Source organism: Bradyrhizobium elkanii USDA 76 (assembly GCF_023278185.1).
GTDB classification, from domain to species: domain Bacteria; phylum Pseudomonadota; class Alphaproteobacteria; order Rhizobiales; family Xanthobacteraceae; genus Bradyrhizobium; species Bradyrhizobium elkanii.
Genome location: NZ_CP066356.1, coordinates 1849210 through 2076729, shown reverse-complemented (window position 1 = coordinate 2076729; position 227520 = coordinate 1849210). Strand labels below are relative to the sequence as shown.

The 227520-nt window shown below is 62.3% G+C and carries 208 protein-coding genes and 14 pseudogenes (2 of these 222 cut by a window edge); 104 read left to right on the top strand and 118 right to left on the bottom strand.

Going from position 1 to position 227520, the window contains the following annotated elements; all coding sequences use genetic code 11:
- The 16 genes in view from JEY66_RS10045 to JEY66_RS09970 are tightly spaced (at most 51 nt apart) and all read left to right on the top strand, a layout consistent with a single transcriptional unit that may run on beyond the window.
- On the top strand, window positions 1-661 hold the 3' portion of the coding sequence (locus JEY66_RS10045; RefSeq protein ID WP_018273428.1) for an ABC transporter ATP-binding protein. The gene continues 122 nt to the left of window position 1, outside the view; 661 of the gene's 783 nt are visible here — the last part of the coding sequence; its start codon lies beyond the left edge, outside the window; the stop codon is at window positions 659-661.
- The gene (locus JEY66_RS10040) at window positions 654-2864 is read left to right on the top strand and encodes an ABC transporter permease (RefSeq protein ID WP_018273429.1); all 2211 of its coding nucleotides are present in this window, start codon (window positions 654-656) and stop codon (window positions 2862-2864) included. The genes JEY66_RS10045 and JEY66_RS10040 overlap by 8 nt, the downstream gene beginning before the upstream one ends.
- Window positions 2865-2867: 3 nt before the next feature.
- Window positions 2868-3701, top strand: coding sequence for a phosphoenolpyruvate hydrolase family protein (locus JEY66_RS10035; protein WP_016847811.1), 834 nt, complete (start codon window positions 2868-2870; stop codon window positions 3699-3701).
- Between the two features lie 24 nt (window positions 3702-3725).
- Window positions 3726-6620, top strand: coding sequence for a flotillin family protein (locus JEY66_RS10030; RefSeq protein ID WP_018273431.1), 2895 nt, complete (start codon window positions 3726-3728; stop codon window positions 6618-6620).
- Window positions 6621-6629: 9 nt separating this feature from the next.
- Window positions 6630-7067, top strand: a complete 438-nt coding sequence (locus JEY66_RS10025; protein WP_016847814.1) for an SRPBCC family protein — start codon at window positions 6630-6632, stop codon at window positions 7065-7067.
- A 3-nt stretch (window positions 7068-7070) separates the two neighbouring features.
- On the top strand, window positions 7071-7514 hold the full coding sequence (locus JEY66_RS10020; protein ID WP_016847815.1) for an SRPBCC family protein: 444 nt from the start codon (window positions 7071-7073) through the stop codon (window positions 7512-7514).
- A gap of 13 nt (window positions 7515-7527) precedes the next feature.
- Window positions 7528-8346, top strand: coding sequence for an FAD binding domain-containing protein (locus tag JEY66_RS10015; protein WP_018273432.1), 819 nt, complete (start codon window positions 7528-7530; stop codon window positions 8344-8346).
- Window positions 8347-8352: 6 nt separating this feature from the next.
- The gene (locus tag JEY66_RS10010; RefSeq protein WP_018273433.1) at window positions 8353-8832 is read left to right on the top strand and encodes a (2Fe-2S)-binding protein; all 480 of its coding nucleotides are present in this window, start codon (window positions 8353-8355) and stop codon (window positions 8830-8832) included.
- Between the two features lie 12 nt (window positions 8833-8844).
- On the top strand, window positions 8845-10437 hold the full coding sequence (locus JEY66_RS10005; protein ID WP_018273434.1) for a xanthine dehydrogenase family protein molybdopterin-binding subunit: 1593 nt from the start codon (window positions 8845-8847) through the stop codon (window positions 10435-10437).
- A 2-nt stretch (window positions 10438-10439) separates the two neighbouring features.
- Window positions 10440-11462 (top strand): xanthine dehydrogenase family protein molybdopterin-binding subunit, encoded by a 1023-nt coding sequence (locus JEY66_RS10000; RefSeq protein ID WP_018273435.1) that lies wholly within the window; start codon window positions 10440-10442, stop codon window positions 11460-11462.
- A gap of 9 nt (window positions 11463-11471) precedes the next feature.
- The gene (locus tag JEY66_RS09995) at window positions 11472-12353 is read left to right on the top strand and encodes an AAA family ATPase (RefSeq protein ID WP_016842571.1); all 882 of its coding nucleotides are present in this window, start codon (window positions 11472-11474) and stop codon (window positions 12351-12353) included.
- A complete protein-coding gene (locus JEY66_RS09990; RefSeq protein WP_018273436.1) occupies window positions 12350-13468 on the top strand; it encodes a vWA domain-containing protein in 1119 nt (372 codons plus the stop codon). Before JEY66_RS09995 ends, JEY66_RS09990 begins: the two co-directional genes overlap by 4 nt.
- Window positions 13465-14355, top strand: coding sequence for an amidohydrolase family protein (locus tag JEY66_RS09985; RefSeq protein WP_016842572.1), 891 nt, complete (start codon window positions 13465-13467; stop codon window positions 14353-14355). Before JEY66_RS09990 ends, JEY66_RS09985 begins: the two co-directional genes overlap by 4 nt.
- Before the next feature lie 51 nt (window positions 14356-14406).
- Window positions 14407-15255 carry an MBL fold metallo-hydrolase gene (locus JEY66_RS09980; RefSeq protein ID WP_026193286.1) on the top strand — a complete coding sequence of 283 codons (849 nt, stop codon included), beginning with the start codon at window positions 14407-14409 and terminating at the stop codon, window positions 15253-15255.
- 12 nt (window positions 15256-15267) lie between these two features.
- Window positions 15268-16839 carry an isochorismatase family protein gene (locus tag JEY66_RS09975; protein ID WP_018273437.1) on the top strand — a complete coding sequence of 524 codons (1572 nt, stop codon included), beginning with the start codon at window positions 15268-15270 and terminating at the stop codon, window positions 16837-16839.
- Between the two features lie 9 nt (window positions 16840-16848).
- Window positions 16849-17475, top strand: a complete 627-nt coding sequence (locus JEY66_RS09970; RefSeq protein WP_016842576.1) for an FMN-dependent NADH-azoreductase — start codon at window positions 16849-16851, stop codon at window positions 17473-17475.
- 179 nt (window positions 17476-17654) lie between these two features.
- Here the strand turns inward: JEY66_RS09970 and JEY66_RS09965 are convergent.
- The 4 genes and pseudogenes from JEY66_RS09965 to JEY66_RS09950 form a co-directional block, all read right to left on the bottom strand.
- A pseudogene (locus JEY66_RS09965) lies at window positions 17655-18590 on the bottom strand (sensor histidine kinase); the annotation flags it as partial.
- A 424-nt stretch (window positions 18591-19014) separates the two neighbouring features.
- The gene (locus JEY66_RS09960; RefSeq protein WP_016842578.1) at window positions 19015-19707 is read right to left on the bottom strand and encodes a response regulator transcription factor; all 693 of its coding nucleotides are present in this window, start codon (window positions 19705-19707) and stop codon (window positions 19015-19017) included.
- Between the two features lie 150 nt (window positions 19708-19857).
- Entirely contained in the window at window positions 19858-20370 is a 513-nt protein-coding gene (locus JEY66_RS09955; RefSeq protein WP_026193288.1) for a hypothetical protein, read from the bottom strand.
- A complete protein-coding gene (locus tag JEY66_RS09950) occupies window positions 20367-20612 on the bottom strand; it encodes a hypothetical protein (protein ID WP_157183482.1) in 246 nt (81 codons plus the stop codon). Before JEY66_RS09950 ends, JEY66_RS09955 begins: the two co-directional genes overlap by 4 nt.
- 192 nt (window positions 20613-20804) lie before the next feature.
- Here JEY66_RS09950 and JEY66_RS09945 point away from each other — a divergent pair, with 192 nt between their 5' ends.
- Window positions 20805-22268: a catalase gene (locus tag JEY66_RS09945; protein ID WP_026193289.1), complete on the top strand. Its 1464-nt coding sequence runs from the start codon at window positions 20805-20807 to the stop codon at window positions 22266-22268.
- A gap of 200 nt (window positions 22269-22468) precedes the next feature.
- The gene (locus JEY66_RS09940) at window positions 22469-23293 is read left to right on the top strand and encodes an IS5 family transposase (protein WP_026191947.1); all 825 of its coding nucleotides are present in this window, start codon (window positions 22469-22471) and stop codon (window positions 23291-23293) included.
- Between the two features lie 128 nt (window positions 23294-23421).
- On the opposite strand, the gene JEY66_RS09935 is transcribed toward JEY66_RS09940, so the two are convergent.
- The 3 genes from JEY66_RS09935 to JEY66_RS09925 all read right to left on the bottom strand — a co-directional run bounded on the left by JEY66_RS09935 (window position 23422) and on the right by JEY66_RS09925 (window position 27774).
- Complete coding sequence (locus JEY66_RS09935; protein ID WP_018273438.1) at window positions 23422-25761, bottom strand: Tex family protein; 2340 nt, start codon at window positions 25759-25761, stop codon at window positions 23422-23424.
- A gap of 115 nt (window positions 25762-25876) precedes the next feature.
- Window positions 25877-26731, bottom strand: a complete 855-nt coding sequence (locus JEY66_RS09930) for an amidohydrolase family protein (protein WP_016845180.1) — start codon at window positions 26729-26731, stop codon at window positions 25877-25879.
- Window positions 26728-27774 (bottom strand): aldo/keto reductase, encoded by a 1047-nt coding sequence (locus JEY66_RS09925; protein WP_016845181.1) that lies wholly within the window; start codon window positions 27772-27774, stop codon window positions 26728-26730. Before JEY66_RS09925 ends, JEY66_RS09930 begins: the two co-directional genes overlap by 4 nt.
- Before the next feature lie 352 nt (window positions 27775-28126).
- Between JEY66_RS09925 and JEY66_RS09920 the strand changes: the two genes are divergently transcribed.
- Window positions 28127-29257 carry a hypothetical protein gene (locus tag JEY66_RS09920; protein WP_018273439.1) on the top strand — a complete coding sequence of 377 codons (1131 nt, stop codon included), beginning with the start codon at window positions 28127-28129 and terminating at the stop codon, window positions 29255-29257.
- 27 nt (window positions 29258-29284) lie between these two features.
- Here the strand turns inward: JEY66_RS09920 and JEY66_RS09915 are convergent, their stop codons facing one another.
- The gene (locus tag JEY66_RS09915; RefSeq protein ID WP_016845184.1) at window positions 29285-29599 is read right to left on the bottom strand and encodes a hypothetical protein; all 315 of its coding nucleotides are present in this window, start codon (window positions 29597-29599) and stop codon (window positions 29285-29287) included.
- 80 nt (window positions 29600-29679) lie between these two features.
- Between JEY66_RS09915 and JEY66_RS09910 the strand changes: the two genes are divergently transcribed.
- A complete protein-coding gene (locus JEY66_RS09910) occupies window positions 29680-30258 on the top strand; it encodes a TetR/AcrR family transcriptional regulator (protein WP_018273440.1) in 579 nt (192 codons plus the stop codon).
- Window positions 30259-30308: 50 nt separating this feature from the next.
- Entirely contained in the window at window positions 30309-30713 is a 405-nt protein-coding gene (locus tag JEY66_RS09905) for a GFA family protein (RefSeq protein WP_016845186.1), read from the top strand.
- A gap of 154 nt (window positions 30714-30867) precedes the next feature.
- Here the strand turns inward: JEY66_RS09905 and JEY66_RS09900 are convergent, their stop codons facing one another.
- Together JEY66_RS09900 and JEY66_RS09895 are read right to left on the bottom strand one after the other, a co-directional pair.
- A complete protein-coding gene (locus tag JEY66_RS09900; RefSeq protein WP_016845188.1) occupies window positions 30868-31986 on the bottom strand; it encodes a branched-chain amino acid ABC transporter substrate-binding protein in 1119 nt (372 codons plus the stop codon).
- A gap of 356 nt (window positions 31987-32342) precedes the next feature.
- Window positions 32343-32525: a helix-turn-helix domain-containing protein gene (locus tag JEY66_RS09895; RefSeq protein WP_016845189.1), complete on the bottom strand. Its 183-nt coding sequence runs from the start codon at window positions 32523-32525 to the stop codon at window positions 32343-32345.
- Window positions 32526-32969: 444 nt separating this feature from the next.
- Here JEY66_RS09895 and paaG point away from each other — a divergent pair, with 444 nt between their 5' ends.
- Window positions 32970-33767 carry a 2-(1,2-epoxy-1,2-dihydrophenyl)acetyl-CoA isomerase PaaG gene (paaG, locus tag JEY66_RS09890; RefSeq protein ID WP_026193292.1) on the top strand — a complete coding sequence of 266 codons (798 nt, stop codon included), beginning with the start codon at window positions 32970-32972 and terminating at the stop codon, window positions 33765-33767.
- 117 nt (window positions 33768-33884) lie between these two features.
- Window positions 33885-35912 carry a phenylacetic acid degradation bifunctional protein PaaZ gene (gene paaZ, locus JEY66_RS09885; RefSeq protein ID WP_018273443.1) on the top strand — a complete coding sequence of 676 codons (2028 nt, stop codon included), beginning with the start codon at window positions 33885-33887 and terminating at the stop codon, window positions 35910-35912.
- Between the two features lie 8 nt (window positions 35913-35920).
- Here the strand turns inward: paaZ and JEY66_RS09880 are convergent, their stop codons facing one another.
- Entirely contained in the window at window positions 35921-36577 is a 657-nt protein-coding gene (locus JEY66_RS09880; protein ID WP_018273444.1) for a TetR/AcrR family transcriptional regulator, read from the bottom strand.
- A gap of 583 nt (window positions 36578-37160) precedes the next feature.
- On the opposite strand from JEY66_RS09880, the gene JEY66_RS09875 reads away from it, so the two are divergent.
- Window positions 37161-38549: an FAD/NAD(P)-binding protein gene (locus tag JEY66_RS09875; RefSeq protein ID WP_018273445.1), complete on the top strand. Its 1389-nt coding sequence runs from the start codon at window positions 37161-37163 to the stop codon at window positions 38547-38549.
- 96 nt (window positions 38550-38645) lie between these two features.
- Here the strand turns inward: JEY66_RS09875 and JEY66_RS09870 are convergent, their stop codons facing one another.
- Window positions 38646-39443, bottom strand: a complete 798-nt coding sequence (locus JEY66_RS09870) for a MetQ/NlpA family ABC transporter substrate-binding protein (protein WP_018273446.1) — start codon at window positions 39441-39443, stop codon at window positions 38646-38648.
- Between the two features lie 33 nt (window positions 39444-39476).
- Complete coding sequence (locus tag JEY66_RS09865) at window positions 39477-40802, bottom strand: O-acetylhomoserine aminocarboxypropyltransferase/cysteine synthase family protein (protein ID WP_016840102.1); 1326 nt, start codon at window positions 40800-40802, stop codon at window positions 39477-39479.
- 417 nt (window positions 40803-41219) lie between these two features.
- Between JEY66_RS09865 and JEY66_RS09860 the strand changes: the two genes are divergently transcribed.
- A complete protein-coding gene (locus JEY66_RS09860; protein WP_018273447.1) occupies window positions 41220-42620 on the top strand; it encodes an LLM class flavin-dependent oxidoreductase in 1401 nt (466 codons plus the stop codon).
- 41 nt (window positions 42621-42661) lie between these two features.
- On the opposite strand, the gene JEY66_RS09855 is transcribed toward JEY66_RS09860, so the two are convergent.
- On the bottom strand, window positions 42662-43438 hold the full coding sequence (locus JEY66_RS09855; protein WP_026193293.1) for a MetQ/NlpA family ABC transporter substrate-binding protein: 777 nt from the start codon (window positions 43436-43438) through the stop codon (window positions 42662-42664).
- Window positions 43439-43466: 28 nt separating this feature from the next.
- Window positions 43467-44249 carry a MetQ/NlpA family ABC transporter substrate-binding protein gene (locus tag JEY66_RS09850; protein ID WP_162136729.1) on the bottom strand — a complete coding sequence of 261 codons (783 nt, stop codon included), beginning with the start codon at window positions 44247-44249 and terminating at the stop codon, window positions 43467-43469.
- 327 nt (window positions 44250-44576) lie between these two features.
- Between JEY66_RS09850 and JEY66_RS09845 the strand changes: the two genes are divergently transcribed.
- On the top strand, window positions 44577-45584 hold the full coding sequence (locus tag JEY66_RS09845) for an aliphatic sulfonate ABC transporter substrate-binding protein (RefSeq protein WP_016840106.1): 1008 nt from the start codon (window positions 44577-44579) through the stop codon (window positions 45582-45584).
- Between the two features lie 13 nt (window positions 45585-45597).
- On the opposite strand, the gene JEY66_RS09840 is transcribed toward JEY66_RS09845, so the two are convergent.
- From JEY66_RS09840 to JEY66_RS09825, 4 genes are read right to left on the bottom strand one after another with little or no spacing between them, the layout of a single operon-like run.
- Complete coding sequence (locus tag JEY66_RS09840; protein WP_018273448.1) at window positions 45598-46263, bottom strand: methionine ABC transporter permease; 666 nt, start codon at window positions 46261-46263, stop codon at window positions 45598-45600.
- Complete coding sequence (locus JEY66_RS09835) at window positions 46253-47377, bottom strand: methionine ABC transporter ATP-binding protein (RefSeq protein ID WP_016840108.1); 1125 nt, start codon at window positions 47375-47377, stop codon at window positions 46253-46255. Before JEY66_RS09835 ends, JEY66_RS09840 begins: the two co-directional genes overlap by 11 nt.
- 50 nt (window positions 47378-47427) lie before the next feature.
- Entirely contained in the window at window positions 47428-47748 is a 321-nt protein-coding gene (locus JEY66_RS09830; protein WP_016840109.1) for a 4Fe-4S dicluster domain-containing protein, read from the bottom strand.
- Entirely contained in the window at window positions 47745-49373 is a 1629-nt protein-coding gene (locus tag JEY66_RS09825; protein WP_018273449.1) for an FAD-dependent oxidoreductase, read from the bottom strand. Before JEY66_RS09825 ends, JEY66_RS09830 begins: the two co-directional genes overlap by 4 nt.
- Here JEY66_RS09825 and JEY66_RS09820 point away from each other — a divergent pair.
- Together JEY66_RS09820 and JEY66_RS09815 are read left to right on the top strand one after the other, a co-directional pair.
- Window positions 49372-49659: a hypothetical protein gene (locus JEY66_RS09820; RefSeq protein WP_125459460.1), complete on the top strand. Its 288-nt coding sequence runs from the start codon at window positions 49372-49374 to the stop codon at window positions 49657-49659. The two genes, JEY66_RS09825 and JEY66_RS09820, sit on opposite strands and share 2 nt — an antisense overlap.
- 27 nt (window positions 49660-49686) lie before the next feature.
- On the top strand, window positions 49687-51027 hold the full coding sequence (locus JEY66_RS09815) for an LLM class flavin-dependent oxidoreductase (protein ID WP_018273450.1): 1341 nt from the start codon (window positions 49687-49689) through the stop codon (window positions 51025-51027).
- A 5-nt stretch (window positions 51028-51032) separates the two neighbouring features.
- Here the strand turns inward: JEY66_RS09815 and JEY66_RS09810 are convergent, their stop codons facing one another.
- The gene (locus tag JEY66_RS09810; protein WP_016840124.1) at window positions 51033-52124 is read right to left on the bottom strand and encodes an LLM class flavin-dependent oxidoreductase; all 1092 of its coding nucleotides are present in this window, start codon (window positions 52122-52124) and stop codon (window positions 51033-51035) included.
- A gap of 420 nt (window positions 52125-52544) precedes the next feature.
- Here JEY66_RS09810 and JEY66_RS09805 point away from each other — a divergent pair, with 420 nt between their 5' ends.
- From JEY66_RS09805 to epsC, 6 genes and pseudogenes are all read left to right on the top strand, one after another.
- On the top strand, window positions 52545-53300 hold the full coding sequence (locus JEY66_RS09805; protein WP_210291008.1) for an ABC transporter permease subunit: 756 nt from the start codon (window positions 52545-52547) through the stop codon (window positions 53298-53300).
- Window positions 53297-54022 (top strand): ABC transporter ATP-binding protein, encoded by a 726-nt coding sequence (locus JEY66_RS09800; protein WP_018273451.1) that lies wholly within the window; start codon window positions 53297-53299, stop codon window positions 54020-54022. Before JEY66_RS09805 ends, JEY66_RS09800 begins: the two co-directional genes overlap by 4 nt.
- Before the next feature lie 10 nt (window positions 54023-54032).
- Window positions 54033-55037 (top strand): NrtA/SsuA/CpmA family ABC transporter substrate-binding protein, encoded by a 1005-nt coding sequence (locus tag JEY66_RS09795; protein ID WP_016840136.1) that lies wholly within the window; start codon window positions 54033-54035, stop codon window positions 55035-55037.
- A 42-nt stretch (window positions 55038-55079) separates the two neighbouring features.
- Complete coding sequence (locus tag JEY66_RS09790; RefSeq protein ID WP_016840138.1) at window positions 55080-56309, top strand: acyl-CoA dehydrogenase family protein; 1230 nt, start codon at window positions 55080-55082, stop codon at window positions 56307-56309.
- A gap of 138 nt (window positions 56310-56447) precedes the next feature.
- On the top strand, window positions 56448-57020 hold the full coding sequence (locus JEY66_RS09785) for a flavin reductase family protein (RefSeq protein WP_016840141.1): 573 nt from the start codon (window positions 56448-56450) through the stop codon (window positions 57018-57020).
- A 19-nt stretch (window positions 57021-57039) separates the two neighbouring features.
- Window positions 57040-57992 (top strand): annotated as a pseudogene (epsC, locus tag JEY66_RS45405) (serine O-acetyltransferase EpsC).
- 9 nt (window positions 57993-58001) lie between these two features.
- On the opposite strand, the gene JEY66_RS09770 reads toward epsC, so the two are convergent.
- From JEY66_RS09770 to JEY66_RS09750, 5 genes are all read right to left on the bottom strand, one after another.
- Window positions 58002-58871, bottom strand: coding sequence for an ABC transporter permease (locus tag JEY66_RS09770; protein ID WP_174771011.1), 870 nt, complete (start codon window positions 58869-58871; stop codon window positions 58002-58004).
- Window positions 58864-59730: an ABC transporter ATP-binding protein gene (locus JEY66_RS09765; RefSeq protein WP_016840147.1), complete on the bottom strand. Its 867-nt coding sequence runs from the start codon at window positions 59728-59730 to the stop codon at window positions 58864-58866. Before JEY66_RS09765 ends, JEY66_RS09770 begins: the two co-directional genes overlap by 8 nt.
- Window positions 59727-60782 (bottom strand): ABC transporter substrate-binding protein, encoded by a 1056-nt coding sequence (locus JEY66_RS09760; RefSeq protein WP_016840149.1) that lies wholly within the window; start codon window positions 60780-60782, stop codon window positions 59727-59729. The genes JEY66_RS09765 and JEY66_RS09760 overlap by 4 nt, the downstream gene beginning before the upstream one ends.
- A 25-nt stretch (window positions 60783-60807) precedes the next feature.
- Entirely contained in the window at window positions 60808-61737 is a 930-nt protein-coding gene (locus JEY66_RS09755) for a TauD/TfdA dioxygenase family protein (RefSeq protein ID WP_026193298.1), read from the bottom strand.
- 96 nt (window positions 61738-61833) lie between these two features.
- On the bottom strand, window positions 61834-63270 hold the full coding sequence (locus JEY66_RS09750) for an FAD-dependent oxidoreductase (RefSeq protein WP_018273452.1): 1437 nt from the start codon (window positions 63268-63270) through the stop codon (window positions 61834-61836).
- A gap of 160 nt (window positions 63271-63430) precedes the next feature.
- Between JEY66_RS09750 and JEY66_RS09745 the strand changes: the two genes are divergently transcribed.
- From JEY66_RS09745 to JEY66_RS09735, 3 genes are all read left to right on the top strand, one after another.
- A complete protein-coding gene (locus tag JEY66_RS09745; RefSeq protein WP_244981031.1) occupies window positions 63431-64483 on the top strand; it encodes a class I SAM-dependent methyltransferase in 1053 nt (350 codons plus the stop codon).
- Window positions 64484-64510: 27 nt separating this feature from the next.
- On the top strand, window positions 64511-65851 hold the full coding sequence (locus JEY66_RS09740) for an LLM class flavin-dependent oxidoreductase (protein ID WP_016840160.1): 1341 nt from the start codon (window positions 64511-64513) through the stop codon (window positions 65849-65851).
- A gap of 70 nt (window positions 65852-65921) precedes the next feature.
- Window positions 65922-66743 (top strand): MetQ/NlpA family ABC transporter substrate-binding protein, encoded by an 822-nt coding sequence (locus tag JEY66_RS09735; RefSeq protein ID WP_016840162.1) that lies wholly within the window; start codon window positions 65922-65924, stop codon window positions 66741-66743.
- On the opposite strand, the gene JEY66_RS09730 is transcribed toward JEY66_RS09735, so the two are convergent.
- Both JEY66_RS09730 and JEY66_RS09725 read right to left on the bottom strand, forming a co-directional pair.
- Complete coding sequence (locus JEY66_RS09730; protein ID WP_016840164.1) at window positions 66740-67498, bottom strand: SDR family NAD(P)-dependent oxidoreductase; 759 nt, start codon at window positions 67496-67498, stop codon at window positions 66740-66742. The two genes, JEY66_RS09735 and JEY66_RS09730, sit on opposite strands and share 4 nt — an antisense overlap.
- Before the next feature lie 80 nt (window positions 67499-67578).
- A complete protein-coding gene (locus tag JEY66_RS09725) occupies window positions 67579-68844 on the bottom strand; it encodes an ROK family protein (RefSeq protein ID WP_018273454.1) in 1266 nt (421 codons plus the stop codon).
- 241 nt (window positions 68845-69085) lie between these two features.
- On the opposite strand from JEY66_RS09725, the gene JEY66_RS09720 reads away from it, so the two are divergent.
- From JEY66_RS09720 to JEY66_RS09705, 4 genes are all read left to right on the top strand, one after another.
- Entirely contained in the window at window positions 69086-70051 is a 966-nt protein-coding gene (locus tag JEY66_RS09720; protein WP_018273455.1) for a sugar-binding protein, read from the top strand.
- Window positions 70052-70115: 64 nt separating this feature from the next.
- Window positions 70116-71642: a sugar ABC transporter ATP-binding protein gene (locus JEY66_RS09715; protein ID WP_018273456.1), complete on the top strand. Its 1527-nt coding sequence runs from the start codon at window positions 70116-70118 to the stop codon at window positions 71640-71642.
- A complete protein-coding gene (locus JEY66_RS09710) occupies window positions 71639-72697 on the top strand; it encodes an ABC transporter permease (protein ID WP_018273457.1) in 1059 nt (352 codons plus the stop codon). The genes JEY66_RS09715 and JEY66_RS09710 overlap by 4 nt, the downstream gene beginning before the upstream one ends.
- 306 nt (window positions 72698-73003) lie before the next feature.
- On the top strand, window positions 73004-74356 hold the full coding sequence (locus tag JEY66_RS09705; RefSeq protein WP_026193300.1) for a carbohydrate porin: 1353 nt from the start codon (window positions 73004-73006) through the stop codon (window positions 74354-74356).
- A 60-nt stretch (window positions 74357-74416) separates the two neighbouring features.
- Here the strand turns inward: JEY66_RS09705 and JEY66_RS09700 are convergent, their stop codons facing one another.
- From JEY66_RS09700 to JEY66_RS09660, 9 genes are all read right to left on the bottom strand, one after another.
- Window positions 74417-74590 (bottom strand): hypothetical protein, encoded by a 174-nt coding sequence (locus JEY66_RS09700; RefSeq protein WP_016840181.1) that lies wholly within the window; start codon window positions 74588-74590, stop codon window positions 74417-74419.
- Between the two features lie 64 nt (window positions 74591-74654).
- Window positions 74655-75614, bottom strand: coding sequence for a carbamate kinase (arcC, locus tag JEY66_RS09695; RefSeq protein WP_016840183.1), 960 nt, complete (start codon window positions 75612-75614; stop codon window positions 74655-74657).
- The gene (fdrA, locus tag JEY66_RS09690) at window positions 75598-77139 is read right to left on the bottom strand and encodes an acyl-CoA synthetase FdrA (RefSeq protein WP_018273459.1); all 1542 of its coding nucleotides are present in this window, start codon (window positions 77137-77139) and stop codon (window positions 75598-75600) included. Before fdrA ends, arcC begins: the two co-directional genes overlap by 17 nt.
- Window positions 77136-78386 (bottom strand): YlbE family protein, encoded by a 1251-nt coding sequence (locus tag JEY66_RS09685; protein ID WP_018273460.1) that lies wholly within the window; start codon window positions 78384-78386, stop codon window positions 77136-77138. Before JEY66_RS09685 ends, fdrA begins: the two co-directional genes overlap by 4 nt.
- Before the next feature lie 10 nt (window positions 78387-78396).
- Complete coding sequence (locus tag JEY66_RS09680; protein WP_125459098.1) at window positions 78397-78585, bottom strand: hypothetical protein; 189 nt, start codon at window positions 78583-78585, stop codon at window positions 78397-78399.
- 107 nt (window positions 78586-78692) lie between these two features.
- The gene (locus tag JEY66_RS09675) at window positions 78693-79694 is read right to left on the bottom strand and encodes an oxamate carbamoyltransferase subunit AllH family protein (RefSeq protein WP_125459099.1); all 1002 of its coding nucleotides are present in this window, start codon (window positions 79692-79694) and stop codon (window positions 78693-78695) included.
- 31 nt (window positions 79695-79725) lie between these two features.
- Complete coding sequence (locus JEY66_RS09670; protein WP_018273463.1) at window positions 79726-82260, bottom strand: branched-chain amino acid ABC transporter ATP-binding protein/permease; 2535 nt, start codon at window positions 82258-82260, stop codon at window positions 79726-79728.
- Window positions 82257-83132: a branched-chain amino acid ABC transporter permease gene (locus JEY66_RS09665; protein WP_026193301.1), complete on the bottom strand. Its 876-nt coding sequence runs from the start codon at window positions 83130-83132 to the stop codon at window positions 82257-82259. The genes JEY66_RS09670 and JEY66_RS09665 overlap by 4 nt, the downstream gene beginning before the upstream one ends.
- Window positions 83133-83172: 40 nt before the next feature.
- Window positions 83173-84297: an ABC transporter substrate-binding protein gene (locus JEY66_RS09660; RefSeq protein WP_016840205.1), complete on the bottom strand. Its 1125-nt coding sequence runs from the start codon at window positions 84295-84297 to the stop codon at window positions 83173-83175.
- Between the two features lie 233 nt (window positions 84298-84530).
- Between JEY66_RS09660 and JEY66_RS09655 the strand changes: the two genes are divergently transcribed.
- The 3 genes from JEY66_RS09655 (at window position 84531) to JEY66_RS09645 (ending at window position 87693) form a co-directional block, all read left to right on the top strand.
- Complete coding sequence (locus JEY66_RS09655; RefSeq protein ID WP_240536869.1) at window positions 84531-85523, top strand: polysaccharide deacetylase family protein; 993 nt, start codon at window positions 84531-84533, stop codon at window positions 85521-85523.
- Between the two features lie 55 nt (window positions 85524-85578).
- Window positions 85579-86790 (top strand): amidohydrolase family protein, encoded by a 1212-nt coding sequence (locus JEY66_RS09650; RefSeq protein ID WP_018273465.1) that lies wholly within the window; start codon window positions 85579-85581, stop codon window positions 86788-86790.
- Between the two features lie 126 nt (window positions 86791-86916).
- Complete coding sequence (locus JEY66_RS09645; RefSeq protein ID WP_240536868.1) at window positions 86917-87693, top strand: TetR/AcrR family transcriptional regulator; 777 nt, start codon at window positions 86917-86919, stop codon at window positions 87691-87693.
- Window positions 87694-87747: 54 nt separating this feature from the next.
- Here the strand turns inward: JEY66_RS09645 and JEY66_RS09640 are convergent, their stop codons facing one another.
- Window positions 87748-89340, bottom strand: a complete 1593-nt coding sequence (locus JEY66_RS09640) for a gamma-glutamyltransferase family protein (protein ID WP_018273466.1) — start codon at window positions 89338-89340, stop codon at window positions 87748-87750.
- Between the two features lie 239 nt (window positions 89341-89579).
- On the opposite strand from JEY66_RS09640, the gene JEY66_RS09635 reads away from it, so the two are divergent.
- Complete coding sequence (locus JEY66_RS09635; protein WP_018273467.1) at window positions 89580-91145, top strand: winged helix-turn-helix domain-containing tetratricopeptide repeat protein; 1566 nt, start codon at window positions 89580-89582, stop codon at window positions 91143-91145.
- 691 nt (window positions 91146-91836) lie between these two features.
- On the opposite strand, the gene JEY66_RS09630 is transcribed toward JEY66_RS09635, so the two are convergent.
- Genes JEY66_RS09630 through wecB form a run of 4 tightly spaced genes read right to left on the bottom strand, consistent with a single transcriptional unit; the run spans window position 91837 to window position 97250 of the window.
- On the bottom strand, window positions 91837-92817 hold the full coding sequence (locus JEY66_RS09630; protein WP_016844251.1) for a WecB/TagA/CpsF family glycosyltransferase: 981 nt from the start codon (window positions 92815-92817) through the stop codon (window positions 91837-91839).
- A gap of 4 nt (window positions 92818-92821) precedes the next feature.
- Window positions 92822-93808, bottom strand: a complete 987-nt coding sequence (locus JEY66_RS09625) for a glycosyltransferase family A protein (protein WP_016844250.1) — start codon at window positions 93806-93808, stop codon at window positions 92822-92824.
- Window positions 93809-93812: 4 nt separating this feature from the next.
- A complete protein-coding gene (locus JEY66_RS09620) occupies window positions 93813-96020 on the bottom strand; it encodes a GumC family protein (protein ID WP_016844249.1) in 2208 nt (735 codons plus the stop codon).
- Window positions 96021-96032: 12 nt separating this feature from the next.
- Complete coding sequence (gene wecB / locus JEY66_RS09615; RefSeq protein WP_075968301.1) at window positions 96033-97250, bottom strand: non-hydrolyzing UDP-N-acetylglucosamine 2-epimerase; 1218 nt, start codon at window positions 97248-97250, stop codon at window positions 96033-96035.
- 589 nt (window positions 97251-97839) lie between these two features.
- Here wecB and JEY66_RS09610 point away from each other — a divergent pair.
- Both JEY66_RS09610 and JEY66_RS09605 read left to right on the top strand, forming a co-directional pair.
- On the top strand, window positions 97840-98973 hold the full coding sequence (locus JEY66_RS09610) for a glycosyltransferase family protein (protein ID WP_016844247.1): 1134 nt from the start codon (window positions 97840-97842) through the stop codon (window positions 98971-98973).
- A 109-nt stretch (window positions 98974-99082) separates the two neighbouring features.
- Entirely contained in the window at window positions 99083-100639 is a 1557-nt protein-coding gene (locus JEY66_RS09605; protein WP_125459100.1) for a hypothetical protein, read from the top strand.
- An 18-nt stretch (window positions 100640-100657) separates the two neighbouring features.
- On the opposite strand, the gene JEY66_RS09600 is transcribed toward JEY66_RS09605, so the two are convergent.
- The 3 genes from JEY66_RS09600 to JEY66_RS09590 are packed head-to-tail and all read right to left on the bottom strand — an operon-like array spanning window position 100658 to window position 103538.
- Window positions 100658-101146, bottom strand: coding sequence for a hypothetical protein (locus JEY66_RS09600; RefSeq protein ID WP_016844245.1), 489 nt, complete (start codon window positions 101144-101146; stop codon window positions 100658-100660).
- 15 nt (window positions 101147-101161) lie between these two features.
- Window positions 101162-102733: a lipopolysaccharide biosynthesis protein gene (locus JEY66_RS09595; RefSeq protein ID WP_210290998.1), complete on the bottom strand. Its 1572-nt coding sequence runs from the start codon at window positions 102731-102733 to the stop codon at window positions 101162-101164.
- Window positions 102696-103538 (bottom strand): hypothetical protein, encoded by an 843-nt coding sequence (locus tag JEY66_RS09590; RefSeq protein WP_129965242.1) that lies wholly within the window; start codon window positions 103536-103538, stop codon window positions 102696-102698. The genes JEY66_RS09595 and JEY66_RS09590 overlap by 38 nt, the downstream gene beginning before the upstream one ends.
- Here JEY66_RS09590 and JEY66_RS09585 point away from each other — a divergent pair.
- Window positions 103521-103733 (top strand): hypothetical protein, encoded by a 213-nt coding sequence (locus JEY66_RS09585; RefSeq protein WP_129965243.1) that lies wholly within the window; start codon window positions 103521-103523, stop codon window positions 103731-103733. The genes JEY66_RS09590 and JEY66_RS09585 overlap by 18 nt on opposite strands.
- Before the next feature lie 83 nt (window positions 103734-103816).
- Here JEY66_RS09585 and JEY66_RS09580 read toward each other — a convergent pair whose 3' ends face one another.
- Genes JEY66_RS09580 through JEY66_RS09570 form a run of 3 tightly spaced genes read right to left on the bottom strand, consistent with a single transcriptional unit; the run spans window position 103817 to window position 106556 of the window.
- Window positions 103817-104470 carry a PIG-L deacetylase family protein gene (locus tag JEY66_RS09580; protein WP_018273472.1) on the bottom strand — a complete coding sequence of 218 codons (654 nt, stop codon included), beginning with the start codon at window positions 104468-104470 and terminating at the stop codon, window positions 103817-103819.
- Between the two features lie 5 nt (window positions 104471-104475).
- The gene (locus tag JEY66_RS09575) at window positions 104476-105270 is read right to left on the bottom strand and encodes a glucose-1-phosphate cytidylyltransferase (RefSeq protein ID WP_018273473.1); all 795 of its coding nucleotides are present in this window, start codon (window positions 105268-105270) and stop codon (window positions 104476-104478) included.
- On the bottom strand, window positions 105267-106556 hold the full coding sequence (locus JEY66_RS09570) for a class I SAM-dependent methyltransferase (protein WP_050994202.1): 1290 nt from the start codon (window positions 106554-106556) through the stop codon (window positions 105267-105269). The genes JEY66_RS09575 and JEY66_RS09570 overlap by 4 nt, the downstream gene beginning before the upstream one ends.
- Window positions 106557-106764: 208 nt before the next feature.
- Here JEY66_RS09570 and rfbC point away from each other — a divergent pair, with 208 nt between their 5' ends.
- Window positions 106765-107295, top strand: coding sequence for a dTDP-4-dehydrorhamnose 3,5-epimerase (gene rfbC, locus JEY66_RS09565; protein WP_016844240.1), 531 nt, complete (start codon window positions 106765-106767; stop codon window positions 107293-107295).
- Window positions 107296-107299: 4 nt separating this feature from the next.
- Here the strand turns inward: rfbC and JEY66_RS09560 are convergent, their stop codons facing one another.
- The 5 genes from JEY66_RS09560 to JEY66_RS09540 all read right to left on the bottom strand — a co-directional run bounded on the left by JEY66_RS09560 (window position 107300) and on the right by JEY66_RS09540 (window position 114441).
- Window positions 107300-108619 (bottom strand): DUF4910 domain-containing protein, encoded by a 1320-nt coding sequence (locus JEY66_RS09560; RefSeq protein ID WP_016844239.1) that lies wholly within the window; start codon window positions 108617-108619, stop codon window positions 107300-107302.
- A gap of 17 nt (window positions 108620-108636) precedes the next feature.
- Window positions 108637-109707 (bottom strand): NAD-dependent epimerase/dehydratase family protein, encoded by a 1071-nt coding sequence (locus JEY66_RS09555; protein WP_016844238.1) that lies wholly within the window; start codon window positions 109705-109707, stop codon window positions 108637-108639.
- 121 nt (window positions 109708-109828) lie between these two features.
- On the bottom strand, window positions 109829-110812 hold the full coding sequence (locus JEY66_RS09550; RefSeq protein WP_244620865.1) for a GNAT family N-acetyltransferase: 984 nt from the start codon (window positions 110810-110812) through the stop codon (window positions 109829-109831).
- Window positions 110813-111058: 246 nt separating this feature from the next.
- Window positions 111059-113020 carry a pectate lyase family protein gene (locus tag JEY66_RS09545; protein WP_240536866.1) on the bottom strand — a complete coding sequence of 654 codons (1962 nt, stop codon included), beginning with the start codon at window positions 113018-113020 and terminating at the stop codon, window positions 111059-111061.
- A 44-nt stretch (window positions 113021-113064) separates the two neighbouring features.
- Window positions 113065-114441 (bottom strand): O-antigen ligase family protein, encoded by a 1377-nt coding sequence (locus JEY66_RS09540; RefSeq protein ID WP_063709272.1) that lies wholly within the window; start codon window positions 114439-114441, stop codon window positions 113065-113067.
- Between the two features lie 593 nt (window positions 114442-115034).
- Between JEY66_RS09540 and JEY66_RS09535 the strand changes: the two genes are divergently transcribed.
- Window positions 115035-116183: a polysaccharide biosynthesis/export family protein gene (locus tag JEY66_RS09535; protein ID WP_307724573.1), complete on the top strand. Its 1149-nt coding sequence runs from the start codon at window positions 115035-115037 to the stop codon at window positions 116181-116183.
- A complete protein-coding gene (locus JEY66_RS09530) occupies window positions 116180-117457 on the top strand; it encodes an acyltransferase family protein (protein WP_016844233.1) in 1278 nt (425 codons plus the stop codon). Before JEY66_RS09535 ends, JEY66_RS09530 begins: the two co-directional genes overlap by 4 nt.
- Here the strand turns inward: JEY66_RS09530 and JEY66_RS09525 are convergent.
- A complete protein-coding gene (locus JEY66_RS09525) occupies window positions 117393-118610 on the bottom strand; it encodes a glycosyltransferase family 4 protein (RefSeq protein WP_240536865.1) in 1218 nt (405 codons plus the stop codon). The genes JEY66_RS09530 and JEY66_RS09525 overlap by 65 nt on opposite strands.
- Before the next feature lie 342 nt (window positions 118611-118952).
- Between JEY66_RS09525 and asnB the strand changes: the two genes are divergently transcribed.
- A complete protein-coding gene (gene asnB, locus JEY66_RS09520; RefSeq protein WP_018273476.1) occupies window positions 118953-120893 on the top strand; it encodes an asparagine synthase (glutamine-hydrolyzing) in 1941 nt (646 codons plus the stop codon).
- A 13-nt stretch (window positions 120894-120906) separates the two neighbouring features.
- Here asnB and JEY66_RS09515 read toward each other — a convergent pair whose 3' ends face one another.
- Both JEY66_RS09515 and JEY66_RS09510 read right to left on the bottom strand, forming a co-directional pair.
- Complete coding sequence (locus JEY66_RS09515; RefSeq protein WP_016844231.1) at window positions 120907-121185, bottom strand: hypothetical protein; 279 nt, start codon at window positions 121183-121185, stop codon at window positions 120907-120909.
- A 2-nt stretch (window positions 121186-121187) separates the two neighbouring features.
- Window positions 121188-121400, bottom strand: coding sequence for a hypothetical protein (locus JEY66_RS09510; protein WP_016844230.1), 213 nt, complete (start codon window positions 121398-121400; stop codon window positions 121188-121190).
- A 293-nt stretch (window positions 121401-121693) separates the two neighbouring features.
- Between JEY66_RS09510 and JEY66_RS09505 the strand changes: the two genes are divergently transcribed.
- Window positions 121694-121948 carry a hypothetical protein gene (locus JEY66_RS09505; protein WP_016844229.1) on the top strand — a complete coding sequence of 85 codons (255 nt, stop codon included), beginning with the start codon at window positions 121694-121696 and terminating at the stop codon, window positions 121946-121948.
- 419 nt (window positions 121949-122367) lie between these two features.
- Window positions 122368-123036, top strand: coding sequence for an outer membrane protein (locus JEY66_RS09500; protein WP_026193306.1), 669 nt, complete (start codon window positions 122368-122370; stop codon window positions 123034-123036).
- A 446-nt stretch (window positions 123037-123482) separates the two neighbouring features.
- Here JEY66_RS09500 and JEY66_RS09495 read toward each other — a convergent pair whose 3' ends face one another.
- Entirely contained in the window at window positions 123483-123698 is a 216-nt protein-coding gene (locus tag JEY66_RS09495; RefSeq protein ID WP_016844227.1) for a hypothetical protein, read from the bottom strand.
- Between the two features lie 457 nt (window positions 123699-124155).
- Between JEY66_RS09495 and JEY66_RS09490 the strand changes: the two genes are divergently transcribed.
- Window positions 124156-124392, top strand: a complete 237-nt coding sequence (locus JEY66_RS09490) for a hypothetical protein (RefSeq protein ID WP_018273478.1) — start codon at window positions 124156-124158, stop codon at window positions 124390-124392.
- A 567-nt stretch (window positions 124393-124959) separates the two neighbouring features.
- Here JEY66_RS09490 and JEY66_RS09485 read toward each other — a convergent pair.
- From JEY66_RS09485 to JEY66_RS09465, 5 genes are all read right to left on the bottom strand, one after another.
- Window positions 124960-125223 (bottom strand): hypothetical protein, encoded by a 264-nt coding sequence (locus tag JEY66_RS09485; protein WP_125459102.1) that lies wholly within the window; start codon window positions 125221-125223, stop codon window positions 124960-124962.
- A 234-nt stretch (window positions 125224-125457) separates the two neighbouring features.
- The gene (locus tag JEY66_RS09480) at window positions 125458-127002 is read right to left on the bottom strand and encodes an ABC transporter permease/substrate-binding protein (protein WP_018273479.1); all 1545 of its coding nucleotides are present in this window, start codon (window positions 127000-127002) and stop codon (window positions 125458-125460) included.
- A 40-nt stretch (window positions 127003-127042) separates the two neighbouring features.
- Entirely contained in the window at window positions 127043-127870 is an 828-nt protein-coding gene (locus JEY66_RS09475) for an ATP-binding cassette domain-containing protein (protein ID WP_038375661.1), read from the bottom strand.
- Window positions 127871-127994: 124 nt separating this feature from the next.
- A complete protein-coding gene (locus JEY66_RS09470; protein WP_016844223.1) occupies window positions 127995-128933 on the bottom strand; it encodes a hypothetical protein in 939 nt (312 codons plus the stop codon).
- 774 nt (window positions 128934-129707) lie between these two features.
- Window positions 129708-130772, bottom strand: a complete 1065-nt coding sequence (locus JEY66_RS09465) for a transporter substrate-binding domain-containing protein (protein ID WP_018273480.1) — start codon at window positions 130770-130772, stop codon at window positions 129708-129710.
- 140 nt (window positions 130773-130912) lie between these two features.
- Here JEY66_RS09465 and JEY66_RS09460 point away from each other — a divergent pair, with 140 nt between their 5' ends.
- Entirely contained in the window at window positions 130913-131218 is a 306-nt protein-coding gene (locus tag JEY66_RS09460) for a hypothetical protein (protein WP_016844221.1), read from the top strand.
- 83 nt (window positions 131219-131301) lie between these two features.
- Here the strand turns inward: JEY66_RS09460 and JEY66_RS09455 are convergent, their stop codons facing one another.
- The 7 genes from JEY66_RS09455 to JEY66_RS09425 all read right to left on the bottom strand — a co-directional run bounded on the left by JEY66_RS09455 (window position 131302) and on the right by JEY66_RS09425 (window position 137808).
- A complete protein-coding gene (locus JEY66_RS09455; RefSeq protein WP_016844220.1) occupies window positions 131302-132444 on the bottom strand; it encodes an acyl-CoA dehydrogenase family protein in 1143 nt (380 codons plus the stop codon).
- Between the two features lie 35 nt (window positions 132445-132479).
- Window positions 132480-133238, bottom strand: coding sequence for an enoyl-CoA hydratase/isomerase family protein (locus JEY66_RS09450; RefSeq protein ID WP_018273481.1), 759 nt, complete (start codon window positions 133236-133238; stop codon window positions 132480-132482).
- Window positions 133239-133264: 26 nt separating this feature from the next.
- Window positions 133265-133969 (bottom strand): ABC transporter ATP-binding protein, encoded by a 705-nt coding sequence (locus tag JEY66_RS09445; protein WP_016844218.1) that lies wholly within the window; start codon window positions 133967-133969, stop codon window positions 133265-133267.
- Window positions 133962-134732: an ABC transporter ATP-binding protein gene (locus JEY66_RS09440; RefSeq protein ID WP_016844217.1), complete on the bottom strand. Its 771-nt coding sequence runs from the start codon at window positions 134730-134732 to the stop codon at window positions 133962-133964. Before JEY66_RS09440 ends, JEY66_RS09445 begins: the two co-directional genes overlap by 8 nt.
- The gene (locus JEY66_RS09435; RefSeq protein ID WP_016844216.1) at window positions 134722-135660 is read right to left on the bottom strand and encodes a branched-chain amino acid ABC transporter permease; all 939 of its coding nucleotides are present in this window, start codon (window positions 135658-135660) and stop codon (window positions 134722-134724) included. The genes JEY66_RS09440 and JEY66_RS09435 overlap by 11 nt, the downstream gene beginning before the upstream one ends.
- Window positions 135657-136517, bottom strand: a complete 861-nt coding sequence (locus JEY66_RS09430; protein WP_016844215.1) for a branched-chain amino acid ABC transporter permease — start codon at window positions 136515-136517, stop codon at window positions 135657-135659. Before JEY66_RS09430 ends, JEY66_RS09435 begins: the two co-directional genes overlap by 4 nt.
- A gap of 112 nt (window positions 136518-136629) precedes the next feature.
- Window positions 136630-137808: an ABC transporter substrate-binding protein gene (locus JEY66_RS09425; RefSeq protein WP_016844214.1), complete on the bottom strand. Its 1179-nt coding sequence runs from the start codon at window positions 137806-137808 to the stop codon at window positions 136630-136632.
- A gap of 238 nt (window positions 137809-138046) precedes the next feature.
- Here JEY66_RS09425 and JEY66_RS09420 point away from each other — a divergent pair, with 238 nt between their 5' ends.
- Window positions 138047-138730, top strand: a complete 684-nt coding sequence (locus JEY66_RS09420) for a GntR family transcriptional regulator (protein WP_016844213.1) — start codon at window positions 138047-138049, stop codon at window positions 138728-138730.
- Between the two features lie 36 nt (window positions 138731-138766).
- Here the strand turns inward: JEY66_RS09420 and JEY66_RS09415 are convergent, their stop codons facing one another.
- The 4 genes from JEY66_RS09415 to JEY66_RS09400 all read right to left on the bottom strand — a co-directional run bounded on the left by JEY66_RS09415 (window position 138767) and on the right by JEY66_RS09400 (window position 143361).
- On the bottom strand, window positions 138767-140368 hold the full coding sequence (locus JEY66_RS09415; protein ID WP_018273482.1) for an acyl CoA:acetate/3-ketoacid CoA transferase: 1602 nt from the start codon (window positions 140366-140368) through the stop codon (window positions 138767-138769).
- Window positions 140365-141108 (bottom strand): enoyl-CoA hydratase/isomerase family protein, encoded by a 744-nt coding sequence (locus JEY66_RS09410; RefSeq protein ID WP_016844211.1) that lies wholly within the window; start codon window positions 141106-141108, stop codon window positions 140365-140367. The genes JEY66_RS09415 and JEY66_RS09410 overlap by 4 nt, the downstream gene beginning before the upstream one ends.
- 15 nt (window positions 141109-141123) lie before the next feature.
- Window positions 141124-142413, bottom strand: coding sequence for an FAD-dependent oxidoreductase (locus tag JEY66_RS09405; protein ID WP_240536863.1), 1290 nt, complete (start codon window positions 142411-142413; stop codon window positions 141124-141126).
- 537 nt (window positions 142414-142950) lie between these two features.
- The gene (locus JEY66_RS09400) at window positions 142951-143361 is read right to left on the bottom strand and encodes a GntR family transcriptional regulator (RefSeq protein ID WP_240536862.1); all 411 of its coding nucleotides are present in this window, start codon (window positions 143359-143361) and stop codon (window positions 142951-142953) included.
- Between JEY66_RS09400 and JEY66_RS09395 the strand changes: the two are divergent.
- Window positions 143360-143659, top strand: a pseudogene (locus JEY66_RS09395) (malonyl-CoA synthase); the annotation flags it as partial. The gene JEY66_RS09400 and the pseudogene JEY66_RS09395 overlap by 2 nt on opposite strands.
- Window positions 143660-143796: 137 nt before the next feature.
- Here JEY66_RS09395 and JEY66_RS09390 read toward each other — a convergent pair.
- The 16 genes from JEY66_RS09390 to JEY66_RS09315 all read right to left on the bottom strand — a co-directional run bounded on the left by JEY66_RS09390 (window position 143797) and on the right by JEY66_RS09315 (window position 160310).
- Entirely contained in the window at window positions 143797-144993 is a 1197-nt protein-coding gene (locus JEY66_RS09390; protein ID WP_240536861.1) for an NADH:flavin oxidoreductase/NADH oxidase, read from the bottom strand.
- 55 nt (window positions 144994-145048) lie between these two features.
- On the bottom strand, window positions 145049-146056 hold the full coding sequence (locus JEY66_RS09385) for a LacI family DNA-binding transcriptional regulator (RefSeq protein ID WP_240536860.1): 1008 nt from the start codon (window positions 146054-146056) through the stop codon (window positions 145049-145051).
- 220 nt (window positions 146057-146276) lie between these two features.
- Entirely contained in the window at window positions 146277-147164 is an 888-nt protein-coding gene (locus JEY66_RS09380; RefSeq protein WP_018273484.1) for an MBL fold metallo-hydrolase, read from the bottom strand.
- Complete coding sequence (locus JEY66_RS09375) at window positions 147161-147973, bottom strand: aspartate/glutamate racemase family protein (RefSeq protein ID WP_125459103.1); 813 nt, start codon at window positions 147971-147973, stop codon at window positions 147161-147163. The genes JEY66_RS09380 and JEY66_RS09375 overlap by 4 nt, the downstream gene beginning before the upstream one ends.
- A gap of 8 nt (window positions 147974-147981) precedes the next feature.
- Window positions 147982-149355, bottom strand: a complete 1374-nt coding sequence (locus JEY66_RS09370; RefSeq protein WP_016844205.1) for an MmgE/PrpD family protein — start codon at window positions 149353-149355, stop codon at window positions 147982-147984.
- Window positions 149356-149366: 11 nt separating this feature from the next.
- Complete coding sequence (locus tag JEY66_RS09365; RefSeq protein WP_016844204.1) at window positions 149367-150569, bottom strand: acyl-CoA dehydrogenase family protein; 1203 nt, start codon at window positions 150567-150569, stop codon at window positions 149367-149369.
- An 11-nt stretch (window positions 150570-150580) separates the two neighbouring features.
- Window positions 150581-151516, bottom strand: a complete 936-nt coding sequence (locus JEY66_RS09360; RefSeq protein WP_016844203.1) for a hydroxymethylglutaryl-CoA lyase — start codon at window positions 151514-151516, stop codon at window positions 150581-150583.
- Window positions 151517-151529: 13 nt separating this feature from the next.
- Window positions 151530-152324 (bottom strand): enoyl-CoA hydratase/isomerase family protein, encoded by a 795-nt coding sequence (locus tag JEY66_RS09355; protein WP_016844202.1) that lies wholly within the window; start codon window positions 152322-152324, stop codon window positions 151530-151532.
- Complete coding sequence (locus JEY66_RS09350) at window positions 152314-153477, bottom strand: CaiB/BaiF CoA transferase family protein (protein WP_016844201.1); 1164 nt, start codon at window positions 153475-153477, stop codon at window positions 152314-152316. Before JEY66_RS09350 ends, JEY66_RS09355 begins: the two co-directional genes overlap by 11 nt.
- A gap of 79 nt (window positions 153478-153556) precedes the next feature.
- Complete coding sequence (locus JEY66_RS09345; protein ID WP_016844200.1) at window positions 153557-154366, bottom strand: SDR family NAD(P)-dependent oxidoreductase; 810 nt, start codon at window positions 154364-154366, stop codon at window positions 153557-153559.
- Entirely contained in the window at window positions 154363-155757 is a 1395-nt protein-coding gene (locus tag JEY66_RS09340; protein ID WP_016844199.1) for an MmgE/PrpD family protein, read from the bottom strand. Before JEY66_RS09340 ends, JEY66_RS09345 begins: the two co-directional genes overlap by 4 nt.
- A complete protein-coding gene (locus JEY66_RS09335; protein ID WP_016844198.1) occupies window positions 155757-156449 on the bottom strand; it encodes an ABC transporter ATP-binding protein in 693 nt (230 codons plus the stop codon). The genes JEY66_RS09340 and JEY66_RS09335 overlap by 1 nt, the downstream gene beginning before the upstream one ends.
- Window positions 156449-157207 carry an ABC transporter ATP-binding protein gene (locus JEY66_RS09330; protein ID WP_016844197.1) on the bottom strand — a complete coding sequence of 253 codons (759 nt, stop codon included), beginning with the start codon at window positions 157205-157207 and terminating at the stop codon, window positions 156449-156451. The genes JEY66_RS09335 and JEY66_RS09330 overlap by 1 nt, the downstream gene beginning before the upstream one ends.
- Window positions 157204-158241 carry a branched-chain amino acid ABC transporter permease gene (locus tag JEY66_RS09325; protein ID WP_016844196.1) on the bottom strand — a complete coding sequence of 346 codons (1038 nt, stop codon included), beginning with the start codon at window positions 158239-158241 and terminating at the stop codon, window positions 157204-157206. The genes JEY66_RS09330 and JEY66_RS09325 overlap by 4 nt, the downstream gene beginning before the upstream one ends.
- A 4-nt stretch (window positions 158242-158245) precedes the next feature.
- Window positions 158246-159112 (bottom strand): branched-chain amino acid ABC transporter permease, encoded by an 867-nt coding sequence (locus JEY66_RS09320; RefSeq protein WP_018273486.1) that lies wholly within the window; start codon window positions 159110-159112, stop codon window positions 158246-158248.
- Between the two features lie 10 nt (window positions 159113-159122).
- Window positions 159123-160310, bottom strand: a complete 1188-nt coding sequence (locus JEY66_RS09315; protein WP_085964861.1) for an ABC transporter substrate-binding protein — start codon at window positions 160308-160310, stop codon at window positions 159123-159125.
- Between the two features lie 378 nt (window positions 160311-160688).
- Between JEY66_RS09315 and dctP the strand changes: the two genes are divergently transcribed.
- The 4 genes from dctP (at window position 160689) to JEY66_RS09295 (ending at window position 165180) form a co-directional block, all read left to right on the top strand.
- Complete coding sequence (dctP, locus tag JEY66_RS09310; protein ID WP_018273487.1) at window positions 160689-161711, top strand: TRAP transporter substrate-binding protein DctP; 1023 nt, start codon at window positions 160689-160691, stop codon at window positions 161709-161711.
- Window positions 161712-161720: 9 nt separating this feature from the next.
- Window positions 161721-162224, top strand: coding sequence for a TRAP transporter small permease (locus JEY66_RS09305; RefSeq protein ID WP_016844192.1), 504 nt, complete (start codon window positions 161721-161723; stop codon window positions 162222-162224).
- 110 nt (window positions 162225-162334) lie between these two features.
- Complete coding sequence (locus tag JEY66_RS09300) at window positions 162335-163618, top strand: TRAP transporter large permease (RefSeq protein ID WP_016844191.1); 1284 nt, start codon at window positions 162335-162337, stop codon at window positions 163616-163618.
- Between the two features lie 32 nt (window positions 163619-163650).
- The gene (locus tag JEY66_RS09295) at window positions 163651-165180 is read left to right on the top strand and encodes a class I adenylate-forming enzyme family protein (RefSeq protein ID WP_240536857.1); all 1530 of its coding nucleotides are present in this window, start codon (window positions 163651-163653) and stop codon (window positions 165178-165180) included.
- 36 nt (window positions 165181-165216) lie between these two features.
- Here JEY66_RS09295 and JEY66_RS09290 read toward each other — a convergent pair whose 3' ends face one another.
- Entirely contained in the window at window positions 165217-165396 is a 180-nt protein-coding gene (locus tag JEY66_RS09290) for a hypothetical protein (RefSeq protein WP_125459265.1), read from the bottom strand.
- A 2202-nt stretch (window positions 165397-167598) separates the two neighbouring features.
- Here JEY66_RS09290 and JEY66_RS09285 point away from each other — a divergent pair.
- From JEY66_RS09285 to JEY66_RS09265, 5 genes and pseudogenes are all read left to right on the top strand, one after another.
- Window positions 167599-167970, top strand: coding sequence for a cupin domain-containing protein (locus JEY66_RS09285; protein ID WP_016844188.1), 372 nt, complete (start codon window positions 167599-167601; stop codon window positions 167968-167970).
- A 1498-nt stretch (window positions 167971-169468) separates the two neighbouring features.
- Window positions 169469-169663, top strand: coding sequence for a DUF3606 domain-containing protein (locus JEY66_RS09280; protein ID WP_016844186.1), 195 nt, complete (start codon window positions 169469-169471; stop codon window positions 169661-169663).
- A gap of 632 nt (window positions 169664-170295) precedes the next feature.
- Window positions 170296-170953 (top strand): annotated as a pseudogene (locus JEY66_RS45400) (adenylate/guanylate cyclase domain-containing protein); the annotation flags it as partial.
- A gap of 392 nt (window positions 170954-171345) precedes the next feature.
- Complete coding sequence (locus JEY66_RS09270) at window positions 171346-171873, top strand: hypothetical protein (protein WP_240536856.1); 528 nt, start codon at window positions 171346-171348, stop codon at window positions 171871-171873.
- A 732-nt stretch (window positions 171874-172605) separates the two neighbouring features.
- Window positions 172606-172962 carry a hypothetical protein gene (locus tag JEY66_RS09265; protein WP_125459264.1) on the top strand — a complete coding sequence of 119 codons (357 nt, stop codon included), beginning with the start codon at window positions 172606-172608 and terminating at the stop codon, window positions 172960-172962.
- A 1038-nt stretch (window positions 172963-174000) separates the two neighbouring features.
- On the opposite strand, the gene JEY66_RS09260 is transcribed toward JEY66_RS09265, so the two are convergent.
- Window positions 174001-175119 (bottom strand): thioesterase domain-containing protein, encoded by a 1119-nt coding sequence (locus JEY66_RS09260; RefSeq protein ID WP_245467232.1) that lies wholly within the window; start codon window positions 175117-175119, stop codon window positions 174001-174003.
- Between the two features lie 62 nt (window positions 175120-175181).
- Here JEY66_RS09260 and JEY66_RS09255 point away from each other — a divergent pair, with 62 nt between their 5' ends.
- From JEY66_RS09255 to JEY66_RS09225, 7 genes and pseudogenes are all read left to right on the top strand, one after another.
- Window positions 175182-175595, top strand: a complete 414-nt coding sequence (locus JEY66_RS09255) for a hypothetical protein (protein ID WP_016844180.1) — start codon at window positions 175182-175184, stop codon at window positions 175593-175595.
- A gap of 92 nt (window positions 175596-175687) precedes the next feature.
- Window positions 175688-175897, top strand: a complete 210-nt coding sequence (locus JEY66_RS09250; RefSeq protein ID WP_125459263.1) for a hypothetical protein — start codon at window positions 175688-175690, stop codon at window positions 175895-175897.
- A gap of 767 nt (window positions 175898-176664) precedes the next feature.
- A pseudogene (locus JEY66_RS09245) lies at window positions 176665-176898 on the top strand (DUF6894 family protein); the annotation flags it as partial.
- A 145-nt stretch (window positions 176899-177043) separates the two neighbouring features.
- Window positions 177044-177304: a hypothetical protein gene (locus JEY66_RS09240; RefSeq protein ID WP_018273491.1), complete on the top strand. Its 261-nt coding sequence runs from the start codon at window positions 177044-177046 to the stop codon at window positions 177302-177304.
- Window positions 177305-177700: 396 nt separating this feature from the next.
- Window positions 177701-178750 carry a sensor histidine kinase gene (locus JEY66_RS09235; RefSeq protein ID WP_018273492.1) on the top strand — a complete coding sequence of 350 codons (1050 nt, stop codon included), beginning with the start codon at window positions 177701-177703 and terminating at the stop codon, window positions 178748-178750.
- Window positions 178751-179000: 250 nt separating this feature from the next.
- Window positions 179001-179229: pseudogene (locus JEY66_RS09230) on the top strand (hypothetical protein); the annotation flags it as partial.
- A complete protein-coding gene (locus JEY66_RS09225) occupies window positions 179196-179840 on the top strand; it encodes a hypothetical protein (RefSeq protein WP_240536854.1) in 645 nt (214 codons plus the stop codon). The pseudogene JEY66_RS09230 and the gene JEY66_RS09225, both read left to right, overlap by 34 nt.
- Before the next feature lie 1363 nt (window positions 179841-181203).
- On the opposite strand, the gene JEY66_RS09220 is transcribed toward JEY66_RS09225, so the two are convergent.
- Window positions 181204-181344 carry a hypothetical protein gene (locus JEY66_RS09220; RefSeq protein WP_016843167.1) on the bottom strand — a complete coding sequence of 47 codons (141 nt, stop codon included), beginning with the start codon at window positions 181342-181344 and terminating at the stop codon, window positions 181204-181206.
- An 861-nt stretch (window positions 181345-182205) separates the two neighbouring features.
- Complete coding sequence (locus JEY66_RS45100; protein WP_018273493.1) at window positions 182206-182340, bottom strand: hypothetical protein; 135 nt, start codon at window positions 182338-182340, stop codon at window positions 182206-182208.
- 249 nt (window positions 182341-182589) lie between these two features.
- Here JEY66_RS45100 and JEY66_RS09215 point away from each other — a divergent pair, with 249 nt between their 5' ends.
- From JEY66_RS09215 to JEY66_RS09175, 9 genes and pseudogenes are all read left to right on the top strand, one after another.
- The gene (locus JEY66_RS09215; RefSeq protein WP_129965244.1) at window positions 182590-183090 is read left to right on the top strand and encodes a hypothetical protein; all 501 of its coding nucleotides are present in this window, start codon (window positions 182590-182592) and stop codon (window positions 183088-183090) included.
- 30 nt (window positions 183091-183120) lie between these two features.
- The gene (locus tag JEY66_RS09210; protein ID WP_334453303.1) at window positions 183121-183690 is read left to right on the top strand and encodes a formate dehydrogenase accessory sulfurtransferase FdhD; all 570 of its coding nucleotides are present in this window, start codon (window positions 183121-183123) and stop codon (window positions 183688-183690) included.
- Window positions 183691-183899: 209 nt separating this feature from the next.
- Window positions 183900-184127 (top strand): annotated as a pseudogene (locus tag JEY66_RS09205) (YciE/YciF ferroxidase family protein); the annotation flags it as partial.
- Window positions 184123-184434 (top strand): DUF4142 domain-containing protein, encoded by a 312-nt coding sequence (locus JEY66_RS09200; protein ID WP_016845450.1) that lies wholly within the window; start codon window positions 184123-184125, stop codon window positions 184432-184434. The pseudogene JEY66_RS09205 and the gene JEY66_RS09200, both read left to right, overlap by 5 nt.
- Before the next feature lie 5 nt (window positions 184435-184439).
- A pseudogene (locus JEY66_RS09195) lies at window positions 184440-185164 on the top strand (DUF72 domain-containing protein); the annotation flags it as partial.
- Window positions 185165-185937: 773 nt separating this feature from the next.
- Entirely contained in the window at window positions 185938-186360 is a 423-nt protein-coding gene (gene tnpA / locus JEY66_RS09190; RefSeq protein WP_080650387.1) for an IS66-like element accessory protein TnpA, read from the top strand.
- Window positions 186357-186704: an IS66 family insertion sequence element accessory protein TnpB gene (gene tnpB / locus JEY66_RS09185; protein ID WP_018272609.1), complete on the top strand. Its 348-nt coding sequence runs from the start codon at window positions 186357-186359 to the stop codon at window positions 186702-186704. Before tnpA ends, tnpB begins: the two co-directional genes overlap by 4 nt.
- A gap of 68 nt (window positions 186705-186772) precedes the next feature.
- A complete protein-coding gene (tnpC, locus tag JEY66_RS09180; protein ID WP_018272610.1) occupies window positions 186773-188425 on the top strand; it encodes an IS66 family transposase in 1653 nt (550 codons plus the stop codon).
- A complete protein-coding gene (locus JEY66_RS09175; protein WP_018272611.1) occupies window positions 188422-188661 on the top strand; it encodes a hypothetical protein in 240 nt (79 codons plus the stop codon). The genes tnpC and JEY66_RS09175 overlap by 4 nt, the downstream gene beginning before the upstream one ends.
- Before the next feature lie 1515 nt (window positions 188662-190176).
- On the opposite strand, the gene JEY66_RS09170 is transcribed toward JEY66_RS09175, so the two are convergent.
- Window positions 190177-190536 (bottom strand): PRC-barrel domain-containing protein, encoded by a 360-nt coding sequence (locus JEY66_RS09170; RefSeq protein ID WP_018273495.1) that lies wholly within the window; start codon window positions 190534-190536, stop codon window positions 190177-190179.
- Between the two features lie 153 nt (window positions 190537-190689).
- Between JEY66_RS09170 and JEY66_RS09165 the strand changes: the two genes are divergently transcribed.
- Window positions 190690-190899 (top strand): hypothetical protein, encoded by a 210-nt coding sequence (locus JEY66_RS09165; protein WP_155258695.1) that lies wholly within the window; start codon window positions 190690-190692, stop codon window positions 190897-190899.
- A gap of 301 nt (window positions 190900-191200) precedes the next feature.
- Here the strand turns inward: JEY66_RS09165 and JEY66_RS09160 are convergent, their stop codons facing one another.
- From JEY66_RS09160 to JEY66_RS09150, 3 genes are read right to left on the bottom strand one after another with little or no spacing between them, the layout of a single operon-like run.
- Window positions 191201-192058: a glucose 1-dehydrogenase gene (locus JEY66_RS09160; protein WP_026193309.1), complete on the bottom strand. Its 858-nt coding sequence runs from the start codon at window positions 192056-192058 to the stop codon at window positions 191201-191203.
- Window positions 192059-192069: 11 nt separating this feature from the next.
- Window positions 192070-192390, bottom strand: coding sequence for a hypothetical protein (locus tag JEY66_RS09155; RefSeq protein WP_240536853.1), 321 nt, complete (start codon window positions 192388-192390; stop codon window positions 192070-192072).
- A gap of 53 nt (window positions 192391-192443) precedes the next feature.
- Window positions 192444-194927: an excinuclease ABC subunit UvrA gene (locus tag JEY66_RS09150; RefSeq protein ID WP_100213818.1), complete on the bottom strand. Its 2484-nt coding sequence runs from the start codon at window positions 194925-194927 to the stop codon at window positions 192444-192446.
- A gap of 179 nt (window positions 194928-195106) precedes the next feature.
- Here JEY66_RS09150 and JEY66_RS09145 point away from each other — a divergent pair, with 179 nt between their 5' ends.
- Together JEY66_RS09145 and JEY66_RS09140 are read left to right on the top strand one after the other, a co-directional pair.
- Window positions 195107-195682: a cysteine hydrolase family protein gene (locus JEY66_RS09145; RefSeq protein WP_016845459.1), complete on the top strand. Its 576-nt coding sequence runs from the start codon at window positions 195107-195109 to the stop codon at window positions 195680-195682.
- A 188-nt stretch (window positions 195683-195870) separates the two neighbouring features.
- A complete protein-coding gene (locus JEY66_RS09140) occupies window positions 195871-196026 on the top strand; it encodes a PQ-loop domain-containing transporter (RefSeq protein ID WP_240536852.1) in 156 nt (51 codons plus the stop codon).
- Window positions 196027-196132: 106 nt separating this feature from the next.
- Here JEY66_RS09140 and JEY66_RS09135 read toward each other — a convergent pair whose 3' ends face one another.
- The 3 genes from JEY66_RS09135 to JEY66_RS09125 form a co-directional block, all read right to left on the bottom strand.
- The gene (locus JEY66_RS09135; RefSeq protein ID WP_026193311.1) at window positions 196133-197149 is read right to left on the bottom strand and encodes an ATP-dependent DNA ligase; all 1017 of its coding nucleotides are present in this window, start codon (window positions 197147-197149) and stop codon (window positions 196133-196135) included.
- Between the two features lie 630 nt (window positions 197150-197779).
- Window positions 197780-198898 (bottom strand): NAD(P)/FAD-dependent oxidoreductase, encoded by a 1119-nt coding sequence (locus JEY66_RS09130; protein ID WP_018273500.1) that lies wholly within the window; start codon window positions 198896-198898, stop codon window positions 197780-197782.
- Window positions 198899-199040: 142 nt separating this feature from the next.
- Window positions 199041-200546 carry an FAD-dependent oxidoreductase gene (locus JEY66_RS09125; RefSeq protein ID WP_026193313.1) on the bottom strand — a complete coding sequence of 502 codons (1506 nt, stop codon included), beginning with the start codon at window positions 200544-200546 and terminating at the stop codon, window positions 199041-199043.
- Window positions 200547-200712: 166 nt separating this feature from the next.
- Here JEY66_RS09125 and JEY66_RS09120 point away from each other — a divergent pair, with 166 nt between their 5' ends.
- The 4 genes and pseudogenes from JEY66_RS09120 (at window position 200713) to JEY66_RS09105 (ending at window position 203479) form a co-directional block, all read left to right on the top strand.
- Window positions 200713-201228 (top strand): YciE/YciF ferroxidase family protein, encoded by a 516-nt coding sequence (locus JEY66_RS09120; protein ID WP_016841005.1) that lies wholly within the window; start codon window positions 200713-200715, stop codon window positions 201226-201228.
- A 124-nt stretch (window positions 201229-201352) separates the two neighbouring features.
- On the top strand, window positions 201353-201814 hold the full coding sequence (locus tag JEY66_RS09115; RefSeq protein ID WP_229158072.1) for an inorganic diphosphatase: 462 nt from the start codon (window positions 201353-201355) through the stop codon (window positions 201812-201814).
- A gap of 457 nt (window positions 201815-202271) precedes the next feature.
- Window positions 202272-202469 (top strand): annotated as a pseudogene (locus JEY66_RS09110) (DUF6496 domain-containing protein); the annotation flags it as partial.
- A gap of 449 nt (window positions 202470-202918) precedes the next feature.
- Window positions 202919-203479 (top strand): DUF4142 domain-containing protein, encoded by a 561-nt coding sequence (locus JEY66_RS09105; RefSeq protein ID WP_026193314.1) that lies wholly within the window; start codon window positions 202919-202921, stop codon window positions 203477-203479.
- Between the two features lie 146 nt (window positions 203480-203625).
- Here the strand turns inward: JEY66_RS09105 and JEY66_RS45095 are convergent, their stop codons facing one another.
- The 9 genes and pseudogenes from JEY66_RS45095 to JEY66_RS09065 form a co-directional block, all read right to left on the bottom strand.
- A complete protein-coding gene (locus tag JEY66_RS45095; RefSeq protein WP_259171281.1) occupies window positions 203626-203751 on the bottom strand; it encodes a hypothetical protein in 126 nt (41 codons plus the stop codon).
- A 357-nt stretch (window positions 203752-204108) separates the two neighbouring features.
- A pseudogene (locus JEY66_RS45395) lies at window positions 204109-204346 on the bottom strand (DUF2269 family protein).
- 135 nt (window positions 204347-204481) lie between these two features.
- Window positions 204482-205036 carry a hypothetical protein gene (locus tag JEY66_RS09095; RefSeq protein WP_026193315.1) on the bottom strand — a complete coding sequence of 185 codons (555 nt, stop codon included), beginning with the start codon at window positions 205034-205036 and terminating at the stop codon, window positions 204482-204484.
- A 22-nt stretch (window positions 205037-205058) separates the two neighbouring features.
- Complete coding sequence (locus tag JEY66_RS09090) at window positions 205059-205220, bottom strand: DUF2934 domain-containing protein (protein WP_075968978.1); 162 nt, start codon at window positions 205218-205220, stop codon at window positions 205059-205061.
- A gap of 382 nt (window positions 205221-205602) precedes the next feature.
- A pseudogene (locus JEY66_RS09085) lies at window positions 205603-206190 on the bottom strand (ROK family protein); the annotation flags it as partial.
- A 124-nt stretch (window positions 206191-206314) separates the two neighbouring features.
- A complete protein-coding gene (locus JEY66_RS09080) occupies window positions 206315-206791 on the bottom strand; it encodes a DUF3147 family protein (RefSeq protein WP_016841013.1) in 477 nt (158 codons plus the stop codon).
- Complete coding sequence (locus JEY66_RS09075) at window positions 206788-207135, bottom strand: DUF3147 family protein (RefSeq protein ID WP_016841014.1); 348 nt, start codon at window positions 207133-207135, stop codon at window positions 206788-206790. Before JEY66_RS09075 ends, JEY66_RS09080 begins: the two co-directional genes overlap by 4 nt.
- Window positions 207132-207587, bottom strand: a complete 456-nt coding sequence (locus JEY66_RS09070; protein WP_307724571.1) for a cupin domain-containing protein — start codon at window positions 207585-207587, stop codon at window positions 207132-207134. The genes JEY66_RS09075 and JEY66_RS09070 overlap by 4 nt, the downstream gene beginning before the upstream one ends.
- Window positions 207588-207722: 135 nt before the next feature.
- Window positions 207723-208351, bottom strand: a pseudogene (locus JEY66_RS09065) (phosphatase PAP2 family protein).
- Window positions 208352-208533: 182 nt separating this feature from the next.
- Between JEY66_RS09065 and JEY66_RS09060 the strand changes: the two are divergent.
- On the top strand, window positions 208534-209802 hold the full coding sequence (locus JEY66_RS09060; protein WP_016841015.1) for a DUF892 family protein: 1269 nt from the start codon (window positions 208534-208536) through the stop codon (window positions 209800-209802).
- Between the two features lie 596 nt (window positions 209803-210398).
- Here JEY66_RS09060 and JEY66_RS09055 read toward each other — a convergent pair.
- The 3 genes from JEY66_RS09055 to JEY66_RS09045 form a co-directional block, all read right to left on the bottom strand.
- Window positions 210399-210539 (bottom strand): hypothetical protein, encoded by a 141-nt coding sequence (locus JEY66_RS09055; protein ID WP_016841017.1) that lies wholly within the window; start codon window positions 210537-210539, stop codon window positions 210399-210401.
- Between the two features lie 88 nt (window positions 210540-210627).
- Window positions 210628-210861 (bottom strand): hypothetical protein, encoded by a 234-nt coding sequence (locus tag JEY66_RS09050; protein ID WP_240536851.1) that lies wholly within the window; start codon window positions 210859-210861, stop codon window positions 210628-210630.
- Between the two features lie 499 nt (window positions 210862-211360).
- A complete protein-coding gene (locus tag JEY66_RS09045) occupies window positions 211361-211588 on the bottom strand; it encodes a hypothetical protein (protein ID WP_016841019.1) in 228 nt (75 codons plus the stop codon).
- A gap of 213 nt (window positions 211589-211801) precedes the next feature.
- On the opposite strand from JEY66_RS09045, the gene JEY66_RS09040 reads away from it, so the two are divergent.
- The 5 genes from JEY66_RS09040 (at window position 211802) to JEY66_RS09020 (ending at window position 217111) form a co-directional block, all read left to right on the top strand.
- Window positions 211802-213196 (top strand): carbohydrate porin, encoded by a 1395-nt coding sequence (locus JEY66_RS09040; protein ID WP_018273505.1) that lies wholly within the window; start codon window positions 211802-211804, stop codon window positions 213194-213196.
- A gap of 893 nt (window positions 213197-214089) precedes the next feature.
- Window positions 214090-214404 (top strand): hypothetical protein, encoded by a 315-nt coding sequence (locus tag JEY66_RS09035; RefSeq protein WP_157183483.1) that lies wholly within the window; start codon window positions 214090-214092, stop codon window positions 214402-214404.
- 523 nt (window positions 214405-214927) lie between these two features.
- Window positions 214928-215275: a DUF6894 family protein gene (locus tag JEY66_RS09030; RefSeq protein WP_307724570.1), complete on the top strand. Its 348-nt coding sequence runs from the start codon at window positions 214928-214930 to the stop codon at window positions 215273-215275.
- A 500-nt stretch (window positions 215276-215775) separates the two neighbouring features.
- Window positions 215776-216522 carry a Crp/Fnr family transcriptional regulator gene (locus JEY66_RS09025; protein WP_041482691.1) on the top strand — a complete coding sequence of 249 codons (747 nt, stop codon included), beginning with the start codon at window positions 215776-215778 and terminating at the stop codon, window positions 216520-216522.
- 397 nt (window positions 216523-216919) lie between these two features.
- Window positions 216920-217111: a hypothetical protein gene (locus JEY66_RS09020; protein WP_075969235.1), complete on the top strand. Its 192-nt coding sequence runs from the start codon at window positions 216920-216922 to the stop codon at window positions 217109-217111.
- Window positions 217112-217898: 787 nt separating this feature from the next.
- Here the strand turns inward: JEY66_RS09020 and JEY66_RS09015 are convergent.
- The 3 genes from JEY66_RS09015 to JEY66_RS09005 all read right to left on the bottom strand — a co-directional run bounded on the left by JEY66_RS09015 (window position 217899) and on the right by JEY66_RS09005 (window position 218906).
- Window positions 217899-218273: a hypothetical protein gene (locus JEY66_RS09015; RefSeq protein WP_016841029.1), complete on the bottom strand. Its 375-nt coding sequence runs from the start codon at window positions 218271-218273 to the stop codon at window positions 217899-217901.
- A gap of 181 nt (window positions 218274-218454) precedes the next feature.
- Window positions 218455-218667: a hypothetical protein gene (locus JEY66_RS09010; protein WP_016841030.1), complete on the bottom strand. Its 213-nt coding sequence runs from the start codon at window positions 218665-218667 to the stop codon at window positions 218455-218457.
- Window positions 218664-218906 carry a hypothetical protein gene (locus JEY66_RS09005; RefSeq protein ID WP_016841031.1) on the bottom strand — a complete coding sequence of 81 codons (243 nt, stop codon included), beginning with the start codon at window positions 218904-218906 and terminating at the stop codon, window positions 218664-218666. Before JEY66_RS09005 ends, JEY66_RS09010 begins: the two co-directional genes overlap by 4 nt.
- A gap of 487 nt (window positions 218907-219393) precedes the next feature.
- Between JEY66_RS09005 and JEY66_RS09000 the strand changes: the two are divergent.
- Together JEY66_RS09000 and JEY66_RS08995 are read left to right on the top strand one after the other, a co-directional pair.
- Window positions 219394-219672 (top strand): annotated as a pseudogene (locus tag JEY66_RS09000) (type II toxin-antitoxin system RelE/ParE family toxin).
- Between the two features lie 18 nt (window positions 219673-219690).
- Complete coding sequence (locus tag JEY66_RS08995) at window positions 219691-220047, top strand: HigA family addiction module antitoxin (RefSeq protein ID WP_018273509.1); 357 nt, start codon at window positions 219691-219693, stop codon at window positions 220045-220047.
- Between the two features lie 628 nt (window positions 220048-220675).
- Here JEY66_RS08995 and JEY66_RS45390 read toward each other — a convergent pair.
- Window positions 220676-221239, bottom strand: coding sequence for a DnaB-like helicase C-terminal domain-containing protein (locus tag JEY66_RS45390; protein ID WP_369527322.1), 564 nt, complete (start codon window positions 221237-221239; stop codon window positions 220676-220678).
- A 74-nt stretch (window positions 221240-221313) separates the two neighbouring features.
- Window positions 221314-221547 (bottom strand): DnaB-like helicase C-terminal domain-containing protein, encoded by a 234-nt coding sequence (locus JEY66_RS45085; RefSeq protein ID WP_075969237.1) that lies wholly within the window; start codon window positions 221545-221547, stop codon window positions 221314-221316.
- Window positions 221548-221567: 20 nt separating this feature from the next.
- Here JEY66_RS45085 and JEY66_RS08980 point away from each other — a divergent pair.
- The 6 genes and pseudogenes from JEY66_RS08980 to JEY66_RS08955 all read left to right on the top strand — a co-directional run.
- Window positions 221568-221732, top strand: a pseudogene (locus JEY66_RS08980) (transposase domain-containing protein); the annotation flags it as partial.
- 609 nt (window positions 221733-222341) lie between these two features.
- Window positions 222342-222563, top strand: coding sequence for a hypothetical protein (locus JEY66_RS08975; RefSeq protein ID WP_016841039.1), 222 nt, complete (start codon window positions 222342-222344; stop codon window positions 222561-222563).
- 38 nt (window positions 222564-222601) lie between these two features.
- On the top strand, window positions 222602-223237 hold the full coding sequence (locus JEY66_RS08970; protein WP_245376342.1) for a MarC family protein: 636 nt from the start codon (window positions 222602-222604) through the stop codon (window positions 223235-223237).
- A 473-nt stretch (window positions 223238-223710) separates the two neighbouring features.
- Entirely contained in the window at window positions 223711-224160 is a 450-nt protein-coding gene (locus tag JEY66_RS08965; protein WP_016841041.1) for an Hsp20 family protein, read from the top strand.
- Window positions 224161-224244: 84 nt separating this feature from the next.
- Window positions 224245-224742, top strand: a complete 498-nt coding sequence (locus JEY66_RS08960) for an Hsp20/alpha crystallin family protein (protein WP_026193316.1) — start codon at window positions 224245-224247, stop codon at window positions 224740-224742.
- A 19-nt stretch (window positions 224743-224761) separates the two neighbouring features.
- Window positions 224762-225370 carry a hypothetical protein gene (locus tag JEY66_RS08955; RefSeq protein WP_016841043.1) on the top strand — a complete coding sequence of 203 codons (609 nt, stop codon included), beginning with the start codon at window positions 224762-224764 and terminating at the stop codon, window positions 225368-225370.
- A gap of 1426 nt (window positions 225371-226796) precedes the next feature.
- Here the strand turns inward: JEY66_RS08955 and JEY66_RS08945 are convergent.
- Together JEY66_RS08945 and JEY66_RS08940 are read right to left on the bottom strand one after the other, a co-directional pair.
- Complete coding sequence (locus JEY66_RS08945) at window positions 226797-227045, bottom strand: hypothetical protein (protein WP_129965246.1); 249 nt, start codon at window positions 227043-227045, stop codon at window positions 226797-226799.
- 234 nt (window positions 227046-227279) lie between these two features.
- Window positions 227280-227520, bottom strand: the 3' portion of a protein-coding gene (locus tag JEY66_RS08940) for a hypothetical protein (protein WP_018273514.1). 41 nt of this gene lie beyond the right edge of the window; only the last 241 of its 282 coding nucleotides appear in the window; the start codon falls outside the window, past its right edge; it ends in the stop codon at window positions 227280-227282.

Below are 227520 nucleotides of genomic sequence, written 5' to 3'. Positions count from 1 at the left end.
CGGCGAAAGGCGCGCGGTGCTCGGCTCGAACGGCGCCGGCAAAACGACGCTGTTCAACTGCATTACCGGCGACTTTCCGCCCTCCTCCGGCACGATCCGCTTCTTCGGCGAGGACATCACCCAATTCCCTCCCTATGAGCGGATCCGCCGGGGCTTGCGCCGCACCTATCAGATCTCGGCACTGTTCCCCGGCCTGACCGTGCAGGACAATGTCTACCTCGCCTGCCGCGGCGTCTCGCGCGGCCGCTTCTCGTTCCTGCGCCCGGGGCAGAACGATGCGCTGATGCACGCGACCGAAACGCTGGTGCAGGCGGTGCACCTCAGCGGCGTGAAGGACCAGCGCGTCGCCGAGCTCGCACATGGCCAGCAGCGGCAGCTCGAGATCGCGCTGGCGCTCGCCGGCGCGCCGCGCTTCATCCTGTTCGACGAGCCGGCGGCGGGATTGTCGCGGACCGAACGGCGCGAGCTGATCGAGATCCTGACCTCGCTGCCGGCGCATATCGGCTACATCATCATCGAGCACGACATGGACGTCGCGCTGCGCGTCGTCGAGAGCGTGACGATGATGCACAACGGCCGCATCTTCAAGGAAGGCCTGCCGCGCGAGATCGAATCCGATCCCGAGGTGCAGGAGCTTTATCTCGGAGGCGGCCATGAATGACCGTCGCGCCGTGCCCGCACTCGAGGTGAAAGGCCTCGACGTCTATTACGGCCATTCGCACGCGTTGCAGGGCGTCGATCTCACGCTCGAGTCCGGCGTGTTCTCGGTGGTCGGCCGCAACGGCATGGGCAAAACCACGCTGTGCAAGGCGATCATGGGCCTCGTGCGTGCCAGCGGCGGCTCGATCCGGATCCGCGGCGAGGAGGTCACGCGGCTCAATCCGGCGCGGATCGCCCGGCTCGGCGTCGGCTATGTGCCGCAGGGCCGCCGCCTGTGGCGCTCGCTGACCGTCGACGAGCACCTTGCCCTCGCCGGCGGATTGCGCCGCGGCGCCTGGACCATCGAGCGGATCTACGACACCTTCCCGCGCCTCGCCGAGCGCAAGAGCAATGGCGGCAACCAGCTGTCCGGCGGCGAGCAGCAGATGCTCGCGATCGCGCGCGCGCTGCTGACCAATCCGCATCTCTTGATCATGGACGAGCCGACCGAAGGCCTCGCGCCCGTGATCGTCGCCCAGGTCGAGGACATGCTGCTGCGCCTCGGCGACGAAGGCGACATCTCCGTCCTGGTCATCGAGCAGAACATCGGCGTGGCGACGGCGGTGTCGCGCAACGTCGCCATCATGGTCAATGGCCGGATCAACCGCATCATCGATTCCGCGCGCCTTGCAAGCGACCGCGAGCTGCAGCAGCGGTTGCTGGGTGTCGGCACCCATGGCGCCGACGAGACCGACGCCGAGCCAGCGCCGGCGAAGGCTGAAGCGGCCGGTGCGCCGCAGCCCGAACGCAAGGGGCCGACACGCATCTACATCTCCAATCCGGTGCTGCCGACCCGCTGGTCGCAGCCGGTGCCGATCGCCCGCATCGAGGCCGCCGCGCGGACGCAGTCCGCCGGGGTCACGCGGCTCGAGGAGGCAACGCGGCAGCGACGCGAACCGACGACCTCCCGAACTTCCGGGCCTCCGGTCGTCCTCATCGTCGGCACGCTCGACACCAAGGGTGCCGAGCTGCGCTTCATCCGCGATATTATCGCCGGCAGCGGCCTGCGCACCCGACTGGTCGACGTCTCGACCAGCGGCAAGGCGGCGAGCTGCGATGTGACCGCGCAGGAGATCGCACTGAACCACGGCCGCGGCGGCTCCGGCGTGTTCGGCGCCGATCGCGGCGCCTCGGTGACGGCGATGGCGGACGCCTTCGAGCGATGGCTGCGCCGCCAGGGCAATATCGCCGGGATCATCTCCGCGGGCGGCTCCGGCGGCGCATCGCTGGTCGCGCCCGGTATGCGCGCGCTGCCCGTTGGCATGCCGAAGCTGATCATCTCCTCGGTCGCGTCCGGCGACGTCGGTCCCTATGTCGGTCCCGCCGACATCACCATGATGTATTCGGTGACCGACGTGCAGGGTCTCAACTCGATTTCGCGCACGGTGCTCGGCAACGGCGCGAATGCGCTGGTCGGTATGGTCAAGGCGCGGCTCGATGAGCAGGCCGGCAAGCAGCGCGATGCAGGCGCTCATCTTCCGGCGATCGGCATCACCATGTTCGGCGTCACCACGCCGGCCGTGCAGAGGATTGCGGCCGACCTGCGCGAGGATTTCGAGTGCCTCGTCTTCCACGCCACCGGCGTCGGCGGCCGCTCGATGGAGAAGCTGGTCGAGTCCGGGCAACTCGCCGGCGTGATCGACCTCACCACGACCGAGGTCTGCGACCTGCTGATGGGCGGCGTGTTCCCGGCGACCGAGGATCGCTTCGGCGCCATCATCCGCAGCCGCGTGCCCTATGTCGGCTCGGTCGGCGCGCTTGACATGGTGAACTTCGGCGCACCCGACACGATCCCGGAGCGCTATCGGCAACGCAAATTCCACGTCCACAATCCGCAGGTCACGTTGATGCGGACCACGCCGGAAGAGAACGAGCACATGGGCCGCTGGATCGGCGAACGGCTCAACCAGATGGACGGACCGGTGCGCTTCTTCCTGGCCGAGGGCGGCGTCTCCGCGCTCGATGCACCCGGCCAGCCGTTCTGGGACCCGGAGGCCGATGCGGCGTTGTTCCGCGCGCTGGAGCGCACCGTGCGCCAGACCGGCAACCGGCAGATCATCCGCATCAAGCGCAACATCAACGATCCCGAGTTCACCGCCGCCATCGTCAGCGCGTTCCGCCCCTTGCTCGGACGCGCCGGTGGTCGGCGGAGAGTCGCGAGGTGACCAATGGCCAGGTTTGAACGCACGGCGCTGTTGAAGAGGTTTCACGCCATGATCGCACGCGGCGAGCCGATCGTCGGGGGCGGTGCCGGCACGGGACTGTCGGCGAAATGCGAGGAGGCCGGCGGCGTCGACCTGATCGTGATCTACAATTCCGGCCGCTACCGCATGGCCGGCCGTGGCTCGCTCGCCGGCCTGATGCCCTATGGCGATGCCAACGCGATCGTCGTCGAGATGGCCGGCGAGGTGCTGCCGGTCGTGACCAAAACGCCGGTGCTCGCCGGCGTCAACGGCACCGATCCGTTCCGCGACATGGATGTGTTCCTCGACCAGCTCAAGGCGCTCGGCTTTGCTGGCGTGCAGAACTTCCCGACCGTCGGCCTGATCGACGGCACCTTCCGCGCCAATCTCGAAGAGACCGGAATGTCCTATGCGCTCGAGATCGACATGATCGCGAAGGCGCATGAGAAGAATATGCTGACCACGCCCTATGTGTTCAGCGAGCAGGAAGCCGCCGCGATGGCGATCGCCGGCGCCGACATCATCGTCTGCCACATGGGCCTGACCACCGGCGGCACGATCGGCGCGCAGACCGCGCCAAGACTTGCCGACTGCCCTGCCCGCATCGAGGCCTGGGCCGAGGCCGCCCTCAGCGTCAATTCGAACATTATCGTGCTCGCGCATGGCGGTCCGATCGCGGACCCCGCCGATGCCGATTTCATCATGAAGCAGACCCGCAACTGCCACGGCTTCTACGGCGCCTCCTCGATGGAGCGCCTGCCGGTCGAGCGGGCGCTGACGGATCAGGTTCGCAAATTCAAGGCGATCGGCGCACGCTAGCCGCCGTGACCAAGGGAGGAAGAGATGTCGGGGATGCTGGTCGGTGAATTGATCCTCTGGCTCATCGTCGCAATCGTCGCGATCGTCATCATCGTCTATGTCGTGAACTGGCTGTATCACCGGTCGTCGAAGGAGGTCTCCTTCGTCCGCACCGGTTTCCTCGGTGAGCGCGTGGTGATCAATGGCGGCGCCTTCGTGCTGCCGTTCATCCACGACTACACGCCGGTCAACATGAACGTGCTGCCGATGGGGATCGTGCGCTCACGGCAAGACGCGGTGATCACCCGCGACCGGATGCGCGTCGACATCGAGGCAGATTTCTACGTCCGGGTTGAGCCGACCCGCGAGGCGGTCTCGATCGCCGCCGCCACGCTCGGCCGCCGCACCATGGAGCCGCAGCAGCTGCACACCCTGCTCTCCGGCAAGTTCATCTCCGCGATCCGCTCGGTCGCCTCCGAGATGACCATGGAGCAGATGCACGAGCAGCGCGGCGACTATGTCGCGCGCGTCAAGGCCAATGCCGCCGAGGCGCTGGCGCAGAACGGCCTCGAGCTGGAGTCGGTCGCGATCACCGATCTCGACCAGACCGACCTCGAATATTTCAATCCCTCGAACCGCTTCGACGCCGAAGGCCTGACCCGCCTGATGGAGGACATCGAGGCCAAGCGCAAGCTGCGCAACGACATCGAGCAGGACTCGATGATCAAGATCCGCTCCCGCAATCTCGAGGCTGAGCGGCAGGCGCTGGAGATCGAGCGCGAGAGCGAAACCGCCCGTCTCGAGCAGGAACGCGATATCGAGATGCGCCGTGCCCTGCAGCGTACCGAAGTCGCCCGCGAGCGCGCCTTGCGCGAGACCGAGTCGGAGCAGGCCCAGATTGCGGCGCGCGAAGCCATCGAGAAGGCGCGCATCGCCAACGAGCAGGCGATCACCGAGGCCCGAATCGCCTCGGAGCGCGAGACCCGGCACAAGGAGATCGAGCGGACGCGGGCGGTCGAAGAGAAGGAGCTGCTGGCCCGCGAGGAGATCGAGAAGGTCCGGATCGCCAACCAGCGCTCGGTCGACACCACCCGCATCGCCTCCGAGCGCGAGGTGCGCCAGCGCGAGATCGAGCGGATGCGGACCGTCGAGGAGGCCGAGATCGCCGCCCGCGAGGCGATCGAGAAGGCCCGCATCCAGCAGGATCGCGTCGTCACCGATGCCCGCATCGCCAATGAGGAGGAGACCCGGCGCCGCGAGATCGAGCGCACCCGCGCGGTCGACGAGGCCGAGATCGCGGCCCGCGAGGCCACCGAGAAGGCGCGGATCGCCCAGACCATGACGGTCAATGTCGAGCGCATCTCCTCGGACGAGCGCACCCGCGCGCTGGAGATCCAGCAGGTCCGCACCATCCAGGAAGCCGAGATCGAAGCGCAGAAGGCGGTCGAGGCCGCCCGGATCGCCCGCGAGAAGATGCTGGCCGCCGAACGCATCGCCGCCGACCACACCACGCGCAAGCTCGAGATCGAGCGCAACCAGGCGGTCGAGATCGCCGGGATCAGTGCCCGCGAAGCCACCGAAGCGTCGCGGATCGCCCAGGAAGAGCACGTCCGGGCGCTCGAAATCGCGCGCACCCGTGCGATCGAGGAAGCCGATATCGCCTCCCGCGAGGCGATCGAGGCGGCGCGCATCTCGCAGGAGAAGTCGGTCGCCGCGCAGCGCATCCGCGCCGAGCGCGAGACCCGCGCGCTCGAGATCGAGCGCACCGGGGCGATCGAGGCCGCCGAGCTGAAGCGCCGCGACACGGTCGAGCGCCAGCGCATCGATGTCGAGCTGACGCTGGAGAGCGAGCGGATCGCCTCCTGCAGGACCCGCGAGGTGCTCAACATCGACCAGAAGAAGGCGATCGAGCTCGCCGACGAGGAGCGCGTGATCGCGCTCGCCGCCAAGCGCTCCGAGCGGATCGATGCCGACCGGCAGGTCCGGCAGGCCGAGATTGTGGCGCGCAAGGACATCGACACCACCGACGTCTCGCGCGAACAGGCGCTGGAGGCGGCCCGCATCGAGCGGCGCCGTGCGATCGAGCAGCTCGAGGTCGCCCGCAACCAGTCGCTGCAGGAGGCCGAGATCGTCGCCCGCGAGGAGGTCGAGCGCGCCCGCATCGCCTCCGACCGTGGCCTCGACGAGGCCCGGATCGGCCGGGAGCGCGAGCTGCGCAAGCTCGAGGTCAACCGCGAGAAGGATGTCGAGACCGCGCTGATGGAAAAGGCCATTGCGCTGCATCAGAAATCGCTGGAGGAATCCGCGGCGCGCGCCGCCGCCGAGGACGCCCGGATCCGCGCGACCGAAGCGGCCGAGCGCGTCGTCACCGCGCGCGAAAGCGAGATCGCCAAGCGGCGAAAGACGGTCGAGGTGCTGCTGGCCGAGAAGCAGGCCGAGGAGACACGGATCGCCGCGGAAGCCGAACGCGTTCGCGCCGCTGTCGAGGCCGAGGCCCAGCGCCTGCTCAACGAAGCCGAGAACGTGCTCACCGACCAGGCGCGCTACTCGCTGTTCCGCCGCAAGCTGCTCGACCGCATCGAAGGCATCGTGCGCGAGAGCGTCAAGCCGATGGAGAAGATCGAAGGCATCCGCATCCTCCAGGTCGACGGCCTCAACGGCAATGGCCATGGCAACGGCACCGGCCGCAGCGCCACCGACGAGGTGATCGACTCGGCGCTGCGCTACCGCGTGCAGGCGCCGCTGATCGACTCGATCCTGTCGGACATCGGCGTCGAGGGCGGCAGCCTCGCCAAGATGCCCGGCCTGATCCGCGAAGCCCGAGACATGCAAGGCATCAAGGACTCCGCGCGCAAGAGCGGCGGCGACGCCAAGCCGGCCGCGCCCGAGGGCGGCGGCGAGCCGGCGCGCCCTGAGCGCACGCCGCGCAAGAAGGACTGAGCTGACGCCATGGCACGGGTTTACGTCTCCACCGTCGTCAACGCCCGCAACGACCGGGTCTGGGCCCGCGTCCGCGATTTCAACGGGCTGCCGAACTGGCATCCCGCGATCGCGGAAAGCCGGATCGAGGGCGGCGAGCCCTCCGACAAGATCGGCTGCGTCAGGGATTTCCGGCTGCGCAACGGCGATCGCATCCGCGAGAAGCTGCTCGGGCTGTCCGACTACGACATGTTCTGCACCTATTCGATCCTGGAATCGCCGATGGGTGTCGAGAACTATGTCGCGACGTTGCGGCTCACGCCGGTCACCGACGGCGACCAGACCTTCCTGGAATGGACCGCCGAATTCGACTGCGCGCCGGAACGCGAGGCGGAGCTCGTCAACAATATCGGCGGCGGCGTGTTCCAGGGCGGCTTCGACGCGCTGAAGCGGGCGTTCGGGGGATAGGCCGTGCCGCATATCGTCAAAAGCACGATTCTGGATGCACCGACCGATGCGGTGTGGGCCGTGCTGCGCGATTTCAACGGTCATGACCGATGGCATCCTGCGGTCGCAACCAGCGGCATCGAGCGCGCACAGCCGTCCGACAAGATCGGCTGCGTCAGGCGCTTCAAGCTGAAGGACGGCGCCGAGCTGCGCGAGCAATTGCTGGCGCTGTCCGATCTTGAGCAATCGTTCAGCTACTGCCTGCTCGATACGCCGATCCCGATGTTCAACTACGTGGCGCATGTCCACCTGCTGCCGGTCACCGACGGCGACCGCACCTTCTGGCATTGGGAGTCGCGCTTCACGACGCGGACCGAAGATAGCAAGCGCATCACGCAGATGGTTTCGGAAGACATCTACCAGGCCGGCTTCGATGCCATCCGCCGGCATCTGAAGGAGGCCGCGTAAGCGGAAGGACATCATGCCAATCACGGTGAAGACCTTCACCAACACCCACGACGCCGCGGCGGCGCTGTCCTCGGATCGCAGCGCCCGCTATCTCGGCGGCGGCACGCTGGTGATGCGAGCGCTGAACGAGGGCGACATCTCGATCTCGACCGTCGTCCGCGCCAGCGACCATGCGATGACACGGATCGATGCCACGGGCTCGCGCATCACGCTGGGTGCCGGCGTCACCTTCGCGCGCGTCCTGGCCGACCGCGACCTCGCCTTCCTGCACGCGCCTGCTCGCTCGATCGGCGGACCGGCGGTGCGCAACATGGGTACCGTCGGCGGCAATCTGTTCGCGCCGGTGCCGTATGGCGACTTCACGGTCGCGATGCTCGCGCTTGACGCCACGGTGTCGGTGCAGGGCGGCCTCGGTGGGCGCGATATCCCGATCGAGGAGTTCCTGCAATCGCGCGACCGGCAGGCCGGATCGCTGGTGCTGGCGATCTCCTTTGCCAGGCCCGGCAGCACTGAGGCCTTCCGCTACCGCAAGATCGCGCGGATCAAGCCCAAGGGCGGCGCGGTGGTCACGCTCGCAGCGCACCTGCCGGTCAACGGCAGCCGCATCGTCGGCGCCCGCGTCGCGCTGGGCTCGATGGCGCCGACGCCGGTCCGCGCCCGCGCCGCCGAGCGCGCGCTGGAAGGCCGCGCGCTCGACGCCTCCACCATCAGCGCGGCCGCTGCGGCAGCGGTCGAAGGAACGTCGCCCGGCGACAATGCGCTCGCCAGCGCCTGGTATCGCCGCGAGATCGTCGGCGTGCATCTCCACCGCCTGTTGTCCGATCAGGAATAAATCGTGATGGCCAAGACTGCCCTTCAATTCCAGCATAACGGCCGTGACGTCGCGATCTTCGTTGACGGCGGCACCAACCTTCTGGTCGCGCTGCGCGAGCTGATCGGCGACATGACGCCCAAGTTCGGCTGCGGCCAGGGCGGCTGCGGTACCTGCAGCGTGCTGATCGACGGCGAATTGCACCTCTCCTGCCTGACGCTCGCCGAGACGGTTGCCGGTCGTTCGGTCGAGACGCTCGACGGCATCAAGGATGGTCCCAATCTGCACCCGCTGCAGCGCGCGTTCGCCGACAATTTTGCCGCGCAGTGCGGCTACTGCACGCCGGGCATGCTGATGGCCGCGAAAGCGCTGCTCGACCGCAATCCGCAGCCGAGCCGCGCCGAGGTCGTCGAGGCGATCTCCGGCAATATCTGCCGCTGCACCGGCTATGAGCCGATCATCAACGCCGTGCTGGCTGCCGCTTCCGGCGGCCGGGCGCGCGCGTAAGGAAACAGTGCCATGCTGGAACTGCGCAAGGACATCTTCGCCGACGAGCGCGACGACAATCTGAAGGAGATCGGCAAAGGCACGCAGCGCCAGGACATGCTCGGCCATGTCACCGGCACCTCACCCTATTTCGACGACCACAAGCTGCAGGGCATGCTGCATTTGAAGGTGGTGCGCAGCGCGCATCCCCATGCAAGACTCCGCCGCATCGACACCTCCGAGGCCGAGCGGTCGCCGGGGGTCCGGCGCGTGATCCGTGCCTCCGACGTGCCGCGCAACCTGAACACGCTGCTCAGCCTGATCAATTTCGGCAAGGACGACGAGCCGTCGCTCGCGGTCGACAAGGTGCGCTACAAGGGCGAGCCGATCGTCGCGATCGTCGCCGACAGCCCGCGCGAGGCCTTTGAGGCGATTGCCAAGGTCAAGATCGACTATGAGCCGCTGCCGGCGGTGTTCGATGTCGAGGAGGCGCTGAAGCCGGGTGCGCCCGTGGTCAACGAGGTCTATCCGAAGAACACCTTCACCTATCACGAGACCTATGACCACCAGCAGCTGCGCTTCGGCGATGCCGACCGCGCGCTTGCGACGGCCGACCATGTGCTGGAACAGCGCTACCAGATGTCGCCGATCGAGCACGCGCCGACCGAGACCAATGGCTCGATCGCAGCGCCCGATACCAACGGCCGCTACATCGTCTACACCTCGACGCAGGCGCTGTTCTTCTCGGTTGACACCTGCGCGAAGATCCTCGACGTGCCGTCCAACACCTTCCACTTCATCGGCGGCACCGTCGGTGGCGGGTTCGGCGGCAAGGTCGATACCCTGACCGAGCCGCTCTGCATCCTCGGCGCGATGCTGACCGGTCGCCCGGTGCGCTATTTGTTCGGGCGCGAGGAGGAAATGCAGTACGGCCCGCCGCGCGGCGCCGAGCGCATCTACATCAAGGACGGCGTGATGCGCGACGGCCGCATCGTTGCCCGCAAGGTGCGCGCCTATTTCGACAGCGGCGCCTATACGCGGCTGTCGAGCTATGCGGCGGTGAAATGCGCCGCCCATCTGCCCGGTCCCTACACGATCCCGAACGTCCATGGCGACGTTTATTGCGTCTTCACCAACCGCACGCCCGCGACCGCAATGCGCGGCTTCGGCGTCACGGCGATGGATTTCGCCATCGAATGCCAGATGGACAAGCTCGCCCATCTCGTCGGCATGGACCCGATGGAGTTCCGGATCCTCAATGCGTATCGCGACGGCGACATGAAAGCGCACCGCCGCGAGGCCAAGAACACGGCGCTGATCGAATGCGTGCAGGTCGCCGCGGAGAAAGCCAAGTGGCCGCTCCGCGAGGACTTCAAGCGGATGTCGTCGCGCAAGGATGGCGGCGGCGCCCGCGCCGCCGTGACGCCGACCCCGCGCGAGCCGCATGCGCGACCGGCCGCACCGTCCCAGCAACGCACGACCTATGACCGCGCGCCGGCCGCGACCCGCGAGCCGCCGCCACCGCCGCCCTCTTCGCCGCCACCGTCCTCTCCGCCGCCGCGGCCGGCCGCGCCGTCGCATGGCGCCACCCGCTTCTCTTCCGTCTTCGGCACCAGGAGGCGCTGACCATGACCCGGCATCGTGGGCGCGGCATCGCGTCGGTCAATTATCCCATCGGCATGAATCTTGGCGGCGATCCGAGCCAGGCGCTGGTGCATTCCAACCCCAGCGGCAAGTTCACCGTGGCGCTGTCGTCGATTGATCTCGGCCAGGGCATGAAGTCGGTGACGCGGCAGATCTGCGCCGAGACGCTCGGCGTGCCGGTCGAGGACGTCTATGTCGACACCGCGGATTCCGACACCGGCCCGCACTGCATGGGCTCGTTCGCCTCGCGCGGCACACATCGCGTCGGCAACGCCGTGATGGCGGCGGCGCGCGAGGCGCGCGGGGTGATGATGGAGGCGGCCGCCGAGGAGCTGGAGGTGAATGCCGCCGACCTCGAGACCGACGGCCGCGGCAACATCCACGTCAAGGGCGCGCCGCATCGCTCGATCTCGACCAAGGACGTCGCGATCGCCGCGCAGTTCAAGCAGGGCAAGACGATCTCCGGCCGCGGCATCTTCCTGGTGCCGCTGTCCGACGTCGATCCCGAGACCGGCGAGATGTCGCCGGCGACATGCTACGCGCATGCCTGCCTCGTCGCCGAGGTCGAGGTCGACGACGAGACCGGCGAGGTCGACATGGTCCGGATGGACTCCGCCTATGAGCTCGGCCGCGCGCTCAATCCGCGGCTGGTCGAGCAGCAGCTGGTCGGCGGCGCCTGGATGGGCGTCAGCCACGCGCTCTATGAGACGCCGGAGCCCTATTATCCGGAGCCGGTGCACGGTCCGCGCGACTTCGTCGAATATCTGATGCCGGGTCCGGGCGACATCTGCCCGCACGACATCGCGGTGCTGGAACGCCCGGCGCCCGACGGTCCGTTCGGCGCCAAGGGACCGGGCGAGATGTGCGCCAATCCGGTGCTGCCTGCGATCGCCAACGCGATCTTCAACGCGGTCGGGGTACGGATCGACGATCTGCCGATCACGCCGGAGAAGGTGCTGCGCGCGATCAAGGCGCAGGGCGGCGCGCGGCCGCAGCCGCGGCGCTGAGGTCTCGCCATGCCGATCCGCAGCAACATCGTCGGCATCGACAGCCCCGAAGCGCTCGAGAGGGCGCTGCGCGCGGCCTATTACCTCGCCGACGACGGCATCGCGACGGCCTCCTATCTCTCGCTGGCGCTCGGCAAGCCGCTGCTGCTCGAGGGCGCGCCGGGTGTCGGCAAGACCGAGGCCGCGAAAGCGATCGCCGCCGTGCTCGGCCGCAAGCTGATCCGCTTGCAATGCTATGAGGGCATCGACGCCGCCGCTGCGCTCTACGAATGGAACTACCCGCGCCAGATGCTGGCGATCCGGCAGGCCGGCGAAGAGAGCATCGACATCTATGGCGATGCCTTCCTGATCGAACGGCCGATGCTGGCCGCGCTGCGCGCGCCCGACGCGACCGTGCTGCTGATCGACGAAATCGACCGCGCCGATCAGGAGTTCGAGGCCTTCCTGCTCGAATTCCTCTCCGACTTCCAGATCTCTATCCCCGAGCGCGGCACGGTGCGCGCTGCCGAACATCCCGTCGTGGTGCTGACCTCGAACCGGACGCGCGATCTGCACGAGGCGCTGCGGCGGCGCTGCGTCTATCACTGGATCGATTATCCGAATGCCGAGCGCGAGGCTCGGATCGTGATGATGCGGGCGTCCAGTGTCGCCGAGGCCACCGCCCGCGCGGTGGTCGCCGCGGTCGGTCGGCTGCGCCGCGAGCCGCTGAGCAAGGCGCCCGGGATCGCCGAGGCGGTCGACTGGGCGGAGGCCGCGACCTTGCTCAACAAGGGCGGCGCGCGCTGGCCGGACGCGTTCAAGCGTTCGATCGGCGTCGCGCTGAAGGATGAGGAGGACCTGCATTTCATCTCACCCCGGCTCGATGCGATCATCGCGGAGGCGGCCGCGTGAGCGACGACCTGCAGCTGCCGCGCGCCGCGCGGATATTTGTCTCGTTCGTCGCTCTGCTGCGCGCCAACGGCTTCGCGGTCGCGCCGGAGCAGACGACGAGCTTCCTCGCGGCGATCGAGTTGCTCGGGCCGCGCAGCCTCGAGCACGTCCGCCTGGCCGGGCTAGCGACGCTGGCGCCACCGCCGGAACGCCGTGCGACGTATGACCGGCTGTTCGACATCCATTTTCGCGGCGCCGAGGCGATCGAACAGGCCGAAGGCGAGGACGAGGAGACCGTCCGCCTGCAGGAGGAAGGCCGCGGCGAGGACGAGCCGCCGCTCGCCGACGAGGCCAATGAGTCCGGCCTCGCCGCGGCGCGCGCCGAGGCATTGGTCGAGCGCCGCTTTGCACAGGCGGCGACCAGCGATCCGCTGCGAAAACTGTCGCGCGAGGCGGCACGGCGGCTGCCGCGACGGCGCGGCCACCGGCGCCGTCGCGCACGGAGTGGCCCGTTCGCCGATCTGCGCCGCACGCTACGCGACAGCGTGCGCAATGACGGCGAGGTGCTGCGGCTCGGGCGGATGCGCCGCCGCCAGCGTCCGCGCAAGATCCTGTTCCTGATCGACGTCTCCGGCTCGATGAAGGCGCGCACCGAGGAGAACATGAAGCTCGCGCATGTGCTGGTGCAGGCGGCCGGCAATGTCGAGGTCTTCACCTTCGGCACAAGGCTGACCCGCGTCACGCCGGCGCTGCGGCTGAAGCGGCGCGAGCAGGCGCTGAACGCGGCCTCCTTCCTGGTCAGCGACTGGGATGGCGGCACAAGGATCGGCGACGCGTTGCAGGCGTTCCTCGCGGTGCCGCGGTTCGGCGGGTATGCCCGCGGCGCCGCGGTCGTGATCGTCTCCGATGGCCTCGAGCGCGGCGACCCGGCGGCACTGCGCGATGCGGTCGCCAAGCTGTCGCGGCGGGCCTGGCGCGTCAGCTGGCTGACGCCGCTCGCAACCTCGCCCGGCTTCACGCCGCAAACCGAGGCGCTGATCGCGATCCAGCGCTTCGTCGACGATCTCGTGGACGGCGGATCCAGCGCGGCTGTTGTCGCGCATCTGCTGTCGCTTGGAACAAGGAGAGCTGCGTGACTGGTATTGTCGACGGACATCATCACATCTGGCGGCAGGCCGATCTCGCCTGGCTGTCCGGCCCGATGCAGCCGCGCATCTTCGGCCCCTACGAGCCGATCCGGCGCGACTATCCGATCGAGGAATATCTCGACGACCTCAAGGGCACCGGCGTCACCCGCTCGGTCTATGTCCAGACCAACTGGCCGAACGGCCAGTTCGAGGACGAGGCGGCCTGGGTGCAGCAGACCGCGGACGCGCACGGCTGGCCGCACGCTCTCGTCGCCTATGCCGATTTCTCGGTCGCCGACGTCCGGCCGCACCTCGATCGGTTGAAGCGCTATCCGCTGGTGCGCGGCGTGCGCATGCAGCTGCACTGGCACGAAAACCCGTTGTACCGCTTCGCCGCCCGTGCCGATCTCTGCACCGATCCCGTGATCCGGCGCAATGTCGGCCATCTCGCCGACTACAGCTGGAGTTTTGACCTGCAGGTGTTCGCGCCGCAGATGGCCGATGCGGCCGGCCTTGCGGAGGCCTGCCCTGACGTGACGTTCATCCTGCAGCATGCCGGCATGCTGGAGGATCTGTCGCCGCGGGGCCGCGCCGCCTGGCGCACCGGGATGACGCGGCTCGCGCGATGTCCGAATGTGGTGTCGAAGCTGTCCGGGCTCGGCACCTTCATCCATCGCAACGATGCCGCGCATATCGCCGGCGTGATGACCGATACCGTCGCGATCTTCGGCGCCGACCGCTGCCTGTTCGGCTCGAACTTTCCGATCGAGAAGCTGTGGACCAGCTATCGCGATCTCGTCGCCGCTTTCAAGACGGCAGCCGAACGGCTCAGCCCCGAACAGCGCGAGGCGATCTTCAGCACGACGGCGGCGCGGGTCTATCGGCTGGAGCCATAGCCGCACCGCGGGCACGAACATAACAACGAACACGAATCGGGAGGGAGAATGATGCCGTTGGAGATCAAGATTCTGGACTATGGCGATATCGAGCTGGAATCGAGCTTCCTCGTGCTCGGGCACAATTGCGGCCGCACCCGCCGCGTGCTGACGCTCGGCTTCCTGATCCTCGGCGGCCCCTACCCCGTGCTGGTCGACACCGGATATCGCTCCAACCAGATCATGGAGACGCTCGGCATGCGCGGGCTCCAGTTCCACGAGAACATGATCGAGAACCAACTCGCCCGCCACGGCGTGCGGATGGGCGACGTCCGTTTCGTCTGCCACACCCATCTGCACATCGATCATGCCGGCAAGGACGACCTGTTCCCGATGAACACCACGGTCGTGCTGAACCGCAAGGAGCTGGAATACTCCGTCTCCGGCCTGATGCACCCGCAGTATCCGGCGCCGGACATCAAGCATCTGATCGACCGCCTGCACACCAAGAGCGCGCTGCGCTTTCTCGACCTCGAAATCACCGGCCCGGTCGAGCTGATGCCGGGCGTCTATTGCGACGCCGCCAACGCCCACACCGAAGGCTCGATGAACATCCACGTCCACACCGCCGACGGCATCGCCACGATCTGCGGCGACGTGATCTATGATTTCAACGACCAGATCGTGAATCCCTTTAACGAGATCCACGACGCCGAGCCGCGCACCACGGGCAACCACGGCACCAGCAAGCGCGCCGAGAAGGCCGCGATCAAGAAGCTGCTCTCGAGCTCACGCTATCTGCTTCCGGTGCATGATCGCCCGGCCAAGATCGAGGGCGGCATGGTGGTCGGCCGGCTGCACGACCAGGTACCCGGGCCTGTCGTGCAGAGCCTACCGCAGCGCAATTGGTTCCCGGCGTAGAGGATCGAGGCGATGACGCATGTCACGCTGCGCAGCGAGTTCGAAGGCCTGATCGATCCCTACGCGCCGGTCGGCCAGGTCGGGACCGGCTTTGATTTCACGGAGGGACCGATCTGGCATCCGCTCGATCACTTCCTGCTGTTCTCCGACATGCCCGGCGACGTACGGCGGCGCTGGGATGCGCGGCGCGGCGTCGTCGAGGTCAAGCGGCCGTCGAACAAATGCAACGGCATGACCTATGACGCGGACCTCAATCTGATCGTCTGCGAGCACGCAACGTCGTCGCTGATCCGCGAGCGGCCCGACGGGCGGCGCGAGGTGCTGGTCTCGCATTACGAGAACCAGGAGCTCAACAGTCCGAACGACGTCTGCGTGCATTCCTCCGGCGCGATCTATTTCTCCGATCCATGGTACGGCCGGATGCCGGTCTATGGCGTCGAACGGCCGCGCCAGCTCGGCTTCCAGGGCGTCTACCGCGTGCCGCCCGGCGGCGGCGCGCCGAAACTGCTGGTCGACCGCTATCTGTTCGAGCAACCGAACGGGCTGTGCTTCTCGCCGGACGAGCGCATCCTCTATGTCAACGACACCGTGCAGGCGCTAATCCGCGCCTTCGACGTCAGCGCCGACGGCTCGCTTGCCAATCCGCGCGTGTTCGCCTCCGGCATCCGCTCCGAGCTCGAGCCCGGCCTGCCCGACGGCATGAAGTGCGACCAGCGCGGCAATGTCTGGGTCACTGCGCCCGGCGGCGTCTGGGTCTATTCACCCGGCGGCGACCTGCTCGGCAAGGTCCGCCTGCCGGAGCTCGTCGCCAACCTCGCCTGGGGCGGCGCCGACTTCCGCACGCTCTATCTGACCGCCACCCATTCGGTCTATGCGATCCCGACCAAGGTCGGTCCGCGCCATGAGCCCTATATGAGCGGCAAGCGCGGCGGCGCGAGTGCCACATCGTCCACGCCTGCGCCGAACCTGACCGCCGGCGAGATGCAGCTCGATCCGCAACGCTGCGCGATGATCATCCAGGACATGCAGAACGACGTCATCATGGACGGCGGCGCGTTCGCCGAGTCCGGTGCGCCCGCGCACGCCCGCCAGCAGCATGTCGTCGACAATGTCCGCCGCGTGGCGGAGGCTGCGCGAGCGCGCGGCGTCGCCATCATCCATGTCTGGTTCGTCGTCGAGCCAGGCGCGCCCGGCGTCACCTTGAACGCGCCGCTGTTCGAGGGGCTAGTCGACAGCAAGGCGATGGTGCGCGGCAGTTGGGGCGCGGCACCGGTTTCGGGACTCGAGCCGCGCCTGGGCGACTTCGTGGTCGAGAAGATGCGGATGAGCGCCTGGGAAGGCACGCGGCTCGAGACCATCCTGAAGGCGACCGGCCGCGACATGATCATCAACACCGGGGCCTGGACCAACATGTCGGTGGAGCACACAGCGCGCACCGGCGCCGACAAGGGCTATTTCATGATCGTGCCGGAGGATTGCTGCTCGACCATGAATGCCGACTGGCACAACGCCGCGATCAACTTCGCGCTCCAGAACGTCTCCGTCGTGACCAACGCCGACACCGTGATCAAGGCGCTCGGCTAGGGAGGCGCGGTGTCGAAGCTGCTGCATCTTAACTGCTCACCGCGCGCCGATTCGGAATCGGCGGCCGGCGCGCGTGTCTTTCTCGATCGCTTCCGTCAGGCGCGGCCGGACTGGGAGATCGACGGGATGAACCTCTGGCGCGAGCCGCTGCCGGAATTCGAGGGTTATCTGCTCGAGGCCAAATACGCCCGGATCGGCGGCAAGAGCTTCACCAATTCGCAGCACGACGCCTTCGCAATCGCCGAGCGCCTCGCGCTGCGGCTGTCGCTGGCCGATCGTGTGCTGATCTCAACGCCGATGTGGAACTTCGGCATTCCCTACAAGCTCAAGCAGTGGCTCGACGTCATCATCCAGCCCGGGCTGGCCTTCCGCTTCGACCCGGCGCAGGGCTATCTGCCGCTGCTCAAGGACCGCCCGACGATCGTGATCCTCGCAAGCGGCAGCGACTTCGTCACCGGCATGAACCGCGGCCGCATCGACATGGCAACACCCTATCTGCGCGAAGCGCTGCGCTTCATCGGCATCAGCGACGTGCGCTTCGTGCCGATCGGCCCGACCACCGGGCCCACCGAGCCGATCCGCGCCGCCCGCGAGGCGGCGCATCGCCGGCTTGCGGAGATAGCAGCGAAGTTTTGAGCCGCTCTCACCACGCCGTCGTCCTGGCAAAAGCCAGGACCCACACCACCGAATTTGATTGTGAACGGGATCGTGGCCCCAGCGCGGCATAACAATTGTCATTCGGGGCAATAGGTCCTGGCTTTCGCCAGGACGACGGCGAGTGTGCGGCGCGGCGAGTGGGAGCCCGAGCCGCGTGCCTACGTTTCCGCCGCGGGAAACACCAGCCTGCACAACAATCCCGGCGCGTTGTCGCGCAACTCGATCCGCGCGCCGTGCAGGCTCGCGACGGCCGCAACCAGGCTGAGGCCGAGGCCGTTGCCGGGCGTGTAGCGGCTCTGCTCGAGCCGGTAGAAGCGCTTGAAGACGCGGTCGTGCTGGTCGGCGGGAATGCCCGGGCCGTCATCGGCGATCGAAATCACCGCGCCTCGCTCGTCGTTGTCGCAAGTCACCGTCACCCGTCCGCCCGGGCGGCCGTGCTTGATGGCGTTGTCGACGAGATTGGCGATGGCGTCGAACAGCAGGTCGCGGTCGCCGGTGACCAGCACCGCGTGATCGCCGGCAAGATCGAGGCGCGTGGTCACCTGTTCGGCGGCGGCGTCGTAGAGTTCGACCACCTCGCCCGCAATCTCGACGAGATTGACGGTGCGGAACGCACCCTTGCGGGCTCGCGTCTCGATCTCGGAAATCCGCGTGATCGACGCGAACATCCCGAGCACCGCGTCGAGATCGGCGATGGTGTCGCCGATCAGCGCGGCATCGCCCTCCCCGCTCCGCGGGGCGTGATAAGCTTTCTCGAGCCGGCCGCGCATCCGGGTCAGTGGCGTGCGCAGGTCGTGGGCGATATTTTCGCTGACCTGCTTGACGTCCCCCATCAGGGTCTGGATCCGGTCCAGCATCAGATTGAGATTCTCGGCGACGCGGTCCCATTCGTCATGGCTGCCGCGAAGCGGGATGCGCTGGTCGAGGCCGGAGAGCATGATGGCGCGACTGGTCGCGTTGATCGACTCGATCCGGCCGACCGTTCGCCGCGTGACGCCGATGCTGGCAGCAGCCGCAAGCCCGATGATCAGCACGACGACGGCAATGCCGGCGGCCCTGATCTGCGCCATGAAGCCGTCGAGATCGCTGATATCACGGCCGACCAGCAGCCGATCGCCGTTTGACAGCGTTTCCGTCGCGCCGCGCAGCAGGGAGGTTCCCGAGGAAAGCTGTGGCAGGGAGGCACGAAATTCAGCCCATCCCTTCTCGGCGGCGCCCGCCGGCCACTGCCTGAGATTTCCCGCCAGCACGGTCGATCCGGGACCGACCAACAAATACACATGATCGGCAAAGCCCTTGTCCGCGACGCGTTGCGCGATCAACGCGGTCAGGCCATCGCGCCCGGACCGCGAATAGGCGTCAGCCAGGCTCGCCTGCTCGGTCATGATCGCGCGGTCGGACCTGTCGCGCACATAGGACAACGTCGACCAGTAGACATAGGCGAAGATCGCGGAGACGATCAGGCCGAAGGCCCCGATGGCGATCAACGCCAGGCGGAACGTCGACGACTTGAAGGTCTTAGCCAGGAGCACGGAGGCAGTATCCGATGCCGCGGATCGTGTGGATCAGCGGGTAGGCTTGCTGGTCGTCGACCTTGCGGCGCAAACGCCCGACATAGACGTCGATGATGTTGGTCGAGGGATCGAAGTGCAGGTCCCACACATGCCGCAGCAACATGGCGCGCGACACCACGCGGCCTTCGTTGCGCGCGAGGTATTCGAGCAGCTGGAATTCCTTCGGCAGCAGCGGAATCTTGCGACCGCGGCGGCTCGCCGTGCGCGAAATCAGATCGATCGCGAGATCGCCGACCCGCAGGATGGTCTCCTTGGCAACGGTCTCGCTGCGGCGGCCGAGCGCCTCCAGCCGCGCCAGCAGTTCGACGAAGGAGAACGGCTTGACCAGATAGTCGTCGCCGCCGGCGCGCAAGCCCCGCACCCGGTCGTCGATTTCGCCGAGCGCACTGATGATCAGGAACGGCACTGCGATGCCGCCGTCGCGCATCTGACGCATCACCGTGATGCCGTCGATATCGGGCAGCATGCGATCGATGGTGATCACGGCATAGTCGCGCGCCGCACCCTGGCTCAGCGCCTCGCGGCCGTTGGCTGCCAGATCCACATCATAACCGCTGGTGGTGAGCTCCTCGACGAGCTGACCTGCGGTTTCCGGATCGTCCTCGACGACGAGAATGCGGCGGTGAGCACCGGTCATATTCCTGAACTCTCCGAGCTGTGTCGAACTCTCCGAGTTCTCAAACTCTCCGAGCGGCCGCCCCGCGACGATCGCCGCCAGACTATCCCATTCCGGGGCAGGATGGAACGTCTGGCGACGACCGCGACAACGGTGCGGTTGGTTGGGCGATCACCAATAGTCCCCGCACACATTGACCCATTGCAGACCGTAAGCCGTCCATACCCTGCGGTAGCAGCCGTAGTCATAGCCGGCATAGACATAGGGCGCGCCGATGAACGCGAAGCGATGGAAGCGGTGATGGCGGAAGAAGCCGCCATGCTTGAAGAAGCGCGAACCGCGGAATCCGGCGCCGGCAAACCGCGGGCCGATTGCCGGTGCACCGACGAAGCGTGGACCACCAAAGCGCCCGCCAGCGAAATGGCCGCCGCCGCCCATGGCGGCGAACGCCGCGCCGCCACCACGCATCCCGCCGCCGAAACCACCGCCATGCATGCCGCCTCCAAAGCCACCACCATGCATGCCGCCACCCATGGCACCCATGGCACCACCGTGGCCGCCACCGAAGCCACCGCCGCCATGTCCGCCACCACCACCGCCGCCTCTGGCGAGGGCAGCGGGTGCAAGCGCAACGCTGACAGCGAGCGTCGCTGCCGTGAGACACGTGAGAAGCCTGTTCTTCATGAAACCCTCCCTGATTGGGACCGCGGCAAACTCGTATCGCCGCACGCGAGCATGATCAGAAGACGCAAGCCGATGCGCGACTTCAACTGACAAATGCGCCAGTTTCTGACACCGGATTTAGAATTGGCGTGCCGGCATGCCGAGCGGCAAATGCCTGGATCGGCGGCCACGATTGCGTTGGCCGGGATCGACGGACATTTGGCTGGAATCGGCGGATAGCGCTCGTTGAATCGATCGGCCACGGTTCTTAATCCTGCAGCTATCGGAGAACAACGACGACGTCGAGGGATCGCAAACCCGCTTCACAATTTGTCGATCACCGGGCTCTCCCCTCCTCGCCGGCCGTCATCCAATCCGCGACGCAATCGCCCTTCACCTGGCCTCCCTACGGGCGCCAGGACGGCAAAGTGCTGACCTTCAGCAAGGAGCTTTCGATGAACGACGAGACCAAAAGACCTTTTCTGACCCACGCCTCCGGCACCCCCGTTGCCGACAATGTGAACATCCTGACGGCAGGGCCGCGCGGGCCCGCACTGCTGCAGGATGTCTGGCTGATCGAGAAGCTGGCGCACTTTCACCGCGAGGTGATTCCGGAGCGGCGGATGCACGCCAAGGGCGCCGGCGCGCACGGCACCTTCACCGTCACCCGCGACGTCACGCGTTACACCAAGGCCAGCATCTTCTCTGAGATCGGCAAGCAGACGCCGATGTTCGCGCGGTTCTCGACGGTCGCCGGCGAGCGCGGCGCGGCGGACGCCGAGCGCGACATCCGCGGCTTCGCGCTGAAATTCTACACCGATGAAGGCAATTGGGACGTGGTCGGCAACAACACCCCGGTGTTCTTCTTCCGCGACCCCTTGCGCTTCATCGACCTCAACCACGCCATCAAGCGGCATCCGCGCACGGGGGTGCGCGACCCCGACATGAACTGGGATTTCTGGACGCTGCTGCCGGAAGCGCTGCACCAGGTCACCATCGTCATGAGCGAGCGCGGCATCCCGAAAAGCTTCCGTCACCAGCACGGCTTCGGCAGCCACACCTACAGCATGATCAATGCCGAGAACGAGCGCGTCTGGGTGAAATTCCATTTCCGCACCCGGCAGGGCGTCCAGAACCTGACCGATGCCGAGGCCGAGGCGCTGGTCGGCAAGGACCGCGAGAGCCACCAGCGCGATTTGTTCAACAGCATCGAGCGCGGCGACTTCCCGCGCTGGACGCTGTTCATCCAGGTGATGACGGATGCACAGGCCAAGGCATTCCCGTTCAATCCGTTCGATCTGACCAAGGTGTGGCCGAAGGCGGATTATCCGCTGATCGAGGTCGGCTATTTCGAGCTGAATCGCAATCCGGAGAACTTCTTCGCCGAGGTCGAGCAGGCGGCGTTCACGCCGGCGAATGTCGTGCCCGGCATCGGCTATTCGCCGGACAAGATGCTGCAAGCCCGCCTGTTCTCCTATGGCGACGCCCAGCGCTACCGGCTCGGCGTCAACCACCACCAGATCCCGGTCAACGCGCCGAAATGCCCGTTCCACAGCTATCATCGCGACGGCGCGATGCGCACCGACGGCAATCTGGGCGCCACGCTGACCTACTGGCCGAACAGCCATGGCGAGTGGACCGACCAGCCGCACCTGAACGAGCCGCCACTCGAATTGTCAGGCGCAGCCGCGCATTGGGATCATCGCCTGGATGACGACCACTGGCAGCAGCCGGGCGACCTGTTCCGCAAGATGAATGCCACCCAAAAGCAGGCCCTGTTCGACAACACCGCCCGTCAAGTCGGCCAGGCGTCGAAGCACATCCAGGAACGGCATGTTGCGAATTGCAGCAAGGCCGACCCGGCCTACGGCAAGGGCGTCGCGGATGCGCTGGCGAGGTTCGCCGCCGGAATGCTGTAGCCAGGACGGCCCCCTTCGGCCCCGTCATCCTGAGGTGCCCGCGGAGCGGGCCTCGAAGGATGAATCGGCCAGAGATGGGGCCGTGCATCCTTCGAGGCTCGCAAGAGCTCGCACCTCAAGAGCCTGCTTTAAAAAGAAAGTTGAGTGATTTCAGCCCGTTGTGATTCCTTCGTGTTTGCGAAGACTCGAGGGAGCACAACATGTGTTGGACCGAAATCACCCGACAACAATATCGACGCGACGGACTTCGTTATGCAAGCGACATGACGGATGCGGAGTGGGAACTGATCGAGCCGTTGATGCCTGCGCAATGCCGGCGCGGCCGTCCGCGCGAGATCAGCCTGCGCGTGATCATGAATGCAATTCTCTACATTGGAGCCAGCGGCTGCCAATGGCGCGCGCTGCCAAAGGACTTCCCACCATGCTCGACGGTTCAGTACTATTTTTACAAATGGCGCGGTTCTGGATTGTGGCGCAGGGTCAATGATGCCCTGGTCCGACGCATGCGCGAACGGCAAGGACGCAACCCCACTCCAACGGCTGGGATCATCGACAGCCAGAGCGTGAAGACCGCGGAAAATGGCGGTCCAAGCGGGTTTGACATGGCCAAGCGGGTCAAGGGACGCAAGCGTCATATCGTCACCGACACCGAGGGCTCCTTGCTGGCTGTGCAGGTGCATCCCGCCAACCTTCAAGACAATCACGGTGCAGTCCCGCTGTTGCGGCTCATCGGCCGCCTGTTCCCCAACCTGCGCCACATCTTCGCCGATCGCGTCTACCGTGGCCCTAAGCTGCTCGATGCCATCGCTGATTTGGGCCAATGGACGATTGAAATCGTCACCCGCTCGCAGAGCGTTGGAACGTTCAAGGCCGAGCCTCGACGTTGGGTCGTCGAGCGTACCTTTGCCTGGTTCGGCCGCAATCGACGACTTGCCAAAGACTTCGAGGCAACCATCGCCAGCGCGGAGGCTTGGGTTCTCATTGCAAGCATCCGCCTGCTCTCCCGCCGATTGGCCAGAGCATGAGATCTCAATGACTTGTTTTGAGTCAGACTCTCAGGATGACGGGGACAGCTTAGGCAACTCAGCCAGAAGCGTCAGGTGGCCGATTTCGAACAGGGCGGCGAACTCGGCTTGCCGCCCTCCTCCGCGGCTCAGGTCGGCTTGCCGCGTCCGCTCTTCTCGGCCGCGCGGCGCAGTGCGTCGGCGAGCGCGCTGCCGCCGGACTGCTCCTGCGGACGGCGCGGAGCTGACGACGTCATCTTGCCGCGCGAGAAATCGCGCGACGGCGCCGCATTGTCCTTCTTCGGCCCGATCTCGTCGTCAAGCCGCAGCGTCAGCGCGATGCGCTTGCGCGCGACCTCGACGTCCAGCACCTTGACCTTGACGATATCGCCCGGTTTCACCACCTCGCGCGGGTCCTTGATGAAATTCCGCGACATCGCCGAGATGTGCACCAGCCCATCCTGGTGCACGCCGATATCGACAAAGGCACCGAAGGCGGCGACGTTGGTCACGGTGCCCTCGAGGATCATGCCCTTCTTGAGGTCCTTGACCTCTTCGACGCCTTCCTTGAACACCGCCGCCTTGAACGCCGGACGCGGGTCGCGGCCGGGCTTTTCCAGCTCGCGCAGAATGTCGGTGACGGTCGGCAATCCGAACGTATCGTCGACGAAGGATTGCGGCTTGAGACCCCGCACCACGTCGGCATTGCCGATCAGCGCCTTGATGTCGCTCTTGGTCGCCTCGAGGATGCGGCGCACCACCGGATAGGCTTCCGGATGCACGCCGGACGAATCGAGCGGGTCCTCGCCATTGCTGATGCGCAGGAAGCCGGCGCACTGCTCGAACGCCTTCGGCCCGAGCCGCGGCACCTCCTTCAACGCCTTGCGCGACTTGAACGGGCCGTTGGCATCGCGGTGCTGCACGATGCTCTGCGCCAGTCCCTGGCCGATGCCCGACACTCGCGCGAGCAGCGGCACCGATGCGGTATTGGCATCGACGCCGACCGCGTTCACGCAGTCTTCCACCACGGCATCGAGCGAGCGGGCGAGCTTGGACTCGCCGAGATCGTGCTGGTACTGGCCGACGCCGATCGCCTTCGGATCGATCTTGACCAGCTCAGCCAGGGGATCCTGCAGGCGCCGGGCGATCGAGACCGCGCCGCGAATGGTGACGTCGAGGTCGGGCAGTTCGTTCGAGGCGAAGGCCGAGGCCGAGTAGACCGATGCGCCGGCTTCAGAGACCACGATCTTGGTCATCTTGCGCTCGGGCAGCCGCTTCACGAGCTCGGCGGCGAGCTTGTCGGTCTCGCGCGAGGCGGTGCCGTTGCCGATCGCGATCAGCTCGACGCCATGCTCGATCGCGAGCTTGCCGAGAACGGCGAGCGCCTCATCCCAGCGCCGCTGCGGCTCGTGCGGGAAGATCGCCGTGTGCGCCACCACCTTGCCGGTCGCATCGATCACCGCGACCTTGACGCCGGTGCGATAGCCGGGATCGAGCCCCATGGTGGCGCGCGCGCCGGCCGGCGCCGCGAGCAAGAGGTCGCGCAGATTCGAGGCGAACACGCGCACCGCCTCGGTCTCGGCCGCGGTCCACAGCCGCAGCCGCAAATCGATATTGAGATGGATCTGGATCTTGGTGCGCCAGGCCCAGCGCACCGTCTCGGTCAGCCACTTGTCGCCCTTGCGGCCCTGGTTGGAGATCGCAAAGCGGTTCATGATCTTGAGCTCGTAGAGACCGGGCTGGCCTACGACCGGCTCCTGCGCCTCCGGCTTGATCGCGAGGTCCAGGATCTCTTCCTTCTCGCCGCGGAACAGCGCCAGGATGCGATGCGACGGCAGCTTCGGCAGCGGCTCGGAGAAATCGAAATAGTCCTTGAACTTCTCGCCTTCGGTCTTCTTGCCGGTGCGGACGGTCGAGGCCATGATGCCGTTCGACCACATCTCCTCGCGCAGCGCGCCGATCAGGTCGGCATCCTCGGCGAAGCGCTCGACCAGGATCGCGCGCGCGCCGTCAAGCGCCGCGGCGACGTCGGCGACCTGCTTCTCGGCATTGACGAAGGGCGTCGCGGCCTCGTTCGGATCGTTTTCGGGCTGCGTCAGAAGCTGATCGGCGAGCGGCTCGAGGCCGGCCTCCTTTGCGATCTCGGCCTTGGTGCGACGCTTCGGCTTGTACGGCAGATAGATGTCCTCGAGCCGGCCCTTGCTGTCGGCGGCCATGATCTGGGCCTCGAGCGCGGCGTCGAGCTTGCCCTGCTCGCGGATCGAATTGAGCACCGCGGTGCGGCGCTCCTCGAGCTCGCGCAAATACGTCAGCCGTTCTTCCAGCGTGCGCAGCTGGGCGTCATCAAGCGCGCCGGTGAGCTCCTTGCGGTATCGCGCGATGAACGGCACCGTGGCGCCGCCATCGAGCAGCGTCACCGCCGCCTCGACCTGTTCGTCGCGAACCCCCAGCTCCTGCGCAATCTGATGATGAATCTTTGCCACGCTCATCTCTCTAAAATTCCATTGCGCCGCCGGATCACCGATGGCGCGGACGCCGCTTATGAACCATCCCGGATTGATTCATCAAGGCGCGCTGTGGATCAAATTGGGCGCGACTCGCAATCTATTTCCGGGATGTTGGCCGTCCGCAGCTTGACAAATAGATGCGCGCCGCATTGCCGCCGAAAATCGCAGCCCTCGCGTCACTTGACAAATCAGCCAGCAAGGTCTCCGCCGCCGCGAACCAGTGCCCATAGCCGCCGGCGAGATTGACGACGGGCCAGTCGCTGCCCCACAGCATCCGCTGCGGCCCGAAACATGCCAGTGCATGATCCACGGCCTCGCTGAGATCGGCAACCTGCCAGTTCGGCGCCGCCTCGGTCGCAAGGCCCGAGAGTTTGCAGACGACGTTGGATCGTGTGGCGAGGCTTGCGATGTCGTCCTTCCAGGTCGCGATGTCGCCGGTCGCAAGGTGCGGCTTGCCGAAATGGTCGAGCACGAATTGCAGGTCCGGATGGCGATCGACCACCTGAATGAGCCGCTGCAGATGGCGCGGCAGCACCAGCGCGTCGAAGACGAGGTCATGCCGCGCCATGGCCTCGAGCGGCGCCGCCAGTTCGGGGCGCAGCAGCCAGTCGTCATCGGCGATGTCCTGCACCATCGGCCGCAGACCGACCAGGAGTTCGCGCCCGGCGATCGCATCGATCCGCGCCGCGGCGTCGGCGGCATCGAAGTCGATCCAGCCGACCACGCCGCGCACCTGCTCGGCGCCTTTTGCGATATCAAGCAGAAATGCGGTCTCCGCTTCGGTCGGTGCGGCCTGCACCAGGATGGTGCCTTCGATCCCGGCCGCGGCGAGATGCGGCGCCAGATCGGCCAGGCCGAAGTCGCGGTAGATCGGCCCGCGTTCGGGCGTCAGCCAACCGTAATCGGCGCGCGCCAGGGTCCAGACATGGTGATGGGCGTCGATCCGAATCATGCCGGCACCGGCGCGTGCTGGTCGAGCAGCCCCTCTGCCTTCAGGTCGCGCCACAGCGCGGCAGGCACGGGCGACGACAACGCGGCGACGTTGCGCTCGACCTCCTGCGGCGTCTGCGCGCCGAGCACGAGGCTTGCCACCGCCGGATGGCCGAGCGCGAAGTGCAGCGCGGCGGTCGGCAGCGCCACGTTGTGGGCGCGGCAGACGCGATCGATCGCCGCCACCTTCCGCATCACGTCGGGCGGCGCGTCCTTGTAATTGTACTTGGCGCCGGCAATCGCACCGGTCGCCAGGATGCCGGAGTTGAAGACGCCACCGAGCATCATGCCGATGCCCTGGGCTTGCGCCAGCGGCAGGAATTCGGCGAGCGCGGGTTGCTCGAGCAGCGAGTAGCGGCCGGCAAGCAGCATGGTGTCGAACGTTCCGGCCTTGGTGAAGCGCACGCACATCTCGGCCTCGTTGACGCCGATCCCGATGCCCCTGACCACGCGCTCGGAACGCAACTTGTCGAGCGCGACATAGGCGCCCTCCATCGCCTCGCGAAACCGCGCCTCGATCGCGTCAGCTCCGTGGGTCCAGACGTCGACGTCGTGGATCAGAAGCAGGTCGATGCGATCGGTGCCGAGCCGCAGCAGCGACTGCTCCACCGAGCGCATGGTGCCGTCATAGGAATAGTCGAACACCGCGCGATGCGGCGCGCCGCCGGCGAAATTGGAGCCGTCGCCGCGGCCATGGAACGGGTCCATCCAGCGCCCGACCTTGGTGCAGACGACGACGTCGTCGCGCGCCACGCGGCGCAGCGCGGTGCCGCTGCGGTGTTCGGCGAGGCCATGGCCGTAGAGCGGCGAAGAATCCAGCAGGTTGACGCCCAGCGCAAACGCCCGCTCCACTGCTGCGATCGCAGCAGTGTCGTCGAGCCGTGCGAACAGGTCGCCGAGCGGCGCGGTGCCGAAGCCGACAATGGAGACATCGAGCCCGGTGCAGCCGAGCCTGCGGCGTGGCAGTGCCGGGGAGCCTCGATCGGAGGGTTGTTGTTGGGTCATTGTCGCCTCCCGCCTACGTTTCTTGTTAGCCCCTGATCAGACTAGCGTCGTTGACCGGGATCGTGAAGAGACCTTGGGCGGCCGATGCCGCAGTGAGGTCTCTCATCGCGCGCGCACCACATCGCTAAAATGCAATGCCCAGCTTCACGTTGCCTGGCGGCGGGAAATAGGCTATGGGAGCGCTCCGTAACTTCAACGCAGGAGGCGACGATGTTCAGGTCTGTGCGCTTCCCGGGTTCGCCGCGCGATACTTGACGCGCGTCCCGGGATCGGATCCCGGGTGAAATCGCAACACCCACACGCAATCGAATCTGCCGCGCGCCTTCGGCTCCGCGCTTGCGGAACTTTTGTCATGACCTCGACGCTTCTGGTGGTCTCTCGTCGGGAGGCCACACGCTCCGTGCTGCTCGAACGTCAGCTGCGGAGGTATCATCCGCACGTTCAGGGGAAGGTCCGCGCGCTGGCCATGCGGCACACGCGTCTTGCGGACCTTGCCGCGAGCTTTCCTGCGCTGCTGTTCGCGCTGGCGGTCCCGCGAGCCGGGATCGCTTCAGCGCGCGCACGCGCATGCGTCATCGACGGCCGCTCGCTCTCGGACGCCGCGGCCGCGGCGGGCATTCCGCTGTGGCTGCGAAGGTTGCCGCCGGAAGCGTTCACCGCTCCGATCACGGGACTGCCCGATGACGAGCTGTTTCGCCGGCAGATCGCGAACCACCTGCCGCCGTCACCGAAGCTCGCGCCGATCTGGCTGAAATCCGTCGCGGCGGTTGCCGAGCTCGCACATGGACCGGCGGCGGTCTGGATCGCGCGCGAGCTGGTCCGGGCGCCGCCGCGCACCGATCCCGCGCGATTGCGGCTCGTCGGCCTGTGGGCGTGGTTCTCCACGCAGCCGGCGACGCTGGGACATGCGCTGATCGACCGGAGGTGGACGCCGAGCATGCGGATCGGCTCGGCGCTCGCGGCCGCCGATGCGTGGAGCACGATGATCGCGCTGCATGTCAGCCTCGGCTCGGAGAAGATCGCGGATATGTGGCTGCAGCCGGGCCGCGCTGACGGTTACGACTTCATCCCGCTGAACTCGACCACGGATATCTCGGAGGAGGCGGAAGCGATGCAGAATTGCCTGCGCACCTACGGTCCCAACCTCGCCCACAATCGCTCGCGGCTGTGGAGCGTCAGGCGGAGCGGGCAACGGGTCGCCACTCTGAGAGTTGCGGCGCGTTTTGAGGGTCCTTTGCCTGGTATCGCCGAGCTCACCGGTATCCGGAACGCCGAGATGCCGCGCGAGGTCTGGTGGGCAGCGCGCCAATGGCTGCATAGCCACGACCTGTTGCGGATGGAGATCGAGCAACGCAGGTGGGGCACCGCGCCTCTCGACCGGCCGACCTGGCGCGCGATCTGGCGGCCGTACTGGCTCGCCAGGCGGCAGATTCCGGAATGGCTGCCGCTCGCTCCGTCGCGCAAGGCGCTCAATGCGCTGTAATGCGCATCCGCCACCACTGCATCGTTGCTAATCGTCGGCGACAATCTGCTGGGCAAGGTTGTCGACCACCACGGGACTCTCGAAATAGGTCACGATCGGATCGGCGCCATATTTCTCCCGGGCGCGGGCGCGCCACGCATCGGTGTACAGCGCTTCCGCCTCCACCCTCGAGCTCCAGAAATAGATGCCGCCGGCCGTCAGCCCGTCCTCGGACAGCACATAGGTTTTTCGGAACAGCCCCTCAATGCCGCGATAGATCGGCGCGGTGCTCAGGAAGATGCTGCGGGCTTCCTCGCGCGTGATCGGCTTCGGCAGCTTGAACGTCGTGACGGCGGTAATCATCCGGATCTCCTCGGGTTCATTCTTGACATGATTGTCAATATTGACGATTGTGTCAAGAATGATCCGATGGAGTAGATCGAATGGTGGGCGTGCGTCAGTTCGACGAGGACGAGATGATCGCAACCGCGCTCGACGTGTTCTGGCGCAAGGGCCTGCACGATGCGACCATGCAGGACCTCGCGGCCGCGACCGGCGTCCAGCGCGGCAGCCTCTACAACGCCTATGGCGACAAGGAAGCGATCTTCCTGCGCGCCTTCGATCAGTATGCCGCGCAATTCCTGGACGCGGCCGGCAGCGCGCTCGCGCATGGCGACACCTCGGCGAGGCTGAGGAGCTTCTTTGAGATGATCATCGTCAACATGACGGACGGCACGCCGCAGCGGGGCTGCCTGACGACGCGCACCGCGCTGGACGCCGCCATTTCGAGCGCGGATGTGCGTCAGCGCGTGCAGGACGTGCTCACCCGCCTCGAGCAGCTGGTCGGCAAGGCCATCAGCGCGGCCCCGAACAGGCGCAGCCCGGCCGATGCAAATCGGCTGGCGCGCGTCATCGTGACGTTCACGCGCGGGCTCGCCGTGATGGAACGCGCCGGATACAGCCGCAAGCAGTTGAGGGAATCGGCCACCACATTCATCGATGCCGTGATTGGCGACGCCTGAGGCGGCGTCCCCGTTCCCGGCGACGGCGTCATCGTATGGGAGAAACCAGCATGCAGGAACGGAACGGCGGCTGCCTGTGCGGCGCGGTGCGTTACACGCTCAAGAGCGAACCGCGGAGCATCGCAGTTTGTCATTGCACACATTGCCAGCGGCAAAGCGGCAGCCTGTTTTCGTTCAACCTCGTGATCCGCGAAGCCGACTACCAGCAGTCGGGCGAGACGGTGGTGTTCGTCGACAAGGGCGACAGCGGCCATCCGGTCCATCGTCATTTCTGCGGGCGCTGCGGGTCCCCTTTGCTTGCGAAAACCGCATTGATGCCCGGCAAGGTCGTGGTGAAAGCCGGCACGCTCGACAGCATGGAGGGACTGCAGCCGCAAGCCGAGATCTATACCGATCGCGCCGCCGCATGGCTCACGCCGATCCCCGGCGCTGCGCGCTTTGCCCGGAACGTGTGACCGGATGCGCCGGTCACGGGCGCAGCGGGAAACGATTCAGCCTGGCCAGGGTCGCCTTCGTTCCGATTGCATCGGAACGGAGGCTCTCGATTTTGCTTTGACGCGCTTTCTTCACGCGAACCGGTACCCGCTTCGCTCGAAAACGCTCTGGCGATCATTGACCGGCCGGCAATTCGGCGTAGTTGCCGTCCTTGTCGCGGCGATACACGACGTAGTCGATCAGGGTGATGTCACCCTTCGGCGTGTAGCTGATCTTGCCGAGCACGGTATCCCAGCTTCCGGCCTTGATGGCCGCCGCGACCTTCTTGGCGTCCGTGGTTTGGGCACGGGCTGCGGCCTGGCTCCAGATCTGGAACGCTGCATAGCTGTAGAGCGTGTAGCCGTCGGGATCGATGCCCTTGTCCTTGAACTTCTTCAACGTCGCGGCCGCGGTCGCCTTCTTGCGCGGGTCGGGCGAGAAGGTGAACAGCGAGCCTTCAGCAAGCGGACCTGCGATCGCGGCGAACTGCTTGTCGACCAGGGCGTCGCCGCCCATCAGCACCGCATTGACGCCCTGCTCGCGCATCTGGCGCAGGATCAACGCTGCCTCGGCATAATAGCCGCCGACATAGACGAAATCGATCGACTCCTTCTTGAAGCGGGATACCAGCGCGGCAAAATCCTTGTCGCCCTTGGTGTAGGCCTCATAAAGCTTTTCCTTCACGCCCGCGGCGTTGATGGCCTTCTTCGTTTCGTCGGCAAGGCCTTTGCCGTAGGTCGTCTTGTCGTGGATGATCGCGACGTTCTTGGTGTTGTAGTTCTTGATAATGTAGGCGGCCGCAACCGTGCCCTGCTGGTCATCCCGGCCGCAGACACGGAACGTGTTCCACAACCCGCGCTCGGTGAATTGCGGATTGGTCGAGCCCGGCGTGATCTGCAGCACATTGCCCTCGGCATAGGCGTCCGACGCAGGGATCGAGGTCGATGAGCAGAAATGCCCAACGACGAACGGAATCCTCGCGCCTGCCATCTTCTCGGCAACCGACACCGCCTGCTTCGGATCGCAGGCATCGTCGCCGACCTCCAGCTTCAGCTTCTTGCCAAGCACGCCGCCCGCCGCATTGATGTCGGCGATCGCGAGATCAGCACCGTTCTTGAACTGCTGGCCGAAGCTCGCCTCGGAGCCGGTCATCGGCCCGACCACGGCAACACTGATATCCTGTGCCATGGCGGCGCCGGACAAGGCCAGGCTCGCGCCAAGCGCAAGAAAATATCCTCGAAGTGCAGACTTCATCACATCCTCCTCGATGGTCTCAAGTCGCCTCAATGCATCGCAGTCGACTAATCCATCGATTGCAACGATTCCCGGGGGCTGCCTTTTAAGCGCGAGACGATTGGCAGGCTCGGACTGGGGCGACGGGGGATTGGAGATATGCGACATCGGGCAACAATGTGAAACACGTTGTCGTGCATTGACGTCTGAAATCGCCGCAGCGGACGTGATTGGCGGCGATGTTGTGTGCGCGACAGCACACAGGCTGGCGGAGAGCGCTGTTTGCGACGCGCCGCCGGCGGATGATCGGCGCGTGCCGGTTGCGGCAGACCGAAGGCAACGACCTGCCGCTCTGCCAGGGAAATTGCGATGTTCGGTCAGGAGCGCCGCGGCACCGCGCGGATATCCGACGGCGTCACGCCGTAATGCCGGCGGAAGGTGCGGTTGAAGTAGGACAGATCGCCGAACCCGACTTCGAATGCGATCGTACCGATGGTGCTGCCGCTGTGGCGCGGGTCGTTCAGCAAATGATGCGCACGCGCCAGGCGCTGGCCGAGCACGAATTCCGAGAATGTCGAACGACGCTTTCGATCATCCGCCCTCGCGAAGGATCGGCAAGCGGTCGCGCTCGCCGAAATCCGCGGTCGAGAACCGAAACCCGGTCATATCCGGCGACTGCATCGTCATCGGCTGATCCTCATGGCGGCGGGAGGTCGCCGGTGATATGCGGGCCGATTTGTGGCAGCATCACACCGCTCGAATACACGGGACCGTGCTTACGCGTCGGAACTTTTGCTGCAGACACGCGATGCGCGCCGGATCATCCTGACACTCTTGTCGGGCCTGAATTCGCGACCGAGACCGAGATCGTGCTCGCTCGATGTTGCCCGGCGTCGTCATCCATGCCGTCGCGTGGATTATAATTGACTGACCGGACGGTCAATAGTAATCCAAACGCACGTCGCGCAACCTTCGGCCGCCAGAAGCCGCAACGGGAGGTCATCATGGTCAGCGATTTAGTGTTGACCGATATCCGCGCCGGATATCGCGTCCTGACGCTCAACAGGCCCGATCGCCTGAATACCTTCAGCGCCGATCTGCACGCCGCACTGATGGCTGCGCTGATCGCGGCGGAGCAGGACAAGTCCTGCCGCGCGCTGATCCTGACCGGAGCCGGACGCGGATTCTGCGCCGGGCAGGATCTTTCGGACGGCGTGTTCACGCCGGGCGAAACGCCGGACCTCTCCGCACCGATCGAAAAATTCTACAATCCGCTGGTGCGCAAGCTGCGCGGCATTCCGATGCCGGTCGTGTGCGCCGTCAACGGCGTCGCCGCGGGTGCCGGCGCGAACCTGGCCCTTGCTTGCGATATCGTGATCGCCGCGCGGTCGGCCAAGTTCATCCAGGCCTTCGCCAAGCTTGGCCTCGTCCCTGACACCGGCGGCACCTGGTTGCTGCCGCGGCTCGTCGGCGGCGCGCGAGCGCGCGCACTGGCCATGCTCGCCGAGCCGATCTCCGCCGAGCGGGCGGAGACATGGGGCATGATCTGGAAGGTGGTCGAGGATTCCGACCTGATGGCCGAGGGCCACGCCCTCGCCGCCTCGCTCGCGACACAGCCGACCGATGGTCTTGCGCTGATCAAGCAGGCGCTCGATGCCTCCGAGACCAACACGCTCGACGCGCAGCTCGATCTCGAGCGCGAGTTGCAGGGCCGTGCCGGCCGGTCGGCGGACTATGCCGAAGGCGTCACCGCCTTTCTCGAAAGGCGCGCCCCGCGCTTTGTCGGACGGGCCAAGGATTGAACGTTTCCGATTGAACATTCCGCCGCCAAGGCGAGACCCATCATTGATCACAAGTCAGAAGGTCCTATTGCGATGACACAGCCTCAATCCAGCGGTGCACGGACGGCGGACAACGTCATGAAGCTCGACAGCTTCGTGCGCGGAAAATGGTCCGGCCCGGGCGAACCGGCAGCCGAGATTCACAGTGCCGTCACCGGCGATGTGGTGGCGGTCACGACCGGAAGCGATCTCGACATGCGCGAGATCCTCGCCTATGGCCGCGCGGTCGGCGGCAAGCATCTTGGAAAACTGACGTTCCACCAGCGCGCAGGCTTGCTGAAGGCGCTCGCCGACTATCTGACCAAGCACAAGGACCGGCTCTACAAACTGTCGTTCCATGCGGGCGCAACCCGCACTGACGCCGTCATCGACGTCGACGGCGGTATTGGCACGTTGCTCGCATATGCCGGCAAGGGACGTCGCGAGCTTCCGAACAGCAAATTCCTGCTCGACGGCAATGTCGAGGGGCTCTCCAAGGGTGGCGCATTCGCCGGTCAGCATATCGTGACGCCGCTGCACGGCGTCGCCGTGCACATCAACGCGTTCAACTTCCCGTGCTGGGGCATGCTGGAGAAGCTGGCGCCCGCGCTGCTGGCCGGCGTGCCCGTCGTGACCAAGCCCGCGACGGTCACCTCCTATGTCGCTTACGAGCTGGTCCGGATCATCACCGAATCCGGCGTGCTGCCCGAAGGCGCGCTGCAATTCATCGTCGGATCGACCGGCGACCTGTTGGACCATCTAACCTGCCAGGACGTGGTGTCCTTCACAGGCTCGGCCGACACGTCGCAAAAACTGCAGCGGCATCCTGTCATCGCGCGCGAGGCGGTCAGGTTCATCGCCGAACGGGATTCGCTGAACGCCGCAATCCTCGCTCCGGACGCCGTACCGGGCAGCCCGGAGTTCGACCTCTTCGTCAAGGAAGTGGCGAAGGAGATGACGGTCAAGGCGGGGCAGAAATGCACCGCGATCCGCCGCGCGCTGGTGCCGTCGGCGCAGCTCGACGCCGTGATCACGGCCCTGCGCGACCGTCTGGCCAAGGTCACGATCGGCAATCCCGAAAACGACAAGGTCAGGATGGGGCCGCTGGTCGGGCTCGGCCAGCGCAGCGATGTGCTTGCCCATGTGGCGAAGCTTCGCGCCGAAGCCGAACTGGTGGCCGGCGACCCCGGCAACTTCGCGCTGCTCGATGCCGACGCGAAGCGCGGCGCCTTCGTTCCGCCGCTGCTGCTGCATTGCGTGAAGCCGCTCGCCGCAACCGCAGTCCACGAGATCGAGGCGTTCGGCCCTGTCAGCACCGTGATGGGCTATGACGATCTGGATCAGGCCATCGCGCTGACCAATCGCGGCGGCGGCGGCCTCGTCGCATCCATCTACACGCACGACGTCCCGGCTGCGACCGAGCTGGCATTTGGCATCGGCAGTTTTCACGGCCGCGTCGCGATCATCGACCGCGACTGCGCGAGCGAGCACACCGGACACGGTTCGCCGATGCCGCAGATGGTTCATGGCGGCCCCGGCCGGGCCGGCGGCGGCGAGGAACTGGGCGGCGTCCGCAGCCTCCAGCACTACATGCAGCGCACCGCCTTGCAGGGCTCGCCGGCGATGCTGAGCGGCGTCACCGGCCGCTGGTTCAAGGGCAGCCCGATGCTCGAAGGCGATCTGCACCCGTTCCGCTATCACTATGACGATCTCGAGATCGGCCGCACGCTGGTCTCGAAGTCGCGGCAGATCACGCTCGACGACATCGAGCACTTCGCGCATTTCACGGGCGACACCTTCTACGCCCATATGGACGAGGAAGCGACCAAGGGGCATCCATTCTTCCCGGGCCGTGTCGCGCATGGCTACCTGCTGCTGTCGTTTGCCGCCGGCCTGTTCGTCGATCCCGACTACGGGCCGGTGCTGGCGAATTACGGCCTCGACTCGCTGCGCTTCGTCAAACCCGTCCAACCCGGCGAACAGATCCAGGTGCGGCTGACCGCGAAGGAGAAGATGCCGCGCAACAAGCAATATGGCGAGGTACGCTGGGACGTCGAGATCACGACCGGTACCGGCGAAACCGCGGCGACCTACGAGCTGCTGACCATGAACGCGATGCGGGGTTAAAGGGCGCGTCAGAGCAACGCGGTCTGCCGGCTGCGGCCGGCCGATTTCGCCTTGCCGCGCGGCCGGGTGGCGGCGGCGGCATCGTCGGCGCCGGCCAGCACGAGCTGCGCGACGAAACCGGCATATTCGGCGCGGGTCATCGGCCCGCCCTCGCGAAACCACATGTAATGCCAGTTCAGCATGCCGAAGACGCTCATCGTCAGCGGCTTGAGCACGCGCTTCTGCTTCGCCGCCGGCACCGCGGCGGCGAGCGCATCCGACATGATCCCGACCAGGATCCGCTCGTTTGCGAGCAGCGGCTGCTGCTTGTCCTTCGGCAACAGCTTGAGGCTTGAGATCTGGACCTGATGCTCGGCGTCGGCATGCCGGTAGAGCTCGAGCAAGGTCGCAACGATCGTCCCGAAGCGTGCGACCGGATCGCCGGCCTGTGCGCTCGCCTTGCGGACCGCCGCCACGAGCTTCGCGAGATGCGACGACAGGATATCGAACAGGATCGCTTCCTTGTCGGGATAATAGTGATAGAGCAGCGCCTTCGAGACACCGCAGGCGTCGGCGATGGTGTTCATCGACGTGCCGACATATCCCGATGCGGCAAACAGCTCGGCCGAGCGATGCAGCATCGAGAGGCGCTTGTCGTCATAGTCTTTGGCGCGCGATCGGGCCATGTCTTGTCCGTTCCACCAGGCGGCCGTTCGGCCATCGTCCAGGGATGTCCGTCAACAGTCGCAAGGTTCCGGGACCACAGCTCTGCCTCCGAACCGCTATTTATTGACCATCCGGTCGGACAATTCCATAAGCCCGGCGATCGGGCAACATTGCCCGGAATGAATTTTCCTGGCGCCGCGTCGCGAGAGCATCTCTCTGCTGCAAAACGCCTCGCCATGCGCGTCTGATTGCAAACTTCGTGGCGCCGCCGAGTTTCGCGCGCGTCCCGAACAGGGGCGTGTTATCGTTCGTCGAACGGCTCGGAATGCGAAGGAGGCTCTGGGTGCGGACATCCTCTTGGCTCCACGTCCTTCGTCGCGCGGCCCGCCGGCTGAAGAGATGGCAGCGGCGGTTGGCCCGAGCTGCCAACCCGGACGGCAAGGACATGCACGAACTCTTTCTGTTTGGTCCTCACGGCTGATTTGCGGGTTGCCTCGACGCATGCCCAATCGAGACCGCGGCAGATATGATCCATCGCCACCCTGACGTCAGTCTGCCCACGCCGCGCATGTCGCGCGCCCGGATCACGCACAGAGCGATAACATGACAGCTCCTCGAGCGCGTCACGTCATCATCGTCGGCGGGGGCGCGAGCGGCGTCCTGCTGGCGCACCAGCTACTGCGTCAACCGACGGACGATGTCCGCGTCAGCCTGATCGAGCAGCGCCCCGACATCGGGCGCGGCATCGCCTATCATACCGGCAATCCGGATCATTTGCTCAATGTACGCGTCGCGAATATGAGCGCGCTGCCCGACCAGCCGGATCATTTCTGGCACTGGCTGGTCTCGCGCGGGGCGGACGCGCCGCTCTGCCCTGATCCCTATTGCTTCGTGCCGCGGCGCATCATTGGCGACTACATTGCCAGCCTGCTCGAGCAACATGCGTCCGATCGGGCCGACATCCAACGCCTGTCGATCGTGCACGGCAGGTGCATCGCCATCCGCGAACGGCGAGGCGACGTCACCGCCAGCCTCGACGACGGCCGGCAGCTGATCGGCGACACCGTCGTTCTCGCAACCGGGCACGATCCACGCGCGAACAGTCCGGATCATGCCGATCCCTGGGCAGCACCGTCTGCCGCCGCGATCGCCGACGACGCGACCGTCCTGATCCTCGGCACGGGCTTGACGATGGTCGATTACGTGCTGTCGTTGCTGCGCGACGGACATCGCGGGCCGATCGTTGCGATGTCGCGCCGGGGCCTTCTAGCGAAACCGCACCGCCGGGTCGACGCCGTGCGCATCGAGGAGGCGGAGGTCCCCTTCGGCTCCGGAATCGGCAGCCTGCTTCGCTGGCTTCGCGGCCGCATCGACCGGCACATCGCAGCGGGCGGCGACTGGCGCAGCGTCATCGACGGGCTTCGCCCCCACACCCAGCGGCTGTGGCGTGAGCTCCCGCTTTCGTCCAAGCGCCGGTTCCTCGAGCACGCACGCGCCTGGTGGGACGTGCATCGGCATCGGATGGCGCCGGAAGTGGAGGTCCGGATCACCGAAGCGATCTATGGAGGCCGGCTCACCCCGATGGCCGCGAAGCTGATCTCGGCCGAGCCCGACCGGACAGGCGCGACCGTGAATTACCGGCGGCGCGGCGAGACCAGGCTCCATCACATGCATGTCGGCGCCATCGTCGACTGCACCTGCATCGTCAAGGATCCGCGCGCAACCGCCAATCCCGCGGTGCGCAGCCTGCTCGAGCTTGGCCTGGCGCGCGTCGATCCGCTCCGCCTCGGCATAGAAACCGATCGCAATTGCGCAATCATCGATCGCGACGGCGTCCCGTCACGCCGCCTGTATGCCGTCGGCCCGCTCACGCGCGCCGCGTTCTGGGAAATCAGCGCAATTCCCGACATCCGCAACCAATGCGCCGAGCTTGCCGCTCTGCTGGTTCGTTCCGACGAGGAGCGGCGAATCGCATCCCCCGCGCGCATCTAGGGCTTCGGCTCTGATTGAATCAGAACCGAAACTCCAGCCTTTTGCTCTGACGCGCTTTCTTCGCGCGAGCCGGTGTCCACCTCGCTCGACAACGCTCTAGCTGCCGAAGCCGGCCGGAATGAACGCCGGCAGCTTCTCCTCGATGAAGTGCTTGACCTCCGGCGAGTTGAAGACCTGGATGAAGGCCTTCAGGCGCGGATCGTCCTTCTTGTCCGGCCGCGCGGTAAAGCGCAGCACGAGACCGTCATCGACCGTGCGGTCGATCACCAGCGCCGATTTTGGATCACCGCCGGCCGGTATCAGATAGGTGATATTGACGAGCGCAAGCGTGACGTCATCGAGCGACCGGTAGGTCTGCGCCGGATCGAGCTCGACGACCTTCAGGTTCTTGGGATTTTCGATGATATCAAACCGGCTCACCGAAAAACCCTTGCCCGGCGCCAGCTTGATCAGTCCGGCGCGTTCGAGCAGGATCAAGCCGCGCGCGCCGTTGAGCGGCTCGTTCGGGATCGCAACGCTGTCGCCGGACTTAATCTCGTCGAGCGACTTGATCTTCTTCGAGAACAGCCCGACGGGCGCGATCACGCCGACCTTGTCGACCTGGATCAGGTTGAAGCCGCGCTGCTTGTTCTGGATCGCGAGATAGGTGGCGTGCTGGAACAGATTGGCGTCGACGTCGCCGCTGTTCACCACCTCGTTCAACGCGACCCAGTCCGACAGCTCGACGATCTTGACGTCCTGCCCCTTGTCCCTGGCGAGCTTGGCGGCAAAGGCAGCCAGCTGACCGACCGGGCCGGCGCTGGTCGCGATCTTGAGAGGTTCATCCGCAACGGCGGCCGCAGTCATGGCAAGCAGCACGCCAGCTGCCTGCGCCAGGCGCAACAATGTCTTCATGGTCTCGGTTTCAACTCCGTCATCAGGGATCGATCAGGCCGCCTTGCGGCCGCTGCTTCCCGCCTCAGCCTCGGCCAATGCCTGGGTGAGGTCGGCGAGAATGTCGTCCGGATGCTCGACGCCGACCGAAAGCCTGATGTAGCCGGGCGTCACGCCTGCCGCGAGCTGCTCTGCGGCGCTCAGCTGCTGATGGGTGGTCGATGCCGGGTGGATCGCTAGCGAGCGCGCATCGCCGATGTTGGCAACGTGATAAAACAGTTTCAGCGCATCGATGAACCGACGGCCGGCCTCGACGCCTCCTTTCAGCTCGAAGCCGACCAGCCCGCCATAGCCGCCCTTCAGATAGAGATCGGCGCGGCGCCGGTCCTCCCCGCTCTGCAGTCCGGGAAAGATCACATGCGAAACGGCGGGATGCCGTGCCAGGAAGTTTGCGACCTTGATCGCGTTCTCGTTGTGCTGACGCAACCGCAGCGGCAAGGTCTCGAGTCCCTGGATGAACTGAAATGCGTTCTGGGGCGCGACCGCGGCGCCGAGATCGCGCAGCAGCTTCACGCGTGCACGCAGGATGTAGGCGATCGGACCGAGCGGCTTGGCTGCCTCAGTCCAGATCGCGCCGTGATAGGCATCGTCCGGCTGCGTCAGCAGCGGGAAGCGCTCGGCGTGCGCCGCCCAGTCGAAATTGCCGCCATCGATGATCGCACCGCCAATCGACGTGCCGTGGCCGCCGATATACTTTGTCGCGGAATAGACGACGATCGCCGCGCCGTGCTCGAACGGGCGCGCAATGAGCGGGACGGCGGTATTATCGAGAATCAGCGGCACGCCGAGCGAACGGCCGATATCCGCGACTTCCCTGATCGGGAATACATTGAGCTTGGGGTTCGGTAGCGTCTCGGCGAAGTAGGCGCGGGTCTTTGCGTCGGTCGCGCGGCGGAAGTTCTCCGGATCGGCCGGATCGACGAAGCGAACCTCGATACCGAACTGCTTCAGCGTCTGCGACAGCAGCGTCCAGGTGCCGCCGTACAGATCGGTCGATGAGACAATGTTGTCCCCCGCTTGCGCGATGTTGAAGATCGCGTAGGCCGTCGCCGACTGGCCCGACGCCACGGCCAGCGCGCCAACGCCGCCTTCCAGCGCAGCCAAGCGCTCCTCGAACGCGTCAGCCGTCGGGTTCTTGATCCTGGTGTAGATCTGTCCGATCGCCTCCAGGGCGAACAGCCGCGATGCGTGATCGGTATTCTCGAATTGAAAGGACGTCGTTTGGTAGATCGGAACAGCGACGGCGCCGGTCGCCGGGTCGGACCGGTACGATCCGCCATGCAAGGCGAGCGTCTCGACATTCTTGGTTTCGATCGGCATCTCGAAAATCTCCTGAAATCCGTGGACCCAGCATCAAAAGGCAAAGAATGATGCGCAGCCGCGTCCGCGACTGTCGAGACGTCGGCGAAAATAGCGATGAGCGTGCTGGCCGCGCGTCTGATGGCGTCGCTAATTTTTCAGCCGCTGCGCCGATCGCGTAACATTTGTTTCACTGCGCCGTCGCGTTGAAAGGATCAGTGGAGCTGATGAGTCGTCTGCTGATCGCACCTGCAAATCAGTGCGCAATGTCGTGCATACCGTCAGTTCGAACAGCACGACGAAGTCGAACAAACGAATCTCTGCTCCGCCGGGTCGGAGACGGAGCACGATTTTGATCCTGTTTCTCCGAATAGAAAATAAAGCCGCGCAGCCGGCGTGATAAATTACCTCTAAGTCCTCAATTGGCGGATTCGCGCGATGACCAGACCGAAGGAACTTCGCTTCAACGCGTTCAACATGATGGCGCCGAGCCACAACTGGGCCGGCCTCTGGTCGCATCCGCGCGACACTTCACTTAACTACAACTCGCTCGACTATTGGGTGGACTACGCCAGAACGGCCGAACGCGGCCTGCTCGACGGCATCTTCCTGGCCGACGTCTTTGGCATCTATGACGTCTACGGCGGCAGTCCTGAGACCGCGCTGCGCCACGCCGTTCAGTTGCCGAACGCCGAGCCGACCCTGCTCGTCTCCGCCATGGCTTACGCAACGAAGCATCTCGGCTTCGGCATCACGTCCAACCTCTCCTACGAACATCCCTATCAGTTCGCGCGCCGCTTCTCGACGCTCGATCATCTCACTCGCGGACGGATCGGCTGGAACATCGTCACCGGCTATCTCGATAGCGGCGCCCGCGGAATGGGTCTTGAGGCCAACCGCGCGCATGATGAACGCTACGAGGCGGCCGAGGAATTCCTCACCGCAAGCTACAAGCTGTGGGAAGGCAGCTGGGAGGACGGCGCGGTCCGCCGTGACCGGACAGCGCGCGTGTTCACTGATCCGGCAAGGATCCACAATGTGCGGCACCAGGGACTTCATTACCAGGTCGACGGCATCCACCTCGCCGAACCCTCGCCACAGCGCACACCGTTGCTGTATCAGGCGGGAACCTCGAAGCGCGGCCGCGCCCTCGCGGCGAGGCACGCGGAGGCGATCTTCCTCAACGGCCAGACCAAGCCCATTCTGGCCCGCGCCGTACGCGAGATCAGGGAGGCGGCCAAGGCGCTCGGACGCGATCCCTATGATATCCGCCTGTTCGCCGGCGCGACCGTAATCGTCGCCCCGACACGCGCGGAGGCGAACGATCTGCTCGAGGAGTACGCAGGGTATGTCGATCAAGCCGGCCAGCTGGCCCTGCTCTCGGGCTGGACCGGCATCGATTTCTCGAACTATCGTCCCGATCAGGCGGTGCAGTATGTCGAGAGCAACGCGATCCAGTCGATGGTCGAGAATTTCACGTTGCGGAGCGACCGGCCGGTCAAGGTCGGTGATCTCGCGACGCTGAGCCGGGTCGGCGCACGCTCGCCATTCGTGGTCGGCTCACCGCAGGACGTGGCGGACGAGCTGATCGCCTGGGTCGACGAAACCGACGTCGACGGCTTCAACCTGTTCCGCCTCGTCGCGCCGGAATCGCTGACGTCATTCGTCGACCTCGTCGTGCCGGAGTTGCAGTCACGCGGAGTCTACAAGACAGCCTATCGCGAAGGCACGCTGCGCGAGAAGCTGTTCCCCGGACGCGGTCCCTATCTTGACCCCACGCATCCCGGCGCCGGCTTCCGCCGCGCTTCGGCGGCAGCGCGCACCGAGGCCGCCGAATAGATCAGCCTGGAAACCTCCCGGCGATGGGCGATCAACGCCCGTCACCAGGTTGCGATGTAGGTGCCCTTGAAGCGCTTCTCGAGGAATGCCTTGACCTCCTCGGAATGATAGGCATCGATCAGCTGCTTGACCCAGGGCTTGTCCTTGTCCGCCTCGCGCACGGCAATGATGTTGACCCACGGGCCATCGGCCGCCTCGCGGGCAATTGCATCGGTGGCGGGATTGAGCCCGGCCTGAACCGCATAATTGTTGTTGATCGAGACCAGATCGACATCTTGCAGGGAACGCGGCAACTGCGCGGCATCAAGCTCGACGAAGCGCAGATGCTTCGGATTGTCAGTGATGTCGGCAATGGTCGACGCGACGTTGTTGGGATCCTTGAGCTTGATCACGCCGTGCAGCGCGAGGATCATCAGGCCGCGCGCGCCATTGGAAGGATCGTTGGCGATCGCCACCCGGGCGCCATCCGGAAGATCGGCCAGCTTCTTGTACTTCAACGAGTAGACACCCTGCGGCGACGCAATCGTGGTGGCGACCTTGACGATCTTCCAGCCGGTCTTCGATATCTGGTTCTTCAAATAAGGCTCGTGCTGGAACGAATTGGCCTCGAGATCCCCGAGCGCGAGCGCATGGTTCGGGATCACGTAGTCGGTGAATTCGACCACCTTGATGTCGAACCCATGGCCCGCGGCCACCTTCTTGACGACTTCGAGGATCTCGGCGTGTGGTCCGGCCGTGACGCCGACCCGGACCGTTTCGGCCCTCGCGGTGCCGACCAGGAGCGTTACCGCGGCAACCGCCGTCATCAGAATACGCATCATCTTCCCTCAGCGATTGGATCGGCAACTACCAGCCGGGCAGCACCGCGCCCTTGAACTTGGTCTGGACGAATTCCTTGATCTCCGGCGTGTGGTAGCTATCGACCAGGATCTTGACCCACGGCTTGTCCTTGTCGGCGGAGCGAACCGCAATCAGATTGACGTATGGCCCTTTCGGATCCTCGCGCAGGATCGGATCCTTGACCGGATCGAGACCGGCCTGCGTCGCATAGTTGGTGTTGATGACCGCCGCATCGACATCGTCGAGCGCCCGGGGCGCCTGAGCCGCGTCGACCTCTACGAATTTCAGCTTCCTGGGATTGTCGGTGATGTCGATAACGGTCGGCTTGAAGCCGACGTCGCTCTTCAGCTTGATCGCGCCCTTGTCGCGCAACAGGAGCAGCGCCCGGCCGCCATTGGTCGGATCATTGGGAATTGAGACCTTGGCTCCGTCAGGAACGTCGGCCCAGCTCTTGTGCTTGCGCGAATAGACACCGATCGGAAAATTGACCGTCAGTCCCACCTGCTCGATCTTGTAGCCACGATCGGCCTTCTGGTTGTCCAGATAGGGCTGATTCTGAAACGAGTTGGCCTGGATGTCGCCGGCGTCGAGCGCGGCGTTCGGAACGACATAGTCGGAGAACTCGATGAGCTGAAGCTCGAGCCCGCTCTTCGCCGCGATCGGTTTCACGGCCTCGAGGATTTGTGCATGCGGGCCGGGCGTCACGCCGATCTTGATCGTTTCTGCCGCGGCGGCGGGCGACCAGATCGCAACAACGCCTGCAAGTGCGAAAATGGATCGAAGCAACATCCCGGTCTCCATGGAACTGAAATCGTTATCAAGCTCATCGCCCGCTCCGGGGACGAAATCAATGAAATGAGAATCCAAATTTTTCCGCATGACGAGTCGCCGCTGCTGTGGCCGCGATGAAAAGAGAATGGAGCCGGCTGGGCACTTTGGCGCAGCGAGCGGCTTATCTGCTGATGCCGGCCGCACCGCGCGCGCCAAAAATACTATTCTCGCGGACTTCGCTTGCAGAGAAAATTGCACTCGTTCGGACGATTTCTCCGCGATTGCCTCCGGTGCTCCGATTGCACACAAATGGCAACAGATCGAACCGGCTCAGGACGACTTGCCATGCCCATCTTTGCCCGCCCCGTCTCGCCAGCACAGGCCGCATCATCGGCGGTTGCGATGTCGCGCCGTCTTGCTGTCGCCGCCATCGGGCTGCTTGCGATGACCTCGCTGATTCGGCCTGCGGCCGCCGAAGAAATGCGGATCGGCTACCAGAAATCGTCGACGCTGACCGCGATCCTGAAAACCAACGGCGCGCTGGAGAAGGCGTTGGCGCCGCTCGGCATCACCGTGTCATGGCATGAGTTCACCAGCGGCCTGCCGCTGCTCGAGGCCATCAATGTCGGCAGCATCGATTTCGGGGCCGACGTCGCCGATACCGTGCCGATCTTCGCCCAGGCCGCCGGCGCCAAGCTCGCTTACGTCGCCGAGGAAGCTGCTTCTCCATCGGCGCAGGCGATCCTGGTGCCGAAGGAGTCCGCGATCAGGTCGCCGGCCGATCTCAAGGGCAAGAAGGTCGCGGTCACCAAGGGCGCGGGCAGCCACTTCCTGCTGCTTGCGGTACTTGCCAAGGCCGGACTGTCCTTCAAGGACATCACGCCGGCCTATCTGACGCCGGCCGATGGCCGCGCGGCGTTCGTCAGCGGCAATGTCGATGCCTGGGTCGCCTGGGATCCGTTCCTCAGCAGCGCGCAACGCCAGTCCGGCGCGCGCATCCTGACCGACGGCAGCGGCGGGCTCGCAAGCTACAAGCGCTACTATCTCGCGTCGGCCGCGTTCGCCGAAAAGCGGGCCGATGCACTGAATGCCATCTTTGCCAGGCTGGTCGAAACCGGCACCTGGGTCAAAGCCAACCCGAACGAGGCCGCGGCTCTGCTCGCCGGCCTGTGGGGCATCGACGCCGCCACGGTGGAGGAGGCCAACAGCCACCGCTCCTACAAGGTCGGCGTGGTCAGCGCGGCCGGCCTTTCCGAGCAGCAGCGGATCGCCGATACCTTCACGGCCGAAGGTCTGCTGCCACGCAAGGTCGATACCGGCGACGTCAAGATCTGGGCGCCGAAGGGATCGTGACGGCGCTGCCTCTTTAGCGATGACGCAGGCGGCGATTGACGCGGCGCGCCAGGTAGTCGCCGGCGGTCTGCACGGTCTGAACCAGCGCGATCAAAACGACGACGACCGCCAACATCATTTCGGGCATGAAGCGCTGATAGCCGTAGCGAATGCCGAGGTCGCCGAGGCCGCCGCCTCCGACGGCCCCGACCATTGCGGAGTAGCCGAGCAGGCTGACCACCGCGAGCGTCAGGGCCAGCACCACCCCCGGCAAGGCCTCCGGGATCAGCACCTTGAACACAATCTGCAGCGGGCTCGCACCGAACGAGGACGCCGTCTCGATCAGACCGGCATCGACCTCGCGGATCGCCGCCTCGACCAGACGGGCGATGAACGGCGTCGCCGCGATGGTGAGCGGCACAATTGCCGCGCCCGATCCGATCGAGGTGCCGGCAATCAGCCGCGTGAAAGGAATGATCGCAACCACCAGGATGATGAACGGCGTCGAGCGGGCCGCATTGACGATGACGCCGAGCACGCCATTGGCTGACGGTGCGGCGAACAGCTCGCCTTTCCGGCTGGTCGCCAGGAAGACGCCAAGCGGAAGGCCCAGCGCGGTCGCAACCAGCGCGGCCACCGAGACCATGAAGAGGCTCTCGCCGGTGGCCTGAACGATCAGGTTGATGAGTTCACGCGACATAGCCGAGACGCTCCACCAGAATGTCATGCTGAGAAAGATAGGCCAGGGCCCGGCTGGCCGCGGCTTCACCGCCGGGAATGCCGAGGATCAGCGAACCCACGTGCTGGCCGCCGATCTCATCGATGCGTGCCGACAGCAGCGCCACGTCATGGGACAACTCGCGCGAAAGCCGCGCCACCACGGTGTCGCCGGCTTCGGTGCCGCGCACCTGGACGCGAAGGACCGCCTGCCCGCCTGCAACCGGTTGCGGCGAAAGGCGGCTCGCCAGCGAGACCGGAACACTGTCCCCGATCACCTCGGAAAGGAACGCCTGCGTGACCGGATGCCGGGGATGCGTGAAGATCTCCGCGACATGACCTCGCTCGACGACATGGCCGCCGTCGATCACCGCAACCTCCTTGGCGAGCTGGCGGACAACCGACATCTCGTGGGTGATCAGCACGATCGTGACCCCGAGCTCGCGATTGATGTTGGCCAGCAGGTCCAGAATCGCGCGCGTAGTCTGCGGATCGAGCGCCGACGTCGCCTCGTCGGACAGCAGCACATTCGGCCGTGTCGCTAGCGCACGGGCGATGCCGATGCGCTGTTTCTGGCCGCCGGACAATTCGGACGGATAGCGATCGTACTTGTCGGCAATGCCGACGAGCTCGAGCAGCTCGGCCACACGGACGGCAATGTCAGCCCTGGACCAGCCGGCGATCTCGAGCGGCAAGGCAATATTGTCCGCCGCCGTCCGCGACGACAACAGGTTGAAGTGCTGGAAGATCATGCCGATCGAACGCTGCGCCAGGCGCAACTCGCGGCCGGCAAGCGCCGAGATCTCGCTGTTATCGACGACGACGCTGCCGCTCGACGGTTTCTCAAGCCCGTTGATGAGGCGGACGAGGCTCGATTTGCCGGCGCCGGAGCGGCCGATCACGCCGGTGATCGAGCCGCGCGGAATCGCGAAGTCGATCGCCTGCAAGGCATGGACGCTCGGCTTGTCACGATAGGCCGGGTAGACCTTCGAGACCGCCTCGAAGCGGATCATGGCATCGCCGGCGCTTGATGCGAGCGGAATGGGTGGCAGCGGCGCAACAGGCTGCGCCGTCGTCAGGGATTGATGTACATTCATTCGGTCGGTCCAATTGCGAAATGGCTTCGGTCGCCGGGCACAGCCCGGGCTCAATGACCAAAGAGCAGATAGCTGCGGTCGATGCCGCGGAGATCGCGCGTCTCGTCGGTCCAGCCGACCGCGCGGCGGTAGCTACCCAACGCGGCAGTCTGCCGCAGCGCTACCACATCGGTCGGGCGAGGCTCCTCCGCATAAGGCGACACGTAAAGCGCGTCCTCGGGACAATACAGTTCGCAGAGGAAACAGGTCTGGCAATCGCCCTGACGGGCGATCACCGGAATCCCCTCCGTCTTGTCGAAGACATTGGTGGGGCAGACATTCACGCAGATGTCGCAGGACGTGCAGCGCTCGGCGTCGATCACCTCGATCATTCCGCGGCCTCTGCATAGCTGGCATCGGCATGCGGCCGCACCGTGGTCCAGACCTCATCGAGGCCGCCGCTCGTCACGTAATGGCGTTGGCGGTCGTCCTGATCGGGATAGTCGTCGCGGCGATGCATGCCGCGGCTTTCGTTCCGCGCCAGCGCGCTGCGGTACATCCAGCGCGACGTCGCCAGCATGGCCGCACTCTCACGGGCGCGCAGCAGATCGTCCTTGCTCGCCGCATCGGCCGCCGAGGCGTCGGACCATTCCGCATCGAGCCGCGCCAGCGCTCCTTCGAGACGCGAGGCGTGCCGGAAATAGTTCAACTCATACGGATAGACCTCGTCCTGGACTGCCTTTGCCAGCGCGGCCGGCTCAAACGCGCGACCCGCTCTGCTTCGAAACGCAACGGTGCCGGCGGAGACGAGGCGTCGCTGACGTGCCGGGCCCAGCTGCCTTGCATAGCCGGCAGCGCCCGATCCGGCCCAGGTCCCCGATGACATCGCCCAGGCGGCGTTGTGGCTGCCGCCGCCGGTGAAGCCGCCGCAGATCAATTCGCGCGTCGCTGCATCGCCGGCGGCATAGAGTCCCGGGACGCTGGTGGCGCAGCTGTCGTCGACAATGCGAAGGCCGCCGGTGCCGCGCACGGTGCCTTCGAGCCGCAAGGTGACGGGAAAACGCTCCCTGAAGGGATCGATGCCGGTGCGATCGAACGGCAGGAAGAAATTCGGCTGCGACGCGCGCATGTGACGCTGCACGTCGTCGTCGGCCTTGTCGAGGCGGGCATAGACCGGTCCCTGAAGCAGCGCGCGCGCAATCGCCGATCGCCCGCCCTTGGATGCCGCACCGGGAACGACACTGCCGTCCTCATAGCTGAAGGTCGCCCAGCCATAGAACAGCGTCTTGGTCACAGAGCCGAACGCCGGCGAGATCGCGTAAGGGTTGGAGAACTCCATGCTGCTGAACTCGGCCCCGACCTCCGCGGCCATCAGATAGCCGTCTCCGGTCAGCACATTCGATCCCAGCGTCTTGCTCAGGAACGCACAGCCGCCGGTCGCGATGACGACGGCCTTGGCGCGCACGATCCAGCGATCGTGCTTCTGGCGGCGAACGCCACTGGCTCCCGCAACCGAGCCGTCGTCCTCCACCAGCAGCTCAAGCGCCGGGCTGTGATCGAGGATGGTGACACCGGCCTGCTTGGTGCGCTTGCGCATCAGGCGCATGTATTCCGGCCCCTGCAGCGAGTTGCGCTGCGACTTGCCACTGTCGTCGACCGGGTAAGGGTAACCCCAGGCTGCCAGACGATTGCTGTCCTCGTAAGTCTGGTCGAGCACGCGCGCCATCCAGCGGCGATCCTGCAGGTGCCCGCCCATCTTTTCGCGATTGGCCATCGCGGCCTCGCGCAGCGCCGGATTGGGATCGACATACCAGACGCCGGTGCCGGCAGCCGCGGTGGCACCCGACGTGCCGCAAAATCCCTTGTCGGCGAGCACGACGCGCGCGCCGCGCTCCGCGGCGCTCACCGCGGCCCACGTGCCCGCCGGTCCGCCGCCGATCACCAGCACATCAGCGTCGAATTCGACCGAGCCGCCTGGCACGGTTCGCTGTTCGGCGCGTCGCTCGTGGACTGTCATGGTTCAGTTCTCCGGGGGGCACCGATTGCTTGCAATGCGCCGCAACAGCATCGTTACGCGCGTAGGCTTCCCTGGCAATGTCAGATATTTGCGCAGACTTGGACGAAGCTTCCCCCGCCGCTGCGCGCAAAAGAATATTCATGCGGCGACGGACAGGACGTTCCGTTCATTGCAGAAGATCGACACCGAATTTGTCCGGAGATCGCGCAGCGGAGACGGATATTTCTTTTTGCATGCGCGCGCCGGCCGCTCGTTTTCATGCGGCCAGACAGGCGATATTTCGTGAATCGTCTCACCTCAATGCGTGGCAGCCATGTCCGATCGTCAGCTTCACCTCAATGTCAACCTGTTGCACTCCGGCGTCTATGCGTCGGCGTGGCGGCTGCCCGAAAGCGATCCTCGCGCCTGCTTCGACGTCAGCCATTATGTGCGCGTGGCTGAGATCGCCGAGCGCGGCAAGCTCGATGCGATCTTCCTTGCCGACACGCCGGCGATCACTGACCGCATCGACTACCGTTCCTTCATGTCGATGGAACCGACGATCGTGCTGGCATCGGTGGCCGCGGCGACCAGCCATGTCGGGTTGATCGCGACCGCCTCGACCACCTACAACGAGCCCTACAACATCGCGCGCCGCTTCGCGACCCTGGACCTGGCGAGCGGCGGCCGCGCCGGCTGGAATGCCGTAACCACGGCCGACGCGTCGGCCAGCCGAAATTTCGGCCTCAGCCACGTGCTGGAGCACAAGGCCCGCTACGAGCGCGCCAAGGAGTTCGCCGAGGTCGTCCATGCACTGTGGGACAGTTGGGAGGACGACGCCTTTGTCGGCGACAAGTCGTCGGCGCGATTTGTCGATACGTCGAAGGTTCATCCGATCGGGCATCGCGGCGCCCATTACTCCGTGGCCGGTCCGCTCAACGTGCCGCGTTCGCCGCAGGGCCGCCCGGTGACCGTGCAGGCCGGCGGCTCGAGCGACGGCCGTGACCTCGCTGCCGCGCAGGCCGAAGCCGTGTTCACGCTGGCCCAGACGATCGAGGAAGGCGTCGCCTATGCGCGCGACCTGCGCGCCCGCGCTGCGGCCTACGGCCGCGCCGGCGACTCCATCGTCATCCTGCCGGGCCTTGCCACCGTGATCGGCAGCACCGAAGCCGAGGCGAAACGGCGGCAGGATGAGCTGTGGGAGCTGGTTCCGATCGAGTACAGCCTGGCGCGTCTCGCGGGCACCTTGCAGGTCGATTCTGCGATTCTAGAGCTCGACAAGCCGCTACCCGATCCACTGCCACTGCCGTCCAACGCCAACCACACCATGTTCCAGGGCACGGTGAACATTGCGCGCCGCGGCAACCTCACCGTCCGGCAGTTGTTGCGGGCACTCGGCGGTGGGGTCGGACACCGCATCATCGTCGGCACGCCCGAGCAGATCGCCACCGACATCGAGGCCTGGTTCAGGGCTGGCGCGGCCGACGGATTCAATCTGATGCCCGACGTGTTGCCGACGGGGCTCGAAATCTTCGTCGACAGCGTGGTGCCGATCCTGCAGCGCCGCGGTCTGTTCCGAACCAATTACGCCGGCACCACCTTGCGTGAGCATTTTGGCTTGCCTCGGCCGATCAGCCGCTTTGCGCGTCAGACGGAAGCCGCCGCAACCGCGTGACGCAGCTACTGCGAACCCGCCAGCAGTGCTCGCGTATCATTCGCAACAGATGACGCTGCGCGGACGCGCGGGATGATCTCCTTCGCAAAGCGCTCCATCTCGGCCTCGAAAGGCTGGAACTGCAGCATGAACAACTCGATGCCCGCGGCATGGAACGCCCGGATCCGGGCGGCCACGTCATCATAACTGCCGACCAGCCCGGCAGCGGTGCCGCCGTTGCTGCCGACCCGCTCCGACTTCTGCATGGTCTGCATCATCACCACCTTCGGATCGGTGTTCTGCCGCTGGATCGCCTTCATCGAGGCGTCCTTCCGCGACAGCTCCAGCAGCCGCTCATAGGCGGCCTGGGCCTCGGCCTGCGTCCGGCGCGCGATGACGAAGGCGGACAGCCCGAAGCGAAGCGGCGCCGAACTCCGCGGCCGCGCCGCCACGTCGGCAATGAGGCCCGCGACATCCTCGAGCGGCTGACCGTTGATGAACCAGACGTCGCCGTGGTCGGCGACCAAAGCGCGCGCCGGTTCGGACTCGCCGCCGACATAGACCAACGGTCGCGGTCGGTGGAGGCTCGTCGGCCGCAGCAGATAATCGCGGACGTCGAAATGCTCGCCCTTGTAGGTCAACCGCTCGCCCTGCATCAGGCGCGAGACAATCGTGATCCACTCGCGGCCATAAGCGTAACGGGCATCGTGCTCGGCAAAGCCGATGCCGGCCTTGTCGAGCTCGGGCCGGTTCCAGGCATTGACCAGGTTGATCGCGAAGCGTCCGCGGCTGATGTTCTCGATCCCGAGCGCGAGCTTGGCCAGAACCACCGGGTGATAGAGATAGGGCTTGATGGCCGCGATGATCTCGATCCGGCTGGTCAATGCCGCAACGGCCGCCGCCGCGCTCCAGGCCTCGAGCTGATCGAGATCCTCCTGATGCGGATTGATGGTGTGCTGCGCGATCAAGGTGGAATCGTAGCCCAGCGCTTCGGCGGCAAGCACGAGGTCGCGATTGCGCTCCCACGATGCGTCATACGGCTCCTCCGGATCCTGATAGGCCGCGCGCGAACCATGGACCAGCGCCCAGATGCCAAAGCGAAGCGGTCGTGTCGACATGCCGGTGTCTCCGATTTCCCTGACGTTACGTCGGCGTGTTTTCAAAGAAGCACGGCGGCAGATCAAGCCGCGGCGCATCAAAAGATTATCCTTGCCGCGCCGCGCGCGCCGATAAACCAGAAAACTCCGGACGCAGCGACAATTGGAATACGGCTCTATTTCTGTTCGAGAAAATTCGTGGGACAGTTTGCGTCGCATGAGCCGCGCGCCTTTTCGAACGACGACGAACCGTCGATCGAGAGAACGGCGGACTATGCCGCGCGCGATCAATGAGGCTCGCGCGCAATGTTGGACGAGGACAGAACAAACTTGAGCAACCTCGAACAGGCTGCGTCATCAATCGCGTTTGATTCAACGCCGCGCAGCGATCAAACCGCATCGCCGTCCCGGAAGGCACGAGTGGAGATCGGCCGGCGTGGCATGCTGCTGCTGTCGTGGCTCGCCCCGGTCGTACTTCTGATCGTCTGGGAATTGCTGGCGCAGGCCGGTTGGCTCTCGCCGCAGGTGCTGCCGGCACCGAGCAAGGTGGTCCGGACGGCATTCAGGCTGGCGACGTACGGAAGCCTGCTGAACGATCTCGGCGTCAGCCTGCTGCGCGCAACGGCCGGCTTTGCGATCGGCGGCAGCGTTGGATTCGCGCTCGGCATCCTCGTGGGTTTCTCGCGGATCGCGGAGGCCGCGATCGACCGCAGCATCCAGATGATCCGCGCGATCCCGTTTCTCGCCGCGCTGCCGCTGGTGATCGTCTGGCTCGGCGTCGGCGAAGCCCAGAAGATCTTCCTGGTCGCGCTCGGCGTCGCCTTCCCGATCTACATCAACACCACGCTGGGTATCCGGCAGGTCGACCCGAAGCTGCTCGAGCTCGGCCGCGTCCAGGGCCTCGGGACATTCGAGCTGATCCGGCGCGTCATCCTGCCCGGCGCGTTGCCCTCGATCCTGACCGGTGTGCGCTATGCGCTGGCAACCGCATGGCTGGCACTGGTGGTCGCGGAGACCATCGGCGCCCAGTCCGGCATCGGCTTTCTCGCCATGGATGCGCGCGAATTCCTGCGCACCGACGTGATCGTGCCGACGATCGTGATCTATGCGCTGATCGGCGTCGCCGCCGACGGCATCGCGCGCGCTCTGGAGCGACGGCTATTGGCCTGGCATCCCAACTATGGAGGCGCGCGATGACGCTGCACGCCGTGCTCTCACCGGCCGCGATTGCGCCGGCCGTCGTGGTGACGGGACTGCATCGCGCCTATGGCAGCCGCGTGGTGATCGAGAACCTCAACCTGCGCATCGAGCGCGGCGAGTTCGTCGTCCTGCTCGGCGAAAGCGGGTGCGGCAAGACCACGCTGCTGCGGGCGCTGGCCGGCCTCGATGCGATCGACGGCGGGCGCATCACGGCACCACGGCGGCCGGCCGTCGTTTTCCAGGAGCACCGGCTGCTACCGTGGGACAGTCTGTGGCGCAACGTCGCGCTCGGCCTCGATGCGAGCGACGCCCGTCAGCGCGCCGCCACCGCGCTAACCGAGGTCGGACTCGGCGGCCGTCTCGATGACTGGCCGCGCAACCTCTCGGGCGGCCAGGCGCAGCGCGTGGCGCTGGCGCGCGCGCTGGTGCAGGAGCCCGAGCTGCTCTTGCTCGATGAGCCCTTTGCCGCGCTCGACGCGCTGACCCGCATTCGCATGCACGATCTGGTGCGCGAGCTGGTCGCCGCCCATCGGCCCGGCGTTCTTCTGGTCACCCACGACGTCGACGAGGCGATCGCGCTCGCCGACCGCATCCTGGTGATGCGCGAGGGCCGGATCGCGTTCGAGCATCGCATGAAACGTAACGGCGCAGCGCCGATCGGCCGCGCCGAGCTGCTGGCGGAGCTCGGCGTCGGCACCTCTCACCCCATTCCTGCCTGAGGACCAATCGATGTCTATCCCACGGTTCACCAACCCCACCCGTCGCAGTTTCCTTGGCGGTGCCGCTTTCGGCATCGGCGCGCTTGCCGGCCTTGACCTGTCCGGGCCGGCACATGCGGCGACCGGCCGCGTCACCGACACGGTGCGTCTGACCTGGGGTTTGAGCGGCCTCAATCTGATCGCCAAGGAGCGCGGCGAGTTCGAGAAGCTGCTGGCCAGGGACGGCATCAAGGTCGATTGGCTCGGGCCGTTCCCCAATCATGCACCGACGCTGCAGGCTGTGACCGGCGGCAGCGCCGATTTCAGCTTCGGCGGCAGCACGACGCCGGCACTCGCCGCGATCATCGCCGGCTCACCGCTGGTGTTCACGCAATTCGTGGTCTACGAGCCGCGCACCACTGCGATCATCGCGCGGGATGACTCCGGCATAAACAAAGTCGAGGATCTCGTCGGCAAGTCGGTGGCGGTGAACCGTTCGGGTCTCGGCGAATTCCTGCTGGTTGCGGCGCTCGAGAAGCACAAGGTCGACCGCTCCAAGGTGACGTTCGTCTATCTCAACCCGCCGGACGCAGCGCCGGCGCTGGCCTCCGGGAAGGTCGACGCCTGGTCGATGTGGAGCCCGGGCGTCGACATTGCGCGGCTCGAATACAAGGCGCACGACATCTTTCTGGAAGGTCGCGATCTCGAGTTCCAGATCGACTACACGTCCTACCTGACCACCCGAAAATTCGCGACCGACAATCCCGCGCTGGTCCGGGCCGTCAATGATGCCTTCCGCGCCGAAGGCAAGTGGATCTCCGCGAACAGCAAGGATGCCGAATACATCGCGCAGAAGGCCGGCAAATACAGCGACCAGGTCCGCGACCAGTTCATCGCGCTGAACCGGCAGTATCGCTACTTCGCCGCCAACGACGAAAACTTCCTCGCCGAACTGCAACGGGCCGCCGACTGGTTGGTCGCGCGCAAGGTGCTCCCGGAGCCGATCAAGGTCACCGACCATTTGGCCCAGGTCTGATCAGCAGCCGTCCTATCAATCAACGCCATTCGGGTGATACCAATGAACAAGCCCTTATCCGCTACCTCGCTGGAACCTTCCGACCGCCTCCGCAGCCACGCGCCCGATATCGACGCGCTGCTTGGCTGCATCGCGGAAGGCGCCGCCGACCGCGAACGCGAGCGCGTCCTGCCGTTCGCGCAAGTCGATCTTGTTCGCAAGGCCCGCCTCGGCGCGTTGCGGCTACCGATCGAAGCCGGCGGTGCCGGCCTGTCAATTCGCGCATTGTTCGAGATCGTCATCGGTCTCGGCGAAGCCGACGCCAATGTCGCGCATATCCTGCGCAACCATTTCAGCGTCGTCGAACGCGTGGTGCGCCGGCCGAAGGACGATCAGCACAGGCAATGGCAGAAGGCAGTCGCCGACGGCGCAATCATCGGGCTTGCGGCGACCGAGCTCGACACGCCGAAGGTCGGCAACGTCACGCCGAACACGGCACTCACTGCCGACGGCGACGACTACCTGCTCAACGGCACGAAATACTACAGCACCGGCACGTTGTATTCGGACTACGTCCTCGTTCGCACCGCCGACGCATCCGCCACCAATGCCGCCGTGCTGATTCCGATCAACCGCGACGGCGTTGAGCTCATCGACGACTGGGACGGTCTCGGGCAGCGGCTGACGGCGACCGGCACCACTCACTTCCGCAACGTGCGCGTCAAGCGCCAGGAGGTCGTATTCGATGCACCGGACATCGGCTATGGCATTCCCTACTCCAACACATTTGCCCAGCTGTTCCTGACCGCGATCAATGCCGGCATCGCGCGCGCCGTGCTGCGCGACGCCAGCGCCCTGGTGCGGACCCGCAAGCGGACGTTCTATTACGCGCCGAGTGAGGTCCCAGCGGACGATCCGCTGCTGCAACAGACCATCGGCCAGATCGCCAGCGGCGCATTCGCCGCCGAGACCGTGGTGCTTGCGGCCGCGGAGGCGCTCGATGCCGCCACCGACGCTTTCGATGCAGGCGACGAAAACGCAGTCGATGCCGCGCACAAGGCCGCGCTGCTGTCGGCCAAGGCCAAGATCGTTGCGGACGAATTCGCGATCCGGAGCGGCAGCCTGCTGTTCGACGTCGGCGGCGCCTCGGCCACCAAGAAGGCGACCAATTTCGACCGCCACTGGCGCAACGCGCGCACGCTGGCGTCGCACAATCCAAACACCTTCAAGGCGCGCTCGATCGGACAGTACGAGATCAGCGGCACGCCGCTACCCGCCAAGGGCTTCTTCTAGGGCTCCGTTCCGATCGAATCGGCACGGAGCTCTGGATTGCTGTTTTGATGCGTTTTCTTCACGCGAACCGGTATCCACTTCGCTCGAAAGCGCTCTGGCGAGGTCCAATCCGGCGAGGCAATGCAAGGGAGAATCCCGATGAGCAAGCCGGATATTCATCTTGTGGACGCCGACCACGAGATCGAGCGTCAATTTCGCCTTGTCATGCGCCGCCTCCCCGGCGGCGTTTGCATCATCACCGCAGGACAGGGTGAGGAGGTCACCGGCATGACGGTGACCTCGCTGACGTCACTCAGCGCCAGCCCACCCCGATTGTTGGTCAGCATCAACCGGCAGGCATCGTCCTTCGCACCGATCGCCCGCCATCGGCTGTTCGGCGTCAACATCCTCGGCTCCGACCAGCAGGCCTTGGCCGAGCGCTTCAGCAATCGCTGGCTGAACGGCAGGGAACGCTTCGAAGGCACCGACTGGACCCATGGAGCTTCGGGCGTGCCGTTGCTACAGCGGTCGCTTGCGATGATCGAATGCCAGGTCGAGGAGATCATCGAGCGGCATTCCCACGGCATCATCGTGGGCCGCCTTGCCAGCATGGAATTGTCGCATCGGCTGTCCGGCCTCACCTACTGGAACGGACAGTATGTCCAGATCGATCACGAGGCCGATCTCGACCTCTTGGCCGAAGTCAGCATTCCTCTGGCGCATGTCCGTTAGGACAGACAAAGGGTGCAGCATGAAACGCGAATTGCCGCCAGCATCGCCTCCGTCAACGGCCGGCGCGGTCAGCAGACTACCAGGTCGCTGGCAGCTCGACCGGATCGTGGCCGAGTTGCGCACGTCGCGGGAGGAGACCCACAGCATTCGGCAAGACGGCGAGGCTCGCCGTGCCCCCTCGCGCGACGCGTTGGAGGCGATCCTGGATGGCCTCACCGAGGCGCTGTTTCCGCGCCACTACGGCCAATCGGACCTCGACGGCGAGAACATCGACTATTTCGTCGGCAATACGCTGAGCACAGCATTGGATTCGCTCGGCGCGCAGATCCATCGCGGCGCGCTGTTCGTTGGCGACGAGCTGGAGCCGGGCTTTGCGCACGAAGAGGCGATCGAGCTGACACGCGCATTCGCCACCCAACTGCCGTCGGTCCGCGGACTTCTGATCAACGATCTGCGGGCGGCATTCGTTGGAGACCCGGCGGCGCGGAATTTTCCCGAGATCCTGATCGGCTATCCCGGGATGACCGCCATCATCCACCATCGCCTTGCGCATCTGCTTTACAGATCGGCGCGCGGCTGGTGGCGCGCCTGATGTCGGAGATCGCCCACACAAGGACCGGCATCGATATTCATCCCGGCGCTCGGATCGGCTCCGGCTTCTTCATCGATCACGGCACCGGCGTCGTGATCGGCGAAACCGCAATCATCGGCAACAACGTCCGGGTCTATCAGGCGGTCACGCTCGGCGCGCGGCATTTCCCGACCGACGACGAGGGCCATGTGATCAAGGGCGACGCCCGCCATCCGATCGTCGAGGATGACGTCGTAATCTACGCCGGCGCAACCATACTCGGCCGGATCACGATCGGCCGCGGGTCGACCATCGGCGGCAACGTCTGGCTGACCAAGGACGTGCCGCCGAACAGCATTGTGACGCAGGCCACCGCACGAAACAGTCCGAGCGGCGCCTGAACCACGGCCTCACACCGCAACCTGTGCCTTCCATCGCATCAAGCGCCGTTCCAACGCCTCCAGGACGGCATTGAATGCCAGCCCGATCACGGTGATCCCGATTATGCCGAAATACATCTGCGGGATCAGGAAGCTGTACTGGCTGTTGATGATGAGATAGCCGAGACCGGCCTTGGCGCCGACCATCTCGGATGCGACCAGCACCAGCATGGCTGACGCACTGGCGAGGCGAATGCCGACAAAGATCGTCGGCAGCGCCGCCGGAAGGATCACCTTGCGGAACAGCTGCTGAGGGGTCGCGCCCATGGTCCGCGCCGACTTGATCAAGAGCGGATCGACCTGCTTCACCGCGGCGATGGTGTTGAGCAGCAGCGGCCAGGCGCAGCTATAGACCACCATCGTGACCTTCGAGAGCTCGCCGATGCCAAGCAGCAGGATGAACACCGGCAACAGCGCGAGCGGCGCGGTATTGCGGCAAACCTCGATGAACTGGTTTAGGAGATCGCCGAGCCTTGTGTGCCAGCCGACGGCCAGCCCGAGCGGGACGAACAGCACGACCGACACCAGAAACCCGCTCAGCGCGCGGAGCAGGCTCGCGGAGGCGTCGTCATAGAGTTCGCCGGTTTGCGCGAGCTGCCAGCCTGCGGCGTTGACATCAGAGAAGGGCGGCAGAAACACCGCGTCGATCAAGCCGAGCCTGGGCGCGGCCTCCCAGATCGCCAGAAGGGCGATCAGCAGCAGGGAGCGGCGCCCGAAAGCTGCCAGACCGCGGGTCGCGGCGCGGACCGCGCTCACCAGCGGTGACCGCGCTGCCGGCGCGTGCTCGTCTCGCCGCCCATGCGCGAGCTCCAGCAACGTCAGCATCTCCAGGCTAGACATGAGCGACTTCCTCTACTTCACGCTCGACACGGCCTGCGCTGACCCTACCCGCCGATTGCCCCTGCTGCGCCTTCTGCACTTCCTTGCGGAGCAGGCTCCAGATTTCATGGCGCACGCGGCCGAATTCCGGCAACGAGCGCACATCCTCGGCTTCGCTGCGCAAGGCCGCGGGGATGTCGACGATCTCTTTGATTCGGCCCGGACGCGACGTCATGACCGCCACGCGCTGGCCGAGCACGACCGCCTCGTCGATGCCATGGGTGATGAAGATGATGGTCTTGCCGGTGGCACGCCAGATTCGCAGCAGCTCGCCCTGCAGCGTTTCGCGCGTCTGGGCGTCGAGCGCGGCGAACGGCTCGTCCATCAGCAGCACTTCCGGATCGTAGGCCAGGCTCCGCGCGATCGCGACGCGCTGCTTCATGCCGCCGGAAAGCTCGTGCGGATAACGGTCGGCAAAACCGGACAGCCCCACCAGGTCGAGAAAGTGCCGCGCGATCTCCCCGCGCTGCTTCGGCTTGAGGCCGGCAATGTCGAGCCCGAACTCGACATTCTGCGCGGCGGTACGCCATGGAAACAGCGCATACTGCTGGAACACGACGCCGCGGTCGCGTCCGGGCCCGACGATCGGCCGGCCGTCGAGCAGGATGCGGCCGCTGGTCGGCGTCGCAAGCCCGCCGAGCAGATCGAGCAATGTCGACTTGCCGCAACCGCTTGGACCGACCAAGGCGAGGAATTCGCCGGCGCGCACGTCGAACGTAATGTCCTCGAGCGCGGTGAAGCGGCCCGCCGGCCGGCTTCCCTCGCCTCGGGTGACGAACTCCTTGCGGACCTTGTCAAAGCTGATCTTGACCGACGTCATCGCGCCTCCGCCGTCTTTCCGGGACGGAAATAGTTGAACTCGTTGGTGTAGGTGTCCGAAGCCTTGATCTGGCCCGGCTTGAGCAGGCCGTCCTTGACCAGCCAGTCGATCCAGACCTGCAGCTCGGCATCCGAGATCACGCCACCCCTGGACGCGACGCCGGTGCTCTTCCAGTACTTGATCGAGGAGGCATCCTCGTTGCGTTTGCGTTCCGTGATGATCCGGTCGAAACGGGCCCGCACTTCATCGGGCGGCGTCGTCTGCGCCCACTGGATGGCGCGCGAAATCCCGTCAACCAGCTTGCGGGCGGTGTTCGGATTGTCCTTGATGAACTTCTCCCGCAGCACATAGGCACCGCCGGTGAACTGTCCGAACAGATCGGTATCGTTGAAGAGCGAGCGGATCCCGCCACGCTCCAGCGCCTTGTCGCGCAACACGCCGCTGAGCGCGCTCACCTCGACCTGCCCTTGCCGCAGCGCCTGCTCGCCGGTGACGGGTGGAACCGCCACCAATGTCACCTGCTTGGCCTCGCCGGCGCCAAGGCCGTTCCGCGCCAGATACTCTCGCAGCACGAACTCCAGATGGGCGCCAAGCGTATTGACCGCGACCTTCTTGCCGATCAGGTCGCGGGCAGTCTTGATCGGACTGTCATCCTTCACATAGTAGCCGTAATAGGTGTTCGCGTCGGAACCGTAATAGCCGACCACCGCCTTGATCGGCGCCTTGGCCGCAATCAACTTGATGATCGCGCCGTAGAAAGCGCCGCCGACGTCGATGTCGCCGGTGACGACGGTCTGGATGTCCTGCGGTCCGCTGATGGTGTTGCCAACCCATTTGAGCTTGAGGGGCGCGAGGTAGCCGAGGTCCTCGGCGAGCTCGGTGAACGTCACCTGCCCGGCCCAGCCTTGATAGCGGATCTCGGTCTTCTCGAGCGGTGGCTCGGCGAAGGCCGGAGCGATCAGGCCCAACGCAAAGGCTCCGGCCAGCAGCAATCGCGCCGCCCGGCGCGCAGCGGCTCGCCGCGCGCGCAGAATTCGAACGATGGCATTCATGGTGTTGCTCCAATAGGCGACATGCTCAGGCTGCCTTCGCCGGGTGCGGCTTCGGCGATTTGATCCGCGTCACGCTGTGGCGGCCGTCGACGCTGACTGGAACCTCGCCATCGATGGTGGCGCGGCGCACCACGCGATGCTGATCGCCGTAGTCATTGACGGCGTAATGCTGGGTCGCGCGATTGTCCCAGATCGCGACGTCTCCGGCCCGCCAGCTCCAGCGCACGGTGTTCTCGGGAGCCGTGATGTGAGACTGGAACAGATCGAACAGCTTCTGGCCGTCATATTTCGGCAGGCCGACAAAGCGCTGGACGAAATTGCCGAGCACCAGCGTGTGCTCGCCCGTTTCGGGATGAACGCGCACGACCGGATGCTCGGTCTCATAGATCGTCCCGGTGAATACCTCGTCGAAATGCTTTCTGTCGGCGTCGGTGGCGCGAGACTTCACCGCGTAATCATAGGCATTGCTGTGAATCGCCCAGAGCTCGTCGGCGAGCTTGCGCAGTGGTGCCGGCAGATCGAGATAGGCGGCCGCCGTGTTCGACCAGACGGTGTCACCGCCATAGGGCGGGATCACCACGCCGCGCAGCACCGAGATTTTCGGATAGGCATCGACGAACGTGACGTCGGTATGCCATTGGTCCGCGCGGCCGCCGCCACGCCCCGAATCCAGCTCGAGGATCGACGACGTGCCCTTGCTCGGGCCGATGGTCGGATGCGGCACCAGTTTGCCGAGCCTGACCGCGAAGCGCTCCTGCTCGGCGTCGTCGAGGTGCTCCTGGTCGCGAAAGAAGATCACCTTGTGCTCGAGCAACACCTGGTTGATGGCACGGATGAGCGCGCCGGGAAGGTCACCCGACAGCTTCACATTCTTGATCTCGGCACCAAGCCGGGCAGCGCGCTTGACGATGTCGGCGCGCGGAATGACGTTGTCGATGGTGGTCGTGTTGCTCATGATGTTGGTCTCGTTGCCGCGATCCCCTGGACAAGGCTCCGCCATGCGCCGGTCGCGGAAACGACGGCGGAGATGAATGATGGGTCGTGATCCTCGCTATTCCGCCGCGGCGGGCTGCGGCGGCCGCCAGACAGCCGGCGCATAGAGCTCGGCGGTGAAATCCTCCGCGATCTCTCCGTTGATGCGCGCCTCGTGAGATGCGAGGTCGGCCAGGAACAGATCGCGGCTGATCCTGGCCGTGATCCCCGGAATGTCGCGCTTGAAGCTTGGAACGTCGCCGATCGGCAAGCCGAAGCTGACAAATGCTGCAGGGTTGAAGACGTGAATGTCCTTCAGATACGGCGCGCGGCCCGGAACTTTCTCCAGATACTCGTGCCCGGACCCGAGATAGGGATAGGCTGCCAAGCTATCGTCCTTTTCGCCGTCAGGCGGCACGAAGCGATCTCGCCACAGCAGGATTTCGTCGGCGAAATCGCCGAGCTCTGACTGCGCGCCCAAATCGACGGAATACCCGGTCCCCGCAATCGCGAAATCGAACGCGATCTCGCCCTGCGGAGTGATGGCGACCGGCCGTACCCCTTTCAATTGTGCCGAGGTCCACGGCGCGCCCAGATGCAGATGAAAATTGGGAAAGGCGACCGCGCGCGAGATCGCATCCGGCGGCGGGGTCGATCCAGCCTGCCTGAATCGGCTCGCCTGATGCCAGCGCACCGCGTCGGGCAGGCTGCCATAATTGTCATAGGCTCCCGGGTAGCCGCGGATCCGAATGACCGGCAACGCGGCCAAGCTCTCCCGGCGCGCAAACAGATGAACGTCGCGCGCTCCGGCCTCAAGGGCCGCGGCCGCCGCATCGAACGCCGACGCAGCACTCCCGAGCACCGCAACGGAGAGACCACGCAGCGTCCTGAAATCGATCTTCTCCGAAGTATGCGCATGGAATCGCTTCGGCAGGGCCCGCAGCACGTCAGGGACATAAGCGCCCCCGCTACCCGCAAAACCGGTTGCGAGCACCAGCTTGCGCGTGGTCTCGATGGTCGTGACCCCGCTCCGCTCCAGATGTACCCGCAGATGATCGGCTGCAGGCTCGATGCGGAGCAGCCGCGTACCGTAACGAATGCCGACGCCAGTCACGCGGCGATACCAGTCGAGATAGGTCGCCCAGTCGAGCCGCGGAATCCGATCGAGCGCGTCAAAGGCCGCCGTGCCATGGCGCGCTTCATACCATGCCTGGAAACCGAGACCGGGCAGACCGAGTTCCGGACCTGGAAGCGTCTTCGGGGTGCGAAGCTTGTGCATTCGCGCGCTCGTGAGCCACACGCCGGCCTTGCTGGCGTCGGCGGCGGCATCGATCACCGAAACCTCGCCGATCCCGGCGCGCCGAAACGCAAACGCGAAGGCCGCGCCGGACTGGCCACCGCCGACCACGACGACGTTGTGATCGATCCCGTCGCGATCAGGCACCCAGTTCTGCGGGTCGGCCCCGATCAGCCGGAGGGCCTCGCGGGCGACGCTGTCAGGATCGGATTGCGGCATGAATGACCACCTCGCTTTGACGTTGCAAATCGTAAAAGCGATCGACATTCAGTCAATGAAACGAAACCAGCTTTGTTTTCGATAGCAGGCAATGTTCGCGTCGTGGACAACGCGGGCATTGAAATATTTGCGATGATCGCCGCCTGACCGATCATCTCATGTGCATCGCGACGAGTGGGATCGGTGCGATCGATTGGGAAAACTTCCCAAATCAGGCCTCGCCCGGATCGACGCGATCGCACTCATCTCCGGTGAACGACGAACTCGTCACGTTCATGCTCGCTTGCCGTGCAACAACGCAAATTCATTTCATCGCCGTCGACATAGAGTCTGCCGTAACGCACGCGCCTGCCGTCGACGCGCGCCGAGCAACGATGGGTCTCTCGAAATGCCGCGAACTGCTGGCGACATCAGCCTTGAACACGATACTCCGGAGCTCGCCCGCTCCTATGATGAAGCAGGACTTGTTCAATTTCGCCACGGCAAGTTCCTGATCGGGCCGCTCGCCATCAAGTCCGGCGAGCACGTGCTCGACATCGGGACGGGAACCGGCCGGCTTGCGGAATTCGTGGCCGGGCTGGTCGGCCCGGACGGCCGCGTGATCGGTATCGACCCACTTGCCGGCCGCATCGAAATTGCGCGCCTTCGACAGGGGGATAACCTCCAGTTCGCCACCGGGCGCGCCGAAGATCTGTTGCGCTTCGACGACGCGCAGTTCGACGCGGTCTATCTCAACAGCGTCTTCCATTGGATCTCCGACAAGGATCGCGCGCTGCGGGAGATCCGGCGCGTGCTCAAGCCCGGCGGCCGCCTCGGATTGAATGTGCAGGATCCGTCCAGGCCGCACCAGTCGCGCCTGCTGCTTCGTCGCGCCATCGTCGAGGCGGGTCTCGCCGGCGATCGCCAGGACTCCAACCCGGTACTCGGATCGACCGACGAGGAGCTCAAATCGCTGTTCGCGGCACACGGCTTCGTCGGCTACCGCAGCGAGCTGCGCGCGCTGATCGATATCCACGACGATGCCGCATCGCTGCTGCAATGGTCGGAGGCGAGCGCATTCGGCAATTTCCTCGAAGCGTTCACCCCTCATGAGCGCGACCTGGTGCGACGCACCTTCGCGCGCCTTGTCGAAGAAAAACGTGTGCCCGAAGGTTTGAAGCTGGAGCGGTACCTGCGCTTCGCATTTGCGGACAAGGCGCCGTCCCACCAATAACGATCAGCAGAACTCACGAGATCCGAGATGAGCAAACGGCAGCTTTCCCTCAACCTCTTTATCTATCCCGGCGGCCATCACGAGGCGGCATGGCGCTACAACGGCTCTGCGGCAGATCGCATCCTTGACGTTACCTACTATCAGGAGCTGGCGCAGCGCGCCGAGGCCCAGAAGTTCGACGCGATCTTTTTCGCCGACGGCCCCGCGCTCGCCGACAATGTTCGCTACGCACAACGCTTCCGGTTCGAGCCGATCACCTGGCTGGCCGCAATCGCCGTCGCCACGAAACGGATCGGCCTGATCGCGACCGCGTCGACGACCTATACCGAGCCCTACAACCTGGCCCGCCTGTTCGCATCGCTCGATCACCTCAGCGGCGGCCGGGCGGGCTGGAACATCGTCACGACCAGCACGGCGCAGGCGGCGCAGAACTTTGGCTTGCCCGAGCATCCGCCTCACCACGAACGCTACGAGCGGGCGCGGGAATACCTCGATGTCATCACGCGGCTGTGGGACAGCTGGGAAGACGACGCGGTGGTGAACGATCCCGCATCCGGCATTTTCGCCGATACGGGAAAGATCCATCCGATCGATCATGTCGGAAAGCACTTTCGGGTGCGCGGCCCGCTCAACATCTCGCGGACGCCGCAGGGACGGCCGGTCTATGTCCAGGCGGGCTCGTCCGATGACGGACGCGCCTTTGCCGCGCGCTTTGCCGAAGCGATCTTCACCGCGCATCAGACGCTGGCGAGCGCCCAGGAGTTTTACGCAGACATCAAGCGGCAGGCACGCGGCTTCGATCGCAGCCCCGATCAGGTCAAGGTCCTGCCGGGCATCAGCCCGTTCATCGCCAGCACGCAGGCCGAAGCCGACCGGTTGCAGGACGAGTTCAACGAGTTGATCCAGCCGGAATACTCGTTGACCCAGCTTCGCCAGATGATCGGGCTCGACCTCTCCGGCTTCGACCTCGACGGTCCCTTCCCGCGCCACCTGATCGACACCGGCAGCGCCCGCGGGGTCGCCAGCCGTTTCAAGCTCGTGGTCGACATCGTCGATCGCGAGCAACCGACTATCCGCCAGCTCGTGCAGCGTCTCGCCGGGGCGCGCGGCCACTGGGTGATCGCGGGCCCGCCGGAGAAAATCGCCGACAACATCCAGACCTGGTTCGAGAATGGCGCGGCCGACGGCTTCAACGTGATGCCGCCCTGGCTATCTGGCGGGTTCGATATCTTCGCCGAGCAGGTCGTGCCGATCCTGCGCAAGCGCGGCCTGTTCCGCGACGAGTACAGCGGCACGACGCTGCGCGACCATTACGGACTGAGCCGGCCGCAAAGCGTGTTTTCCGGATCGATCAAGGCGATCGCCTGATGTGCTCGAAACCGCCGACCTCGCGTCGGCCGGATCGCTGTTTGCTCACAGCCTAAGGATTTAAGAGTTAATGACCACTGCGCGCGTCCTGTTCCTTTCGACCCTGCTCATTCTCGGTGCTCTTACCGGCGCCGCGCTGCATGCGGAGACATCAGCCAAATCCGATCTGAAAGTCGGCTTCGTACCGGGCCCCTATATCGACGAATTCAAGGTTGGCGTCGCGCCGGAACTCGAGAAGAAGGGCTACAGTATCCGCTATGTCGAGTTCTCGACCGGGCTGGAAGCCAACAACGCGGTGTTCAAGGGCGAGATTGACGCCAATGTCATGCAGCACACGATCTTCCTGAACTCGTACAACGAGCGGCAGCAGACCGACCTCGTCGGCATCGTCCACGTCCCGACGCCCCCGATGGGGCTTTACTCGAAGAAGCACCCGGTCGGCTCCCCGATCAAGCCCGGCTCGACCGTGGCCGTGCCCAATGATCCCGTCAATCTGCAGCGCGCGCTCTGGATCCTGCGCGATCTTGGCCTCGTCGAGATTCGCGACTCCAAGCCGGTCGATGTCAGCGAACTCGACGTGATCAAGAACCCCGGTGGCATCAAGATCGTGCCGCTGGAAGCAGCACAGGCGCCGCGCGCGCTCGACGACGTTGATTTCGCCGCCATCCAGGGCAACTTCGCGATCTACAGCGGCCTGAAGCTGACCAACGCATTCGCCCTGGAGAAGATGACGACGCCCTATATCAATGTGGTCGCGGTGAAGCAGGCCAATGCGGGCTCGCCGTGGGCGCAAGACATCGTCGCCGGCTACAAATCACAGACGTTCAAGACCGCGATCCTGTCCGACCGGTTCTATGACGGGTTTACCCTGCCGGATTACCTGAAGCGCTAGACCCAGCCACCATCGACGATATGGCTCTGGTTGGTGCAGGCGCCGCTGTCATCGGCGGCGAAGAACAGCACGACGCGGGCGATGTCATCAGGCAGGAGTTTGCGCTTGAGGCATTGGCGCTGCATCAGCTCGGCCACGCCTTCAGGCGTCAACCACAGATCCTGCTGCCGCCGGGTCATGATCCATCCGGGCAGGATGGAATTGACCCGTATGTTGTGCGGCCCGAGATCGCGGGCCAGCGCCCGGGTGAGGCCCTGAACGGCTGATTTGGCCGTCGTGTAGCACGGCATGTTGCCCTGGCCGATCACCCAGCTCACCGAGCCGATGTTGACGATCGAACCGCCGCCTGCCTGCTTCATGTCCGGCGCGACCGCCTGGGCGCTGAAGAACTGGTGCTTCAGGTTGACGGCGATCCGCTCGTCCCAGAATTCCGGTGTGACGTCCTCGATCGCGTGACGGTCGTCGCGGGCCGCATTGTTGACCAGGATGGTGACCGGCCCGAGCGTCTCGCGGATGCCGGCGACTGCGCGCCGCAGCGCGCCGATGTCGCGCAGATCGGCATGTTCGAAGTGCACGCGGGCTTGTGCCCCGAGATCGGACAGTAGCTGCTCCGAGGCCGTCAGGTCGATATCGATGAAGCCGACCCGCGCGCCCTGGCCGATGAACTGGCGGACGATCGCCTCGCCGATGCCGGAACCGCCACCGGTGACCAGTACGGTCCGGTCCTTGAGACTTGGATAGATGGCGCCCTGCATTGGCATCCTCTCGATTTTGGCGCCTGAAGGCGTCGGTTGCGTTGCTGCGACTCAAGCAAAAGGGCCACAGATCCCGAGGTTCACTCGGTCGTCTCCATGAGGCTGCGGTCCACGACCCGCAGCGTCCGCCGCACCATGCCGTCGACGATGGTCGCCGACTCGCTTGGACGCACATATATCGCCGTGGACTTGAGCAGCCACGGCAGCACCGCCTGGTCGAGCCGCTCCTCATAGGCACTGCGCATCATGTCAAATGCCTGCAGGCCGGGACCTGCGAGGATGACATGATGCGGGCGCAGCACCGATATCGTCGTGGCGACCGCCTCGGCAAGCGCGTGGCCCGCCTGCTGGAACAAGTGCTCGAGACGGGAATCGCCGCTCCGTGCCCGATCGTGCAACAGAGCCATCTGCGCCTCGGACGGTTGCTGCGACGCCGCCGGCGGCAGGTCGAGAAAGGTGCGGGCATCGCGGTAAAGCGCATAGTCCGCAAGGTGGGCCTCGATGCAGCCGCGCTGACCGCAGCGGCATTGCGGGCCGTTCAGCCCCAACTTGACATGACCGATCTCGCTGCCCGCGCCGGCACCCCAGCGCGCTTCACCGTCGACAATGATGCCCATGCCGACGCCGTGGCCCACCATGATCGTGGCCGTGAGGCCCTGCGCCAGTGCCGGTTCGGCGGCTGCGAGGGACAGCGCGACCGCGACCGCGTCGTTCGCCATCACGACCTCGACACCGAACGCCTGGCGGATCGGCTTGGCAAGATCGACGTCGGTGATCGACAACGCCGGGCTCCACAGATGCCGGCCGGTGTCGCCGTCGACGATGCCCTGCAGCGCTATCCCGATTCCGAGCAACCGATGTCGCGGCGTGACGGTCGCCTCAAGCATGGTGTCGATCTGTGCGATCACGAGATCGCATAATGCGCCTGCATCGAGTGCGCGCGTCGCGAGTTCAAGTCGCGATTGCGCCAGGGCGGAGCCGCTGAAATCGGCGATCAGTGTCTCGACCAGATTCATACGCAGCGAGACTGCGATGATGCGGCCAAACTCGGGATTCAGGGTCAGCAGGACTGCCGGCCGGCCGCGGCGACGGCCGCCATCCGCATCCTCTTCGTCCGCATCGTCGGACCACGGCGTCGCCGTATCTGTCTCGGCTTCGCACAGCAGGTCTTCCGCCATCAGCTTCGACGTGATGGCCGAAATGGCCGGGAAGCTCAGGCCCGTGCTGCGTGCGAGTTCGACCCGCGGCAACGGCCCCTGGCGTCGCAAGACCTCGACGAGACGGCCGGGGTTCGATCCGCGGGCCAGGCTCGAAGCACGTCTCAACGGCTCGGACTGTTCGTTCATATTGGCTTTTTTAATTCTCTTAATGAAGTTATTCAACGCGAGCTACTCAGATATGGGCCAAAAAGCGCTGATAGAGGCTGAAATATATCACCTTCATACTATTACCGCTTGAACGCGCACGCATAAACATCCTTGACTGGACAATTTGTCGCGCTAATTTATTAGTTACGTGAATAAAATAAGGCGTGAAAAGCGCCGGACGTGAAATCCCCTCACCGGGGGCGTCGACAGGGAGGTGCATATGAAGGTCTCAACGAGAGAATTGATCGTGCCGCTCTTGGCGGGCGCTGCCGCGCTCGCGATGGCGACGGGGGTAGCACAGGCACAGCAGAAAAAGACCATCGCGCTGGTGACCAATGTCGCGGCCGACTTCTGGACCATCGCGGGCCGTGGGCTTAAGAAGGCGCAGAAGGAGCACCCGGACTACAATATCGAATTGATCGTCACCAATGAAGGGACGGCGGCCGGCCAGCGGCGCGAACTGGATGACCTGCTGGTGCGCGGCGTCGCCGGTATCTCGATCTCGGTCGACGATGCACCGCACGCAACCGAAGAACTCAACAAGGTTGCGGCCAAGACCGTGCTGATCACCACGGACAGCGACGCGCCGCAGAGCAATCGCCTCGCCTATATCGGCACCGACAACGTCGCGGCAGGGCGGCAGGCCGGCGAAGAGATCAAGAAGGCGCTGCCGAACGGCGGCAAGATCGCCCTGTTCGTCGGAACGATGGACGCCGACAACGCCCGCGAGCGGGTGCAGGGCATCAAGGAAGCGATCGCCGGCACCAAGGTCGAGCTGGTCGACGTGTTCACCGATCAGGTGGACTTCGCCAAGGCCAAGGCGAACATGGAGAACGTGCTCGTCAAATATCCCGACATCGCGCTGCTGTCCGGCCTGTGGAGCTACGAGACGCCGCTGATCTATGACGCGGTGAAGGCCGCAGGCAAGGCCGGCAAGGTGAAGATCGTCGGCTTCGACGAGGATCAGCGGACGCTGCGCGGCATTTCCGACGGGACGATCGAGTCCACGGTCGTGCAGCAGCCCTACGAGTTCGGCTATCTCTCCGCCAGCAACATCATCAAGACGCTGAACGGCGACAAGTCCTGGATTCCGAAGGACAGCAAGCTGATCGTGCCGACCAAGGTGATCAGCAAAACCAACGTCGCGGAGTTCGCCGCACATCTGAAGGAACTGCTGAAGAAGTAACGTCAGTCGGCTTCAACGCCCGGCCACCACAAGCCGCCGGGCGTTGTGCAGGAGGACATGCCGAATGGCGGAAACGCTGCTGGAGCTCCGCGGAATCAGCAAGACCTATCCCGGCGTCAGGGCGCTCGACGACGTCAATTTGCGCGTCAATCGCGGCGAGGTCCTGGGCCTGATCGGCGAAAACGGCGCCGGCAAATCGACGCTGATGCGCGTGCTGGCCGGCGTGATCGCGCCGAGCACCGGCGTGATCCGCATCGGCAGCACCGAGCACGCCCGGATGACGGTGACCGAGGCGACGCGATGCGGCATCGCCTTCGTGCACCAGGAGCTGAACCTGTTCGAGAATCTCGACGTCGCCGCCAACGTCTTCATCGGGCGCGAGAAGCTGGCCGGCGGCCCGCTGAAGCTGGTGGACAATGCGCAGATGCATGCCCGCGTGATGCCGCTGCTGGAACGTCTGGGCGCCGATTTCACGCCGGGCACGCTGGTCGAGAATTTGTCGATCGCGGAGCGCCAGATGGTGGAGATCGCCAAGGCGCTCTCGATCGACGCCCGCGTCATCATCATGGACGAACCGACCTCCAGCCTGACGATTTCGGAGACGGAGCGGCTGCTGGAGGTGATCGCCGACCTGAAGACGCACGGCATCTCGGTGATCTACATCTCTCACCGGCTCGGCGAGGTCATGAGCTGCGCCGATCGCGTCGTGGTGCTGCGCGACGGACGCACCGTGGGGGAGCTGGTGCGCGACGAGCTCAGCCATGCCGCCATGATCCGGCTGATGATCGGCCGCGATCTGAAGGCGCTGTATACGCCGCCGGCATGCGCGCCGCAGCCCGGCGGCTGCGACATCGCCGGCGTCGTGACCACTGCCTTTCCCGACCGGCAGATCAATCTGTCGGTGCGGCGCGGCGAGATCCTCGGCCTCGCCGGGCTCGTCGGCGCCGGCCGCACCTCGCTTGCTCGCGCGGTGTTCGGCGTCGATCAGTTGCTGGGCGGCGAGATCAGGATCGACAACGCCCCGGTCGGCATCGCCTCGCCGCGTGACGCGATCAGGCAAGGAATCTACCTGGTGCCGGAGGACCGCAAGAAATCCGGCCTGGTGCTGGAACTGCCGATCAGGGAGAACGTGACGCTCGCGAGCCTGCTGGATCATGCGCGGATGTGGCTGGTCAACGGCGCGGCCGAGCGCAGAATCGCCAAAGACCAGACCAGGCGGCTGTCGATCAAGGCGCCCAACATCGACATCGAGGCCGTGACGCTCTCCGGCGGCAACCAGCAAAAGGTGGTGCTGGGCAAGTGGCTCTCCATGCAGCCGCGCGTGATGTTCTTCGACGAGCCGACCCGCGGCATCGATGTCGGCGCCAAGAGCGAGATCTACGCGCTGATGCGCAGCCTCGCCGACCAGGGCGTCGCGATCGTGATGATCTCCTCGGACATGGAGGAAGTGATCGGCGTCTCCGACCGGGTGGCGGTGATGCATGAGGGCAGTGTCAGCGGCGTGCTCGAGCGCGACCAGTTCAGCGAATACAACGTGTTGAGACTGGCGGTCGGCCAAGCGCTCGAAACCATGGAGGCCGCTGCGCCATGATGAAGAAGGAACTCGGCCTGTTTTTGCTGCTGGCGGTGATCTCCGCCATCACGGGTGCGATCAATCCGGCCTTCCTGTCGTTCGTGAATCTGCTGAACATGGCCAATCTGATCGGCCTGTTCGGTGTGTTCGCGCTGGGTGAAGGCCTCGTCATCATCACCGGAGGAATTGATCTTTCGCTCGGGTCGATGTTCGCGCTGCTTGGCGTCATCTTCATCGACTTGCTGACGACGTATCACGTGCCCTGGCCTTTGGCGCTGCTGCTGGTCCTGATGGGCGGGCTTGCGCTGGGCGGCATCCAGGGCTTCCTGATCACGCGGCTGAAGATGCAGCCCTTCATCGTGACGCTGTGCGGGCTGCTGATCTATCGCGGCGCCGCGCGCTACTACACCAGCGATTCGACGCGCGGCTTCGGCTACGGTGATGAGGCGAGCACGTTGAGCAGCATCGCCTCCGGGAATATTGCGGGCATCCCGAACACCTTCATCTTCCTGATCATCCTTGCGCTGATCCTCGGCGTGCTGTTGCACCGCTCGGTCTACGGGCGCTGGCTTTATGCCGTGGGCAAGAACGAGGAAGCGGCGCGCTTCTCCGGCATCAAAACCAACCTCGTGATCGCGACCGCCTATGTCATCAGCGGCGGGCTCGCCGGCGTCTCGACCGTGATGTTCGTGTTCTACACCAACTCGGTCTCTCCGAGTTCCTTCGGCAACTTCTACGAACTCTATGCGATCGCGGCGGCCGTTCTCGGCGGCTGCAGCCTGCGCGGCGGCGAGGGCTCCATTCTCGGCATCGTGCTGGGGACGGCGTTGCTGCAGGTGCTGCAGAACCTTGTGAACATCCTCGGCATTCCCAATTCGCTGAACTTCGCGGTGATGGGGACCGTGATCCTGATCGGTGTGCTGGCGGATCAGCAATTGCAGGCCCGTCGACGGCGCAAGGCCGCGCTCGCAGGCCTCGCCCGCACTGCACCAAGATCGAAGGAAGGCACAATTCTGCAAGGCGCGGCTTCACATAGCGGGGCTGCGTTGCCGACGACGGGCGATCAGGCATGACAACTCGAAAAGGAAGAATCCGGACCGGGAATATGGTCGCGGCGGCTTGAGTAAAGGAACGAGGGGAAGGAGTTCGAGGCGCAAGATCGATCAAGCTCGCGGCGCTCGTATCCAATTTGGCGCAGCAAGCCTGCCCAGTGAGCCGCAGGTTGACCCTCGCGACCGTCTCGAAGGGCTTTGCGTGCGCACATTCTATCTCTGATTGATAGATCGATGAACTGAAACTATCGCGTTCCCCGCTGAAGGGCTTTGGGCGGGAACGTGGCACAAAAATAGACAAAGCCGGGGACGCTGGGAGTGCAGAAAATGTCACTTAGGTCTGTAAACACCGCGCGGGCGTGCGGCGTGGGGATCGCGTTGTTATCTCTGTTCAGCGGCGGCGGCGCGCATTCGGCCGATCTCATGACGAAGGCTCCGCCGGTGCCTTACACCGAGACCGATGATTTCTGGACAAGACCGTATCTGTTCGGCGATCTCGGCAGGACGAAATTGAAGGAACAGGGCATCTCTCTGGCCCTGACGCTGGGCGACGAAGCTGTCGGCAATTTGTCGGGCGGCAACAGGAACACCGCGACCCAAGCCGGACAGCTGTTCTTTCAAGCCAAGTTCGACATGGCGAAGCTTGCCGGCATCCAGGGCGGCACGGTAGGCCTCACGCTGGTCGACCGCTTCGGCCGCAACCTGAATGACGAGGCGGGAATTCCGGCTCTGCAACTGACCAACGAAGTGTTCGGCCGCGGCAGTATTCTCCGCCTGACAGAACTCTATTATTCGCAGAAGCTGTTCGATGACCACCTTGAACTCAAGGGCGGCCGTCTTCCGGTCGGGTCCGACTTCTTCTTTGGTCTCTGCGAGTTCGTCAACCTGACCTTCTGCGGCGGCCAGCCCGGCAACATTCAAGGCGGCTACATCTACAACTGGCCGGTGAGCCAATGGGCCGGTGTGGTGCACTACAACTTTGCCAAGGAATGGCAGCTCTCGGTCGGCGTCTACGACGCCAACCCGAACTACCTGACAACGTCGGACTCCGCGACTTACTTCTTGCCCGGTGTCCCTGGCTCGAGCCCGGCCTCAGGCGTGCTGGTGCCGGTCGAGGTGGTCTGGGCGCCGAGCGGTCCGTTGAACGGGACCTGGAGGTTCGGCGGCTGGTATGACAGCGCATCGACCATCGATGGCGGTCTGCCGGGGATCATTGCGATCTCGCCGGGCAGCGGCGGTGTCTCGGACCAGAATCTCGGAGATTCGCGCGGCCGCTATGGCGTCTATGAATCGATCCTGCAGCGGCTGACGGTTGAAGGGCCCAAGGCGCAGGGCTGGTACACCTTCCTCAATACGACCGTCGCCGACCACCGCACGTCGTACCAGGATTACCAGATCGCCTTCGGCTTCAGACACACCGGAACGTTCGCCTCGCGCCCGGAGGACGAAGTCGGCTTTGCGGTCGGCACGACCCATGTGAATACGGCTGCGCTCACGCCCAATGCCGGAGGAAACGAGGTTCCGATCGAAGCCTGGTACGGGTGGCAGGCGACGGGCTGGATGAATCTGAAATTCGACGCCCAGTATGTGCTGCATCCTGGCGGGCGCGGGTACAACGCCGCCGGCGTGAAGACCGACAACGCCTGGATTCTCGGTCTGCGCACGCTGGTGCACTTCTGAGCCGGAGATGGCCAGCATGCCTGAGCGAAGCCAGCCATGGTGACCCCTCACGACGCCGGGCTAGCAGTCCTGGAGGTGAAGGGCATCGGCAAGGAGTTCGGCGCCATTCGCGCGTTGCATGGCGTCGACCTGTCGCCCGGCGAAGTGGTCGGCAACGTTGCGGCTGAAATAAGCGCGCAGGCAGCCCGAGCGGAACGGCATGGAGCCGGGCCTGTGCTCGCGGCCGACCGACATCGGTTCCCGCCGGGCGGATCCCGGCGGCCATCATCAATGGCGCCGCCATCGCATTTGACGAGCGCTAGGGAACAATGTGCGTCCCGGTCTCGCCGGTCAGCGCGGCCATTGCGCAATTGAGATGGCTGATGATCGCGCGCTTTCCACCACCCTCGAGAAAGCGGATGGCGGCATCGACCTTGGGCCCCATGCTTCCCGGCGGAAAATGGCCCTCGCGGTGATACGCCTTGATCTGCGCCAGGCTGACCTGATCCAGCTCCCGCTTGTCGGGCTTGCCGAAATTGATCGCGACGCGGGGCACCGCGGTCAGGATCAGCAGTTCCTCGATGCCAAGCACGTTGGCGATATGGGCCGAGGTCAGGTCCTTGTCGATCACTGCCGGCACGCCGGTGCGCACGCCCCGTTCGTCGCGGATCACGGGCATACCGCCGCCGCCGCCTGCGATGACGATGGTGCCGCGTTTGACCAATGCGTCGACCAGAGAAATGTCGCAGACATGTTTCGGTTTCGGAGACGGCACGACATGGCGCCAGCCACGTCCGGAGTCCTCGCGCATTTTCCAGTTCAACTCGGCGCTGATGCGCTGGGCTTCCTGCTCGGTGAAAAACGGTCCGACGAACTTGGTCGGATTGGCGAAGGCGGGATCGTTGGCGTCGACCTCGACCTGGGTCAGCAGGCTGGCGACGTGCCGGCCGTTGCCATGCGCGCGCAAGACGTTCTCGATCGCCTGCATCAGAAGATAGCCGATGCCGCCCTGGCTGTGCGCGACGCAGATGTCCATTGACATCGGCGGAATCCGGCTCATCGTCAGCATCTGGCGCATCATGATCTTGCCCACCACCGGTCCGTTGCCGTGGGTGATCACCAGCTCGTTGTCGAGCTCGGCCAGCGGCAGCAGCGCCTCGGCCGTTTGCTGGGCGACGGCCTTCTGCTCGTCCGAGGTACCGCTGATGTCTTCGGGGTGGACGGCATTGCCGCCGATCGCGATCACGAGACGGCGCGGGACCTCATTGAGTGTTCGCATAGCACGGCATCCTGACGTCGTTGACGGAAAGAGCGAGAGCGAGATCACAGGCCTGGGCATTCGACGGCGCCACCACGATGCCGGCGTCTTCGAGCAGCCTGATCTGCGCCGAACGCACCTGGCGATCGAGTTCGGTCCCGGTCACCGACGCAACCAGAACCGGCGCGTCATCCGCGCGGCCCGCCATGACAGCCGCAAGATGCGCTGCCGGGTTGTCGTGTGCGCCGTATCCGATCACGAGATCGAGCAGGATGACGGCAACCGCCGGATCGGCGAGCGCCGCCCGCAACGCATCGTCGCGCACCGAGGGATCGATCATCGGATGCGGCCGGCCTTGGGTATATTCGTCGGCGCCGAGGTCGACGATGCGGTCCCTCCCCTGCGCCTCCGGCTCCCCGAAATGCGGGACGCCGGGAATGGCGGCATTCGATGCCACCTTGCGGCCGCCCGCGGCAAGGATCACCTGCGCCTCGGCACAGAGCGTGCCGCCGGCGAACAGCCCCTCGATGCGCTGCGCCGCCTTGCGTCGCTGCGGCAAACGCGCAGCGACGGCGGCAGCGTCGAACTTGCCGCCAATGCTCCGGCCGTTGCCGAGGGTTTTCTCGGCCGCTTCCCTCAACGTACCGGCAAAGCGTGCATTTGGCGGCAGATCCGCCGAGGCGGCGCCGATGAAGCACACTGTGTAGGGCTTCGAGCTGCTTCCGATCCGGCCGAGCACGGCCCGGGCGACGTCCGGGTGCGGCGGCTTGGAGATGAGCACGACGCGATCGGTCTCGGGATCGGCATCAAGGGCGTCGATCGCCATCAATGTCGTGATGCCGCCGATCTCCTTCTTCAAATCCCGTCCGCCCACGCCGATGGCGTGGGAAATGCCTTCGCCCGCCTCGGACAGCAGGCACGACACCTCCTGCGTCCCGGTCCCGGATGCGCCGATGATCCCGATCCTGCCGCGCTTCAGCCGGTTGGCGAAGGCGAGCGGCGCGCCGCCGATGACCGCCGTGCCGCAGTCCGGTCCCATCATCAAGAGGCCCGCTTCGCGCGCCTGCTGCTTCAGCGACAATTCATCCGCGATCGAGACATTGTCGCTGAACATCAGGACATGAAGTCCGCGGTTCAGCGCCTTGCGCGCTTCCGCCGCGGCGAACTCGCCGGGAACGGAGATCAGGGCGAGGCTGGCGGCGGGCGCCGCCTTGACGGCCGCGGCAATGCTGCGCGGCCGCCACGCCGCTTCGCCGCTGCTGCTCGTCTTGGGGCGGTCGAGCGCCTTTTGCGCTTCGGCAAGCGCGGCGCGTGCCGCCGCTTCGCTCTCGGCCTTGATCGCGAGGATCAGATCATTGCCCTGCGCGATCACCTCGCCATCGAGCAATCCGGCGTTGCGCAAGATCGCCTGGTTGGACGGCGTGCCCATCATCAGCGCGGCTTCGACGACGCCCGCCGCCGACGCGACCTCGCGCGACAACCGCATCAACGCCACCGAGTCGAGATAGAAGCCCTTGCGAATTTCGTTCAGGACATACGCGCTCATGACACCCCCAGATCTTCCGCAATGGCGAGGACGGCCTGCCGGAAGCAGGCCATCGGCGCCCGCACCACGCCGGCGCCGACCTGGCCGATGCCGGGCTCGCGATGCGCGATGCCGGTGTTGATGACCGGTGCGAGGCCGGTCTCCACCACCAGGCGAACGTCGATGCCGGTCGGCACGCCGGCAAAATCGAGCGCGGGAATCGTCCATTCCGGATTCTGCCCGACAGTGATTTCGCTCATTGCCCGCGTGAAATTGCCCGCCGACGACGGTGCGCCAGCGCCGATGAAGCCGGCAACCGCTGGAGCTGCCGCCATCGCGAAGCCACCAAGCCCGACTGTCTCGACGATCGCGGAGTCACCCATGTCGGGATTGGCATCCTTGCGCGAATAGCCCGGGAAATAGAGCCCTTCCGGCATCTCCACCGGCGCCGTGAACCAGCGATCGCCCAATCCGCTGACGCGGACCCCGAAATCGGTTCCATTGCGGCACATCGCGGTTACCACCGTCGAACCGCGAATGCCCTTGGCGGGATCGGTCAGCGCCTTGCCCATCGCCATCGCGATGTTGAGAAAGAACTGGTCGTTCTGCGCGATGAAGCCAATGCAGCTTGCGAGAACTTCGTTGTCGTTCGAGGTGCGCGCCAGCGCCGACCCGATCTCGCGCAGGAACACGCTGGAGCAGGCCAGGTTGCGCTGGTGCATTTCATCGCCCATCGAGAGTCCGCGCGCGATGATCGCCTTCAGGTCGATCCCGCCATGCGCGCGGATCGCCCTGGCGAGCACCGGCCCGAATACGTCACGCAGCCAGGCGAGGCGGGCCAGCACGCTATCGTCGTTGCCGCCGAAGCGCATGACCTTGCCGAGGCCCTCGTTGATGGCGCAGTAGGCGCGGTTGCCGTATTTGGCGTTTTCGACGACGAACACCGGCATGGAGACCGTGGTCATGCCGGTCATCGGACCGACCGCGCCGAAATGATGGTTGGGGTGGAATGCGACGCCGCCGCCGGCCGCGAGTTCGAAGGCGGCTTCAAGATCCGGAGCCCAGCCTTCGAACACGATGGCGCCGGCTACCGCGCCACGCATCGGACCGCACATTCGGTCCCAGGTGATCGGCGGCCCGGCATGAAGGATCATGCGTTCCTTCAACCGTTCCAGCACGTCGCGCGCCGGAACGATATCGATCAGCCGGGGCTCACCCTCGAGGATGCGTGCCAGCGCCTGCTTGTTGGCGTCTTCGATCAGCTTCATGGCCGCCCTCTCACGTACCGAGCTTGGCGAGCAGTGCCGCCATTTCGGGATCGCCGTCGGCAGGCGGCGTCCAATCGACCTGCACGACCTCGATATCGCAATCCCGCAAGTCCTTCACAAAGCCTGCCAGCCCGACATTCACCACGCTCGGCTTGCTCATCAACAGACGCCCGCTCGGCGTATCTTCCTGCTTGGTCACCACTCGCGGCCTCCCGAGATCCGATGCATCGATCTTAGTAAGAAAGTTTTTACTTTGTCAAACACGCGCAACCTGTCGTCCGAATTCCCGCTGCGTCGCATGATCGTTTAGGCCCCTGCGATTGATCGCGTCGGCGGGCCGTTGCCGGCGAGGCCGGCATGATGCAGCGCGCTGTCGTTGAGCAGCCGGCACTCGATCGCGCGCAACACCATCAGCGCACCTGCAAACGCATCCAGTCCCGAGCTTTGCCCGATCCGCGACAGCGCCGCGACCGCGGACTTGATACGATCCACCCGTCCGCCAATCGTCGCGTCGATGGCCTCATGGAGCGCCGCCGCCGCGAAGCCGAGCACGGCGCTGTGCAGGTGGGCAGCACTGATCTCATTGGTCCGACCGAGATGCGCGCGACAGGTCTTCCACAGCGCATCGCGCGTCGCGAGACGGCCGAGGCCGGCGAGCGCGACCAGCGCACCGCCGATCAGGTCGTCGCCGGATGGCGTGAGCCCGGGACCAAGGCCGATCAATTCGACGATCTCCGGGTAGTCGCGCGGTACACATCGCTCTCCGCGAAGCCCGGCCTCGATCAATCGCCTAAGCGCGGCGAGCCCCGGCGCCGCGGCAGCGAGCACCCGAGACGGCCTTGCGGGAGGCTGCACGCCACCCGACGCGGCCAGCCCCTGCTCGACCGGCAAGCGAAGCCAGACCCGATCGACCATCGCAAGGCCTGCCCGCAAACTGTCGAGCGTCCATTCCGGCGACGGCGGCGGCGCCCATACGGAGGCCGTCTCGAAACCGGCAAACCGCATACCGTCGACGAGCAGCATCGTGTCGACGATCGCAACCTCTTGTCCGGGAACGAGCAGCCGCGGTTCGATCCCGGTGCACAGAAGATGCAGCGGGCCGGAGCCGAGGTCTTTGACACCGATGCAGATCCAGCAATCGTCGAGCACCGCATAAAGGCTGCGCTCGAACACCGCCGCAATGCGGCCGCGCCGTCCGCTGCGTAGCGCGCGGCGCGCCAGCACGCCGACCTCGATCACGGCACCGCCGTCGAATCGTTCAGACACGGGCGCGCCGGGCAGGTCGCGAAACGTATTGCCTGGCCGCATCACACCGATCTCCCGCTGCGCAACCATGGCGTCAGGACGCGAGCACTGCGGTTCGCGGCACACTACTCCCGTGAGCCTCTCCGCCGAGATAGGCGGCTTCAAGCGAGGGATCTTCCGCGATGATTTCGGCCGCGCCGCTCTTCAGGATGGCGCCGGTCTCGAGCAGATAGGCCCTGTCGGCAAGCGCAAGGGCTTGCCCAGCCATCTGGTCGACCACGATCAAGGTCATCCCCTCGACGCGAAGCTGCTCGAACGACGCGAACAGCTCGTCGACGACAAGGGGCGCCAGTCCAAGCGACGGCTCGTCAAGCATGAAGACCTTGGGCGCGGTCAGGAGCCCACGCGCGACCGCGAGCATCTGCTGCTCGCCGCCCGATAAAAGGCCCGCGCGATGATTGATGCGCTCCTTCAGGCGCGGAAAGCGGGCAAACATCGCGTCGATCTCCGCGTCGAGATCGAGGCCCTTGCGTGCGAAAGCGCCGAGCCGCAGGTTCTGCCGCACCGTCAGCTCGGGAAACACCTGCCGTCCTTCGGGCACCAGCACGATGCCTGCCCTGGCGCGGATATGCGCCGGCATCTTGTCGACGCGGGCGCCGGACAGCCGAATCTCTCCGACCGACCGCGGTGGTTCGAGGCCGGCAATCGAGCGCATCAGGGTGGTTTTCCCTGCTCCGTTGGCACCGAGTACGGCGATGGCCTCGCCGGGGGCGACGGCAAGGTCGATCCCACCGAGCGCCCGCGACAGGCCATAGAAGGCATCGAGCGTGCGGACTTCGAGCGCCGTGCCTTGTTTCGCCGGGCGTGGCGCGCGGCGCCGCTCACCCGACGGCGCGTCGCCGAGATAGGCCTTGCGGACCAGCGGATCGTTGCGGATCGCCGCCGCATCGCCGATCGCGATGCGCTTGCCGCCATCGAGAACGACGATGAGGTCGCTCAGCGACATGATCATCGGCATGTCGTGCTCGACGATGATGACCGCGATCCCGGTCTCCGCGATGCGACGGAGCAGAACCGTCAGCCGTTGCTTGTCGCCCTTCGAAAGACCCGCGGCCGGCTCGTCGAGCAGCAGGATCTTCGGTCGCAAGGCGAGCGCCCTCGCGATCTCGACCAGTCGCTTCTCACCATGGGGCAGCGAGTCCGCGCGTCTGCTCAAATCGCCGTCGACACCGGCAAAGCGCAACAGCGACCGCGCGAGGCGCTCCTGCGCCTCATTGTGCAGCGCCGACACGATGTTACCGAGCTTGCCCGCCGTCGCCGCCAGCAGGACGTTCTCGATGATCGAGAGCGAGCCGAATAGCTGCGTCGTCTGGAACGTCCGCGCCACTCCGACACGTGCAAGCTGGTGCGACGGCAAACCGGTGACGTCGCGGTCGCCAAGCTTCACGGTGCCGGATTTCGGACGATAGAAGCCGCAAAGCAGATTCAGCGCGCTGGTTTTCCCTGCACCATTGGGGCCGATGACGCTGGTCACCGTGCCGGGTTCGGCGGTAAACGAGACATCCTGCACGGCGCGGACACCGCCGAACGAGATCGAGAGGCTTGTGACGTCAAGACGCGACGCGCGGCTGGTCCCGATGCCGAGGTCGGCGACCGGCTCGACGCCCACCGCGCCCGGATCGGCCTTCGATCCCGTCGGCAGGAACCTTGCCGCGAATTGCTCGATCAGCCCCATGATGCCTGAGGGCGCGACTCGCAGCACGGCGAAAAGCAGCACGCCGAAGGCCAGCAGACGATACTCCGCGAGGTCGGACAGCATTTCCGGCAGCAGCACGACGAGCGCCGCCCCGATCACCGGCCCCAGCGCCGAGCCGGCGCCGCCGACCATGACGCCGAACAGCAGCAGGATCGATTGCAGAAAGGGGAACGAACTCGGGCTGATATAGCCCTGCAGAGGTGCAAACAGCGCCCCCGCCAACGCCATCGCAGCGGCCGAGATGATGAACGCCACGGTGCGGACCCGCACGAGATCAATGCCGATCGAGCGCGTCGCAACTTCAGTGTCGCGGGCGGCACGCATAGCGTAGCCCCAGCCGCTCCGCTTCAAGCGCTCGAACAGGATGAGGCCGGCGAACACCAGCACGATGCCCGCGATCGCCAAATGCCGCTCCGACAGCGGAAAGCCGAACACCTCTGGTGGCGCGGTCAGGATCAGGCCGTTGCCGCCGCCCGTGAGGTCGCGCCACTCGATCGTGCCGTGCTCGACGATGAAGCCGAAGGCGATCGTCACCATCGCGAGATATGGACCTCGCACGCGCAAGGCCGGCATGGCGAGCAGACCACCGACGACGCTGACAAGGGCAATCGCGGCAGCCGTCGCCGCAAGATAGGGCCACCCCGCCTTCTCCATCAGGAGCACGGTCGTGTAGGCCCCGATCGCCATGAAGCCGATGTGGCCGAGCGAGATCTGCCCCGCCAAACCGAGCAGTACGTTGAGGCCGATACAGGCGATCGCCGTCAGCGAGATGGTCGCGACCAGGAACACGCCGTAGCTGTCGGCAACGGCGGCATAGAGGATGGCGACCGCGAGTGCCGCGACGGCGGCGAGAACGGAGACGCGAGAGGTCATACTTTTTTCACTCCGGCTCGGCCGAGCAGCCCGTGGGGGAGGACGACAAGGATCGCGATCACCGAGGCGAATGTGATGATCTGGGTGTAGACCGATCCCAGGTAATTGGTCGCGAACACCTCGATCAGGCCGAGACAGAGCCCGGCCAGCATCACGCCCCAGGCGCTGCCGAGGCCGCCGATGATCGCCGCCGCGAAGGCCTTGATGCCGAACAGCGTGCCCATTTCGGAGGACACGTTGAACAGGGGCGCGATCAGCAGCGCCGCAACCCCGGCCAGCATCGCCGAGACCGCGTAGCTTGCCGCGATGGCGCCGCTGACGTTGATGCCCATCAGCCGCGCAGCGTTCGGATTCTGGACCACCGCGAGCATGGCGACGCCATGGCGCGTCCGGCGACTGAGCAGATGAAGTGCCAGCGCCAGCAGCAATCCGACCACGGGAATCAGGAGCTGCAACGGATAGACCCCCGCGCCCTCGACGATCTGGATCGGCTTGGCCGCCAGGACGGACGGAAAGCTGCGCGGCTCCTTGCCGAAGACGAACATCATCACGTTGTCGACGATGATGCCGACCGCAACGGTCGCCATCAGCCAATTGTCGGAGCCGCGCTGCACGAACGGCCGGACGGCAAAGCGCTCAATCAGCAGGCCATAGAGCGCGCAGACGAGCAGAACGGCGGGAATGCCGGCCGCGGCCGGCCATCCCCACAGCACGAGGAAGAAGTATCCGGCAACGGCTCCCAGGGTCATCGAGCTGCCTTGGGAGAAATTGACCGTGCCGGAGACGGCGTAGGTGACGTGGAAGCCAAGCGCAAGCAGCCCGTACATGCTCCCCAGCGCCAGTCCTGTTATCACCGCGGGAAGAAATGACATCGATGACTACCCTGCTTGTTTGTCGGACGATCGCGCGCGGTCAGTTCCGCGCGAACGGCATGATGTGGTTGTCCTCGAACCGCGCCCAGATGTAGTCCCCCGCCGTCAGCGCATCGTGCTTGTCTTGCGCGAACGGCTTCTCGTAGGTCTTGATCAAGCCGTCCACGCGGTCGATGGCGTAGAAACCGTCACGGACGGCGGTCGGTTCGGTGCCACCGGCCTTTTCGATTGCTCGCGCAATGACCAGGATGGAGTCGTAGGCGTTGGCGACGCCAACCGCCGGCGTCACGTCCGCAGGCCCCTTGATATCCGAATACTTCGCCTGCAGGGCCGACATCACCCGCTTGCCGACCGGCGACAGGTTCCCGAAGAAGCTGTAGGTCTGGACGAAGATCACGTTCTCCGCGCTCGGCCCGGCGAGCTCGGTGAAGCGGCCGCCGGCCGGCCCCCAATGCGAGACGATCGGCGGCGCCCAGCCCATGCGGTCGAGCGATTTCACCACCTGGGAGGACGGTCCGACATTGCCGACCAGGTAGAGCGTGTCGGCGCCGGCCTGCTTCAGCCGCGATAGCTGGGAAACGACATCCACGTCGTTGCCTTCGAACTTCTCGACGCCGGCAGGCTCAATTCCTGCGGCCTTCAATGCCGCCTTCAGGCCATGCTCGTTCGACTCGCCCCAGGGATTGTTGACGAGGATGAGCCCGGGCTTCTTCGCATTGTAGGTCTTGCGCGAGAACTGGACGATCGCCTTGTCGACCTCATCGTCCATGGCCGAGACGCGGAACACGTAGTTGGACGGCGCGCCGTTCCGCGTGATGTTGGTCCCGGCGGCCCACGGCACGACGAACGGCACCTTGACGTTGTTGACGAACGGCACGATGGCGAGCTCGACCGGCGTGTCGAGGCCGCCGACCAGGACCGCGACCTTCTCGCGCTGAATCAGCTCGCGCGCGGCAATCAGCCCTTTGGCCGGATTGCTCTCGTCGTCGCGGCGGACGAGCTCGAGCGGACGTCCAAGTACGCCGCCCTTCGCATTGATTTCCTCGATGGCGATCGTCGCTCCGCGGGTCAGCGCCTCGCCGGCGCGCGCCGACTGCCCCGACAGGGCGGTCACCAGGCCGATCTTGATCGGTTCGGCCGCGCGCGCGCCAGACGTGAACGGCAACGCGGCCAGCAGGATCGTCGCTGCGGCGTGCCAAGCCGGCCAACGACGCGCAGGTCCGGACGAAACTATGCTCCTGAAGTTCATCTTCGGTGTTCCTCCCGCTGATGGCGGCCTCGGCATCGAAGCCGCCAGTTCCTCCGCTGCCGCTTATGCGCGGACTTGACGGAAGTAAAAACTTTCTTCAAAAATATTCCGATGTCAAGCGAGCGATCAGCCGCGCGGAGAAAATTCCGATGGACCCAAGGAATGTCGAGGCCCGCGACGTGTTGATCTCGATCGCGGAAGATGGCGACCGCCTGTCGCGCGGGGAAGCGGTACTGCGCTCGGATTCTGTCGGACCCGCCCTCGCCGCCCACGGGCGCTATCGCTACAGCGCGATCGGGCAACGTCCGGATTTCAATTGGCCGCAAGGACGGCGGCTCGCCGTCTATGTCGGTCTCAACCTCGAGCATTTCGCATTCGGCGACGGACTCGGTGCCGAGCTCTGCCCCGGCGGTCCGCATCCGGACGTCCTCAACTACGCCTGGCGTGACTATGGCAACCGTGTCGGCGTGTGGCGCCTGATCGAGCTGTTCGACGAGTTGGAGCTGTCGGTGCTCGCAAACAGCAGCATCTATCACTACTGCCCTGAAGTCATGGAGGCATTTCGCGCCCGCGGCGACGAAGTCGTCGGTCACGGCCGCACCAATTCCGAGCGCCAGGGTGTGCTTGCGCCCGACGAGGAGCGTCAATTGATCGCGGAAGCGACCGATGTCATCGCGCGAGCCGAAGGGCGGCGGCCGCGCGGCTGGCTGGGACCCTGGATTTCGCAATCACAGGTCACACCCGATCTGCTGGCCGAAGCAGGCTACGAGTACCTGCTCGACTGGTGCATGGACGATCAGCCGGTGTGGTTCTCGACGCGGAACGGCGGCCGCATCCTTTCAGTGCCCTATCCGCAGGAGTTGAACGATATCCCCTCGATCGTCGGTCGCAAGGACTCCGGCGAGCAGTTCGCCACCATGATCACCGACGCGTTCGAGGAGATGCTGGCACAGTCGAAAAGGCAATCGCTGGTCATGGGAATTGCGCTGCACCCCTATCTGGTCGGCCAGCCGCACCGCCTGCGTCCGCTGCGCCGCGCTCTGCAGACAATCCTGGCGCGGCGTGACGAGATCTGGATCACCACCGCGGGAGGCATAGCCGCGTTCTCGCGCGCGCTACCGGATGGCATCGTCCCAACATGATGAAAACAAATCGGGCCCCGATCGCCTCGCCTTTGCAACGAACCGGAGACGACCAGTGAGCACTGTCGACACGCTGTTTCGAAACGCCCGACTGGTCGATGGGCGCACCGTCGATGTCGCCGTATGCGACGGCCGCATCATCTCGATCGCGTCGCACTCCCAATCCCCGGTCGCGGCCCGCGAAACCCTTGATCTGACCGGACGCCTTGTGTTGCCGGGGCTGGTCGATGGTCATATCCACCTCGACAAGGGCTTCGTCGGCGACGATTGGAAGTCCCACCGCCCCTGCACCGCCGGTTTCAGCGTGCGCGAGCGCGTCAAGTTCGAAAAGGAGGCACTTGCCGGCGCCAGGCCGATTGCGGTGCGGGCGGCGGCGCTGATCGACCTCTGCGTCGCGCACGGCACGACCCAGATGCGCAGCCACGTCGATATCGACCTTCAGGTCGGGTTGCGCAATCTCGAGCAGGTCATGGCGGCGCGCGACGCGCACCGCAACAAGGTGTCGGTCCAGATCGTCGCCTTTCCGCAAAGCGGCATCGTGACATCGCCGGGCGTAGCCGGACTGCTCGACGAGGCGGTACGCGCCGGCGCGGACTTGGTCGGCGGCCTCGATCCGGCGGGTTACGATGCCGACATCGACGGGCATCTCGACGTCATCTTCGGCATTGCCGACCGGCGCGGGGTCGGCATCGACATTCACCTGCATGACGGCGGCTTGCTCGGTATCTTCGAGATCGAGAACATTGCACGCCGGACGAAGGCCCTCGGGCTCGGCGGCAAGGTCACGATCAGCCATGCCTATGCGCTCGGCGAGGTGCCGCGTGATGCCGTTCAGCGCACCGCGCAGCTGCTCGCGGAGGCCGGAGTCGCGATCTTGACCAACGCGCCCGGAGCGCATGCGTTTCCGCCGGTGTTGCTGCTGCGCGATGCCGGCGTCAATGTGTTCGCCGGCAATGACAACATCCGCGATTCCTGGTGGCCCTACGGCGATGGCGACCTCCTGGAGCGCGCCATGATCGTCGGCTACCGCTCCGGCTTCAGCACCGATGCCGACCTAGCGGCGGCCTTCAACATGGTAACCACCAATGCCGCGCAGGCCCTCGGCCTCCGGGACTATGGGGTGGCCAAGGGCGCGGCGGCGGACTTCGTCGTGCTCGACGCGCAGCACGTGCAAGAGGCGGTGGTGGCCCGGCCCAGGCCGCGCGACGTCTACAAGAACGGGCGCCTCGTCGCGCATGGCGGCACGATCGTGACGGCAGCGCGCTGATGTGGATGTAGAGACCGGAACATCGGGAAGGTTACCCCTTGACGAGCCACCGCAATAGCGATCTCAATCCCGCGAGCCTGCACGGCAAGGCCCCGCATCCCGTTGAACATGATGGGCGGGGACATATTGTCGGCGCTGGGCTCGTACAACCTGAGAAAAGCTTGTCCCGTGACTGAAACGACAGCATCGACCAATCCGGCCCGCAGCGCCACGCGGGGCAGACGGGCCCGCGATTCCGCGTTGACGAAGGAAGCGATCCTGCACGCGGCGACGTTCGAGTTCTGCCGCAACGGCATTGGCGGGGCTCGGGTTGAAGCCATCGCGAAGCGCGCCAAAGCCAACATGCGGTTGCTGTACGCCTATTTCGGCGACAAGAACGGCCTTTATCTCGCCGTGCTCGAACACGTCTACACCGAGATCCGTGCGGCCGAACAGCAACTCAAGCTCGACGACCTCGATCCCGTCGCGGCCATGCGCGAGCTGATCAACTTCACGTTCACCTTTTTCGGGGCGCACCAGAACTATATTGCCCTGATCAACAATGAGAACCTGCAGCGCGGGCGCAACCTGCGCAAATCGCGCAAGATCGCCGACCTCACGCTGCCCTTGGTCGCGAGCATCGAAAACATCCTTCGCCGGGGCCTAGCGGTCGGGCTATTCCGCAGCGACGTCGATCCGGTTCAGCTCTACGTCACGATCACGGCCATGAGCTATTTTCATGTCTCCAACCGCTACACGCTGTCGGCGATGTTCGACAAGGATCTGGGAGAGCCGGACTGGCTGGAGAAACGTCGCCACCACGCGCTGGACGTGATCATGACCTGGTTGACGGCGATGGCGGCCGCAAGCGAGGGAAAACGGAAACCGTCGGCAGCCAGAACACCCGCCGGCGCCGCACGCTAGCTCACGCGCGGCAGATTTCGAACAGCCTGCTGGTGCGAGCTAAGGGTGCTCGCTTCACCGGGCAGCGACGACGCCGTCGCTGCGGGGATCGCTGGCGCCCTCGAGCAGTCCGTCCGGATGCCAGACGATTGCGCCGGCGTGGCCCATGAATTCCTCGAACGCGCCGACCACCTGGATGTCGTGGCCGAGCGCCCGCAGCGCGTCGACAACGGCAGGATCGAAACGCGATTCGACCTTGAGATTGTTGTTCTCCTCGCCCCATGTGCGACCGAGCAACCAGCGCGGCGCGGTCACTGTCGACTGAAGGTCCTGACCGTGCAAGGCGTAGCGCGTGAAGATCGCGGCCTGGGTTTGCGGCTGCCCTTCGCCGCCCATCGTGCCGTAGGACAACAGCCGGCCATCGCTGAGTTCAGCCATTGCAGGCTGAATGGTATGGAACGGCAGCCGCCCAGGTTCCAGGCGGTTGATGTCGGTCTCGGCGAGACCGAAGCTCGTCCCACGGTTCTGCCAGGTGACCCCGCTTTGGGGGAGGATGACGCCCGAGCCAAACTCCCAATAGATGCTCTGAATGAAACTGACGCCGAGGCCGTTCCGGTCGGTCGCAGCAAGCCAGACCGTATCGCCCTGGGTCGGCGGGTCAGGCCAGCGCGCTGCATGATCGATGGCGACGGTCTTTTCGAGCGCCGCAATGGACTCGTCGGTGAGAAACCCGGCAGCCGCCCGCGCCATGTAGTCGGGGTCGGTCACGTAGCGATTGCGGATGCGGAACGACGCCTTGGTGCTCTCGACCAGCCGATGCAGATGATCGACCCCATCCGCCTCCTTCGCCATGCGCCGGGCATAGAGCGCAAGAATCAACAGCGAGGCCAGGCCCTGCGTCGGCGGCGGCATGTTGAACACCTTGTGCCCCGCCACATCGACCGACAGCGGCGTCACCAGTGAGGCTTGATGCTGCTCCAGATCGGATAGGCGGAGCGGGCTGCCGAGCCGTTCGAGATCAGTCGCCATCGAACGCGCCAGGTCGCCGCGATAGAAATCGGAAAGGCCGGCTCGCGCCAGCTGCCGCAACGTGTCTGCCACGCGCGGCTGCTGCAACCGCGTGCCGACCGCAAGCGGACCGCCCTGCGGCAGATAGACCTCGGCAAAGCCCGGCACATCCTGCAGTTCAGCGCGCTTCTTCGTGGAGTTGTCGTGCAGGGTCTGGGTCACGGCGACGCCATCGGCGGCATAGCCGATCGCAGGTTCGAGCAGCCGCGACAGCGGCATGCGCCCCCCATGGCGATCGCGGCTGAGCTCATAGGCCTTCTGCCAGCCATCGACGGTCCCGGCAGCGGTGAGTGCCGCGAGCGGTCCGCGGCTTGGGATGGTGCTGCAGCCATGCTCGCGATACCAGGCGCGGCTGGCGGCCTTCGCCGACCGTCCGCACGCCTGGATTCCGACCGGCGCAGAGCCCGCCCGGCCGACCAGCCAGAAGCTGTCGCCGCCGAGGCCGTTCATATGCGGATAGACCACCGCGATCGTGGCGGCGGACGCAATCATCGCCTCGACCGCATTGCCGCCCTCGGAAAGGACGGCAAGCCCGGCCTGCGCCGCAAGGTGATGCGGCGCGGTCACCATTCCGCTATAGCTTCGCTTGGTCTGCAGCATGAACGCGTTCCCCGAAAACTGCAGTTTGTAATAATGTTCTTACTTACATTGTCAAGCGGCCGTCGCCTGGCCGCCGCGGCGCGAACTCTGCTGGCGGAGGTGCCGCGCGTGGTGGATCGAAGCGAAAGCCGAACTCGGCCGCGCGAAGCTGCGCGTCAGCGGCAGCGGCCGGGTCGCCGGATTCCCGGAGGTCCTGAATCTGTTCCGAAAAAGATGCAAAAAATGTAGTCTCCCGAACCATGGCGACGATCCACGAATTCGGCCCCTACCGCCTCGACGCGGAAGCCGTGATGTTGTTTCGAGAGTCCGAACCGGTCGCGCTCGGGCGGCGCGCGGTGACGCTGCTTCGGCTGCTTGTCGAGCAGGCCGGAACGCCGGTTTCCAAGGACGCATTGATGCAGGCGGCGTGGCCGGGGCTTGCGATCGAGGAGAGCAATCTGACGGTGCAGATCGCCGCTCTGCGGCGGGTATTTGCCGACGTCGAGGGCGGTACGACCTGGATCGAGACCCTCCCGCGCCGCGGCTACCGCTATGTCGGGCCACTGGTCGCCGCCGAATCCGGCGCCGGCCTGCCCACCGCGCCGGCAATAACGGTGCCCGATGGGCCGTCGCTTGCAGTGCTGCCGTTCTCGAATCTCAGCGGCGATTCCGCGCAGGAATATTTTTCCGACGGAATCACGGGAGATATCATCGCCGAACTGTCGCGTTTCCGCTCGCTGTTCGTTGTCGCCCGCCACTCCAGCTTCGCCTACAAGGGCAAGACGCCCGAGATCAAACAAGTCGGCCGCGAACTCGGCGTCAGGTACGTGGCCGAAGGAAGCGTGCGCAAGATCGGCAGCCGGATGCGGGTGACCGTCCAGCTTCTCGATGGCGCGAGCGGTTACAATCTCTGGACCGAGCGCTACGACCGCGAACTCGAAGACATCTTCGCCCTGCAGGACGAGATCGTCCGCGCAATCGTCGCAGCCCTTCCGGGCCGGCTCGAGGACGCCGGCCGCGAGATCGCCAGACGCAAGCCGACCCCGAACATTACCGCCTATGACCTGGTTCTGCTGGGCAACGAGCGCTGGCGTCAATTGACCGTGAAGGGCATGGCGGAAGCCAGGCAGTTTTTCCGGGACGCCGTCGCGCTCGATCCGCAATATGCCCGCGCTCACGTCAACATTGCCTGGACGATCGTCTGCGACGTGTTTCTCGAATCGCCTGGCACGGCGAAGCTCGACGATGCGCTGAGCGAGATCGAGACCGCGCTCGACATCGACGGCGGCGACGCCTGGGCCCATGGCGTCTTCGCGCAATTGCTGTTCCTGCGTCGCGAGGATGCCAAGGCTGAAATCCATTTCAGCCGAGCTCTCGCGCTCAATCCAAACGACGCCGATGTCGCCGCCGTTTTCGCGAACATTCTGGTCTACTGGGGACGGTGGCGAGAGGCCCTCACCTGGATCGGTGCGGCCAAACGACTGAATCCTTTCCCGCCCAATCTGTACCACTGGTACCACGCGCTCGCGCTCTATTCGGGGCGCCGGTACGATGAAGCAGTCAAGACGCTGATGGAGGCGCGATCCCCCGACCGCTGGTCGCACAGTCTGCTTGCCGCCTGTTATGCGCAGATGGGTCGGCACAGCGAAGCGCGATCCGAAGCCGAAGCGTTCGTCACGGAACGTTGTCGTGAAATAAGCGCGAACGGCGCAACGCCGCCGGCGAACACCCTCGATCTCGTTCGAGCACGGGCCGAAAGGTACAGAAATTCAGTCGATCGCGAGCACTTCCTCGACGGCTTGCGCAAGGCCGGCCTATCGGGCTGAGCCGATCGGAATATGGCGTGGAGCAATTCGAGGCCCGTGGTAGCGGGGGAGCGCTACCGCCTTTCCCCACACCCAGAGAACCACGGGATCTTCTGCAATCTTTCGCCCAATATCGAAGCGCAAACGCTTCCAATGCACGCTGTGCGGAAGCAGTTCTTCATGGAGGTCGAGGACGATGGGGAGCGTCTCCGCGGAAAAACGCAGCGTCTGATCTTTGAATCTTTTGGATCTGGCCTGGGATCAGCTCAATCTGAGGAGATCGAGCATTGGAAAACTCCAAGAAGGCGTCCGTGGTTTCGAATATTTGATCCACGAGCCCGCGATGCTCTGGTTCGATGATGGAGTAAATGTCGGGCTTGTCGCACCTCCACCATCCTGACCATAGCTCCGCTTTCTTCTCATTGGGATCAAAAATAAAGATGAGCGCCCCTCCGTCCTCATAGATGAGCTCAGCGGGCACGCAGCCGTGTTTGATCAGCGTTTGCAGAACGTGGCAAAACTCATACCCAAATACGTACAAGTCAGGCTTTAGCTTAACGACTATAGGTTGGTTTGCGTTATCGTACCCGAAGGCATCTGTGCTGCTTGGCGGTCGAATCACCTTGATACCTTGATGCCTTCGCCTGCGCCATGACGCGAATCGCTGAGCTGCCCGATCGGAATGAGTGATCCTGGTGGGTCAGCCGATACGTCAGGCGCTCACCTCGATACCCTTGAGAGCACTAACTGTCCGTGCCCGACGCTCTGAGACACGTCGCTCTATGCTGCGCCGGCGATCGGGTATCGGAGCTTGTGGATTCCGCACGTTGCTCCTTCGCCTGACAAGAATTCTCCGATCAGCCACCCTGCGTTCCGAAACCACTATTCGGTTGTCTCTCCGCACAGCGTTTGCCGATCCGGCGAGAGCACTCTCCCGGCGGACAGCATAGGCCCGACGCGCCACCACTTCGCGGAGCGCCAGCCAGATGAACTCGCTGTTGGTGGAAAGATATCGCCGCCATAATTTGCGCGGCTCCATCATCAGCCGCCAGAACCACTCGAGACCGAGCGATTGGAATAGCCGAGGAGCGCGCTTGATGAAGCCGGCCAAGACGTCGAAGCTGCCACCCACCCCCAGGATGACGGGAACTTGCAGCCGATCCCGATAGCGCTCGCTCCACACCTCCTTGAACGGGGACGGCAAGCCGATAAAGAGAATGTGGGCGCCGCTGGCTCGTATCTCATCGACGATAACGTCATGCTCGTCCGGACCGAAGTAGCCGTTCCGGAAACCAGCGATCTTCAGTTGCGGAAAGCGCGCCTCGCAGACCCGCACGAGCTTTTCGACGACGTCCTGATGCGCCCCTAGAAAATAGACACAAAGTCCGTTGGATGCGGCAGCCCTTAACAGTCCTTCCATCAGATCGATGCCGGCCACGCGCTCCGGCATGTGTTGACCTGACGCCCGTATTGCCCAAACCACCGGCATACCGTCCGCGACCGTCATATCGGCCGCGGAACATGCGTGCGCCAACTCCACGTCTCGCCGCATCATGCAGAGATGCGACGCATTGATCGTCATCACCACGTGGGAATTGTTCGAGCGGCGACAGATATCGACACAGCGCTGCGCCGCCTGATCGAGGGTAACCGCATCAAATTCGACGCCCAATAGGCTTACGTGTTCCGTCATCTGCTCAACTTCCCTGCGGCGATTGCCGGTTGGCTTGCCACCGAGCCACTTGCTCGGCGTCCAGGCGAGCTGTGGCAGCTCGTTTACCCAGTCTCAGGCATGCGTGCTGATACGTACGAAGAAAACGTCTGAACTCGGGGTCATTGTAGCGCGGCAACCCCTTTGCCCAGCTGCTGAAGTATCCCCAAAGCATCGCGACGCTTCCGATGAACATTGGATGCGCGCGAAGACGGGAAGCCGCCACCGCCAGATAGTAAAACGGCGAGGTGCCCATGAAATACTGACCAAAGCCAGCGCGAATTCTGCCTGCCCAGATACTGTTCTGGCTGGCCCCTTGTGGACGAAGGTGGACGAACCGGATTGGTTCTGAATCGACGCTCTCGGCGATCCAGCCCAGCATTCTGGCGCGGTGGCAATCGATGCCATCCCACATGACCTGTCGCACGAATCCCCCGATCTGCTCGAAGCACGCAACGCGATAGAATTTCGTCATTCCAACCGACATTTCATCGCCGCAGACCTCGGGCACGAGATCGCCGGTTTGGGGATGAACGAACCAGGGTTTGCCGGAGGTCGTCCCGATACGTGGATTGCCCTCCATTCGCTGCATCAGCAGTTCGAAGTACCGAGGCGGCAGGTCGAGATCCATATCAAGCTTGCACAAATAGCCGAAGTCGCCGAGGGACACTTGATCGAGACCATCGTAAAACGCCTCAATCACGCCGGGCCCCACCCGCCGGTGGCCTCGATCCTGGCGGCGCACGACACGCAGATAAGGCAACCGCGCCGCATACTCTTCCAGGATCTGCGGCGTCTCGTCGGTGGATCCATCGTCAACGACGATCCACAGTGCTGGCGGCACCGACTGTGCAGCCACGCTGTCGAGCGTGCGGCGGAGATAGGCTCCCTCATCGCGGCAGGGCGAAATCAGCACATAGCTGCGCGGCGCCGCGTTGCGCGGAGACCCTGAAGCACTGTTAAGCTCGTCCACAGCCCTACTCCCGGTAATATCCTTCGGACCTGACCCCGTTTCTTGCCTCGATGGTTCTGAGCTCAAGAGGGTCAATCTGGTTGAGCACGATGGTCGACACGCGCTCACGGATGAGCTGCGTTACCGACAACGCTTCGAGCACACTCGTACGCTTGGTCTGACCGCATTCCACAACGAACACGAACTCATCGATGAAGCGCTCGATCAGCCTTGCGTCGACCACCGACATGATCGGCGCCACCTCCACCACGATGTAGTCATAGGATTTCCGTGCAACGGCCAGCAGGTTTTCCATTTCCTGCGAGCCCAGGAGCTCCGCGGCGTTTGGAATCCTGACCGTGCACGCATTTGGCAGGACATCCAGCCCCGAATGCGGCCGCTTGCAAACAAACTCGTCAAGACGAGAGGGATCTTCTAGCGCGTCGAAAAGCCCGACCTTCGCATCCGGGGAAAGCGCAGTCGTGAGATTCCGGAGATGAAGGTCGGCATCGATCAACAGCGTGCGCGATCCAGAGGACGACAATATGAGCGCGGCAAGGTTGGCGGCAACGACAGTCTTTCCCTCTTTCGAAACCGCCGACACGACGCCGATGACCTTGCCCCCGGTCGAGGCGGACGAACGGTCGAGCATCGCCTTCACATTGCGAAGGCCTTCCGCGAAGCGCGAGAAGGGGGCAGCAAGGACATGCTCCTCGATTGGCAATTGACCAGCGTAGACGAAGGGCAGTCCGATGCACCGTGTTTCGGTCACCTGTTCGACGGCCTTGGGCGTCCGGAACACGTCCGCCATCCATTCACGTCCGAAGGCAGAGCCTATGCCGAGAAACAGGCCAAGAAAAATGCTGCCTGCCGCCACGATGAGGGTCTTCTTGGAACTCTTTGTCAGCGGCGGAACTGCTCTTGTGATGATCTGCGCACTCTGGGCCGGAAGCGTCTCCGCCTGTGCCGCCTCGATCTCCTTATGCTTTTGCAAGAATCCGCTATAAAGATTGCGCAGCGCCTCGGCGGCGCTCTCGAGTTCGCGCAGCCGGCTTCCGGTTTCCGCGGAAAGCTTTGCGGCCGTGTCTTCGAGTTCGGTCTGCCGTGCCTTGGCGACTTCGTACTCGCTGGCGTAGGAATCGGTAATGCGACCCTCGTCGGACCGAATGGCGGCGTCAATGCTGTTGAGTTGCGCACGAAGCTTGACGACAGCCGCGTGCTTGCGACCGACGCGAGCTTCCATTTCCGCAAGGCGAGACGCAAGGTCGCGCTTTTGCGTGCGGAGACGTGCAAGTTCGCTGTTATTGAGCGCGAAGTTGATGACTGCCGCCCGCTTGTCGTTGAATAGCGCATCCGTCGACACGGCTGACGGAATCCCGTTTGCCTCTGTCCGCTTGATACGGTCGAGGCGCTCCTTTGCCTCGACTGCCGCGAACTTGGCGTTCATCAGCTGGGTATTCAGACTTGCCAGGAGCTCGGTATCCTGCGCGCCAGTGCTGCTGAGGTTGTTAGCCGTCTTGAAGTCCTGCAGCGCCTTGTCCGCGTCGGCTACCTGCTTCTTCAGCTCAATGAGCCGCTCCTGCAGCCATCCGCTCACCTTCTGCGTCGACCTCAATTTTGTGTCCTGCAGGGACGCGAGATAGCTATCCACGATGCCGTTGGCGATCTTCGCAGCCTTCTCCGCACTCTGCGACTCGACCGTCACATTGATAACGTTGGCGACATCCTCTCGCGCAATTGTTACGCGCTTCAACAGAGCTTCGAGAGCAGCTCGTTCAGCCGCAGCTGTGGCTGCCGCCGTGCTGGCGCTCCCGTCCGTGGCGCTCGCAAGCGCAGATCGGCCGGCAAACTCGCTATCACTGGTCAGATTCAGCGAACGAATGACCGGCAGCATTACCCTGTCGGATGAGAGTACGTAAAGCTGACTGCCGACCTCCACTTCGTCCATCGTCGGTTGATCCACGATCTTGTTGGTCTGCAGATAACGATTGAGACTACGATCGATGAGGATGCGTGCACTGCTCTTGTAGGGCGCCTTCATGACCACAACGGAAGCCACAGCAGCCGCCAGCCCAATCAACAGTCCGATAACGGGTAACCGCCATTCGCGGCGCAGAACGTCAATGATGTCCCACAAGCCGAACGTCGGCCGGGCCGCCGCTGGCGGACCGTAGTCTTCCGCAAGCGGCTGGCCGTATTCCTGAATGACCAATTGATTGGTTCTGGTGTCCATGGCTTCGTTTGATCAGTACGCCGGTTGGGAGAGCGGTGGTGACGGCCGCGAATGCATCTCGGGAGTCGGCAAAAGATTGGCGCTCGTGATGTGATCAGTTGGACGTTGCGGCCGACGGACATTCAGAAGATCATGCACGATGAGTTTGCTGGCACGTCCGTCACCGAATGGATTGGCACCGAGAGACATGGCTTCGTGCTCCGCTGGCACATCGAGCAGGCGTTCGACGCCCGCGACGATACGAGCCGGGTCGGTGGTGACCAGGCGAGCTACGCCGGCGTCAACGGCCTCCATGCGCTCGCTGGTATCTCGCATGACGAGCACGGGCTTGCGAAGCGCCGGTGCCTCCTCCTGAATTCCACCGGAATCGGTAAGGATGAGATACGAGCGCGTCATCAGGTAGACGAACTCGGGATAGTTCAGGGGCTCGATCAGGAAGACATTGGGCGCATCGCGTAGATGATCGAATACCGGCCCGCGTACGTTCGGATTCAGATGAACGGGATACACGATCTGAATGTCGTCCCGCCTGCCGATTGTCTTCAATGCCTCGCAAATTTGCCGGAACCCGGATCCAAAGCTCTCGCGCCGGTGTCCGGTCACGAGAACAAGTCGCTTCGAAGTGTCGAGCCATGAGTATTTCACCTCGAGCGACCGGCGAAGCTCGCCCGGTTGAGCGATATTTGCGGCCATACGAAGCAGCCCGTCGATCACGGTATTGCCGGTGACAATGACGGCGTCTGACGGATACCCTTCCTTCAGCAGGGCTGAACGCGCACGCGACGTCGGTGCATAATGCCTCGTCGTAACGACCGCAGTAACCCGCCGATTGGCCTCCTCCGGCCATGGACTCATGAGATTGCCGGTTCGCAATCCCGCCTCGACATGCCCGACACTAACCGACCGGAAGAACGCGGCAAGTGCAGCCGCCGTACTGGTTGCGGTGTCGCCCTGTACAAGAACGTAGTCCGGGTTGTAGTCGGCGATGATCGGATCGATTCCGGTCATAACCGCGCTGAACACTTCGCTCAACGACTGGTTGGGTCGCATGATGTTCAGGTCGTAGTCCGCTCTCAACGAGAAGGCCGACATCACATCGTCGAGCATCTGACGATGCTGGCCCGTCACGCAGACACGCGAATCGATTCCCTCTGCTTCGCCCAGCGCCAGCACAAGCGGTGCCATTTTGATCGCCTCTGGACGAGTACCAAATACGCTAAGAATACGCATGAAGCCCGACGCCGCCTGTGTTCAATAATTTTGCCGTGTTGAATATTCTTGCCGTATCGAAATGATGCGGCACGCTACCGGATTTTCCCGGCGCGTTCATCGCCAACGTTGGCTCGGCGCACGTTAAATGAAATTTATAGCTAATTGTCGGAGTTGCCGCGGAGGGCGTTGCGCATCATCGATGCCAGTTGTTATCAGGCGGTTCCAGATTTAACTTTTTCGGGTTAACGCGCACTCAGTCGTTGTCCGCTGACGTTCTTCGCTGCCGCCAGCGAGTTCCAGATTTAACTTCTCCAGGTTAACGCGCATTCGCTGTACCGTTCGCAATCATCGTCGGCGCATCCTCGCGCCTTCATTCGCAACAGCTCGGCGAGAATGCAGTTACACGCGCAACGAACTCCAATGACAGGCACGCATTATCCAATTTCGGTAAAATTTGGACAAAACAAGATTAAATAGCGTATGTGGACTTGCGTTGATTGGCGCTGTTCTTGACAACGATCAGCGCGCAACTCGCTCCTGGTCGAGGGCTTCCGGAAGTCGTGCGGCCGGCACTTTCCGGCATTTGATAGGTCGGAGACAACGCCTCGTGGAAGGCAAGGTTCTACTCCTCTCGCAGCGTCGGATTTCCGATCTTGTCGCATTTTGCCTCAGCTATGAGTTCGAGGACAATTTGGCGGCGATGACGCGCGCCGATCGGTTCGATGTTCAAGATCGCGCTGCACTGGAGTTCTCTCGACGTGTCTACAAGTGGACGCGCCTTGCATCAGGATCGACCAAACTGGCAGGTGTGCTGGCACCCTCCCCGCCGCAGCTGCCGCTGCAACGCGATTATGAACTGTTCTTTCCGATCTTCAGCAATGCGTATCAACTGCACGCGCTCACGGCGATTCCCGACTGGCGCAAGCGGTGTCGCAAGGCAGCATGCTTCATCACTGAAGTCTGGGCAGATGACATCCCGGAGTATCTGGTCGAGCTCCTATCCGGATTTGATCATATATTTGTCGGCCTGCATCACTGCGCACCGCAGATCGCGCGAATAGCAGGTCGACCGTGCAGCTATCTGCCGCTGGCGGTCGACGTGGAGCGGTTCGCGCCGAAACCCGAGCAGCAGCGATCGATCGCCGTGTGCAACATCGGGCGTCGTTCGGCGACGACCCACGCCGCGTTGCTGGCCGGCGCCGAGAGAGAGCGCTTCTTCTACTACTACGACACCGTGGCGGCGAGCGGTTCGAACCGAAAGGAAAGGACGTTCCGGGTCGACAATCCGGAAGAGCACCGCATCATGATTGCGAATATCCTACAGCGCAGCCGCTATTTCATCGCCAATCGCAGTCACGTCAACAACCCGGAATTCACGGCCGGCCGAGACGAGATTTCCGCTCGCTATTATGAAGGTGCTGCAGCCGGGGCGGTGATGGTTGGAGAAGCGCCGCGCACCGAAGAGTTTGCACGGCAGTTCGACTGGCCCGACGCCGTCATTCATGTACCCTTCGATTCGCCCGACATTTGCCAGATCCTCGAAGCGCTGAACGCAGAGCCGGCGCGACTGCGAGCGGTTCAGAGCGCAAACGTCCGGGAAGCCGCACTGAGGCACGATTGGCTCTACCGCATACAGGCGGTATTCGACATCCTCGGTATTGTTCATACCGATCAAATGCGCGCACGAGCCGACCGTCTGCGCCAGATCGCCGGATCCTTTGAGCTGCCAGCGGCTGCCTGAAATCGTCACCTCGCGTGGTGCGGAGCAATGCGGCGTTTCCGCCGGTTTATGGTTAACGGCCTGTTAAGCGGCGGCTGCTACATCCCGGCAGGTTGGCGATCCTTTTCATATGATCGCCACGGTGTCGCGAACGTCCGCAACGGCGGACAAACGTCAAGCTGCGTATCCAGGCATGAAGCGCTCCAGTCAGCTCCCCTCGGCTCAGGCGGCCATCCTGAATGCGCCGCCTTTGCCACGTCAGGCAGACAGGCTTGCCGCACCTCTGCGACGGCGTGGCGCCTGGACGCAGTTCGTCGAAGCCCGCCTGCGCGAGCCCGTAAATCCAGAGCGCGATCCCGCCGGGCCGCCAGACAGTCCGACCGACAAGCAACCGACGATCATTGGCGACGATCCGAGCTTGCCGAACGGTGGGCCGACCAATGAAGCTCATCCGCTCCTTGACCTGGAACATCCCCTGCAACCGATTGTACTCCCGCAGGATGAGGTCAGTCGGCGCCTGAATGAGGCCGCGGAGGACATCGGACGCCGGACGAACGTGGCTCGGCCTGATGCCGGACCGGATGACGGGTCCGTCTCCCCTGCGGCCGATCCAAACGATGCTTCAGCGGAGGAATGCGAGAGCCGCACGCAGCCAGCGCCACCGGGCTCGTATGCCCGCACAGCCGTAACCTCGTACACGCCTGAGGCAGATGAAGGAGAGGGATTTAGTCCGGCCGGAGACCCAGATCCGAACTCGGTGCCGCCGGTGTCAACCGGTCCAGCAGTGCCGCCGCCGCGGCAACCGCCCGTGCACACCAGCACTGCCGAGGCGAGCGTCGCGGTGCAGGAACAGCAGACGATACTCATCGAGAAGCTGATCGCCGAAGAACTTCAGAGCTCGCCGCGAGACCGACGTTCCGTCACCAGCGAATGGAAAGTGCGCAACTTTGTATGGTTCCTCGCTCCAGCAACGGTTCTGCTTGCGATTGGGACCGGAATGCTCATGCGGGGCAACGTTGCATCCCTGTTCAATACAACACCCCAGGTTGTCAGCCATTCGAACGCGACGCCCGTTCAGTCGCCGCCGCAAGGCAGACGCAAGCTGAAACCGGCAATTGCCACGTTCGTACATCGTGCTCCGATCGAAGCAGCCGCAAGCGCACCACCCGCACGTTCACTGCCGACGACGTATGGGATTTTTGCGTCAAGCAACGGGCGGATGATCCGGCTCGAGCCGATGAACATCCGCCTTCCCGACAGCCGGATCGCCGTGTCGGTATTGACCACCAAGCCGCGCACCGTTGTGGTGCCGCACGGCCCGCTTTCGTTTGTCGCGTATCAGCGCGAGCTTATGACAAGCGCGCCCGACAACGCACAATTGCGCATTCTCGCCCAGGTGGCACGAACACCGTCGTCACCGGCGGTCGCTATGGCCAACGATGCCTGGGCGATCCGGTCCGTTTCCGTCGACCTGACCGTAGCGCCGGTCCCTGAAAGCCGCGAGATGGTCGAGCTGCAGCCAGTGAACCCCGATCTCGTCCTCTCACCTGGCCGTTACGTGCTGGTCTTCAAAAACCAAGCCTACGACTTTGTCGTAGCCGGCAAGGTTACCGATAAGGCCCATTGCCTCGAGAGGGCGGAAACGCCGGACGGCGACAGGTTCACCGAGTGCCGCAACCTCCCGTAATGTACGGGCGGCCCGGTCCTAGGGCGGCGTCGACGCGACCGCGGCCGGCGGCAACTTCGTCGCTTTCGCAGTGGCGGCACCGACGCTGAGCTGGCCGGTCCTACGCCAAAGCAGCAGCCCTGCTCCGCCGCCGATCGTACAGATCGCAAGCAGCACAATTTCCCCGCGCCCCAATCCTCCAGAGATCAGCGCGTAGGGCAGCATGCCCAGCCCCATCCAGAAGAGCTTTTGCCACTGGTAGGAGTCGTACCTCTTGCCAAGATTGCGACGCTTGAACCACAGATCTTTCGCTTCGCGCGAAAACGGAAGAACACGTCGGCACACGGCCGGCACAAGGCGAAGCGCGAGCAGCAGGGCGAGAAACATCGTCAACGCGACCACGATACGATCGTCGCCGCCTGACAGCAGTCGGAACACCGGCAGAATGCAAAGGCCGAGGGCGATCCTCAGGAATGCCCCTGCGGGCCACGTGTCCAAGTTAATCAGGAAGCGCTCAAAGGAGGTCATGGGCGTGATCCAGGATCAGGAGTTGACTTGCAGTCGTACAATGCCGAAATCGCGCAGCAAGGACCACGCGAGTTGCAGTGGCCGCGTGATCCTGAAGACCCCGACCACGACAGTCAGGTAGGCCGTCACACAGATCACGCTCGCGACGGGAATTCGCAGCAACCGCGGCAATTCCTGCAGGAATGCCTCCTGTATCGAGAACGCGACCGCTACGGCGACCAGCGCGGCAATGGTCTGCGGCGCTGTGGCGCGCAGGACGTCCCCGACGCTGATCCCGACAGGCCTGCCGGCGTAGACGAGCGCAGGAACGAACAGCACAAACATCGTGACTGTGTAGGCGATCGTCACGCCGACCACGCCGAACGGCAGTCCGGCTGCAAGCGCAACCAATTGGCAGATTGCACTGAAGATGCCCCATCGCATCCACCGATCGGGACGCCCGACCGCGACATGCACCCAGCCGAGAGTTCGCTCGATGCAGTCGGCAATGCCGCGAATGGCGAGGATGCAGAGCAAGGGGCCCGCGGGAGACCATTTCTCTCCGAGAAGTACGATCACGATGTCATGAGCGCTCACGGCAAGGGCCGCAAAGGCAGGCCCCGAAAAGTAGCAAAGCAATGACAGCGCGCCTTCCCAGGAGCGCTTCAGTTCGGCCGCACTGTGCTGGAGCTTACTCAGTCCCGAAACCGCGATGTTATGCAACGGCTCACTGAGAATCGACAGCAGGTTGTTGTAGATCGTGAAGGCGTTCTGAAAATAGCCAAGCGGCCCTGCACCGAGGAAATACCCCATCGCGATTCTGTCCGCCGAACGAGCGAAGTAATCCGTCATGGTGAAGCCGGTGACTCCCAGCCCGAACCGCAGCAGTTCCTTGACCATAGGCGTGAGCCTGGGCCTGCCCGGTATCCATCGACAGGCGGTCCAGGCTCCGACGACGGTCAAAGCCGACGTTATGATCGGCTTGGCGATCAGCGCCCAGTAGCCCCAGCCCGAAAGCGCCAGTCCAACGCTTGCAGCGCTTCCGATGATGTTCGCCGATATGTCGATCATCGCGATGCGGCGAAACTGCATTGCCCGACGCATCAGCGCATAGTGTTGCGTCGACAAGGCCATCATCAGGAAGGTCACCGATAATGCCAACGCCATGCCCGCGAGCGATGGCTCGCCGAAGGCACGCGCTATCCACCGACCAGACGCAGCCAGCACGACAGCCAGCACGACGCCGATCAGAACATTCAGCCAGAACAACGTGCTGACCTCGGCGCGCGAGATGCTGCTCCGCTGGGCGGAGGCCTCGCTCATCCCGAGATCGACGAAAAGGGGCGCGAAGCCGATCAGGGCCAGCATCATGGCCACCAACCCGAAATCGTGCGGCCCGAGCAGTCGCGCCAGTACGATCGTGGAGGCCAACTGAACGAAGATATTCAGTCCGCGCGCAGCAATGAACGCCACGCCGCTGTGCAGCGACCTGCGGCCAAGGCCAGAATATGGCTTGTTGTCCGCAAAATACTGATCGGTGCGTTCGTTCCGATGCACGGGTCGTTCCCGTTCAATTCGCTGGATTCTGGCCTTGAGGTGCCCGCTCAAGCCAGATTTCCCGCCAATAGGGATAGATGGCGCGCGGGCAGAAGCGGCGGCAGATCGCATAGCGCGCCTCACACACGACATCCTTCAGGATGATCGCGTCCGTCTTGAAACGGACCATCTTGCACGAACCTTCGTCGATGATCTGCTTTTGACGCCTCTCGACCTCGTACTCGCGTTCGGTGAACGGCACCATCTCCGGATCGAAATACAGGCCGCGGTTGCGGTAGTTGCAGTCCAGTGTTTCGAGGATGTCCTTATACGGCTTGACGCGCACGACGTCGCCCACCTGCAGATCAAGCCGGGACTGCGGGACCTTGCTCCCCTCCGGCACGCCGAAGGGCCTGATTGGATAAGGCACGCCACCTCTCATGCGCTGGAATGTGTCGTAGATCCAGCGCATCGCGGTGCCGATGCCCAGCCCCGCTTCGGTGACCGTACGCCAGACCGAGAACGTCAATCCGGCGACGAGATCCTGCAGCCGAACGTTACCCGAAGTGTAGTCCTCGACATACTGACGCGGATCCCACCACTTCAGGGGTTGCGTGGCGAATTTTACCTGTGTGTTCTGGCAAACGTAGGTCGGCTCGGTTTCGCCCACCTTCGGCGGATGCTTGATCGTGCTCCACAGCGTTTCCTCGCTGCAGCCGCCAGACCTGGACGGCTTGCCCGAGCCATTTGGCGACGGCCCTTTCTCGCCCGCCGGCTTCAACCAGGCGTCCTTCCAGAATATCAGACAGGCCGCCTCGCAGCCGTCATGAGCCGCGCCGTTGCAGCGGATGTTCTCGAGATGGACCGTGTTCAGCATCTTGCGCCCGCCGATACCGAGCGCGGGATCGCAGGTCTTGTGAGCTCGCTTGCCGACGCGAAGCGTCTTGCCGCAATGCTTCAGCATCTCGGGCATGAAGGGCATTTCCTCCAGGCGGCCGTTGGCATCCAGCGTCGCGAGGATCTCCTCCTTGCTTCTGACCTCCACCAGGTCACCAGCGCGAAAGATACTTGAGAATAACATGCTCATATCATGCGCCTTGAGATAAATCCTGCAATCAGAACTTCACCGGCTGCGTGACGTCCGCGCAACCATCGTCAGATCAGTGTCAACTTTCGCCCGAAAAATGCCTCGGCGAAGCGTTCCGTAGCCCTGCACTCCATGCCCCGAATCCGTGCGAGGCCGCGAAAGGTGTCTGCATCGAACCACTGCTTGGATCGCTGCGTCCCGAAATGCTTGAGCAGGAGTTCAATCTTACGATCGAGCGCCGCCGCCGATACCGGCATGTAAACGTTGGGTTGACCGAAGTCGCCATCCCACTTCGGAATCTCATATTCCAGAATCTGATGATCACGAAACGTGTTCCAGGTCAGGCGGCAGACCTGGCGATGGTCCTGATGGGCATCATCCCTGCGATGCGTCAGAATGACGTCGGGCTCGACCCGCCGCTTCAGCGATTCAAACCATTCCTTGATGGCTTCTCCCCTTTCCGGGAAGAATCCATCGGGAAACGACAGCACCTCGACATTCGCGGATGCAGCCTCGCACAAGAAGTCGGCCGCCGATGCTCTGGCCTCAGCCTCCCGTATGGCGCCACCGCTTAGAACGCACCAATGCACGTCCAGTTTGATACCGCGCTCGATCAGCCCCAGCAGCGTCGCTCCCGCGCCGATTTCGATATCATCCGAATGGGCGCCAAGGCACAGCATCGACAGCTGGTCTCCGGGCCTGGCAAGCTGCAATGCTCTCATTCCGGTTACGCCGCGCTGGCTACCGACGAGTGATTCAGCCGCCACGGCGTGTCGCCGCGCTCCACCATGTCCTCCAACACTTGTCTGTCGCGCAAGGTATCCATGGCGCGCCAAAAACCCTCGTAGCGATAGGCCATGAGGTGACCGCCCTCGATCAGACGGTTGAACGGTTCCTGGACGAGCTCTTCTCCCTCCTTGATGTAGTCGAAGATTTCGTTACGGAAGATGAAATAGCCGCCGTTAATCCAGATCTCGGACTCCTGGCTGGAGCGAATCCGCTGCACCGACCCTTGGGCATCAAACTCGGCAAGGTGGAAGCTGATCGGCGGATGAATCGCCACAAAGCAACCGATCTTTCCGCTTTCCTTGAACTTCTGGATCATGTCAGGCAGTGGCGCGTCGGTCAGCCCGTCGCTGTAGTTCGCAAAGAACATCTCCTCGTCCTTGACGAGATGGCGGACGGCCAGCAAACGCTGCCCGATGTTGCGCCATGTCCCCGTATCCACCAGCGAAACCCGCCAGTCCGGCTGATGTTCGCCGATCAGCTCGACCTTTTTGCCGTACTCCGAAATCACGCAGTCGCTGTTCGCAGTCGCGCGATAATTGAGGAAGTAATCCTTGATCACGTTCGCCTTGTAGCCAAGGCACAATACGAAATCATTGTGATCGTATTGGCTGTAATACTGCATCACATGCCAAAGGATCGGCTGATGGCCGATCGGGACCATCGGCTTCGGTATGCTCTCCGAGTACTCGCGGATCCGCGTACCGAGACCGCCGCAAAAAAGGACAACCTTCATGGCGCAACCTCACGCGGATCAATGATTTCGACGTTAGGAATCGGAACGATGAACTTGCAGCCCCAGTCCGCGACATGCCGCATTTGCGCGACGATTTCCCTCTTCAAATTCCAGGGAAGGATGAACAGGTAGTCGGGACGGACCTCGTCGATGGCTTCGACCGCGAGGATCGGAATGTGCATTCCCGGCGTATAGCGGCCGTGCTTGTAGGGGTTGCGGTCCACGGTGAAGTCGAGGAAGTCGGTACCGATGCCGCAGTAGTTGAGCAACGTGTTGCCTTTGCCGGGAGCGCCATAGCCGCAGATCCGCGCCCCCTTGTTCTTGCTCGCGATCAAGAACGATAGCAGTTCGCGCTTGGTGCGATGAACCCGCGATGTAAACTGCTCGTACTGACCTATATCTTCCAGGCCGACCCGACGCTCATGCGCCAGCAGTGCGGTCACCGCGGCGGAGACGGCGTAAGTCGCGTCGGCGCGGCATAGATAGACGCGAAGCGAGCCGCCATGCGTTGGGATCTGCTCGACGTCGAAAACCTTCAGATCGTGCCGCCGCGCCAGACGATCGATCGTCACCAGCGAGAAATAGGAGAAATGCTCGTGGTAAATCGTATCAAACTGATTTTCGTCGATGAGCCGCTCAAGATGCGGGAATTCGAGCGTAATCACGCCTTGCGGCGCGAGCAGGCAGGCCATTCCGGCGGTGAAATCGTTTAGATCCGGAACCTGTGCCAGCACGTTGTTGCCGATAATCAGATCGGCGCGCTTGCCATCCGACACCAGCTTCTGCGCCAGCTCCAGGCCGAAGAACTCGACCATTGTCGGGACGTTCTTCTGCCTAGCAACTTCGGCTACGTTGGCCGCCGGCTCGATTCCCGTGACCGGCACCCCGAGCGGCAGGAAGTGCTGCAACAGGTAGCCGTCGTTGCTTGCGACCTCGTAGACGCGGCTCTCGGCACCAAGGCTCAGCCTGGCCTTGATCATCTCACAGTAGCGCCGCGCATGTTCCACCCACGACGTCGAGTAAGACGAGAAGTAGGCATACTCGGTGAAGATATGCTCCGGTTTGACGTATTCCTGGAGTTGCACCAGGAAGCAGGACTCGCAAACCACGGTGTGCAGCGGATAGTACGGCTCCATGGCGTCGATCTGGTCGGCCGTGAGAAAACTTTCGCAGAGAGGCGACATTCCCAAATCGACAAACGTCGATTTCAACGTCGCGCCGCACAGCCGGCAGTTACCGTGAGAGGATTTCGATCGAATCGATTCGAATCTCGAGTGAGCGTTCATTGGGCCGTACCATGAATATAAGATTGCCGAATATAGGATTGCCGGCGCTTAAATCGGGCTTGTTAGATCGAATTTTATCGTATGAAAGCGAACAATATGAAGCGATATCGAGCAACAAGGTAAACCACGCAGATGCTGAAAATTTTAGTAAAATTGTATAGAACTGGTCGTCGACAATTGGCCTCTCGGTCGGGAGTGGATACGTCCCATGCGCTTTGAAGCAACAGGACTTGACGGAGCGTGGCTCGTCAAAATCGAAGCTGCGCACGATGAGCGTGGCTTTTTCGCGCGCACGTTCTGCGAAGACGAGTTTCGCGCACACGGGCTCGTGACCAGATTTCCCCAGCACAGCATCTCGAGTTCCTCGCGCAGGGCGACATTGCGCGGAATGCACTTCCAGAATGAGCCGCACGGCGAAGTTAAACTCGTGCGCTGCTTGAACGGATCGATTTGGGACGTCATCGTCGATCTGCGTGCGAACTCGCCGACCTTTCGTCAATGGCGCGGCTTCGAGCTTTCAGCGGAGAACGGTTCGCAGCTCTACATCCCCAAGGGGTTTGCACACGGCTTTCAGACCTTGAGCGACAACGTTCAGGTCAATTACCTGATTTCGGAATTCTACGAGCCTTCGGCTGCTAACGGCGTCCGATACGACGATCCGATGTTCGGCATCAGCTGGCCTCTGGCCGTCAGCACGATCTCCGATAAAGACCTGAACTGGCCGCTTCAGGGTGCGTGATCGCTTACCACACAGGCGCGAGCAACTCGTGGCGCTCGAGCACCTTTGCCGTCTTCAGAATGATCGGGAACGGCAGGTCGGCACGCCTGGCGATATCAAGCAGCGAATGGTGTCCATCGGACAGATTTAGAATCCACAGCATCGCCATGTTGGCTGCGGCGGCGTCCTTGTCGCCGCCGATCGCACCATAGAGTCCGCGTCTACCCAGCTGCGGTTCGCCCCTCGGCGACGTGTTATAGTAGCTGCGGTTGCCTTCGAGCAGGTCGATGACTTCGGAAATGATGCGGAAGGAGTCCCCGAGGTGCTCCGGCCGAATGAAGCTCAGGTCGTCGGCCGAGGTGTGATACTGGGAGATAGCACCGAAGCGGCTGCGCTGAAACAATCCCACCGGCAGGTTGAACCCCGGCGAACAGTATTGCCGCTCATCATAGCCGTAGGGCGAAAACTCCAATATCGTCGGCGTCAGCTTGCAATGCTGCAGCGTGTGCATCATTGCACGGTCGATTTCGGCATCGCCCTGCCTGCTCTTCTTGTATGTCGGACCAGCGCCGTCTCCGACCATTGATACCACGAGGCCATGCTTGATGCGAGACACACGATGCTCGTTGCGGGCAAGCCAGGTGATCGCGCCAATCGTTCCTGGCGCAAAGAGAAACCGATAGCTGTATCGCGTTCGCATCTGGGAGATGCGGCTTGCAAGCTCCGCAAGCAAGGCCAGGCCCGAACAGTTGTCATTGGCAAGCGAGGGATGGCAAACATGCGCCGATAGAAGCACCTCGTCGTCCGACTCTCCCAGGTGAAAATACTCACCATAGGTCAAATGCCCGTCGGCGAGGGTCGAGTCGATCACGACCTCGTAGGTATTGTCCCGCAGTTGCTCCAACTGTCGGTGGGCCATGCAGAAAGCCCAGTTTTCCTGGTAGTAAGACGTTCGGTACGGGATCAGGTCCGGCTGATCGGGCAATGTGAAGATGTGGGACTTAAGCTCGTCCAGCGACATGGTGCGACACACCGGCACGCTGTAGCTCATCACATGCAGGTTCGATTCGTTGAGATCGACGACCTTCCGGCCCCGCGGGTCCTTGATGTACGCGTCCCGGATGTTCCACTCACGCGGCACGACCCAGTCGAGAACGGGTGTACCGGTCGGCACCTCGTGGACATCAAGGGGGATGTGCGCGCCGATCTCCCGAAGGGTCTGCCGCACACCGTTACCGGTGATGCTGCGGCAGATCGGGTAGATCCTTTGCGCAAGCGCAAAGATCTTTGCGCCTGAACTCGTGCCATCGTCTGCCGCCGACACGCCGTCCTCCTGGTGTGTCAAATCGATCGGCGCGTGTATTAGTTCGCGACGAGAGCCGATTGCCCGACACTCTGCCTCGACTCTACATGGCGGAGATCCGCATCGAGCGCACCGTCCGCCAGCAACTTGTTGACGTGGCTGATGCGCTGATACCTGGGACCTTCGAACTCTTCGAGCGTGATGCCCGAGGCCCGGTAGGCCTGATAGAGCTGCTCCGCCCCCATCTTCGCATCCCATTGCGGCTTGAACTCCGGCAGCCGGGTTCGGATCTTCTCGAAGCTCACGCGATAGGACCGGGTGTCGGGACCGGCGCCATCGGCAAATTCGATCTGACAGCCAGGGACGACATCGGCGACGATCTTCGCGAGATCACGGATCTGGTAGTTGTGCGCCGTCTGGCCGACGTTGAAGGCCTCATTGAACACCGCCGCCTCGGGAGCTTCCATTGCCGCGATAAAGGCGCGGGAGATGTCCTCGATGTGGACGATGGGCCGCCACGGCGTGCCGTCCGACTTCAAGAGGATCTTTCGCGTTGTCACCGCCCAGGCAACGAGATTGTTCAGCACGACATCGAATCGGAGCCGGGGAGATACGCCGTAGGCCGTTGCGGGCCGCAGGTAGACCGGGCAAAATCCGTCACCGGAGAGGCTGGCGATATCGCGCTCCGACTGTACCTTGGATTCGCCGTAGGCCGTCACCGGGTTGAGCGCTCCGGTTTCGTCGATCATCCCGTCGCCCGCCTTGCCGTAGTTGCTGCAGGAGGACGCAAACACGAACCGTCGCACACCGGCTTGCTTGGCCAGTTGCGCGAGGCGCACGCTGGCTACATGATTGATCTGATCGGTAAGGCCAGGCCTCAGATTGCCGAGCGGATCGTTCGACAGCGCAGCAAAATGCAGGACCGCGTCGAAACCCTTCAGGTCCGAAAGTTCGACGTCTCGCGTGTCCTTGCGGATGGCCGGCACATCCACGATCGACCCGCCTTCTGCAAATGTGCAGCGAGAGTACAGATCGCTGTCGAGGCCCACGACTTCGTGCCCGGCACGCCCTAGCATCGGGGTAAGCACTGTTCCGATGTAGCCGAGATGTCCGCTCACGAGAACGCGCATCTTAACGCCTCCAAATTTATTGTGTTTCTATCCCCCTTACTTATTTCAAAATCGCTCGTTGATGCACGTGTTTGTAAAACCTTAGTTAATGGCGTGCATCGAAATTGCAGGAGCGATCCGCTCAAGACGACGGGAAATGGTTGAGCCGCACGCCATGATCGTTGACGTCGCTGGCAGCGGCGCCAGCCGAGAGACGCCGCAGCAGCGCTTGGGGAACTCTGCGTAGTTGCCGGTGAAGCCGGTAACGAATGGTGGAACGGCTGACGTCGAAGCGATTGGCCAGTTCTCCGCCGAACGCCACAACGAACTTGTATCGCGCCTCGTTTTCGATTCCGCCATCGAAATCGAAATGAAGGCCCCGCTCGTGCGCCAGCTCGATGCCACTCCAGAGGAGCAGACTTACCGAGCCTGGATGCGCAATGCTCCTGTCCCGCGACGACAGGAAATAGTGCACGAACTTGTGGTCCCAGACGAAGAATACCTGGGCGTGAACGTTGTTGTTCGAGTCCACCGCCGCCAGGATCTTGCATTGCTGTCGCTCGCTCGCGGCGGCATAGACAGCTTCCAATCGCGAGAGGTCGAAATACGACTTCGCGCCCTCCAGGTTGGCCTGGTAATACTTCACGAAGTATTTTGCGGACGTGACTTCGCGAATGGCGAGCCGTTCCCGTGCGCGTCGTATCACGTTCTTCGTCTTGTCGCGCAATCCCGACCAGAGCTCGTCTCGGGGGCTCGTGCATTTCAGCATGAAAGTCGGATGCGCCCGCACCTCGTAGCCGCACGCGAGGAACGCGGCCACATCACTGAACCCGGTATCGAGCGTCATCTCGACGTGATCGAAATCCGCGACCTGCTTGAGCAGGTCAGTGATGACCGCATGCGCCAACCGCATGCGCGCTTCCGTCTTGCCGGACTGCAGCGTGACTGTCGGTCCGAGAAAGCGCGTGATTTGAGGCATCTCGCAGATGCTCATCCCGCCTTCAGTACGCGTGACGAACCGGAGAGAACCCACGACGCGCCCGCCACGCGAACAAGTGACTTCGCGCCAGCTACCGGGAGCCAGCGCATCCAGCCACCAATCCTCGTGAAAGACCGATTTGCGCATCAAATTCCTCTTCCGGAGACTAACCGGATAGCGAAATGGCAATCTGATTAAACCAAAACGTGCAGAAATGCCCAACGTCCGCGCGGATCAGAAGGCCCTAGCTTCTATTGTAGTTAACGACGTCTGCTGCATTTAAATCGGGGCGCTGGCCTAGTTAACCTCTGAGCTCGTCGCCAGTCAGGTGACGCATTGACGCAATGATGCGCCCGTTCGAAACATGTTTAATCATTGTCACGCGATACATATTCACTGCGGACTTTTGCGCGCCGATCCATCCAAATTCGGCTGCACGAACGGCGTGCCGGCGTCATAGCGCGCCTTGGCCGGAAGCACATGAAGCTTCGTCTCTCCGAGCGGATCCACCCAAGGCCAATCGTATCCGCGCCCGGCGTCGAAGAACGCGGGACGGCCTGCGAGGTACATGGAAGCAGGCAAGGCGCGATCGCCGCTTCCGGAATCCCAATGCGTTTTGTTGGTGAGGTAATCAAAATTGCCATATCGAATCGTGGACGCCGCAACCTTTGCGTCCGTCGGATATGGCTTCACAGCGTCCCAGCCGAGCATCCAGACGCCGGGCTTTGCGTCGGTAAACCGAGTTTCGTACGACCAGCCGCTCATCTGACCGGGAATCCCGAGCACATTTCCTATGAAAGACATCCAGTAGGAATACGCCATCAGGCCGGCGGCGCGCCGCGGCCCATTGCGGAGCTGCGACAGATCATCGATCGTCCCGCCAGCCTGATTGTCGAACGTCGCCCGGACGCCACGTAGATAGTTGCGGAAAAACGTGTGGTAGATGCTGTTGCCGTGAGTGTCGTCGCTGTCGGCGTTTTGGGCGTAGTTGCCCTCGAACAAAACGTGATGGGCGCCCACCATGTGGCTGGCGTTGAGCCCGGTTTCGATCCAGGCTCCATTCGTATTGATGTAGCCCATATCCATGTAGTTGTAGCCGACCACCGAACCGGCCCCGGCGGAACGCGCCACCACCAGCTTGTTGGCCCTCACGGCGATTCCATTCTCGATCAGAACTTCCGACGATCCGGCGGAAAGACTGATGGCATATCCACCTCCGCCGGGTTGAGCCCAGGCCGCGTCGTGCACGTAGAACTCGCGCAGTTCGACCCGGAAGGAGCTGTGAATTGCAAAGCCTTCGCCGTGCCAAACCGAATTGTCGACGTTCTTCGCCCACGAAGAAGCGGCCCAATTGAAGCGAAGATTGCCCGCGTCGCCCCCCTTGAGCGCCAGATCTTCGACGCCCGCGTGTTTCACATGCGGCTGCGCGAACCGTGACAGTTGAGCTGCGTTCGCTTTCCGATAGCTGATGTGAATTGGAGTCGTGAAGGTAATCCTGGAACCGGAGACGGCACTGATCTCCTTGACCTCGGCGACGGGCCGATCAGGTCTCCCAAACCACGATCCAGCGCTTTGCGGCGTCGACGGAAACGCATCGGGTGCAAAGTCATCGACATACTGAATTGCAGGTTTGTGCTTTTGCCAGACAACTCTGAAATCTTCCGACGCCCAGATCTCCCCTCGCCCCTGCGGGTCGACACGCCAATCAGCGGCCGACGCCTCGTCGAGCAGCACGATCTGTCCAGGCACAAAGCCCGCAGCGTCGTCGACCTCGACCGTTTTGTCGCCCTTGATTGCATCATTGCGAAGGTTCGCCGATCGCACGGCATTGACCGTATCGCTCGTGCTGGAAAAGAGCGCCGGTCCCACCACGACCAGCGGAGACGGCTTGGCGCCGACTGCGTCATTGAAAGGTTTCGCGCCATCTTGCTTTTCGAGCATCGTCCGGCCCGGACCGGAGCCGCGCAGCGTGATTGCCTTGTTGAGCAGCAGGAAATTGCCGCCATTTATCAGAAACCGTCCCGCCGCCAGTTGCACGACCTGCCCTACCGGACACGCGTTGATTGCGCCCTGGATTGCCGCAGCGTCATCGAGTGTGCCGCCACGAGGCGACAGCGTCGCGCAGATGGTTTTTCGGATGGGTATCCCACCCTCGGCCCTCAGGCCGGGTTGCCAGGTCGTCGCGCGATCTGAGGGCAGTATTTCCATCGAGTCGAGAGCAAATGCGGACGAATGGCTCGAGCATGCAACGAAGATCATCGTTGCAGCCAGGCATCGCCAAGGCCGTCGCAGGGCCGTTCGCAGCGTCTGGTGAAAAGGGTTGCGCCGCGTCACGATGACCTTCCGGTTGAACATGCATCCTCTGACTCGCAGCGCCGAACCGACAGGCTTCGCGCTTGCTAGCGTGACCTCACGACGTTGACGGGAGTGGACGGCGGCCTGAACCGCGGTCCGTGTATGCGCCGCATTGCTGGACGCCTGGCTATCGCCGGGTTGGCCGCGGGACGCGCCTGCCCCCAATATCTGGCAGCTTCAACCGCGGCTATGACGAACACGACCCACAGCATTTCGAAGCCGCGCATCCACGTGCTCTCGAGACCGTTCGTAATGGCAACGTAGAGAACGATCGACAGCAGGATCCATGCCCGCGAAAGATCAAAACGCGCCAGGCGACCGATGCCGTGTATCGTCGCAAGGATGAACGCGACAAGCAGGAAAAATCCCGCATAGCCTAGTTCAAGCAATGTGTCTTCATACCCATTGTGGGCGTTGGGCATGTCCTTTACCCAACCGGGCGCTTCCACGATGCTCGGTGCGTCGGGTCCAACCAACCAGAACGACTGATAACCCCAGCCCAGCAGCGGCTTCTTGGCGATTTGCATATTTGCAAAATCCCAAATGATGGTACGGCCCGTGAAAGTCGAATCGCCGTACAGCATGTACGATACGCGATTCATGCTGAAGCCGGTGACGGACGAAAAAACCATCCAGCAGATCGGTATCGACACGACAATCACCCACACCGGAACGCGGGTAGCCCTGGAAAGCTTGAGCAAGGTCCAGGCGAACGCCGGGACAAGCAGCGCAAGAGCAAGCGCCGTCTTTGAATTGCTCAGCAGCAGCAGCGCAACAGACATGAGCGCGGTAATAACGCCGAGAATCCGTCGCCGTCCGGGATGAAGCAGTTCATGGAGCGCAAGCAGGAAAGCAACCGCAGCGCATTCACCTAGATAGTTCTTGCCCGAGAAATAGCCCGGGTAGCCCCATGTGGCGAACTTCACATCGATCGGTGGCCGGCCCATGACGAACAGCATGTTCAGCACGGCAGCGATAAAGAAGCACCAGAACAAGCCCCGCAGCAGGTCGGTCGATCGACTTGCAACGATCGCCGGGAGCGCGATCGAGGCAATGATCATGGCCTGCTGCGCAAACCTGATCCCCGAAGCCTCCGGCTTGAATGCCCAGGCAACACTCGCACCCGCCAGCGCAAGATAGGCAAACAGTATGATCAGGATCGGCGGAAAGCGAAGTCGCGACCGATTGCGCAGCGCAATGACGAGCGCCACTGCGGACAGGATCGGCCAAAAGATTTTGCTCTCGGGTCGAGCTTCCAAAAGACAAGCCGAGTCCGTTGGACTACAGGTCACGAGGATCAGGGGAAACGCAATCGTGGCGTAGACACAGGCCAGCAGAGGAATGATCGCGTATCTGTCGATTACCCGGCCGGACGGAGCCGCCAAGCCTGGTCGCTGAGAACGCAATACGGCTTCGTACATGCTCGGTGCCCGTCAGCTCCAGTCGCGAAGGCAGCACGCTGACCGTTAATCGCCTGCCTTGCCCGATCGCGTGGCCGCGCAGCGATACGATCAGCTTCTCAATGCATTGGCGCCAACACGTACTCAGGCACGGCTCCGAGCACCAACGATATGTCAAATCTTCCTGAATTTTTATAGTGAACGCTTCGTTAACGCTTGTCCCCTAGCGTGGCGCAAGGGGCGGGCTGTTTCGCTTGCTCGCTTGATATTCGGGAAATTGTGGACGTCGCGTAAACGCATGTTTAATCGGGTAAATTTCGTCCAGGCCTTTGTCCGGCAGCATGGCCGTCGATGCCGAACGGCGACGATCGTAAGCTGCGCGCAAGCAAGCGCGAAGAGGAGACGGGCGTTTACCAAGACTGCGTTCGTTAATCTTCGTTAACCAGGGTTCAGTCGTGCCGAGAAGTGCAGGCAAGAGTAGTCAACGAACGCCGTGCCTGCCCCCTCGTGAAGTGGCGCCGGTGCATTCGGCTGGCAATTCCTCGCGTCTCAGTGGCCGCCTATTGGGCGCCCTGGCCATCACAGCGACAATCGCGCTCGCTGGCTGCTCGACCATGCCGACCTCGGGACCGGCAAGCTCCTATGTCCGCGCCGGGCAATCCGACCCTGAAAGCGTGCACTATGCTCTGGTGCGCCTGACGGCTGACACCGAGAGGGTCCTGGTGCGCAACTCCAGGCGGATCGACCGCGTTTTCACGGATCGCCGAGGCCCGCCCGAGATTCGCTTTGGCATCGGCGACACGGTCAGCGTGACGCTGTTTGAATCGATGGCCGGAGGCCTGTTTACTCCAACCGAAGCCGGCACGCGCCAGGGCAATTATGTCACGTTGCCCAATCAGGCCGTGAATTACAAAGGCAACATCACGGTTCCGTATGGTGGCTCGATCCGCGCTGCGGGCCGGACGCCGGAGGAAGTCCAGAATGCGATCGTGAAGTCCCTGCAGGACCGCGCGATCGAACCACAGGCAGTGGTTGCGCTGGTGGACCAGAAGGCAACGTCCATTAGCGTATTGGGCGAGGTCGGAACGCCTGCACGCTTGCCTGCAAGCGCCAGCGGCGAGCGGCTGCTCGACATCATCACGCGCGCGGGCGGCCCCAAGAATCCCGGCTTCGATACCTGGGTGACCCTCGAACGCGACGGCCGGCAGGGTACCGCACCGTTCGGATCGCTGCTCAGCCAACCGGCAAACAACATCTTCGTTCGCCCGCAAGATACGGTGTATGTGTTCACGCAGCCGCAGACCTTCCTCGCGATGGGCGCCTCCGGGCAACAGGGGCAGTTCTCGTTTGGGGCTTGGCGCCTGACGCTAGCCGAGGCCATGGCGAAGGCGGGCGGCCTCAAGGATGATCACGCCGACCCTGGGTCCGTGTTCATTTACCGCGGGGAGCCACGCGAAGTTGCCAAGCAGCTCGGCGTCGACTGCACTCGCTATAGCGGGCCCCTTGTCCCCGTTATCTATATTCTCGATTTGAGAGATCCCGGAGGCTACTTCATCGCGACAGAATTCGAGATGCGGAATAAAGATGTCATCTTCGCGTCCAACGCAACATCTGTCGAAGCGACCAAGTTCATGACTTACCTTCGGATGATCATCGGCACCGTGAGCGATCCAATCGTTGCTGGGATCGATGCCTACACGCTGAAGGGACTCGCCAACGGCAGCATCTCCGGCGCGACAACCATCGTTACGTCGTCCCGATGACAACAATTGGCCTGGCGGAATCGGCCGCCGCGGCAAGTATGCTGCCGGCAACCGAATCCGCCGAGGTAACTGCCCGCGATCGGTGGCCCCGCTTTCAGGGACACATTCCTGCGCTCGACGGAGTGCGGGGACTTGCCATCGTGATGGTGATGCTACTGCACTTCGTCGGCAATACGTTACCGACCAACGCTGTCGAGAAAATCGTCGTCGGAATCACCAACTACGGCTCCTATGGCGTCGAGCTGTTCTTCGTCCTGTCCGGCTTTCTCATCACCGGCATCCTCTATGATTCACGGGAGGAGCCCAGCTTCTTTCGTAATTTCTACATACGGCGAGTACTGCGCATTTTTCCGCTCTACTATGGCGTACTCGCGCTCGTCTTCTTCGTCGCTCCGCTTTTGGGCCCGCTGCGTGGTCCGACCCTCGACTATCTGATAGATCGTCAGGCCTGGGCCTGGCTGTACGGGGTCAACATCTACATCGCATGGAACGGTGACTGGTCATTCTCGTATCTGGAGCATCTCTGGTCGCTTTGCATCGAGGAGCATTTCTATTTCTTCTGGCCGCTCGTCGTATATCTGGTCGCGAAGCAACCGAGAAAGTTGATTGCGGTCAGCCTTGGCCTATCGGTCGCTGCGATGCTCGCTCGCTTGGGCGGCTCCCTGGCCGGACTTAGCTGGTGGACAACCTATGTGTTGACACCGTTTCGCCTGGACGGTCTGGCCCTCGGCGCATTCCTCGGCGTGGTCGTCCGACAACCGGGCGGACTTCAGCGACTTGTGGGCGCCCTTCCCTACGTTGCGACCACTGCATTTGCCTTGCTTTCCCTGACTTTCGTCTGGACGCGCCTGGTGACGGACCAAGGTAACGCTTTCGTCCTTCCGGTTCGGTCTTCCATCATCACCGTGCTGTTGGCTTGTCTCCTCATCTGGGTGCTTGTTGTCCCAAAGCGTTCCTTGGTATCGCGCCTTTTCTGCAGCCGACCACTGATGTTTCTCGGGACCTATAGCTACGGCCTGTACGTCTACCATCACTTCATATCGTACTATCTTGTGACTCATCGAACCGAATTGACACTCGGCGGATGGCTTGGCTCACACAGCGCAGCCGTGGCAATACAGGCGACAGCGGGCGCGCTCGTCTCGCTGCTAATCGCCTATCTGAGCTATGAATTCGTCGAAAAGCGCTTCCTGGAACTGAAGCGGTTCTTCAACGCTCGACGCCCCGTTGCTGCTGGCGACGCGTTGGCACCTTCCCATCCGTACCGCAACTGATCGCGAGTCTCGTACGGTAGAAGCTCTCGAGAGCGCGAGCTGCTGAACTCCAGGCATACTTGCTTTCCGCCAAATGCCTTGCGGAACGTCCGAGATCCGCAGCGCGATCGGCATCACCCAGCAAGCCGCTGACACGGGCGGCAAAGCTCTCGACATCGTCCGCGATCATGATGTCGCGATCCGGCATGGCCTCGATGCCCTCGGCGCCCAGGGTTGTCGAGACGATTGCCTTGCCCATCGCCATAGCCTCGACAATCTTGAGCCGTGTCCCGCCTCCCAATCGCAGAGGGACGACGACAACTGCGGCCTCGGCAAGATGCGGTCTCAGATCCGGCACGAACCCGGTGAACTCGATTCGGGGCCCCGCCAGCGCCAACAAGGCAGGTGGCGGCGACCCGCCAATGATCTTGCAACGCGCATCCGGATGGTTGGCCGCGATCCGCGGCCATATATCGTTGACGAAGTGGATGACACCGTCGACATTCGGTGCATACGACAAGAGGCCAAAGAATACGACGGTGCGTCCGTCGGGCCTCGGATCGTCGGCACGCGGGCGATAGAACTCGATATCCGCGGCATTGGGGATGACGGCGGTCCTGGCTTCCGGCACTTCTTCAAGCAGCCGTCGTTCGTCAGCAACGCTGCACAGATAGACGCCATCTGCGTCACGATAGGTCCCGAGTTCCTCCTTCCGAAGCTTGCGCCAATTGACCTCGGAATACAGGCGACGAGGCAGGCTGTCGCCGCTTTGGGCGTACTGGCGGGCAAGGTCGTAATCGATGTTGTGAGAATCCACGACCAATACCGGAAGCTGCTCTCCTGCCGGCGCCTTGCGCAGCTCGTAGTGACCAAGGAACGTGAACTCGAGATTAACCACGTCGAAGCGCGTCGACCCAAGCAAGTCGTCCAGCGTCTGCCGCACTACGTCTGCCGTGATTCGCAAACGCTCGAAGCTGAGGGGCGATACCAGGGAGCGCAGTTGAAGCAGGCGCTTCGGCATCCCATCGCGACCAAACGGGTTACGCACGAGCACCACCTTGCGGCAGTAGGCCTGCATGGCAGTTCGGCATTCCTCGATGTCGTGCTCATCATCTACGAGCATGGCTGCCGTCAGGTCATGGCGCCGAGCCAGCTCCGTCATCAAGCCGTGCATGCGTGCCTGCGCGCCTATGCGCGGCGGGCTCGCAGGCATCTGTGACACGAAGAGAACATTTAGGCGGTCTGAGTGCATCGATCCAAACCTGCCTGCCGACATCGACAGGTGCTGAGATGCTCGCTGGGGCCCACATTCACATAGCTCGGCTTACTCAATGCTTAAGCCTGAGCTTTGCGTTAATAGTTGCCTCGTTCCTCTTAACGAAACAATGATAGAAAGGCGGCGTATCCATTTATCCGCTCGGATTTTCGATTTAGAAACATTGCCGAAGCAGTCTTGGTAGGTCCTCCACAACGTTAGCTCGTGCGGGCCAGCTCAAGCCGCAAAGGCGACGATTGAATGTGCGGTATCTCGGGTATCATCGGCCGGCTTGACGAAAACAACCGGGCTGCGCTCGCTCGGATGAGCAAGGCCATGATCCATCGCGGGCCGGACGGCCACGGCTCGTGGACTTCAACGCCGGACGCCCGCGGCTGGGGTGTCATGCTTGATCACCGCCGTCTTTCGATCCTTGATCTGTCGTCCGCCGGTGCCCAACCGATGGTGGACGATACAACCGGGCACGTGATTTCGTTCAACGGCGAAATCTACAACTACGTCGCCCTGCGCAAAAGCCTCGAGAGCGAAGGGCAATCTTTTCGGTCGAGCGGCGACACCGCCGTCATGCTGCGGGCACTCGGCCTGCATGGCCTGGAGGCAGTCGGATTGCTGCGCGGCATGTTCGCATTTGCAAGCTGGGATCCGCAACAGCGACGACTTCTGCTTGCACGTGACCAACTCGGCATCAAGCCGCTCTATATCGCTCAGTCCAGCAATCCGAACACGACCTGGTCGCTGATATTTGCATCCGAACTGCGTGCATTGCTTGCCTCAGGCTTGCTCGGAACGCCACGTCTTGATCCGCAGGCGGTTGCGAGCAGCGTATGGAACGGCTTTGTTGTCGGCCCTTGCACCGCCGTTCAGGGCGTTGAACTTCTTGCGCCGGGTCACTATGCCGAGTTTGACGGGGCAGGCCGTAAGATAAGCGAGCAGGATTTCTGGCGCATCCCCGGAGAGTCGCCAAAGCCGACAATGGACGAAGCGACGCTTGCCTCGATCCTCGAAGAAGGGATGAAGCTTCACCTCGCCAGCGATGTTCCACTCGCGGTTTTCCTGTCGGGCGGCATCGATTCCTCCGCGATGGCGAATCTCGCACAACTGACCGCTGACGCCCCGGTTCATACTTTCACCCTCGCCTTCGAGGACCAGCAGTTCAACGAAGCGCCGTTCGCGAAGCAGACCGCTGCGGCAATCGGCACTCAGCATCATGAAGTGATGTTGTCCGAGCAGCGGTTCGTCGACAGTCTGGACGACGCCCTCGATAGTCTCGACCAGCCAACCTTCGATGGACTGAACGCCTATTTCATATCCCGGGCTATTCGCGAAGCAGGCTTTACCGTCGCGCTGTCAGGAACCGGGGGCGACGAGTTATTCGGCGGGTATCCGACATATCGCGATCTTCCGATCTTGCAGCAGTGGTGTCATCGGGGCCGCGCATTTCCCCGAAAATGGCAAGCCAAGGCTGCAGCTTTGTTGACTTGGCCCCTGCGACAATCCTCGCATCCCGTGCCGCCTCAAACGCGCTGGGCGAAGCTTCCGGATATGGTCGATCGTAGCGAGGATTTGCTGGCGTTGTACCAGATGGCCTACGCGCTCTTCCTCCCTGGATTTCAAGATGAATTGCTTGCACCGGATTTCGCGGGCGCGGTTGTGGACGGTCTTCCCGACGCGATGCGCCGGCGGCTGATGGCCGAAACGGCAGGCCGTACCGCAGTTTCCGCTATTAGCGTGATGGAACAACGTCTCTTTTTGGGTGAACGCCTCCTGCGCGACAACGATGCAGCAAGCATGGCCAGTTCGCTCGAGCAGCGCGTTCCGCTGGTCGACCACGTATTGTTTGAAAGCGTCGACGCCCTGTCGGACCGGGCGCGATATCAGCCCCTGGGGCGCAAAAACATGCTTCGGCGGATCGGATTGCGCGGGCTCGATCCTGCGCTCTTCGAGCGCCCAAAGACCGGCTTCGTCATGCCGTTTGACCGGTGGATTCGCCGTGGCTTGAAGGACGCCATGGATCGGACCATGCGCGATCCGCAGGCGATCGCACCTACAGGCCTAAATCCCGCCGCGGTCGAGCGACTTTGGCGGGCCTTTCTCGACGGAGCGCCAGGCATGTACTGGTCGCGGGTCTGGTCCATCTATGCGTTTGTCCGTTGGTGCCATCGCAACGGTGTTTACGCATGAATAGCGAGTGCCCTCACCGGCTTGCTCGCCGCTCACTCTGAGCATTCGTCCAATCGATCACGTCGAATTCGAGCCCTCGCTTCAGCATCTCCGCCTCAAGATCGCTGGCATGCCGCTTCCATTCGGCCGTCGACCGGACTCGGAATTTTGGATCTCTGCCGCTTGCCTCGAATTCATCGTCGGCCTCGAGCGCGCCGCGGATAGCTTCATATATCATCCTCAGGCTGGGGTCGGTGATGGCACCGCAGTTCATTGGTTTCAGTGTCTCGATCTCGTCGAAGTTTTTGTTCATGACTATGGTCGATCCGCATCTACGCGCGCGAGCGCGCCTTCGATGACCTCGATCTCCTCGCGGAGGATATCGCTCACGATCGACGGCTTGAACCCTGGTATGCTGTGCATCAGAACATCATCCAGCAATTGCTGACGATGGTGCCTCAGCTTTTCCAGGGCTTGGCGATCCTTCAACGCAATGTAGCCGGCAACGATCTGCTCGATGGCTTTCATTGGAAATGCGCTCTACAATAGGAATAACGTACTGCAATCTCTCGAATAAACTGGCCAAATCGCTTCCTGACAAGACCCCCGCCTTTGTGCTCGTGCGGTAGCGTTAACGCTCAGTCCGTAAAAGCCCGGGTCATCCACGAAATGAATCCGCCGCTTGTCGGGATCCGGCTGAAAGCGAAAAAGTAAGTTCGATCGGCCCCTGGCGGGATCGCCAGCCGGCTTTTCCTGGACGATCAGGCAAGACGATCTGCATACCTGCCCGGCAGCAAAACCGCCGCCTGGTCGAAATCGGATTGAAGGCAAAGACGAAGCAGTTGGAACAACGGCCCGCGAAGACAGCGAGACTTGGGAATGCCCTTTATCTGATCGGGTGCATTGTTGCGGCCATTTGCATCGCCACCGGCGCCATCACGGCGATCGTAATGCACAATTCAGGTGGTGTTTTTGACGTGGCGTTTGCCCCAATTGTTGGAGGCGTCATCGCCGCCCTCGGCCTCATCTCGTGGCTCATCGGCCGAGTCTGCCGCTACATCCTCTCCGGTCATTGACACAGGCTGGTTCACGACTCTCATCATCGGGATGCTGCCCTGCATTACTGCTGGGTCAATCCGTCAGAGATATTGACGGCAGACCTCGCGTCGTGCGTCAGCGGCAGTCGTGACTCTCCCTTTTGGCTCGACAAGCACTGCCGGCCCGCGCTTGGTTCTCAGTCGTTCTAGAGAGCTCGCCCGAGTTCCAAGCGAAGACAACGATCTATCCGCCCTCGCGCTGCGCCGGGACGTGATCGGTAACAGATCACCTGTGTTACGAAAGTTCCAAACTCGCCTAACGCCAATCGTCCTCGCACCCGCTGTAAGCGGCCCGCGTTTGGCACCACCTGTTGCAGCCAAGTTACAGCAATTCCGCACGTGTCTGATAGGCGATGAACTTGGGGCAGGGCCAGTACAAGAAAGTTGGAATGCAAAACATGAAGAAAATTCTGCTCGTCACCGCAAGCATGATCGCGCTCGGCGCGGTCGCGCCCGCTTCCGCGGCTGATCTCGCGCCTCAGCCCTACACCAAGGCTCCGCCCTATGTTGCTCCGACTCCGATCTACAACTGGACCGGATTCTATATCGGTGGTCACGTCGGTGGTGCGTTCGGTGGCAGCGACAACGTCCTCGCCCCCGGCTTCGGCGGTGGCAACGACGGTGTGTTCATGGGCGGCGTGCAGGCTGGCTATGATTACCAGTTCGCGCCGAGCTGGGTGATGGGTCTTGAAGCCAACTATAGTTTTCTGGATACCAGTTCGAGCTTCGCCAATCGCGGCCTTGGTTCGGTAACCGGCCGCCTCGGCTACACCTGGGGTCCGGCGCTGCTTTACGTCAAGGGCGGCTATGCCTGGGCTGACACGCGCTTCTCAAACGGCTTCGGCGGCGACGGCGGCAGTGACGGCTACACCGTCGGTGCCGGTCTCGAATACATGTTTACCCAGAACTGGTCGGGCAAGCTCGAATACCAGTACTATGACTTCGGCACCATCAACGTGCACGATAATGTCGGCGTTATCGGCAGCTTCCGCAACGACCAGCACACCATCAAGGCGGGCCTGAACTACAGGTTCAACCTGGGCGGACCGGCCGTCGCCAGGTACTGATCGCTCGCTTGACTCCAAGCGACATGAAAGCTCCGGGCCAAGCAAAGGCCCGGAGCTTTTTCGTTGGAGCGGTGGTTCCTTCCGAATTGGAAGCCTCCTGCGCCGTCGGGCTGACGCAACGCTGTGAGGCCAATGCGAGGCGACCGCGCACTACTCCAAGCATGCCGCAATCGTTGACACTGACCTCGTCGGTGGGGTCGGCGGCCCCGGTTCTCGATCACGTTGACCAAAAGCATTGTGGAGCTTGCCGCGTGACGGACTGATCTGTGACGGTATGACGCACGACGATCAATGCACCATGGAACTGACCTCCAAGGGACGATGGCAGCTCACGCTCATCGGGCTGATGGAGCGCGAACAGGAGGCCCGCTGCGAGCGGTTTGGTTCGGCTGGTGAATTGGGCGGGCCGGTTGGATTTGCCGCTGAGCACCCCGCGTTGCGGGGCTTCAGCGCCGATGCCTCATCTGTACGGCCTTCAGATAGTCGGCAACCTGCTCAGCCCAATCGGCGGGTGGGGCCACGCCGGTCACTTGCGGGCTGCGACCGCAGCCAACGCAGATCGGGTGGGTGTCGTGATCGCTCTCGAAGCTATAAGCATCCGCGCCGTCAGTAATTACGCACGGCGTCATGTCGGAGCGCTTGCGGTCGCAGCGGTTCATCATGGCCTCCGTTCCCCGGCGAGTGCCAGCCGACACACTTTGCGAGTCCAGTGCTGGATCATGAGTCGCCCACCACCGCCGAGGAGAATGCAAAGTGAGACGCATTCGATGGAACAGCAACACGCGTGAGTGTTTTGGTTGTTGATTGATTATGATGCAATCGTGACGACGGAACCGGTGCTGTTGGCACGGACTGCACATCCCATCACGAGGCGATTGTGATCTCATACGTGCATCGGATCGACCAAGCACGCGCATCGGCTCGGCCAATCCGAAATACTGGCAAAGACGGCTCCGGCGCGGCCCTCAGACAGCACGTCGGGGTCGTCGCTTGTGTCAGCGGAGCTTGCGAGATTGGCGACAGCCATGAAGTGTCATTGTCGGATATGCACGCGCGCGTGTTGACGCGGCGCTGCGGTGCTCAATAGCGTTGGCGGTTGGGGTGGCTTGATGGTCGGTGATGGCGATGTCGAGAATAGAAGTGAGCGCGGAAGAGAAGGAATTGATTCTAATGCTGCGCGAATGGAAACGCGACGTGCGCGGATTTGGGTCGTCCGAGGTTTTGATTTCGCGGCAGCATGGACGCGGATGGGAAATCAGGCTTGGGCTTAACGCGGATCAAGTGTCGTCCATCGGATTGAGCTTCGGCTTGGCGTGGAATGCGCTTGTGGCAACACAGTTGGGTGCCGCACGATAGGCGCGACACGGCTAAGTTTGAATTATGATGCAACCATGGTGCCGGAACCGGTTGTGTTGGCACAAAGTGCACTTCCATCTAAAGCCGAGTGTGATCTGATCATCGCTCGGATCGGCCGAGCCCCACAGCGCATCAAACTCGGATAGTCCGAAACACTGGCGAAGACGGTTCCGACGTCGAAACCCCTCAGACTCACGTCGGGGCCGTCGAAAATGGTGGCGCCAATGAAGAATCGAACAGGCACCGAATGGGCCATCATCGCCGCTGAATGTTGGCTCGCAGTGGTCGCGGTGGCAATCTTGCTGATCGCGCTACACCCGGAAGTTGGCTGATTGCGACCCGCGCGGCTGTTGGGATTCAAGGGACGATTTTGGTTAGGGGTGATGCCCAGGCGAATGGCGCATGCCGCCCGCCGCAGAGGAGCAAGCGGAGCGTCGCCGCCCTCGCCGGCCGGAGCCTTCATCGCGTCTACCGCCCAGGAACCGGGATTTGGACGAAGTCACTGCAGTGCCATTCCAGGGCCGACCACGCGGTCGGCGACACCTAAAACAGCATCTCGAACATGCTTCAACGAGCAACTGTAGACGGAGATTCAGGAGTTGCGCCTTCAGCCGCGTCGTTCGACTGTTCGGCGGCAACGACGGAACGGATTTCGTCAATCCGCCGACAAGCGCGGATCGCACACTCTCTCAACTCATCGATCGATTGCGTTTCTGCCCGTGTCCTTTCAATCGCTTCGATTTGCGAATTGAGGGCTGCAAGTTCTGCCTGGAGCAGCTCAAGTAGCGATTGGTTGGAACCGACCGCCCTTTCCACCCATTTTGCCCGCATTGTCATCCCCAAATACGGCTATAGGTTCGTGACAACGATTCGTGTCGTCATTATGAACCAGAATGCCCCAAGCTTGGACCGGGGTCTCGCGTCACCGCCAAACGTTCCGACGGAGTCCGACCGCACTGCCGAACTGATCGTTGCGAGACGTGCAGTTTCGTTCGAGACCTCGAGCACGACTCATCGGCGAAGGTCGAACCTCGAACGAAACCACCCTTGATCGTGTTCTTAGATTTATCGCGACTGCAAATGCACGGCCTTTGCCAAGGCTCGCGCCGCCTCCTCCGGAGAAGCCTTGTCGGTATCGCCGTCGACCATGAGGTTAGCGGCGCGCATAGCCTCAACGGAAACTGAGCCGACAAGCGGAACAAGTGCTCGCTTCAGCCGCGCATCCGCGGAGCGCTTTGGCGCGACGAGGATCAGCGCATCATAGGAAGGGATCGCATGCTTCGGGTCAGCCAGCACGAGAAGATCAAGCGCCGCGATACGGCCGTCGCTGGAGAACGCGGAGATGACATCGGCCTCGCCGGATTCGAGAGCATGGTACATCATCGTTGGATTGAACGAGCGCCGCGTTCTGAACGACAGACCATAGGCATCCTTAAGCGAGCGCCATTCCGGTCGTCCCAGGAACTCAAGGTCATCGCCGATGGTGAGTTGGGGTGCAACACGAGCAAGATCGGCAAGCGACGTGACGTTTAGTGCCTGCGCTCTTTCTCGTTTCATCGCGAGAACGTAGGCATTTTCGAAACCGAGCGCGCCAAGTACCGTGACGCCCTGCTCTGCTTTCATCCAGCGGACAATTTCCGCCTGCATCTCCTCGCGTGGTGGCATGTCGGTGCGGCCGATGACATTGCGCCAGAGCGTGCCGGAGTAATCGACGTAAGCATCAATGTCGTTGTGAGCCAGCGCGCGAAAGGCGATAGCCGAACCGAGCCCATCCTTACGCGCTACGCCGGCTCCCTCAGCCTTCAGGCGGTCACCCATCAGGTCCGCCAGAATGAACTGTTCGGAGAAGCTCTTCGCGCCGATGACATAGGTTGCTGCTTCGTTCGAGAGCAGCGGCGCGAGACCGGCGAGCGTGCCGAGAGCAAGCCCGGCGATACCGAACACCACACGCTTCCTGTTGCGTTCGGACGCCCCTGTCTCCACGAGACCGAGACAGAAGTCGGTGATCAGAGCAAGCCCGGCCGCGGCGATGCAGCCGAACAGCACAGAAATCCAGTTCTCGGTTTGCAATCCCGTAAAGATGTAATTGCCAAGGCTGGTTTGGCCGACGGGCGTGGAAAGCGTGGCTGCTCCAATCGTCCATACAGCTGCAGTCCGCACCCCGGCCATGATGACAGGCGTGGCGAGCGGCGCCTTGACGCGTGTCAGAATCTGCTGGGGTGTCATACCAACGCCCTCTGCCGCTTCGACGACAGCAGGGTTGATGCCATTCAAGCCAACCACGCTGTTGCGCAAGATCGGAAGCATGGCATAGAGCGTCAATGCAATCAGCGTCGGCAAGAATCCCAGCGCGGGGATGCCGAAGCCGAACAGCCGCGCCGTCAATGTCGAGAGCGCAAGGAGCAACGGATAGAACAGTGCGAGCAACGCAAGTCCCGGTATGGTCTGGATCAAGCTCGCGATGGCAAGCACCAGCCTGCGTAGCCATGGTCGATCCGCTGCGAGGGCAGCCAGCGGCAGGCTGACGAGCAGTCCAAGCGCCAGCGCGGTGGCACAAAGTACAATATGTGGCGTGAGATAGGTGGGAAGCAGGCGCCAGGCGTCGAACAAAGCGTCTAATCGGGCACTGGAAAGCAGCTCTGCGCCGGCATCAGGCACGGACAGGTCCGTTCCTGGTCGCAAGCGCGGCGATACGTTCCGCTTGACGTCGCGGCACTTCCATTAAGGCGGTAACGTCCGGATCGTCAGACCCAGAGCCCATCATCAAGGCGTGCGGCGTATCGTCGGCGAGTATGCGGCCGTTCTTCATGACGACGATTCGATCAGCCATCAGCGCGGCCTCCTGGATGTCATGGGTCACCATCAGTGTCGTCATGCCGAACCGGTCGTGCAGCTCGCGGTAGGAAGAACCCAGGCTGTCGCGGGTGACAGGATCGAGCGCGCCCAACGGCTCGTCCATCAGAACAATGCGCGGTCGGGCGGCGATTGCACGCGCGACGCCAATCCGTTGGCGCTGACCTCCGGACAGCATGTGAGGAAAGCGGCCGGCGTAATCCTGCGGCAAGTCCACCATATCCAGCATCTCGGCCACCCGCGCTTCGATCGCCTTCGCCTGCCAACCACGCAACCTGAGTGTTACGGCAATGTTGTCGGCAACGCGCATGTGCGGAAACAAACCGATACCCTGAAAGACATAGCCAATGCTCCGCCGGAGCATCGGCGGCTCGGCTTCGCTTACAGGCACTCCGTCGATCCTGACTTCTCCAACGTCGGGATCGACGAGTCGATTAATGGTCTTCAGCAGCGTGGTCTTGCCCGATCCCGAGCCGCCCACGAGCGCAACCAGTGAACCCTGGTGCACGTCGAGCGATACGTTGGAAACAGCAACATTCCGCCCTCCATCGTAGGATTTTGATACAGCATCGATCTTGATATACGGCACGGAAGCAGACGGATTCGAAATCGGCGAAGCTGTCATGAGCAAGGCCTCCCTGTAGACTGCTGAACTGGCGGAAAGTAACCATGCAGGAGTCAGCGCATGATCCACTTGGGTGCACAGGTCCCCGGGTCACACCCACGCCCATCTTCGGAAAGCGAGCCCGTCACGGCTCCAACGCGACCTGCAAGCCGTCGTCGCCCTCAATATGAACGTAACGGGGTCCGATCGGACGCCCCCTGCCGCTGGCAACAGTGACAATGTGTTTCAGGGGAGCGGCGCGCGCATCCGCCTCAGGGCGGGACAACATCAGATCGGCGTGAAACAGCCCTTCCGACTCAAGACCGGTAGCATCGACGCCAAGAGCCGCCAGGCTGGCCAAGCAACTTTCAAACTCTTCGGCATCGCGAAAACGACGCTGGATAAAAGTCGCGCCGGTAAGACGTTCTGTCACGAGGCCACGCTTCTCGAACGTCGCGGCTAGCGAATCGAACGGGAACATTCGCAGCACGAACGAAATGATCCACGGGCGCTTCTCTGTCGCATCGAGAATCTTGCTGAACGTCTTCTCGGTGACGTAGCCGATGCACCCCGTCGACATGATGACATCCGCGGATCGGATAAGATCCGCGCTGTCCGCCGAGAGCGCCTCCGTTTCAAGATCAGCGACAATGCCCTGCTCAAGCAGACCGACACCCGTTGCATAGCTTATCGCCGGCGCCGAGATATCGAGACCGATAAATCGCGCCAGACCGACATCCGGCCAAGCCGCATAAAAATTGCGATCGAGACGCACCAATGTCTCAGAACCGATCGCCCTCATCTCGCGTCGCGCGTAGCGATGGCGCAAGCCCCCGAAAGTCAGTGGAAACCGATGCACCGCTGCGTTGATTCCGTATGAACAGCCAACATCAAGCACGGTCGGCTTGACGCCGGTTGCCGAAACCTTCGCTGCCAGAATTTGGCGCACAACCGGCTCAGCCACGTCCGGGATCATGTAATCCAAATCTCCCAGGACAGAGAAATATGCCCTGGGATCATCCAGGGCATAAATATCATCGAAGACGGCCTTGGACTGATTGATGTGCGAAAAATGTGTTTGCAACCCGGTCTCCTATTTCAACTTACAAGCCACTCGACGGCTGCTGCGTTCAAGTGCTTGATGCCCTATTGCAGAGATTGACCGGCGCATAAACCCATTGCGCTCTTTTCAATCCCGCGTCGTGGAACTGCGCTGAGCACTGATGTGCACGCGCGTGTAACGCGGCCTTTTTTCCAAACCATCGCCTGTAGGGGCGGCTTGATGTGCGGTCAGGATGATGCCGAAAATGCCAGTCGCTTTGGCAGCGAAAAGAATCAATTCTAATGCTGCACGCATGAAAGCGTGCGGACAGCCGGCCTCGACAATCCACAACGCAAATCAGGCACGGACGCGGCACGCTCACGTTGCGTGCCCGGTGGCGCCGGTCGCAGCGCCGAAGAACATCTCGCAGAAGCATGGAATGCACTCGCGTCAGCACAGTTGCCGACAACAGGTTGAGACCGCGCCAATAGGAAGGCCGCTCAGATGGGAATGATTGGCCTGCGTAGTTGGCCGATGGATCGAACTTGGCCTACGGACAAGGCGCGCTGGAGCAGTTCCTCGGCAACGGCAACTCACGCACGTGGTTTGGGGGCCATGTTAGAAAATGCGCCAAGCCGCCACGCCGAGGATGAATGAAGCTTGAAGCTGATTTGGTGGAACAGCAACTCGCGCATGCGCACAGGGCTATTGACGGTTTGCATCGCTCGCGAGGCCGATGTGCGGAACTTTGTCGGTTCCATTCCCGCCGATGAGACTCTGACAGCCTTGAACGGGCTGGCTCCTCGCACGGTATCGTCAGCGAGATTGAGCGTTTCCAAGGGTCTCGAACACCGTCTGCTGCCACCAATCACCTTCGATCTGATCAAGTACGGCGAGATCGAGCATCGGCCGCAAGGCGCTGCCTTTGGGCAGTACGATCGCATAGCTCTCGCTGCTGAAGCTGGTATCGACGACGCGAGCCGAGGCCGAGAAGTGGCTTCGAACCATCCAGGTCAGCAACGGCTTGTCATGAACAAAGGCATCGATTGTCCCACGCCCCAGCGCGGAGAGGCCGCCCTGGATGTCCGGAAACGTTCGAAACGAAAGCCGCTGACGAGACAAGTAGTCAGTAGTCGCGGAGTTCGCGACCGCGCCGACGCGCACGGACCGCAGGTCGTTGAAGCCGTGAACGGCGCCCTCGAGCCCTCGGCGCGTCAGGGTGGAGGTGATACCGGCGGTGAACACCGCAATCGCGATCACGGAAGCAATCATCCATCCCATTGCGACGATCCTCCCGGGGAGCGTTGTCGGAGCATTCTGAGCGGCTCCGGCCTGCGTCATGGCGATGGTCGACCACCAGAAGCTGGAGCCGAGTCCCTTGGCGCCACCACCAAAGTGCTCCGTTTTGCGCCGTTCCAGCATCCAGATGAGGAATCCGACCGCCATTGCGAAACCAAGCAGCACCGCGACAGCCTGGAAGAATCCGAAAGAGAGAAGCGCCCGTCCGATCGCGACCCAGGGGTTTTCGTTGACCGGTACCGCAACGCCGAGCCCGGTGTTGTAGAACGGCTGCGTAAAATCGACTTTGCGCGCACGCTCGGCAGTTACTGTAACCGCCGCGACGCCAACGTCGAATCTGCCGTTTGCGACGCCGTCCAGCAAATCCGGCACGCTCTGGGTTTCGACCAGGCGAAAACGTAGGTGTGCCTGATCGGCGATCCTTTTCCAGAGCGCGATGCTGATACCGCTCCAGCTCCCATCGGGTTGCTTGATCGCAAATGGCGGGGCCTCCTTGGTCGCCACGACCAATTCCTTGTCAGGGGGCGCGGCGGCTTGGGCGTGAAGGGCGCCGCAGCCGAACGCAAGCACCGCCAGCGCCAAGATGCCTAACCAGACTGGTCGAATCGACGTCCGCTGGCGCTTCGAGATTGGATTTCCCCGCCAGGCACTGTGGGCAGACGTCTCACACGACACCTCCCCCGTCAAATGGCGGTCGTGCAGAGCTGCCGGGAAAGCCTCGAATGAACTCATTGCTCACCTTGACGCATAGCGGGATTGCCGACCAGAGCACCGCTACTCCCTTTTGGCATTTCGTCACACACCTGTCCGTCAAAACAATGGCGAAGGAGTTCTCGGCCGCCACGGCGGCCGGACACTGCAGCGGAGAGAACCGGGCGCTCTTGCAACGTCGCCTTGAACACCTGCTTCCGAAGACAAAGGAAAACGGCAAGGTGCGCGGACCACATCCGTCCCTGCCCTATGAGGAGCTGTCGGCACTCGAGGCTGAGTTGGCTCGCCAAAACATGCATCAACGCGCGGATGCTTGAGACCAGCGTTTTGACCTGCACCAGACTCCGTTGTGACGACGCTGCTTTGCCGCTCCGGATCGAAGTACTGAGAAAGACATCCGCTATGCGGTGAATTCACGCGCAATGACCAGCCTCTGGATCTCGCTGGTACCCTCGAGGATGCGCAGCACTCTGGCCTCGCCTGGGAGGCTCGACACGTCGAATTCCTCGAATGCGCCATATCCACCGTGCACTTGCAGAGCGATATCTGCAGCTTCGCCCGCCATTTCCGTTGCGAAGAGCTTGGCCATCGACGTTTCCAACCGAAATGGCCGATCGGCGTCAGCAAGACACGCAGCGTTCCGGATCATCAGCTCCGCTGCGTGGATCTTCGTCAGCGCATCCGCGAGCGGAAACGTCAGCCCTTGGTGCTGGAAGATCGGCGTGCCCCCAACCTGACGACCGGAGCCGTACACCTTCGCAAGATCGATCGCCTTGCGCGCCAGTCCAAGACCCGTTGCCGCGACGAGTATCCGTCCGATACTCAGCGTCGTCAGGATTTGCCTCAAGCCGTCGCCGCGATTTCCGACCATATTCGCTTTGGGAACTCGACAGTCGTCGAGAAAGAGCTCTACAGAGTCAGCGACACGCCAGCCAATTTTGCGGCTCGCTTTTCCGACCCGGAAGCCAGGTGTGCCGACCGGCACCACGAATGTGGACAGTCCCTTCGCTCCCAAGTCAGGGTCCGTAACGGCCACAAACGTCGTGATGCCGTGGAGCGGCGTGCCGGCATTGGTGGAAAACACCTTGGAGCCACTCAAGACGAAGGAATCACCGTCCTCCACGGCACGCATCTTTACGCTCGCGACGTCCGACCCACCACTCGGCTCCGTGACGCCGAATGACGCGATGAAGTCACCACGACACAGCGGCTCAAGCCATTTTCTCTTTAAGTCGTCCGATCCGTAGCGAGCGATAACCGTCATGGGAGCGCTATTGCACAGGAAAATGGCGGCAAAGCCGGGCTCCGCGCGAGCGAGCGTCTCGGCGACAATGGCGGCTCCGCGTGTACCGAGCCCGCCACCGCCAAAAGCCGGATCATACGCCGTGCCCATGAAGCCAAGCGCAAGAAATTCCTTCACGAGTTCGATTGGAAACTCATGCCTGTCGGCGAAGGGCTTGATCCTGGGTCGCAGTGCGCCTGCGGTAAATTGCTCGAGACTGCCTTTTACCAAAGCTTCGTCTTCATTGAGATCCAAGAGCATTGGACCGCTCCTCGTGTCGGTGAGCCGGATGTAGTTCAGCGTTGTCTGAATTTATCGAGGGTCGCTTGAGCGGACGTCTCCCGACAGTTCTCGAGAAATAGACGATTTGCTTCGAAATCCATCGCTTCAGCGTCTTCCATAAGATAGTTCGAGAAAAAGCGCTTCGTCGCACGAACAGCGGGACGTGGTAGTTGCGCGAGCTTTTCCGCAATCGCAATCGCTCTCGTCAGCGCTTCGCCGTCATCGCAGCAGTAGTCGACGATGCCGATGGTGCGCGCATCTTCGGATTTGAGCGCTTCGAGACAAAAGCAGAGAAGGCGCGCCTTGACGAGCCCGACACGAGCGACCAAGGACCTGATTCCCCATGGGGTCAGCCAACCGTGGGGCACCTCCGGAAGACTAAAGACCGACGAACGCCCCGCTACGACCACATCGCAAGAGGTCGCCAGCGTCAGTCCACCTCCAATTGCGAACTTCTCGACAGCCGCGACGACGGGCTTTGCCAGATACCCTATCAAACGACCGAGATCGCCGCACTCTTGCTCGAACCGTCCCATTGCCTCGAGTTCGAGTCGGCCGATGAACTTCAAATCGCTTCCGGCACAAAACCCCGGAGCGGTGCCCGCCAGAACGACGGCGCCCACGTCGTCGTTGCGATCGAGCTCCAACAAGGCGGCTTTAACTCCGTCGACAAGAGGTCGGTCCATCGAATTCCGCCGGGCCGACCGCTGTAACATGATGATCGCGACGCCGTTACGTTTCTCGACGCTTACCGTCGTCTCTTCGTTACTCATTCGGTTCCACCTGGCACTTCATTGGGTTATGCGCTCAGATACATCTGCTTGACTTCCGTCGTTTCGGACAATTCCTTCGCATTTCCCGAGGTCACGATTCGACCGGATTGCAGCACGTAGGCGCGGTCAGCACAGCCCAGGGCCATCATGGCGTTTTGCTCGGCGAGGAGGATGGTCAGTCCTTCGTGCGCAAGATTTCGAACGATCCGCCCCAGTTCCTCGATGATGATCGGTGCAAGACCGAGGGTCGGCTCGTCCAGAAGCATCAGCGTGGGTCGGGACATCAGCCCTCGTCCGATCGCAAGCATCTGCTGCTCTCCGCCCGACATCGAGCCCGCCTTCTGATCCCGTCGCTCGCGGAGCCGCGGAAACATCGAGAATATTCGCTCCAGGTCGGCGCTAGCGTGATCGCGATCGGCTCGGTGATAGGCGCCGATAATCAGGTTCTCCTGGACCGAGAGCTTGGTGAATATCTGGCGTCCCTCCGGCACGAGAACGAGGCCGGCCCTCACACGGTCCACGGTGGAGGATTCCGTGATATCTTTTCCAGCGAGATGGATCGTGCCGCGATCGGACTTCTTCAACCCCGCCAGGGTTCGCAGCGTCGTCGATTTGCCGGCGGCATTAGGGCCGATCAAAGTGACCACTTCGCCCTTCTCCAGCTTGAAGGACACCTCTCTGATGACCTTCTGCTTGCCGTAGCTGACGCTGAGGTTCGATACATCAAGCATGCTTCTTGCCCAGGTAAGCCGCGACAACGGATTCGTCGGCGAGAACGTCGGAGGTCTTTCCGGAGGCAATGACCGCGCCGTGGTGGAGCGCGATCGAACGGTCCGCAAGCCGGCCCAGAAAGCCGACCTTGTGGTCGATAATGCACAGCGTGACGCCGTGAGACTTGAGGTCTCTGAGAACCGCGTCGAGATTCGCGATCTCGTCATGACCCAGGCCGGAGGCCGGCTCATCAAGGAGCAGAAGTTCTGGTTCACAAAGCATACCCATTGCAACGCCGAGCATCTTCTCGCCACCATAGGAAAGCGCAGCGGCTTGTTCGTTCCTCTGGCTGGAGAGGCGGCAAAGCGCGAGGACTTGGTCGATCTTCTGCTCCAGCAGACGGTCCAGACCGACGGGCATGCCCCCGATCAGCGTCCGTAAGCGATTGATTCCCAGCTCGCGCTTGATGTGCAGGTGACATGCGATGCGCATGTGTTCGACGACCGTCAGCTCAGGAAAGAGCTGCGGATTCTGAAAGGTCTTGACCAACCCTTGCTGAGCAACCTCGAACGGCGACAGGGTGCTGATATCGTTCCCTTTCCAGAGAATCACGCCGCTGGTTGGCTTCAGGATCCCGGCGATCAGACTCAAAGTCGTGGTCTTTCCGGAGCCGTTGGGTCCAAATATCCCAATGATTTCCCCGCGCTCGATGCCGAACGCTACGTTGGACACGGCGGTGAGGCCGCCAAAGCGCTTGGTGAGGCTTTTTACGTCAAGCAGCATGTTTTCTGCTCGTAAGTAGGCCGACGATACCCTTCGGCATCACCAGGATCACGAAGATGAGGATGGAGCCGTACAGAGCAATGCGAAGCTCGGCGCTGAGCTCGATCACGTGCGGCAAGGCGGTGAGCACGAGGGCGCCGACAACGGGGCCGATCAGGGAATTGACGCCTCCCAGGAGGACCATCGCGATGATGTCGAGTCCGAGCGAGATCGAGAGGAAATGCGGCTCGACGAACCCTGCGTAGAAGCCGTAGAAAGCTCCAACCAGCCCGGCAAGGCCGCTGCCGATTGCGAAGCCGAGCAACTTGTACTTGAAGACGTCGATGCCCAGCGTTTCGCCCAACTGGTCGTTCAGTCGGATGGCGGCAAGACAACGTCCGATCCAGGACTTCAGGACACGGCTGCACACACCGTATACGACCACCAGCAGAGCCAGCGTCAGGTAGTACCAAGCGACCCCGCCCGCAATCGCAAACGTGCCCGATGGCGTCCAGATCTTCGGCGTATCGACGATCGTAATGCCGAGGGAGCCGTTCGTGATGCTGTTCCAATTCAGTGTGATCAAGCGCAGCACTTCGGAAAATGCCAGGGTGACGACGGCAAAATAGAATTCTTTGAGTTTGAAACGGAAGCAGATCGTTCCGACGATAAGAGACAGGATCACGACAATGGCCAGGGCGGGGACGATCGCCAGCCAGAAGTTCCAACCGAACGTAGTCACCAGGATGGTCACCACGTACGCGGAAACTCCGAAGGACGCGGCGTGAAACATGGAAAGCTGGCCGGTGAATCCGAAGATCAAATTGAAACTGACCGCCAGCGACGCCGCCATAAAGCCGTAGACCGCAATGGCAAGCACCGAATCGCTGTGAATGAAGGCCGGAACTGCAAGGGCGAGCAGCAGCCCGACTAAAATTGCGTGCTTCACGACCGATCTCCAAACAGGCCGCCCGGACGGACGAGAAGAATCAAGATGAGAAATACGAGACCGTAAGCGTCCCTGAACGCCGACGAAAAAAACACCGATCCGATGTTCTCGCTGATGCCGAGAATGATGCCGCCGCCCAATGCGCCGAGTACGCTGCCGACGCCGGCGAGAATGGCAGCCTCGACCGCCTTGAGGACGTAAGCCGATCCGATCGTTGGTTCGATCGAATACATGCTCGCGTATAGACCTCCACCGAGACCCGCCAACGCCGTCGAATAGACCACGACGATCGTCTGGAGCCTTCCCGTGCGGATGCCCATAAGAGCCGCGGCTTCGGGATTCTGTGCGTAGGCGAATGCCGCGCGCCCCAACCACGTCCGCGTCAAGGCGAGATATGTGCCAAGGATCACAGCCAGGAATACCGCGGCGACCGCGACCTTGATCTTCGGCAGAACGATGCCGGCTACCTTGAGGGCGCCAGGAAGCACGTAAGTCAGATCTTTGGGCGTGGTCGTGAAGGCCGCGAGGACCAAGGCCTCGAAGACCGAAATCATGCCGATGGACACCAGCAGACCGTTGACCAGGTTGCCGCGAGTGAAGCGAAACAGGGCAAGATCCGAAACGTAACCGAAGATGCTCACGACCACGACGGCGCCAATGACGGCCACGGGGTACGGGAAACCCACGACGTCGTAGAGATACCAGGTCGCGTAGGCGCCAAGCATCATGAACGCGCCGAGCGCGAAATTCACCACGCCGGTCAAGCCGAATGTGAGCGTTACGCCCAGCGCTATGATGCCGTAGAGCGTACCCACGATTACGCCATTCAGCAATTGTCCGATGACTAGCTGCGTCATTGATCGAAGGTCCGCGGGAGGCGCATTTCGTGACGCCTTCCCGAGTGGAGAGAGAGAGAGAGAGAGAGAGAGAGAGAGCGCTCCGGCTCCGCCGGAGCGCGACGAACGAGCCTTACTCCTTGGTCGGGTCGTAAGGCACTCTCTCGATGGCACCACCCTTGCGCACGTGGACGACATCGAACCCGAACACGGCCTCTCCGGTCTTGTCGTATTTGATTCTCCACATGCCCTCATAGGTCATGCTCATCAGAGCAGCACGGATCTTTGCCACGTCGTCGACCGTGCCAGCCTTCTGCATGGCCTCCACGAGCATGTAGACATGATCGTAACAAGATGAGGAGCAAAGCGGTGCTTGATCGTAGGGAAATTCGCGCTTGAACAGCTTCTGATAGCTTTCGATAAAGGCGCGGACCTTCGGCTCGGTCTTTTCAGCACCCTCGAAATACTTCGGAACGTATGCGATATAGTCTTCGATTGCGTCCTTGTTCTTCAGCGCCGGCCCGATGGAGCCACGAACGAGAAAGAAACGATTGCCGAAACCGGATTCGGTCGACTGCCTCACGATATCGTAGAGGACGGCATCCGAATAACCCGGGAAGAGAATGTCCGGCTTGCCCGCCGCGAGCTTCGCGAGTACCGCGCTGAAGTCCTTCGTGCCGGGCTCGAACAATTCGACCTGCAGTTCAATTCCGGCATCCTTCAAGAGCGCGCTATAGATATCGACGGCGGTCTTGCCGAAGGCGTCGTTCTGGAAAAGCATCGCCACCTTCCTGGTATTGAGCTTCTTCAAATAGTCCACCATCAGCTTGCCGAAACCCGCTGACCCCGCGTCCCAGTTCCAGGTTCGCAGCAGATAGTCATGGTCGGGCTTGCCAAGCGCTGCGTGCGCCGACGTCGCGCCCGCGAACAGCAGGAACTTGCCGTTGTTCTGATTGGCTATCGGCTCGATGGCGTTGAAGACGTTGGTCAGAAATGGCCCGAAGACGAAGTGAACTTTCTCTTCCATCATCTTGCGGAACTGCACGGTCGCCTCGCGGGGCTCGCCGCGCGTATCGACCTGCTGCAGTTCGAGCTTGTAAGTCCTGTCGCCTACCTTGAAGCCGCCCTTCGCGTTGATTTCCTCGACCGCAACCTTGGTACCCTGCGCCGACATCCAGCCGTAGGTAGCGGTTGCGCCGGTCAGGGCCTCGATCTGCCCGATCTTGACGACGTCTTCGGCCTTGGCCGCCGATCCGAACAGCAGTCCGGAAGCGATGCCCCCTGCAATCAGGGCCCCTTTCCAGCAAGACATGAATATCCTCCCTCGGCGTCGTTGCGCTTGTGTTGTACTAGTAATATCTTACAAAAGTTTCGTCAACACATCATTGCGTTTTCCTGGATGATGGCCGCTCAGCCCTGGGAGGGGGTCGATTTAGGTGTGCGCATTGTGTGAGATCCGCTCGCGCTGCGCTTGTCCCGAACGTCGCAGCGAGGATATTCGTAAGAGACACCCACATCGCGCCTTGCGCGCGCTAAGAGCTTGGCGTCCAATGGCGAAAAAGGTCGGAGTACCTTCCCCTCCCGAATCTCAGGCCGACACGGCTCACCGGCGGCTCGAGGAGATGATCGTGACACTGCAGCTGCCGCCCGGCAGTCACTGGTCTGAGGAGGGATTGGCAGAGGAGATCGGCATCGGCCGCACACCGGTGCGCGAGGCGGTGAAACGCCTTCAGGCGGACCGTCTCGTGACCATTCTGCCTCGACACGGCTTGATGATTACCGAGATAAATGTTCATGAGCAGTTGTTGGCGATCGAGCTGCGGCGCGAACTCGAGATTTTCATTTCGATAAGGGCGGCTCGCCGCATCCTCGCAAGCGACCGAGAGCGCCTTCTCGCCGCTGCCGACGAAATCGAAAGCGCGGGCAAGCACGGCAACCTCGAAAAATACTTGCGTGAGGTCTTTAAAGCGAACGGTCTTATCGCCGCGGCTGCCGGCAACCCATTCGCAACCCGCTCAATCTCGCCGCTTCACGCGATGTCGCGGAGATTCTATTACAGGTACGAGAGCGACCTGCAGAACCTCGGTGCAATGGGCGTCCTTCACGCGGCGCGAGCACGCGCGGTTTCGCAGCATGACGAGCAAGGGGCACTCGTTGCCGTCACCGCTCTGATGGAGCAGATCGAAAATTACACACGACAGATATTCGAGATCAGCGTCGGGTCGGGCAGATGATCGGCATCCCCGGTCTCGTCGAAACCGGGGAACTTCCTAACCGGCTTGCCCCCGAACTGCACTTGTCCGACCGGGATCGACGAAGAAGCTCGCATCCATCAACTTCAGTTCGTCTGCGACTTGCCAAGGGGCGAACTCCATCTGCTCGAGCACATCGCGCCGAACGTCGATACCTGGCGCCACTTCCGTCAGCACCAGTCCCTCCGGAGCAACTTCGAATACTGCTCGCTCGGTGATCACCAGGGCGGTCTGGCCGCGCTTGACGCCGTCGGTAACCGCGTAAGTGATGTGCTCCACCTGCTTCGCGAACTTGCGAACCTTGCCTTCCGTGACGATGCTCAGTTTCCCGCCGCCAAAGCCGACATCGAGCCCTCCAGTGGTAAAGGTTCCGGTAAAGACCAAGCGCTTGGCGCTTTGCGCGATGTCGATAAAGCCGCCCGCGCCTGGATTGGCGGCGCCGAACTTCGATACATTGACTCGGCCGCGCTGGTCGAACTGAGCGAAGGCGAGTGCCGCAAAGTTGCACAACCCTCCATCAATGGCATCGAACTGATAGACGCCGTCGAGGATCGCATCGGGATTCAGATTCGCGGAAAACTGCCATCCAGACATGACAATCCCGCCGTAGGATCCGTGCTCGGTGGTAAACCAATAGTCCTTGAGCTCGTCGCCGTGAAGCAGCCCCTGCTCCGCCATTACGAGCGGCACATCGGCCGCCGCCCCAAAACCAAAAATGGAGAGTTCGCGTTTCCGCACTTCCTTCGCTGCCCGCGATGCGACGACCTTGTCGGCGGACGACGGGATCGGAGGGAGTTGAGACAGCGCCCTGCGCTCACCGCCGAAGTAAGCCGGGTCGAACTCGACGTCGGTCGTCATCATCATCTTGGGGTCGACGACGACTGCATCGACAAACATGCCTGGAATCCGGACTTCGGATGCGGCTCTCTGGCCGTGAGGCACGGCTCGCCGCACTTGCGCTACGACGCGGCCGCCATGGGCCTTGGCTGCCAGCACCAGCGCAATATTCGAGGACACAAGCGCCTCGTTCTCGAAAGACAGATTTCCGAACTCGTCTGAGGTCGATGCGTAGATGAACACGGTGTCCAACTTCCATGCCGGATAGAATAGATACGGCTTTCCGTCGAATTCGATTTTTCTCACGAGATTGTCTCGTGCTCTTTCCGTGAACCGGCCGCCGCCATTGTCGGGATCGATGTAGGTACCGATCCCGATTTCGGTCATGTAACCTGGACTACGACGAGCTATCTCGCGTAGCCAATGCATCGTCGCTCCGATCGGCCAGGAGTAGGCTTCGATCCTGTTCTCACGGATGAGACGCATGAGCTCGGGTCGCTTTCCCGTCTTGGGGTCGACAGGATTGATGTATGAACCGCTCACCATGCGCTTCATCAATCCTTCCTGCGCTACGTGGTCCATGCCCTTGATGCCCTGAGCGTCGCCAGTCCCGACCGGGAAGTAGAAGGTCAGGTTTTTCGGGCTGCCTGTCTTACGGAATTTGTCGCCAAGGGCCTTCAAGAGAGTATCGGGCGTTACCCAACCGATCACACCCACGCAACCTACCGAGGATCCGTCCTGAATGGATCCAACTGCCGTCGCGGCATCGACGATTTTGTTCACGACTTCACCGTAAAGCGTTCAAAGGTTTTTTGGGAACTCGGCGTTTCGCAGTTCGACGCGAACTCCCGGGACGAGACTTCGTCCAGGCGCTCGGCGTCCGCCATGATGAAGCGGTCGAAGAAGCGCTTCGTCGACGCGACGGCTTCGGGCGGCACTTTGGAAAGACCGACGGCAATCTCCGTTGCCAGAGAAAGCGCGGCGCCCGGCTCGGCGACGTCATCGACCAAGCCGATCCTCGCCGCCTCGATCGTGTCGATCGAAGCCGCGCCCCACGTGAGACGGCGCGCCCGCACCGGACCGACCCGAGTCAGGAGCGCCGTAAGCCCCCACGGCGGCAGCCAACCGTTCGGGGCTTCCGGCAGATGCCATCGCGCGTTCGACGCAGCCACCACGATGTCGCACGATGCCGCAAGGATCATTCCGCCTCCCAGAGCGTATCCTTCGACGGCCGCGATGACCGGCTTGGCGCGGTAGCCGATCGCGCGCGCGAACGTTGCGGTTTCGGCCTCGTGCTTGCACATATCCGCGATAGAGAGGCCGGCCAGCTCCTTGAGGTCGCTTCCGGCACAGAATGCGGGCGGGGCGCCCGTCAGCACAATTGCGCTGATCGCGTCATTGCGCTCTGAATCGGCCAGGGCGGCGTTCAGATCCCGCATGAGCTGCGAACCCAACGCATTGCGGCGCTCCGCGCGATTGATCGTAACGATGGCGATCGGACCTTGATTGTCTAGCTTGATCATCTGTTCGCGATCCTGTTAATCGAGACGCGCGCCGTCGGCGTTCACCGCTGCTCTCACTTGCTGCCCGTCGATGTGCCTTGGCGCGATTCCGTCGCGCACCGCGATCACCGCTGCATGACCGATCGCATGACCGTAGGAGAAACACTGAGCCGTGACACGCGCTGAAGCGACTGCTTCGTGCTCCGCCGAGAGGCAGCGGCCGGCAACCAGCAACCCCTCCCCGCGCTCCGGCACGAAGCACCCATACGGCACTTCGTAGTAGTCGTTCAGCAGCCACTCGACGCGAGGCTTGACGCCCGAGTGCAGCTCGATCGGCCAAGGCGAGACCGCAATGCCGTCCGACGACTTGGTGCCTTTGACGACGTCTTCGTTTGAAAGCCTCTTTACACCAGAGACCTGACGGGTCTGGCGCACGCCGACCTGGACGCCCGTATCGTTCAGAAAGGCGGTTTCGCATCCCACGAGATGATCGCGAAAGAAACGGGCGTATTCTCGCGCCTGAAGCCTTCCCTCGATTTCGGCGTCGGTGAAATCCTGATGGAAGAGCGTGTTGAGCTCGCGCCCGTCCGGCCCGATCACGCGCGTGCAATTACACAGTAACTCGTCGGGTCGAGTGGTGGGGAATAGCCAGATTTTGGCGCGCGGCAGCCGGTATTCACCCGCATTGTGCTTTGCGCGGATCATGTCGGATATCTTTTCCGGCATGATGGTGTCGGCACCGTATTCTGTGACGAAACGACCGATATCGACACCCATCATTCGAAAGATCATCGTCGGGTTCTGAACCCTGCCATTGTCGCCAATGAAGCTGGGCAAGCCGGCCATTGCGACGACATCGGCATCTCCGCTCGCGTCGACGACAACTTTGGCGCGCGCATCGAGGGGTCCCTGTTTCGTCCAAATGACCACCCCTCCGATCCTGTCGCCCTCCATGCTCACGTCACTAGCGACAGCATGGAACACGACGCGTACTCCGGCTTCCCGCAGCATCGCGTCTGCTTCCTCGCGCCAAATCAGGGGGTCGTGGACCCGCGCCCACGTCTTTCCGTAGAGCAGCGGATCGCCAAGCCCGCCTTTGGCTTCCAATCGGCGGCAAAATTCGTCGGCAAAACCAAAAACAACCTGCTTCGGTTTGGCGTTGATCGCTTCGGTCGCCTCATACAGACCGCACACCGTGCCCGACAGCCCAGCCACAGCCCCGCCGCCGCAAAAGCCATACCGCTCCACGAGCGTGACTTTCAGACCCCTTCGAGCGGCGGTTACAGCGGCCGCAACTCCTGCGGCTCCCCCTCCGACGACGAGCACATCGCTATCGACACGGTTAGACCCACGGGCGTCCAATTGTGTTCTCCCTGTGATATCTTAGTGGTGTATTACAATTATTTCAATGCAGGTTTGTTTGCAAGCGCCTTCGGGCAAAAAATTGCCGGCGATCGCGCGGCGGATTTGCGAGTGACAGGATTAGCTGCTTAGAGGCAGCAGCGGCGACTGCGGGCTGGTGGCGACGAGAGGGGGTGAAGTTGACTTGCCGCTCACACTTTCGGGGCAGCATATCGCCGAATGAAAGTCGATGATGCCCGCAGCACTTCACCTTCGACTCGTGCACCCGACAGTGTGCTGACCCGCTTGGTGCCCAAGAACGGAATGCCTCGCCCGGAGACATCGACTTGCTCGGTTCGTACTGAGGTATCTCGTCCACTGACGATACGGTTTTCGCAATCACGGTCCCAAGCCGTGCCGTCAGGCGTCGCGCATTGCAGAAAATCGTGGTTTCGCGCAGAAAATCGTACGATTGATAGCGGGGAGAGCTACCGCCCTTTCCTCACACCCGCGATGCCTGCGCTACCTTCTTCTATCTTCGGCTTGAGGCAACGCCCCCTGTTTCGCCGTCCCACTTCTGCTTCCAGCCGAAGCGGATCGTCGATCCCCGGCAAGGCCAAGCACCGTGTCCGAGAACCGCTCGCCCTGCACCAGGACGTGGTCGTGAAGGCGGCTCGCGGCGAGCTGCTCGTCGCCAGCGCGGATCGCCTTCAAAATCCCGGCGTGCTCCTGTAGCGACTGCAGCAAACTGTTGCGCGCACGAAGCTGGATGCGTCGATAGGCGCTCAAGCGCTTGCGCAGAGCGAAGGCCTGATCGGCCAGGAAGCTGTTGCGGCACGCGCGGTAGATCGCTTCGTGAAAATCGCGGTTGTCCGCGTAGTATTGCTCGCTGTCACCTTCCCGCGCCGCCACCTCGCAAGCTTTGTGCGTCACGTCCAATCCCGATGATGGTCCGCGGATCCCGGGCGCGGTGGGACGTCCCCTGCCTGCCGTCAAGGTTATCACAGACCCAGAGAGCGGTGCCGGGCTGCCCACGGACGAGGTCGGTATGAAGTGAAGGGACCGAACGTGGTCGCGGGCTACTGGAATCGCCGACTTCGGCGAGGGCGTTACGGCTGCCGTGCGATCCCCCGGCGCAACGGTGGATGAACGCGCCATTCTCGCGGCGCTATCGGGACGGCTGGCAAAATTCAAGCAGCCGAAGCGTATTGTCTTGTTCAGCGGCGAACCTGAAACGCGCTGCTGGGACCCGCGACGTGATCATCCGCATGTTATCCGTCGCGCGGTATTGCGGATTCTCAAGGATCGCGGCGATACCGCGGACGGCCTTCCGTTCACCGGCTGCGAGCGATGTGTGTGTGGCGCCATTCAAGAGTGGCGCGTAACGACACCCGTCGGCGTGGCAAAACCCTGGAGAGTCTTGATCCGCTTCTCGAGCCACCAGCCGAACTCCGGCGACCAATCTTCGAAACGGCTGTTGATGCCGAGATCGTGCGCCCAGTGGTGGGCGATGTTGGGATTGAACTGCGACTGCCGCCCGACGGCAATAAGGTCGGCCTGGCCTTTCTGAAGGATGGCCTCGGCCTGCTGCGCCTCGAGAATGATGCCGACGGCCATGGTGGTGATATCCGCCTCCTTGCGCACGCGCTCGGCAAAAGGAACCTGGAAGCCGAGGCTGCGGGGCACTTGCGCTGCCGTAGCCGCGCCGGAGATTCCGCCGGAGGAACAGTCGACGACGTCGACGCCGCGCGCCTTCAGCTCGTGCGCGAAGGCGACCGTATCATCCATGTTCCAGCCCTCGACGGTGCCGTCGACGGACGAGACGCGCACGAACAGCGGCATGTCGGCCGGCATTTCGCGGCGCACCGCCTCGACGATCTCGAGCGGCAGCCGCATGCGCCCGGCGCGGTCGCCGCCATATTCGTCATTGCGTGTGTTGGAGACCGGCGACAGGAACGAGGCCAGCAGATAGCCGTGCGCGGTGTGGATCTCGATGGTGTCGAAGCCGGCGGCAACCGCCCGCCTTGCAGCGGCTGCCCAGGTGCCGACCATGGCCTTGCATTCGGCGGTGGTCAATTGCCGTGGCGTCAACCAACCCTTGGCAACCGGCTCGGCGGTCGGGCCGACCGGCTGCCAGATCCTGGCGCCGGCTTTCAGATTCTCCTCGGTCAGCGGCCCCATGCCCTGCATGGCCGACTGTGCCGACGACTTGCGGCCGCCATGGCCGATCTGGATGCCGATCGCCGTCCCCTGACGCTTCATGAAGGCGACCAGCGGCTTGAAGCTCTCGGCCTGCTCATCATTCCAGATGCCAAGGTCGTTTTCGTTCGTGAGTCCGACTTCCTCCACCGCCGTCACTTCGACGAAGACGAGCCCGAAGCCGCCCAGCGCATAGCGACCAAGATGTACGAGATGAAACGCTCCGCAGGTATTTCCCGGTTCGCAGCTGTAATGGACCATCGGCGGCACAACGAGGCGGTTCTTCAGCGTAAGGCCTCGAATCGTGAGTGGCTGGAACAGCATCGGCCGCTCGTCTTCTTTGCCGTTGATCATTTCGCCACTCATGGAACTGTCTCCTTGCATGCTATGGCCGTCCGGTCGTGCCATGGACGGCAATTCTTCAGGTACGTCTTGGGGGTCCCAGCGATGCGCGCGGAATGAACTCGTTGGGCACGAGCACGCGCCGCGGCTCGTGCGGACCGTCGTTTCGGATGCGATCGAGCAGCATGCCGGCCGCAATCCGGCCAACCTCCGCCTGATCCCAGCCGATGATGGCGACCGCCGGCGAGACGAGCTCAGCAAGCTCGGAATGGCCTGACGCGATCAGCGACACGTCCTCCGGTATCCGCAGGCCTCGCCCGCGCACCGCGCGCAGCACGCCAGACAGCATGTCGATGCCGCCGGAAATGATCGCGGTCGGAGGGTTGCGCTGGCCGAGCAATGCCGAGGTGATACGAAATCCCGCACCGGGCAGGAAGCTCCCGGCGTGAACGAGCGAAGGATCAGGCTCGAGATTTCGCGCGGCAAAAGCCTCCTGATAGCCGCGAACGCGTTCGCGCGCCGGATAGAGCCCGGCGTCGCCGGTGATCAGCGCCACGCGCCGATGACCAAGATCGAGCAAATGACTGACCGCGACACGCATCCCTTCGGCGTGATCGGCCATAACGGCATCAGTCCAATCCGGCTGATCACGATCGATCAGCACGATCGGAATATCGAGATCGCGCAGGAAGGACTCGAACTCGCCGGCGACCGGCGTGTATGGCCCCATCATCACGCCGTCGGCCTGCCGCCGCGACAGCCGGCTGAGCAGCTCTCGCTCACGCTCCTTGCGGCCTTCCGAGTTGGAGATGAGCAGCGAGAAGCCGACCTCGTCCAGCACGTCGTGCGCGGCTTTGACGAAGCCCGCGAGTTGCGGAATGTTGATCTCACGCAAGATGCAGCCGATCGTGTGGGTCGACCGGATGCGCATGCTCTGCGCCACCGCGTTCGGCGTATAGCCCAGATCATCGATTGCGCGCTGGACCTTCCGGCGGATGTCGGGATGGACGGTGGCATTGGCATTGAGCACCCGCGACACCGTGCCGGTCGAAACGCCCGCTGCGGTCGCCACGTCGCGAATCGTCAATTTGCTTCCGCGACCTGCCGTTTGCTGTTCTGCCATCACAATCACCGGGGGCTGAGATCTCAATCCCCTGCACATTACGCGGAAGCCAATTCGGCCGCAGGTGCTATCCGCTGGCCGAAGGCAAATGATTTGTGCATTTCTCCACCGTGATCCAAACGGCCTGGCCTCCCCTCCTTGTTCCGGACCGATCAGATGGCGTCGGCTTCGATGATATTGCGGCTCATACTTCGAACGCCCACTGCTCCGCCACCAGGCTGTATCGGCCTGCCTCGCGCCGCATATGTCCGAACCCGGGGAAATGCAGATGCATACCGCCGACCAGCATGTCGTCAGTGACAACCATGTCGAACATCATCTGACGAGCGGCCGCAGCGGCCTCGGGGTCGGTGTCGAATTCCATCGTCACTTCCGGACGTGCAACCTGGATCTCCGGCACATGGACCGTGTCACCCCAAACCACCATTGATTCGCCGCCGCGCGATACGACATAGGCGGCGTGGCCGGGGGTATGACCGTGGATCGGGATCGCCGTGACGCCCGGGAGCACCTCGCCCTTCCGGAAAGTCTTGACGCGATCGGCAGCCATATAGGGCTTCAGCTGGGTGCGGCCGGCCTCGAAATAGCGGCGCCGGGGCCGCTCGGCCGCCTTGGCCATCGCCTCGTCGTTGAACCAGTGATTGATCTCGTTCTCATGGACGATGATTTCCGCGTTGGGAAACAGGCGCGTTCCGGTCGCGGCATCGGTCAGCCCGTTGGAATGGTCGGGATGGACATGGGTCAGCAGCACCGCGTCGACCGAGGCCGGATCGATGCCGGCGGCAGCGAGATTTTCCGGCAGGCGACCGCAGGTCGGCCCCATCAGATCCGCTGATCCGCAGTCGATCAGGTAGGTCCGACTGTCCATGCGCACGGCAAAGGCGTTGACCGAGATGAGCGGCGGCGAGGTGCGGTGATCGCGCGCCAGAATGGCCTTGGTTTCCTCCTCGGGGATATTGCGAAAGATCGTGTATCCCATGTCGACATAACCGTCGCTGAGGCCGGTGACGAGCGCGTCGCCAAGTCTGCGGTGATAGACGCCTGCGACTTGCGTTGAGGCTGAAGTGCTCATTGTGCGTCCCCTTGCCAAAATCTTGCAACGATCGCTGCATCGTCGCGCCTGTGGTGCCAGCTCCGGCCCACGCCAAGTTGTGCCTTCGACCAGAGCCTGATCTGCATCAGCGCATAGGCCCAGGTGACGGCAAACACGTCCATCACGGGAGCGCCGGCAATGCGGTGGACGCCGTGACGAACCAGGAGTTCCGCCAGCACGCCTTCCGCCGGAATGATGACATCGGCCCCTCGCGCCACCAGGCGCTCGGCCGCGGCCCTGAAATTTGCGATGACCGGAGCCGGATCGGCGTAAGCACGCGCCAGCTGCGGCTCGTCGAGCGGCGGATCCATCGCCGCGACCTCGAGCACACGCGCCGCGAGCTTGTGCTTGTCGACCGCAACCTTGGTCATCCACTGCACCGCCGGCGCATTGGAGATCAATGCCACATAGCTGCCAAGCGAGCAGCCGACCAGAAGACCACTCTCGGTCAGCGAGGCGACGGGAATATCCACCGCGGAGCGGATCTCACGCAGAAACGGTTCGCTGAACGAGCCTATCACGAAGGCATCATAACCCTGCCGCTCGGCCATGATCGCATTGTCGATCACCCGGCTGAGAATGCGGTGATAGGCGAATGCATTGCCGAGCACCGCAGTGGCCGAAGCGCCGGCGTATGATCCGGACGGAAGCCCGTGAACGACGACCTCGGCGTCATCGCCAAGGATTTCCGCCGCATGGGCCTCGAGCGCACGCTTGTAGACTTCGAGGTGATCGAGCTCGTTGACCGACTGGTGCCAGATACGCGGCGTCGATCCCTTCCCAGGCATTGCCGCGCTCATGCGTCGCCCCGGTCGTTGGTCAGGCGCAGCGAACGGATCGACCCGAGATCCTCGATATTCCAGAGCTGCTCGAACAGTGCTGCGGCCTGGCCTTGCTTGAACACCCGGGTCGCGCAGTCCATGAACTTATCCTGCAGTTCGTCGCGCGAAAGCGGGCGCTGCCAGCTGCCCTTGGCATGAACCACCGGCGCGTGCTCAAGCACCTCGCCCGACGCCAACACGACGCTGACGCGGTCGTCCGGCGCGAACGGCTGATCTCCCGGCATGATTTCATCGGTTGTCGTGCAACGGACCTTGGCGAAGGTGGCGCCGACGTCGGGCCGCGAGACGAACTCATCGGTGAGCTCGGACAGCCCGACGCGGCCGGCGATCAGCGCGGCGGTCATCGCGAATTCCATGCTGAACTTGGCCTCGAGACCGGTCTGGGGATTGGTGTTGCGCAACATCAGCCTTTGGGTGACGCCGGTGTGGACCCGAATTTCCTTCACGTCGTCGGGTTTGAGCTTGTGCGCTTTCACCAGGTCAATCATCGCATCGATCGAACGATGGGTCGCATAGCAGGTCGGATAGCGCTTCACATTGATGCCGAGATCGGCAAGCCGCCAGTTGCGGCCGATATCGATCGTGCCGTTTTCGATCTCCGGCGTGCCCGAGGGCGAATGGGCACGCAGGAAGCCGGTTTGGTGCTCGAGCACGTCCAGCGATGCGGTAAATCCCTGATCGGCGAGGCGCGCGGCAAGCACGCCGGATTGGGCGGTGCGGCCGGCATGCAGCGATTTGGTCATGGTGCCGAAATTGGCAACCAGTCCGGAGGCGAGCGAGGCGGCGATCGCGATGGCATGCGCGGTCTTCGTGGAGTCGAGATTGCGCAGCCGCGCACAGGCGGCCGCGGTGGCGAGCGCGCCCATCACGGCCGTCGGATGAAAGCCGCGCTCATGGAGGTGACCGGGCTCCAGCGCAATGACCTGCGCCCAGACTTCGTAGCCCGCGGCATAGGCGGCGAGCGCGTCGGCGCCGCTGGAGTCGAGCGACCACCCTTCGGCCAGGATGGCGGGCACCAGCACGGTGCTCGGGTGTCCGGCGAGCGCCACGTCGTCATAGTCGAGCACATGCGCCGCGACGCCGTTGACGAGCGCGGCATCTGGCGCCGCGAGATTGCGGCCCGACGGAACCTCGGGCGCGCCATCGTTCTGGGTGGACGCGGCCACCATCGCCGACACGATCCGCACCGGCTGCTCGGCGGCGCCAGCGATCATGACGCCGACGCAGTCGATGATGCCGGTCCGCGCCGCCTCGCGGCAGCGGCCGGACAGATCGGACAGCTTGAGGCCGGCTACAAAATTCGCCGTCTGACGCGTGATATCCAGCATGGGTCGTCTCCTCAGTAGGAACGCGGAAGACCGAGCACGTGCTGCGCCACATAGGCCAGCACCATGTTGGTCGAGATCGGGGCTGTCTGGTAAAGACGGACCTCACGCCATTTGCGCTCGACGTCGTATTCCTGCGCAAAGGCGAATCCGCCATGGGTCTGGAATGTCGTATCGGCCGCTTTCCAGGTGGCCTCCGACGCCAGCAGCTTGGCGATGTTGGCGTCTGCTCCGCAGGGCTGCCCGGCCTGGAACAACGCGGCGGCGCGGCGGCACATCATGTCGGCGGCTTCGAGTTCGGCGTAGGCGCGCGCCAGCGGAAACTGGATGCCCTGGTTCTGGCCTATCGAGCGGCCGAAGACGCGCCGCTCATTGGCGTAGGCGACGCCCTTGCCGAGAAGCCAGCGCCCATCGCCGACGCATTCAGAGGCGACCAGGATCCGCTCGGCGTTCATGCCGTCGAGGATGTAGCGAAAGCCCTTGCCTTCCTCCCCGATGAGATTGGCGACCGGCACTTTCAGGTTCTCGATGAACACCTCTGTCGTGTTGTGATTGACCATCGCCTTGATCGGGCGGATTTCGACACCGTTGCCCTTGGCCTCACGCAAGTCGACCAGGAACACCGAAAGTCCGTCGGTGCGCCGCTTCACCTGATCGACCGGACTGGTGCGCGCCAGGAGCAGCATCAGGTCGGAGTGCAGCGCCCGCGACGTCCAGACCTTCTGGCCGTTGACGACATAGACGTCGCCCTGACGCTCGGCGCGGGTTTTGAGCTGGGTGGTATCGGACCCGGTATTGGGCTCGGTCACGCCAAAGGCCTGCAGCCGCAGCCGGCCTGCCGCGATCTCCGGCAGGTACGTCCGCTTCTGGGTCTCGTTGCCGTGACGGAGCAACGTACCCATGATGTACATCTGGGCATGCGCGGGACTGGCGCTGCAGCCATTCGCATTGATCTCTTCGAGGATCACCGCGGCTGCACGCAGCGGCAGGCCCGAACCTCCGTATTCCTCCGGGATCAACGCGCCGAGGAATCCCGCTTCCGTCAACGCCGCGACGAATTCGGTCGGATAGGCGCTTTGGTCGTCGAGCTTGCGCCAATATTCGCCCGGAAAGCCCTTGCAGATCTGCCGCACCGTGTTGCGCAGGTCGGAGAAATCCTCCCCCAACGCGACGGTGACCTCCATGTCGGCGGTTTGGGCGGCGTCGTGATAGTTCATGTCATATCCTTTCAGGCGGCGGCGCTGGCCGACACGCGGAACGTTTTGGGCAGGCCGGCGCGGGCGATCGCGCCGGAGAACCGTTCGCCGGGCAGCCAGCTCTCGACCTCGCGTCGCAAGGCAACCAGCCGCTCGACATCGGCGCCGGTATCGAAACCGAGTTGCTCGAGCAGAAAGACGGTATCCTCGGTGTCGATATTGCCGGTGGCGCCGGGTGCGAACGGACAGCCGCCGAGTCCGGCGAGAGATGCATCGAACGCGCGTACACCCGCATCCAGTGCCGCCGTCACATTGGCGAGACCGAGACCGCGCGTGTCGTGGAAGTGGCAGGCGACCGGCAGTGGACGCACCGCTGCGATCACCGCGCCCATCAAGCGGCGAACCTGACCCGGATCGCCATAGCCGACCGTATCGGCGACGATGATCTCGTCGGCGCCCATACCGGCGAGCCGCACCGCGATCTCGACCACTCGTGCCTCCGATACCGCCCCCGAGATGGTGCAGCCGAACGCGGTCGCGATGCCCGCACCAAGTCCGATTCGTGCTCCGGGGCGCTGATCGCGCGCCGCGGCGATGCGCGCGAAGTCTTGCAGCGACTCCTCGGTACTGCGGCGAACATTGGCCTGGTTGTGCTCCTCGCTCGCCGACAGCACATAGTTGACGATTGGCACACCGAGCGCGAAGGCGCGCTCGGCCCCCTTCAGATTCGGAACCAGAACCGACGGCCGCAAGCCCGGCATCGCCAGCGCGCCGCGGGCCACCTCCTCCGCGTCGGCAAATTGCGGGATCACCTTGGCCGGCACGAACGAGGTCACCTCGATCTCGCGGATTCCGGCCTCCACTGCGCCGCGGCACCAGGCCAGCTTGCGCGCGCTCGGCAAGATGGTTTTGACCATCTGGATGCCGTCGCGGGGTCCGACCTCGCGAACATGAGCTTTCTCACGCATTTCGCGCTTCCTCCTACTTGCCTTGAAAGTTGGGTTTGCGGCGCTCGTTGAACGCCAGCACGCCTTCGCGCCGGTCCGCGGTCGGAACCAGACGGTTGTAGGCCTCGATCTCGAAGGCGAGGCCATCGGCGAGCGACATCTGCAAACCGCGATGGATCGCCTGCTTGGCCTGGCGCACCGAGATCGGGCCATTGGCAGCGATGCGATGGGCGATGGCGAAGGTCGCCTCCAGCAATTCCCCTGGCGGCAGCACCCGATTGACCAGCCCCCAGCGCTCGGCCTCGGCAGCCGAGAACGGCTGGCCGGACAGGATCAATTCCTTGGCGCGGCGCTCGCCGACGGCGCGCGGCAGATTCTGCGTGCCGCCGCCACCTGGCATGATGCCGAGCGTCACTTCGGTCAGCGCGAAGCGTGCATTGGTCGAGGCGTAGACAAAGTCGAGCGCCGCCGCGATCTCGCAGCCGCCGCCATAGGCCGCACCATTGATCGCGCCGATCACGGGAATCGGACAGCCCAGCAGAGCGCGCAGCATGCGCTCGAAGACCAGATGCTGTGCCTGCCAGGCCTCGTCCGTCATGCCGTTGCGCTGCTTCAGATCGCCCCCGGCGCAGAACGCCTTGTCGCCGTGTCCGGTCAGGATCACCGCGCGCAACCCCTCGATGTCGGTCGAGAAGCCCTCGAACAGTTCCACCAGATCGAGGCCCATCTGGGTGTTCATCGCATTGGACGCTTCCGGCCGGTGCAACGTCACCAGCAGGATATCGCCATCACGCCGTTCGACCTTGATGGTCTGGAAATCAGTTCGCATTGATGGCTCCCTTGCTCGCAGGCTTTCGAAGAATGGCATTGTGCTGGCCGAGCGCCGGCGCAGCGGTGCGCGCGCGTGGTCGCGTACCGTCGAAGGCAAGCGGAACGCCGACAAGATCGATATCGTCGCCAGCACATCGCACCATCATGTCGAGCGCGCGGGTTTGTGGATGCTCCGCAACCTGATCGGTGGTCAGCAGCGGTGCATTGGGAACCCCGGCGCCGTCGAGAATGCCGCCAAGCGCATCGGCCGTATACTTGCGCACCGCGGCCGCGATTTGCGGGATCAGTCGTTCGCGGTTGACGACCCTTGCCGCGTTGGTCGCGAAGTCAGGATCATGCGCAAGCGCCTCGAGACTCAACGCCACGCACAGCTTGCGGAACAGATTGTCGTTGCCGGCTGCAATCATCAGCCATCCGTCGGACGCCTCAAATGCCTGATAGGGCGCGATTTCCGCGGTGCCCGATCCATAGGGCTTGCGCACCTCACCTGACGCCGCATAGCCGGCCAGCGGAACGGTCATCCACGCGAGCCCGGTCTCGTAAAGCGAGGTCGCAACGCTGCGACCCTGACCGCCCTTGTTGCGCGCCACCAACGCGGCGAGCATGCCGATCACCGCCCACATGCCGGAGCCCATGTCGACCAGCGAGACGCCGACACGCACCGGCGGCCGACCGCCCTCGCCGGTAACGCTCATGATGCCGGTGCTCGCCTGGGCGAGCGGATCGTAGCCGGGCTTGCTGGCGAGCGGTCCCTTGGCGCCGAACGCGCCGATGTCGCACCAGATCAGCGATGGCTTCGCGGCGCTGAGCGCATCCGCGGTGAGACCAAACTTGTCCAGAATGCCGGGCCGCAGATTCTGGATGACGGCATCGGCCTCGTTCAGGATCAGCGACTTCAGCTTCTCGCAATCTTCCGCTGCACCGAAATCGACGGTGATGCCTTCCTTGCCGCGATTGAGACTATGGAACACACTTGCCGTTCCGTTCCAGAACGGCGGCCCCCAGCCACGCGCATAATCGCCGCTCTTGGGATTTTCGACCTTGATCACACGGGCGCCGAGATCGGCCAGAATCAATCCGGCATAGGGGGCGGCCACGCTGTGTCCGAGTTCAACCACGGTGATACCAGCGAGCGGCTTGTCAACGTCCATCAAATCCTCCCGGCCGCCGCAAGGCCCGCCGCCGTTCCTGTTGTCATCAATCGATTCATCATGTCGAGCGGCGTCGTTTTCACGACTTGTCCTGCGCATTGTCGGCAACCAGCACCGCGCCGTTGACGAAGCTCGCGCGGTCGGACAGCGCGAAGACGATCAAATTGGCGAGTTCCTCCGGCGTGCCCCAGCGCGTGTTGCGCATCGAGTTATTTTCCGACCAGCGCTTGCGTTCGGCTTCCGCCTCCTCTTCGCCCAGATTGCGCTTGGCGAGCTCGCGCTCCCATTTTGCAAAACGTTCCGGAGTATTGACAAAACCGGGAACGACGCAGTTGACGCGAATGTTGTGCGGCCCGAATTCGTTGGCGAGAATCTTGGAGAAGCGGATTTCGGCCGACTTGGCCGGACCGGTGCATGACGACAGGAACGGCGGCATCGTCACCATGATCCCGGTTTCGCCCGACACGTTGACGATGCTGCCGCCGTTCTGCTCGATCATGATCGGGATGATGCGCTGACAGATACGGAACTGAGCGAAGAAATTGATCGCCATGCCGTATTGCAATTCCTCGTCGGTGACTTCGAGGAACGGCTTGTAGGTGCCGGTGCCGGCATTGTTGACCAGGATGTCGACGCGGCCGAGGCGATCGCGGGCGAGCGCCGGCAGCCGCTCGATCTGCTTCAGATCCGTCACATCAAGCGACAGCGTTTCGACCTTGACGCCGGTGCTCCGCTCGACGTCAGAACGACATTCGGCCAGCGCGTCCTCGCGGCGCGCGCAGACCAGAACCTTGACACCCTCCTCCGCCAGCAAGCGTACGGTCTCGAGACCAATGCCCTTGCTGCCGCCGGTGACGATCGCCGTCTTGCCTTCAAGTCCAAGTTTCATTTGATCGCATCCCTTTGAGATCGGGTCAGGCGGTCGAGCAGCCTGCGCACAGGCATCGATCCGCCGCTACGTGCCGAGGCGAAAACCTCGGCCGCAAGGCTGGCGCCTTCGCCGGCCGGAATTCCGGTGCCGGCCAGGCGGCTATCAAAAACCTCGGTGGCGCGGACTTCGTCCTGGAACACCAGAACCTTGGGCGCCTCGCGCGCAGTCCGGCGAAGACGCCCACCATTTTCGATCTCCAACTCGACGGTCGCGTCGAGATGGGTACCGATCGCGTCCGGCTCGACGATCGTCTTTTCGACGAGTGTCATGATCTCCCGGTCCTGGCGATGCTCGACGCCCATCTCGTAGTCGAGGCGGCCGTAGCGCAGCATGGCGGCGACCGCAAAGGCGGTGCTGGCCTGGGTCTGCACCGTCCGCGTGAACGGCCCCTTGAAGGACGTTCCCGGATATTGCGTATAGGGCTCCCAGATCGTCACGGTGATCCGCTTCACCTGCGACAGATCGATGCCGTCGCGGTGAAGCATATGCGCCGCCAGCACCGCCGACATGTTGTCGCCCAGGGTTGCGAACGGTTTTGCCATGATGCCGATCATCGTCGCGACATCGGGGCCTCGCTGCCATTGTTCTGGCGTGTGATCGAGGCCGGCAAGCGAGCGCAACAATCCCTTCGGTCCTTCCAGCGCATCGGGCGCCCCCTGGACGCCGCGCGCCGCAAGCTCCGCGGCAACCAGCCCACCCTGGGCGGCGCGCCCGTTCTGTACGCGCCATTCGTCGGAGCCGCAGCGCACCGGCTCCAGCGTGCCGCCGGTCGTGCAGGCCGCGATGGCAACCGCACTGGTGGACCTCGGTGGATCGAGCCCAAGTGCGGCTGCCGCCGCCGCCGCGGCGCCGATCGTGCCGAAGGTCGGGCTGGTCCGCACGCCCCGGCCGATCAGGCCGCGGGCAACGACTTCACCCGCACCAAGCCATTTGAGCGCGGAATAGCCGACCGTGAGAGCGGTCAGTACGGTGCGCAGCGGCGCATCCAGCGCTTCGCCAAGCGCCACCGCGACCGGCGCGATCAGGGATCCCGGGTGCGTCCATGAATCGTGGTCGGTATCGTCCTGAAAATGGGCGTGAACGGCAATGCCATTGGCGAGAACCGCCTCGGACAGCGCGGCATGTTTGCCGCTCGCCCAGATGCGCGCGGTGCGCGGTCCAGGCAGCACCTCCGCGGCCATCGCACGCGCGGCCGCGGCCGTCGGCTCGTGCCGCGCCGCGAGCGCGAGCCCCAGCGAGTCGAGCAGGCAAATGGCTGCCTTCGTGGCGACATCCGGGGACAGTTCGCTCGCCGACGTCGTTGCGACGAAGGTCCCGAGCGCCGCAGTGGCGGTCAACGTAGCGGACATCACAAATACTCCTCGGCAAGCGCAACGTCGCGAATTTCGGCAACGGTGCCGCTCCGCCTGACCTCGCCACCGCGCATCACGTAGCCGCGTGTGGCAAGCTTGAGCGCCGGACGCGCCATCTGCTCGGTCATGAGAATGGTCGTGCCGCGCCGTTGCAAATGGTGGATCGCCTCACTGATCTGCGCGATCCACACCGGCGCGAGCCCGAGAAAGGGCTCATCCAGCAGCAGCAGCTTGGGAAACGAGCTCATGGCGCGCGCCAGGGCGACGATCTGCTGTTGTCCCCCCGACAATTGTCCGGCCGGCTGGCTGGCGCGCTCCTTCAGGATCGGAAAGATGCCACAGAGCCAAGCCCAAGCTTCGCGCTGGGCCGCCCCGCCGTGCCAGCAGGCGCCGCTCAGGACATTGTCAGCGACCGACATGGTCGCGAATACGCGGCGGCCTTCGGGCGAATAACCCATTCCCGCCCGGGCGCGGCCATCGCAGGATACGGCGCTGAGATCGTGGCCCGCGAAGCGCACGCTGCCATGCGAGGCCTTGACCAGACCGATGACGGCGTTGATCAGGCTCGACTTGCCGGCACCATTGGCGCCGATCAGCAGGACCGTCTCACCCTCGGCGACGTCGATCGAGACACCGCGGATCGCCGTGATGCCGCCATAGCGGACTTCGAGGTCTTTCACCGCCAGCATCAGGCCGCCTCCTCGTCCACCGACCCGAGATAGGCATCGATGACATCCTTGCGTGCCAGGACTTCGGCCGGAGCGCCCTCGGCCAGGACACGACCGGAATCGAGAACCAGTATTCTTGGACAGAGGCGGCGCACGAGATCCATGTCATGCTCGACGATCAGGACCCCGCAACCGAGCTCAGTCCTTACGTGGCGCACGAAAGCATCGACCCGTAGGCGCTCCCGCCGCTCGAGACCGGCCGCCGGCTCGTCGAGCAGCAAGACTTTCGGCCGAGCTGCGCAGGCCAGAATGAGGCCCAGCATCTTCTGAAGCCCGTACGGCAGCTTGTCGCTCTGCTCATCGAGCTGCGGTTCAAGCTCGAACTCGTCAATCAGCGGCGCGACGCTCTCCCATCCGGGCCCGCTGCCGCTGAAGCGAAGGGCCCGAGAAATGTTCTCGCGGACCGATGCCGTACGGAAGGTGTTGGTTTGTTGGAAGCTGCGGATAATTCCCATGCGACTGACGGCATGGAGCGGCTTGTCCGTCATGTCCTTGCCGTCGAGCCGCACCCGGCCGGTAGTCGGCGGCAGCATGCCGCAAATGACGTTGATGAGCGTGGTCTTGCCGGCGCCGTTTGGTCCGATGACGCCAAGGACGTCGCCTGGCGGGATGGCGAAGCTGACATTGTCGAAGACATGCAGCCCGCCAAACCGCTTGGAGATGGCAGCGACCTCGAGCAGCGCGCCGCCGTCGGTACGTTCGGTGCATTCAGCCGTCATTGCAGCGGCTCCATCGCATTGGGCACGCTCAGCGTCGGCGACGAGGCGACGGTGGAAGACCGCGACGGCAGCGGCGGGGAAAACACACGGACACCAAGGCGATGGATCGTCCCGACGATGCCCTCGCGCGCGACCAGCACCACGACCACGATCAGGAAGCCGAACAGGAACTGAGAATACTCCCCGCGCAATGCGAAGACGTCTCCCGCCCAGATCAGCAGGGCGCCGCCGACAACCGGGCCAAGCATGCTGCTCTTTCCCCCGATGATCGCGTAGGCAATGTAGTTGACCGATGACAGCGCGCTGAACGAGGTCGGATGGGCGGTGAGCAGCATGTTGACGAGAGCGAAGCCAGCGAGCCCGGACACACCCGCCGCGATGGCGAAGCCGAACGCCTTGTAGTGCCAAACAACGAGGCCGAGACTCTGGGCAAGGAGTTCGTTCTCTTCGATCGCCGCGAAGTGCTGGCGAAGCGTACGGGTCACCGCAGCGGTGACGATGGCACCGGTGAGCGCCAGGCCGATCGTGACCTGAAGCACCGCGCGGTTGTCGGCGAGTTCCAGCCCGAACAGCGTCACCGCCGGCATGCCGACCAGTCCATTGGACCCACCGGTCAATCCCGGCGTTTCGAACAACAACAGTTGCGTGATCTCGGTGAGGACGAACGTGACCAGCACGAAATAGACGCCGGTCAGACGGAGCACCAGCGCACCGAGCGGCAGCGCAAACAGCGCCGGCACCACGAAGCTGGCAAGCCCCAGCAACAGCACGTCGGTCACGCCGTGACGAAGCCCCAGGATCGCGACGGTGTAACCGCCGATCGCCATGAAGGTCGGCACGGCGAAGGTCATCAGATTCATGCGCAGCATGATGTAGACGCTGAAGGCAGCCGTAATCGCGATCAGCATCTGGTTGGCCAGCGAATAGACCATCGGGTTCTGGCTGAGCCAGGGGACTGCGAAGGCGGCCGCGATGACCACGACGCTTGCCGCCTCGGCCAGGTCGCCGCGCTTGGAGAGCGAGTGGGCTGTCATGTGCTCAAGCTCCCCGAACCCGGTGACCGAACAGGCCGGATGGCTTGACCACCAGCATGACCAGGACGAGCACGAACAGCGCGAGCGCGCCCTTCGAGCCGCCGAGATAGACCGCCGAGAACGCCTCCGCCATGCCGACAATGAAGGCCGCGACCGTCGCACCACCGACGCTGCCAAGACCGCCGAGGATGACGATCAGGAAGGACGTCGCCAGCACGGGATCGCCGATATGCGGCGCGAGCGACAGGATCGGTGTTACCAGCGCGCCGGTGAGGCCGGCGAGCCCGGTCGCCAGAGCGAAGGCGGCCGGGAACAGAATCGCGGGACGCAGTCCCTGCGCCGTCGCAACCGCGCGGTCATCGGCCATCGCACGCAGAGCGCGGCCGAAATCGGTGTAATAGATCAGGCCGTAAATCGACAGGATCCCGATGATGCAGACGCCCAGCACCACGAGATTCTCAATCGGCACAAAGAATCCATGGCCATGAATGACACCGGTCAATGGAAACGCGAAGGCCGGAGATTGCGGCCCGAACACCACCAATATGCCGCTCGACATCATCAGATAGAGGCCGAGCGTCAGCATCAGCGTCGCCAGATGATCGTCAATCACGCGATCCAGCACGAAGCGCTCGAACAGGAATCCGAGCACCGTGGTACCCAGCGCCGCGCAGATCACCGCCAGCGCGTAAGGCATGCCGAGATAGGTCACCGCGGAATAGGCGAGATATCCTCCGAGAACGTAGAAGCCGCCATGCGCGAAATTGACGACTCCGAGAATGCCGAAGATCAGGGTGAAGCCGAGGGCGAGCAGCGCGTACTGCGCACCCAGGCTGATGCCGATGAGGCTGGTGGCGACAAAACCTTGCACGGAGTACCCGCTACTTGCCGCCGGCCGCTTCGACCCTGATGGTCGGTTGCAGCTTGCCTTTTTCCACGAGTCCGACGCCAAACGGGAACGACAGTTCCTGGTTGATGCCGAAGAAATCCTGCCCGATCCAGTGACCGGGACCGATATTGGGATCCTCGACCGGCAAAGATCGCAGGGCTTCAGCAACCTTGGCCGTGTCCGAGATGGTACCGGCCTTGGCGATTGCCTTGGTTACCATGCGGGCGGCGGAGACCCACTGAAAGAACAGATTGTTTTCCGGCCGATCGGCACCGAGCAGTTTCTTGTACTCGTCGGCGATCATTTGCACTTTCTCGTCGATGAGAACCGGTTCGTACCAATAGAAGTCCTTCAGCACCTCATCGCCACCGGCGACGCGGGAGATTTCGGTGTATCCCGGACCGCCGAGACGTCCGATCGGTCCCTCAAAGCCAGCCTGACGCAATTGCTTCACGATGATGCCGGCGTCGCCAGGGGGCGATGAAGCGAGATCGACGGCATCGGGCTTCGCGTTCATGATCCGGGTCACGATCGGCGCGAAATTGGTGGTGCCACGCTGATAATATTCTTCGGAAGCTGTGATGCCGGTTCTCTTGTATGCGTCGGCGTCGACGCTCGCGATATCCGTGCCACCCTGGTCGTTCGGCGCGACCAGCACCACGCTCTTCATGCCGAACTTCTGCTTGGCGATCTTGATGATCGGCTCGGCCCAGCCCGAAGGCCCCGGCCCCATGTGGAAGACCAGCGGCAACTGCGGCGACAGCGCATCCTTGGCGTAGCCGTTGCCCATCACCAGCATCGAATTGCGCTTGGCGATCGGCTTCACGCCGGTGAGCTCGGGCGAGCCGATCGGGCCGATGATGAATTTAACGCCCTGCCCTGCCAGCGTGTTGGCCGCAGCGGCGGCGCCTTCGGCCGTATACTTGCTGTCGATGGCAACGACGTTGACCTTGCATGGCGCCCCGTCGATCTTGATCAGGCCGTCCCGGTTGGCCTCGGCAGCGACGAGTTCGACCGCGCCGCGCAGCGCGAGGCCCCATTGCGCAGCGGGACCCGACAGGACGCCGACGACGCCGAGCGTCAATTCCTGTCCCGCCGCCATCACCGAAACATTCGAACTGGCAAGCGCAGCGCCGACGGCGATGCCGGACAACAGCAGATCTCTCCGCGTAGTGCTCATCACTCCCCCCGTAATTTGTTGCGGCTCATGCGCCGTCCACTTGTTGCGTGGAAACCCGAAGCGTTCCGCTCCGGGGCCGCGCGTATCGCTCGGCGCCGGGACGCTAGGCGCGCGGAGGTCGCCTTGTCAATGAAACGTTTCATTAAAAATGGGGCAGATCAGCTATGCTTGAGATGAACCACCGTTCCGGATAGGAAATAAATATAAATAATAACAGTATGTTGCCATATCGATTGAACGATCCGTTAGAATTCGGAAACGATGCACTGCTACTGACACACCTTCGCAATGAAACGTTCCACTTGAATCAGCTTGGCCTGCCCGTTAGCTTCCGTGACCCGTCGCGGACAGAAGACGACGGCCAAGGGGAGAAACTCGATGATGCGGGGCGCCGTGACGGCCGTGCTTGCCGTGCTTGCGATTCAGTGCAGCCAGGGAGCGCTAGCAGCCGAACCTCAGTTCAAGCTGCGGGCTTCGGTGGACACGTCGGCGACACACGGACGGACATTGTCCGCCGCCGACTACCTGAAGAAGCTGCAGGAAAAATCAGGCGGCCGGATCACGACCGAGCTGTTCCACAGCGGCCAGTTGTTTCGCGACCGCGACGTGGTGAAGGCGCTGCGTCAGGGCGCCGTCGAGATGGCGATCCCCGGCACCTGGGTGCTGACCGGCTTCGTCCCCGATGCAGACGTCTTCCAGCTGCCGGCATTTTTCGGGCAGCCCTACCCGGTCGTCTATGCTGCTGCCGACGGCAAGATCGGCGAGATCATCAACAAGCAATTCGAGAGCAAGCTCGATGTCAAATTGCTCGGCCCCTGGCTGCAGCTCGGATATCAAAACACCTACAGCACCAACAAGCCGATCCGCGACTTCGCCGACCAGGCCGGCATGAAGATCCGCAACTCCGGCGGCGCGGGACAGTCGGCACGCGCCAAATTCTTCGGCGCGTCACCGAACGTGACGGCATGGCCGGACGTTCCGCTGGCGCTGTCGCAAGGCACGTTCGACGGGCTGAGCTCGACCGATGAAAGCCTTGCCAGCGCAAAGCTCTGGGAATCCGGCGTGAAATATGGCTTTGCGGATCGCGAATTCGTCGGGTTCTACGTGCCGATGATCAGCGAGAGCTTCTACAGGAAGCTGCCGCCGGATCTCCAGAAGCTGGTCATCGACCTCTGGCAGGAGAACATCCATGCCTACCGCAAGAGCATGGAAGAAGCTCAGACCGAGGCGCGCCACACGCTGGAGAAGAACGGCGTCGTGTTCGTTTCGCCGTCCGAGAGCGCGCTCGCTGAGGTCCGCGCCAAGATGCTGCCTTTGCAGGACGGCATCGCGAAGGAGTTGCGGATTTCGCCCGCCTTGCTGCAGCAGGTGCAGGCGGATGTAACGACCATCGGCCATTGATTGCCACCCATGATGAAGGTCTGGAACAGGCTTGAACTCCTCTTGATAGGAGTTCTCGGCGCCGCCGCGCTGACGGTCGGGACCTTTCAGGTCATCGGCCGTTACGTGAACAAGAACTTCGCTTTCATCAATGGCGAGGAGGTAGTGGTCTATCTGACGGTCTGGGCGGTGTTTCTGGCGTCGAGCCAGTTGGTCCGGACCGATGGGCATGTCAGGCCCGACGTCGTCCTGCGACTGTTGCCGCCGCAAGGGCAAAGATGGGTCGAGGCATTCAACTGCTGTGTCGCGATCTTGTTTTGTGGCGGCCTGGCCTATTTCGGCTTCCAGGTTGCCGACGTCGCCCGCAGCCTCGACGAGCGCAGCATCACGGGCCTCGAATTCCCGATGTGGATCTACTACTCGGCCATCCTGACCGGCGCCGTGCTGATGCTGTTGCGCTACCTCATCAAGCTTTATTTGCTCGTCTTCCGCTTCGATCCCGCCACCATGGTCATCGCCGTTCACGATCACTGAGCGATCGGCGGCGACGTCAGCCGTCTTAATGACCGATCTGCCATCGGTAAACTGACCGTCGTGGTCCCGCATCGGGACGCTTCAGGTCCAGCAACAACGAGACCGACACGATGTGGACGATGCTTTTCCTGCTGATGTTCTTCGGGCTGCTCTGCGCGGGAATGCCGATCTTTCTGGTGTTGGGTCTCTGCGCGGCAGTCCTGTTCGGTTTCAGCGACCAGCCTCTGGTAGCGATCGCACAGAAGATCGCCGATGAAATGAATTCCAGCACACTGATGGCCTTGCCGCTGTTCGTGATGGCCGCCGCATTCATGCGGCGCGGCGGCGTCGCCAAGGCGCTGGTCGATGTCGCGATCGCCTGGTTCGGACGATTGCGGGGCGCGCTCGGTCTCGTGACGGTGGTGTCATGCACCCTATTTGCCGCGATCTGCGGCTCCTCAGTTGCGACCGCGCTCGCCATGGGCACCATTCTGGTGCCGGCGATGATCGAGCGCGGCTATCCCCGTCATTTTGCGCTTGGCGTGGTCGGCGCTTCCGGCACGATCGGCATCGTGATTCCTCCCAGCCTGTCGCTGATTCTTTACGGGCTGATCGCAGAGCAGTCCGTGCCGCGCCTGTTCCTGGCCGGCATCATGCCCGGGCTGCTGCAGGCAGCGATGTTCTTCGGCTGGGTGTTCTACTACTCGCACAAATACGAGCTGCCGCGCGAGCCGGCCGTGCCACGCGTCGAACTGGTGCGGATGAGCCTCAATGCCCTGCCCGCCCTTTGCGTGCCTTTCATCGTGATGGTCGGAATCTACGGCGGCCTGATGACGGTCACCGAAGCCGCCGCGGTTTCGGCCACGGTGGCGCTTCTCGTCAGCCTGTTCTTCTATCGCGGCTTTAAGGTCAGCCAGACGCTCGAGGTGATCGCCGAGGCAATCAAGAGCGCCGCGACGATCATGATCATCGTCGCGACCGCCTTGGCGTTCGGCCACTGGATGACGGACTCGGGCATTCCGGCGTCGCTGGTGAAGTTCACGCTCGACAACCAGCTTCATCCCTGGCAATTCCTGCTCGCGATCAACGTGCTGCTGCTCGTGCTCGGATGCTTCCTCGAGGTCGCCGCCACGCTGCTGGTGGTGATGCCGATCCTTGCGCCAGCGCTGAAACCGCTCGGAATCGATCCCGTCCATTTCGCGATCGTCTTCACCCACAACATGGAGATCGCGCTGGTTCATCCCCCGGTCGGACTGAACCTCTACGTGCTGGCCACGATTTCGACGGCGCCGGTTACCGAAGTGGTGCGCGGCGTTCTGCCGTTCCTCGGTCTGCTGCTGCTGTGCCTTGCGATCATCACCTATGTCCCGCAGCTTTCGCTTTGGCTACCCAATCTGGTCTATGGCGCGGGTTAGCATCGCGGATGGTCACGACGGAGAGCTCGAGCATGTCATCGAAATCGATCCATTGGGCCGACGAATTCTCCGCGCTCGCGCTCCGCTACGGCAACAGGCCGGCCGTCGTCGACGCCGCCGGCACAACATCCTATGCGGAATTGTTCGCCAAAGCCGCCGGCGTTGCGGATGCCCTGATGCAGGCCGGGGTCGGCCCGGGAGATGCCGTGGCTACATTGTTCCGCAACAGCGCCGACGCCGTTGCGGCAACTTTCGGCGTCATGCTGGCGGGCGCCGTCGAAGTCCCGATCAACCCTGCGCTGAGCAGCGACGAACGCGCTTACTGCCTCGCGGTCGCCAACGCTCGCCTGTTGATCACCGGCGCGGCCCTCGCGACCGAAAAGGCTGCCGGCGGTCCGAGCATCATCGAGGTCGAAAGCATCGAACGGACCGCGTTGGATCCGGACGCCCTCCCGCAGGTCGACGGCGACGCGCCGGCGCGTATCGTCTTTACCTCGGGTACCACCGGACGCCCGAAAGGCGCGGTTCACAGCCAGATCGGCCGCTGGACGGCCAACATATTGCTGCGGGCGAACCTGCCGTTCCGCCCGGATGCCGGCAGCAATGTCCTGCTGATGACGCCATTCTCGCACGGCTCCTCGTTGATGACGCATGCCTATCTGTCGTCGGGTGCGGCCGTGACACTGCTCGACGGCGTCGACCCGCCGCGCGTGCTTGATATGCTCGAACGCGGCGCATGCGATGCCATGTTTGCGCCGCCGACCGTGCTCGCAAAGATCGTGGCTGCCGCGGGCACGCGCCAGTTCTCGTCGCTGCGCACGATCTTCTGCGGCACGGCGGTGCTGAAGCCCACGCTCTACGCGCGCGTCAAGGAGATGTTCGGCCCCGTGGTGCGGGTCACCTATGGCAAGAGCGAAGTATTCAATCCGATCACGGTGCTTGAAGCCGAGGAAACTGAGTCCTGGTATGCATCCGGAGGCGAGGACGCCTGCGTCGGCTGGCCCGCTCCTGGTGTTGAGATCGTCATCCGCGGCGAGGACGGCCGGCCGGCCCCGGCGGGCGGCAACGGCGAGGTTCTGATCCGTGCACAACACCTGATGACCGGGTATCGCACCACCGAGGGTTTTAGCGCGCTCGCACCGAATGAATTCCACGAAACCGGCGATCTCGGCTACGTCGATGCACGCGGCCGGCTGCACCTCATCGGCCGTAGCGCCGACGTCATCAAGTCGGGCGGCTACAAAGTTGCGCCGGAAGAGGTCGAACGATTGCTTGCGCCGGCGCTGCAGCCATCGGAAGTCGCGGTGGTCGGCATTCCCTCGGACTATTGGGGCGAGGTCATTCTGGCAGCGGTGGAAAATCCTGCGCCGGGCTGGGAGGAGCGCATCAATCGCGTGGTGCCGACCATGACCGACTACAAGCGCCCGCGCCTGCTGATTGCCCTCGACGAATTGCCGCGCAACGGAATCGGCAAGATCCTCCGCGGCGCCATTCGCACCGACGTGCTGTCCCGATTCCGCATCACCGAAGGGCCACGGCCGCGGCTCGAAAAGCGCTCCTAGCTCAGCGCCAGAGACAACAACTCGGTCACAAATATTCTACGCAGCACGGCTATCGGTCGCTTCATCCACTTCGTTACGCGTTCTCGGCTTGGTCGGTTGAGCGATTGGCCCGTCAGGTTCGCGTTGACTTTCGGGAATGGAATAGCGCACTTCGTGACCAACGTCGCTGAATGCCGGAATCACAGCACGGCGGCCGATGGTCTTGGCATTGGTCATATTCGATGTGCCTGATCCGAATGCGGCGCCGGCAATGGCGTGATGCGCAGCCACTCGGTACATGCAAGACGGGTCGGTTGGCTCCGAGATTCGCCACTATTGAGGGTGCGAAATCGCAAACGATCGTAGCCTGGACGCATGGTAGCGGGGGAGCGCTACCGCCTTTCCCCACACCAACCAAACCTACGATACATCATCCAATCCTTCGCATAGGGCAGTTCATGAGCCCGTGTGGCGAGCACAGATTTATCCCAACAAAGCGGAACGTTGAAAGACCTTCGCCTGTAGGTCAGGCGAAATCGACCTCTGTCGCGGAATATCGAAAGCCCGTATTCGGTGCCGGCATCGTGCCGTAGGCGCGTGGTGCTCCTCGTCTGCTTCCTTCCGACCAGCTCCGGCCAATTTCTCAACTTGACCTACCAGAAGCGCCAGACCTCTCCCTGTCGCGCGGATACCATTTCTAGACGGGTCGCGGGTCGATGACGCCCGGACAATCAACCTATCCCATGTGCCAGGCACACCACCGCGGTCGCCGGCGCGATGCTGTTTCGTATCGATCCGGCGCAGTTCCAGTACAAAGTCAACCAGCTCGAGGCATCGCTCGCGCAAACACGCCAGCAGGTCAAGCAGTTGAAGGCCAGTTACGAGCGGGCGACGGCGAATGTCGACGGGCTACGGCATCGACCCCGAAGGCAAACATCGCTTCTGCACTTGAAACTAGGCCGCCGGCGATATTCGTTTCCCGAACAATACGTGGGTTTATGGTGCGCGCTCCGAGGGCATTCGTCTTTGCTGCAGCTTCAAGGAGTTGCGGATGTGGACAACGAGGCTGGGGATATCCGTGCGCAGGGGTGCCTTGCCGTCTCTTGTCAGCGACCACTCTTAAGAGACGGCGGCACTCCCGGCATAATGGGCGCGGGGTTACGTTTCAGCGGGACATGATGACCGGCAAAGCCCATGGCCCGACCTATCGCGGATGAAGCCCAATTTCCGGCAAGGGACCGCTTCGGAAGTTCTCAAGCTTCGCGATCACCGGACCCAAGGTTTGAGTTAAGAAATCAATTCCCCGCCGCGGGTAAATGCTGCCGCCGTCCCCAGCGCGGCGCCGTGGAGAGCCTGCTTCCCACTACTTTCGATTATGCGGGCGTCCACGGATTTTTTCTCTACCGGTGGTTGCGCAAGGCGACGCCAGCCAAGTATTAGGTTGGCTGCAGCACGCCATCGGTCAAGGGCCTGGCTCGAGTACCATGAGAGCGGGACTTTCGTCCGGGTGCTTCAGGCGGGCAATGACCCTTCGCCCATACGAAACGGTGCCAGCACTCCTGGGGCGGTGGAAGCCAATGCTGGGCCGCTGCCGCGCAGCCCAATCCTGGCTTGTCAGCTCGGTTCGCAAAACCAGCTTCTAGAACTCATCTGCCGGGGACGCCCTATCCCCGCCGAGCCTGCTGCAGCTCTTCGGAGTGGATTGTCGCCACCGCGTGACTGCCGGCGGCGCTTGCTCGCCCGCTCTTCGTTGAGGAGCCGCGAATGAAGCTTCCGGACCTGGATGTTTTCGTTCGTGCAGGGAAATGCACAAGCGATCCCCGCCAAGGACGTTCTTCAACCGGAGCGGCGAGTTCGCCGCCTAGCAACATGCGCTCCGCAGCCCGACCGGCCATGAACTCGATGCACTGAGTATATCGGCCCATGCCTTGGCGTCGAAAACCCGCCCGTCATCTCCGTTATTGGACTGGCCCTGTCGATCGCAACGCCGGTTTCAAGACGGTGCTTGTGTTCTTGCGTCGGCTGCCAACATCATAGCGGCTGCTGAAGCTTGCCGACTTGCAGATGGGATTGGGCTGAGATCTCGGTGCACCGCAAGTTCACCGCCTGCGGCAAGGTCGGCTGGGTTGATACCCGGGTCGACTGAGGCGAAGTGATCAATTCGCCAAGGACGTCTCTGGTAGGCCCTGCCGATTTCTCCTACTGGTAAACTTCCGATGCGCGGAGGTTTACTTTGCTTCGTAATCTCTGACGATGCGACCATCACGGGTCGATACCACGATCGGCGGGGTGGTGTAGTCGTCGCCTCAATCGCCACAATCTGCTTCAGGATGGATTATGCTGCACTTCCCTTGCACTCTCGTAATGGTTGTTGTTGGATAAGTGGGCGTCACATTGGCGTGTCGCGAAACATTTCATTGTCCATTTGAGGAGGAAAGTATGCTTCGGATCACTGCTCTTATTTTCTTCGCCCTTACCTGGTCCGCGAATGCCCAAACAAACCGCACCGAGTTGAAACGCGCCGACCTAAGCGGCACGAATATGGAGATTGTAGTCAGCGTCGTCGACGTACAGCCCGGAAATAATCTCATCCGCCACACGCATCATGGCGAGGAAGCCGTTTACGTTCTAGAGGGCGCAACGTTGGCGCTACCCGATGGAAAAGAGGTGCCATTTCCTACGGGAGCAGCAACAATCAACATTCGCGACGTGCCCCACGGTGGTTTCAAGGTGGCAGGCGACAAAACCCTGAAGATGTTGACGGTCCATATCGTCGATAAGGGTAAACCAATGATGGAGCCTGCAAAGTAAGAGGTCCCCTCAAACTGACATCAAGAAAAAGCGGTCGCAAACGCGCACCCACTTTTTCTGCTTGAGAACGCTACGCCGGGGCATTCTCGAATCCACATGGTCGCCTCCGCGCCCATCCGCCCCTCGGCGACGCGCTCAACGCCGCATCGCTATCTCGAAGTAGCTCCAGCTCGGGGGACACGTCGCCTTCCGCCACGGAAAGGACAGCGCATGGTCATTAAGCGTCGGCACTTCAAGCAAGAGCACTCTCTAGAGGAACGCCTTACTGAAGAGGCCAAGAGTCTTCGTGAAGAAGCAAGCGTACTCCCCGCAGGTATGGAAAAAGAGCAGCTACTTAAGAGAACCCGGCAAGCTGAGACCGGCGCGCATATGAGCGAGTGACTTCAATCTCGCGGGTTACGGCCCCCAATATGAACCAATCAGCGAAGCCAAGCGCCGGACTAAAGATAGCGGCCGGGGCGTCTGTTTTGCTCGCCCTGCCACTGATGGGTTTTTCCTTTGTCGCGTTCTAAGGTAGGCCCGCAGCGAATGTCCTAACTAGGACGGCACCCAATCGCATGACCCTAGGCCGGCGAGAATCTGTTCGGCTAACCGAATAAACACGACTTCATTTTTATTTCGGTTCGCTAATAACGCTGGCACTCCGCGGATCACCAGGTCAGCAAAGACCTTTTCGCGTAGTCTTTGCAAAAACGGCCCCAACGCGGTGAGGCGCGGCGCGGAGGGGTTGCCACGATCACCTGCATGCCAAAACCAGCACCACTGGGCCGTTTATCCTAACGATCGATAATAGGAACGATCGGCTTGGCAACGAGTCGGCTCAGGTCCCCCAGCCGATCCAGGCCCCCCCCGGCTGCTGGAGGAAAACCCGCATTGTTCGGGTTGGCGGCCCTCGGGTTGGGGCCGTTTCAATTCGCTGGACGCATGAAACCCTTCAATTTCACAGGTGGTGTTGCAATGGAATTTATTGGACGCCCGATGAGAGGCCGATTCCTCGTTCGGCAAGGCGGCAACGGCTGGATGGTCTACGATAGCGAATGCAAAGGACCGGCCCAGATAGAAAAGGACGGCGCGTTCGCCGAGAAGCTGACAAAAGAACAGGCTGAGATTTTAGCGAAGCTACTCACGAGTCGCGAAAACCGGCCCCTGACGTTAGAATGGCCTCAACGCCCGCGGAGAACGCTAAGGCCGCGGTAATAGTCCCAGTCCATCGTTTAGATTTGACGTCGTGGACTGCTGCTCGTTCCCTGAACAGAAACGGCCCCGGCGAGACGCTGAGGCCGAGTCGACGGCCCTAGCCAGGTGCAGCCGGGGCCACCGGTTTAAACTGATTGAGAATGTGCCCCGGATCTTCGAGGGCAAGGAAGCGTTGGTAGGAACTAGCTTTGGGTGGCCGACGTTACTGCCGCGACGGTCAATTTTGCAAACCGCCCCGACAATAGCCTGATCTTCTTCGGACCAGCCAACGGCCGCGACCTTTTATTTTGGGATAGAGGCAATGCCGGACAATTTAACCAACCGCGTCCAGCCAGATCGCTCGAAGATCAACATGCACGAGCCATACGAGGTGAAGTATTGGACCCATGCACTTGGTGTGTCGAAGAATGACCTTCAGAAGGTCGTCGAAAAGGTCGGCAACTCCGCTGCTGCGGTCCGCAAGGAATTGGGTCTGCCCGACAAAGCTCAAGAATGACCAAACCCACCTGTCCGATTTGCTTGGGGTTGGGCTGGGTCTGCGAGAACCATCCGCACTTGCCTTGGACGGCGGAGGCACATGGCTGTCAGTGCGGCGCCGGCATGCCTTGCGAGTGCAATCGGGCGGATGGGATTTATGAGCCTGATGTGAGCAAGGTCATTGAGCAATCCGAATAAGATATTGCCGTCTGGCAATTCGTAGGGCTGCGCTGCATGGACGCTACCGACGAGCTAGGAAGGCGCCTAGCAAGAATGCAACGGCAAGGGACTGAAATGGAGCTGCCCGGGTCGCTTCACTCAAATGATGCAGCCACCGATCATGTTGTGGCAAATGTTGCAACGCGTCGTCTTCAGCCATCCGCCGGATCGCTTCTGAAGCTCGGTCTATTCGCTGCTCGGGCGTGGCAGTAGGTGCAACTGAGCTTTCGTCAGCCATGTAAGTCTCCTCGCGCCGGTCGCCCACCAAACGGACTTGCTGCATGAGCGCTAACGTCCGGCGAATATCGACTGTTCCTAGGTTGTGCCGTTCGGGCCGATAGCTGATCGGCGGCCTCTCGGGCATCTTCGTCAAGGCCGTTGGGGGCGCGACTTGTCCGTCGTACAATCGGGCATCGCTTGGATCGCGGGTCCATAGTGCAAGAGCGGCCAGGTCGGATAGAGCGCAGGCTGTCGGCCATAATGGCCGCCGATGTCGCCGGCTATTCACGGCTCATGCACGATGACGAAGAGGCCACGCACGGCAAGCTGAGCGAACTTCTCGCAAGAGAAGTGAGCCCGCTATTGCCAGTCACGGCGGCCGTATCGTGAAGAACACCGGAGACGGGTTCTTGGCAGAGTTTCCGAGCGCGGTCGAAGCGGTTCGAGCCGCATTACGGTTTCAATCCCGCATCCACGAATTTGCGGCTGCTGATCCGGAACATGGCCGTGTCGCCTTTCGCATCGGCGTCAATATCGGCGACATAATCGTCGAGCCACACGACATATTCGGAGACGGCGTCAATATCGCTGCGCGTCTTGAAGGCATCTCAGCGTCGGGCGGCATCTGCATCTCGTTATCTATCCACGATCAAATCCAAGGAAAGGTTGATGTCGATGTCGTCGATCCTTGGCGAGCAAGTGCTCAAGAACATTTCTCGTCCGGTTCGGGCCTTTGCGGTCGCCACTGGTGGCTCGTTCAGCACGACGGTGACATCGCCTGATATCGCAAGGCATTCGTCGTCCCCGTCTTTCTATGGTCGTGCTTCCATTCGCCAATCTCAGCGGCGCCCCCGAGCAAGACTATTTCGTCGCCGTGGCCTGCCCCGGCAGCAGCTCGATCGCCCGCCCCCGCTCGCATTTCAGATTTGGCCTTGAACTAAGAGCTCTTTGACGTCACCAAACGGACTCCTGCCAGCATCAAGCGCAATTCCAAATCATTCATTTTCAATGTCTTTACACTGTAGAGCAATGGCGAGGTCGGTCTCCATTTGGTTGCGGCCGATACTGATCGGAGAGCACTTCCAAGGCTGGCGCAATCAGCGGACCGGATTGCGCAAGCAGCGCCATGGGGCATGCGGCGAAAAACTGCCCTCAGGGAGGCCGTGTCACTGATGCGCTGTCCCTGCGGCGCAACGTCGATAGCCACCACCGGCCGAGAGTTGCACACACCGCGGGCACATCTAAAAACGACGCAATTCGACGATGAAGATGAAGGAAGAACACTTAACTCAAAGGCAAACCTCGGGTGGAAGCCTGCCGGATGAGTCGGAGCGCCGAAGCAATGCAGTCACCTGCCCATTAGCGCTGCGCAACAGTCGTATACGTAGAGTCGGCGGGGATTTGTGCTTCGTAATGCTTGGCTTTTCCTATCAGTGCGTCGCGGACTGGACCTTCCGGCAGAAGCGCGGCTTGATGGCGCGCCTGTCTCGCGCATTCTGCGATTTTACTTGCCAGTTCTTCCGTCTCGCGATCCATCGTCGCCGCTCCTCCGAACTAGAAGCCATGCTAGCGCGGTGGGCTAGCGCTTTCTTGGCACGCCGCCGAATGCTCGGAAATCCACTTGGTTGCGTCGTGCTCCGTAACAAAACCTTTGATGACTTCGGTTTCGCCATCGGCCCACAGAATATCGATTCTCCAGCCGGTGCCGGGGTTTTTGCAAGCCATGAAGGCTGGGCGCTGCTCGATCATTGCTTGACTATGCGCCGACTGGTGGCTGCTACAAGCCAGTGATCCTGCCACACTTCGCTTTTTTGGCCCCAATCTATTGAGCCTTAACTCCCGCGCCCGCGCCGTTCTTCCGAGATCGGGAGTCAAGAAGATCGGGCAACGGTGGTAGTTGCTGGCGCTATGCAAGAAATTCACTGACTTGAAAAATTTGAAGGCTCATTTCGCACGGCTTGATGAGGTGACGCTGAACGGATGCTCGACCGTCTCGCGACGAAGGCGCATAGCAAGCGGGTTCGCATCGAGCCGCTGCTGCAAAGCGTCGAGCAGATCCTCGCGCTCCCATCGCGTGATCCGTCGCGCTAATCCGGGCGTGGAGGCGCAGCGCCTTGTCGGACTCTTCGTTTGTGTAGCGATACGCCCATCGAAGTGCACGTGGCGTCGCGCGGAGCGGCGGTGAGGCGATAGCCAAATCGCAATCCTGAGTCAGAAGCGCTGACCTAAATTCACCCTCGATTGAAATAAAATTTGATGGGATAAGTCCAAAAGCTGACTTGATCTTTAAGCTTCCTTGAAATCGCAACGCTCCGCCAATTCGAATGGGTAAGAAGCGATGACCGATCAACAGCTGGCTCTTCATGCCGTCAGCGAAGCCCTGTGCATATTGGACGAGTATCTTCTGCCCCGCCCCCACGACAGTGAACGCATACTCGACAAGTTAGTTGAGGTTCTTGAGCGGCCCGACTTGGTCGTTGCTGTAAGTCGACTGCGGCAACGAAGTAGTCTCTAAGTGTTCCGATGAAGAGGCAATTTTCATTTATTCCTTTGGCCGCTCGCATCGCTACTTTTCTATTGATTGGAATGCCGACCGCGCAGGCAAAACAGCAATGCAGTGCGGTGATGCCCCCAAATCCGCGCGAGTATTGGTCTTGGCGCCTCATCGACGGACGAAAATGCTGGTACGAAGGCAAGCCCATGCTTTCAAAATCATTATTGGAGTGGCCCGTGCGGATTTCGACGCAGGCACGTCCCACCGAGGAGCTTGCAAGTGCACTCATAGAGAAGCCCAGCGATCCGATCGGTTCAGAAGAATGGACGCCATCTCGCCAGAATACCTTCGATGCCCTGTGGCGCACCAGGGTTGAACAGCGGTAGGGCTTTGACCTTCAAATTAAGCGAGGCTGACTTTCTCTTCATCGCTGAGGCTGTAGGACTCGGTGACTGGTATAATCGACATCAGCCATGCATCGATCGATCGAACCAATACTGTAGCTTCGTCGATCTCAAGTCTTTCGCTTCGATTGCCGTGAGAGCGCCATATTTTCCAATGAATGCACACGGAACGGCGCCCCCGCAGAAAAGTAGCTCATCTCCAAACCGCCGATGAAACTGACCGCAGATCGTCCTTTACGCCAGTCCCGAGAAAGCCGCCCGCAGGATCATGGAGCACGCTCACGCATTCGAGCCGATCCAGGGCGGCCGGATCTAGATCGAGAAGATCAACTATCCAATGCTCTACCGGGATAAGGCGACACCGGCTGAGTATTGGGCTGACCTGAAGTATGCCGAGGAAACATGAAGTGGCTTGAGTACCGCGAGAACGGCAACTTCGTCAGAATGGCGCAGCCTGGCAAAGGCCTGTTCGGCTGATCGGCAGAGACCACGCCAGTCGTGCGACAACGTGGGGCGCGCCGCGCGTTCTGACGGCAAGCTACCCCTTCAGGGGTATTAAACTTTTTAAGTCTTTGTGCAGACTTAGCTTAGCCAGGATTTTGCAGATCCTTCCTGGGGCTAGAACCGACGCCGTCCGCATGCATTTTAAGCGGGCGGCGTTCGTACATTCTGAGCCGGCGTAAGCAGCAAGAAGCCCCGACGGGGGCTAGCGGCGTCAGGGCTTCTTTCCGGATGTGATCCTCCCCGGACCGCATCCTCAGCGCGCGACTGGCTGAGCGCACCGTCAGTCTACCGGGAAATCTCAGCATTTTAGACCGCTCTGCCGGATTACCTCGACTTGACACGTGTCTAAGTTCGGTAATGTCTCACCTTGAATTTTTGTCCCGCTTTGTCGCGTTTTCAGACGCGCGCTCCATCTGCTCGGCCGTAAGGAGGCGCACGCGAGGCTAGAGCGTTGATTCTTTGCCGCAGTTGATCAACCAGCCGCTCCGCACCGACAGTCATGCAGCCATCATGCCCCTAAGGCACTTGGACGACCTCGAGCTGAGAACACAGGTGCCGCCAGTTCCGTCCCTCGTGTTCGGCCGCGTAAAAGGCAACGGCGACCTCGAGCGATGCCGGAAGATATCGCGCCATCGCCATCGAATAAGCATCCCACAGAGCCGGCGAAATCTTGCCCTTGGCGGTCCATACCGGTTCGCTCGTCGAATGCTTGGCGTCTCGCTCCTGCCGCGCCAGACGTTCAAATATTCTGCGTAGAAAGTGGCGCGAGGCGATCGGCTTCATCAGCCCGACGATCGCTCGGGTGGCCGGACGGGCATTAACGGTCGGCGGGTCGATCATCGCGACCATATGAACGTTGTGCCCGGTCGCCACTAGCTGGCGAGCTGCTTCGAACGCCACCATGGCACCATTGCACCTGCCGCCCAGAAGGAAAGGACCGCTGGCCTGCCGTTCCAGGATGAGCGGAAGGCGATCGGCGGCCATTTGCTCGATTGAGGCCGGGATCGGTTCTCCACGAAATCCGTGAGGATTGATGGAAATGATCGGATAATCGGACCCCAAAAGTTCGACCATCCGCCGGAGACCGGTGTGGCCGTTTCTAAGATCCCCATTGAAAAAGTACAACGGAGGCCGATGGCCCCCAGTACGGAACTGAGCGATCGGCGTCGGCGGCGCGTCAGTCTCCGTCTCTAATTTCTGGGCAAGTTGTCGAATGGTTTCCGCCCCGAACAGAATCGTTTCCGGGACCGCCTTGCCAATCAGCTGTTCGAGCTGAAGCAGCATTTCCATCGCCAGGAGGGAATCACCACCGCACGCGAAGAAATCATCGTCGAGCGTCACCGCATCGGACTTGAGCAGCCGCCTCCACAGCATCAGCAATTCTGCTTCCAGATCCAATGGTCCTTTGGCGGCGCGGGGCACGCGCATCGACACCTGTTGACCCGACCGCCCGTCGAACAATTCGCGCAGCTGTCGCCTTTGAATCTTTCCCGTGTCTTCTTTTGGCAGCTGGTCGAGGATCAGGATGTGACGCGGAATCTTGAATGAGGCCAACTCGCGTTGCAGGAACTGACGAAGCTCCACGGCTGTCGTCTGCGCGTGAGGCGCCCGGGTTGTAACGACGATCCTCGCCACGCGGTCGGCCGTCCCGAACCCCACATCTTGCGGATTTGCGACAGGCCGGGAGGTGGATCCCCATGGGATCGAAGTCACGCGAGTACACGTTCGGCGCCACGGTCAGGCATCTGGCTGAGCCCGTCAAGGAGGCCCGGCTGGTGGCGGATGGCGCGGCCTGCCGAGCATGGAACGCCCGCATACTCGCTTTTCAGGGGCCCGCCCAGCCGTCGCCCGCGCTCGGCGATGCACTCAACGCCGGTTTCCGCTACCTCGAAGTGACGTGCCTCGGCTGCGAGACGCATCAGACGGTCGCGCTCGATATCGTGAGGCGGCCGAAGTGGACGCCGATCCACGAGCTGGAGCGCTATATGCGCTGCAAGCTGTGCTCGCTACGCTCCGGCTACCCGTTCAAGCGCAGCCATCTTGTGGTACTGCGGACGACTAAGATCTCCGCCATGAACCCGCCCTCAACCTTGTGGCCGGGAGAGCGCTGACACCAGCAGAGCTTGCTGCCCCCGAAAGTCCCACCACTGGAACATTCCAGGCCTTACCCGCTTGTTCCGAAATCCAGAACGAGATCACCAACGTGACGGATGAACTTGAATATCTAGCGCACCGATTGGTGATTATCGAGCAACCCGGCGGTGGGTTCTTGGTCGAAGTCACGCCGATCGCCGGCGGCCAAACCATCAGAACAATGACTTATCAACGCACTCAGGAAGCGATCGCTGCAGCGAAGCGGACAATCGACAAGCATCCCGAAGGCAGGCGACCTGCCAATCCGGCTCGCTCTTAAGGCGGGTGCTGGCTCGGCTGCCGGTGATCCCATCTCGGTAGCGGCACGGTTTTCCGGGGCGCCAGTTTTTAGCCCATGACGGTCATGGCGTCCGGATGAACAGAAGTTCCAGCGCGGCTGGAACGCCGCACCTTTCGATTCGTTAACGAACATCACCGCGTTGCGCCTGCGCGCGCAAGCCAAGGAGCTTCCGCCAGGCACTGAGGAAGAGGCGATTCTGCAGAAAGCCCACCAGGATGAGAGGGCCGCGCGCATGACTGAGTGGCTATCGGCTCCCGGCCTTCAACCGCCGACGTAGGGCCCAAATGGCGCTCTGCGCCAAAAAACGGGGAAGATCGGTCAATGGCGGTTGTTCATCGCATCCAGGACGGCGATGCCGTCAAAGCGCGCCTCGCTTTCATGCGTGGTCGAATATCGGCCTCGGTGAAGCTGCTGGCGACACCGACTCCCGATACATTCCTGGGACGAAAGACGCAGGAGCCCTTCCCAAAGCAGGAAAGCGAAAACGGATTAATGTCCAACGTTCCACCGTCGATCCAGCAGCTTTCCCCCGCAGGCGCGGGCCAACAGGATGCTTCGGTCGGGACGATGTCCGTTAAGCAAAAGGGCCGAAAGCGCATAGTACTCGATCTTCCCGACGCGGACGCCGCGCTAAGGAAAGCACGAGAGATGGCAGATGCGACAGGCCGAGCGGTGATAGTGCGCGACGATAGAAGCAGAGTGCTAGGGGCCATTCCTCGCGCAACAAGGCACCTCGCTTTTATTTCGATCTCTACGAGGGAGAGGCAATGGCCCTCGACGAGGAGGGACTGGAACTGAAGAGTGTCGAGGCCGCTCAAGTCGAGGCCGCCAAGTCGCTGGCGGATATGGCTCGTGACGCGATCCACTCGAGGTCGGCAAAGCCGCGCGACATGACCATCGATGTCAGGGACGAAGCCGGCACCATCATGCAGGTCAGATTGATCTTCGATCTCCAGACTAAAAGGGGCAAGACTTCCTGAATTGCCCGACTGCGGATGGTTTAATTCCTAGCAACGAATAAGCGTTTAGGTGCATGTACCTCTCGCCGGCCGAGGCTCTGCCGTGGCCGCCGGTGGCTGAGAGACCGAGTGTGCTCCCGCCTGCATTGAGCAAGGGAGCGCGGCCATGGCCGATCAGCGCGTCATCAATCTCATTTACGGCGACCAGCGGCGAGACCGGCGCATCATTGATGAGACCCTCCGGATCTCGGCTGAATCTGTCCGGTCGCTCAAAGACAATCCGCCGCCGGATGCGTTCATCGGCCGCAAGACGCACGAGCCTTTCCCGCAAGGGGAAAGCAGGTATGGCGAAGAAACGGACCGCGGGCGAACGACTGAATACCCCAGCGAAGCGGCAAAACAGCGAGATAAGAGAGAAAGGCCGTAAGGCCGCCTCGGCCTGGCGGTTTAGTGCGCTCGTCGTGGTGCTCGGGCTGAGCCCCATCGTGATAGTGCTATCGCCCTATTGATGTGAAGACGGAGGCCACCTCCTTAGCGGCCTCTTTCTTTTGAGCCATAAGCCCCTTGATAGCTGCCCCAACGAAACGGCTCCAGCGAGGGGGTTTCCCGCTTAGGTCGAGTCGACGTCATCCCCTGAAGGACCGGCTTATTCGAGGAGAAGACCACGAGGGCCACGAATGACATGGCAGCAAAGCTAGTAGCCCCCATTCTACTCTGTCCATATGGTGAGACTGAAGCGTGCTCGTAGGATGGGCCGGGCGAGCTGTCGACGCATGCGCATAGGCAAGTCAAGCAGCCTGTCCTAATTCTTGGCGGGCTGCGAGTGTTTAACGCCAACGTCATCACGCGCAACGCTGGCCTCATGGAATTCGATGCAGGAACAGCTAGCCGGGAGCAGCTGTTGCCCAAGATGGATTGGTTCGTCTTCAAGCTCCTTCACATGATGCCAAGCTATCCGATCTGGCTGCGCTACGTGCTATCGCTCACCCTGGTGGGAGGCGCATGCCTGGGGCGACTTTTGGCGCCGGAGCCCTTGGGGGCCTATCCTCTCCTCTTTTTCGTACCCGCCGTGTTTCTCGCATCCGTATTGTTTGACCGAGGGAGCGGCTTTCTCGCCACGATCGCGAGCGCGGTGCTCGCGTCCGTGTTCTTCCTGCCGCGGTCCGCCGCTGCGGCGGCGCCACCACTGATCGTATTCATATTGACCGGCTTCGGCTTAGCAGGGATCACCGAAGCTCTGCGCTCCACCACAGAGAGCTTGGCCAAAGCCAAGGTCTATTCCGACGTGTTGCTGCAGGAGCTGGTGCACAGGACCAAGAACGATCTCACCACCATCGTGTCCATGTTGCGGCTGCAGGCGCGGGCCGACGTCAATCCGGAGGTGCAGGCCGCCCTCCATGCCGCCATCGGGCGCGTCGAGGTCATCGCCAAGGTCCACGATAGGCTGCACAGCATGGGCGGCGACGGCAAGATCCGGCTCGGGCCCTACATCGAAACGCTCTGCGGAAGCCTCGGCGACCTGCAGCGCGGCGTGCGGCCGATCGCCGTTCGCGTGCGCTGCGACGAGATCTCCCTGGCCAGCGTGCAAGCGGCCAATATCGGGCTGATTGTGAACGAACTGGTTACCAACGCCTTCAAATATGCCTTCCCGAACGAGCGGGCTGGCGCCATCGACGTCGATGTCAAGGCCGACGAACGCAGGCTCAGCATCGTCGTCAAGGACGACGGGGTAGGCTGCCCCTCGGAGGCAAAAACTGGGATGGGTAGCCGGCTGATCAAGCTTCTCGCGGCCCAAATGAAGGGTTCGGTATCCCGCAGCCCGCTCCCGAACGGCTGCGAAGTGAAGGTCGTGCTCGCGCGCGACGATCGGTGACGCCGCCATCTAAGGGCCAATACACTAAGTGAATCTCGGGATTGCCAGACACTGATTGATGACGCTGGCGCTCCTCGACTCTGCGACGCGCACTGCTCGATTGAAATTGGCTCCCGCCGCACGATTCGAACGTGCCTTCCTCCGTGAACAGCGGAGCGCCCTCACCGAAATGGCTCGACGGGAATATGCAGGTCCAGCACTCAGGTCGAGCGCAAATCGGCAGGTGGTGCTGGTGATGATGGTGGAGCACTCGATCGACCAGGCTATCAATGCCGGCTATCCGTGGCTTGAGATCAAATGCTCGCGGTGCAAGACGCCGCGCGCGGTTGACCTGGGCTGCCCTGCGCCACGTTCCGACCACCAGGGTGCACGATCTCGCCGACCGCCTGCGCTGCGTGAAGTGCAGCGCGACTGGCAAGCGGCCGGCCGCGGAGCTGCTGCAACTGTGGCAGCGCTGCCCGATCGGAGACGCGACGTGACCAAGCTCACACGCCGGCGCGACAAGGAAGCTGCCCGCGAGAAATGGAGCATCCTTTATCGCGACGTCGTCGTTGGTTCGATCGGGCTGCGCAAGGGCGTGCCGAACCACGCGGACCAATGGGAATGGAAATGCGGCTTCTATCCCGGATCTGACCGGTCGACCGGCGGACCGGCCGCGACGTTCGACGACCGGCGCGCGGGGTTCGAAGCGGCATGGGGTGCGTTGCTGCCGACCCTGACCGAGGCGGACTTCCAGGCATGGCGCGATCATCGCGACTGGATCGCACGCAAGCAGGCCATGTGGGATCGCGGCGAAAAGCTGCCGTCTCAACAACCGTCGTCGCTGATGCGCTGTCCCTGTGGCGCGACGTTTGATAGCCACCGTCCGGCCGAAAGCCAGATTCACACCCCTCACCATCTACGCTGCGCAAAGGCGCGACGGAATTCGACGATGAAAATGAAGGAAGACCGTCGCTGGGCGGACCCGGAGGAAGCCGCGCGCCGGATCATGGAACATGCCCGCGCCTTTGAGCCGATCCGAGATCGGCCGGATCTATATCGAAAGGATCAACTATCCGATGATCTACCAGGACAAGGCGACGTCGGCTGAGTATTGGGCTGGCTTGCTGGCTCGAGTACCACGAAAGCGGGACGTTCGTGAGGATGCTGCAGTCGGGCAAAGACCTGTTCGTCTAGCCGGCACGATTTGGTAGGGTCACCTCAGGGGCCCCTCCCATGAATTGACGATTACGCCGCTGAGGCGGCCAGACACCGACGCATAGCAGAAGAGTATCGCACACTGTCGTCGTACGCGATGGACGACGGAATACGTCGAGCCTATCTCAAGCTGGCAGATGATTATGAGCTGCTGGCGAACAACGAGGATCGGGTGGCCAGCCATCTCAAAATCACGCATTGAGGTCGGAGAGCATGCTCTTCCTTGCTCAACGAGGACGGCCTAGAAGGCAAGGTCGATTATCAACACTGCGACCGCGATGCTTAGAAATCCGATGATCAGGGTCCAATCCCGACGTTCGTCCGTCATACTGCACCTCGGAAAAACCGGCCCCAGCGCCCCGGGGAGAACGCTGAGGCCGATGGTCGTCCCACTCCTCAACCCGACCGACGTTTGCAACGTCAAGAATTGCCACTTGTTCCCGAAAAGAAACGGCCCCAGCACGAGGAGAGCACCGAGGCCGTGTCGGGTGCTACCGACATTGAAGCACCAAGACTTGTGCTCAATCGGGCCCCGTGGAGAAACGTTCGTTCCTAGCCGACGACACGTCGCAGAGCGTATCGCACCCTGCCGTCATCCGCGAACGGCCGGCGATGGACTATCGAGCGACGCCGGGCTGACGCTCTCCGCCCGTCTAGCCCTTTTGGTGATCACCGCGAGTCGGTTATCGATCCCGGCTTCCGTCCTGCGCATCTGGATCGCTATGAGGCGGTGATCCATCCCTGACTCATGCAGCGCAACCAGCAAACGTTCTTCGGTTTCAGTCCAACTCTTAAATCTATTCGCGCTCATTCCATCTCGTTCCGCATCGCAGCAAGGGAACGACCCCGGCACCATCTTGGGGCTAGCAGGGCCAGTGAACTGGGGCCGTTCTCTGCGCCCCCACAGCGCAATGCACCGTAATGGGATAAAGTAGCAACGAAAGCTACCCTCGTGGATACTCCACAAGTGTTCGAATTCGCGGCTGCGGGTGTTCCATGGCACCGAATCGCGACGGGCTCGATCCGAATGGGAAGGCAAGCTGCCAGGATAAAGAGGCCGCCAACTGAGGCGGCCTCTTTTTACATGAACAAGGCGATAGCCACTATTGCGATGGGGCTCAGCCCGAGCGCCACGATGAGCGCGCTAAAAGGTAGGTCACTACTCATCACACAACCCCTGCGTTTGGGGTTGAAATCCTATTCCTCGATGCTGGGCGACCGCTAGTGCAATTTGTGCCACCGCGCGGCCCCGCGTTCTACAGGAACAAGGCCGCAGTCGCGGCAACAGTCGTAAGCGCAATCGCGGTCAAGCAGGCGATGGAAATCCAGTCGTCGCGATCGGCCATGCCGATACACTCATCAGATGCGATTGCCTTGTCTTGATCCAGGTCAACCATATTCAGCTCATCTGGTCTCTCAGGGCCGGTATTCGCGACATCTGATCCGGCTTGGCCCCAGCCTTCGCGGCCTTATCGTACTGCTCTAGTGCGAGAACGTGGAGAGCTGCGGCTTTGGATGGTTCTGCTTCAGCGAGCGCAAGCCGGGCTGCAAGTTCGGCTTGGCGTAGGTGATATTCTGCGGACGGCACGTCGTTCCCCGTTGCTCCTATCGCAACGGATTCATGACGTGCAAATGGGCATTTTGTTCCAGAAATTCTGTCCAGAACAGCACACAAGCTTTTTGTTCCAGGCTGAGAACGGAATGCGTCCTCGACAAGGAGGATCGATCGGCCGCCTGGCAACCTATGTTAGTTGGCACATTATATCGTCATCACCGGCCAAGCCTCTGCCCGTGGGCGTCGGTGGCTGAGAGACCAAGTGCTTCCGCCTGCATTGAGCGAGGGAGCGCGGCTATGGCCGATCAGCGCGTCATCAATCGCATTGCAGCGATCAACGGCAGGACGGGCACATCGTTGATGCGGCCCTCCAGGTCTCGGCCGAAGCTGCCCGGCTGCTCAAAGACAATCCGCCGCCGGATACGTTCATCGGCCGCAAAGACGCACGAGCCTTTCCCGCAAGAGGAAAGCAGGTATGGCGAAGAAACGGACCGTGGGCGAGCGACTTGATACCCCAGCCAAGCGGGCGCGAGCCAGGTTGCGGCGATTGAGTGCTAAACTGAAGCCAATCGAACTGGAGATGATGAAGTCCGATATCCGCCCTGGTCCTCAAAATGTAGACACGAAGGGCACTAAAGAAACGGCCAGCGAAGGGGTTACACGCTGAGGCCAAGTCGTCATGTCATCACGAGAGGTAGGACGCTCAGCCGATCAGCAGCCAACTTACGCTGACGATGAGCGCCACAAACGACATTCCAGCAAAGCTGAGAAAGCCGTATTCAACACCATCCATGCGACCGAAACTGAACATCCCCGCAGGATCGCCCGGCAGCACCATTCTGCATTTGGATATGCATGTCAGCGAGGGTAACCCAAAGAAACGGCCCCAGCACCTCTGGGGGCCTAGAGGCCGGTGCTGAGGCCAGTCGTCCTATGATGAATCGGGACGTGACCCGAGGCTTTGAAGCTAACACGGCTGTCAGAAGTTGCTAGTTCTTCCCGCGCGATCCGACGAAGCTAGTTTTAATACGCTCCTGTCCAATTGCCACGTCAGGCGAGGAACCATAGAGAGGAGATCAGCGTCTAATTGGCGCTTCTGGTCAGCCAAGGTGCCCCCCGACTGCCAGAGGAAAACCCGTATCGTTCGGGTTGGCGGCCCCCCGGTTGGGGCCGCTTTCAGTTCGCCGCGAAAGCCAGGTGGCGCTTATCCAAAGTTGATCGTCACGATTCACATAGTTCAATGCCGGGCGCTCCATCCTTCGAGCTAATCGACGCGCTCGTATTTTGCAGATGGTGGATGCAAATGGAATTTATTGGACGCCCGATGCGGGGACGTTTCCTCGTTCGGCAGGGTGGCAACGGATGGATGGTCTACGATAGCGAACTCAAAGGACCAGCCCAGATAGAAAAGAACGGCGCGTTCGCCGCTGATGGCGAGCAAAAGCCGCTGCGGCCCGATTCCTATGCCTGCTTCCGCTGCGGCGGTGTCACTTCGGCAATGTCTATCCTCGACAGTCGCCAAGGTAAGAGCTATCGCCTTCGCCGCTGCGTAAGCTGCGAGAAGCTGAGTTGGGCTGAGGAAGAGTAAGGGTCGAGCGCCCAAGAATCTCCAAACAGAGTGCGTTCATTCGCGAGCTCGGCCGAGCTGCTGAAGCTGCCGGCAACGTCGTGGACCGCTGCTTGTTCCCGAAGCGAAACGGCCCCAGCGAGAGGACGTGCTGAGGCCGATTCGGTGCCCCAGCGAGCTGACGCCGCGCGTCCGGCGGCGCACTTGACGAGGTCTATCATTAGGGCTCGGCAAGTCGAGAGCGCCCTGCTCGCATTGTCGGACGCCCAGACGCTCAACCGCGCGACGCGCGCCACGCATGCGGCCGGCTTCTTCCATCCCGATCAAGAACTGGTCGCGATTCGCGAGGATGTCGGTCGCCACAATGCCTTGGATAAGCTCGCTGGCGCGCTCGCCGCCAACAACGTCTCCGCCACCGAAGGCGCGATCGTCCTGACAAGTCGCGTCTCGATCGAGCTTGTACAAAAGGCTGCCGCGATCAGCTGTCCCATGCTCGTCGCGATGTCGGCTCCGACGGCGCTCGCGGTCCGTGCGGCCCAGGCGTGCGGAATTACGTTAATTGCTGTTGCGCGTGGAAGCGCATTCGAGGTCTTCAGCCATCCGGATGCAATTAGCGGCTAGGCCTCCCTGGCGGATTGAACCTTGTTCCGACGAGCTCAACCGCACACATGACCGAACGAGGGCGTCGCTCCTCGACCATCCGTCAAAAACCCGGCACCAGTCGAAACGTGCGCCGCAAGGACCGCTAGAGACGAGGGTCGGAAAATAGGAGCCTGGTTGTGATGCTCTCGTTGTCGGCTGCAAAGCAACCTGCAATCCTGGTGCGACCCATGGCCGAGAAAGATCTTAGTGCCCTCTTCCTTGATACCCTGAAGGACATCTACTACGCCGAAAAGCAGATCTACAAGGCACTGCCGAAGATGGCCAAGGCAGCCTCCTCAGATCAATTGCGCGCCGCGTTCGAAAAGCACCACGACGAGACCGAAGGCCAAATCGAGCGGCTCGAGCCGATCTTCGAGCTGATGGGTAAGCCGGCGCGCGGCAAGAAGTGCGATGCGAGGGTATGGCAAGACCAGTTCGGAGCTGAAGCAGCTGGTCAGCGGCGAGATGAGCTCGGCGCTGCCGACCAAGCTCGACGACAGCTCCGAAAAGAAACTGGCGCGGCTGCGCGACGCCAAGACGGACGGCTTCTCCAGCGAATATGAACCTATGCAGGCCAGCGCGCACAAGGACGCGGTCTCGCTGTTCGAACGCTACGCCAAGGGCGGCGACAATCCGAAATTGAAGCACTGGGCGGGCAAGACCCGCCGCGCGCTCCAGCACCATCTTGAGATGGCGCAAGACATGGACAAGAATCGGAAATAGCCGGAGTGCCGGGACGTGTTCTGATAGGCACATTCGGATGGCACTATCCATCCCGGCGCGGCCGGTTCTTTCCGAAAGAATTGCCCATAAAACGGCAACTCGACTATTATGCGAGTCAGTTTTGCACGACGGAGTTGAACGGCGTGTTCCGCCGCACGCCGACGCAAAACGCCGTAGCCGACTGGCGCGACGCTACTGACGACGGCTTCGTCTTCGCCAGAGGGCTTCGAAGTTCATCACGCACTGGAAGCGACTGTCCGGGAGCTCGATCAACAGTCTCGAACTGCTGGAAGACCGTCTGTCGCTGCTGCGTAAGAAGGCCGGCCCTGTATTGTTTCAACTGCCGCCAAATCTTTCAGTCGACGCGGACCAGCTAGCCGCCTTCCTCAATCTGTTGAAGCGACGGCGTCGCTATGTCTTCGAGTTCCGTCATTCAAGTTGGTACGAGCCGCACATCCTGAGTTTGCTATCCGCCCAGAACATCGCGCTCTGCATCTCCGATCATCACGATGCGCCAGCGCCTTGGAAGCGGGCTGCAGATTTTGTCCACGTTCGCGGCCATGGTCCGGGCGGACGCTACAGCGGATGTTACAAACCGGCCCAGCTCTCCGAATGGGCCAAGCATATCCGCGGTTGGAATCGGCGTGGCTGCGATGTTTATGTCTATTTCGACGATGACCAAAAGAGCGCGGCGCCGGCCGACGCCAAGAGGCGTTGCAAGCTGCTTGAAACTAAAACTCTCCCGCCGCACGGCCACTATTTCTGCCGAGCGACCATATCCAGCGAAAGCGCGAGCTCTATGGCGAAGGAACCGGAATGGACGCTAGAACCCCCCCATCCAGAAATTCGTCTTCAGGGCCCCGGCGATGTCTCCTCAGCGTCGGCGCATTGCCCTGTATTGATACCCACTGCGCTTGCGGCGGAATGTCTTCGTACAGCTTCCATAACTGGATCGCACGCGCACCTACTCAGCCTCCGAGACGGCGGCCTGCAAAGGCTCTTGGAGGCCGTCCCGCCTTATGAGCCCATCCGGGATGGCCGAATCTAGTTAGCGATCTCGGCGCTCCTTCGTATCGTTCATGGTCGCCCCCGGGTTCCCGTGTCTGGGGCTACTTGAGGCACCTTGACCGCTAGCCGCGGCCGGAGAGTCACCACCGCCACCGCCGGCACCCGCACCGCTTCCGGAACCGCCTGCGCCGCCTGCGCCGGCACCCGCACCCGCTCCACCGCCCGCACCGCCTCCGCCTGCACCGCCTCCACCCGCACCGCCTCCGCCGCCCCCTTGAGCGCTCGCGGCAGCTATCGAACCGAGAATGAATGCCGCTGCCAGCGCGATCCTTGCAACCTTCATTTGAACGCTTCCTTTCCGTTTGTCAGTGCGAGCAACACACCGGGAGATCGGCGTTCCTAAACGCACTTCCAGTTGCGAAAAGCCGCCTTAACCGTATCCCTCCGGGGGCGACCGCCTTGCCGAGTGAGGTGGCAACGTGAAGACATAGGCGCATGACTGACTATATGCCTATGCCGAAGGTTTCCCGACTTGAAGTCGTCTCGACGGGCGCACGGCGCCGCTGGACTTTGGAGGAGAAGCAGCGGATCGTTGCCGAGAGCTACAGCGGGCCACGATTGGTGTCGGTAACGGCACGTCGCAACGGATTGTCGACGAGCCAATTGTTCACGTGGCGCCGGCTGGCGCGCGACGGCCGGCTGGCGGAGGACGCGGTGCCTGCGCTTGTACCCGTGGAGATCACCTCTACGCCAGCTTCGGCATCGACGTGCGCGCCGCAGGTGCCGTCTTCACCGCCTGCGCAGCGCGCGAGGGTCGGAATCATCGAGATCGAGCTTGGTGGTTGCCGCGTGCGGGTAGATCGTGACGTGGACACTGAGGCGCTACAGCGGGTTCTCGAGCTCCTGCGACGCCGATGATCCCGATCCCGAGCGGCGTCAGGGTCTGGATCGCCACTGGCCACACCGATATGCGTCGCGGCATGCGAAGCTTGGCTCTCACAGTGCAGGAAAGCCTGAAGCGGGATCCTCATGCGGGCGATCTCTACATCTTCCGGGGGCGCAGCGGCGATCTGGTCAAGATCCTTTGGCATGATGGGTTGGGCATGTCGCTTTATGCCAAGCGTTTGGACCGCGGCAAGTTTATCTGGCCTTCGGCGTCGGACGGTGCGGTATCGATCTCGGCGGCCCAGATGGCCTACATGCTCGAAGGCATCGACTGGCGGAATCCGCAACTGAGCTGGCGGCCGCGGAGCGCGGGTTGAGCAAATATCTGCGGCCTTCAGCTTTTTAAGGAGTCCCATCGCGTCCAACTTGTGATTCACTGCGTCGCATGAATGCTGATCGCGACGCTGCTCCGGATGACGTTGCCGCCCTGAAAGAGGCGTTGGCGGCCGAGCGCGCGAAGGGGTTTGAGATCGCCGCCGAGCTCGCGGTCGCCCGCGCGAAAGCGTCGGAAGACGAGGCGCTGATTGCCCAGCAGAAGCTGCAGATCGCCAAGCTGAAGCATCAGATCTATGGGCAACGATCGGAGCGTTCGGCGCGGCTGATCGAACAGCTGGCGCTGACGTTCGAAGAGCTGGAAGCCGACGCCACCGAGGACGAGCTTGCGGCGGAACGGGCCGTGGCCAAGGCGACGGCGGTGCGCGGATTTACGCGCAAGCGCGCCGAGCGCCAGACGTTCCCCGAAAATCTTCCCCGGGAGCGGGTGGTGATCGATGGGCCAACGGCTTGCGATTGTTGTGGGGGCACTCGCCTGCGCAAGCTCGGCGAGGACGTAACTCGGACGCTGGAAGTGGTACCGCGCCAGTGGAAGGTGATCGAGACGGTCCGGGAGAAGTTCTCCTGCCGCGACTGCGAGAAGATCAGCCAGACGGCGGCGCCGTTCCATGCCGTCGCCCGCGGATGGGCCGGCCCGAGTCTGTTGGCCATGATCATGTTCGAGAAGTTCGGCCAACATCAGCCCTTAAACCGCCAGGCGGAGCGCTACGTCCTGGAAGGCGTGCCGATCGCGCTGTCGACCATGGCGGACGCCATGGGATCGGTCTGTGCGTCGCTGGATCCCCTCCTGCGCTTGGTCGAAGCCCATGTCATGGCGGCCGAGCGCCTGCATGCCGATGATACGACCGTGCCCGTACTGGCCAAAGGCAAGACCGATACGGCGCGATGCTGGATCTACGTCCGGGACGACCGGCCGTTTGGCGGCGCGGGGCCGCCGGCGGCGATGTTCTATTACTCCCGCGACCGCAAGGGCGAGCATCCCCGGGGGCATCTGGCCCGATATGCCGGCATCCTGCAGGCCGATGCCTATGATGGGTACAACCAGCTCTATCTAGCGGGACGCCAGCCAGGCCCAATCCGGGAGGCTGCCTGCTGGTCGCACGGACGGCGCCCGTTCTTTGCCATGGCCGACATCGAAGAGAATGCCCGGCGCAAGGCCGCCGGCAAGAAGGAGATCCCGCTCTCGCCGATCGCGATCGAGGTCGTGAGGCGGATCGACGCGCTGTTCGAGATCGAGCGCTCCATCAATGGCAGGAGTCCCGAGGATCGCCTTCAGGTACGGCAGACGCAGAGCCGGCCCCTGGTCGACGATCTTCAAGTCTACATGAGAGAACAGCTCGCCAAACTCTCCCGTGGGCACGACCTGACTAAGGCGTTCAACTATATCCTGAAGCGCTGGGCGAGCTTCACCCTGTTCCTCGATGATGGGCGGGTATGTCTGTCCAACAATGCCGCCGAACGAGGCCTAAGAGGTATCGCTCTGGGGCGAAAGTCCTGGTTGTTCTGCGGCTCTGATCGCGGCGGACGGCGTGCGGCGGCCATGTACAGCCTGATCATCACCGCCAAGATGAACGGCATCGACCCGCAAGCCTGGCTGGCGGATGTTCTCGCTCGCATTGCTGCCCACCCGGCTCACCGGCTGGACGAACTGCTGCCCTGGAATTGGACACCGGCATCAGCGCTCTCCGCTCGAGCAGCGGCATGACCACCCACGTCAACAAAGTCCATCACGTCACCACCATTGCCCAGGTCGCCAAGGACCTCGGCGAAGACGAAGATTGGCTGTGGGACATCGCCATCGAAATGGAGATCGAGCATGGCGTGATCTGGGTCTATGGCGTCGGAGAAGACGGCGTCCAGGCGTTCACCGACTTCGGAATCGAGAACCTGATCGAGCTTATCAAGTTCTACAAGGAAAACCCTGGACTGCTGAAGCGGTGACCTGCGGCCTACGCCGAATGGATACCCTTAACCAGACGGTGCATTTACATCAGTTGACAGGGCTGTGATGCGCCGGCTGCAGCGAATAGCCGGCGTTTTGTTCAGCAATCGATTGAGGGCAATCGCCTGGCGCGAACTACAAGGACTCTCCGCCTTGAACCCGCCGGGACCCGATGGTTGGGAGAACAGGAATACGATCAGTTAGGGCCGAAAATCATATACAGCAGCATCGTTCCGACAACAGCTGTCCACCCAATCGAAGCGGCAACGGCCCATACCTGCACTGGCATTACACGATTCCCTTGCAGTTCGAGAAAGCAAAACGAGGAGGCCGCTGGCGCTGGACAACGACCTCCTGGACCCGATCTGAAATGAACATCTTGCAAATAAAAATCGTCTTCAATGGTCCACGATTAGTAAACAGTGGATCCGTATCGCCGTGAAGTCCAAACGGGTCCGATGTTCAGCGGAACTATTGCCACGTTGCGAGCGCGACACACTTTCGTGGTTCAACTTCAAACACTAACATGCGTGAATCGTACCCTCAAATGTCCGCTTCTTTCCTAGCGCCGAAACAAGCTATGCGCCCTAGTTCGGCAGGCATTAGGTCGCGCGAGTCGCATGAAGAGAACGGTCGATCGGTAGTCGGCAGCTGACCTCGATGCGGAAGCGATACTGGCGCTGGATCATGCGCGCGCTTTGCCGCCTGGGCCGGCTCGCGTTGAAGCGATGAAACACGCCGGCACCCTTCGCGTCGCGGCAGACCGGATCACTGGCCCGAAGCTGCCCCATCGTGGGCGTCCACCAAGTTAATCGGGCGACGAGGAGTGAGGCACATTGCTCATCAAGCGCTTTGACAGGATGTCGCAGCGCCGGAACGTTTGAGCGGTCGTCAAATCGGTTCGGGATAGGAAAGTTTCGGCATCACGCTACTAAGCGTCGCGATAATCGTGGCGATGTATTTCTACGTCCTCAGCCTCGGATAGACTATCCGCTCTCATATTCCACGTTCGCGCGCACCTAACTTGCTGACTTGCAAGGCCGTGCGGCGTGCTTGCCGCTAATGCGACAGCTCCTGAACAGCAATTAGATCCGCTTCCCCGGGCCCGGATACGGACCCACACCGCGTTCCTAATCCCGGCCTTGGCCGTGAACCCTAGCGCTTGAGATACATGGACTCAGATGTCCGACATATCGCAGTCCGACTAACTCGTAACCAGTGGCCCTGACTGGGCCGAGCGCACTAGGCGTTCAGCCGCGCGCGTGCCGGGCCTCCACATTTTTCGCAGGGCCTCGTGGTGCGGGAAGGTTGAGGCGCGCTATATAGCTTCGTCTGAGGAGATAAGGTTCCCGCGGCGCGGGCGAGTACCTGCGCTAGGCTTGCTCGCGCGAGCGCTTCCTAGAACTCGCTTTCAAGACCCGATTTGCGGCTGACCGGCTATTCGACGATGCTCCCACACGCTTTTCGCGAATGCAGCGCACTTTGATGACGAGCACGCCGCATTTCGAGGGCAATCAGATTGGTACTCGGTAATAGTCATTTACCGATCGACCGGCAGCCGGATCATTCCAATTCCATGCCGTCTCATCACGATATTTGGGCGCGCCCTGCAGTTGGCTTTCTGTCACGCCTGTGACGTACCCGCCAAGATTGGTGTCGTACTTCAACGATTGCCAAGGCAGTGGATAGTGGTCATCGCCGATGCCAAGAAGGCCGCCGAAGCTCAGGACCGCGTAGGAGACCTTTCCGCTCTTTTTGTCGATCATCACCCGCTCGATACTGCCGATCTTCTGACTGTCTGCACCGTAAACTGTCGTGCCTTCAACCTTGTCGCTGCCGATCAAGTTGCCCGATTCCTTCGCTTCGAGTGCCATAACATCCTCCGTTCAAGATCTTAACGGCAAATGTCTTCGGGAGAGCAAGGTTCCTACGATACGCCCGGTGCCAGCTTTAAGGTTGGGAAAAAGATGCAACCTTCGCCGTGGAAAGGGATTGCACGGCAATGATGCCGGTGTCGCGGAGCTGAAATGGCAAATGCAATCACATTGCGGACGGCGATCGATATCGCTTGGAGCGTTTTCTGCGCCACTCACTCCGGGATTGATACATCAGATAGGCGTCGTTGCCTGCTTGAGCGTCACCTCTATGGGAGATGGGATCGCCGCGAAGGCGATGCCGAAGACCTCGCAAGTTTCGGATTGGCCTATCTCAGTCAGCTTTCCGAAGACGAACATTGACGCGTGCGCAAGAGCTCCTCAAGCGCATCACTAAAGAGGGCACGCGCGCGGTGATCGGCACCGCAAGGCGGAGCATTGCCGAACTTCGGTTCGGCTGCAATCATCTTACTGCTCCGAGCGGTGCTTCCTATCTAAAGGACCATCGATGCGCATCGCCCAACTTGCCCCCTCGCTGAAAGCCTGCCTCCCAAGCTCTATGGAGGCGCCCGGCTCAACGTCCGCATTGCTGAGACCCAAGCTTCCCATTTACGACGAAGTAGCGGCCATCGGGCGTCACGGGATGCTTTATGCCGGCCACCTCTCAGATGAAGGGTTTGCCTCCGGTCACCGCGACGGTCGTGCCCGAAGTGTAGCTGGATAGCGGGTCGGCGAGCATCACGTAGGCTGTGGCGAGTTCAGCCGGCTGGCCAGCCCGCTTCAGCGGCACTTGCTTGCCAAAGTTCTTTACGGTTTCCTCTGGCATCGTCGAGGGAATGAGCGGGGTCCAAATTGGACCCGGCGCAACGGCATTCACCCGGATGCCGTTCTCCGCCAGCATCTGGGCCAGACCGCCCGTAAAGTTCTGGATCGCTCCCTTCGTCGTCGCGTAGGTGAGCAGTATCGGGTTCGGCATGTCGGAATTTACCGATGCCGTGTTAATGATGGCGCCTCCAGGCTTCATATGCGGGACCGCGGCCTTGGCGAGGTAAAACATCGCATGGATGTTCACCTCGAAGGTCATGCGCCATTCTTCGTCGCTGATGTCGCCGATGTCGGCGAAGGTCGCCTGATGCGCGGCATTATTGACGAGAATGTCGACGCCGCCAAGTTCCTGCACGGCGCGGTCGACCACGGTGCGGCAATGGTCGGCCGAGCGAAGGTCGCCCTCGACGAGGACAGCCCTGCGCCCTTCCTTCTCGATCATCGCCGCGACTTCTTTCGCATCGTCGCTTTCGTCAAGGTAGGCGATCAGGACGTCGGCGCCCTCGCGGGCGAAGGCTATGGCGACCGCGCGCCCGATGCCGCTGTCGCCGCCAGTAATAATGGCGCACTTGCCTTGAAGCCGTCCCGAGCCCTTATAGCTTGTCTCGCCATGATCCGGGCGCGGGTCCATCTTCCCCGTCGAGCCTGGCATGGGTTGTCGCTGGCTGGGAAACGGCGGTTTGGGATATTCGGGCATGATTCTGTCCTTTACTTCATCCGGACGGCCTTAGCACCAACGGATTTCAGCGCGTCCGCGACGCGCTTCGGATCGTCGCCATGGAAGTCGACGGATACTTCGATCGGGCCCCCAAGCTTCTCGCCCGGCTTCGGCTTTACCTTCACGTCGGCGAGCGCGGGTCGATCGCCGGATGTATTGTCGGCGCCCATCGGCTGCACCACGTCGGTTCTCTGGACTCCGCACTCCTGCACAACGTGCTCGACCGCGAGCTCTGCCGCGCGGCTAGTATCGAATTCGGCGACGAGGATGCTTTCCATGCGTGTCTCTTTCGGGCAGGCGATGGCAAACAACCAACTGCGTCCCCCGGTGTTCCTATGGGGGCTGGCGGCCTTCGATGAACTCGTTAGAGCGCTCGCTTCAAATATTCTGCTGTCCGGCTCCCGGAGGCAGCAACTTGATCCGGTCGTCCGGACGCCACGATGCGACCTCCTTCGTTTCCAGCGCCAGGGCCGACTTCTACGATCCAGTCGCTCTCCGCTGCAACAGACATATCATGCTCGACCAGAACGACGGTGTTGCCAGCCTCGACGAGCCCTTGCAGCTGATTGCCGAGCTTTGTGACATCGGACGGATGCAGTCCCGTCGTCGGCTCGTCGAGAACGTATAATGTGCCGCCACGATGGGCGCGCTGGAGCTCGGTGGCGAGTTTGACGCGTTGCGCCTCTCCTCCTGAAAGTTCGGTGGCCGACTGGCCAAGTCTAATGTAACCGAGCCCGACCTCGCGCAGAACGCCCAAAGAGCGCGAAAGAACGTCATCGTCTTTAAAGAACTCGAAAGCCGCGTCGACGGTCATCGCCAGCACATCGGCGATCGACTTGTCCCGTATCTTGATCTCGAGCGTTTTCGGGTTATAGCGAGCGCCCCGGCACGTCGGACACGGAGTATAGACGCTCGGAAGGAACAGCAGCTCTACGCATACATAGCCTTCGCCCTCGCAGGTTTCGCAACGGCCCTTGGCCACATTGAACGAAAATCTGCCCGCGTCGTAGCGCCTGGCACGCGCCTGCTTCGTCCCGGCGAAAAGTTTACGCACGTGATCGAGCAAGCCGGTGTAAGTCGCCAAATTGGACCGCGGGGTCCGCCCGATCGGCTTCTGATCGACCACAACGAGACGTTTAACGCGATCCAACCCTTCCGTAATCTCCCCACTCAGCGTACGCACGGTCTCCTGCAGCTCAGCTTCGTCCAGATCGGATTTGCGGCGCTGACCTAGCTTCTCCGCGATCGCCTCGACGAGAAACTGGCTGATGAGAGTGGATTTGCCCGAGCCAGACACGCCGGTCACACATGTAAGGACGCCGAGAGGGAGGTCGGCATCGAGACGGCTCAGGTTATTCCGCGTCACGTTCCGCAGCTTCAGCCAGCTGCTCGGCCGACGGATCTTGCGTGGTGCCCTCGCGGCATCTTCGAACAGATACCTTCGTGTTTGGGACGCTTCGACTTTGGCCAAACCGGCAAGGCGCCCGCTGTAGAGTATCCGACCGCCCTGGTCCCCGGCAGCGGGCCCAACGTCGACGATCCAGTCGGCCTCGCGCACCACATCGAGCTCGTGTTCAACGACAAAGAGCGAATTTCCCGATGCCTTCAGGCGCCCGAGTGCCCGCAAGAGCGCCTCAATGTCTGCCGGGTGCAGGCCAGCGGAGGGCTCGTCCAGTACGTAGACGACCCCGAACAGGTTCGATCGGACCTGCGTCGCGAGCCGCAGACGCTGCAGTTCGCCCGGCGATAACGTCGGCGTGCTGCGCTCTAAGGTGAGATAACCGAGGCCTAGCTCAAGCAGAACTTCGAGACGCCCGACGAGATCCTCGACGATTCTCTGAACGACAAGCGCCTTTTCGGGAGGATCGTCGGTACCGTCTTTCTTGCTTCCATCAATGTACGGTTTGATAAGCTCGTCGAGCTTGCCCAACGGCAGGCGAGACATCTCGGCAATGTCCATTCCTGCGAATTTGACCGAAAGCGCTTCCGCTTTTAGCCGCTTTCCATCGCAGACCGGGCAATCATCGCTCGACAGAAACTGTGCTACACGCCGCTTCATCATGATGCTCTGCGTGGTGGCATATGTCTGAAGCACGTACCGGCGGGCGCCGGTGAAGGTGCCCATATAGCTGGGCTCCTCCTTACGCTTCAGGGCTTTTCGCGTCTCGGCTGGCGTGTATCCCGCATACACCGGTACGGTTGGCTGCTCGTCCGTGAAGAGAATCCAGTCACGATCTTTCTTCGAAAGCTCGCGCCACGGCCTATCGACGTCATACCCCAAGGTGACGAGAATGTCCCGGAGATTCTGGCCCTGCCAAGCCGAAGGCCAAGCCGCAATGGCGCGCTCACGGATCGTCAAAGTGTCGTCGGGTACCAGACTTCGTTCGACGACCTGATGAATTCGCCCGATGCCGTGACAGTTCGGACAGGCGCCTTCCGGCGTGTTAGGCGAGAAGGACTCCGCGTAAAGCAAGGCCTGCCCGCGCAGATATGTGCCCGCCCGCGAATACAGTATGCGCAAGAGGTTGGAGAGCGTCGTGACGCTTCCCACCGACGACCTGGTTGTCGGCGATCCGTGCTGCTGCTGAAGGGCGACGGCTGGCGGCAATCCTTCAACTGCGTCGACGTCGGGCACCTGCATCTGATGGAATAGCCGACGTGCGTAAGGTGATACGGATTCGAGATAACGACGTTGAGCCTCCGCGTATAACGTCCCAAACGCTAAGGAGGACTTGCCGGATCCGGACACGCCTGTGAAGACCACGAGCTCATTGCGTGGGATGTCGAGCGAAACGTTCCGGAGGTTATGCTCCCGCGCTCCGCGGACGCGGACGAAACCGTCGGCCATCGCGGAAGTCAGTTCTTCACTTCTATCGGCTTTCTCGAACATCGAGAGGTAAAAGCCCGGCTGCATCTCGTGGTTCCCGAGGGCATCCGGTCGAGTCGCCCGGGGCGCGTTAACGAAGGAACCATGAAGGAACACCCTTGTTGCGTCCGATACGGCAAAGTCCTTGAGACGACCGAAGGATGGCCAAGAGAGATGTGCTACGGCTGGGGCCATCCGGCGCCAACACGATTCACATCTGCGTCGACATGCACTGGATGTTCGCAGAGGACACCGAATGGAGGACGCCGTGGTTCGATCGGCTGATTCCTAGTATCGTCGCCATCACGGCAAGGCATCCCGAGCGGGCGACTTTTACCCGCTTCATCCCAGCCCGGTCCTCAGGCCAAGGTGCGGGGATGTGGCGACGGTACTACGAGCGACGGAGCTCGATGACAATCGATCGTCTTGGCCCAGATATAGTCGATCTCGTTCCGGAGCTCGCCTGCTTCGTTCCCCCGGCCACGATTTACGACAAGCACGTTTACTCTCCGTCGACCGGATCCGACCTGCATCTTCGCCGGCGCGAGAAGCTGGTCGGTACGATCGTCGTTACGGGAGGCGAGACGGAGGTTTGCGTGCTCGCTACCGCGCTCGGCGCGATCGATTGGGCTTTTCGCGTCGTCCTGGTGACCGACGCGTTCTGCAGTTCCGCGGACGAGACTCACGACGCCATGATGGCGGTCTACTTGAACCGGTTCGGCGAGCAGGTCGAGTGACGACGGAAACGCTGATGGCCGGTGGCTCGCGTGACGATCGCAGGACGTTAGGAACGGTTCTTATTCCTCACTGTTTGCCGTGCGGCATTCATTGACAGGGGATACGACGCGAATGCTGGCCGGCAGTCCGAGCAACCGGCTCGCTCCGAGGATCTGCACCGTCGGCAGGCGAGGAGTGGCCATAGAGTGTGATAGGTAAATTCGCATCCTCTATTGGCGGCATCGCGGCCTTTCTCGCATCGCTGTCTTACATCCCTCAGTTGAGGAAGGCTTGGCCGCGTGGATCGACGGGCGACCTCTCGCTTGGGATGCTCGCAGCCCTCACCCTTGGGCCTACGTTGTAGGTCGTCTACGACCTGCTGCGCCAAGACTGGGTTGTCGTTGGCGCGAACGCGATCGGGGCGTGTTGGCCTGCGAGATCCGGGACATGCGATAGACCCCAAGTATCCGTCAGGCTGGCTCGATCGCCCTCATGAGGTCCCGCGCGATCTTTTGCTTCATCTGTTCCATGGTGCACTGGTCCGCCTTCTTGTCGGACCTCCATCTAAGGATGGTCGTACCGTGCCGAAAGCGGCCACCGGTGAAGTGATCGTAGGACACTTCGACAACGTATTTCGGCTTCACCGCCTGCCATTCGGACGATCGTCTCGTCGACCATCGGCTTGGTCCGCCTGGCGCGTTGCCAGTGAAGCTTTTGGTCGCCGCAATCATCTCGAGTCTTTCGGTCAGCGCCGGTTTGTCCTTTGCCTTGATGGCTGACGAAAAGCCGACGTGGTGCAGGAGGCCGTCTGCATCGTAAAGCCCCAGCAGCAATGAGGCGACAGCTTTGCGGCCGGCCTGCAGCTTCTCGCCGTAGCGAAAGCCTCCAATGACGCAATCAGCGCTGCGATATCGCTTGATCTTCTGCACGCCCTCGCGCTTCCCGGTCTGGTACGGAAGATCGAGCCGCTTGGCGACCACGCCGTCACTTCCGCCGCCTGCCGATTGCAGCCACCGCTCGGCATCCCCGAACTTCGTGCTGGCCGGCGATAGCCGAAATAGCGGCGCGCGCGAAAAATTGCGGCCAGCAAGCTTTTCCAACTGAGGTCGCCGTCGGGACAACGGTTGGTCGGCCAACTTTTTGTCGCCCAGCTCCAGCAGATCGAAAGCGAGAAACAGGGCCGGCGTGTCCCGGGACAGCTTCTGGACGCGGCTAGCGGCCGGATGGATGCGCTGCAGGAGGTCATCGAACGAAAATTGCCCGCCAACCTCGACGACGAGCTCGCCGTCAAGCACAAACCTCCGTTCGCGCAAATCGCGGGCTGCGGCGACGATCTCCGGGAAGTATCGGGCGAGATCCTGGCCGGACTTCGAGCGCATGGACACCGCGTCCCGGTCCCGCGCCAGCAGGCAACGAAATCCGTCCCATTTGGGTTCATATTGCCACTCCTTTCCGACTGGAATGGCATCGACAGAACGTGCCTCCATCGCCTCCATACGGACGCCACGCGGCGGCATTTCGACCTCCTGCTCGATGATTGGTCGCGGGAATACCATCGTGCGATCACCGCCGCTTTGGTGGTCAGGAGCCGCGCCAGGACGTCACCCGTGACTTTCAAATGCGCTTCGACAAGCGCGCGTGGAAGCCATTGGTTCAGCAGCGAACGACCATTTCAGATTGGGCATTGAGCCGTGATCGGTTTCCGGCGGGCGGATGGTGAAGGGCTCCTGAACTTCCCGTGCAGGCTTGCGAGAGCCCGAGATGTGGCCCCTTTGCCGTCTCGTTTAGGCTCCGGCGGATCTTGAGCCATGACCATCCTTGATCGATCGTTGTCGGTCCTTTCAGAACGGCCTCGGGTCCCCTTCGTTGCTAAAGCACCGGTACGGCCAAAGCGTTCGCAGTAGGAACGGTTCCGCCGCCGGTCTATTGCCCAGATTGAAGGAGCAGGGAATGGCGGATCAGGTGCGGCGCGGAGCGATGAAGCGCAATCACAGCACGAAAGCTGGAAGAAGGGCAGCCGCCGGGCCAGGCGCTCGCGTTTCTGCGTGATGTGGTGCGAGAGGCTCCGCTGCCCTCGCTGCTCGTCGCCTTCATGCTGGGCAGCCTGATCGCGCGTCTTAGCCGGGAATATCGCGATCAATCGCAAGATCATCGAACAGGGGCGAAGAACCTCCGGCAAACATCGCCGCCATAAGTTCCGCCGCGAGGAAGCTGAAGGTAATGCCGTTGCCGCCATAGCCAAAGGCGGCGAAGATATTCTTGGAGCCGGGCACCCTGCCGATCAACGGCAATCCGTCATGTGTGGTATCGAAGGCGCCCGACCAGCCGAACGCCACATCTTCCGATGCATGCGGCCAAAGCGCCTTCAGATAATCTTTGAGCGCCCTCACCTTGGCAGGCGTGGCGTCATCACGAGCGTGAGGCTCGATGAGCGCACGGTCATCTTCGCCACCAAGGATGATGCGGCCATCAGTGGTGGTCCGCGCATAGTGATAGTTCCGGCTCGCTTCCCAGATGAGCGCCTGTTCGGGCCACAGATGGCCTGGCTGCCGCCGGCTCGCGATGGCCCAGCTGGAAGCTGGCTGCTGCGCCGTGGGCCGCACAATATCCGGCATCACATAGCCGGTCGCGAGCACAACCTGGCGCGCCTCGATCGAAAGTCCGTTCTCAAGGCCGACGGTGACGCTCTGGGCCGTGCTGTCATAGGCAACCGCGTTGGCCTTGAGAAGGCGGGCACCGCGTTGCAGGGAGATATCAAGCAGGCCATGTGTGAGCAGCACAGGATCGGCATCAGCCGCGTCCCTTGACAAAAGGGCGCCCGCCCGCGCGATGCCGAAGCGCTTCAGCAGCGCGGCGTGATCGAGATAGAGGGACGGCAGATCGGCGCGGCCCCTCAGCGCACATTCATCCTGAACAAGGTTCGGACTGTCATCGACGACGAGATAGAGCGAGAGACGCCGTCGCATCTGGCAGGCAATTCCATGCTGCCAAACCAGGGACGGCAATCCCTGCGCGGCATGGTGGCTGGCCCGATAGCAGCGCACCGCCTTCTCGAAACCATAGAGCTGCGCAAGTTCGAACAGCGGCCGGTCGATTTCCCAGAGCAGCATGGCGGTGCTGGCCACCGTGCTGCCGAGACTGGGAAGCTCGCGATCGATGATGACCACCTGGCGGCCTTGCCGTGTCAGGCGCTCGGCCATCAGCGCACCGGTGATGCCGGCACCGACGATCAGCACCTTGCACCGAAAGCTGTCAACGATCGGCTCAATTGGCAGCGGCCGTAGGACGGCCCACGGTGTGCGCGGGCTACGCAGATCGCCCTGCTCGATGTCCTCGTCCTTGAAGATGGAACGCTCCCTAAGCCTTGACCGGATCTCGCTAGACTTTTACCGGGCGCAAAGCCGACACGGCCGGAGCATTGATCGGCCGTCCGTTGGGCGCAAAGATCGAACCGTGGCACGGACAATCCCAGCAGCTCTCGAAGCTGTTCCAGTGCAGATGACAGCCAATATGCGTGCAACTGGCCGAATGAAGATGCAGTTCGCCAGCCTTGTCCTTGTAGGCTGCGATCTTTTCGAGTCCCCGCCGCAGAATGGCGCCGTCACCGGGCTGAAGCTCTTCGAGCGAAGCGATTTCACCCGGCGCCACATATTCCGCGAGGTTTTGCAGGATCGTCATGTTCTCGCGCAGGAAATTCCGCGCCGCAGCGAGCGGCTTGCGATCCGGCGCATAGACGGACTTCCACGGATGATCTTCGCCCAGAATGAGGGCTGTGTTCAGCATCGCGCCCATCACACCATGGGTCAGACCCTGGCCTGAATCGCCCATCGCAAGGTAAATGCGCTCGCTGCCGGGCTCGCGGCCGATGAAGCCGGCATAGTCGATCGTGTCGAGAACCTGACCCGACCAGCGATGGGTTATGCGGTCCAAAGCCGGGATCAATTCACGCGCCCAGTTCTCCAGCCGAGCAAAGCGCTGGTCGGCATCGTTGGCCTCACCGCTTTTATAGTCTTCGCCGCCGACCAGCACGAAATCATCCTCCTCGGGGCCCGTTTGCAGCCGCACATAATGGTAGGGATCTTCGGTGTCCCAATAGAGCGCGTCGGGCAGTTCGCCCCGCGCGATGGCAAAGGCGAGCACGTAAGTGCGGTAAGGAGAAACCTTGGTATGCAGTTGAAAGCGGTCGGCGATTGATGCGTTGGTCGCGATGACAGCATGCACGGCCGTGATCTGCCCCTGTGAGGTTCGCAGCGTGACGCCGCCGTCATGTTCGGCGACTTCCTCGACCGGGCTGTTGGCAAAGAAACGGACGCTGCCGCTTGCGCAAGCGGCGGCAAGTCCGGCGAGATATTTGAGGGGATGGAATTTTGCCTGGCGCGGATAGCGCAAGACGTGCCGGCTCTCGCAGCCCTTGAGCGGCACGCCGACCAGCCGGTGCACCGGTGCGCCGACCTCGCGCACCGCTTCCAGCTCCTCATCGAATATGTCGGCCGGCATGCCATTGCCTTGAAAAAGGTAACCGTCAAGACGGAGAAAGTCGCAGGCAATTTTCTCGCTTGTCTGGATTTCCTCGATGCGATCCACGGCGGCGGCCTGACTTTCGTAGAACAGCTTGGCGACCTCGGCGCGGCGCAGCTTCCTGAATTCGCTCATCAAATCATCGCAAAGCGGCGCAAGATGCGCCGAGGTGCGCGCCGTCATGCCGCTTGCGATACCCTTGCGGTCGATGACGATGACCGAGCGGCCGCGCTTCATCAATTCGTACGCCGTCGACAGTCCGGCGATGCCCGAACCAACCACGGCGACATCGCATTGCACATCGCCTTTGAGGGCACCCGCCTCCGGCAGGATTTCGGTCTCCATCCAGAGCGAGGTGCTGACCATGTTGAACTCCACCCAAAGAGGCAAAACGCGGCCTGTTTGCGCGAGTTCCTGCGGACGCACGAGACGCCCCACCATCATAATCTTCCCGGCCGGCTGTGGCGTTCACGCCCAGGAACCAGCACGGCGAGCATGCGTTCCCCCCGCTTTAGGAGCGAGGAGCGGCGTCATGGGACTATTCACCAAAGACATCAAGACGATGGATGATCTGCTGCTGCATGGCTTGCAGGACATCTATTATGCCGAGGAGCAGATCACCAAGGCCCTGCCGAAGATGATCGACAAAGCCACCAACCGGGATCTGGCCACGGGCCTCAAGAACCATCTCGAGGAGACCAACAAGCAGATCGAGCGTCTCGAAAAGGTGTTCGAGAAACTCGGCCAATCGCCAAGCGGCACGCAATGCCCAGCCATCGACGGGATCATCAAGGAAGCCGACGAGACGGCCGGCGAGATCGAGGACAAGACGGTGCTGGATGCGGCGCTCGTCGCCAACGCGCAGGCCGTCGAGCACTACGAGATATGCCGCTACGGCACCTTGATCGCCTGGGCGGAGGAGCTCGGCCACGACGATATCGTGCGCTTCCTTACCACGAACCTAAACGAAGAGAAGGCCGCGAACGCCAAGCTCAATACGGTTGCGTTGCGCAAGGGTGTCAACAAGAAGGCCTCCACCTCCGCCTGATTCCCGGCAGGGCTCGGCGGATCGATTTCCGTCGGGCCCGCTGCTCCTTTCGAGGTCCGAGTCGTCCGCCATGACCAATCTGACAAAACTGCCGAGTTGGGCCGACGATAAGAACATCTTCGCCGTGGTCGAGACGCCGCGCGGCAGTTCGTGCAAGCTCGATTTCGATCCGAAGCTTGGCGTTTTTGCCTTGGCGAAGCCACTGATGGCCGGCCTGACCTATCCCTATGACTGGGGGTTCATTCCCTCGACCAAGGCCGAGGATGGCGATCCGCTGGATGTGCTGATCTTGCATGACGCGCAGACCTATCCGGGCGTCGTGCTGCGCTGCCGTCCCATCGGCATTCTCGAAGTCGAACAGAAGAAAAAGGGCGAGACGGAGCGCAACGATCGGGTGTTTGCGGTGCCTGATAGATCACCGCTCGAAACTGATCTCAAGGATATCCGCGATCTTCCCACCCATGCACGCGATGACCTCGAACAGTTCTTTCGAGCAACGAATGCGCTGGAGAACAAGGAGCTGAAGTTTCTCGGCTGGCATGGTCCCAGCCGTGCGGCCAAGACCATCAAACGGCTGGCCCGCTGAATCGGGCTTGAAATAGGAGGTGAACCCTTGGGACGAACCATCGTGTGGCTACCCTGATCCCTTGGTTGATGCAGCAACAATTTCCGGGACTATTTGCCGTTCAAGCTGACGGGCTGTCGCCTCCGCCGACCATCCAATCCTCGATACCTTCTTCATCTTCCTCGGTGCTAAGCCGCCAACCGCGTCGGCCGGCTTGGTCGGATGGCTGGTGCTTGAGCCGAATTCTGGTGCGGCGCATCGATCGAGGTTCTCCAACCTATCAAGCGTGAAACATCTGACAGCGTTCCTATGAGGACACCGCATTCGGTATATCCTCTAACGGATGCTCGGAATGGTGCGTTGGAACTTGCCAGCGCCATCTAGATTGTCGATGCGGTGGATGGGAAAGCCGACGGCGCGGAAGTCATGCTTCTGGCAGTTCAACTAGCAGTGTCTTTTAGTGGAAAGAGAAGAACCCATGGCAAAAAAAGCCAAGAAGAAGCGTCGCTACTCGAAGAGCTCGGGCTCGGACGTCAAGAGCGAGATGCGACGGTACAAGAAGGGGACGGCCAAAAGTGGCCGTGGCGGAAAGGGCGGCAAGGTAAAAAGCAAGAAGCAGGCGATCGCGATCGGACTTTCCAAGGCCCGCAAAAAAGGCAAGAACGTCCCCAAGAAAAAGAAGTAATGGAGCCGATGTACAGGTCACTGCGTAGTGACGCGTATACCTCCGCCACGTTTACCGGCACTCGGCTTAAAACTTCAGGGTAGTGCGTAGGCCAACCACCACCTCGCCTTTGACGATAGCTTGGCCAAGAACGGGGCGGGAATCAGCGAAAAGCGCAAATGCGGCGGCTACTGCGTCCAGTTCCACCCCAACCGCAAGGAGGTCTACACCCGCAACTGGCTCGTTTGGTCACGGGATCGTTCCACCGCCCGAGCGGTCGAAGGCGGGTCTCCTGTTGCGGCCGGTCGCCACTACGACGTCTTGATCGCCTGGATGGAAAGCTCAGCCACACGATATCGTTCGATCCCTCGCCGCCAAATTCGACGAGCAGACGGCGACTAAGCTCAACTAACGCCTCGCAAGGGCGTCAATTGCAAGACCGCAAACTGATGGAGATACACATGAGACGCACTATGATAGCAATCGCGTGCATTTTGCTGGCGACACCGGTCATGGCGCAATCCGTCGGCGAAAAGACCGGGGTCAATTCCGTGCTCGGGGTCAGCCCCTCGACGGTGGATTTTGTCAAGCAGGTCGCGATATCGGACATGTTTGAAATCGAGTCTAACAAGCTCGCACAGCAGAAGGGAAATGCAGCGGAGAAGACTTTCGCTTCCCAGATGGTAACGGACCACACCAAAACCAGCACCGAGCTGAAGGGACTTGTCACCAGTGGCAAGGTGAAAGCCGAGTTGCCCAGCGCTCTCGATTCATCGCACCAAAGCAAGCTCGACAAGCTGAAGGGTGCCAACGGTAACGACTTCAGCTCGGAGTTCAATTCGATGCAGGTCAGCGCTCATAAGGATGCCGTCGACCTGTTCGAGCGCTATGCCAAGGGCGGCGATAACGCGGATCTGAAGAATTGGGCCGGCAAAACCCTGCCGGCGCTTAAGCATCATCTTGAGATGGCGCAGGATCTCGACAAGAAGCCCGCGCCTACGGTCGGCGAGGGCAAGAAATAGCGGAAGGACGGAGCCGTTGCGAGGCGGCTCCTTTCCCCTTTTGCTGCCGCTGGCGGTTGGCCGCCCGGTCTGGGATTCGGCAATGCACCCAGATTCCGTCGACCCGGCAGAAATCGCAGTCGACGTTTTCGAGTTCCAGGATAGCTTCAGCGGTCAATCGCGGTCATGACGCTTTGGTAGTAAGGCGCACATTCCTCGCCGCGCGCGCCCACGAGCTCCTCGGAATAGTCGTCCAGCGCTGTGGCGAGATGCGCGGTCGTGCGTGCCGTCATGCCGGTGTCGATAGCGCCCACGGCTTGCAAGCTCTACGCCACCGGCAGCCCAGCAATGCCAGAACCGACCACGACCACGTCCGCCCGGTCGGATCCCGACAGGCTAGCAACTTCGACCACCGGGACATTCATCCAGAGCGATTGCGTATATTCATCTCGCACGCAGAGTTCTTGGCCAATAACGGAGGCGCGCCTGAGCAACAGGCGCTTTGGCGGCCTAGCAGGTATCCCCTCCTATCCGCTCGACCATCCCGGAGGCCTGCGCGCTCCCCGGCAACTACTGCAAGCTGGCATGCCACCGCGAGCGGAGCATCCTGGCGAGCTCGGCACTGCCATCACGCTTCAAAACACCTCTAGTTAAGGTTTAGCTATCATCAGCCAGAGTATAGCGGCCACCGCCATGAACACTGGAATGCCGAAGGCAAACCACAGCCAGCAGATTCGGTGAGACGAGAGATACAGCACCATCGACCACGATCCATCCTTCCCAGAAGGAGTAACCGACGTGCAGCACAAGCAGCGAGCCTATGACGGGCTGTGCAACGACAGCGGTGGCTGTGAAGATACAATCCGCGCCTCGTTGAGATCGTGCCAGGACACCTAATGTCGGCGATTCTACTCATCGAAAGGACCGAATGGCCGTGCGAGGAAAGCCAGCCACAATAGCGGACCTTAAAAGTCCTGTCGCTCCGATGACGGTAACCTTCATTGAAGTGCTCCGCGTTCGGAGCTAAGCCCTCTTCCGCGACCGTAAGCCTCGAACGAATTCCTCCATATAGGGAAGGACTTCAAACAGCAGGACCGCGAATAGAAACGCCGCCACATACGTCCATGGTAATGGCTCTCGCTTCAGGGCGAGTTCGTAACGTGCGGGCCCAGAACCCAGTCCCCAAAGGCTGAGGAATTGCGGCCAGTTTAAGATGATGACGATCACCATCGCCATGAGAGGCATCAGTTCGAGAAAACTATGGACCTGCTGTTCGATGGGCGTGATGCTCCGCTTATGGCTGGCGAATGTTGTATCCCAGAGGGCTGTCAGCTGGTGCGTAACAAAGCCGACGATCATAGCCGCAATAATAAGAGCGTTGATTTCAAAAAAAATCGCCGCCAGCAATGGTATCGCAAGTTCGATCAACATCAACAGATGAAGTGGGGTTTCCTTATAGCCGCTTGTCGTCTCAATCCGAGATGCGCGATGGCAAAGATAATCAGCAAACCCCGCCAATAACCAAAGGGGCAGCACAAAGTACAGCAATACAGTTTCGGCTGCTGCGGAATGAGACATCCGGTTAGCGCTTCTTCTCTGCTTACAGGCTATCTGGAGTGCGGAGGGGAGATGACTTGTCCTCGTTTCGCAACTCCTGCTCCGCCAGCCGCCAGAATTCTTCCTCCCTGCCTTCGGGCTTGCCGCTCCGCTCCCATATCTCGTAGGCGCGCTTCTCGATTTCCTTTTCGGTCGGTTGGGTCACCACGTGCCTCCTTCAACTCTGTAGGGATCGTGGGCTCGGTTTCCGCTAATCACGGCCTCTTCGACGGTTAGTCGTCAGCGACACGCTCGGCCGCCGCTATCACAGCAGTCATTTCCACTCGCTAGCGCCGATCCCTCCTTCCGGTGATAAACCCGCGAAGTCAGCGAGGTTCCTCCGTTGAAACCTTGCCCTATGAGCGGCAAAAAGTCGCCCTTGGCCGAACGAAATCGCGGTGGTGACCGCCGCCTATGCCAGTTCAGGAAGGAAATTTCAGCTGCCTCCTGAGATGCCGATCTTGGTCTCCCCCAAAAAAGCGTTTCACAACCCAGCCAACGATCGGCCCTCATTTTACCGGTTATCGAGCCACCTTCTTCCGATAACCTCAGCGTTCGCCTTTGCCATTGCGGTTGGTAAAGCGGGCGTTGCCGAGACCGGTGCCGATCGTCAGCACGCCCCAACGCTTCACGTCTTGCATGAAGGGGACCTTAGAAAGTCCCTGCACCACCCCATCGTTGTGCATGATGACGGCGGTGTCGTTCTCCCCGATCTGCGGGATCGCCTGGACGAGACTTGCGGGTAAATTGAACTTGCTGCTCTCCCAGTTGCCGGGCAAGTTCTGCGCGCCCTTCTCGATCGAGCCGTCGCTCTTGATAACGCCTGGGCATGCGATGCCGATGAATGGCGCGAGCTTGAATCCCTCGTCTTCCGCCTTCGCGATCAGTTCTTTGAGCATCTTGACAAGGCGCCTCACAGCGTTCTCACGCGACGGCTCGTCGTCGGCATGACGCCATAGCTCGAACTGCCACACGCACGCCTCGGAGAGGTTCGGCGCCTTCTTGCGTCGCGTTTCCACGACGCCGCAGCGGATGTTCGTGCGTCCGATGTCCACGGCAAGGATGGAGTCGTGCGCTTCGAAGATCCAGGATGGAGCGCGATATAGCGCGCCGATAAGGCCGGCGTCGTCCGGATGAGGCTGGGAAATCAATATCTGGGGCCGGTGACGGGTGCCGATATGAATGCCCGGAAGGTAGCTCGGCCATGACGAGATCAAACTTCCTCATTGCGAACTAATGAAGAGAAGATCGCCAGCCCGTCTATCGCGTTCGCGAATTCGTGGAGCCGCTGGGCTCTTTCACGGTCCGCATCGATCGCATTTTCCGGCGCACGTACCAAGCCGCTACCGCGACAGTCAACCAGGCGAGGGAGGCGCCGACGAAGACGGCGGGGATGTTGCCGCGTGGGATTAGCATCGAGAAACCAACCGCGAAGGCCAGCATGCCCAGCGCGCCGAGCGCAGCGCCAGCGGCATCGACGGCGGCCGCCATTTGCCCGCGGCGCTTGCCGGCGAGACCCGCTTCGCGCTTGCGGCGAATTTCATGCTTCTCAATCAGCGTTGCGCTCGCGCAGAATATGGCTGGAAGGGCAAGAAAAACGCCACCGATGACTGCTCCATAGCGACTGCTGATGAGGCCGGTAAAGACGGTCGCAGCGCCGCCAAGCACGAAGCGAATCAGATATTCGTACCAGCGGCCTTCCTTGAGAGATGACGTTGAAAGGCGGATCGGGCTCACGTCTGACCTCCAGCGAAAACCAGCAGCCCGAAAGCGGCGACCAGCCAAATGACGAGTGACAGCAAGGTCGCCGTCACCGCTCGCAGCTTTGCGCGGACAAGCAGATGGCAGGCGACGACACTGTAGATGGCGAGCGCAACCGCTCCCGCAATCATCGCCTGAGCTTGCAAGGCGGCGTAATTGACCCCGTGCTGATACACCGCGATCCCAAGCGTCGCGAGCGCGACCGAGGGCGCTGCTCCGAACAGGCCGGCGAAGCTCTTTGGACGCAGGAGATCTCCCAGCATCGCGAAGGCCGATACGACGGCGCCCCCGAGGACGAAGCGGATGACGTACTCGGTCATTTCGCTTTCTTCCAGAGCTTCGAGAGCGGCCCGCCGGCCCCAGAGACCGGATCCTTACGCGGCACCGAAACCTTCGGAATGGCTTTCAGCGCCCGCTGACGGTCTTCGACGCTCGTGCACTCGTCGTATGTACCGGTCGGCGGGTATGCCCCGATGACGAGGAACTCATCGCCCGCGGAAAGGCACTGATGTCCTGTGCCGGCGGGAAGAACCGCGATGTCCCCAGCCTTCAGGGTGAAGATCTTCCCTTTGTTGCCGCCGAACCGAACGCGGCCCTTGCCGCGCGCGATGCCGAGTACCTCATGGATCCTGGAGTGATAATGCACGTAATCGTAGATGCCATCCCGCCAGCTATCTCCCCATCCGTTCGCTTCAAATAGGTCTTCGATCAGGCTGCGGCGTCCAGGTCTTCGTCGAAAGCGACCGCGTTTCGATACAGTACGAGCGGCCATCGCGGGTGATTTGGAATGAGACCGTCGTCCTTAAAGCGAACCGTAACAGGCTTTCGCGCTCGCGCGAGATCCACAGCCTTCCGCTTGCCGGGGCGCTTCAGACCGGTTGCGCGCTCCATGTATCCCTTCAGGTCTTCAAGAGTCGGCATGATCATCCTCCTTTGAAATTCCGTTCGAGTAGCCGGTCCAAAGCCGGAGGCCCCGTTCGAGAATCGCCCCGAGTGCGAAGCCGGCAACGACATCGCTCGCCCAATGCGCCAGGATCGCAATGCGAGTGAGCGACAGCCCGACCGCAATCGCGCGGATCGCCCGCCGGGGACCAGCTGGCAACCCGCAGGCCGCCGGTGCCAGTCCATGTGCAGCGCGTGGCCTGAGGGAAACGCATCTTTTCGTTTGCCGGAAAGCGGGACGCCATGCATATGCCCAATCACCGTCTGACGATCCGGCCGAGTTTGGTCGAATACGAGTTTTAAATCATCGGGCAGCAGCGACGCAGTGACCGTCACTGGCAGAGCATGGTTTCCTGCGCGCCGCAGCGGCACCCCACAACCGCGCGAGGCAAGCCAGCCGACGGCTGTCAGGACCAGAAGAAGCTTCTCATCTGCGCCCCAGGTCAGGGCGCGGGCCACCTGCTCCGGGGCCGGCGCAGTGCTGCGGGCGATTGAATGTGCCACCGCGACATCCGCTCTGGTCGGTCTAACATTCACCGGAAAGCTTGGACTGCGGCCAAGGCGCCTTGCTGACAAGCTAGCGATCTTGAACATGTCTCAACGATCGAAAAGATAAGTACCTCCCCAACGCTCAACGTGCCGTCGAGGTCCTCCCCCGGCTTTCCAACAAGGAAAGTCGGCGGTTCGGCGTCCGGGCAGGAATCCTCCGTCCGATAGGAACAAACGATCCTGGCTTCCGTTCGGGATGATCTCCCCTCTCATTGCAAGGCCTTTCGATGTACCACCATGTCAAGAAGCTGATGTTCACTGTCCGCGTCGACGAACCAGACCCTCGTTTTGGCAACATGCTTCTTGAACAGTTCGGTGGTGCCAACGGCGAGCTCGCTGCGGCGATGCAATATTCAATACAGGGGCTCAACTGCGAGGATCCGGATCGCAAGGACCTGCTGATGGATATTGGCACCGAGGAACTGAGTCACCTCGAAGTCGTGGGGACACTCGCCCGGATGCACCTCAAGCCGGCGAAGTTCGATCGCCAGGCCGCCGAAGCCGATCCCCTGATTGCGATCGCTGGTGGCGGCGGCGTGAACCTGTTCAATTCCCAGGGCAATGCGTGGACGGCCGACTACCTGAAGATAACCGGCGAGCTCGACGTCGATCTGCGCAGCAACATCGCCGCCGAAGCGCGGGCCAAGATCGTCTATGAACGCCTAATCAATTTCTGCGACGACGCCGGTACCAAGGACGCGCTGCAGTTCCTGATGACTCGGGAAATCACACACATGAGAGCGTTCGCGCTGGCGCTCGAGAGCATGGCCAAGCCCGCTTTCAGCATCGGCCGCATCGCCCCAACACCGGGACTGGTCGACCAGTTCTTCAACGACTCCACCGGGGCCGGCGACCACGGTGAGATCGACGCCCGCGGTCCGTGGAACGAGGGCAATGGCTGGGTCTTCACGGAATCGCCAGCGATCCAGGCTGACCCCGGCGCGTCCGCCGCGATCGTCGCGGAAAGTTCGCCGCCAGACGACCAAGCCGGGCTTGGCGACTTGTTGATCGATGAGCTACGCGACATCCTGCATGCCGAAAAGCAACTCACCAAGACGCTTCCGAAGATGGCCGAGGCAGCTCGCTTCGATCAGTTGCGAGAGCTGCTTGAGCAACATCTCGTCGAGACCGAAAACCAGGTGGAGCGCATCAATGAATGCTTCGAGTTGCTCGGCAAGACCGTCCGAGCGAAGCCTTGCAAGGGCATGATGGGGCTTATCGAGGAAGGCCAGGAAATCATGGCTGAAGGAGAGGAAAAGGAAGACGCGGCCGCGGACCTCGCCTTAATCGGAGCTGCACAGCGTGTGGAGCACTATGAAATCTCGGCTTACACCATGGCGAAGAATCTCGCCCAGCAGCTACGCCACAGTGCAGTCGTCGCGCTGTTGTCGAAGTCACTTGCGGAAGAGGAGAATTCTGATCAGTTGCTAAACCAAGTCGCTCGATCTCTGATGTCGGTAGCCAAAATGCCAGCCGCGATCGAACAGGCCGAATAACGCCGGCTGGCGGGGCCGCAAGTGCTCAGGGCCCGAAGGACCGCAAGACCAGCAGTTCCTGTCAGATACCGGAATGAGAGCGCTGCGCCAATACCTCGGTCATCTTTTGGGTATTCAGTATCCCAATATGATGGCACTTCGCCGGATTTTCGGCCAACATATGAATTGGATCTAGGATGAAAGAGGCCGCCGACTGAGGCGGCCTCTACGACATCAGCAGCCAAATCAACGCCGCGACGCCAAAGGCGATGGCGACGTATCCGGCAATAGTGATCCGGTCGTATCGCTCGGTCATGCCGAAACTCTCAGGCCAGCGGCCAAAGCCACGTTGACGTAGGTCAAGCTAGGTGGACCGCTGGAGTCCGGGAGATCGGAGCCACTCGCGCATTGTTCACCAATTATCGCTAGTTCGAGGCCTCCGAGTCGGGCTGCCCTGTGCCGTCGGCTTCGCTTCTGGCTTCGAACGCCTCTTGCTCCGACTGCGGGCGTCTCCGGAGTAGGCCTACCGGCCCTGCGCCACACGGAGCTACGCGGCCCGATCATCGTCCGAGATCGCTTTGTCAGCTTGCCGAGCGCTGACTGGCGGCAGCGCCGGTTCATTTGCTGCTCGGTCCGGCAACACGTCGCGGCTCGAGCAAGCTCAGCGCGGTGTCGATCTTCGCGAGCAGCTTCTCTTCCGGAGTAGGATCGCCCAGCGCATTTAGCCGCTCGACAGTATCCAGATCGCTGATCGACAACGCCAGGCGTCGGCATCCCTACGCCTCCGCGAGCCAATGGGCCCTCTCGTCTTCCATGGATCTCCAACCGGCGGGTTGCAAAAAGCGCTCAACCGCCCTTCAGCGCGTCCTTGACTTGCGTCGCAGGCCAGCTGTCGCCCACGCGCCTCGCGCGCACCTTTGCGCCACCACCGACCAGGACATGAGACGCAACTTCGTCGTCTGCATCGAGAACCATCAGGTCCGTTTCCGGCTTCCAGTTCAGCGTCAAGTCGAGATCGCCCGGAAAGACCTGCCATCTCGAGCCGTCATCGAGCTCGACGATGTGGCTTTGCAAGTGCACGCGTATCTTCATGATTCAAGCGGCATGCGGCTGCTGCGGGGGGTGTTCGACGGACGCGGAGCGTCGCAGCCGGCCATCCTCGCCATGGCCGCACTTGGCGCATCTCAGCCGAACGTCCTGATGGGAATAGGGGGCGTTCGGGCCCGCCGCCATAGGCCAGGCGCCGCAGTTGGGGCACTTCACCAAAAGGGTATCGGTTTCGATCATCGGCGGCTCCGTAGCTGCGCCCCATTCGAGGGTCAACGTACGGCGGTCGGCATGGTTGCCTGGGTTCGTCCGCTGCCCGTCCGAAACGGGCGCCGTCCCGGCAGAAAAGCGGCTCGCCTGACATGACCGGACGGGCCGCTTCGTGATCATCGTTGTTTGATCAGTGTATGTGAATCAGCCAATAGCCGGCGCCGCCGATCACGATGACGGCGGGAACGGCCCACAACAGAAATACAGGCATCGTTCATCCTCCTTGTCCTTCCGACCGGCCCGAACCATGGCCGACGGATCATCACTGTTCGGTGCAGACCTTGGTGGTCTTCACGGCGGATTCGGCTTCCGTCTTGGTCTTATAGACGCCGTCGCCAACGACCGTCGTGGTGGTAGTTGTCGGCTTTGTGTCGACGACCGTGCATTTCTTAGTCGCGGCATCGCGCACGATGTAGAATTCGGCGGCGCTCGCAGCCTGCGCACCGAGTACAAAAGTGGCAAGGGCGCCGCAGACGATCAGCTTATTCATCTCACTCCTCCATTCTGGCCCCACTCACGAACGGCAGCGTCAAGGCAAAGTTCCGATTGTTCCCGGGGTTGCCGTTGCGCTGCCGCAAAAATCACGGGCTTGGAAAATCACCTGGACGGAACCAGCCAGCGCGCGCGCTCTTGAGTTTGCTATTCGACCGTGTCCCAATGTGCCTCTGTCTTGCGGACTCCTCGCTATGCGGTTCGATTGAACATGGTCGTTAGATGCCTGACGCTGGCGGTCCTTGTTGCGGGGCTTCTCGCCGGCACCCACGCTTTCGCGCAGGAAGACAAGAAGACCGACGAAGACAAGCCTGCCGATCCGGACACCGGCGAGAGCACCATCGAGGAGAAGACGCTTGGACTTCTGCCGAACCCGTTTCAAAAATACGGGATCAAGTTCGCCGCGACCTACATCGGCGAGACGCTCGGAAATGTCTCCGGCGGGCTGAAGCAGGGAGCGATCTACGAAGGCCGGCTGAACCTTGCCGTCGATGTCGACCTGCAGAAGCTCGCCGGCATCGACAAGCTTACCTTCCACGCCAACATGTTCCAGATTCACGGTGCGGGACTGTCGCGCAACTATCTCGACAATCTCTTCGTCGTCAGCGGCATCGAGGCATTGCCGTCGACGCGACTTTACGAAGCCTACTTCGAGAAGCAGTGGGGTAACAAAAAGGTCTCCCTGAAGTTCGGGCAGCTCGCCGCCGATAGCGAGTTCTTCAACACGAAATATACAGATGTCTTCACCAACGCATCGATGGGGTGGCCGGCAATCACATCTCTCGACCTGCCCAGCGGCGGTCCGTCGCCGCCGTTGGCGGCAATGGGCACCCGGCTGCTGGTCAACGCCACGGATCAGCTATCCATTCTTGGCGGCGTCTTCGACGGCAACCAGGCGGGTCCGGGCCCAGGCGATCCACAACAACGCAACCGATATGGCGTCAACTTCCGGATTAACGATCCGCCCCTTCTGCTGGGCCAAATCCAGTACTCCTGGAACAACACGAAGGGCGATCCCAATCTGACGGGCCAGATCAAGTTCGGCGGGTGGCGTCACCTCGGGCCATTCTCCGATCTTCAACTCGCCAGCAACGGCGTTTCGCTTGCGGCGCCGGCCAGCAGCGGCACTCCCCTGATGTTGGCAGGCGATGTCGGCGGATGGGCGGTCTTCGAGCAGCAGATTTATCGCGTGCCCAAAAGCGATGATCGGGGAATCGGCGTTTTCGCTCGCATCTCCGGCGCTCCCGCGGACCGCAATCTGATTGATCTCTACGCCGACGCCGGACTGGAGTTCATCGGCCTCAGCGACAAACGACCAGACGACAAATTCGGCATCGCTGCTGGCTACGCCCACGTCTCGAAGCGGGCTCAGGCACTGGACGTCGACTATCGCGTACTCTTTGGTCCGACATGGCCGGTGCGCAGCTTCGAAGGACTGTTGACGGCGGTGTATCAATATCAGTTACGGGACGGCTGGACCCTGCAGCCAAATTTCCAATACATCATTCATCCCGGGGGCGGAGCAACGGACCCGGCGGGGCCGATCCCGGGCCGAGCGCTCAAGAACGCAACAGTCTTCGGCCTGCGCACGACTTTGAAATTCTAGGAGGCAGATTCCGCCGTTAATCGACGAAAACAGCTAGACGATCATACGGCTCCAAAGGGCGTAACGCGCGAGAGCGATCGACGCGGTTCGCAGCTTTGGCAATATTGGCGCCCACATGGAAAAGGACGTGAATCTAATCGTCGACATCGAGCCCGGCGAGGTTCAGATGTTGATTGACTTGATCGAGATGCTTTTTGATGAATGGTACGTCGAGAAGCATAAGTGAGAAATGCGGCTGGCGGAAATCAAAGCGCTCAGCGCTAACAAGGCGAATGAACTGGCCGCGGCAAAGGCGGCGCCCCCAAATGCGGCTAATCCGGAGGCCACCTAAGTCGCGTAAAGCTACAATCCGATTTACTTCACGCCGGAATCGCGCTTGTTTCGCTTATAAAGCTCCTGGTCAGCGGCGCTAGCTTGGAACAACGCGGGTGCAGCACCCATGCTCAGGCTGAAGCCGGGTGCGTGAGGGATGAGCGGAAACGCATGTGCGAGAGCGTCTGTGCAACCCGCTTGGGTGAACTCGCAGCTTATTGTCGCTGGCGGCGGATGTCCCCCAGTGACCAGACATGATGATTGCGACTTCTTGAAGTAGTGCGTTCGCTGCCCGTTCATTGTGGCGGCGCCGGTACCGCATGGCTTGTAGAACGTTCCAACCTGCGTCCGAAGCTGTCGCTCCGCGTAGTAGTCAACTTCATAGTCTCGGCTCGCGCCTGCCTTTGCTTGTGTCCCGACTACGATTCCGACCATTGCGATACCGAGGAAAAAGAATCTCATGAACGATCTCCCAATATCGAGCCACTTGACGCATTCGGTTGTGTTCAACAACTCACTCTATCGCGTCGGGAGCGTTCTGTCGCTGTATTTCACGGGTCGGCCTCGCGCGGGATAAGTCAGTGATCCATTTGGATCACGACGGACGGGCCTTCGATGCCCATGATGTCTGGACTGCTGGATTCGTCCACTCTGAACAATTTTTGCTCTTTGGGCTTGGCTTGGCCACTTCCTTCAATCATCGCCATCGGCAATTTCTGGAGCACCTTCGGGGCGGTGAATGGGTCCCCGCTGTCGATCTGCCAGATCAGGCAAAGTTGAAACTGACCTTACTTCGCCATCAGTGGATTGAGATTCGAGAAGCTGACGGAAAGGTCAGCTATCGCATTACTGCTGGCGGGCTTGCGGAGATGAGCAAGCCTACCAGGGTTCGCTAAACAAGCCCCCGCTCAGCTGCCATGCGCCGCGCCCCAACCTCCAGATAGAGTCGCGCCGCTCTGATTGCCGATTCTCGGTCCGGCCCATCCAGCAACTGCCGGAAGCGCGCCCTGCGCCATTCTTCGACACGGCGCAGCCGGCTAAGCATTGGCGCGCCCCCGCCTGCCCGGTACTCCGCTTGTTTTAGCTCGCTCGCCATTCCCCTGCTCCGAGGCAAAAGACTAGCGCAGTGCAACGAGAAAAGCGCCCAAAGGTATAAGTTGACTTCTCGATTATTCTCGTCCGTTGGTTGCTGCCTGATAATGGGTATTTCGAAATGAGCAATTCTGAAGAAACGATCCAGGCGAGAGCGGGACGTTCGTGAGGATATTTCAGCCAGGCAAAGACCCGTTCGGGTGATGGCCTAGAGAAGTAGCCCCAGCGCGGGGGCGTCGCTGGAGCTCGGCTTCCGTCGTTGTCCGAATACCGCGGCGGGCAGCGCGACCCGCCAATGACCCAACCGCCGAATGAGGACCTGTTCCTGTGCTCCCCAAACAGGCCGCCGCATTTCAAAAAGCGGGGCCACTAGGAACGCCCCTCGAATTTCGCTTTGAAATGTTAGGAAATGAATGGGCGCGCTCAATGCCTCGGTATTACTTCGATTTAAAGGATGGCAACGGAACAACCCCTGACGAGGAAGGCCTCGATCTTCGGGATCTGGACGCGGCACAGGACGAGGCTGCGCGATCTTTAGGCGGCATGGCCCATGATGCCGTAGCGACCCTCAGCGGTAGCGGCGCTGAGCAAATGGAGATCGAGGTCCGGGACGACGCCGGCCCCGTTATGACGGTCCGCTTTTCCTTCGCGATCAGCCGCAACAAAGTGAGCTAACCTCAAACTGCAAAAACGGCCCCAGTGCCCGGGAAGAGCACTGAGGCCGAGGGGTCGTTCCACTCCTCATCAAAGCGAGACTAGAACCGCGCCTGTCGCCCCCTGTTCCAAAAAAAGGCCCCAGCGAGGGGACTGGCTGGGGCCTAGACTGATTGCCGAACCGCTGTCCGCCAGGATGCAGCGGTCGTCATTTTAGGGCTGTAAAAATAGGAAATGAAAATCACCTGCCCCATGCCATTGAGGATCTTGGCAAAGTTGGGTTCCCGAAATAACCGAGGTGAATCTCGCGCCCGGCGGGAGCGCACTTTCTGTATCGATTTGTTACAGCCAGAAATCCTACTTTCTCGCAGGGCGAACACGCACCTGATGGTTCAGTCAGCGCGGGAACTTAGTTCCCTTTCCCGCGTTGCTTGTGCATCATCGGCCAAGGCCTTTTCTGTGGGCGCTGGTGACTGAGAGACACTCTCGTGCTCCCGCCTGCAAAGGGGAGGGAGTGTCTGATGCCGCATGTCAAGCTAATCGCGCGTTTGCTGTCCGTCGTTGAGCTGTCCGAGCAAGACAAGGTCCGGCTCCAGCAGATGCCTCACATCATCAAAACATTTAGAGACGGCGACCGCGTCGCACGGCAAGGCGACGTGCCCGTGCATTGTGCCGTCGTGATGACTGGAATGCTGTCGCGTCGAAGGGTTGTTTCCGAACGCAATCAAATATCGTCCATCTACGTACCGGGGGACGTACCTGATCTCCATACGCTGCATCTGCCCGTTTTGGATCACGATCTCTGCAGCGAGGGGACCTCGACTGTGGCCTTCATATCCCATTCGCATCTCCGGCGGATGTTGAAGGAATCTCCGGGGCTGACAAACGCATTTTGGCGAGAGACCCTTATCCATGCAGCGATCTACCGAGAATGGGTCGAAAACCTGGGCTCAAGGGCGGCGCTGCCAAGAGTCGCGCATCTGTTCTGCGAGCTTGCCACCCGTTTTGAGATGGTGGGTTTGCTCGACAACGACACCTTCCGTCTTCCTTTAACGCAGCAAGACCTTGCGGATGCCTGTGGCCTCTCAACCGTCCATGTCAATCGCACAGTTCAGGAACTGAGAAAGATGGGATTGCTCGATTGGCGCGGACAAATCGCCTACGTGCTTCGGCGCGAGGAGCTTGAAACGGTGGCCGAGTTCAGCGCCGATTATCTCCATGCGCTAAAAGTCCCAAGTCCGCGCGCGATCATAATGGCAGCCGGGTGAACCGGCGCTAGGCAGCGCCGGCCCGAACCATATCCAGGCAGGGGAAGATCAAGAACACCCGGCAAATATCGCCGGAGTCGTGGACCAAAGACGCATTTGATCGATGGGTGGGAGTGGGCCACGGAGCCACGTAATTCAAACTTGGAGATCAACGTTAGCATCTGGCGCCCTGTCTCGATGCTCTCCCCCGAAGATCGGCTCGACCGCCACAAAGTTAATGAAGCTGTGGCGAGGCACAAAGAAGAGCCCGACGCCGATTAGGCGCCAGCTTATGTTCACTATTGAGCAAATCGCTCCAGCGCCGTTGATGAGTTATCACCGGCCAAGGCTCTGCTCGTAGGCGTCGGTGGCTGAGAGACCGAGAGCGCTCCCGCCTGCAAAGCCAAGGAGCACAGCCATGCCAATCCAACCTGTTCATCGGGTTCACGATGAAGCCGCCCAAATATCCAAGCAGACCGCATTCGTCCGCGAACTCATTGCAAAGGCGGCTGAACTATTAAAACTACCTCCGCCCGACACCTTCCTCGACCGCAAGACGCACGATCCTTTCCCGCAAGAGGAGAGCCAGTACGGGAACCCGCAATCCTAACCTGCGTTTTCCCGGCAGTGTTTTGGCGGAGAGCCCGATGGCGTCGCCAATACCGCCTTCAGACAAAAAGTATCTGTGCCCGATTTGTCGCGAGCTAGCGTTGATCCTTTCGGCAGCAACGCTTGCCTTCGCGTCCCGGACGATATCCGATCTCAGCTGCCCTAATGGGCACAGCATCAGAATCACACCCGGGGGCAAGGTCGTAACTTCCTCAACATCTCGGCGTGCCCGAAAGGGCGCTGGGAAAGCTAGGGAGGGAAACAGGCGTGAAGCATCAGGCCGAGCTACCGCCTGTCCAGAAGATCAGGCGGATTCTTTCGCCACCCGCGCCACTCCTGGAACGCGATGGCGATGGTGAGAACCGAGAGAACGATCATGAAGGCTGGAACTCCATCACATCCTGGCTTTGATGAAGTCGGCGAGATGGTTAGCGGCTCGCGCCAATGAAGCGGATGCTTCCTTCAGCTCATCCTGCGCCTTCTTCAAACCGCTCTTCCTGCTGGGTGAAATCTTTGTCCCCGCGCCCGTCGTCGGCGAAGATGCGTCGAAACTGATTGATGATCTGGTTCATCGCTTTGCCCGCGTCAGGGCTTCCAACGCGGTACGCGTGCTGTGAATGGCTTCGGCGAGGCGATCGGCAGCCAACACGCGCTCGTCATAGCTTTCGATCAGCTGGTTTTCGAGCAGCGGGAGTCGGATATCCTTAGCGAGTACACAAAAATGACGCAGATCAGGCCCGCAGGGCCGAGTTTCAACAGCTCCTGTGCCAAGTCCACTTCGCATTGCCCTACCGCTTAAGCCGCGCGACAATTTCGCCGCCAACTTTGGCGATGAACAGCGAGCCAACGATGGCTCCCATCCATTGATCCAGTGGGGAGGGAAGCGCCGCAATCGTCCACGACTGTGGAAAGGCGCGTGCCTTACACCAAAGGACTGAATAGACGCATACAGCAGCAAACCAGAAGCCTGCTGGCACGATGAACAGTAGTGGGAACCACCATCCGCGACCGGTTAAAATAGCGACTTGAGACGAGAGGCAGGACTTCGCGAGATCGGCCTTGATCTGCTCTCGGGTCGTCTCATTGTTGATCGCGTTGTCCACGGTTCTGAAGATGCGGTCAAGCGGCCCCTTCAAGAACCATCCAATGACGGTCTCCCACATCGGTCAGGCCTTCCCAACCGACCGAAGCCGAGCCGCGATAGTGATGGCTGAATCCCCATTAACACGTAAGCGAGGTACTGCGGGTTGTCCATCAGCGCCTCCATCACCTGGGCCTTCAGATCAGGATCGCCAAGCGCCGCGGCAATTGGATCAAGCCACTGAAATACGGTCCCGATGCCAGTCAGGAACAAGCCCATAGCACCGTGACCGAACGCCCCGTGAGCGCCCAGACCTTGCCCCAGAACGTGTTGGCTTCAGCGTAGAAGCCCTTGAGCGCCGGGATCGCATGGAGCACCGGGCGCAGGAACATGAAATAGACTTGGAAGCACCAGATCGCCATCGCATCGTCGACACCGATATCCCACGCCGTGTTCACGGGCAGATCGCTATTCACCGCGACATCGAGGATCCGGCCGCCCTGCTCTGCCTCTCGGAGCTGCTTGCCCCAATAGAAGCCGCGAACCGCAGCCTCGAAGGACAGAAATATTCCTGCTCGATCAGCGCATCGCCGGCCTCGTCGCTGTAGATACCGTGATACTCCCTGCGCTGGATCTCAACGGCTTCACGCGAGGTCGCGCCCGTGTTGTCGACAGTCAGAACCTGCGCGAACCAGTCCGAGCTCCCGCGCGCCATATTTCAGCATCGACTTGGCGTGGTTGCGTCCGCGCGACGTGATGAACAGCGCCCAGCCGCTATTCTCGACGGGGATCAGGGCGCGGTACGCATACGCTGCTGGGTTCGCAAGCGCCCATTCGGAGAACGTCACACCGGCTGGAGGAGACCCGACCGACGAGTTATAGCTATCCGAGCCGACGACCTGCCAGGTCGCCCCGTGCTTGAACCGAATGAAAAGATCGCTTTGCGCGCCTGCGGGCCGCTCGAATGCCGACGCGGCCGCCCAGTGCAGGCAAACGTCATCCTTGCCGGCTCGACGATGCCAAATCCCGATCGCGCGCCGACACCCGGCCTCAAGCGCACTCCAGAGCGGCGTGGTAATCCCGCGGCTCCCACCTATTCGGTAGGAGGATTCCGCATCGGAAAACTTGCGGATCTACAAGAACGTATCATATTATGATACAAACCTCTTGCGAGGCGTATCACCGCATGATACACTCCGATCATGATCAAGTGCTTCAAGGACGAGCTGACCGAAGCAGCCTTCAACGGCAAAGCCAAAAGGCTTTCCGGCCGATCTGCTCAAGCTAGCTCGCCGTAAGCTCCAGTATCTGAACGCAGCTGTGAACCTACACGACCTTTTGGCCCCTCCCGGCAATCACCTTGAAGCCCTGAAGGCGACCGCAAGGGGCAATATTCCATCCGCGTGAACGATAAGTTCCGCATTTACTTCTCCTGGACCGCTGAAGGTCCAAAGGAGGTCGAGTTCGTTGACTACCACTAGCCAGACCAAGGAGGTCATATGGCAAAGAAACTGTCCCCATTGCACCCCGGTGAGGTGCTACGCGAGGAATTTCTCATCCCGCTCAACATTTCGGCCGGTGCGCTCGCCAAGGTTTGCGGCGTTCCCCGTACCAGGATTGAGCGTATTGCGAACGAGGAGACCTCGATTACCGCGGACACTGCTCTTCGCCTGTCCAAGGCGCTGAAAACCTCTGCTCAGCTTTGGCTGAACCTGCAGAATGCCTATGACGTGCAGATGGCCGAACAAGAACTTGGCAGCGACCTGGAAAAGATCAAACCGATCGACCGCGAAAGCTGCGTGAAACGAGAGACGCCCGGACGGGAGCCGCCGGGCGCATCTATTCACTCAAGCTGATTTTCGGGCGAATATTGGCTACGACTGCAAAAGTCAATCCACTGGGGATCTCACTCCACAAGGCCGGCTGTCTTACCGGAAGTACGTCATGCCGCCAACGACGATCGACAGGACAAAAACCAAAGTGGCAGCTCCAATAATCCACGGCATGTCACGGCGTTCTCTGGGGGTCATGTTACTTCCTCATGTGTATGTCCTCGAGCGCCTTAGGCGGCTGTAGCCCTGGCGACGTCAGCCACTCGTTGATATGGGCTGCCGTTTCGGCCTGACGCGCTCGGCGGAGATATAGCTCGCGCTGAGTGCCGGGCGGGAGATGCGCAGCAGCGACCCTGAAGCGAGCAGCCTCCTCGGCCAATCTCTCTTCGAATGTCTTGGTATGTTTCGTTCGATTGCGACGCTTGATGACCACAGCGCACTCCTTTCCGTTGCAAGAAGGCGGGAGCGCGGTGACGGCGATCTCATCACCGATAGATACCCAAAGCCGTGCGGTGATGAGGAATAAATACTAGGGGCAGCGGCGGGCTTCTATATCCCACGTTACACGCGTAAATAATTGTTTTCATTCAAAAATACTCAAACGGTTCAAAATACTCATTCGTCTCCTAATGACACTTTCGCTATGCATTTGTCACACTGCCTGATCTCGCCATCTCCGCAGAACATCATCATGCCAAAGCATCGTCGCGCCGGGATGTATCCTGAACGCAGCGAGATCAACCGCCCGGTCCATCGTCGCGCCCGGCGCCTCGTACCACCCACCTGCCCGCTTGATCGGCATCATGTCGCATTGCACCGGCTTGGAGATGTTGGTCGCGATCGCGCGGTTCGGCACCCAGAGGGCAGCGTACCGCCAGCTTGGTCGCCGACGATGCCTGCAGCCGCGTGATCGTCGCGACCAAGTCGAGCGCATAGCTGATGCTGCGGGGTCACAGAATACCCCTGACGAGTCAGTGGGCCCGCTTCGCTGCTTCGCAACGATGATTTCGAGGCGGTTGTGGCAGCTTTCGATCTTCGTCTGCCACTCCATGTGCTCGGGTATGCCCGGCTTCGGCTCGAGCTTGGACAGGTAATATTCCTCCCCGAAGAGAAACAGCACCGTATCGGCGTCAGCCTCAATGTCGCCGCTCTCACGCAGATCGGAAAACTGTGGCCGCTTGTCATCTCGTTTCTCGACTTCTCGATTGAGCTGCACGAGCAGGATGACGACGATATTCAGCTCCTTGGCCAGCGACTTCAGACCACCGCATAGTGACGCTGGCCGCGATATTAGGATGACGCTTTCAGGTACTTCAGATAGTCGATGACGATGAAGCCCAGCCGGCGCCCTTCCCGCTGCGCCCGCTCGGCGAGACTTCTGGTTCTGGCGCTCACCTCGCCAACGGAAAGCGAGGATGTATCGTCGATGTAGAGCGGGAGATCGCTGAGCCGGCGCGCGGAGTCGATCACCATGTTGACGTCAGATCCCGGCAGTCGACCCTTTAGAATATGGCCCGACGGGATGCGTTGAAGGGACGATCATCGACGGCGGGGGACGAACTTGGGCGACGATCGCGACACTGCTGCAGACGGCGAAGATGAACAACGTCGATCCGTTCGCCTGGCTCGCCGTAACACTTCAGCGTATCGCCAACGGTTGGCCGAACAGCGAACTCGACGCGCTTATGCCATGGAACCACGCCGCCTGACGGCCTCAGCTTGCCGCTTACCATGGACCGTCATAGGCGCTCCGTGGAGAAGGTCCTACTCGCTGAATCTCACGATGCCGAGCACAAGATGCTCGGCGTACTCGTATGGCACGGGCGCGACGGCCGTGCCATTGCGATTGGCAACCGACACAAGGTGGCCAGCAACCGGGATGTTCCAAGATCCCCTTGTCCCATGGACCCGGTCGGTTCGATCAAGCTTCCAGCGACAACCGTGCTGACCGAAATCTGAGCGGCTCTACAATCACAAGCCTTCCGGGCTGCGACCATCGCCAAGAACCCTTGAAATGGCTGACTCTGCTCCTATCGTCTGTTGTGGGCAAGCTTCAGCTTGCCGAAAGGTCCTCGGAGACAATTTGACCATGGACCCGAAACGGGGATCCAGCTTTGCAGGGGCTGCGGATCTTGTGCGCACGCGGAGACGGCGCGTCGACACCTTGCTGAATTGAGCGCAGCCTGTGCGAACGGCGACAAGAGTGCGGCCCGCCGGCATTGCGCCAGGCAATCAGTGAGCTCGAGCTCGCTCGCGCGATGTTGCGAATTGGAAATGACTGAATTGGAGACGTTGGGCACCTAACTGCGGGCTCCATCATGACGGCACAGCTTCACGATTTACTTACCGAGGCCCTTGAAAGCATCAAGTCGGGCGGTTTGATTCACAAATACAGCTTGGTCTGGGCCGGTCGTAGCGAGGCGCCACGCATTATCGTGTGTAAACCCGCCGACATTTCAGATGACGTTTTGCGTCGTACAATAGTGAGTTCACTGGCTGGCCTCGCAGCTGACTCACAAATTACCATCGAAAAGGATTGAGGGCGGCGGCGTTCAGCTGTCAGAGGTGGGCTACGACTATGCTTTGGAATCAGTTCGTCGGAATCACGATGCTGCTCTATGCGCTGACGAGTCCGGTCGGAGCCATTCCAGTATTTCTTGCGATCACGCGGCAGGCGCGAAGCGCAAATATCCATCGTATCATCGTCTTGGCATGCACGGCGGTTGCGGTTTTCTTTGTGGGAGCCGCGGTCCTCGGCAAGCAGATCCTCGGCTTTTTCAATGTCGGTCTCGATGACTTTCGTATCGCAGGCGGGTTGCTTGCACTGGTCATCGCGCTCGAGATGTTTCAGGCACAGTATGGGAAATTCTTGCAATCAACCAGCGGAGTTGACAGCAGCGAAGTAGATATCCATGGAATGGCGATAACACCGTTTGCATTCCCTTTGCTCGTCGGACCAGCCCAAGTCGGCATCATGATCACCCTTTCCAATGATAATCCTGGCTGGCTTGCGAAGGCGCTGCTTGCTGCGGCGTCAATCATCGCAACATTCCTGATCGGATTGACACTCTGGACGGCGGCGGCGATCGAGCGGTTCCTGGGAAAAACCGGGATCAACGTTATGACCCGCACCATGGCGCTCATTGTAGCGGCGATAGGCGTGCACTTCATTATGACTGGCCTGCGGAGCGAATTGCCCGGATTGGCCGGCTGAGATTCTGACAGGCCAGTTGCAAGCTAGGCTTCCGCGCCGGCTGCGCAACGGATCTCACATGACGCGTGCCTTCGTGGTGAGCCTTTGCACGGCAGCCGGCTCCAGAGCAAATGGAAATACCGCAATGGGGCCGGCACGCCCGGGGACAAAGTGCAAACCTCTCCGGTCTCGCGCGAGGTTCAGCATTGAGCGGTCTCCCGACCCGGCGCAGATGGCGGGCGTGCCTCGCGAGCCAACTGCCCGAACTCGGTTCCGGTGCGCGGGCCAGAATAACCCGACTAAAACCAAGCCAAAAAATTTTTGCGAACGCTCTTGAAACTGATCGCCGTTTTTCTAATTGGATTTTTGCCGCTTTACGGGCGGTGCCGGGCGCCAGGTTGGGCTCGGCAAAGCAACCAGGGCGCCGGACAGGTGTCTTGCAACGATCGTCTTGCGCTCCTTCGTATCCATCTTGCTCTCTGGAGGACTTGGCTATGAGGACATACGATTTCACTCCCCTGTGGCGTTCGAGTATTGGATTCGACCGCCTCATCGATCTGCTCGACGAAACCCAGCATCGGCCCGAAGACAACTACCCGCCCTACAATATCGAGCGGCTCGGAGAGGACCGCTACCAGATCTCGGTCGCACTGGCCGGCTTCAACCAGGACGAGATTTCGGTGACGGCTGAGCAGAACGTGCTGACCGTGGAAGGCCGCAAGGGCGACAAGGACCAGCACGAATACCTCTATCAGGGTATCTCGGCGCGTCCGTTCAAGCGACAGTTCAACCTCGCCGACTACGTGCAGGTCAAGTCGGCAATGGTCGAGAACGGTCTGCTGCGGATCGAGCTCGTGCGCGAAATCCCCGAGGCCATGAAGCCTCGGCGTATTGCCATCGGAAGTGGCGCTCCTGGCGGACAAATCACGCAGAAGGCGGCCTGAGCCCGCTTCCTATTGGGCCAAAACACGCACGGACGGTAACCGTCCGTGCGCTGACCAGCTGCATGTCAAGTTAAGGAGGATATCATGGGTATTCGGGATCTCGTTCCCTGGGGCAAAGGGCAAGAACTCTCAACCGGACGAGAGGCATTCGATCCGTTTCTCACGCTTCACCGTGAGATGAACCGTCTGTTCGATGACGCCTTTCGCGGCTTCGGCTCATTCGGTCGCATCAACGCTCCGTTGATGGAGGGCCAGTTTAGTTGGCCACGCCTTGAACTGAATGAAACCGATAAGGAGGTTACGGTTTCCGCCGAGCTTCCAGGCCTCAGCGAAAAGGATGTCCAGGTTGAAATCGCCAATGGCATCCTGTCAATCCGGGGTGAAAGGAAAGCCGAACGCAGCGACGATTCCAAGTTCGTCAGCGAGCGATACTACGGCTCTTTCGAGCGCCAGATTCCGCTTGATGGCGTCGAGGAAGATAAGGCGAAGGCCGACTTCAAGAACGGCGTCCTCACCGTGACGCTGCCGAGGTCCGAGCAGTCAAGGTCGAACGTCAAGCGTATCGCGATCAACAGCAACTAACGTCAGAGGTCGGCGGCGTATGACCGTCGCCAACCTCTATATTCAAGCCTTTAGCAACGCGTCTCTGGACGAAAGGAGAAACAGGAGACACGCCATGAGCCAAGCCAATCGTAATGCCAACCTCAATGAGCCGATTTTCCATCCAGTATCTCACTATAATTCACCTGGCGATGTATTGAATGACGCGCGGCTCTCGACAGACGAGAAGCGGGTCATCCTATCGTCCTGGGCATCGGATATGTACGTCATCGAATCGCAACCGACCCTGCGGGAGATCCCTGGCATTCCACATCGGTTGCGCCTTGCCGACATCCTCGCGGCCCTGAAGCGGCTGGACAGCGAGGAGGATCCGCCGCCGCGCGGCGGAATGGCAATGCAGCTGCCTCGGTTGAGCAAGCCGGTGCGCGCCGTTTGCGATTCCGAACGACATGCTGCGACGAAGCGGCATCGGCCGTTGAGAGTATCCCACGCGGATGCTCGATGGACTCGCGAAGCAAATGTACGGCGGTACCGGCGGCTGTTGGACACTCAACTGACTGACGCAGAACGCAACTTCATCAGGCGGCGTCTTGTCGAGGAATTAAAGGGCTTGATCGCCTCCAGGAGCGAGCGTCGTCACACAAACTGAGCCTCGGGGATCGGGCGTGTACGATTAAACTGTCGATGGAGGCAGGAAAAGATGGCAGCAGATCCGTTAGCTCAAGCGAAGATGGGTATGGAGGCCCTTGCGCTGTGTATCGCAGGTGTCTTGTGCGAACGTGACCCATCGCTTTTGCCCGTATTCCAAGAAAGTGCCAGGACGCTTCATCGCATTCTCGGTGATCGTGGGGATCATGAGGCCGCAGCAATGATCGGCGCATTTGGTCGAGCACTAATCAAACGTCCTCCAATCCCAAATTGACAATTGTGATCATAGCACTCCCATCGCTCGTGGGCTAAAGCCTACCACTCGAGCTACGCCGAAAACTGACGCATCGCCTCCAATCTTTTCATGGGTGACCTCCGGTGAGCATGTTCGCGCCAGAGTGCTGACCAGCTGTTCATAGGCGCGTCGTTCCTCTGCGGAGAGACTGGACGGCGGTGGGTTGCCGGCCTTGAGGGCCTTGTCGACGTCGGCTGGAACGGTGGCGGGCATGTTGGTGGGATGGCAAGCAATCCCGCAGGTGCCTGTAAGCCCATCTGGTCGACGGCAAACGCTCCCCAATCGCCTCCCTGTTCGCCGCAACAGCCCGGGCCCCGATGGCGGGTCTTCCGCGCCCGCGGCCAATTCTACACACAAAACGCGAAAACGGCCCCAGCTTGGGGATCGCTGAGGCGGTCGTGTCGTCTGCTGGGGCGCGGGCGCCGGTGAGCAAGAGCCACCTCGGTTCAGGCAGAATGCCGGTACATCCGCGGCAGCCTGAATTGCACTCGACGTCGCAGCGCACTTGCCGAGGGCCTCGGGGGGACGCATACAAGCGACCCCGGCGCTGGGGGCACCAGGGTCGCCACTGAACTCCCGGTCGGGGGGGCACCTGATCGCGGGAGCAACGAATTGACTCTTCGCATTCCCACTTGTTCCCGAGCCGTTAGCAAATCAGCAACGTGATCGGCGCAGGCTTCTCTGAGGGACGGGACCGTTGGGGACGCAGCACGGTCACGTTTCGGAGGAGCTGGCGCACCGGCCCTGAGCGTCCTCTTTTGGACTTTGTGTGAGTTAGGCAACAGAAGTCACTCCGGGTACCTGCTAAGCAAGTGACGTTGGGAGTTTCAGGGCCCTAGCGCTGGGAATGACAGGGCGCCGCCGGGACAAACCATTTCGGGCCCGGCGGCGTAGTTTTTGAGATTTGCCGCGCTGACGCATGAGAGGCGTCTCAAGATGTCTGGCGACAAGATTGCTACAAAGACCGTGCTGTTAGCGCTGGCCATCGGCATTGCCATATGGGCAACTATGGGGGCGCCCGAGCCAGGCACAAACTCGCCGATGCACGTCGCCAGCAGGCGATGAGGCCCTGCCTGCCCGTCTGGCGGTTTAGTCTCCTAGGGACATTGGGCGCTGTCGCTTAAGGTCAGCGTCATTCGAGCGGCAGAGAAAGCGCGGGCAGCGGCCTATTGCCCTGCTCGCAACCTGTTCGCCCCTTGAGCGGTAGAACCGGCGTTGAGGCATCCGCGGCAGTCCGGCCCATGAAATGGGTCAGATTAACGCCCGATGACCACTCCACATAACCAACAGCCGAAAAGGCGAGCGCTGCCACGACGAGAATACTGAGCATTGAAGCGGCGGCTGCTGACGGCAAGCTTTGGCTGCTGAAAAACGGCATCATGATTCTCCGACACCGAGTTGCCACCCATGGATGCGTTAGGCCGACTCGCGATGATCGCGTGTGAACGGCCTCACATATCACGCGCACTTGATGCGTCATTGGCCCGTGGCACAGCCCCTGCAGTTTGCTTAGTGCTGGGAATTTCAGCGTCCCAGTTCAGGAAGGAAACGCCGCCGGGCGTGCATTTTTGAGACCGGCGGCGTTTTTTCTTGAACCAGCGCGAGCTAGCCCGTTTCAGACCGCCTCGTCCTCTTCATCTTGCTGCTCGACGTTCGGCCATTCGGGCATTGCATAGCCCGTGGCCCGAACACTACCCGCAAGTCCACAGAACTCAGCAACTGCAATGAACAGCCTCTGAAAGGCAGCCTCGTCTTGGAAGTAAACCTCGTGATCGCCCGCACAAAGCGGACTGGCGTGCCAGAATGCAACGAGTGCTTTTGCCTTCAGTCCGCCGATCGACGTGACGGGCAGTTCG

What these genes read in the sequence shown, in the direction of transcription:
- JEY66_RS10040 (WP_018273429.1), top strand. Translation starts at nt 654, where the DNA reads ATGAATGACCGTCGCGCCGTGCCCGCACTCGAGGTGAAAGGCCTCGAC.
- JEY66_RS10035 (WP_016847811.1), top strand. Translation starts at nt 2,868, where the DNA reads ATGGCCAGGTTTGAACGCACGGCGCTGTTGAAGAGGTTTCACGCCATG.
- JEY66_RS10030 (WP_018273431.1), top strand. Translation starts at nt 3,726, where the DNA reads ATGTCGGGGATGCTGGTCGGTGAATTGATCCTCTGGCTCATCGTCGCA.
- JEY66_RS10025 (WP_016847814.1), top strand. Translation starts at nt 6,630, where the DNA reads ATGGCACGGGTTTACGTCTCCACCGTCGTCAACGCCCGCAACGACCGG.
- JEY66_RS10015 (WP_018273432.1), top strand. Translation starts at nt 7,528, where the DNA reads ATGCCAATCACGGTGAAGACCTTCACCAACACCCACGACGCCGCGGCG.
- JEY66_RS10010 (WP_018273433.1), top strand. Translation starts at nt 8,353, where the DNA reads ATGGCCAAGACTGCCCTTCAATTCCAGCATAACGGCCGTGACGTCGCG.
- JEY66_RS10005 (WP_018273434.1), top strand. Translation starts at nt 8,845, where the DNA reads ATGCTGGAACTGCGCAAGGACATCTTCGCCGACGAGCGCGACGACAAT.
- JEY66_RS10000 (WP_018273435.1), top strand. Translation starts at nt 10,440, where the DNA reads ATGACCCGGCATCGTGGGCGCGGCATCGCGTCGGTCAATTATCCCATC.
- JEY66_RS09995 (WP_016842571.1), top strand. Translation starts at nt 11,472, where the DNA reads ATGCCGATCCGCAGCAACATCGTCGGCATCGACAGCCCCGAAGCGCTC.
- JEY66_RS09980 (WP_026193286.1), top strand. Translation starts at nt 14,407, where the DNA reads ATGCCGTTGGAGATCAAGATTCTGGACTATGGCGATATCGAGCTGGAA.
- JEY66_RS09975 (WP_018273437.1), top strand. Translation starts at nt 15,268, where the DNA reads ATGACGCATGTCACGCTGCGCAGCGAGTTCGAAGGCCTGATCGATCCC.
- JEY66_RS09960 (WP_016842578.1), bottom strand. Translation starts at nt 19,707, where the DNA reads ATGACCGGTGCTCACCGCCGCATTCTCGTCGTCGAGGACGATCCGGAA.
- JEY66_RS09955 (WP_026193288.1), bottom strand. Translation starts at nt 20,370, where the DNA reads ATGAAGAACAGGCTTCTCACGTGTCTCACGGCAGCGACGCTCGCTGTC.
- JEY66_RS09945 (WP_026193289.1), top strand. Translation starts at nt 20,805, where the DNA reads ATGAACGACGAGACCAAAAGACCTTTTCTGACCCACGCCTCCGGCACC.
- JEY66_RS09940 (WP_026191947.1), top strand. Translation starts at nt 22,469, where the DNA reads ATGTGTTGGACCGAAATCACCCGACAACAATATCGACGCGACGGACTT.
- JEY66_RS09935 (WP_018273438.1), bottom strand. Translation starts at nt 25,761, where the DNA reads ATGAGCGTGGCAAAGATTCATCATCAGATTGCGCAGGAGCTGGGGGTT.
- JEY66_RS09930 (WP_016845180.1), bottom strand. Translation starts at nt 26,731, where the DNA reads ATGATTCGGATCGACGCCCATCACCATGTCTGGACCCTGGCGCGCGCC.
- JEY66_RS09925 (WP_016845181.1), bottom strand. Translation starts at nt 27,774, where the DNA reads ATGACCCAACAACAACCCTCCGATCGAGGCTCCCCGGCACTGCCACGC.
- JEY66_RS09920 (WP_018273439.1), top strand. Translation starts at nt 28,127, where the DNA reads ATGACCTCGACGCTTCTGGTGGTCTCTCGTCGGGAGGCCACACGCTCC.
- JEY66_RS09915 (WP_016845184.1), bottom strand. Translation starts at nt 29,599, where the DNA reads ATGATTACCGCCGTCACGACGTTCAAGCTGCCGAAGCCGATCACGCGC.
- JEY66_RS09910 (WP_018273440.1), top strand. Translation starts at nt 29,680, where the DNA reads ATGGTGGGCGTGCGTCAGTTCGACGAGGACGAGATGATCGCAACCGCG.
- JEY66_RS09905 (WP_016845186.1), top strand. Translation starts at nt 30,309, where the DNA reads ATGCAGGAACGGAACGGCGGCTGCCTGTGCGGCGCGGTGCGTTACACG.
- JEY66_RS09900 (WP_016845188.1), bottom strand. Translation starts at nt 31,986, where the DNA reads ATGAAGTCTGCACTTCGAGGATATTTTCTTGCGCTTGGCGCGAGCCTG.
- paaG (WP_026193292.1), top strand. Translation starts at nt 32,970, where the DNA reads ATGGTCAGCGATTTAGTGTTGACCGATATCCGCGCCGGATATCGCGTC.
- paaZ (WP_018273443.1), top strand. Translation starts at nt 33,885, where the DNA reads ATGAAGCTCGACAGCTTCGTGCGCGGAAAATGGTCCGGCCCGGGCGAA.
- JEY66_RS09880 (WP_018273444.1), bottom strand. Translation starts at nt 36,577, where the DNA reads ATGGCCCGATCGCGCGCCAAAGACTATGACGACAAGCGCCTCTCGATG.
- JEY66_RS09875 (WP_018273445.1), top strand. Translation starts at nt 37,161, where the DNA reads ATGACAGCTCCTCGAGCGCGTCACGTCATCATCGTCGGCGGGGGCGCG.
- JEY66_RS09870 (WP_018273446.1), bottom strand. Translation starts at nt 39,443, where the DNA reads ATGAAGACATTGTTGCGCCTGGCGCAGGCAGCTGGCGTGCTGCTTGCC.
- JEY66_RS09865 (WP_016840102.1), bottom strand. Translation starts at nt 40,802, where the DNA reads ATGCCGATCGAAACCAAGAATGTCGAGACGCTCGCCTTGCATGGCGGA.
- JEY66_RS09860 (WP_018273447.1), top strand. Translation starts at nt 41,220, where the DNA reads ATGACCAGACCGAAGGAACTTCGCTTCAACGCGTTCAACATGATGGCG.
- JEY66_RS09855 (WP_026193293.1), bottom strand. Translation starts at nt 43,438, where the DNA reads ATGCGTATTCTGATGACGGCGGTTGCCGCGGTAACGCTCCTGGTCGGC.
- JEY66_RS09850 (WP_162136729.1), bottom strand. Translation starts at nt 44,249, where the DNA reads ATGTTGCTTCGATCCATTTTCGCACTTGCAGGCGTTGTTGCGATCTGG.
- JEY66_RS09845 (WP_016840106.1), top strand. Translation starts at nt 44,577, where the DNA reads ATGCCCATCTTTGCCCGCCCCGTCTCGCCAGCACAGGCCGCATCATCG.
- JEY66_RS09840 (WP_018273448.1), bottom strand. Translation starts at nt 46,263, where the DNA reads ATGTCGCGTGAACTCATCAACCTGATCGTTCAGGCCACCGGCGAGAGC.
- JEY66_RS09835 (WP_016840108.1), bottom strand. Translation starts at nt 47,377, where the DNA reads ATGAATGTACATCAATCCCTGACGACGGCGCAGCCTGTTGCGCCGCTG.
- JEY66_RS09830 (WP_016840109.1), bottom strand. Translation starts at nt 47,748, where the DNA reads ATGATCGAGGTGATCGACGCCGAGCGCTGCACGTCCTGCGACATCTGC.
- JEY66_RS09820 (WP_125459460.1), top strand. Translation starts at nt 49,372, where the DNA reads ATGGTTCAGTTCTCCGGGGGGCACCGATTGCTTGCAATGCGCCGCAAC.
- JEY66_RS09825 (WP_018273449.1), bottom strand. Translation starts at nt 49,373, where the DNA reads ATGACAGTCCACGAGCGACGCGCCGAACAGCGAACCGTGCCAGGCGGC.
- JEY66_RS09815 (WP_018273450.1), top strand. Translation starts at nt 49,687, where the DNA reads ATGTCCGATCGTCAGCTTCACCTCAATGTCAACCTGTTGCACTCCGGC.
- JEY66_RS09810 (WP_016840124.1), bottom strand. Translation starts at nt 52,124, where the DNA reads ATGTCGACACGACCGCTTCGCTTTGGCATCTGGGCGCTGGTCCATGGT.
- JEY66_RS09805 (WP_210291008.1), top strand. Translation starts at nt 52,545, where the DNA reads ATGCTGCTGCTGTCGTGGCTCGCCCCGGTCGTACTTCTGATCGTCTGG.
- JEY66_RS09800 (WP_018273451.1), top strand. Translation starts at nt 53,297, where the DNA reads ATGACGCTGCACGCCGTGCTCTCACCGGCCGCGATTGCGCCGGCCGTC.
- JEY66_RS09795 (WP_016840136.1), top strand. Translation starts at nt 54,033, where the DNA reads ATGTCTATCCCACGGTTCACCAACCCCACCCGTCGCAGTTTCCTTGGC.
- JEY66_RS09790 (WP_016840138.1), top strand. Translation starts at nt 55,080, where the DNA reads ATGAACAAGCCCTTATCCGCTACCTCGCTGGAACCTTCCGACCGCCTC.
- JEY66_RS09785 (WP_016840141.1), top strand. Translation starts at nt 56,448, where the DNA reads ATGAGCAAGCCGGATATTCATCTTGTGGACGCCGACCACGAGATCGAG.
- JEY66_RS09770 (WP_174771011.1), bottom strand. Translation starts at nt 58,871, where the DNA reads ATGTCTAGCCTGGAGATGCTGACGTTGCTGGAGCTCGCGCATGGGCGG.
- JEY66_RS09765 (WP_016840147.1), bottom strand. Translation starts at nt 59,730, where the DNA reads ATGACGTCGGTCAAGATCAGCTTTGACAAGGTCCGCAAGGAGTTCGTC.
- JEY66_RS09760 (WP_016840149.1), bottom strand. Translation starts at nt 60,782, where the DNA reads ATGAATGCCATCGTTCGAATTCTGCGCGCGCGGCGAGCCGCTGCGCGC.
- JEY66_RS09755 (WP_026193298.1), bottom strand. Translation starts at nt 61,737, where the DNA reads ATGAGCAACACGACCACCATCGACAACGTCATTCCGCGCGCCGACATC.
- JEY66_RS09750 (WP_018273452.1), bottom strand. Translation starts at nt 63,270, where the DNA reads ATGCCGCAATCCGATCCTGACAGCGTCGCCCGCGAGGCCCTCCGGCTG.
- JEY66_RS09740 (WP_016840160.1), top strand. Translation starts at nt 64,511, where the DNA reads ATGAGCAAACGGCAGCTTTCCCTCAACCTCTTTATCTATCCCGGCGGC.
- JEY66_RS09735 (WP_016840162.1), top strand. Translation starts at nt 65,922, where the DNA reads ATGACCACTGCGCGCGTCCTGTTCCTTTCGACCCTGCTCATTCTCGGT.
- JEY66_RS09730 (WP_016840164.1), bottom strand. Translation starts at nt 67,498, where the DNA reads ATGCAGGGCGCCATCTATCCAAGTCTCAAGGACCGGACCGTACTGGTC.
- JEY66_RS09725 (WP_018273454.1), bottom strand. Translation starts at nt 68,844, where the DNA reads ATGAACGAACAGTCCGAGCCGTTGAGACGTGCTTCGAGCCTGGCCCGC.
- JEY66_RS09720 (WP_018273455.1), top strand. Translation starts at nt 69,086, where the DNA reads ATGAAGGTCTCAACGAGAGAATTGATCGTGCCGCTCTTGGCGGGCGCT.
- JEY66_RS09715 (WP_018273456.1), top strand. Translation starts at nt 70,116, where the DNA reads ATGGCGGAAACGCTGCTGGAGCTCCGCGGAATCAGCAAGACCTATCCC.
- JEY66_RS09710 (WP_018273457.1), top strand. Translation starts at nt 71,639, where the DNA reads ATGATGAAGAAGGAACTCGGCCTGTTTTTGCTGCTGGCGGTGATCTCC.
- JEY66_RS09705 (WP_026193300.1), top strand. Translation starts at nt 73,004, where the DNA reads ATGTCACTTAGGTCTGTAAACACCGCGCGGGCGTGCGGCGTGGGGATC.
- JEY66_RS09700 (WP_016840181.1), bottom strand. Translation starts at nt 74,590, where the DNA reads ATGTCGGTCGGCCGCGAGCACAGGCCCGGCTCCATGCCGTTCCGCTCG.
- arcC (WP_016840183.1), bottom strand. Translation starts at nt 75,614, where the DNA reads ATGCGAACACTCAATGAGGTCCCGCGCCGTCTCGTGATCGCGATCGGC.
- fdrA (WP_018273459.1), bottom strand. Translation starts at nt 77,139, where the DNA reads ATGAGCGCGTATGTCCTGAACGAAATTCGCAAGGGCTTCTATCTCGAC.
- JEY66_RS09685 (WP_018273460.1), bottom strand. Translation starts at nt 78,386, where the DNA reads ATGAAGCTGATCGAAGACGCCAACAAGCAGGCGCTGGCACGCATCCTC.
- JEY66_RS09675 (WP_125459099.1), bottom strand. Translation starts at nt 79,694, where the DNA reads ATGCGGCCAGGCAATACGTTTCGCGACCTGCCCGGCGCGCCCGTGTCT.
- JEY66_RS09670 (WP_018273463.1), bottom strand. Translation starts at nt 82,260, where the DNA reads ATGACCTCTCGCGTCTCCGTTCTCGCCGCCGTCGCGGCACTCGCGGTC.
- JEY66_RS09665 (WP_026193301.1), bottom strand. Translation starts at nt 83,132, where the DNA reads ATGTCATTTCTTCCCGCGGTGATAACAGGACTGGCGCTGGGGAGCATG.
- JEY66_RS09655 (WP_240536869.1), top strand. Translation starts at nt 84,531, where the DNA reads ATGGACCCAAGGAATGTCGAGGCCCGCGACGTGTTGATCTCGATCGCG.
- JEY66_RS09640 (WP_018273466.1), bottom strand. Translation starts at nt 89,340, where the DNA reads ATGCTGCAGACCAAGCGAAGCTATAGCGGAATGGTGACCGCGCCGCAT.
- JEY66_RS09635 (WP_018273467.1), top strand. Translation starts at nt 89,580, where the DNA reads ATGGCGACGATCCACGAATTCGGCCCCTACCGCCTCGACGCGGAAGCC.
- JEY66_RS09630 (WP_016844251.1), bottom strand. Translation starts at nt 92,817, where the DNA reads ATGACGGAACACGTAAGCCTATTGGGCGTCGAATTTGATGCGGTTACC.
- JEY66_RS09620 (WP_016844249.1), bottom strand. Translation starts at nt 96,020, where the DNA reads ATGGACACCAGAACCAATCAATTGGTCATTCAGGAATACGGCCAGCCG.
- wecB (WP_075968301.1), bottom strand. Translation starts at nt 97,250, where the DNA reads ATGCGTATTCTTAGCGTATTTGGTACTCGTCCAGAGGCGATCAAAATG.
- JEY66_RS09605 (WP_125459100.1), top strand. Translation starts at nt 99,083, where the DNA reads ATGATCGCCACGGTGTCGCGAACGTCCGCAACGGCGGACAAACGTCAA.
- JEY66_RS09600 (WP_016844245.1), bottom strand. Translation starts at nt 101,146, where the DNA reads ATGACCTCCTTTGAGCGCTTCCTGATTAACTTGGACACGTGGCCCGCA.
- JEY66_RS09585 (WP_129965243.1), top strand. Translation starts at nt 103,521, where the DNA reads ATGGACCGTGTTCAGCATCTTGCGCCCGCCGATACCGAGCGCGGGATC.
- JEY66_RS09590 (WP_129965242.1), bottom strand. Translation starts at nt 103,538, where the DNA reads ATGCTGAACACGGTCCATCTCGAGAACATCCGCTGCAACGGCGCGGCT.
- JEY66_RS09580 (WP_018273472.1), bottom strand. Translation starts at nt 104,470, where the DNA reads ATGAGAGCATTGCAGCTTGCCAGGCCCGGAGACCAGCTGTCGATGCTG.
- JEY66_RS09575 (WP_018273473.1), bottom strand. Translation starts at nt 105,270, where the DNA reads ATGAAGGTTGTCCTTTTTTGCGGCGGTCTCGGTACGCGGATCCGCGAG.
- JEY66_RS09570 (WP_050994202.1), bottom strand. Translation starts at nt 106,556, where the DNA reads ATGAACGCTCACTCGAGATTCGAATCGATTCGATCGAAATCCTCTCAC.
- rfbC (WP_016844240.1), top strand. Translation starts at nt 106,765, where the DNA reads ATGCGCTTTGAAGCAACAGGACTTGACGGAGCGTGGCTCGTCAAAATC.
- JEY66_RS09555 (WP_016844238.1), bottom strand. Translation starts at nt 109,707, where the DNA reads ATGCGCGTTCTCGTGAGCGGACATCTCGGCTACATCGGAACAGTGCTT.
- JEY66_RS09550 (WP_244620865.1), bottom strand. Translation starts at nt 110,812, where the DNA reads ATGCGCAAATCGGTCTTTCACGAGGATTGGTGGCTGGATGCGCTGGCT.
- JEY66_RS09545 (WP_240536866.1), bottom strand. Translation starts at nt 113,020, where the DNA reads ATGTTCAACCGGAAGGTCATCGTGACGCGGCGCAACCCTTTTCACCAG.
- JEY66_RS09540 (WP_063709272.1), bottom strand. Translation starts at nt 114,441, where the DNA reads ATGTACGAAGCCGTATTGCGTTCTCAGCGACCAGGCTTGGCGGCTCCG.
- JEY66_RS09535 (WP_307724573.1), top strand. Translation starts at nt 115,035, where the DNA reads ATGCCGACCTCGGGACCGGCAAGCTCCTATGTCCGCGCCGGGCAATCC.
- JEY66_RS09530 (WP_016844233.1), top strand. Translation starts at nt 116,180, where the DNA reads ATGACAACAATTGGCCTGGCGGAATCGGCCGCCGCGGCAAGTATGCTG.
- JEY66_RS09525 (WP_240536865.1), bottom strand. Translation starts at nt 118,610, where the DNA reads ATGCACGGCTTGATGACGGAGCTGGCTCGGCGCCATGACCTGACGGCA.
- asnB (WP_018273476.1), top strand. Translation starts at nt 118,953, where the DNA reads ATGTGCGGTATCTCGGGTATCATCGGCCGGCTTGACGAAAACAACCGG.
- JEY66_RS09515 (WP_016844231.1), bottom strand. Translation starts at nt 121,185, where the DNA reads ATGAACAAAAACTTCGACGAGATCGAGACACTGAAACCAATGAACTGC.
- JEY66_RS09510 (WP_016844230.1), bottom strand. Translation starts at nt 121,400, where the DNA reads ATGAAAGCCATCGAGCAGATCGTTGCCGGCTACATTGCGTTGAAGGAT.
- JEY66_RS09500 (WP_026193306.1), top strand. Translation starts at nt 122,368, where the DNA reads ATGAAGAAAATTCTGCTCGTCACCGCAAGCATGATCGCGCTCGGCGCG.
- JEY66_RS09495 (WP_016844227.1), bottom strand. Translation starts at nt 123,698, where the DNA reads ATGATGAACCGCTGCGACCGCAAGCGCTCCGACATGACGCCGTGCGTA.
- JEY66_RS09490 (WP_018273478.1), top strand. Translation starts at nt 124,156, where the DNA reads ATGGCGATGTCGAGAATAGAAGTGAGCGCGGAAGAGAAGGAATTGATT.
- JEY66_RS09485 (WP_125459102.1), bottom strand. Translation starts at nt 125,223, where the DNA reads ATGCGGGCAAAATGGGTGGAAAGGGCGGTCGGTTCCAACCAATCGCTA.
- JEY66_RS09475 (WP_038375661.1), bottom strand. Translation starts at nt 127,870, where the DNA reads ATGACAGCTTCGCCGATTTCGAATCCGTCTGCTTCCGTGCCGTATATC.
- JEY66_RS09460 (WP_016844221.1), top strand. Translation starts at nt 130,913, where the DNA reads ATGAACTCATTGCTCACCTTGACGCATAGCGGGATTGCCGACCAGAGC.
- JEY66_RS09455 (WP_016844220.1), bottom strand. Translation starts at nt 132,444, where the DNA reads ATGCTCTTGGATCTCAATGAAGACGAAGCTTTGGTAAAAGGCAGTCTC.
- JEY66_RS09450 (WP_018273481.1), bottom strand. Translation starts at nt 133,238, where the DNA reads ATGAGTAACGAAGAGACGACGGTAAGCGTCGAGAAACGTAACGGCGTC.
- JEY66_RS09445 (WP_016844218.1), bottom strand. Translation starts at nt 133,969, where the DNA reads ATGCTTGATGTATCGAACCTCAGCGTCAGCTACGGCAAGCAGAAGGTC.
- JEY66_RS09440 (WP_016844217.1), bottom strand. Translation starts at nt 134,732, where the DNA reads ATGCTGCTTGACGTAAAAAGCCTCACCAAGCGCTTTGGCGGCCTCACC.
- JEY66_RS09430 (WP_016844215.1), bottom strand. Translation starts at nt 136,517, where the DNA reads ATGACGCAGCTAGTCATCGGACAATTGCTGAATGGCGTAATCGTGGGT.
- JEY66_RS09425 (WP_016844214.1), bottom strand. Translation starts at nt 137,808, where the DNA reads ATGTCTTGCTGGAAAGGGGCCCTGATTGCAGGGGGCATCGCTTCCGGA.
- JEY66_RS09420 (WP_016844213.1), top strand. Translation starts at nt 138,047, where the DNA reads ATGGCGAAAAAGGTCGGAGTACCTTCCCCTCCCGAATCTCAGGCCGAC.
- JEY66_RS09410 (WP_016844211.1), bottom strand. Translation starts at nt 141,108, where the DNA reads ATGATCAAGCTAGACAATCAAGGTCCGATCGCCATCGTTACGATCAAT.
- JEY66_RS09390 (WP_240536861.1), bottom strand. Translation starts at nt 144,993, where the DNA reads ATGAGTGGCGAAATGATCAACGGCAAAGAAGACGAGCGGCCGATGCTG.
- JEY66_RS09380 (WP_018273484.1), bottom strand. Translation starts at nt 147,164, where the DNA reads ATGAGCACTTCAGCCTCAACGCAAGTCGCAGGCGTCTATCACCGCAGA.
- JEY66_RS09375 (WP_125459103.1), bottom strand. Translation starts at nt 147,973, where the DNA reads ATGCCTGGGAAGGGATCGACGCCGCGTATCTGGCACCAGTCGGTCAAC.
- JEY66_RS09370 (WP_016844205.1), bottom strand. Translation starts at nt 149,355, where the DNA reads ATGCTGGATATCACGCGTCAGACGGCGAATTTTGTAGCCGGCCTCAAG.
- JEY66_RS09365 (WP_016844204.1), bottom strand. Translation starts at nt 150,569, where the DNA reads ATGAACTATCACGACGCCGCCCAAACCGCCGACATGGAGGTCACCGTC.
- JEY66_RS09360 (WP_016844203.1), bottom strand. Translation starts at nt 151,516, where the DNA reads ATGCGTGAGAAAGCTCATGTTCGCGAGGTCGGACCCCGCGACGGCATC.
- JEY66_RS09355 (WP_016844202.1), bottom strand. Translation starts at nt 152,324, where the DNA reads ATGCGAACTGATTTCCAGACCATCAAGGTCGAACGGCGTGATGGCGAT.
- JEY66_RS09350 (WP_016844201.1), bottom strand. Translation starts at nt 153,477, where the DNA reads ATGGACGTTGACAAGCCGCTCGCTGGTATCACCGTGGTTGAACTCGGA.
- JEY66_RS09345 (WP_016844200.1), bottom strand. Translation starts at nt 154,366, where the DNA reads ATGAAACTTGGACTTGAAGGCAAGACGGCGATCGTCACCGGCGGCAGC.
- JEY66_RS09340 (WP_016844199.1), bottom strand. Translation starts at nt 155,757, where the DNA reads ATGTCCGCTACGTTGACCGCCACTGCGGCGCTCGGGACCTTCGTCGCA.
- JEY66_RS09335 (WP_016844198.1), bottom strand. Translation starts at nt 156,449, where the DNA reads ATGCTGGCGGTGAAAGACCTCGAAGTCCGCTATGGCGGCATCACGGCG.
- JEY66_RS09330 (WP_016844197.1), bottom strand. Translation starts at nt 157,207, where the DNA reads ATGACGGCTGAATGCACCGAACGTACCGACGGCGGCGCGCTGCTCGAG.
- JEY66_RS09325 (WP_016844196.1), bottom strand. Translation starts at nt 158,241, where the DNA reads ATGACAGCCCACTCGCTCTCCAAGCGCGGCGACCTGGCCGAGGCGGCA.
- JEY66_RS09315 (WP_085964861.1), bottom strand. Translation starts at nt 160,310, where the DNA reads ATGAGCACTACGCGGAGAGATCTGCTGTTGTCCGGCATCGCCGTCGGC.
- dctP (WP_018273487.1), top strand. Translation starts at nt 160,689, where the DNA reads ATGATGCGGGGCGCCGTGACGGCCGTGCTTGCCGTGCTTGCGATTCAG.
- JEY66_RS09305 (WP_016844192.1), top strand. Translation starts at nt 161,721, where the DNA reads ATGATGAAGGTCTGGAACAGGCTTGAACTCCTCTTGATAGGAGTTCTC.
- JEY66_RS09300 (WP_016844191.1), top strand. Translation starts at nt 162,335, where the DNA reads ATGTGGACGATGCTTTTCCTGCTGATGTTCTTCGGGCTGCTCTGCGCG.
- JEY66_RS09295 (WP_240536857.1), top strand. Translation starts at nt 163,651, where the DNA reads ATGTCATCGAAATCGATCCATTGGGCCGACGAATTCTCCGCGCTCGCG.
- JEY66_RS09290 (WP_125459265.1), bottom strand. Translation starts at nt 165,396, where the DNA reads ATGACCAATGCCAAGACCATCGGCCGCCGTGCTGTGATTCCGGCATTC.
- JEY66_RS09285 (WP_016844188.1), top strand. Translation starts at nt 167,599, where the DNA reads ATGCTTCGGATCACTGCTCTTATTTTCTTCGCCCTTACCTGGTCCGCG.
- JEY66_RS09280 (WP_016844186.1), top strand. Translation starts at nt 169,469, where the DNA reads ATGCCGGACAATTTAACCAACCGCGTCCAGCCAGATCGCTCGAAGATC.
- JEY66_RS09270 (WP_240536856.1), top strand. Translation starts at nt 171,346, where the DNA reads ATGAAGATGAAGGAAGAACACTTAACTCAAAGGCAAACCTCGGGTGGA.
- JEY66_RS09265 (WP_125459264.1), top strand. Translation starts at nt 172,606, where the DNA reads ATGAAGAGGCAATTTTCATTTATTCCTTTGGCCGCTCGCATCGCTACT.
- JEY66_RS09255 (WP_016844180.1), top strand. Translation starts at nt 175,182, where the DNA reads ATGGGATCGAAGTCACGCGAGTACACGTTCGGCGCCACGGTCAGGCAT.
- JEY66_RS09240 (WP_018273491.1), top strand. Translation starts at nt 177,044, where the DNA reads ATGGCCGATCAGCGCGTCATCAATCTCATTTACGGCGACCAGCGGCGA.
- JEY66_RS09220 (WP_016843167.1), bottom strand. Translation starts at nt 181,344, where the DNA reads ATGGTTGACCTGGATCAAGACAAGGCAATCGCATCTGATGAGTGTATC.
- JEY66_RS45100 (WP_018273493.1), bottom strand. Translation starts at nt 182,340, where the DNA reads ATGGTGCTGCCGGGCGATCCTGCGGGGATGTTCAGTTTCGGTCGCATG.
- JEY66_RS09200 (WP_016845450.1), top strand. Translation starts at nt 184,123, where the DNA reads ATGCGAGGGTATGGCAAGACCAGTTCGGAGCTGAAGCAGCTGGTCAGC.
- tnpA (WP_080650387.1), top strand. Translation starts at nt 185,938, where the DNA reads ATGACTGACTATATGCCTATGCCGAAGGTTTCCCGACTTGAAGTCGTC.
- tnpB (WP_018272609.1), top strand. Translation starts at nt 186,357, where the DNA reads ATGATCCCGATCCCGAGCGGCGTCAGGGTCTGGATCGCCACTGGCCAC.
- tnpC (WP_018272610.1), top strand. Translation starts at nt 186,773, where the DNA reads ATGAATGCTGATCGCGACGCTGCTCCGGATGACGTTGCCGCCCTGAAA.
- JEY66_RS09175 (WP_018272611.1), top strand. Translation starts at nt 188,422, where the DNA reads ATGACCACCCACGTCAACAAAGTCCATCACGTCACCACCATTGCCCAG.
- JEY66_RS09170 (WP_018273495.1), bottom strand. Translation starts at nt 190,536, where the DNA reads ATGGCACTCGAAGCGAAGGAATCGGGCAACTTGATCGGCAGCGACAAG.
- JEY66_RS09165 (WP_155258695.1), top strand. Translation starts at nt 190,690, where the DNA reads ATGGCAAATGCAATCACATTGCGGACGGCGATCGATATCGCTTGGAGC.
- JEY66_RS09160 (WP_026193309.1), bottom strand. Translation starts at nt 192,058, where the DNA reads ATGCCCGAATATCCCAAACCGCCGTTTCCCAGCCAGCGACAACCCATG.
- JEY66_RS09150 (WP_100213818.1), bottom strand. Translation starts at nt 194,927, where the DNA reads ATGGCCGACGGTTTCGTCCGCGTCCGCGGAGCGCGGGAGCATAACCTC.
- JEY66_RS09145 (WP_016845459.1), top strand. Translation starts at nt 195,107, where the DNA reads ATGGCCAAGAGAGATGTGCTACGGCTGGGGCCATCCGGCGCCAACACG.
- JEY66_RS09135 (WP_026193311.1), bottom strand. Translation starts at nt 197,149, where the DNA reads ATGGAGGCACGTTCTGTCGATGCCATTCCAGTCGGAAAGGAGTGGCAA.
- JEY66_RS09125 (WP_026193313.1), bottom strand. Translation starts at nt 200,546, where the DNA reads ATGGTCAGCACCTCGCTCTGGATGGAGACCGAAATCCTGCCGGAGGCG.
- JEY66_RS09120 (WP_016841005.1), top strand. Translation starts at nt 200,713, where the DNA reads ATGGGACTATTCACCAAAGACATCAAGACGATGGATGATCTGCTGCTG.
- JEY66_RS09105 (WP_026193314.1), top strand. Translation starts at nt 202,919, where the DNA reads ATGAGACGCACTATGATAGCAATCGCGTGCATTTTGCTGGCGACACCG.
- JEY66_RS45095 (WP_259171281.1), bottom strand. Translation starts at nt 203,751, where the DNA reads ATGACGGCACGCACGACCGCGCATCTCGCCACAGCGCTGGACGACTAT.
- JEY66_RS09095 (WP_026193315.1), bottom strand. Translation starts at nt 205,036, where the DNA reads ATGTCTCATTCCGCAGCAGCCGAAACTGTATTGCTGTACTTTGTGCTG.
- JEY66_RS09075 (WP_016841014.1), bottom strand. Translation starts at nt 207,135, where the DNA reads ATGACCGAGTACGTCATCCGCTTCGTCCTCGGGGGCGCCGTCGTATCG.
- JEY66_RS09070 (WP_307724571.1), bottom strand. Translation starts at nt 207,587, where the DNA reads ATGGCCGCTCGTACTGTATCGAAACGCGGTCGCTTTCGACGAAGACCT.
- JEY66_RS09060 (WP_016841015.1), top strand. Translation starts at nt 208,534, where the DNA reads ATGTACCACCATGTCAAGAAGCTGATGTTCACTGTCCGCGTCGACGAA.
- JEY66_RS09045 (WP_016841019.1), bottom strand. Translation starts at nt 211,588, where the DNA reads ATGAATAAGCTGATCGTCTGCGGCGCCCTTGCCACTTTTGTACTCGGT.
- JEY66_RS09040 (WP_018273505.1), top strand. Translation starts at nt 211,802, where the DNA reads ATGGTCGTTAGATGCCTGACGCTGGCGGTCCTTGTTGCGGGGCTTCTC.
- JEY66_RS09025 (WP_041482691.1), top strand. Translation starts at nt 215,776, where the DNA reads ATGCCGCATGTCAAGCTAATCGCGCGTTTGCTGTCCGTCGTTGAGCTG.
- JEY66_RS09020 (WP_075969235.1), top strand. Translation starts at nt 216,920, where the DNA reads ATGCCAATCCAACCTGTTCATCGGGTTCACGATGAAGCCGCCCAAATA.
- JEY66_RS09015 (WP_016841029.1), bottom strand. Translation starts at nt 218,273, where the DNA reads ATGTGGGAGACCGTCATTGGATGGTTCTTGAAGGGGCCGCTTGACCGC.
- JEY66_RS09005 (WP_016841031.1), bottom strand. Translation starts at nt 218,906, where the DNA reads ATGGCGCGCGGGAGCTCGGACTGGTTCGCGCAGGTTCTGACTGTCGAC.
- JEY66_RS08995 (WP_018273509.1), top strand. Translation starts at nt 219,691, where the DNA reads ATGGCAAAGAAACTGTCCCCATTGCACCCCGGTGAGGTGCTACGCGAG.
- JEY66_RS08975 (WP_016841039.1), top strand. Translation starts at nt 222,342, where the DNA reads ATGACGGCACAGCTTCACGATTTACTTACCGAGGCCCTTGAAAGCATC.
- JEY66_RS08970 (WP_245376342.1), top strand. Translation starts at nt 222,602, where the DNA reads ATGCTTTGGAATCAGTTCGTCGGAATCACGATGCTGCTCTATGCGCTG.
- JEY66_RS08965 (WP_016841041.1), top strand. Translation starts at nt 223,711, where the DNA reads ATGAGGACATACGATTTCACTCCCCTGTGGCGTTCGAGTATTGGATTC.
- JEY66_RS08960 (WP_026193316.1), top strand. Translation starts at nt 224,245, where the DNA reads ATGGGTATTCGGGATCTCGTTCCCTGGGGCAAAGGGCAAGAACTCTCA.
- JEY66_RS08955 (WP_016841043.1), top strand. Translation starts at nt 224,762, where the DNA reads ATGACCGTCGCCAACCTCTATATTCAAGCCTTTAGCAACGCGTCTCTG.
- JEY66_RS08945 (WP_129965246.1), bottom strand. Translation starts at nt 227,045, where the DNA reads ATGATGCCGTTTTTCAGCAGCCAAAGCTTGCCGTCAGCAGCCGCCGCT.